The following is a 198847-nucleotide window of genomic DNA, read 5'->3' on the forward strand; positions in this document are numbered from 1 at the left end:
GCACATGAACGTGCTGCTGGCGGAGGCCAATGTGCCCTACGACGAGGTGTTCGAGCTCGAGGAGATCAACCGGGACTTCGCGCAGGCGGATGTGGCGTTCGTGATCGGGGCGAACGACGTGACCAACCCGGCGGCGAAGACGGACCCGGCGAGCCCGATCTACGGCATGCCGATCCTGGATGTGGAGAACGCCAAGACGGTCTTGTTCGTCAAACGCTCGATGGCGTCGGGCTATGCCGGGGTGGAGAACGAGCTGTTCTTCCGCGACAACACCCTGATGCTGTTCGGCGACGCCAAGAAGATGTGCGAGGACATCGCCAAGTCCCTCGCCGCCTGACGCAAGGCCGCCGCCTCATTCCATTCCTGTCATGCCAGGGCTCGACCGTGGCATCCAGGGGCAGCCAGAGCGGTTCTCCGTGGCCCCTGGATTGCCCGGTCAAGCAATGACAGGAAGGGCCGGCCCGCTGGTGGTCCCAAGCCGACCCTCAGATCCAGCTCGCGATCTCTCCCAGCGGCTTCTTGAGGCCGCCGTGCCGCGGCACGGTGCAGCCCTCGACGGGATAGCCGACCACCAGCAGGATGGTCGGCTTCTCCGACTCCGGCCGGCCGCAGATCTCGTTCAGGAAGCCCATCGGGCTCGGCGTGTGGGTCAGGGTCGCCAGCCCGGCATGGTGCAGGGCGGCGATCAGGAAGCCGGTGGCGATGCCGACCGATTCCGGCACGTAGTAGTGCTTGGCGCGGCGGCCGTCCGGCAGGATGCCGAAGCGCTGGGCAAAGATCGCGATCAGCACCGGCGCCGTCTCCAGGAACGGCTTGTGCTCGTCGGTGCCCAAGGGCGCCAGGGCGTCGAGCCATTCCTGCGGCGCCCCGCCGCTGTAGAACTCCCGCTCCTCCACCTCCGCCGCCTCGCGGATCCGCCGCTTCACCGCGGGGTCCTCGATCACGGTGAAGTGCCAGGGCTGCAGGTTGGCGCCGGACGGGGCGGTGCCGGCCGCCAGCAGCGCCTGCTCGATCACCGCCCGCGGCACCGGCGTCGGCGCGAAGTCGCGCACCGTGCGGCGGCGGCGCAGGTCCTCGTGGAAGGCGCGGGCGCGGGCCTCCATCTCGTCGGGCGGATAGGCGCGATAGTCGGGCAGCGGCTCCAAGACGGGCGCGTCCATGGCAGGTCCTCCGAAATCTCTCCGGCGGACCGTGCCCCGCCGGGGCCGGGGCGGCAAGAGGCGCGCTACAGTGTCCGGGCGGAGAAGGTGTCGCAGGCGGTCGGGTCGCCGCGGTCGTAGCCGAGGCGGAACCAGCGGGCGCGCTGCTCGGCGCTGCCATGGGTGAAGCTGTCCGGCACGACATAGCCCTGGGTCTGCTTCTGCAGCGTGTCGTCACCCACCGCCGCCGCCGCCCGCAGCGCCGCCTCGACGTCGCCGGCCTCGATGAAATGGCCCTGCTGGTCGCCGCGCTTGGCCCAGACCCCGGCGAAGCAGTCGGCCTGCAGCTCGACCCGCACCGACAGGGCGTTGGCGTCGCCCCCGCTGCGGCGCTGGGCGTCGACCTTGCCCATGATGCCGAGCAGGTTCTGGACGTGGTGCCCGACCTCATGGGCGATGACATAGGCCGCGGCGAACTCGCCCGGTGCGCCGAAGCGCTGGCTCAGCTCCTGGAAGAAGGCAGTGTCGAGATACACCTTGCGGTCCCCGGGGCAGTAGAACGGCCCCGCCGCGGTGTCGGCCAGGCCGCAGGCGGACTGGGTGCGGCCGGAGAACAGCTCCAGCTTCGGCGCGGTGTAGCGGCTGCCGGCCTGGCTGAAGATGGTGCCCCAGGTGTCCTCGGTGCTGCCCAGCACGGCGGCGACGAACTGCGCTTCCTGGTCCGACCCGGCACCGACCGGGGCCGAGGCGGTCTGCGAGGTCGGGGCCTGCCCGCTGTCGAGGGTCTGCAGCAGCGCCGAGGGGTCGACGCCGAAGAACAGCGCCACCAGCACGACCACGATCGCGCCGACGCCGCCCACGCCGCCGATCGCCGCCGGGCGCATGCCGCGCCGGTCCTCGACATTTCCGCTGCGTCTCAGATCCTGCCACCGCATGGATGCCCTCCCTCGTCGCGCGCCTTGGGGAAACCCGCCGCGATCCGTCCCGGTTCCTATCCTATGCGACAGCGCCCGGTTTCGCGATCCGCCTTCGTTTCGCCCCGCTGTTCCGCTTAGGATGATGGATCGCTCCGTTCGGGATGAATCGTCTTGGCCCAGGCGTCCGTGATCACCGCCGCCCCCGCGCATCCGGTCATCCAGGACAAGAGCCTGAGCGCCCTGGTGTTCTTCGAGGTGCTGGCGATCTTCGTGTTCGGCCCGTTGGCCAGCATCCACGACGCCTCGCGCCACATCTTCGTCTTCAACTCCTGCTTCATCGTGCTGGCCGGGATCTTCGCGATCTCGCGCCACGCCCGGCTGGCGAAGACGCTGATCGGCCTCGGCCTGGTGCTGATCCCGCTGCAGCCGATCAGCCTCTATCTCGGCGAGATGTGGCTGACCTCGGCCTACATCCTGCTGTTCGTCGCCTTCCTCGGGCTGCTCAGCTGGATCATCCTGAACCATGTGTTCCGGCGCAGCCGGATCAACCTGCACTGCATCCTCGGCGCCATCGCCGTCTATCTCCATATCGGCCTGGTCTTCGCCCTGCTCGACACGCTGCTGGTGCTGCATGTCGGCGACACGGCCTATGTCTTCGCCGAGGCGCTGGAGGCCGAGCATGTCCGCCTGCTGTCGCGCATGATCTATTTCAGCTTCACCACCCTGACCTCGGTCGGCTACGGCGACATCACGCCGGTGTTCCCGCTGGCGCGGTCGCTGGCCAATCTCGAGGGGCTGTGCGGCCAGCTGTTCCCGGCGATCCTGCTGGCCCGGCTGGTGTCGATGGAGATCGAGACGAGGCACGCCGATTGAACCTGCGCCTGTTGATCGCCATCGCGCTGCTGGGCCTGGCCGCTGCCGCCCCGGCGGTCGCCGGGCCGAAGGTCGGCGCCAACAGCTGCCGCTGGGCCTTTGACGACCGCTGTGACGAGCCGGGGATCGGCTCGGGCGACTGCGCCGCCGGGACCGACACCGCCGACTGCCGTGCCGTGCGGGCCGGCGGCGACGACAGCTGCCGCTGGGCCAACGACCACAGCTGCGACGAGCCCAACATCGGCTCCGGCCTGTGTGGCGACGGCACCGATGCCAGCGACTGCCGGCCGCTCTACAGCAGGCGCAACCGCGACAACAGCTGCGCCACCGCCTTCGACGACATCTGCGACGAGCCCGGGACCGGCACCGGCCGCTGCAGCCCCCGCAGCGACACCGCCGACTGCCTGGGCCGCGACACGCCGGCCGGGATCCGCGACCACTTCTTCGGCCACGACCACCGCCGCCTGGCCCGGGCCGACCGCATGCCGTGGAGCGCCATCGGCGTGCTCAGCTTCGGCGAAGGCTCCTGTTCCGGCACCATGGTCGGCCGGCGGGTGGTGCTGACCGCCGCCCATTGCTTCATGCGCGACGACGACACGCTGGACCGGCCGCGCAGCTTCCGCGCCGGCCGGGTCGGCACCCGCGAGGTGGCCGAGGCCGGGGTGGCCGGCTTCTACATCCCGCCGGGCTTCCGCGAGGGGCGCAGCGGCGGCGGCGAATCCTGGTACCGGCTCGACTGGGCCTTCGTGCTGCTCGACGCCGACATCGGCGACGTCACCGGCACCATGGCGGTGCACCGGCTGAAGCCGGAGGACCAGGCCGACATCGCGGCCGGGCGCTGGGTCCGGGTGATGCAGGGCGGCTATTCCTGGGATGCGCCGAACCGGATGACCGAGCATGTCGGCTGCCGCATCGTCTCGCTGCGCCCCGACGACACGCTGCTGCACGACTGCGACATGACCAAGGGCGACAGCGGCTCGCCGATCTTCATCAAGCAGGGCGGCGGCTACGCCATCGTCGCGGTGGTCAGCCGCTTCTATGGCGGCGATGACGGGCAGCGCTCGGACTATCTCGCGGTCGACAGCCGGGCCTTTGAGAAGGCGCTGGCCAAATATGTGGGATCCCATGGCGGGTGAGCGGTGAGCCGACGGGCGGCTCTCGGCGCCGCGGCGGCGCTGGCGGTCCTGCTCGGCCTGGCCGGCCCGGCGGCCGCGGATGATTCCTGCCGCTGGGCCCGGGACGGCAGCTGCGACGAGCAGCGCTTCGGCGGCTCGGGCCAATGCGCCGCCGAATCCGACGATGCCGACTGCGCCGGCTACAAGACTGGCGACAACAGCTGCAAATGGGCGTTCGACGGCCAGTGCGACGAGCCCGGGATCGGCACCGGCGACTGCGACGAGGGCTCGGACACCACCGATTGCCGCTCCCTGCGTGCCGGCGGCGACGATGGCTGCCACTGGTCGCGGGACGGCACCTGCGACGAACCCGCCATCGGCACCGGGGTCTGCCCCGACGGCACCGACATCAGCGATTGCCGGCCGCTGTATCCCCGGCGCAACCACATCAACAGCTGCGCCACCGCCTTCGACGGAATCTGCGACGAGCCGGGGATCGGCACCGGGCATTGCGCCGCGCGCAGCGACACCGCGGACTGCCTGGGCCGGGACACCCCGGCCGGGATCCGCGACCATTTCTTCGGCCATGACGACCGCCGCATGGTCCGGCCCGACCGGATGCCGTGGACCGCGATCGGCGAGATCGCCTTCGACAGCGGCGGCACCTGCACCGGCACGCTGGTCGGCCGGCGGGTGGTGCTGACCGCCGCGCATTGCTTCTTCCGCGACAACGGCAAGCGCGACACGCCGGTCAGCTTCCGCGCCGGCCGCGACGGCGACGACAGCAAGGCCGAGGCCGGCATCGCCTCCAGCCTGCTGTCGCCGGACTACCGCAACGACAGCGATGACGAGGAGGAGGATCCGGGCTCCGCCTTCGGCACGGATTGGGCCTTCGTCCGGCTCGATGCCGATATCGGCGATGTCGCCGGCACCATGGCGGTCCATCGCCTGACGGCCAAGGACGAGGCCCTGATCGCGGCCGGCGCCTGGGTGCCGCTGATCCAGGCCGGCTACGCCTGGGACGCACCGGATCGGATGACGGCCCATTCCGGCTGCCGGGCCCTGGCGCTGCGCCGCGACAACACGCTCAAGCATGATTGCGACATGACCAAGGGCGACAGCGGCGGCCCGATCTTCATGAAGGAGGCGGGGGGATACGCCATCGTGGCCGTGGTCACCCGCTTCTTCCGCGACGGCGGCAACGACAACGCCTACCTCGCGGTCGACACCCGGGCCTTCGCCGACGCGCTGGCGAAGTACATCGCCGCGAACGGCGGATAGCGCGCGCCGCCGCCAACGGCGCATGGGGGGTGAGCGCGCGGCGAGGGGGCCGGGCGAGCTTCTTCGTTGCACCGCGGCCGCGAAGGCCCTAGCGTGCCGCACGCCATGACCGACGCGCTCCACGCCGCTCTTCTTCCCGAGGGTTTCTACGACGTCCTCCCGCCCGAAGCGGCTCAGGAGGCGGCGGTGATCGAACGCATGATGGCGGTGCTGGGCGGTCACGGCTACGACCGGGTCAAGCCGCCGCTGGTCGAATTCGAGGACACGCTGCTGTCCGGCGTCGGCGCCAGCATGGCCCGGCACACCTTCCGCCTGATGGACCCGATGGGCAGCCGCATGCTCGGCCTGCGCGCCGACATGACCGTGCAGATCGCGCGCATCGCCCGCTCGCGCCTCGCCGCCGCGGAACGGCCGCTGCGCCTGGCCTATGCCGGGCAGGTGATGCAGGTGCGCGGCACCCAGCTGCGGCCGGAACGGCAATTCGCCCAGGTCGGCGCCGAGCTGATCGGCGGCGCCCAGCCGGCCGCCGATGCCGAGGCGGCGCTGCTGGCGGTCGAGGCGCTGCAGGCGGTCGGCGTCGATCGCCTCGCCCTCGACCTGACCGAACCCACTTTGGTGCCGGCGCTGCTCGGCGCCCATGGCGTGGAAGGCGAGGCCGGCACCGCGCTGCGCCACGCGCTCGATCGCAAGGACGCCGCCGCCATCGCCCAGCATGGCGGTGCCGCCGCCGTGGCGCTCGGGGCGCTGCTCGCCGCCTCTGGCCCGGCCGACGCCGCCCTGGCCGCGCTCGGCGGCATCGACCTGCCGGCGGTGACCCGGCCGCTGCTCGACCGGCTGGCCGAGGTCGTCCGCCGCATCCGCGCCTCGGCACCGGAGCTGATGGTGACGGTCGATTTCGTCGAGCATCGCGGCTTCGAATATCACAGCGGTGTCGCCTTCACCCTGTTCGCCCGCGGCGCCCGGGGCGAGGTCGGCCGCGGCGGCCGCTACCGCGCCAATGGCGCCGAGGGCGAGGAAGCCACCGGCTTCACCCTCTACATGGACACCGTGCTGCGCGCGGCCGCGCCGTCGACGGCGCCGCGCCGCGCCTTCCTGCCCTTCGGCACGGCGCATGGCGCCGGCGCGCCGCTGCGGGCCGAAGGCTATGTCACCATCGCCGGGCTGGAGCCCGGTGCCGATCCTCTCGTCGAGGCGCGCCGCCTCGGCTGCGGCTGGGTTCTGCGGGACGGCCGGCTCGACGAGATTCAAGACTAGTCAGTACGAGGTATTCCGATGGCGAACGTGGCCGTGGTCGGCGCCCAGTGGGGCGACGAGGGCAAGGGCAAGATCGTCGACTGGCTGTCCAGCCGGGCCGATGTCGTGGTGCGGTTCCAGGGCGGGCACAATGCCGGCCATACCCTGGTGATCGGCAACAAGGTGCTCAAGCTGTCGCTGCTGCCGTCGGGAATCGTCCGGCCGGGCAAGCTCGGCATCATCGGCAACGGCGTGGTGGTCGACCCCTGGGCGCTGCTCGCCGAGATCGAGCGGATCCGCGCCCAGGATGTCGAGGTCGGCCCGGAGAACCTGCTGCTGGCGGAGAACGCCGCGCTGATCCTGCCGGTGCATGGCGCGCTGGACCGGGCCCGCGAGGCGGCGCGCGGCGAGGGCAAGATCGGCACCACCGGCCGCGGCATCGGCCCGGCCTATGAGGACAAGACCGGCCGGCGCGCCATCCGGGTCTGCGACCTGGCCGACGAGGCGGCGCTGCCGGAGAAGATCGACAACCTGCTGGCGCACCACAACGCGCTGCTGCGCGCGCTGGGGGCGGATGAGGTGGACCCGGCCGAGCTGCTGGCCCAGCTGCGCGAGGTCGCGCCGAAGATCCTGCCCTATGTCGGCGTGGTGTGGGAGCGGCTGGACGCGCTGAAGCGCGAGGGCAAGCGCATCCTGTTCGAAGGCGCCCAGGGCGCGATGCTCGACATCGACCACGGCACCTATCCCTACGTCACCTCGTCCAACACCGTGGCGGGGCAGGCGGCGGCGGGCTCCGGCATCGGGCCGAAGGGCATCGGCTATGTCCTGGGCATCACCAAGGCCTACACCACCCGCGTCGGCTCCGGCCCGTTCCCGACCGAGCAGGAGAACGAGATCGGCCGCCGTCTGGGCGAGCGCGGCCATGAATTCGGCACGGTCACCGGCCGGCCGCGGCGCTGCGGCTGGTTCGATGCGGTGATGGTGCGCCAGGCGGCGAAGACCGGCGGCATCGACGGCATCGCCCTGACCAAGCTCGACGTGCTCGACGGCTTCAAGACGCTGAAGATCTGCACCGGCTACGAGCTGGACGGGCAGGTGTTGCAGCATTTCCCCGCCGGCCAGACCGCCCAGGCGCAGGCCAAGGCGGTCTATGAGGAATGGGATGGCTGGGAGGAAAGCACCAAGGGCGCGCGCTCCTGGGCCGACCTGCCGGCGACGGCGATCAAGTACATCCGCCGGATCGAAGAGCTGATCGAGGCGCCGGTGGCGCTGCTGTCGACCAGCCCGGAGCGCGACGACACCATCCTGGTCCGCGACCCCTTCGCCGACTGAGGCGGGGCCGCGCGCCGGCGTGGGCACGGATGACGCGATCGGGCGCGAACTGCGGGCGGCGGTGGCCGCCACGCAGGGGCATTTCCGCTACGAATCCGGCCATCACGGCGACCTGTGGCTCGGCCTCGACGCGCTGTTCGTCGATGCCATCAGGATGCGCCGCTGGGCTGCGGCGCTGGCCGCCGAAGCGGCGTGCTGCGGTGCCGAGGTGGTCTGCGGCCCGCTGACCGGCGGCGCCCTGCTGGCCCGGGCGATCGCCGCCGAGCTGCATCTCGACTTCGTCCATGCCGAGCGCCACGTCGAAGGCGGCGCCGTGCGCTACCGCATCCCGGACTCGCTCGGCGCCGTGGTTGCCGGCCGGCGGGTGCTGCTGGTCGACGATGCGATCAATGCCGGCTCGGCGGTCGGCCTGACCCTGGCCGAACTCACGCGCCACGACGCCGTTCTGGCCGGCATCGCCTGCCTCCTCACCCTCGGCGAAGCCGCCGGGCGGATCGCGCGAGAGCACGGGGTGCCGCTGGTTCGTCTGGCGACGCTGGACCGCGGAATGTGGCAGGCTGGGGATTGCCCGCTCTGCGCCGCCGGCATGCCGCTCGAGGAGCAGGGGCTGGGAACAGGAGGGCAGGGATCATCATGACCCGCCAGCACATCGGCGCGATCACCCTGGTGGTCCGCGACTATGACGAGGCCAAGGCCTGGTACACCGGGGTGCTGGGCTTCGAGCCGGTGGCCGACACGCCGCTCGGCGACGGCAAGCGCTGGCTGCTGGTGGCGCCGCCGGGCGGGCAGGGGCCGTCGCTGCTGCTGGCCCAGGCCGCGACCCCGGAGCAGGAGAGCCGGATCGGCGACCAGACCGGCGGCCGTGTGGCTTTGTTCCTGCACACCGACGATTTCTGGCGCGACCACCGGGCGATGACCGCGCGTGGCGTGGTGTTCCGCGAGACCCCGCGCGAGGAAAGCTACGCCACCGTCGCGGTGTTCGAGGACCTCTACGGCAACCTGTGGGACCTGCTGCAGCCCAAGGCCGGATAGGCCTGCCCTGGGGCCATGCCGGCAATATGCTATGCTTGGACGGGTAGATGCAGGAGGTATCCGTGCATACGGTCGGTCCGGGGCTGTGGGGCTGCGCGGCGGCCCTGGCTCTCATTACCGGGGCGATTCTGCTGGGCGTGGTCGACCAGATTCGGTGGTTTCGCCGGCCACCGGGTTGGGCCCGGTCCCTCGCTTGCGTGTGCTTGCTCATCGCGACCGGCTTCGCGGTCTGGGCGGCGACGCGCTATTCGGATGTGCAAGTGGCCGCCGCGGGCTTCGGCCCCGGCTGGAACTGCCCCCACTTCCGGGCGGAGGCGCTGTCGTCTGCTTTCGGGACAGACCGGCTGTGCCGTCGAACAACTAGGGCCGATCGACGCGGCTGCGAATGCCGTGCTGGAGATGAAAGCGGCCGGATAGAGAGGCCTGCCTCCCGGATTCACGAAAACGCCCAGAATCATCGGCAGGATCGTCCCGGGCGAGCTTGGGGGGGGCATCATGCGGGTCTGGAAGCGCGTCACGGTGGTGGCGCTTGCGGTCGCGGCAGTGGTCGGCGGCGTTTACGCCTGGGGAGAGGGGGCGTTCTGGCCCTGCGGGCCGATGGATCGCCTGGTGCAGGCCAGCGCCTGTCGCGTCGTCGCGGTGCTGGACGACCAGGATCTCGGCGTGCTGAGCCCGGCGCCCGATGGCACGCTGCTGGGGGTGGTGCGGCAGCCGGGGCTGGGCCGGGAGGCCACGCGCCCACAGGAGCTGCTGCGGATCGATCCCGCGACCGGGATGGTGCGATCCCGAATTCCGCTGCCGGATGTGCCAAAGGATGCGAGCTGGCTGGGCCTTGCGGTCTCGCCCTCGGGCGGCCTTGTCGCCGGCGGGTTCTTCGAGGGGCCGATCCAGATCATCGACAGCCGGACCGGCGCCACCCTCTCCAGCATCCGGCGCGGCGCGACCGGGCTGGCCTTCGTCGCCGACGACCGGATCATGATCGACATGGGCTGGGGCAGCTTCTGGGAGGGCCCGGGCGAAACGGCGGTGCTGTCGACCGCCGACGGCAGCGAGGTCGCGGGGACCGTGCCCGTCCCGGGATCGCTGCGTGCCACCGGCGTGTCCTCCGCCGTCTCGCCCGACGGCACCCTGGCGGCGGAGCATGTCGAGACCCGCGGCGACAGCGGCGTGGTCACCATACGCCTGGCCGACAATGCCCGCCGCAGCCTGTCGGGCCGGCTTCTGGTCGGCGCGCTGTCGACCTGGCGGGACAATGGCTCGCACCTCATCCCGCTGCTCGCCTTCAGCCCGGACGGACGGTCCCTGGCCGCCAGCTTCGACGACCCCGGTGTCTGGGGGCGGGAGACGGCGGCTCTGTTCATCTGGGATGTGGCGGACGGAAGGCTGCTGCGCCGGATGCCGACCCGGTCGCAGTGGCGGGACCTGGTGTGGAGCGCGGATTCGCGCAGCCTGATGGCCACCCGCTACACGCCGGACACCTACACCGGGCCGGTGAAGACCGGGGTGTCGGAATTGGCGCGGATCGATCTCGACTAAGCCGCGGCCGGCACAAACGAAAACGGCCGGGGCGATGCCCCGGCCGTCTCAGCCTCAATCCGATCCGTCGCTCAGTGGGCCAGCTTGGCCTCGACCGCGGCGTTGCGGATCGCCTTCTGCAGCTTCTCGAAGGCGCGCACCTCGATCTGGCGCACCCGCTCGCGGCTGATGCCGTATTCCTGGCTCAGGTCCTCCAGGGTGGTTGGCTCGTCGCGCAGGCGGCGCTCGCTCAGGATGCGGCGCTCACGGTCGTTCAGGTGACCCATGGCGTCCTTCAGCAGCTGCTGGCGCTTGCCCAGCTCCTGCTTGTCGGCCAGCATCACCTCCTGGCTGTCGCGCTCGTCGACCAGCCAGTCCTGCCACTCGCCCTCGCCATCGACCCGCAGCGGCGCGTTCAGCGAATGATCCGGCGCCGCGAGGCGGCGGTTCATCGAGATCACGTCCTGCTCGGGCACCGACAGCTCGGTGGCGATCTTGGTCACCGTCTCCGGCTTCAGGTCGCCGTCCTCGATCGCCTGCAGCTGGCCCTTGAGCTTGCGCAGGTTGAAGAACAGCTTCTTCTGCGCCGCGGTGGTGCCCATCTTCACCAGCGACCAGCTGTGCAGGATGTATTCCTGGATGGCGGCGCGGATCCACCACATGGCATAGGTCGCCAGGCGGAAGCCACGGTCCGGGTCGAACCGCTTCACCGCCTGCATCATGCCGACATTGCCCTCGGAGATCAGCTCCGAGATCGGCAGGCCGTAGCCGCGATAACCCATCGCGATCTTCGCCACCAGCCGCAGATGGCTGGTCACGAGGCGATGCGCCGATTCCGTGTCGCCATGCTCTCGCCACGCCTTGGCGAGCATGAACTCCTCCTGCGGCTCCAGCATCGGAAACTGACGGATTTCCTGCAGGTAGCGGCTCAGGTTGGATTCAGCGCCCAGCATGGGCAGACGCGATGCTTGTGCCATAAATCTTGCTCCCTCTCCGGCGCCCGGTCCCTGGGAGGGGCGGGCGCCCGCCGGATCAGAGTCCGGACACGCTCATAATACCCGACCTCAGTAGTCGGGTATACGGTCTTCCCCTGCGAGGGAGACGAGCAAATCTCGCATGTCTCCCGGAAGGGGCCTTGTGAATTCGAGTTCATTTTGATCCGCCGGGTGGCGGAAGCGTAACTTTGCCGCATGCAGCGCCTGCCGCGGGAAGCTGCGGGCCACATCGCTGCCGATGGCCGAGCGCGGCCGTCGGCCATAGACCTGGTCGCCGATCAGCGGGTGGCCGATCGAGGTCATGTGGACGCGGATCTGGTGGGTCCGCCCGGTGTCAAGCCTGCAGGCGACCAGGCTGGCCTCCAGCCCCGCCGGGCGCAGCACCTTGTAGTGGGTGCGCGCCGCCTTGCCGCCGGCCTTGACGATCGCCATGCGCTTGCGGTCGCGCGGGTCGCGGCCGATGGCGCCCTCGATCGCGCCGGCCGACGGGTTCGGCCGGCCCCAGACCAAGGCGAGGTAGGTGCGCGACAGCGTCCGGTCGGCGAACTGGGCCGACAGTGCCTTGTGCGCGGCATCGGTCTTGGCCGCGACCATCAGCCCGCTGGTCTCCTTGTCCAGCCGGTGGACGATGCCCGGCCGGGCGACGCCGCCAATGCCGGAGAGCTCCCCGCCGCAATGGGCGAGAAGCGCGTTGACCAGGGTGCCATCGGGATTGCCTGCCGCGGGGTGGACCACCAGTCCGGCCGGCTTGTCGATGACGATGAGATGGGGGTCTTCGTACACGATTTCAAGGTGGATTGCCTGGGCCGCGGGCTCGGCCGCGACCGGCGGCGGCACCCGTATCTCGAAGGCCTGGCCGGGTTTGACCTTGACCGAGGCGTCTTCTACTGTCCGCTCGCCTTCCCAGACGCAGCCTGCGGCGATCAGCGCCTGCAGCCGCGACCGCGACAGGTCCGGCACGGCGACGGCCAGGGCACGGTCCAGCCGCTCGCCGGCGGCGTCCGGGCCGATCGTTACGGGAATGGCTGTGACGGGAATGGGCTCGTCCAAGGAAAGAGGTGTGCGGGTGCGTCTGGAAGCTGGTTCGTTGCGTGCGGTGAAGATAACCGTTTGGGCGATGCTTGTGGTGATCATCCTGCTCGCCGCCGTGGTTGTGGGGAAACTCGGTCTCCAGCTCTTCTCCGCGGGCCCGGCCAAGGCGCCGCCGGCCACACCCGCCGCGGCATCGGCCGCCCCGTCCGCACTGCCCTCCGGCAGCAAGATTACGACTATCATCCCTGTCGGCGATCGCGCAGTGATGCTGATCACACTGCCCGGCGGCGGGCAGGAGCTGCGCAGCCTCGACCCCAGGACCGGCGCCGCCGCCACCCTGCTGACCACCACCCCCTAGATCCGCTCGACCCGTCCCGAGGATTCCGGCATGACCGATGTGATCAACCTCGCCAGCGACAACGTCGCCGGCGCCGCGCCCCAGATCCTGGCGGCGATCGCCCGCGCCGGCGACGGCCGCGCCCGCTCCTATGGCCATGACGACGTCACCCGCCGGATCGAGGCACGGCTGTCCGAGGTGTTCGAGCGCCGCGTCGCCGCCTTCCCGGTGGCCACCGGCACGGCCGCCAACGCACTGGCGCTGGCGACCTTCACCCCACCCTACGGCGCGGTGCTGTGCCATCGCGAGGCGCATATCGCGGTCGACGAATGCGGCGCGCCGGAATTCTACACCCATGGCGCCAAGCTGATCCTGGCCGAAGGCGACCACGGCAAGCTGACGCCGGCGACGCTGGAGGCTGCCTTCCCGGAAGGCTGGCGCGGCGACGTGCACCGCAGCCAGCCGGCGATGCTCAGCCTGTCGCAGGCGACCGAATCCGGCACCGTCTACACCCCGGCCGAGGTCGCTGCGCTGACCGACGCGGCGCGGCACCACGGGCTGGCGGTGCATATGGACGGGTCGCGCTTCGCCAACGCGTTGGCAGGGCAGATGGGGGCAGGGCAGGGGTGTTCTCCGGCCGAGCTGACCTGGAAGGCCGGGATCGACGTGCTGTCCTTCGGCGGCACCAAGAACGGCTGCGTGATGGCCGAGGCGGTGGTGTTCTTCGACCCGGTCAAGGCGGCGGATTTTGCCCTGCGGCGCAAGCGCGCCGGCCACCTGCTGTCGAAGATGCGCTTCGTCTCGGCCCAACTCGAGGCTTACCTCGCCGACGATTTGTGGCTGGGCCTGGCGGCCAACGCCAACGCCCGGGCGCGGCAGCTGGCCGAGGGGCTGCAGGCGCTGCCCGGGGTGGCGCTGGAGCATCCGGTCGAGGCCAATGAGGTGTTCGTGCGCCTGCCCGCCGCGCTGGCCGCCGGACTGCAGCGGGAAGGCGTGATCGCGGCCCATTGGGAGGGCGAGGTCTGGCGCTTCGTCGGGGCCTTCGACACCACGGCCGAGACGATCGAGACCGTGCTGCAGCGGGCGCGAAGCTGTGTCGCACCGGATGCCGTCGCGGCCGCGGGGTAGGGCGTCACGAAAAGTTACGAAAACACCTTGCGTCGGCGCGCAGGCTCCCCTATATCCGGGCCCGCGCCTCAGTCCCCTTCGTCTAGAGGCCCAGGACACCGCCCTCTCACGGCGGTAACACGGGTTCGAATCCCGTAGGGGACGCCAACGCTTTCAACGACTTAGCCCCGCCTTCGTGCGGGGCTAAGTCGTTTTTGCCGCCAAATTGCCGTATGGGTGGTCCCATGCACGCCCGCTTCCGTCCATCGAAGGTCACCGCCTTCGTCGCCATGCTCGGCGACGAGATGAACAGGCGGGAATTCCTGGATTCCTCAATCCCGGTCGCCGCCGCCTGATCGGCATCGGCCGTCAACCGGCGGTCGAGCGGATCAGGGTTTCCTTCGCCGAAGTCAGATGGACGCGGCATGCGACCTCGACCCTGGAGGTGTCGCGGCTGAACAGGGCCTCGATGTAGGCGAGATGCTCGCGGATCGCGACCTCGTTGCGCTGCCGCTCGTCATGCTTTCGCCACTGATAATGGTAATGGAAGATCAGGGTGATGACGTCGTAGAAGCCGTCGATGAAGCGATTGGGTCCGGCCATGTTGATCAGCCGATGAAAGCGACTGTCGAGATCGGAGAAGTCATGGTATCGGCCGTCGATCTCGCGAAGCAGGGAGACATGTTCCTCGCGCAGGGCGCTGATCTTTCGCCACAGCGGTGAGCTTTCCGGCAACGCCGCGAACGTCATCGCCGACCGCAACTCGAACATCTCGCGGATCTCGAACAGGTCGAGCGCGAAACTCGGCGTGAAGCCCTGGAACACCCAGCCTGCATTCGGCCGCTTCTCGATAAGGCCGAAGCGCTGGAAACGGTTGAGAAACTCGCGGATCCCGGTGGTGGCGACGCCGAACTGGCGGGCCAGTTCCAGCTCGTTGATCGCCGTCCCCGCGTGGGCATCGCCCCGCAGCATCCATTCCATGAAGCGCTTCTCGATCTGCTCGGCCATCGGGATGGTTTCCGCTGCCGGAAACGGCTGCATCGCTGCACCACCCGAGCGGATGGTCCGCCGGCGCCCGGTTCCGGCCACGGTTCCTTGCTCGGCCAGCGCCGAGAGCACCTTGCGCACCGTTGTGCGGCTGACTCCGAGCTGCGCGCTGAGCATGGTTTCCGAAGGAAGCGCCTCCTCGTCTTCGAGCGCCGCGAGCAGGTCCAGGGCGTCGTTGAACGCGCGCTTGAATACCGTGTCCGTCTTCATGCCCGATGTTCTCCCGTCCTTGTCGATCTGTCCTTTAATCCATAAAAAACAATTTGACCGCAACTATAATTGGTTTTTCTGTATAAGGAACAAATAGCCATATCCCGGGGAGGAAAAAGATATGGTCGGCGCCAAATTTCGGCTGGTTTCGGTGAGCGCGTGAGCCCAATCCTCGAAGTCGCCGGGTTGCGCAAGAGCTTCGGGCCCGTCGAGGCGCTGCGCGGGGTCGACCTGCATCTCGACGCCGGGGAAGTCCTGGCCGTGGTGGGCGACAATGGCGCCGGCAAGTCGACTCTGATCAAGCATATCTCCGGGGTCTACCGGCCCGATGCCGGCCGGATGCTGTTGGCCGGAACGCCGCTTGACCTGTCCTCGCCACGCGAGGCGCGGCAACGGGGCGTCGAGACCGTCTATCAGGATCTGGCGCTCGCCGACGACCTCTCGATCGGCGCCAACATCTTCCTCGGCCGCGAGCCGATGCGACGTCTGTTCGGCTTTCTGCCAGTCGTGGACGAGCGGACGATCCGGCGCGAGACCGCGGATCTGCTGAAGCGGATCCGCAGCGAGATTCCGCCCGAGGCCCGGACCGTGGCGCGGCTTTCGGGCGGGCAGCGGCAGGCCGTCGCGATCGCGCGGGCGATCTATTGGAAAGCCAAGGTGGTGCTGCTCGACGAACCGACCGCGGCGCTCGCGGTCATGGAGCGCGAGCGCGTGATCCATCATACCCGCGACCTCGCCGCCCATGGCGTCGGGGTCATCTATATCGGCCACAACCTGGTCGAAATCCTGAAGGTTGCGGACCGCATCGCCGTGATGTTCCGCGGCCAGGTCGTCCACGTCACGCCGGCGGCAGAGACGGACCAGGAGACGCTCATCAAATACATGACCGGCTACAGCGAATCGAAGAAGGCAGCCTGAGTGCTGCACAAAACGGGGAGGAACCATGATGCGCAAGATGTTGCTGGCTGCTTCGGCGGCGATCTTTGCACTCGCGGGCGTGACGCCGGCGAGTGCCGAGGAAACGGTCGCGGTGATCGTGAAGGCGACCACCTCGGAATACTGGCAGTGGGTGTTCAAGGGAGCCGAGGAGGCCGGCAGGCAGCTCGGCGTCAAGGTCGACAAGCTGGGCACGCCCAAGGACGACGCCGCCGGCCAGATCGCCGTCCTCGAGAGTGCAGCGGGGACGAAGCCCGCCGCGATCGTGATCTCGCCGACAATCTTCGAGGCCCTCGGCGACCCGATCGCCGCGGTGACCGATGCCGGGATACCCGTCGTCGTCATCGACTCCGGGGCGAAGACGGACAAATTCGCCGCCTTCCTCACGACCAACAACGAGGCCGGCGGCAAGGCTGCGGCTGAGGCCGTGGCGGCGTGCCTCAAGGAGCGGACCGGGAAGGCGGCGGGCAAGGTCGGCTATCTCACCGCCATGGCCGGTCACGAATCGTTGGATTCGCGTGACCGAGGCTTCGTCGAGGGCTTGAAGGCCTATCCCGACATCACCCTGGTCGGCAACCGGGTCGCCAACAACGAGGAAGCGGAAGGCATGACCCTGACCGCCGACATGCTGACGAAGGACCCGGACCTCGTCGGCCTCTTCGCGGACAACGCGCAGATGGGCACCGGTGCCGGCGCCGCGGTCGCCGAGCAGAAGCTCGGTTCGAAGCTCTGCCTGGTCGCCTTCGACTCCGATGCCGGGGAACTGGAGCATCTCAAGGACGGCTCGGTCTACGCCCTGGTCATCCAGGATCCGTACATGATGGGCTTCGCCGGGGTCTGGTACGGCTACGCCGCCGCGCACGGCGTGCGCCTGCCGAAGAACGTCGACACCGGCGTCGGCACGGTGACGAAGGCGACCATGGACGACCCGAAGCTGGCCGGCCTGCTCGACGTCTCGAAGCGCAAGCTCGGCTCGTTCCTGGGCAACTGATCTGCCGCGGGCGGGGATTGCCGCAGCAATCCCCGCCCGCCTTCATCACGGAGGTCCGATGACGGATCAGCCCCTCCCGCAAATCCGCCCCGGGCCGCGCCTTCGCAGCGGCACGCCGGGCAGATCCCTTCAGGCGCTGCTCCGGCGCCTGCCGATCGAGACCTATGTCATCGCCTTCACGGTCGCACTGTGGGTCGCGCTGTCGCTGACCACGCCCAACTTCCTGACCGAAGGCAACATCAACAACCTGATGCGGCAGACGCCGATCGCGGCGATCGTCGCGATCGGCGTCATGTGCACGATCGTCATCGCCGGCATCGACCTGTCGGTGGGGTCGGTGGTCGCGTTCTGCGGCGTGGCTTTCGCCCAGATGTGCGGGCATGGCCTCGGCCTCGTGCCCGCCACGCTGCTGACCCTGGCGGCGGGGGCCGGGGTCGGGGTGGTCAACGCCGCCGCGATCGGCCGCCTGGGCATCCCTCCCTTCATCGTGACGCTGGCCGGTCTGCAGGTCTATCGCGGCCTGGCATTGCTGCTGGCCGGCGGCATGACGATCGGCGGCCTGCCGCCCGAGGTGAAGGAGTTCGCCCGCGGCACCACCGGCCTGCCCAATCTGTTCTGGGCGATGGTGGCGGTCGGGGTCGTGGTCCACTACCTGCTCCGCTTCACCCGGACCGGGCGGTACATGTATGCGATGGGCTCGAATGCCGAGGCTGCGCGCCGGCAAGGCATCGCTGTCTTCCGCATCACGCTGATCGCCTATGTGCTGAGCTCGGGACTCGCGGCCCTCGCCGGCATCCTGCTGGTCTCGCGCCTCAGCATCGCGTCCCCGTCCATGGCCAACGCCTATGAGCTGCAGGCGATCGCCGCGGCGGTGGTCGGCGGCGCCAGCCTGTTCGGGGGCAGGGGCAGCGTGCTCGGCACGGTGGTCGGCGCCATCCTCTTCACCACCATGAGCAATGCGGCGGTCCTGCTCGGCATCGACCCGTTCTGGGAGATGGTGCTGGAAGGCCTCCTGATCGCGCTCGTGGTCTATCTCGACAACCTGCAGAAGCGACGGCAGGCCGGGGCCTGAGTCCCACGCCTCCGGTGCTCTCCCTCAGGAACGGACGAAGCCATGCGGGCAGTGATATGCCGGGCGCCCGGGGAATTGGCGCTCGAAGAGCGGCCGGAGCCCGAGCGGGGCGAGGGCGAGGTGCTGGTCCGGGTGCGCCGCATGGGGATCTGCGGCACGGACTTCCACATCTACGAGGGCAGCCACCCGTACCTCCAGTACCCCCGGATCATGGGACACGAGCTGTCCGGCGAGGTGCTGGAGGCACCCGGGGGCAGCCCGCTGGCGCCTGGCGACACCGTAATCGTCAATCCGTACGTCTCCTGCGGCACCTGCATCGCCTGCCGCGCTGGCAAGCCCAATTGCTGCGTCCGGATCGCGGTGCTCGGCGTGCATCGCGACGGCGGCATGTGCGAGACGATCGCCGTGCCGGAGCGCAACCTGTACCCGGCGGGCAGCCTCACGCTCGATCAGGCGGCGTGCATCGAGTTCCTGGCGATCGGTGCGCACGCGGTCGCCCGTTCCGGTCTTGGGGGTGGCGCCCGCACTCTGGTGATCGGCGCAGGGCCGATCGGGCTCGGCACGGCGCTGTTCGCCGGTCTGGCGGGGGGTGATGTCTCGATCATGGACCGCGAGGCCGACCGGCTCGCCTTCGCGCTGAAGAGCCGGATCGCGGCACGGGGCATCGGCGTCGGCGACGGGTCGGCGGAGCTGCTCCGCCAGGCGACCGAGGGCGACGGCTTCGACGTGGTCTTCGATGCGACCGGAAGCCGGGCCTCGATGGAGAGCGCCTTCGGCCATGTCGCCCATGGCGGCACGCTCGTGCTGGTCAGCGTGGTGGCCGAGACCATCGCCTTCTCGGACCCCGAGTTCCACAAGCGGGAAATGACGGTCCTCGGCAGCCGAAATGCCCTGCGGGCGGATTTCGAGCGAGTCGTCGCCGCGATCGAAACCGGTCGCGTCCCGCTGGACCATCTCCTCACCCACCGGACCAGCCTTGCCGGAGCGCTCGCCGATCTCCCGCGCTGGGCCGGCCAGAAGAGCGGGCTCGTCAAGGCCCTGGTCGAGATCGGGTGATCTGCGCGAGGCGACCACCGTCGAAACGCACCAGCCCAGCATTCTCGCACCGGTCACGACCGAAACGTGCCGTTCAAAGTGTAGACGAAGCAAGGATCGGTGGCGGTGTCGTGCGCCAGCACGCAGAAGGGTGCGTCGCCATACAGCCAGCGCGCCTGCTCGGCGGCGTCGCAGCCGGTGCCCTCCGGCAGCAGCGGTGCACCGATCAGCCGGGCATGGCTGCCGGCCAGGAGGCGGAGGAAGTCGGGATCGAGGGCTAAGCTCACGGGACCTGCTCCGGGACACGGGTCGGGGCGGTGTCGTCACAGGTTGCCGGCACGGGGGTTGATGCCGAGGATGTGCCCGGGATCGACCGGTACCGTGACCAGGGTGGAGCCCACGGCGCCGCGGTGATGGGCATCGAGGATGTCGTCCAGATTGGCGAGGTCGGGACGAAGCGAGGCAGAACGCCAGCCGCAGGCGCCGGCCATGGCGGCAAAATCCATCCGGGCCAGGCGGATGTGGCGGTGCGACGGCGGCGCGTCCGGGATGATCGTGTGCAGGCCCTGCTCGACGATGCCGTAGCTGGCATTGTCGAGCAGGAACAGCAGGATCCCGAGATCGCGGGCTTCCGCCAGATATCCCGCGAACAACCGGAAGCAGCCGTCGCCGGTGAAACCGACGACATGGCTCTCGGGCGCGGCGAGCTTGGCGCCGATGGCCAGGCCGAGCACGTTGCCCATGGCCGAGCCGCGATAGAGGGAAAAGAAGCGCGCATGCGGATGGGGGCGCTGGACGACGTATTGGCGGTCCTTGTAGGCCAGGCACACGTCGTCGAAGCCGATGGTGTTCGGCCGCCAGCGCGCATCCAGTGCCCGGAACAGCGAGGCCATGTCGGCATGGCCGGGTCTCGGGCCCCCGGGCCGGCGCGTGTTGAGGTCATCCGGCGCCGGCCCGGCCCGAAGGGTCTCCGGCGGCTGCCATTCGAGCCGGCCGAGCAGGGACCGGAGCGCCGCGTCCAGGGGGGCGACGAGCTGCCGACAGGCGCCGCCGGCGCGGTGCCCGAACCCGCCCTCGACCTGGCCGTAGCCGTCCGGGAGGCCGGTGAGGACGAAGGTGTCGCCGGCCGCATAGGGGGCCAGGTTGACCGTGTACTCGTCCGGGCAGGCCCCGAGCACCAGCAGGACGTCGTCCGCGCCGATGTCCTGCCAGAGTCGGATGGCCGCGTCGTTCCCGCCGAAGGAGATGTAGCCGTAGCCGCGACGATTGCCGCGCTCGACCCCGTTGGCGCCGTTGATGCTCCAGACGATGGGGGCTCCCAGGGCCTCGCACAGGCGAGAGGTCAGCTGCGGCGCGTCCGGGTAGCGGGCCAGCTCCTCGCCGGCGAGGATGACGACGCGCCGGCCGCGGATGCGCCGGCAGAACGCATCCGCGAACGCATCCGCTTCGGCCGATGCGAGCGCCGGATCCGGCTGCGGGGGCGCGCGATGCGGGGCCGCCGCCATCCTGGTCTTGAGCGCCCCATGGTCCAGGACGAGGACGACCGGCTTGCAGCGCTTCAGCTGGGCATGGGCCTGCTGAAGCTGCCTTTCCATGGTCGCGGCGTCGTCCAGCACGAAGACGCCATCCGGCAGCTCCGCGCGCAGCTGCGCCAGCATGTGGCTGCCGTGGCGGCTGGTGTCCTGCAGCGGGCACTGCCCTTCGGTCGAGTCCGGCGAGACCGGGACGATATAGACCGCCGGGATGTCGTGCAGCTTGGCGTCGCTGAGCCCGCAGCCCAGCAGCTTGGTCGCGGCGCCCGTCGTCGCGATGCAGGCGCCGATGCGGCCGGACGCCAGATAGCTGCCGAGCGGCACGAAGCCGGAGGCATATTCGCCGAGCGACAGGAAGCGCATCCCGGCGGGCTCGTTGTGGTCGGCCGTATCCTCGCCTGCGTGAAGCGGGGGGAGCTTCTCCAGGAAGCGGATCGCGCCGCCGCCGGTGACGCCGGCACAGACCTCGATGCCCCAGGACTCCAGCGTTGCCACCAGGGACTCGTAGCCGGTTACGGTTTCCGTCAGATGAATATCCATGCGAACGCCTCGTATTCACGGAATTGTGATGCGACGAATAAGGGCCTCTGTTCAGGCCGGCAGCGCCGATTCCGTCGTGTTCTGCAAGACCAGGGAGCGCAGCTTGCTGTCGCTGCACACCGGCTCTTCCGACGCCGTCAGCTCCCGATAGATCGATTCGATGAGGCCGGGCGTCGGCGACAGGCCGAACGCCTCGATCTTCGCCTTGAGCGCATGCCGGCCGGAGTGGCGGCTGATCACCATCCGGCGCTCGGCGCCGAACATGTCCGGCTCCAGGAACTCATAGGTCTGGGGGTTCCGGATGATGGCGGCCTGATGAATTCCCGCGGCGGTGGCGAAGGCGTTCTCGCCGATGATGGCTTTGCCGCGCGCCATCGGAAGGTCGAGGCTCTCGATTAGAAGCCGGCAGGCGGCATAGACCCGGCGGGCGTCGATGGTCGTCGATCGGTTGAAATGCGTCGGATGGGCCGTCAGGGCGGCGACGACCTCTTCCAGGGCGCAATTCCCGGCGCGCTCGCCGATGCCGCAGAGGGTCACCTGGATCTCGTCGATCCCCGCTTCGATGGCCGCGAGGGTGTTGGCGACGGCCAGGCCGAGATCGTCATGGGCGTGCATGGCCAGCCTGACCTCCGGCGGCACGTGCGCCCGCACGGTGTCGATCAGGGCCGGCACCCGGCCGGGCAGGAGGCAGCCGACGGTGTCGGGAATCAGGATCATCGTGGCGCCGGCCCGGGTGGCGACCTCGCACATCGAGCCGAGAAACCCCGGATCCGCCCGGGTCGCATCCTCGGGGGCGACGCAGATGTCGTCGAAGCCGATCCGCCGGGCGAACTGTACGGCGCTCGCGATCTCATCGAGCGCCTGCTGGTACGTGATCTGGCGCTTGTGGCGGAGGTGTATCTCGGACGCGACGCCGAGGATTTCGATCTGCGCCGCCTTTGCATTCTCCAGGGCCTTGGCCGCACGCTCGATATCGGAATGGCTGGCGCGGGCGAAGGCGCAAATCTTCGTCTGCTGCACTTCGTCCGCGACGGCGCGCACGGCGGCGAAGTCATGGTCCGAAGCCGCCGGGAAGCCTGCCTCGATCGTGTTCACCCCCAGCGCTTCCAGTTCGTGCGCGATGCGCAGCTTCTGCTGTAGCGACATGGCGTTTCCGGGCGCCTGCTCGCCGTCGCGCAAGCTCGTATCAAAGATCGTCAACGGCCTGTGAATTGAAGCTGTCGCCATGATCGGGTCCCCATTCAGGTCGTGATCTATTTTTCCAGTGGTTTCCGGGTCTGATTCATAGAGCGCATATTCCTTCAATCGATCCGTGTTAGATCTAAAATACAGAGTAGAATTATAGATAAATTCCTGATTGTTAGAAGAAACGTTCTATAGTTATTGAAAATTGATCCGTGTGAGCGGAGTTATCCGTTTTTCTTGTCTGATATTATTTAAGTGATCGAAGTTTTAAGAGTCAAAATAATACTTATCTCAAAAAGTGCATCCAATTTTATTATAATAAGATAAAAGAGGAGGCGGGATTTGGAGTTTTATCGAAATCAATGCGACTATTGTCGCAACTGTTTCCTGCCTATTATTGCGGCAGCTGCGCCAAGGGAATTAAAAGTAAATTTGGGCGAGATTGCCGATGCCTCGTCCAGGTGGCCGTGGCTGTCATCGCCGGGCCGGGAAACCTCATCGTGAATGACCGATGCCGGGCGATCCCGCAGGGGCGGCGTAAACGCCCGGATCTGCGGTGGCGCGATGCCCAAGATTGCGCCTTTCTCCCGCGCGCCATCCACCTTCCTCGGGCAGGCGCCATGGTCTCTGCGCTCCTCCCGAGTGCCAGGCGGGTTGAGCGGGATCTCTTGCCGCGTCCTGACGAATCCGCAGCGACGATGCCGGCAAGCATTCCGATGCACGGAGTATGAGACAATCTGCAGAATTTCGGACGTCGTCCCCTTTGCCCCCGCAGGTTCTGAATGAACAGAATTGTCCTTCAGCCTTTCTGGATCGCGGGAAGATCATGGAAAAAGAATGCGAGAACATTCTGGATCGGCCGAGTGAGGCGATCGCAGGCGACAATGTCGTTCGCTTCCCGCGCTTGAGTGCGATGTCGACTGTGGCGCTTCAGCAGCAGGAAGATTTCAGGCCGCACACCCGATCCGACTTCGGGCTGAGTGGCCAGGCCAGCCTCGCATTCTATCATCCTGACGGCACGATGAAGTCGGAGCTGTGGTTCAACGGAGATAAAGCCCACAGGGTCGATGGTCCCGCATATGTCCGCTATCGCCGGGACGGCAGCCGCCAGGAGCACTGGTATCGGGACCACCAGCGGCACCGTACCAATGGCCCTGCCGTTGTCGAGTGGGCAAGGGACGGCAGCATCCGGCAGGCCAGGTGGTGGATCGGCGGGACGGACATCACCACGGTGGCGGAGTTGTTCCTGGCCGAGACCGATGCCCATTGGCCGCTGGATGCTGCGGACGAGATCGCCCTCATTCGCCGATCGCTCGGCGAGCGGCAGGATGCCGACCAGGATGGCCTCCCGCCTGATCGGGTCATGAGCTGGGGGCCGATTCTGACGGCGTTATGCTTGGCCAGCTTCTTCTGGCTGCCGCTGTTCGTGACGGTTGCCCTGCTCTGGGCTTAGGCGGGACCGAATGCGTCAGGATGAGGCCGAACGGTTTCAATCGAGCCTGCCGCGCCGCCGTCGCGAACAGCGTGATCCCTCGACAGGAGACCATCGTTCCCTATAGCGGCCGTCACCCGTTGGCGGAGACCATCTCGTCGAGCTGATCCGGTGAGCTTGTCGCTCGCGGAGCTGGGCGACGACGCCGGAACACAGCGGATCGAGGCGCCCCGTCGATGCCTAGCGTTCGCTTCCTTTCGCGGCTTTCGCGCGCCCGGACCGCGGCGCCTGGCCGAAGTGTTTCTTGTAGAGCCTGTAGAACGTCGACGGATTGCCGAAGCCATGTTCGAGGAGGATCGTCGCCACCTTCTTCGTGCCGGATTCGAGGTCGCGACGGGCTGCCTCCAGCCGCAGGCCGGTGATGGTTTCGCGCAGGGAGATGCCCATGCGCTCGAAGAGGGCGTACAGCTTGCGGACCGAGATGTCGAAATGCTGCGCGATGAAGTGCGGTGAGAGCTCTCGGCTGCGCAGCTGCTCGTTGATGTACAGCTTGATCTGCTCATAGAACTGGCTGTCGCTGTCGTGCTGCATCGGCAGAGCCGTCCGAAGCAGGTATTCGCGGATGATTTCGATCAGATGATCGAAGGATGGAGGCTGCGAGATGCCGGCGAGATCTGGGCCGTGGCCGTTGATCGTCAGATCGTTGTGAAACCTGATATAGGTCGTGATGGCTTCGCTATTGACCATCGCGCTGGCTTCGATCTGAGGAAAGAGGGTCGAGGTGCCCTGGGCGATATGGAGCCAATCCACCAGGCAGCGCTGCTCGGAATCTCTCTCCAGGATCAGATCGAACTCGCAGCTGCCGTCGATGACGACGGCGGTGCCCGGCTTCAACCGGATGCTCTGTTCTTGGATGAGGAGCGCGCAATTGCTTTCGGCAGTGATGATGAGACAGTGGGGCGGCGCCGGGCGCGATCCGTTGCGGCGTCGGAGAATGCCGGGTGTGCACTGCAGCCGGAGCGAGCGGTAGTCGTCATCGACGATGCCGAGCTTGGCCGTCATCTTGAATGGCGCATCGGTCGTCGGCACGAAATCCGCATGCAGCAGGGGCTTGCAGAACTGCGACCGGAAGTAGTCGACCCCACCTTCGTACAGCATCGAACCGGATGTGGTGACGCGTCCGCCGCCGCGATCAGGCATGAGCATCTTCTTTCGTCACCAGGATGGCGGGAGAGCCGAGGGCGCCCGCATGGCAAGTGTCACCCCGGTGGTCGCGACAGTTCAGGGCGGCGGAAGAGGAGAAGGAAGGGCCGAGACCAGCGCCACCATCCGTATACTGGGGTTGCTTGCGGCCTTCGCGGGCCTCGGGGTCGCGTCTCGCGCAGATATATTGCCATATTATGCAGGGCATTGCCGTCTCGTGCAGAGCAGGGAGGGACCTGCACCGGAGGATCTGCATCCACGCCCTTTGGGCGGCCCATCCAGTGGTCCGTGGCCCGGAGGCACCTCGCTCCGTCCCGCTCCCGCGGCGATGCGAGTCGCTCATCCTTTGGCATGAGATTCGGCATGGCCGGAGCCGCGGGGTCGTGTGTTTTGTGTCGCGAGAGGACGTCTCTTCGGCCCCCTGGGGGTCAGGCACGGTTCCCGCGGTCGTCCGTTCCGCAAAGCCAAGGCAGGCGAACTCATAAAGGCTTAGCGCTCGACGTGATGGAAGCGCTGTAGCGCTCTACGCTATACATTTGTGCTCTTTCATCGCCTAAAATATCGGCATTAATTCTCGCAAATGCCTGTCGAAAAATAGTTTGTGATTTAAATGAACTCCGATTAGTTATTCACCCGGTTGGGGGATAGAGTGGGGTTGTGAGGCAGCTGTTTGGTGGCAGGAAAGTAACTCCGGGGCGACAGCGGCAACTCAGGGGGCAACGGCGTCCTTCTATGGAGTGCGGGCGACGACGAATGCATCGCCGGCCCGAGATCCAGCCACGCAATCCAGCCCATCTCTGGTTCGGGCACGCACTGCCGCCCGGCATGGGGACGGATGCATCTCGATCCTGAGGTCCAATCCCGGCACGGGGGCAGGGCGACCATACCCTCCCGCGAGCAACACCCCGCAATGTGAGAGATGCGAGATAGCTCTGTCCGTGGATCCATCCTCTGTGCCGGCGCGGATGAGCACTATCAGCGTCTGTGTCAGCCGCTCCTCGACTCCCGGCTCGAGTCCCTGTCGGGGGAATTTGCCCCCGCCATCCTTCGCTTCGTCTTTGCCGGCGCCAACCGGGCCATTCACATCCGCTCCGGGCCGAGCGCAATCCGCCGTCCGGCTGGTCTCTGTGCCCGCTATGGAGACCACTATCTCGTGCTCGTGGCTTGGAGCGCGGGACTTCTGGTCGCAGGCGAGCGGCAATGGGCCCTCACCGCCGGCACGGTCGTCGCCATCGACGGCAATCTCGGATTCGAATTGCTGTTGGGCGAGGCGACGGAGGAGAGGCATGTCGTGGACTGGCTGCACATCGCGGCCCCGGGCCCATCACGGCTGCGCGGGGCGGCGGGCTGCGTTGTCCTCGGCAGCAGCATGCTGGCGCAGTACGTGTCCAATCACGCGAGGCTTGCCGTCAAGGGCCTGAGCCCGGATGACCCGCTCGCCGAGAGGATCCCGGTCTTCGACTACATCGGACGAGCGCTCGAGGATTACATTGCCCGGGAGGGTCTCGGCGGAAATGACAGGCTGGAGCTGTTCCGCAGGATACGGCCGTTCATAGCGGACAATGTGAAGCACCCGTCGCTGGGGGCGGATCTGATCGCCCGCCGGTTCGGGATTTCGAAGCGGAAGCTATACAGCGTCATCAGCAGCAACGGTGCCTCGCTGCACGAAATGATCATGACCGAACGGCTGGAGGCCGCACATCGGGCAATCGAGGCCGGAGGGGAGAAGGTCACCAGCGTGATCCTGGATCACGGCTTTTCCAACGCCTCGACCTTCTACCGCAACTACAAGCGGCAATTCGGCCGGACGCCGCGGTCGGGATAGCGGCAACGGGCGCTGTGATCTATCTCTCGCTGCGCCCGCTGGGCGTGGCGGTGCTGGCGCGGAGAAGAAGCCGGCTCGGCACGGTGGTCTTGGGGGCTGGCATGGCGGCGCCGCCGAGAAGATCCAGCATGATCCGCGCGGCCTGGGCGCCGAGGTCTTCCGCCGGCTGCTCCAGCGTGGTCAGGGGCGGAACGCAGAACGCTCCGACCGCGGCTCCGTCGAAGCCGATGATGGATACATCCTCCGGTACGGCCACGCCGTTCGATCGGACCGTCCCGATGAAGGAGATCGCGGCATCGTCCGCGCAGCAGACGGCTGCGGTCGGGCGGCGTGCCAGCGCCAGCGCCAGATAGGCGTGCGCGGCTTCGACGCCGTTCTGAAAGCCTTCGTTGAACCCGAGATGCCCGCCATGGCGAATGACGGCCCGGTCGGACAGTCCGACCACCGCCAGGGCGTCCAGGAGGCCGGAGAAGCGCTCGACCTCGTGGTAATTGCCCGACTCGCCAGCGATGTAGAAGAAGGATCGATGGTCGAGCGCGATCAGGTGGAGAACACCTTCGCGCATGGCTGCCCGATCATTGGTGACCACGCTCGGTATGCCGGCCGCGCTGCGGTCCGTGAGCAGCGAGACCACCGGGATGCCCGCGTCGGCGAGAGACCGGCTCCCATATGCCGGCAGGTCCGCGGCGCCCAGGACGATCACGCCGCGGACCGTCCCGCCGAAGGCCAGGTCGACAACATGCCTCGCGGCGGCCGGGGAGTTGCGATTGGAGAATATGAGGTCGAATCCGCCTTCCGCCACGGTCGAGGCAAGCCCCTGCAGCACCGCAGGGATGATCTGGGACGCGCCGAAGATCATGCTGGGCCCCGGCAGGGCAGCCAGGACAATGGTGGACCTGCCCACCCGCAGGTTTCGGGCGGCGGTGTTGGGGATGTAGCCCAGCTGCTCGGCCGCGGCTGCAATCCGACGGCGCGTTTCCTCGTTGACCCTGCCGGGATTGGCGAGGGCGCGGCTGACCGTCGATGTCGCGACGCCGGCCAGTTTTGCGACATCAGTCATGCGCGGACTGGAATGCCATGCCTTGTCCGCCGCCTGCGCATGCTTATCCATCCATGCTCACCCGGGCCTGATTGTCCTGTCTCTCGCAACAATGCGTCACCGATCCAGAACGACGCAATTCAGCAGAAATCCGCGATCAATATGTCCGAAGATTAAGCTTGCTACCCGATCGACGTCCGCTATTCTCTGGCAATCGATTGCCGCACGTGGGTGGTATCGTTCCCTCTGCCAGCCGCTGCAGGCCAACAGACGTCCGGGTGTGTAGGCGACAGTGCCGGCCTGGGCGCGCCCCTCTTCAACGACCCGGATGGAACAGACCGATGCGCCAGCCCGCATCCCCCATCGTCACCAAGCAAGACAGCTCCATCTCCGGCTCGATCTTCTATGCGGATGCGGGAGCCTTCGCCCAGCAGGTCTGCGAGCCCGTCCTGGGCGCTGGCTTCCAGCCGGACGGCAGGGGGTTCCATGCCGCGGCCCGGTTCAGTCTCATCGACTGCAGCGGCGCCGTGCACCTGCGGATCAGTCCAGGCGTGCTCACGCGCCCCGGCGGCCTGTCCGCGAGCATGGGAGGGCACTTCCTGGTCATCGTCCTCCATGGCCCCGCCATTCTGGCGACAGGAGAGGAGAAGCGGCTGCTGCCGCCGAAATCCGTCGTCGTCATCGACGGCGATCTCGCATTCAGCTTGGCATTGTCGCAGGAAGACGCCGGCGGGTGCGTGGTGGACTGGCTCCAGCTGGGCAAGACCAAGCCGCCAGCCTTGGCAAAGGCGCCGGGCTATGCCGTGATGACGAGCCTCCCGTTGGCGGAGTACATCGTCGGCCAGGCCAGGCTTGTCGAGCCGGCAGGGGGCGACATCGGGCCGTGCCAGCGCGATATCCCGATCTTCGACTACATCGCCGCCGCGATCCGGGACTATATGGCGCAGATCGAAACCGAGGGCCCCGCCGGTGACCGCGGGCTGTATCGGAGTATCAGGGCCTTCATCGTCCAGACCGTGAAGAATCCGTCGCTTGGCGCCGATATGCTCGCGCGCGAGTTCGGCATCTCGAAGCGCAAGCTCTACAGCATCTTCTACGACAATGCCGCCTCGCTGCATGAGACGATCATGACGGCACGGCTGGAGGCGGCGCGGCGGGAACTCGAGACCGGCAGACAGAAGGTGGCGAGCGTGATCGTCGACTACGGCTTCTCGAACTCGTCTACCTTCTATCGCAACTACAAGCGCCGCTTCGGCACCGTCCCCCGCTCGCGGTAGGGAAGGTCTCCAGGATCAACTGTCCGCCGCGGCGATGTGGCGTGGAAAGAGAAGGCCGGCCTCCGGCCGCGGGTGGGCCCCGTCGACTCGGGTGCCGGCCTCCTAGTGCCGCGTGACAGCGAACGCGGCGCTGCCAAGAATTCCAGAAACTTGGGGCCGATAGGAGTGCTGATAGCATTTCGCCTGTTGCCATTTCTGTTTTATCCCCGGCGTCGCCTGCTATTCCATGTCTCAAATCGTGCAGTTATGGCAAAATCTATTCATATAAAATTGTAGTATAATTGCTGATGGCGATGGCTCGGTCGCAGCCCTGCCGGCCGCCTGGTGTCCGCGGTCGAGCCACATGCCGCATCAGCCGCATTCGGCAAGGGCCGGACATCGGCCAAGGGCTTGCAGCCCCAGAAGGCGCGCGGAGTTGCGCTGGTCGCGAGGTGAATTGCTTGAATTGGGAAAAGAGCCGCACAGGGCGGGAGGCGGAATCTTGCCACATGACCCAGTATGTCAGGCATGAAATCCCATTCAGCGTTCCATTGCCAGGCCGTGCGGCGCGGCGTTTGGGAGAGGCGTAGCGCAATGTCGAAAAGCACGGGGCCGCGGGTTCTTCCGCCCTTCCGCCGGGCATTTGAGGAGAGAGGGAGGGCCCGCCGCGGCGAGGGCTTCGATCGACACCATCCGATGGTCGTGCCGGCGTCACCCCGAGGCATCGGCCTGCGTCCGATGTCCTGAAGTCCCGGGCAAAGCCCTGAAGGAGCGCCGTGCTCCCCAGGGCTGACGTCCCGTCCGCCGCACGTCATCCCTTGTCGCCACCCCTTAGGGAATGAGGAAGTCCCGATGCCCGAAATCAGCCCGCCGTTCGGCTACGGCGCCCTGAAGCTCCTGGATCGGTCCGACCATGTCCGCCTGCTCGGGCCGGGGCAATTGCCGCCCTTCGTGAGCCAGTCGCAGATCGTGCCGCTGGCCTATGACGAGATCGTGTCGGCCGCCTGGCACTATCCGATCGTCTTCGTGCACGATCCGGCGGCCGACCAGTACAATGTGGTCGCCGTGATGGGCCTGTCCCGGAACCGCAACAGCTTCGGCGGCGACGGCGGATGGGACCCGGCGGCGTACCCTCCCGCCTATGTCCGGCGCTATCCCTTCTGCATGGCGTCGGTGGTGCGGGACGACAAGCCGGACCCCGACCTGCTGGTCTGCGTTGACGCCGACCACGTCTCGGAAGGGCCGGCGGAGGGCGCGGTTCGGCTGTTCCTCGATGACGGCCAGCCGACGCCGCGCTGGACCGCGATCGAAGGCTTCCTCGCGGCCTATGAGGCGGATCTGGCTGCCGCCCGCGCCTTCACCGCGCGGCTGGTGGAGCTGGACCTGCTCGAGACCTTCACCGCCAATGTGACGCGGGCGGGGGCAGAGCCGTTCTCGCTGACCGGCATGTGGCGGGTGAACGAGACGCGGCTGGCGGAGCTCGACGCCGAGACGGTCCTGGCCCTGCACCGCAGCGGCCATCTCGCCCGTATCACCCTGCAGCTGTTCTCGCTGCAGCGGTTCCACAACCTGCTGCAGCGCGAGGGAGAGCCGGCGGTGTCGCCGCCGGTGCCCGCCGCCGATCTGGCCGAAGCGGTCGCCTGAGCGGCCGTCGAAGTCCACAGCAGGATTCCTGCGTTTCCATGAATTGCTCGGTTCTCGGGGGATCTTCCGTGTCGCAAGAGTGGCAGGAACGAATTCAGCTCCACCCCTATCGCGATCTCATGCCGTGGCAGCCGCTGCCGACGGCGCCGGCGGGCTTCGGCGATCGGAGGCCGGCGGCCCCGCGCGGGATCTCCACGGCGGCCTATGCGCCGGAGGAGCAATTCGAGGCCTGGCGCTCCCATGTCGCCCCGTTCATGGATGTCGGGCTCCCGACCGGGACGACGCCTGCGGACGGCTTCCTCGCCGAATTCATGATCTGCAGCCTGGGCGGCATCGGGGTGGCTTCCGGGCGTGCGGACGCCTTCTCCTTCAGCCATGCCCCGGGTCCTTCGGCGCCTGGGCCGCGCCGGGCGCCGATCGGCTGCTGGCGCCTCATGCTGATGACGGAAGGGGAGATGTGGGTCGACAGCTCCGACCGTCACGCCCATGTCCGGCCCGGCGACCTGTTCCTGCTGTCCCTGGACGCGGCGTTCCGGGGTCGGGCGACCCGTCAGGCCGGGCTGTGCCTCACCCTGCCGCGGGACGCGTTCGTCGCCGCTGCCGCCGGCTTCGACAGGGCCTCTGGGGCCGTCCTGACCGGCCCCCTCGCGGCGCTTCTGGTCGACTACCTGCGCAGCCTCGAGGTGAGGCTGGTCGGCATGACGCCGGACGACCTGATGCAGGCGGGGCGGGCGACGGCCGAGATGCTGGCGGCCTGCATCCGGCCATCCCGCGACCCGTTGGAAGAGGCGCAAAAAGCGGTCGCCTCGGTCCTGTTCGACCGCGCCCGTTCCTACATCCAGGCGCATTTCGGCAACCCCGAGCTGACGCCGGAGCGCGTGGCGCAGGACCTCCGCGTCTCGCGCTCGAACCTCTATCGGGTGTTCGAGCAGGCCGGCGGGGTGTCGCGCTATATCCAGCAGTGCCGCCTGTTCGCCGCCCACGCCGCCTTGAGCAACGAGAGCGGACGGCGGATCCAGGACATCGCCTATGGCTGCGGATTCAAGCTGGCGTCGGATTTCACGCGGGCGTTCAAGCGGGAGTTCGGCTACAGCCCGCGCGGGGCCCGGGATATCAGGCGGACACATGCGGAACCGATGCCGCGGCTTCCCACGGTCACCGCCGATTCGGATCTGGTCCCGGCCGTCGTGCCGGCGGAGTGAGGCGACGCCGCCGCTGCTCTCTCGCTCTTGCGAGAGCATATCGATCTGCAGCAGCGCGAGGCTGCGGCGATAGGCCTGGACGTCGAGATCCGGTCCGGCGGCAGCGTCTATAGAACATATACCGACGAAGCAATCCATGGGACCAGCGTCCTGAGAAGCCCTTGCCCGCGGATGCCGTGCCCGCCCGGCGGATGGGAATTTTCCTCAAATTGCAGTGACTTGTGGCAGCCGCGCCACGGTGCGGCCTTCCCGCACCGAAATGGGACGCCATGCCAATTATTGGGACGCTCAGCGGAGTGACGACAGCAGAGTCCTGATGAATTCTTCAAAAAACCAGATACCGGAAAAGATCGAAGAAACAAGGTCGTCCTGGTGGATGCCGACTGGCGGAAACAGGCGCGTTTCTACTTCGATCCGTTCTGGTGCGGTGGAGGTGAGGGTGGCGGTCCGGGGCCCGTTTGGGACGGGTGGTGTGGACCGCCGTCGCGCTCGGCGGTTGGCGGTTCTTCTTGCGGGGGAGGGAGTGGGATGACGCGATCGAATGATCGGTCCCTGGATGCGGATAAGGCAACACCGGGCCCGGCCAGGCCCGGTGCCGGCGCGTCAGCGGACGGGCCGGAAATCCAACTCTCGATTCCACAGGGCGGCGGGACGGCATCGTCCGGATCCGCCGCGGCGGCGAGCTCTTTTCAGGCAGGCATTTCGGCGGGGGATGACATCATGAACGGCAACGATTTTTCGGCCCGGAAGACCGTCCGGCATCACACCGCCCGATTCGCCAACAATTGGGTCGCGGGTGCCGCCGGGGGCGGCCGCTCGCTCCGCCGCCGGCTGATGGCGGCGCTGCGCCAGGCGCACCGCATGCTGGGCATGAAGCGCGACCGGCTGGGCCTCGGTGCCCTCGGCACCGGCGGCGCCGTCGGCGGCGCCACGCTCGCCGTGGCTGGCACCGCGGCGGCGCCGGCCACCCTGTTCGGGGTGCTGCGCCGGGCCAGGGGACTCTACGCCGCCATTTCGCTGGCGACGCTGGCGGCTCAGCTGCCGACGCAGGCCTTCGCGCAGGCCATCCTCGGCCCCGGCAGCACCGCCCCCGCCGGCTCGACCGCCGTGGGCAACACCGCCACGGCGGTTGGCGGCCACTCCATAGCGTTGGGCACCAGCACCACCGCCACCGGCGATGGTTCGATCTCGATCGGCTATACCAACAGCACCAACGGCCTCAACGCGATCGCCATCGGCGTCTTTTCGAACGCGGTCGGCACCAACGCCCTCGCCCTTGGCGGGGCAGCCCACGCCTTCGCGGACGGGGCAACAGCGCTCGGCGTCAACTCCACGGCCAGCGGCCCCGCCTCCACCGCCGTCGGCAACAATGCTGGCGCCACCGGGGGGAATGCGACGGCGTTGGGCATCAATTCGCGCGCCACCGGTGGCAATTCGATCGCCGCAGGCGCCAGTGCCACGGCGAGTGGCGCGAGCGCGTCGGCCTTCGGTCCGGGCGCGCTGGCCAACGCCATCCAGTCGACGGCGCTGGGATTCGGGTCCCAATCGACCGCCGAGAATTCTGTCGCGGTCGGGTCTAATGCTATAGCCAGTGGCCTTGCTTCGGTGGCCATGGGGCTGGCGGCCAATTCGGGCAGCAACAGCTCGATCGCGATCGGCTGGCAGTCGATCGCCTCCCAGGTGAACTCGGTCTATCTCGGCGCGCGCACCGTCGCGGGGACGGGCGCCACCGCGCAAAGCGCCATCGGCATCGGCACCGATGTGACGGCCTCCGCCCAGGATGCGCTCGCCATGGGCCGCGCCTCGAAGGCGACCGCCGTGGGTGGTACCATCGCCATCGGGGTCAGCGCCAACGCCGCAGGCCAGGGCGCCGTCGCAGTCGGCCCCACCGCCAGCGCGGCCGGCAACTTCTCGGTGGCCACGGGCAACGGCGCCGTGTCGAGCGGAGTCGGCTCGGTCGCGTCGGGGTCGGGGGCTCAGGGCACGGGCGTTTCCTCCACGGCGGTCGGCAACAACGCGGCCGCCATAGGCCCCAGCGCCACGGCGCTGGGCGCCGCCGCGGTCGCGAGCGACGTCAATGCGGTCGCGGTCGGCCGTTCGGCCCAAGCCACCAACGCCGGCGCCATCGGCGTGGGCTCCTTCGCCAATGCCACGGCATTGAATTCCACGGCGATCGGTGCCGGCTCCCGCACGGGGGCGGAAAATGCGTTCGCCGGGGGCCGTTCGGCCAATGCCGCAGCCCTGAATTCCATCGCCATCGGCACGACGGCCAATGCGACGGCCGCGAGCACCACGGCGATCGGCAACGCCTCGCAGGCGCTGGCCGCCTCGAGCGTGGCGCTGGGCGACACCAACACCGTGGCGGCGGCGGCCGGCCCCGGCTCGGTGGCGATCGGCCACAACTCGGCGGTGAACGGCGGCACCGGTGCGGTGGCGATCGGCGGAGGCCAGGTCGTCAACGGCAACGGCGCGGTCGCGATCGGCGACCCGAATTCGGTGACCGGCACCGGTGCCGTGGGCATGGGCGCCAACAACACCGTCAACGGCACCGGCGCGGTCGGAATCGGCAACGGCAACACCGCGACGGGCCAGGGCTCGGTCGCGCTGGGCAACGCCAGCAGCGCGGCGGGCGCCGGCTCGCTCGCCCTCGGCGACGCGGCTTCGGCGGTGAATGCCAAGGACGTGGCGCTGGGCTCGGGCTCGGTGACCGCCGCGGCGGTCGCCACGCCCAGCACGGTGATCGGCGGCACCACCTACAACTTCGCCGGGGCGGCCCCGACCAGCACGATCAGCGTCGGTGCGGCGGGGGCGGAGCGGACCATCACCAATGTCGCGGCGGGGCGGATCGCCATCGACTCGACCGACGCGATCAACGGCAGCCAGCTCTTCGCCACCAACCAGGCGGTCTCGGCCATCGCCGCCAGCACGCCGACTCATTACGTCAGCGTCAACGATGGCGGGTTACAGCAGGGGAACTACACCAACAACGGCGCCACGGGCGCCAATGCCATCGCGATCGGTCCCGCGGCTTCGGCGACGGGGACGAACTCGATGGCCGTAGGCTTCAACACCAAAGCGACAGGCGGCTCCGGCCAAGCCTTCGGCTCCGGCAGCGTCACCAGCGCGGATGTCGCTCTTGCTGTGGGCCTCCAAGCCACGGCAGGGGGGGTGGGGGCCACGGCCGTCGGCCTGCATGCCAACGCCTTGGGCGTGACCTCGATCGCGATGGGCAACGCAGCCAACGCGACGGCCCAGAACGCGATCGCGGTGGGCAGCCTGGCCAACGCGGCGGCCGCGGACAGCATCGCCATCGGGACCAGCGCCGTCGCCACGGGGCCGTCGGGCGGCGCGATCGCGCTCGGCCTGAACGCCAACGCGACCGGCTCCTTCACGACCGCGGTCGGCACGGGCGCGCTGGCCAATGGCGATTGGGCGACGGCCTTCGGCCAGAACGCCAATGCCGGTGCCCAGCAGGCCACGGCCCTCGGCGCCGGCAGCCTCGCCACTGCCAATTTCGCCACCGCGACCGGCTTCCAGGCTATCGCGACAGGGGCGGCGTCCACGGCGGTCGGCCTGCACGCCAACGCCGCGGCGGACAACGCCATCGCGGTCGGCAACGCGGCCACCGCTTCGGTCGCGGACGCGCTGGCCCTGGGCAGCTCGGCCAACGCGACCGGCGGCAGCAGCATCGCGGTCGGCCGGATCAGCCAGGCGAGTGGCCTCAACGCCGTCGCACTGGGTGTCGGCACCAACGCCAGCGCCGACTCCGCCATTGCCCTGGGCAATGCGAGCGCCGGTTCCGGCGCCGGCTCGGTGGCGATCGGCGCGGTGGCCAATGCGTCGGCAGACGGCGCCATCGCCATGGGCTTGCAGGCCAATGCCGCGGCGGCGAACGCTACCGCGGTCGGCAACGCCTCGCAGGCGCTGGCGGCCTCGACGGTGGCGCTGGGCGACACCAACACGGTGGCGGCCGCGGCCGGCCCCGGCTCGGTCGCGATTGGCCACAACTCGACGGTGAATGGTGGCACGGGTGCCGTGGCGATCGGCGAGGGCCAGGTCGTCAACGGCGACGGCGCGGTCGCCATCGGCGACCCGAACTCGGTGACCGGCACCGGCGCCGTCGGCATGGGCGCCAACAACACGGTCAACGGCACGGGCGCGCTGGCGCTGGGCAGCGCCAACACGGCGACGGGCCAGGGCTCGGTCGCGCTCGGCAATGCCAGCAGCGCGGCAGGCGCCGGCTCGCTCGCCTTCGGCGATGCGGCCTCGGCGGTCAATGCCAAGGACGTGGCGCTGGGCTCGGGCTCGGTGACCGCGGCGGCGGTCGGCACCGCCAGCACGGTGATCGGCGGCACGACCTACAACTTTGCCGGCGCCACCCCGACCAGCACCGTCAGCGTCGGCAGCGCCGGCAATGAGCGGACCATCACCAATGTCGCGGCCGGCCGGATCGCGATCGACTCGACCGACGCCATCAACGGCAGCCAGCTCTTCGCCACCAACCAGGCGATCACGGCGATCGCCGCCAGCACGCCGCTGCACTACTACAGCGTCAACGACGGCGGCACGCACGGGGCGAACTACATCAACGACGGCGCCACCGGCGCCAATGCGATGGCCGCCGGCATCGGGGCGACGGCGTCGGGCGCCAACTCGACGGCGGTCGGCTTCAATGCCGCCGCGTCGGGCGGGACCACGGTCGCCCTCGGCAGCGGGGCGACGGCCACCAGCGGCGGCGCCGGCGGCGCCATGGCCCTGGGCACCAACGCCAAGGCCGTGGTGACGGGCGGCGACGGCTCGCCGATCGCCATCGGCATCGCCTCCAATGCCAGCGGAGCCGCCGGCACGGCGCTCCCGGGCGGCTTCACCTCCTTCGAGGCGGTCGCGCTCGGCAACAGCGCGAACGCCACCGGGCAGGGCGGCACGGCCGTCGGCGGCGCGAGCCAGGCGACCGGGACCTGGTCCACCGCTCTCGGCCAGAACGCCAACGCGTCGGCGGATCACGCCACGGCGGTCGGCGTCCTCGCCAACGCGAGCGGCCTCAATGCTGTGGCAATGGGCTACAACACCACCGCAGGCGCCGAGAGCACCATCGCTATGGGCAATGCCGCCAGCGCGACGGCGGGTGCCGCGATCGCTCTGGGCGTTAATGCCAATGCTTCCAGCCAATGGGCGACCGCGATCGGCACCAACACGGTCGCGAGCGACCAGGGCGCTGTCTCGATCGGCACCAACACGGTCGCAAGCGACCAGAGCGCGATCTCGATCGGCACCAACACCCAGGCTCTCGCCCTCACGAGTACGGTCCTGGGCACCAACAGCTCGGTGGCGGCTGCGGCCGGCGAAGGTTCGGTTGCGATCGGCACCAACTCGCAGGTGCTGGGCGGCGCCGGGGCGGTGGCGATCGGCCAGGGCCAGGTGGTGAACGGCGACGGCGCGGTCGCGATCGGCGACCCGAACACCGTCACCGGCACCGGCGCGGTGGGCCTAGGCGCCAACAACACCGCCACCGGCACCGGCGCGCTGGCGCTGGGCAACACCAACACCGCGACCGGCCAGGGCTCGGTTGCGCTCGGCAATGCCAGCACCGCGGCCGGCGCGGGCTCGCTCGCCTTCGGCGACGCGGCCTCGGCCACCAATGCCAAGGACGTGGCGCTGGGCACGGGCTCGGTGACCGCGGCAGCGGTCGGTACCGCCAGCGCGACGATCGCGGGCACGACCTACAACTTCGCCGGGACCACGCCGGCCAGCACGGTCAGCGTCGGTGCGGCAGGAGCCGAGCGGACGATTACCAATGTCGCGGCGGGGCGCCTCTCCGCCACCTCGACCGACGCGGTGAACGGGTCGCAGCTCTTCGCCACCAACACGGCGGTCGACGACGTCGCCAGCCAGATCACCGACGTGACCGGCAAGCTGACGCACTACTACAGCGTCAATGACGGCGGCACGGCGGGCGGCAACTTCAACAACGACGGCGCCACCGGCCTCAATTCGATGGCGGCGGGCATCGGGGCGGCCGCGTCCGGCGCTCAGGCCGTGGCGCTGGGCACCGACACGGTCGCAAGCGACGTCGATGCGGTCGCGGTCGGCACTGTGGCCAAAGCCACCGGAGCCGGCTCCATCGTCTTGGGCTCCTTCGCCAATGCCGTGGGACAGAATTCCACGGCGATCGGTGTCGGCGTCACGGCGGGGGCAGACAATGCCATCGCCATGGGCCTCAATACCAACGCGTCGGCCACGGACGCGCTCGCCCTGGGCCACGGTGCCACCGCCGGCGATGCCGGGGCGGTGGCGCTGGGCTCGGGCTCGGTGACCGCGGCGGCGGTCGGCACGTCCAGCGCGACGATTGCCGGCACGACCTACAACTTCGCCGGCACGGCACCGGCCAGCACGGTCAGCGTCGGCGCGGCGGGGGCGGAGCGTACCATCACCAATGTGGCGGCGGGACGGCTCTCGGCCACCTCGACCGACGCGGTGAACGGCAGCCAGCTCTTCGCCACCAACACGGCGGTGGACGACGTCGCCAGCCAGATCACGAATGTGAACGGCAAGCTGACGCACTACTACAGCGTCAATGACGGCGGCACGGCGGGCGGGAACTTCAACAACGATGGCGCGACCAGTGCGGGTGCCCTGGCGGCCGGCATCGGGGCCGTGGCGTCGGGCGGCCCGTCGACGGCGGTCGGCAACAACGCCGCCGCGACAGGCGGGACCACGGTCGCCCTCGGCAGCGGGGCGACGGCCACCGGCGGCGGCAGCGGCGCGGGCATGGCCCTGGGCACCGGCGCCAAGGCCATCGTGACGGCCGGCGACGGCTCGCCGATCGCCATCGGCCCGGGTGCGAATGCCAGCGGAGCCGCGGGCACGGTGCTTCCGGGCGGCTTCACGTCCTTCGAGGCGACCGCGATCGGCGGTTCCTCGACCGCCACGGGGGCCGGCAGCACTGCGGTCGGCGGCAACACCAACGCAACCGGGACCTGGTCCACGGCCCTCGGCCTGGCCTCCAGCGCCACGGCGGACCACGCCACGGCGGTCGGCGTCCTCGCCAACGCCTCGGCGGCGGATGCGGTCGCCCTGGGCAACGGCGCCACGGCCGGCGATGCCGGCGCGGTGGCGCTGGGCACGGGCTCGGTGACGGCGGCGGCGGTCGGCACGGCCAGCACCACCATCGCCGGCACGACCTACAACTTCGCCGGGACGACGCCGGCCAGCACGGTCAGCGTCGGCGCGGCGGGCGCCGAGCGGACCATCACCAATGTGGCGGCGGGGCGGCTCTCGGCGACCTCGACCGACGCGGTGAACGGCTCGCAGCTGTTCGCCACCAACACGGCGGTCGACGACGTCGCCAGCCAGATCACGAATGTGAACGGCAAGCTGACGCACTACTACAGCGTCAATGACGGCGGCACGGCGGGCGGGAACTTCAACAATGACGGCGCGACCAGTGCGGGTGCCCTGGCGGCCGGCATCGGGGCCGTGGCGTCGGGCGGCCCGTCGACGGCGGTCGGCAACAACGCCGCCGCGACGGGCGGGACCACGGTCGCTCTCGGCAGCGGGGCGACGGCCACCGGCGGCGGCAGCGGCGCGGGCATGGCCCTGGGCACCGGCGCCAAGGCCATCGTGACGGCCGGCGACGGCTCGCCGATCGCCATCGGCCCGGGTGCGAATGCCAGCGGGGCCGCGGGCACGGTGCTTCCGGGCGGCTTCACCTCCTTCGAGGCGACCGCGATCGGCGGTTCCTCGACCGCCACGGGGGCCGGCAGCACTGCGGTCGGCGGCAACACCAACGCGACCGGGACCTGGTCCACGGCCCTCGGCCTGGCCTCCAGCGCCACGGCGGACCACGCCACGGCGGTCGGCGTCCTCGCCAACGCCTCGGCTGCGGACGCGGTCGCCCTGGGCAACGGCGCCACGGCCGGCGATGCCGGCGCGGTGGCGCTGGGCACGGGCTCGGTGACCGCCGCGGCGGTCGGCACCGCCAGCACCACCATCGGCGGTACGACCTACGCCTTCGCGGGCGCCACGCCGACCAGCACGGTCAGCGTCGGCAGCGCCGGCAACGAGCGGACCATCACCAATGTCGCGGCCGGTCGGATCGCGATCGACTCGACCGACGCCATCAATGGCAGCCAGCTCTTCGCCACCAACCAGGCGGTCGAGGCCATCGCCGCCAGCACGCCGACGCACTACTACAGCGTGAACGACGGCGGCACGCACGGGGCGAACTACATCAACGACGGCGCCACCGGCGCTAATGCGATGGCCGCCGGCATCGGGGCTGCGGCGGCGGGGGCGAGCTCGGTTGCGTCCGGCACAGAGGCCAGCGCGGGCGGCAATCAGAGCGTCGCGGTCGGCTACCAGTCCAATGCGAGCGGCCTGGAGAGCACGGCGCTGGGCTATCTGAGCCAGGCGTCGGGCGTCAACGCGACCGCACTCGGCAACCAGGTCACGGCCGCGGCCGACGGCAGCATCGCGATCGGGGCGAACACCGGGCTGGCCGTCGACGCGGCATCGACCAACGGCGTTGCGATCGGCTGGGGGGCGAAGGTCGCCAACGCTCCGTCCGCCATCGCCCTGGGCGACACGGCGAGCGCCGGGACTGCCGATGCGATCGCGTTCGGCCACGGCGCCACCGCGGCCGCGAATGCGGGCGATGTCGCGCTCGGCTCCGGCAGCACCACCGCAACGGCGGTCGGCACGGCCAGCACCACGATTGCCGGCACGACCTACAACTTCGCCGGCACGACCCCGACCAGCACGGTCAGCGTCGGCGCGGTCGGCGCCGAGCGGACCATCACCAATGTGGCGGCAGGGCGGATCTCCGCCACCTCGACCGATGCAGTGAACGGCAGCCAGCTGTTCTCCACCAACACCTCGGTCGACACGGTGAACACCAAGGTCGACAACATCAGCAACGGCGGCGGCATCAAGTACTTCCACGCCACCTCGACCCTGGCGGACAGCCAGGCGACGGGGACCGACAGCACCGCCGCCGGGCCCGAGGCGGTGGTCTCGGTGCAGGACGGCGTCGCGGTCGGCCATGGCGCGACCGCCGGTGTCAATGTCGGCGACGTCGCTCTCGGCTCCGGTAGCACCACCGCGGCGGTGGTGGCCACGCCGAGCACAACGATCGCCGGCACGACCTACGCCTTCGCCGGCACGGCGCCGACCAGCACGGTCAGCGTCGGCGCGGCGGGTGCGGAGCGGACCATCACCAATGTCGCCGCGGGGCGGATTGCGGCGACATCGACTGATGCGGTGAACGGCAGCCAGCTCTTCGCCACCAACACCTCGGTCGACGCGGTGAACACCAAGGTCGACAACATCAGCAACGGCGGCGGTATCAAGTACTTCCACGCCACCTCGACCCTGGCCGATAGCCAGGCGACGGGGACGGACAGCACCGCCGCCGGGCCCGAGGCCGTGGCCTCGGTGACGGACGGGGTGGCGGTCGGCCACGGCGCGACGGCAGGCGCGAATGCCGGCGATGTGGCGCTGGGCTCCGGCTCGACCACGGCTGCGGCGGTCGGCACGGCGAGCACGACGATCGCCGGCGCGAGCTACGCCTTCGCCGGCGCCACGCCGACCAGCACGGTCAGCGTCGGCGCGGTCGGCGCCGAGCGGACCATCACCAATGTGGCGGCCGGGCGGATTGCGGCGACCTCGACCGATGCGGTGAACGGCAGCCAGCTGTTCGCCACCAACACCTCGGTCGACACGGTGAACACCAAGGTCGACAACATCAGCAACGGCGGCGGCATCAAGTACTTCCACGCCACCTCGACCCTGGCCGACAGCCAGGCCTCGGGCACCGACAGCGTGGCTGCCGGACCTGTGGCGGTGGCCTCGGTGCAGGACGGCGTCGCGGTCGGCCATGGCGCGACCGCCGGTGCCAATGTCGGCGACGTCGCTCTCGGCTCCGGCAGCACCACCGCGGCGGTGGTGGCCACGCCGAGCACGTCGATCGCCGGCACGACCTACGCCTTCGCCGGCGCCACGCCGACCAGCACGGTCAGCGTCGGCGCGGTCGGCGCCGAGCGGACCATCACCAATGTCGCGGCGGGGCGGATTGCGGCGACCTCGACCGACGCGGTGAACGGCTCGCAGCTCTTCGCCACCAACACGGCGGTGGGCAGCGTCGCCAGCGAGGTCACGACCATCACCGGCAAGCTGACGCACTACTACAGCGTCAACGACGGCGGCACCCAGGGCGCCAACTACGACAATGACGGCGCCACCGGCACCAATTCGGTGGCGGCCGGTGTCGGCGCCGGCGCCACGGCGGCGAACGCGACCGCGCTCGGTGCCAACGCCTCGGCCAGCAATGCGGGTGATGTCGCGCTGGGGGCCGGCTCGGCCACGGCGGCCGCGGTCGGCACCGCCGGCGCGACGATCGCCGGCACCAGCTACGCCTTCGCCGGAACCACGCCGACCAGCACGGTCAGCGTCGGCAGTGCGGGCAACGAGCGGACCATCACCAACGTCGCGGCGGGCCGGCTCTCGGCCACCTCCACCGACGCGGTGAACGGCAGCCAGCTCTTCGCCTCCAACCAGGCGATCGACAATGTCGCCAGCCGGATCACGAATGTGAACGGCAAGCTGACGCACTACTACAGCGTCAATGACGGCGGCACCCCGGGGGCGAACTACGACAACGCCGGCGCCACCGGCACCAATTCGGTGGCGGCCGGCGTCGGGGCCTCGGCGACGGCGGCGAACGCCACCGCGCTCGGCAACGGTTCGCAGGCGCTCGCCGCCTCCACCGTGGCGCTCGGCGATGCCAACACCGTCGCCGCGGCAGCCGGCACCGGCTCGATCGCCGGCGGCCACAATTCGCAGGTGCTGGGCGGCACCGGCGCGGTGGCGCTGGGCGAAGGCCAGACCGCGAACGGCGACGGCGCCGTGGCGATCGGCGACCCGAACTCGGCCATCGGCACCGGTGCCGTGGCGGTCGGCGCCAACAACACCGCCAGCGGCACCGGCGCGCTCGCCCTCGGCAGCGCCAACACCGCGACGGGCCAGGGCTCGGTGGCTCTCGGCAACGCCAGCAGCGCGGCCGGGGCTGGCTCGCTCGCCTTCGGCGACGCGGCGACGGCCGGCAACGCCGGCGACGTGGCGCTGGGCTCCGGCTCGGTGACCGCGGCGGCAGTCGGCACGGCCGGCGCGACCATCGCCGGCACGAGCTACAGCTTCGCCGGCACCACGCCGACCAGCACGGTCAGCGTCGGCGCGGTCGGCGCCGAGCGGACCATCACCAATGTGGCGGCAGGGCGGCTCGCTGCCACCTCGACCGATGCGGTGAACGGGTCGCAGCTCTTCGCCACCAACCAGGCGGTCGACGGCCTGGCGACGACGGCCAATGCCGGCTGGAACCTGAGCGCGGATGGCGGGGCGACCAGCCAGAACATCGCGCCGGGCGGGACGGCGAGCTTCGCGGCGGGCAGCAACACCACGGTGACCCGTAGCGGATCGACGATCACCTACGGGGTGGTGGACACGCCGTCCTTCACCTCGGTGACGGTGGGCGGCACGACCTCGATCACCGGCGCCGGGCTGACCATCACCGGCGGCCCGAGCGTGACCACGGCGGGGATCGACGCCGGCAGCACCAAGATCATCAACGTGGCGCCGGGAACGGGCGGCACCGACGCGGTGAACGTCAACCAGCTCAATGCGATCGGCGATGTCGCCAATGCCGGCTGGAACCTGCAGGCCAACGGCGACGCGGCGACCAAGGTGGCGCCGGGCGGCACGGTGCAGTTCCTGAACGGCCAGAACATCGCTGTCACCCGGAACGGCACGAACATCACCGTGGCGACCACGCCGGCGCTCACGGCGGACAGCCTGACCCTGACCAGCGGGCAGGTGTTCGATGCCACCGGCCTGAACATGAACGGCACCGGCATCACCGGGCTGGCGCCCGGCGCGGTGAATTCGACCTCGACCGAGGGCATCAACGGCTCGCAGCTTTACGGCGTGTCGCAGAGCATCGCCACCCATCTCGGCGGCACCTCGATCGTCAACCCGGACGGCACCGTCACCGGGCCGACCTACAACATCCAGGGCAACGACTACACCACGGTCACCGACGCCTTCGATGCGGTGGACGGCAACCTGACCACGATCAACAACCAGCTGACCAACATCACCAACGGCGGCGGCATCAAATACTTCCACGCCAACTCGACCCTGGCGGACAGCCAGGCGGTCGGTACGGACAGCGTGGCGGTCGGGCCGACGGCCGTGGCCTCGGTGCAGGACGGCATCGCCATCGGCCACGGCGCGGCGGCCGGGGCGAATGCCGGCGACGTGGCCCTCGGCGCTGGCAGTGCCACTGCGGCGGTGGTGGCCACCGCGGGCACCACGATCGCCGGCAAGGCCTACAGCTTCGCCGGGGCGACCCCGACGAGCACCGTCAGCGTCGGCGTGCCGGGGGCGGAGCGGACCATCACCAATGTCGCCGCTGGCCGCCTCTCGGCCGACTCCACCGACGCGATCAACGGCAGCCAGCTGTTCGCCACCAACTCGGCGGTCAACATCCTGGGCACCCAGATCAACAACGGCGGCATCGGGCCGGTCCAGTACAGCGACGCCGCCACGCCAACGACCCCGAACGGCGGCAAGCCATCCCAGGACCTGACGCTGGTGGGTGCGGGCTTCGGGCCGGTCAAGCTGCACAATGTGGACAAGGGCGTGGTGTCCTCGACCTCGACCGACGCCATCAACGGCTCGCAGCTCCACGGCACGGCGCAGAGCATCACCAACGTGCTCGGCGGCACCTCGACGGTGAAGCCGGACGGCACCATCGTCGGGCCGACCTTCATCGTCCAGGGCAACAACTACAAGACGGTCTATGATGCCTTCGGCGCGGTGGACGGCAACCTGACGACCATCAACAACCAGCTCGACAGCATCAACGGCGGCGGCGGCATCAAGTACTTCCACGCCAACTCGACCCTGGCCGACAGCCAGGCGCTCGGGACCGACAGCGTGGCCGTCGGGCCGGCGGCCGTGGCCTCCACCGCCAACAGCGTGGCGATGGGCAACGGGGCGACGGCGAGCGCGAATGCCGGCGACGTGGCGCTGGGCGCGGGTTCGAAGACCGCCACCGCGGTCGGCACCTCCAGCGCCTCGTTCAACAACTTCAACCTCTCGAACTTCGCCGGGGCCAACCCGACCAGCACAGTGAGCGTGGGCGATGTCGGCGCCGAGCGGACCATCACCAATGTGGCGGCGGGGCGGATCACGGCGACCTCGACCGACGCGGTCAACGGCTCGCAGCTCTATTCGCTGGCGACCGTGGTCGACAACTCGATCAGCGGCGGGGCGGGCATCAAGTACTTCCACGCCAACTCGACCCTGGCGGACTCCTCCGCCACCGGCACCAACAGCACCGCCGTCGGCCCGGCCTCGACCGCCAGCGCCACCAACGCGATCTCGATGGGCAACGGCGCCAGCGCCTCGGCCAACAACGCGATCGCCATCGGCGCCGGGGCGCAGGCGACCAAGGCCAACTCGCTGGCCCTCGGCGCCAACTCGACGACGACGGCCAATCTGAGCGACGCGGCCTACACGCCGGTGGTCGGGACGAAGACCGCCGGTGTGGCCACGGGCGAGGTCTCGGTCGGCTCCTCGGGGTCGGAACGGCGGGTCACCAACGTCGCCGCGGGCTCTGCCGCGACCGATGCGGTGAATGTGAGCCAGCTGCAGGCGCTGTCGACGGCCTCGGTGAGGTACGACACCGACGGCTCCGGCAACCTCACCAACCGGATCACGCTGCAGGGCGGGAACTCGAACGCACCGGTCACGATCGGCAATGTCGCGCCGGGCGTGAACGGCACCGATGCGGTGAACGTCAATCAGCTGAACGGCGCCTTCGACTCGCTCAACGGCAAGATCAAGCAGGCGCGGCGGGAGGCCTGGCAGGGGGCGGCGATCGGTATCGCGGCATCGTCGCTGCAGTTCGACACTCGTCCGGGCAAGCTCAGCGCCGCGATGGGCGGCGGCATGTGGCACGACCAGGGCGCCCTTGCCCTGGGCCTCGGCTACACCGCCGAGACCGGTTGGGTCCGCGTGAACGCCCGGGCCGTCGAGAGCGATGGTGACTGGGGCGCCGGCATCGGCGTCTCCTTCACCCTCAACTGAGGGCGGGTGGCCGATGAGGCTGGCGGGATGCCTGGCGATAGTGCTGATGCTGATGGCGATGTCCGGCTCGGCCTTCGCGGTGGGGTGGATACGGTTCAACACCTATGCCGTGAAGCCGTCCGATGTCGCCATCCCCGACGGGGAGGAGCTTGGCAAGTACCGGCGGGTGGTCCAGCCGTTCAAGAACTGGATCCTGATCTGCGACGAGAGCCTGACGTCGAAGCGCAGGGTCTGCAACCTGACCCAGTCGATCGTCAACCAGGATGGGTCGGCCGTCTTCAACTGGTCCTTCGTGGCCACGGCGGACGGCCAGCCCCTGGTGGTGATGCGGGTGCCCGCCGCGGTCGGGGTGGGGCAGCAGATCGGGCTGGCGCTGGGCGACAAGCCGGACCGGATCGTCGCCCAGACCGACCGGTGCGACGGCGCGTTCTGCACCGCCACGATCGCCATCGGCCGGATGCTGCGGCGGCACATCCAGGCCGGGACCGACTGCACCGTCTCCTACCAACTGCCGGAGGGGGAGGTCTCGTTCGAAGCTCCTCTCGACGGGCTGTTCCTCGCACTTTCGGCCATGAAATGACGCGGACGTGACTGCCTTCCGTTCGGTTTCTTGAAAAGGATGAATACGATGCGACTGACCAAGACGATTCTTCTCGGGGCTGCTTCGGTCGCGATCATTGTCGGCGTGATCGCCGGGGCCGATGTGATCGGCTATGCCCAGCCGCCGGTCCAGGTGGCTGATGCGAGCAAGTCCTCCTCCGCGGCGGCGGCAGCGCCGAAGGCGCAGGAGCAGGCGGCCCAGAACAAGCAGGGATCCGCGGCGCCGGCGGCTGCCCTCACCGTGTTCGAAGACCATGCCAAGCAGGCCAAGATCGGCGCCTGCGGCAACGTATTTGCCGCGCTCGGCCGCGGCGTCGCCGCCGATGCGAGCTACAGCGCGCAGAGCCAATGGAACACCAGCGCCGCCGACGCGCATTCGATCGAGGCGATCGTGGCCCTCAACGGCAGCCCGTCGACCCAGGGCTTGCCCGCGGCCGGCGTGGTCTTCGCGTCGCCGGTCGGTCGTTCCTGCGAAGGCACTCTCGTGCGGGTGACGCCGGTCAAGGCCAGCTGTCAGGCGGTGGGGACCGAACTCGTCAACCAGAAGGGCCAGACCGGTGCCATCGGCGAGCTGCCGCTGGTGACCATGCCCAACGGGGCGCAGGTCATGCTGGTTCCGCTCGACGACAATTGCGTCGCGGTGACGAGCCTGCGGGCGGCGGGCTGATGGATCGCCGCCCGCGGCAGCGGCGGCCGGGATCAGGGAGATGAAGATGCTTCGAACGATCATTCTGGTTCTCACTTCCTGGGCCTGTCTCGCCGTCGTGGCCGCGGCGGCCGATCCGCCTCTGGCGCCGGCGCCGGCCGTGGTTGAGACGATCGATACCAACCGCAGCTACCTGGTGTTCTTCGACTTCGACAGTTCGAGTCTGACCCCGGAAGCCAAACAGGTCGTGGCCTCGGCTGCGGCTAGCGCGCTGCAGGGCGAGACCACTCGCATCGACGTCACTGGGCACACCGACCGTTCGGGCTCGATCCAGTACAATCAGGCCCTCTCGGTTCGTCGTGGCGAGTCGGTCCGTCGCGAACTGGTTGCTGACGGCGTTGCCGACAGCCTGATCGCGGTCAAGGGCGTCGGCGAGTCCGATCCGCTCGTCCCGACCGCCGACGGCGTCCGCGAGCCGCAGAACCGTCGCGTCGAGATCGTCCTGTCACCGACCGGGTCGGCGGCCGGGCAGAACCCCGGGGTGAGGGGGATCTGGGGCGCCATCGCCTATTCGGCGCCAGACCAGAAGCGCGGCTTCTTCTGGGGCGCCGACAAGGCCGATGAGGCGAAGGAGATCGCGCTTCGGCACTGCGTGCACCGGGGCGGCAAGGACTGCCAGGTCGTCTCGCTGTTCCGCAATCACCGTCACTGGACCGACGACGACAAGAGCGGCTTCCCCTACGAGCATTGCGCCGCTCTGTCCGTCGGAAAGCCTCCTGCTGCCGGCCGGCCGGCATTCTGGGGCGCGGCCTCGGCGGAGACCCGACGGGAGGCCGAGGAGAAGGCGACCGCGATCTGCGGCGGCGATGCCCATGAATGCCGGATCCCCGAATGGGTCTGCACCTAGGCGTTCCAAGCGACATTGCTCCTGGAACAAAGAGAGCCGGGGACCGCGGCGATGCCGCCGCGGATTCGCGGTGGTCGGGGCCATGATCCGAACTCCCCAGCGGATCATGGCCCTTTCTGCGTTCGGGCTGGGTGAAGCCTTGGGACGAGCCCGGACGGAGCGCCGGGCTCGTCCGGCGTGACAGCTCAAAGACATGCCCGATCCCTGATCAAGACAGGACAGCCGAGGCTTCCGATGCTCCCAGTTTCCGCCCTGCAGTCGATGAACGTGCTTCTGGCGACGCCCTGCTACATCTCGGCAGTCTCCATGAACTATGTGACGAGCCTGTTCGAGTTCACGCATGAGGCGATCCGGCTCGGGCTGCGCTCCTCCCTGCACATGCGCTCGGAGAGTCTCGTCCCCCGCGGCCGGAACGAGATCGTCAAGTTCTTCCTGATGAACGAGCAGTACACGCATCTGTTCTGGATCGACTCCGACATCGTGTTCCAGCCCGCGGCCGCGATCCGCCTCCTGCTCTCGGACCACGACGTCGCCGCCGGGATCTACCCGATCAAGCGCTTCAACTGGCCGCAGCAGGGCCTGCCCGCCGGCACGACGAAGGACGCCTTCGAGACACTCTACACCGACTACCCGTTCAACCCGGTCGGCCTCGGCTCGGAACCGCTGGCCAAATTCGTCGGCGAGGAGGGCTTCGTCGAGGTGGCCGAGGCGCCGACCGGGTTCATGGTGATCAAGCGGCATGTGTTCAGCCGGCTGATGCAGCACTACCCGCGGCTCAACTACGTCCCCGACGGGCCACCGAACAATCCGGAAGCGCCGTTCTATTGGCTGTTCTTCGACTGCATGGTGGATCCCGACACCAACCGCTACCTCTCCGAGGACTACGCCTTCTGCCGCCGCTGGCGGGACATCGGCGGCAAGGTCCATGCCGATCTCCAATCCGATCTGGGACATCTCGGGCAGCATATGTTCCGCGGCAATTTCGGCGAGAGCGTCAGGCAGCGGGCCCATGATCCGCGGAACAAGCCTCAGATCTGAGGCGTCGGGAGAGACGGTTCCCGAGATCGACGCCGGTCAGCCGGAAGCGCCGGCGGCGGCAGAGCCGATGCGAGATGAAGTTCCTGGATTGTTGGACCTGCTTCGTGGCTATTATCCAGGCGAGGCGTTCCGGTGCTCCACCGATCCATGGCATTGGCCGATGGTCTTTGCCCGCGATGGCGTATCACCCTCCGAAAGCATGCAAGGCGGCGAGAAGAGGACGCATACGCAGGATTATGGGCAGGCGCCCGATAGACCATGAGACCTTCAGTCCCCTCATGCGCGATGTTGCGAAACTGGCCGACGTTGCGACCTCGACGGTCAGCCGCGCTCTCGCCAATCCCGGCCGGGTCAACGAGAAGACGCGCTGCCGGATCATCGCGGCGGTCGAGCAGCTCGGCTACGTCCCCAACGCCGCCGCCCGGAACCTGCGTGTCGGCACATCCGACATCGTCATGGCCGTGCTGTCGCAACCGGCGGTCGCCAACGACGCCTCGCAGATCATTCCCGAAGTGCTGCAGAGCGTTGCCTCGACCCTCGCGGACAGCGGCTTCAATCTCGTCATCGCCAGCCGTGGCCGTTCGGCGGCGACGGAGAAGCACATTCCCGACCTGGCGATCGGCGGCATCGTCCGCGGCGCGATCGTCCTGGGATCCACGGAATTGCCGTCCTATGGGCGGCGGTCGCTCGCCGGTGCGGGCATCCCGATCGTATCGCTGCTGGAGGACCGCAGCGCCGCCGGCATCCCGAGCGTGGTCGCCAACGACCGCGAGGCCATGCGCGAAGCCGTGCTGCACCTGATCGGCCTGGGGCATCGGTCGTTCTTCTACATCGCCGGGCCGGCCGGCAACTATCACGAGATCGAGCGGTTCGCCGGCCTCGCCGAGGCAGTGTCGGCGACCGGCCTTTCCGATCGGGCGATCATCCGTCACGAAGGTGCCCGTTCGTTCCAGAACGGCTTCCAGACCGGCATCGAAGCCGCCCGGGTGTATCTTGCGCTGAAGCGGCGCCCGACGGCGGCCGTCAGCTGCTGGGACGATGCCGCGATCGCCTTCATGGGCACGGTCCGGTCACAGCGCGTGGCGGTGCCCGGCTGCCTGTCGGTGATCGGATTCGACGGCGCCCCGGTCGGCGCGTTCTGCCAGCCGCCTCTGACCACGCTGCAGCAGCCGACGGCGAGCCTCGGCGCGAAGGCCGCGGAGATCCTGCTGGCGCTGCTGGATCGTGATGCCGCCGAGCCGCCGGTCAAGACGGTTCTGCCCTGCCGCCATCTCCTGCGGGCGAGCACGGCCGCTCCGAAGGGCGGCGCTCGCAAGGCTTCGAAACGACCCTGACGATCCCGTCCCGGGCCGAATGAGGCCGGGGCCCGCCGGGCGACCTCGGTCGCAATTCCATCGCCTCGGGCCAATCGATCGCCGTCACGTCGCTGTGAGCGGCGAGGCCAGCGACAGGTCGTCCCGCAGGCAGGCGGCGAAATGGCCGTCGCCGGTCGCGCGCAGCGGCGGGACGATCTCGGCGCAAACCGGCAGGACGTAGCGGCAGCGGGTGCGGAACGGGCAGCCCGACGGCGGCGCCAGCGGGCTCGGCAACTCGCCCTTCAGCAGGATGCGCGGGCGGCGCAGGGTCGGGTCGGGGATCGGGGCGGCCGACAGCAGCGCTTCGGTGTACGGATGGCGCGGCGTCTCGAACAGCGCCCGGGTCGGCGCGATCTCCACGATCCGGCCGAGATACATCACCGCCACGCGGTCGCAGATGTGGCCGACCACGGCGAGGTCGTGGCTGATGAACAGGAGCGTCAGGTCCAGCCGCCGCTTCACCTCCATCAGCAGGTTGACGATCTGGGCCTGGATCGAGACGTCGAGCGCCGAGACCGGCTCGTCGGCGACCAGCAGCCGGGGGGCGGTGACCAGGGCGCGGGCGATGCCGATGCGCTGGCGCTGCCCGCCGGAGAATTCATGCGGGAAGCGGTCGGCGTGATGGGCGGACAGCCCGACCGTCTCCAGCGCCGCCCCGACCTTCGCCGCGCGCTCCGCCCGCGACCCGCCGGTCTTCTGGATCCGCAGTGGCATGGCGACGATGCGCCCGACCGTCATTCGCGGGTTGAGTGAGGCGGCGGGGTCCTGGAACACGAATTGCAGCCGCGGCCGGATCGGCTTGAGCTGCCGCCGGCTCAGGCTGGTGATGTCGGTTCCTTCGAACAGGATGCGGCCGCCAGTCGGGCGCATCAGCCGCAGCAGGGTGCGGCCCAGCGTGCTCTTGCCCGAGCCGGATTCGCCGACCAGCCCCAGCACCTCGCCCTGGGCCATGGCGAAGGACACGCCGTCGACGGCATGGACCGCCAGCAGGCTGCGGCCGAACAGCGTGCCGCCGACCGGGAAGGACTTCCTGAGGTCCTGCACATCAAGGATCGGCGGGGAGGGTTGGTCCGTCATCTCACGCCCCCACCGCTTCGATCTCGCGCCAGAGATGGCAGCGCACCACCCGGCCGGCGCCGGCCTCCTCCAGCGCCGGGACCGTGGCGTCGCAGGCGCCCGGCCGGGCATGGGCGCAGCGCGGATGGAAGGAGCAGCCGGGCGGCAGGCGGCCGGGATCGGGGACGTTGCCGGGAATGGTCGGCAGCGCGCCGCCGCCGAAATCCAGCCGGTCGATCCGCGGCACGGCGCTGAGCAGCCCTTGGGTGTAGGGCATGCGCGGGTGCTGCAGCAGCCCGACGGCGTCGCCGCGTTCGACGATGCGGCCGGCATACATCACCATCACGCTGTCGGCGATCTCCGCCACCACGCCGAGATTGTGGGTGACGAAGATGATGGCCATGCCGGTCTTCGCCTGCAGCGCCTTCAAGAGGTCGATGATCCCGGCCTGCACCGTGACATCCAGCGCCGTGGTCGGCTCGTCGGCGATCAGCAGGCTGGGGTCGCAGGCCAGGGCCATGGCGATCATCACCCGCTGGCGCATGCCGCCTGAGAGGTGGTGGGGATAGGCAGCCAGCCGCCGCCGCGGCTCCGGGATGCCGACCAGCTCCAGCAGCTCCTCCGCCCGGGCCAGCGCCGCCTTGCGGCCGACGCCGCGGTGGAAGGTCACCGCCTCGGCGATCTGGTCGCCGATCCGGTGCACCGGATTCAGCGAGGTCATCGGCTCCTGGAAGATCATCGAAATCTCGTCGCCGCGCACCGCCTGCATCGCCCCGGCATCGAGGTCGAGCAGGCTGCGGGCCCGGCCGTCGCGCCCGATGAAGCGGACCGATCCCGAGACCGTGCAGCGCGGCGCCGGCGGCAGCAGCCGCAGGATGGCGAGGCTGGTGACGCTCTTGCCCGATCCGGATTCGCCGACCAGGGCCAGCGTCTCGCCGCGGCGCACCGTGAAGGAGACGTCGTTGACCACGGTCAGCGCGCCGCCCTCGCCGCGGAAGGTCACGGCCAGGTCGCTGACCTCGAGGATCGGGGCGTCCGTCATCACGAGTCCAGCCGGGCGTCGAGCGCGTCGCGCAGCCCGTCGCCGATGAAGTTGAAGCTGGCCACCGCCAGGGTGATGGCGATGCCCGGGACCAGGGCCAGCCAGGGGGCCGAGGTCAGGTATTGCTGGGCGTTGTTCAGCATGTTGCCCCAGCTCGCCGTGGGCGGCTGGATGCCGTAGCCGAGGAAGCTGATATAGGCCTCCATCAGGATGGCGCGGGCGACGGTCAGGGTGGCGGCGACGACGATCGGGCCGACAGCGTTGCGCAGCAGCTCGTCGACCATGATGCGGGCATCCGAGGCACCCATCATCTCCGCTGCCAGGGTGAAGTCGCGCTCGCGCAGGGTGCGGATCTGGCTTTCGACCACGCGCGCCACCTCCATCCAGCTGGTCGCGGCGATGATCAGGGTGATGGTGATCGGGTCCGGCTTCAGCAGCGCCGCCAGGGTCAGCAGCAGAAACACGGCAGGGAAGCACAGCATGGCGTCGACCAGGCGCATCAGCACGGCGCCGACCGCGCGGCCGTAATAGCCCGCCACCACGCCGATGGCGGAGCCGACCAGGGTGCTGATCACCATCGCGGCGAAGGCGACGGACAGCGAGATCCGCCCGGCCATCAAGAGCCGGGCGCAGAGGTCGCGGCCGAGCGGGTCGGTGCCGAACAGGTGCCATCCCGTCAGCGGTGGCGCAAAACGCGCGCGCATGTCGATGCGCAGATCGTCGAAGGGCAGCAGCCAGGGCCCGGCGACACAGGCCAGCACCAGCAGCAGGATGCAGGCGACGCCTATCATCGCCAGCCGGTGCCGGCGGAAGCGGCGCCAGCCGCGGTTGCCGGTGCGGCGGGCGGTCTCGGCGGCGTTCGGTTCGGCGACGGTCGCGGTCATCGTCCCGTCTCCTCAATCCAGCCGGATGCGCGGGTCGGCGACCGCGCAGAGGATGTCGGCCAGCAGGTTGCCGAGCAGCACCAGCAGGGCCGAGACCATCAGGATCCCCATCACCACCGGATAGTCGCGATAGCCGAGGGAATCGAGGAACAGCCGGCCCATGCCCGGCCAGGTGAACACCGTCTCGGTCACCAGCGCGCCGCCCAGCAGCGTCGGCAGCTCCAGCCCGGCCAAAGTGATCATCGGCAAGAGCGCGTTGCGCAGCGCGTGGCGGATCAGCACCCGCCTCTCCGGCAGTCCCTTGGCCCGGGCGGTGCGGATGTAGTCCTGGCCGATCACGTCGATCATCGAGGCGCGCATGTAGCGGCTCCACACCGCCACCTCGACCAGCGCCAGCACCAGGGCCGGCGCGATCAGGTGGTGCAGGAAGTCGAGCAGGGATTCGTCGCCGACCGTGTACATGCTGCCGGCCGGCAGCCATTGCAGCCGCACCGAGAACACGTAGATCACGACGAGGCCGAACCAGAAGGTCGGGATCGACAGCGCGACCATGGCGCCGACCGTCGCCAGCATGTCGGCGACCGAATAGCGCCGCACCGCCCCCATCACGCCGATCCAGGCGCCGAGCAGCACCGCGATCAGCACCGCCGTCGCCATCAGCTCGACCGTGGCGAAGAGATGCGATCCGATGACCGAGAGCACCGGCGCCTGGTCGCGATAGGACCGGCCCCAGTCGCCGGTCAGCAGCCGGCTGGCCCATTCCCAGTATTGCACCGGCAGGGAGCGGTCGAGGCCCATGTCATGGGCGATCTCGGCCAGCCGCGCCTGGGTCATGCCCGGAACCAGGGCGAATTGCGACAGCGGGCCGCCCGGGGTCAGGTGCAGGATGGCGAAGCCGATCATCGACACGAGCCAGAGCAGCAGCAGGCTCTGAAGCGCGCGGCCGAACAGGAAATGCGCCATGGCGTCCTCCGTCCCCGGGCGGCCGCCGCCTCAACTGGCCCAGTACCAGGTGCGGGCGTTCCAGCAGTTCTCCTGGACGTTGACGTTGGGGGTGAAGCCGGTCAGGCCCTTCTTCACGCCCTGGACCATGGCGTATTGGAAGATCGGCAGGTAGGGCAGGTCCTTGCGCGTGAACTCCTGCATCTTGAAGTAGGCCGCCTTGCGCTTGGCCGGGTCGACCGTCGACGCGCCCTCGGCGAGGAGCCTGTCAACATCGGCGCTCTCATACTGCGTCGTGTTCTGGCCGCCCCCGCCCTTGGCGCCGATCGAGCGGCTGGAGAAATAGTCGGTCGCATCCGGGTCCGGCCCGACCATGAAGTAGATGCCGACCATCGCGGTCTCGAACTTCGACTGCATCCAGTAGTCGCCCCACATCACCGCCGGGGGCAGGTTGTTGATGGTCATCTTGACGCCGATGTCGAGCCAGTTCTGCTGCAGCAGCTGCTGCGCCTGCTCGCGCACATGGTTGCCGGCGGTGGTCGAATTGACGAATTCGAGGCGCACGCCGTTCTTCTCGCGGATGCCGTCGCCGCCCGGCTTCCAGCCGGCGTCGTCCAGGATCTGCTTGGCCTTGTCGGGGTCGTAGGCCTGCTTCGGCAGGTCCGGGTTGAACGCCCAGGACTGCTTCGGCAGGAAGGATTCCGATGGCGTCGGCAGGCCGTAATAGATGCTGTCGATGATGCTCTGCTTGTCCATCGCGGTGTACAGCGCCTCACGCACCGCCGGGTCCTGGAAGATCGGCAATCCCCGGTTGAGGGCGATGTTCTCGATGAAAGCCTGCGGCACCGGCGTGACCTCGCGGTCGGCCAGGCCCTTGGCCTCCTCGTAATGGTCGGCGGTGATGCCCTGCAGGCCGATATAGTCGATGTCGCCGGTGGTGAACTGGGTGAACAGGACGGTCAGGTCGGGGATGTACTTGATCACCAGCCGTTCCAGATACGGCCCGTCCAGGTGGTAGCCCTCATGCGCGGCCAGGGTGATGTGGTCGCCCGGCACCCGCTCGACCCATTTGAACGGCCCGGTGCCGACCGGCTTGGTGGCGAAGACGGACGCGTTGGGGTCGGCCTCGGTCTCCAGCAGATGCTTCGGCACGATGAAGGTCCAGGACAGGATCGACGGATAGGGCGCGTAGGGCTTCTCCAGCTTCCAGGTCAGCTCGGTCGGGCTGACCACCGTCAGGTCGCGCACCAGCTCGTGCCCGGCGCGGCGGGCGGCACGGAACTTCGGGTTGTTGATCAGCTCGATCGAGAACTTGACGTCCTCGGCGGTGAACGGCGTGCCGTCATGCCATTTGACGTTGTCGCGCAGCTTGATCCGCCAGGTCAGGCCGTCGGCCGAGACGCCGCCATTCTCGACCGTCGGGATCTCGGCTGCGAGGTCGGGGATGAAGCTGCCCTTCGGGTCGACCTGCCACAACGGGCTGAACAGGTTGAAATAGACGCCCTCGTCGACTTCGATGTGCAGCATCAGCGGGTTGAACACCGTTGGCTCCTGCGACAGGCCGATCACGGCCTGCCCGGTGGGTTTGGCCGGCGGCCCGGCAGCGCGGGCGGTCTTGATCCAGCCCTGGCCGGGGCCGAGCCAGACCGCCGTCCCGGCGGCGAGGCCCGCGGCCAGCACGCTGCGGCGGGTCGGGTGCGAAAATCGATGGTCCCTGGTCTCTCTGGTCATGGTGAAGCTCTCCCATATTCGTTGTGTCGCCAGGCCGGCGGGGGGCGGGTCTTCGCCCGTCTCCCTGCCGGCCGCCTGTCACACCCCGGCCATCGGCCTGGGCCTTGATCCGTCGGTGAAGCGCGAGAAGCGGAACGCCGTCGGGTCGACGATCGGCCGGGCGCCGGTCGCGAGATCGGCGGCCAGGTGGCCGGCGGCGGGGCCGATGCCGAAGCCGTGGCCGGAGAAGCCCGTCGCCACCACCAGCCCCGGCACCGCGTCGACCGTTGAGATCACCGGCACCGCGTCCGGCGTCACGTCGATCAGCCCGGCCCATTCCTGTACCACCCGGGCCTGGGCGAAGGCCGGGAACTGCCTGGCCAGGTCGGCCATCGCCTGCCGCGTGTAGCGCCGGTCCGGCGCGGGATCGAGCACCCGGACCTGCTCATAGGGCGACGGCTGGTCCAGCGGCACCGGCGCCGCCTCCCGCCACTCCTGCATGAAGCGGCCGTCGACCCGCAGCTTCAGCGCCGACCATTCCATGCGCAGCGCCGGCAGGAAGTCGCCGAAGAAGCGGAAGCTGTCGGGCACGATCGGCGAGACATTGGCGTTGCCGTTGGCAATGGTGTAGCCGCCGTCATGGCGCTTGCGGAAGGCGAACTGCTTCGACCACATCGCCGTCTCAGGCCCACCGGCCAGCGGCGCCGTCCGCATCGCGCTGGACCGCACCTTCAACTGCGGCAGCCGCAGGCCGAGATCGCTGAGGAAGCGGCGCGACCAGGCACCGCCGGCCACGATCACGCTGTCGCAGGCGATGCGGCCGCGCTCCGTCACCACTCCGGTGATGCGCCCGCCGGCGCGGTCGATGCCGCGGACGGCGCAGTCGGTCAGGATCGCGGCGCCGGCCTGGCGCGCCGCGCGGGCGATGGCGGGGGCGGCGCGCTGCGGCTCGGCCCTGCCGTCGGAGGCGGAGTACAGCGCGGCCTTCCAGCGGCCGCCGGCGCCGGGCATCAGCCGGTCGAATTCGGCGCTGGAGATCAGCCGGGCGTCGAGCTGGTAGGGGCGGGCATGCTCCAGCCAGGCCTCATATTCCGCGATCTCCTGGTCGCTCTCGACCGCGAACAGGATGCCGGTCTGGCGGAAGCCGGTCTCGGCCTCCACGCTCCGGTTCATGTCCTCCCACAGCCGCATGCTCTCGATGATCAGCGGGATCTCGCGCGGGTCGCGCCGGGTCTTGCGGCACCAGCCCCAGTTGCGGCTCGACTGCTCGCCGGCGATGTGGCCTTTCTCGCACAGCGCCACCGAGACGCCGCGCCGGGCCAGGGCCAGGGCGGCACTGGTGCCGATGATGCCGCCGCCGACGATCACCACATCGGCCCGCTGCGGCAGCACGGCATCCGGCTCGACGCTGTCGACCTGCAGCCCCATCAGCGGCCTCCCCGCTCATCCGTGGCAGGCATCGAGATCACCAGCTGTCCTCCAGGGTCGAGTTGATCGGGACCTCGGCGATGCTCGCCGTGCCGGGCAGGTCGAGCACGAAGGCGACGATGCGCGCCACGTCCTGCGGCTGGGTCATGCCTTCGGGCGGCCGGCTGGTGGCGGCGGCGGCCATATCGGTGGCGACGAAGCCGGGGCAGATCGCGGTGGCGCGCACGCCCTCGTCCCAGCCGGCATGGCGGATGGCGTGGGTCATGGCCAGGGCGGCGAATTTGCTGACGGCATAGAGGCCCGAGCCCGCCGATTTGACCCGCTTGCCCGACAGCGAGGCGATGGTGACCACCCGGCCATGGCCCGAGGCGACGAGATGCGGCCAGGCGGCCCGCACCAGGCGCAGCGGCGATTTGACGTTGACCTGGATCAGGTCGTCGAGGTCGGCGTCGTCGGCCGCGATCACCGTCTTCGGGATCATGATGCCGGCATTGGCGATGACCGCGTCGATCCGGCCGAAGCGCTCGGCGGTCGCTGCGACCCACAGCTTTTCCGAGGCTGGATCGCGGGCGTCGAAGCAGTGCGCCAGGGCGTCGGCGCCGGGCGGCGGGGTCAGCTGCGCCGGGTTGCGGGCGCCGAGGCTGAGCCGCCAGCCGGCGCGGGCCAGGGCCGCGGCGATCTCGGATCCGATGCCGCGGCTGGCACCGGAGATCATTGCCACGCGGGCGTCAGTCATGGTGGCCTCCGTCAACGCCTGCCGTCAGAGACTCCCATTCCCCAGCCGAAACCCCACGAGTCCCCCCTCCCCTTGCGGGAGGGGGGTAGGGGGAGGGGGTTCTCTCCGAGTGAACCGATCTAGGCCGTATTGGGCCGGACTGAATGGCGGGGCAGGGTCCATACGCATTCACGCGCGGACGCGCGCAGACCCCTCCCCCWAGCCCCCWCCCGCAAGGGGAGGGGGGACTAAAAAGGAATGAAGCCGGAGAGGCTAGTCCACCGTCGGCGCCTGCTCGACGTAGTTCTCGTAGAGCTTGCGCAGGATGCGCAGCAGGTCGCCCTGCTCCCCCTCGGTCAGCACCGAGAAGAAATCGGCGGACTGCCGGCGGGCGACGGCGCGGACATCCGCCGCGACGCGCTGGCCCGCCGCGGTCAAGTACAGCTCCCGGGCCCGACGCTCGGTCGGCGAGACCTTCTGCTCGATCAGCCCGGCCTGCTGCATCTGCTCCAGCAGCCGCGCCATCGCCGAGCGGTCCTTGAGGATGAAATGGGCCAGCACCGACGGGCGGATGCCCGGGTTGCTGCCGACCAGCAGCAGGGTCGAGATCTTGCCGGTGCCGCCGGCCAGCGACAGCGTCTCGGTCTGCTGGTCCAGGTCCCGGCTGACCAGCAGGTTGACCGTGCGGACGTAGAAGCTGAGGAGATCGGTGAAGATGTCGAAGTCGATGTCCGAGAAGTCGATCGTCTTCGGGATCTGCGGGTTGCTGCGCGGGCGGGCGCGTCCATCGTTGCGGCCATTGGTCATGGCGGGCGCCATCGTCCTTGGTTGTGCGGTTCATGGCCAAATGACAGTTCCACATGGATCTGACAACCGGTGAAGCGGGAGGCGGTGAAGCGGGGGCGAAAGCAGGTTCAGAACGGTGGTGGGTCCAGGCCGTCGCGCCGGGCCAGCCGCTGGTCGCGCAGCCGCGACCAGGCCAGCATCACGCGCGGCATGAAGTTCATGTAGATCGGGGCGCGCTGCAGCCTCTCGACCGGCAAGGCGAGGTCGCCGGGCGGCGTCCCCGTGGCCCAATCGGCCAGCACCGCGCCCATCATCGTGCCGGTCGGCACGCCGCGGCCGGAATAGCCGAGCGAGGCGACCATGCCCGGCGCCAGCTCGAACAGCCGCGGGATCGTCCGCGGCTGCATGTCCAGCGCGCCGGACCAGTAGTACTGGAAGTCGACCTCGGTCAGCTGCGGCAGCAGCCATTGCAGCTTCCCGCGCATCAGCGCCTTGGTGTAGGCGGCGTCCCCGCCGCGGCGGCCTTCGACGAAGACCGAGGTCACCAGCCGGCCGTCCTTGTCGTATTTGTAGATCGAGGTGTCGCGGCGGCTGTCGACGACGGTGTTGTTCTCCGGCGCGATGGTCTTGCGCAGGTTGTCGCTCAGCGGCTGGGTCGCCAGCACGGCGACGCCGAGCCGTGTGAAGCTCTGCTCCAGCCCCGGCCAGAAGCCGGTGGTGTAGGCGCCGGTGCCGCAGACCACCTTGTCGGCGACGACGGCGCCGGACGGGGTCTCGACCCGCCAGCGCCCGCCCTGGGCCTTGATGCCGGTGACGCGGGACCGGGTGAAGACCTGCGCGCCCTGGGCCATGGCGGCCCGCGCCAGGCCCCGGGCGTAGCCCAGCGGGTTGAGGTGCCCGCCCTCGGGGTGGAACCAGCCGCCGCAGAAGCGCGGCGACCCGGTGAGGCGCTGGGCCTCGTCGCGGTCGAGCAGCCGCGTCGCCTTGCCGATCTCGGCATATTGGCGGCACCGCCGCTCCAGCTTCGCCATGGCGCCGCTGGCATGCGCCGCCTGGATGTAGCCGGTCTGCACCGCCTCGCAGTCGATGCCGTGGCGGCGGATGATGTCGAAGGCCAGGTTGGCCGCGTTGGTCTGGCGCTCGATCAGGCGCGACGCGAAGGGTTCGCCCAGCATCCGTCGGATCGCCGGAATCTCATGGACATGGAAGGTCGGGGTGCAGTGGCCGGCGTTGCGGCCCGACCCGCCATGGCCGATCTGCTCGGCCTCCAGCACCACCGCCTCGACGCCGCGCTCGCCGAGATGCAGCGCCGTGGACAGGCCGGTGTAGCCGGCCCCGATCACGCAGACCGGCGCATCGATGGTGCCGTCCAGCGGCGCGGTCTCCGGCGCGGCGGCCGCCGTGGCGAACCACAGCGACGGCTCGAGCGGCGTGTGCTGTATCATCTTCTCCCCGTGGCGGAAGAACTGACACAAGTCACCGAAAGAAAAGGCTTCCTGCACAGGACAGGGTATTCATGCCTCGTTTTTCGGCATCGAATGATGAAAGGCCAGACAGTCGCACTCTGCCAATGAAGGCCGGCCGAAGCGTCGTCCGGTTCTTCGAAATGGCGAAAATCATTGTGATCATCCACTGTGGACGGAGTCAAGTGTTGTCTCCGCGGCGCCGCTTCGTGCGGGGGAGGGAGCCGTGAGGCCGACGCCCCGCTGATCGGGCGCTTTCACTCCGGGGCTTGTCCGGGCGGGTCTGCAACCACATCCTTTGCTGACGCGAACCGTCACCGCAGACCGGCGTTCCCGCCCGGCACCCTGGAGGTTTCGTCATGGGCTTGAAGATCGACCCCTGGTCCTTCCCCGATCCCGAGCTGGCCGCCACCGAGCAGGGCCGCCGCTCGATCGTGCTGGGCGGCTGCTTCTGGTGCACCGAGGCGGTCTACTCCCAGCTCGACGGCGTGCTTTCGGTGCGGCCCGGCTATGCCGGCGACGGCAAGGACACGGCGGACTACCACACCGTCAGCACCGGCCGCACCAACCATGCCGAGGTGATCGAGGTCGTCTACGACGCCGGCAAGATCGGGTTGGGGCAGATCCTCAAGCTGTTCTTCTCGATCGCGCATGACCCGACACAGAAGGACCGCCAGGGCGCCGATGTCGGCCGCCAGTACCGCTCGGCGATCTTCACCGCCGATGGCGAGCAGAAGCGGGTGGCCGAGGCCTACATAGCCCAGATCGACAAGGCCGGCCTGTTCGATGACCCGGTGGCGACCGAGGTGGTGCCGCTGGAGGCCTTCTACGAGGCCGAGGAATACCACCACGACTACGCCGCCCGGAACCCGAACCAGCCCTATATCCGCGCGGTGTCCACGCCGAAGGTGGAGAAGCTGAAGAAGGTGCATGGCGACCTGCTGAAGGCCGGGGCGAAGGACGCAGCCCACTGACTGCACGGCGGCGGGATGGGGCATCCCCGTCCTGCCGCCGGGTCAGCATCCGCGGCGGGGGCAGAGATCCTGCAGCGGGCAGCGGTCGCAGGCCGGTGCCCGGACGGTGCAGACCGTCTGGCCCAGCGACTTGATCAGCCGGTGAAGCTCGTATAGCTCGTCGGCGGTCCAGCCTTCCGGGACCAGCCGCATCAGCCCGTCATGCCCGGCCTCATAGTCGGGCTTGGCCGGCAGCAGCCCCAGCCTTTCGCCGACCCGCAGCAGATGGGTGTCGACCACCAGTTCGCGCTTGCGCAGCGTGCTGAAGTTCAGGACCGAAGCGGCGATCTTGGGGCCGACCCCCGGCAGGTCGCCCAGCCATCGCATCGCCACCTCCTCCTCCAGATCCGCCAGGAAGTCGAGGGCGAGGCTGCCGCTGCGGGCCACGATCATGCGCAGCGCCTGGGGCAGCTGCTCGGCCTTGCGCGCGGCGTGGTTCACCATCCAGATGGCGCGTTGGATCCGCTGCGGCGCCGCCTGCCGCAGAGCGTCCCAGGACGGATACCGGCCGCGCAGCTGCTCGAAGGCCCGGATCGACACCTCGTCCCGCGTCTTGGAGCCGAGCATGCTCCTGACGAGCTGGCTGACCGGATCGCGCCTCGGCTCGTCGCGGCGAGGGGCAGCAAAGGCGCGCAGCCGGGCGCGGACCTTCGGCAGAAGCGGATCGTCGTCGAGCGGGAAGGAGAGCTGCATGGCGAAGCTCCAGGCCGACTATCCCTCCATGATAAGAACAAACAAGGAACATATCTAGCGGAATCTCATGCCGGCCGTCGCCAAGGTCGCTAGACCAGCGGCAGCCCGACATAGTTCTCGGCCAGCGTCGTCTGGGCGGCACGGGAGCCCTTGATGTAGGCCAGTTCCGCCTGCTGCAGCCGGCGCTCCAGCGGCCCGGTCCCGGGGAAGCGGTGGGTCAGGCCGGTGAACCACCAGGAGAACCGTTCCGCCTTCCACACCCGGGCAAGGGCGCGGGCGGAATAGCCGTCGATTCCGGCGGCCGACTTGTCCTGGTAGAACTTGGCCAGGGCCTCGGCCAGCATCACCACGTCCGACACCGCCAGGTTCATGCCCTTGGCCCCGGTCGGCGGCACGATGTGGGCGGCATCGCCGGCCAGGAACAGCCTGCCGTGGCGCATCGGCTCGGTGACGAAGCTGCGCAGCGGCGCGATGCTCTTCTCGAAGGACCGGCCGCGGGTCACCCCCGCCGCCGCCTGGGGGCCCAGCCGCAGGCAGAGCTCGTCCCAGAAGCGGTCGTCCGGCCAGTCCTCGATCCGGTCGTCCAGCGGGCATTGCACGTAGTAGCGGCTGCGGCCGGCCGACCGCATGCTGGCCAGGGCGAAGCCGCGCTCGTGGTTGGCGTAGATCAGTTCATGCGCGGCTGGCGGCACCTCGGCCAGGATCCCCAGCCAGCCGAAGGGATAGACCCGTTCGAACTCCTGGCGCACACCGTCGGGGATGCAGCCGCGGCTGACCCCGTGGAAGCCGTCGCAGCCGGCGACGAAGTCGCAGTCCAGCCGGTGCTCGGCGCCGTCCCGGCGCCAGGTGACATGGGGCCGGTCGGTCCCGATGTCGTGCGGCTGCACCTCCTCGGCCTCGAACACGATCGGCAGGCCGCGCTCCTCCGCCGCGTCGAACAGGTCGCGCATCACCTCTTGCTGGCCGTAGACCATGATGCCGGACCCGGTCAGCGCCTGCATGTCGATGCGGAACATCTCGCCGTCCACCGCCAGGTTGGTGCCGGCGTGGGGCAGCCCCTCGCCCCGCATGCGGGCGCCGACGCCCAGCCGGTCCAGCAGTTCGACGGTGCCCTGCTCCAGCACCCCGGCGCGGACCCGGCCCTCGACATAGTCGCGGCTGCGGCGCTCGACCACCACGGCGTCGATGCCGGCGCGGTGCAGCAGATGGGCCAGGACCAGCCCGGCCGGCCCGGCGCCGATGATGGCGATCTGGGTGCGCATTCCAAGGCCCTCCCGGAGTCCGTCCGACGGCGCGGCATCAGGGGCCGCGATCTCGGGGAAAGGCTAAGCGCGGGGGTGGCGAAAGCAATGGACGCGGCGGCAGATAAATTGGACATTTCTTCCCTCACGCCGCGCCCGAAGATCGGCGGTAGAAGGCAGGACCGTCATGCAAGCCCCTGTGATCCCGAACTTCTTCCTCTATGGCGAGGCGCCCAGGACGGTCGATGACCGCTTCCTGCATTTGGAGGCACTGGAGGATCGCAGCCGTCCCAGCGACTGGACCATCCGGGCGCATGCCCATGCCAACCTGAACCACATCTTCCACTTCACCCGCGGCGGCGGCGTGGTGCGGGCCGAGGGGCAGTCGATCCGGCTGCCGGCGCCGTGCCTGCTGCTGATGCCGGCCGGGGTGGTGCACGGCTTCGACTTCGAGCCGGAGACGGTGGGTTCGGTGCTGACGGTGTCGGACACCACGCTGCGCGAGCTGCTGCGGCGCGAGCCGGAGTTCCGGCCGCTCTTCGCCGCCCCGGCCGTGATCCCGGTCGTCGACCAGGGCTTCATCCTGGCCAGCCTGGGCCGGCTGTCGCGCGAGCTGGCGTGGCTGGCGCCCGGCCGCGCCGCGGCGGTGGAGGCGCTGCTGGTCGGCATCCTGGTCGAGGTGCTGCGCCTGGCGCAGGCGGGGGGAGGGGAGACGGCGGCGCCGGGGCCCCAGGCGCTGCTGGTGGCCCGGTTCCGCGAGCGGATCGAGGAGCGCTACCGCAGCCATGACGAGGTCGAGGACTATGCCCGGGCGCTGGCGGTCAGCCCGAAGCGGCTCTGGGCCGCCTGCCGCCGGGTGGCGGGCGCACCCCCGGCCCGGCTGATCCAGGACCGGCTGCTGCTCGAGGCCAAGCGGCTGCTGCTCTACTCCAACATCTCGGTGGCCGATGCCGGCTATGCCCTCGGCTTCACCGACCCGGCCTATTTCTCGCGGCTGTTCGCCAAGGAGACCGGCCTGTCGCCGCGTGCCTTCCGGCGCGGCGGCGACGCCCGGCCTCAGGCGGCCCAGCCTCAGACAATCGTATCGACCACGCCGCCATCGACCCGCAGCGCGGCGCCGTTGGTGGCCGAGGCCAGGGGCGAGGCAACATAGACCACCATGTTCGCGGTCTCCTCCGGCGTCGCGATCCGGGCGATGATCGAGGTGGGCCGGTGCGTCTGCACGAATTCGGCCGCGGCGGCCTCGACGGACTTGCCGGTCTTCTCCGCCACCTCCTTCATGAACCCCTTCACCCCCTCCGACATGGTCGGGCCGGGCAGCACCGAATTGACCGTGACGTTGGTGCCGCGGGTCAGCTTGGCCAGGCCGCGCGACACCGACAGCTGCGCCGTCTTGCTGAAGCCGTAATGCACCATCTCCACCGGGATGTTGACGCCGGATTCCGAGGAGATGAACACCACCCGGCCCCAGTTGCGCGCCAGCATGCCCTTGAGGTAGGCGCGCGACAGGCGCACGCCGGACATGACGTTGACCTCGAAGAACCGGGTCCAGTCCTCGTCCGGAATGTCGAAGAAGTCCTTCAGTTCGAAGATGCCGACATTGTTGACCAGGATGTCGACCTCCGGCACCGCCGCCACCAGCGCGGCGCAGCCCGCCGCCGTCGACACGTCGGCCGCGGCGCCGCGCAGGACGGCGCCCGGCACGGCGCGCTGCAGCTCGGCTACCGCCGCGTCCACGGCGGCGGGCTTGCGGCCGTTGACCACCACCTCGGCCCCGGCCCCGGCCAGGCCCTTGGCGATGGCGAAGCCGATGCCGGTGGTGGAACCGGTGACGAGGGCGGTCTTGCCCGACAAGTCGATCTTCATGTGGACTCTCCGTGGTGTCGGTGTGGCGGCTGCAACCGTCAGACCAGGGCGCTGCCGCCGTGAATATAGACGATGCTGCCGGTGGCGTAGGGGTTGGTAATCAAAGCGAGGATCTGGGCGGCGATGTGCTCCGGCTGGCCGACCAGGCCTGCGGGCAGGGTGGCGGCGGCGCGCTCGTACATCGCCTGCCGCGCCTCCGCGGCCATGCGGTCGTAGAGCGGGGTCTCGACCAGTCCGGGCGACACGGTGTTGACCCGCACCGGCGCGAGCTCGAGGGCCAGGCCCTGGGCCAGCGCCTCCAGCCCGGCATTGATCGCGCCCTGGATCGCGGCCCCCTTCCGCGGCCGGATCGCCAGCACCCCGGTGACGAAGGTCAGCGACCCGCCGTCGCGGATGGGCGCGGCGCGGGCGATGCGGTAGGCGCCCCAGAATTTCGAGTCCATCGAGGCCTGGGCGTCGGCCAGCGGCAGCTCGCGCACCGCCGCGACCTTGGTCTGCGCCGCCGAGATCACGACATGGTCATAGGCCGCGCCGTCGGCGAAGAACGCTTCGACCGCGGCGTCCGAGGTGATGTCGAGCACCCGGCCCTCGCTGCCCCGGCCGATCGCGGCCACCGCGGCGTCGAGCTTGTCCTGAGACCGCGACGCCACCACCACGCCGGCGCCCAGCTTCGCCGCGGCCTGCGCCGTCGCCAGCCCGATCCCCGAGCTGCCGCCGACCACCAGCACCCGCTTGCCCGTCAAATCACTCATTCCGCTCTCCTGCTTCCAGCCGTGCCGGCCGTCCGGCCCGTCGCGGTGAAGATCTGGACCTTCGGCATCTCGGAAATAATACTCTGGATCGCGAAGCCACTCTTTCCGGATCGTTGACAATGCGGCCGATCGAAAACCTGACCGACATCACCGCCTTCGTCCGCATCGCCGCGGCGGGCAGCCTGTCCGCCGCGGCGCGGGACCTCGGCCTGTCGCTGGCGGTGGTGTCGAAGCGACTGGCGCGGCTGGAGGCGGCGCTGGGCGTGCGCCTGGTCCAGCGCACCACCCGCCGCCTGAGCCTGACCGAGGACGGCGCCGCCTTCCACGAGCGAGCGCTGCGCATCCTGGCCGAGCTGGAGGCGGCGCAGGACGCGATCGGCGGCGACGGCCGGCCGCGCGGTCTGCTGCGGGTGACGACGACGGCGGCCTTCGCCCGCCGGCTGATCGGGCCCTGCCTCGGACGCCTCCACGACCGCTATCCCGAAATCCGGGTGCATGTCATCTCCACCGACACGGTGGTCGATTTGGTGCGGGACGGCATCGACGTCGCCATCCGCCAGGCGGCCCTGCCGGACAGCGCACTGATGGCGCGGGAGCTGGCGCGCAACTGGCGGGTGCTCTGCGCCTCGCCCGACTACATCGCCCGGCACGGCCGCCCCATGACGCCGCAGGATCTGGCCGGCCATCCCTGCATCACCTATGGCGACCCGCCGATGACGGTGTGGCAGTTCGCGCGCCGGGGCGAAGCCGCCGTGGGCACCACCGTGTCCGGCGCGATCATGAGCAATGACGGCGAGGTCGCGCATGCCGCGGCGCTGGCCGGCGCCGGCGTGGTGCTGAAGTCGATCTGGCACGTGGCGGAGGATTTGGCCGCCGGGCGGCTGGTCCGGATCCTCGAAGACTACGAGTCGCCGGCGTCGCCGCTGCAGGCGGTCTTCCCCTCCGCCCGTCACCTCGCTCCCAAGACCCGTGCCTTCCTCGACTTCCTCGGCGCGGAGCTGCGCGTCGCGGCGGCGGGGCTGGGCATGCCCTGACCCGGCGCGGGGCGGCGATGTGACGGTTTCGCCCGGCGCCGCCTTGCCAGCCGGGGCGGGGGCTGCTCAACTCCTTTCCCCGCCCGGCCGATCCGCGGCCGGGGCCGACCACGACGGATCCTTGATGACCGAGCCCGCGCCCATCCCCGTCTTCGACGGGCACAACGACGTCCTGCTGCGCCTGCTGAAGGCGCATGCCGGCACGGCCGAAACCGCCTTCATCGAGGGTACGGAGACCGGCCATCTCGATTTGCCGCGGGCGCGCAAGGGCGGCTTCGTCGGCGGGATGTTCGCGATGTTCCCGCCGCCGCTGAAGTCGTCCAGCGGGATGGACCGGATGCAGGGCGGCAGCTACGCCGTGCAGCTGCCGGCGGAGCTGGGGCTGGCCGACGCCCAGGCCTCGACCACCGCGATGGCCTCGATCCTGCTGCGGCTGGAGCGGGCCGGGGGTCTGACCGTCTGCCGCAGCGTGGCCGAGATCCGGGCCGCGGTGGCCAAGCAGTCGCTGGCCGCGGTGTTCCACATCGAGGGCTGCGAGGCGATCGACACCGATTTCCGCATGCTCGACCTGCTCTACGCCGCAGGCCTGCGCTCGCTCGGCATCGTGTGGAGCCGGCCGAACGCCTTCGGCCATGGTGTGCCGTTCGTGTTCCCCAGCACGCCGGACACCGGGCCGGGCCTGACCGATGCCGGCCGCGCTTTGGTCCGCGAATGCAACGAGCGCCGCATCCTGATCGACCTGTCGCATCTCAACGAGAAGGGGTTCTGGGACGTGGCCGAACTGTCCTCGGCGCCGCTGGTCGCGACCCATTCCAACGCGCATTCGGTCTGCCCGCATGCGCGCAACCTGACCGACCGGCAGCTCGACGCGATCCGCGAGAGCCGCGGCATGGTCGGGCTGAACTTCGCCACCGCCTTCCTGCGTCCGGACGGGTCGATGAACGCCGACACCGACCTCGAGGTCATGGTGCGGCACCTCGATGCCCTGATCGAGCGGGTGGGCGAGGACGGGGTCGGCCTCGGCTCCGACTATGACGGCGCGACCATGCCGGCCCGCATCAAGGACGTCGCCGGCCTGCCGCACCTGTTCGAGGCGCTGCGCGCCCATGGCTACGACGACGCGCTGCTGCGCAAGATCGGCACGGAGAACTGGTACGGTGTCCTGGAGCGCACTTGGGGCCGCTGACATCGGCTGCCGCGCGACGTCGGAGGCCGGCGGGAGGAAAGGTGCATCATGACTGTGGACGAGATGATCCGGGATCTCGCCGCCGCGAACGGTGTCCTGCCTGCCGACGCCATGAACTGGGCCCTGGAGCATTGGGATGATGCCGGGCCCCGGTGTGTCGAATTCCTGGAACGCCACGCCGGGGGCGCACAAGGCTCCAAGGGCGTCGAAGACGCTCTCTTCTTCATTATCCATCTGGCGGGCGAGATGCGGGAGACCCGCGCCTTCCCGCATCTCTGCCGCATGATCCGGGGCCCCGAGGCGGAGCACATCCTCGGCGATGCCGACACCGAAACGCTCGGCGGGATCCTGATCAACACCTTCGACGGTGATCCGGCGCCCCTGAAGGCGGTGATCGAGGATGCGGGTGCCGGCGATTACATGCGTGACGCGGCACTGGACGCCCTGGCCTGGCACTGCCGCATGGGCGCCATCTCCGATGAAGAGATGAAGGCCTACCTGCTTCACCTCTACGAGCACATGCAGCCGCGGGATGAAAATGTCGTGTGGCTTGGCTGGGTCACGGCGGTTTTTTGCCTCGGCTACGAGGGCTTGGCGCCACGGGCGGAACGGCTTATCGACGATTTCCTGGTTCCGCCGGGATTCATGGAGGTCGAGGATTTCCATGACGAACTGCGTCGGACGTTGGACGACCCCGAGCGGATGGCCGGCTTCATCGACAACCACATCGGCCCGTTCGTGGATGCGGTCGGCACCTTGTCCACCTGGTCCGATTTTTCGGAGGACGACCAGGCGGAACTGGATAGCGGACTGGCGGAGGACGACGAGGACGGCGATCTGGACGACCTTCTGCTGTCGGACAGACTGCAGGTCCCGCTCCACAGTGAGCCGGTGACCGATCCGCTGCGGCATGTCGGCCGCAACGACCCTTGTCCGTGCGGCAGCGGCAAGAAGTACAAAAAGTGCTGCCTGCAGTAAGAGAGAGGCCCTCATCGGTGTTGGGTTCACCACCGGTGAACCCAACGGGACCCTCGCCTCAGAAGTCGTAGTCGCCGCCGCCCGGGGCGGCGGGGGCTGCCGGCTTCTTCTCGACCTTCTCGACGATCAGCGCCTCGGTGGTGATCAGCAGGCCGGCGACCGAGGCCGCGTCCTGCAGTGCGATGCGCACCACCTTGGCCGGGTCGATGATGCCGGCCTTCAACAGGTCGGCGAACTCGCCCTTCTGGGCGTCGTAGCCGCGGTTGATGTCGTTGCCGTCCAGCAGCTTGCCGACCACGATCGACCCGTCGCCGCCGGCGTTCTCGACGATCTGCCGAACCGGCGCCTGCAGGGCGCGGCGGACGATGTCGATGCCGACCCGCTCCTCGTCATTCGCCGGCTTCAGCTTCTCCAGCGCCTTGCCGGCATAGAGCAGGGTGACGCCGCCGCCCGGCACCACGCCCTCGGCGATCGCGGCGCGGGTCGCGTGCACCGCATCGTCGACGCGGTCCTTGCGCTCCTTGACCTCGACCTCGGTGGCGCCGCCGACCCGGATCACCGCGACGCCGCCGGTCAGCTTGGCCAGCCGCTCCTGCAGCTTCTCGCGGTCGTAATCCGAGGTGGTCTCCTCGATCTGGGCGCGGATCTGGCCGATCCGGCCGTCGATCTCCTTGCGGGCGCCGGCGCCGTCCACGATCGTGGTCTCCTCCTTGGCGATGCGCACGCGCTTGGCGGTGCCGAGGAAGTCGAGGGTCACGTTCTCCAGCTTGATGCCGACATCCTCGGAGATCACCTGGCCCTTGGTCAGCACCGCGATGTCCTCGAGGATCGCCTTGCGCCGGTCGCCGAAGCCGGGCGCCTTGACCGCCGCGATCTTCAGCCCGCCGCGCAGCTTGTTGACCACCAGCGTGGCCAGGGCCTCGCCCTCGACATCCTCGGCGATGATCAAGAGCGGCCGGCCGCTCTGCACCACCGCTTCCAGCAGCGGCAGCAGCGGCTGCAGCGCCGTCAGCTTCTTCTCGTGGATCAGGATGTAGGGGTTGTCGAGCTCGGCGATCAGCTTCTCGGCATTGGTGATGAAGTAGGGCGAGAGGTAGCCGCGGTCGAACTGCAGGCCCTCGACCACATCCAGCTCGGTCTCCAGGCTCTTGGCCTCCTCGACCGTGATCACGCCCTCGTTGCCGACCTTCTTCACCGCCTGGGCGATGATGCGGCCGATCTCGACCTCGCCATTGGCGGAGATGGTGCCGACCTGGGCGATCTCGTCATTGGTCGAGATCTTCTTGGCCCGGCCTTCGACCGCCTTGACCACGGCCTCGACCGCCTTGTCGATGCCGCGCTTGAGGTCGAGCGGGTTGAGGCCGGCGGCCACCGCCTTGGCACCCTCGCGCACGATCGCCTGGGCCAGCACCGTGGCGGTGGTGGTGCCGTCGCCGGCGAGGTCGTTGGTCTTGGACGCGACCTCGCGCACCAGCTGGGCGCCGAGATTCTCGAACTTGTCGGAAAGCTCGATCTCCTTGGCGACGGTCACGCCGTCCTTGGTGATGCGCGGCGCGCCGAACGACTTGTCGATGACCACATTGCGGCCCTTGGGCCCGAGCGTGACCTTGACCGCGTTGGCCAGGATGTCGACGCCGCGCAGGATGCGGTCGCGGGCGTCGGCGCTGAACTTGACGTCTTTGGCTGCCATGATGGTGTCCTTGGTGTCGGGGGCGGGGTCAGGCGGCCTTCTTCGAGGCGCGCTTGGCGGCCTCGAACACGCCGATGATGTCGGTTTCCTTCAGGACCACGAGGTCGCTGCCGTCGAGCTTGATCTCGGTGCCCGACCATTTGCCGAACAGCACGCGGTCGCCGGCCTTGACGTCCAGCGGCTGCAGCTTGCCGGCCTCGTCGCGGAGGCCAGGGCCGACGGCGATCACCTCGCCCTCCTGCGGCTTCTCCTTGGCGGTGTCGGGGATGATGATCCCGCCCTTGGTTTTCTCGTCCTGGTCGATGCGCCGGATCAGGACGCGGTCGTGCAGCGGGCGGAAGGACATGGGGTGCTCCTGGAAGGTGAGGGAAGGCACGGAGCCCCGGCGCTCCGAGGGGAGGCGAAGGGCGCTTCCGGTTCCGATGGGGAAGGGTGGGCGGCGATGCCGCCGGCACGCGGGAGGCGGGTCAGGTCGCCCGGAGACAGGGGCCGCGACACCACCGGGCCGGGCCCGTGGGGGCGGCCAGGGGTACGTCGTGGAGGCTGGCGAGAGCGGTCATCAGGCGAATCCGGCCGACGGCAATGGTGCCGATGCAGATCGGCATGTGGATAGCCTAGAAAATGTCATTTCAGTTAGTCAATATGAATTTTATAACTAAATACATATGTATATTCAGACTGCGGTCGCTTCGAGACCACCCAGGAAACCCAGAAGCGGCGGGATTGCGGCGGCCGCGGCGGTGCTCGAGAGGTTGTGGCCCAGCCCCGCGATCACCTCGATCCGAGCGCCTGGGATCAGCGCCGCCCCGGCCCGCGCGGCCTCGACCGGCACCACCGGATCGGCGGAGCCGTGGATGAACAGCGTCGGCGCGGTGATGCGGCGCAGCAGTTTGCTGCGGTCGCCGGCGGCGCCGATCGCCCGGATCTGGCGGGCGGAGCCGAGCGGGCAATAGCCTCGCGCCACCGCCGCGGCGATGCGGGCGCGCAGCTCCGCCTCCGGCGTCACCCAGGCATCGCCCTCGAACAGCGCCGCCTGGCGGGTGAACAGGTCGATGTCGGGGGCCCGCAGCAGTTCCGGCGGCCGCGCCGCGCCCAGCGCCTCGCGGATATGCGGCGCGGCCAGGACCCCGGCCTGCCCACCGGAGGACATCAGGCAGGTGAGGGACCGCACGCGGTCGGGGTGGCGGGCGGCCACGATCTGGGCGATCCGCCCGCCCATGGAATAGCCCAGCAGGTGGACCCGGCCGAGGCCCAGCGCGTCGATCAGCCCGGCCGTGTCCGCCGCCATGTCGAACAGGGTGTAGGGCGTGTCTGTCCCCTCCTGGTCGGACCGGCAGGGACCGAACTTGGCGGACAGGCCGGTGTCGCGGTTGTCGAAGACGACGACGTGATGGATGGCCGCCAGCGCCTCGATCAGCGCCCAGGGCCAGTCGATCAGCTGCTGCGCCAGGCCCTGCACCAGCAGGATCGGCGGCCGGCCGGGATCGCCGAACCGCTCGACCGCGAATTCCAGATCACCGACCGCAACCCGCGCCATGTCCCGCTCCTCAAACCGGCGGCGGCATGGTCGCGGAGCGCGGCCGGCGTGGCAATGGCCGAGACGGGATGGTGCGAAAGGGGTGTCAGAGCGCCAGGCGGCTCGCGGCCCGGACGCGCTCCTGCCGCACCGGCGCGGCCGCCGGGTCGGTCGACCGGTACTGGACGATCAGCGAAGGATCCATCCCCGGATTCTGCAGGGTTTTAAGGGCCGTCGATATATCTCGACTGGAACACCCCGAGGTCGCGCCGGAAGCTGTCGAGGTTGTAGTCGGAGACCCCCGAGGGCGGGGTGCGGTCATGCAGGATTGCGTGCAGGATGCATTCCTGCATGCGGCCCAGGCTGCCGCCCTCCCGCGCCGCTTCCATCGCCGATCGGATCCAGCGCGTCTCCTGGGGGTTCGGCGGAAAGCCGTCCTCCCAGTTCTGGCGCTGGATGCGGAGCCAGAAGTGCAATGTCTGTGCAAGGCTCCGGCCGTCGCTCATCATTGGGTCCGTCGTCGGCATTATCCTCACACAAGACACGGGCGGCCGATTTGTTCCGGCACCTCGGGTTTTGCGGCGCTGCTATGTTCCCTGGCCTCCGGCAGGAACCGCGCCGTTGCATCGGCGCGGGCGGGCCGTCTTGTCCGTCTGGAGGAGCATCCGGTCCTCCCACTCTCCTTGAGGTCGTTGCGAGAGTCCCACTCTCGCGGGACACTCCTTTCTACCTTCTATCCAACAGACAATTGCGAGGAGGCGAAGCCGACGAAGCAATCCATGGGCCCGCACGAGCGGCCCGATGGATTGCTTCGCTGCGCTCGCAATGACGGGGTGGGTGGCAAGGACGTAGGGTAAGCCCCTACTTCTCGACCGTCCGGTTCCAGCGGTCGTTCCAGTCGGGCCGGTGGGCGTTGATCTGGTCCCAGTCCAGCACGATGGCGTGATTGAGATAGCCGCGGAACTCGGTCAGCATCTTGGCGGCCTCCGGCGTCGCGCCCGCGACCTTGCTGTTGGACGGGATCTGGCCGCCATATTGCAGCGCCGGGTCCTGGGCCTGGACGCTCAGCAGGTAATGCGCCAGCTTCTGCGCCAGCGCCGGCTCAGTGTTCCCGGCGACGACGCACTGCGTCACCATCAGCAGCACGCCGCCCTCCTTGGGCTGGGCGTAGGCCACCGGGATGCCCTTGTTCTGCATGCCGGCGATGGCGGTCGGCGTCAGCGGGAAGATCGCGGCCTCGCCGGTCTGCACCATCTCCGACAGCTTGGCCGAGCTCGGGATGTACTCCAGCACGTTGGGGCCGATGGTGTCGGCCCATTTGCTGAAGCCCGGCTCGACATCCGCCTCGCTGCCGCCCTGGATGCGGTTGACCATCAGGAAGCCGTGCAGCCCGTAGGTGCTGCTCGACAGCGACTGGAACACCACCTTGCCCTCGAATTTCGGGTCGGCCAGGTCCATCCAGGAGGTCGGGGCCGGCCAGCCCTGCTCGGTGAACATCTTGGTGTTGTAGCCCAGGCCGGTCAGCCCCAGGGTCACGCCCGACGCCATGTCGTCCTTGATCCGGGCGGCGGGGTACAGCTGCTCCAGCACCGGGTCGGGCTCGGTCTTCTGGCACAGCCCCATGCCGATCGCCCGCACCATCACCCCGTCGTCGAGGAAGATCAGGTGCATCTGCGGGTTGTCCTTGGCCGCCGTCGCCTTGGCCAGGATCTCGGAGGAGGTGCCGGGCACCACCACGACCTTGACGTCGTTGGCCTTCTCGAAATCGGGGAAGACGTGTTCGGTGAACGCCTTCTCCATGTCGCCGCCATTCATGCCGATGTACAGCGTCTTGGTCTCGGCCGATGCGGCGCCCGAGGCCAGCAGCGCGGCGCTCGCCAGCAGGGCCGTCTTCATTCGTGCATTCATGGTGCTCTCTCCTGCTTGATGTGGTTGATGGTCACGCGGCGGGGGTTGCCGCCGCCGCTGCAAAGCGGCCGATGCCGAAGGCCTCGATCGGGGTGGTGCTGCGCCCGTCCCGCGCCAGCTCGGCCAGCACCTCGCCGACCGCCGGCCCGATCTGGAAGCCGGCGCCGGAAAAGCCGAAGCCGTGGATCAGCCCCGGCGTGGTGCGGCTCAGGCCCAGCACCGGGTTGCGGTCGGGGGTGTCGCCCTCGACCCCGCTCCAGAACCGGATGATCTGGGCGCCGCGCAGGGCCGGAAACAGCTCGGCCGCCTGCTGCAGCAGTGACGCGATGGCGGACCGGCCGGGCCGGGCCCGGTCGGCGTCCAGCGCATGGCCGCGGCCGCCGCCGATGACGCAGTTGCCGCGCTCGACCTGGCGGCCATAGATGCCGCCGCCCTCGACCCCGATGTTGACGTCCATCAGCCGGGGCAGGGGCTCGGTCACCGCCATGTTCGGGTGGCTCGACACCAGCGGCACCGGCTCGCCGAAGGATGCGGCGAAGCTTCCGGCCCAGGCGCCGGCGCAGTTCAGCAGCAGGCGGGACCGCACCTCCAGCCCGTCGCCGGCCAGCAGGCGGAAGCCCTCGCCGTCGCGGGCCGCCTCGCGCACCGGCGTCTGCTCGCGGATGTCGGCACCGGCCTGCCGTGCGGCCCGGGCGAAGCCGGGCGACACCAGCCGTGGATTGGCATGGCCGTCCGCCGGGCACAGCGACCCCGCAATGGCGCGGTCGCCCAGCCAGGGATAGCGGTCGCGGAAGGCGTTGCCGGTGATCAGTTCGAGGTCGAGGCCGGAATCCCGCACCCGGTCGCGATAGGCCTCCAGCGACGCCAGATCGGCCTCGCTGCGCGCCAATTTCAGGTGGCCGGAGCGGATGTATTCGCCGTCGATGCCGATGGTCTGCGGCAGGCGCTGCCAGATGGCGTGGGCGCGCTGGGACAGCGGGATCTGTTCCGGCGGCCGGCCCTGGCGGCGGACGCCGCCATAGTTCACGCCGCTGGCCTGGGCGCCGCAGAAGCCGCGCTCCAGCAGCAGCACCGACATCCCCATCCGCCGCAGCGCCAGCGCCGCCGCCGCCCCGGCAATGCCGCCGCCGATGATGGCGACATCGGTGGTCAGGCGTTCGGTGGCGGTCATGCCGCGCCCTCCGGCTCGTCCTCGATCGTGAGGGGGATCGGCTTGACCGGGGCCTGGCCGCGCAGGCGGCCGACGGCTTCGACCGGCACGCCGCGATGGGCGGCCAGGATCTCGGCGGCTGCTGCTCCGCACATCCGGCCCTGACAGCGGCCCATGCCGACGCGGCACAGCGCCTTCAGCCGGTTCAGCTCGGGCGGCCCCCAGCCGGCGGCGGTGGCGCGCAGGGTGCCGGCCGTCACCTCCTCGCAGCGGCACACCACCAGATCGTCCGGCGCCGATGCGGCCCAGCCGGCCGGCAACGGGAAGGCGCGCTCCAGCCCCTGGCGGAACCGGCCGATCGCGGCCAGCTTCGCCTCGATCCGGGCAGCGCGGGTTAGGTCGACCGGCCGGCCGAGATCCTGTAGCAGGGCCAGGGCGGCGCGCTCGCCCGCCAGCTCGGCGGCATCGGCGCCGGCGATCCCGGCACCATCGCCGGCCAGGTAGACGCCGGCGACGCTGCTGCGCCCGGCGGCGTCGCGCTCCGGCAGCCAGGCGCGGTTCAGGGCGTCGAAGCGGAAGTGGCAGCCGGCCAGGTCGGCCAGCTGGGTCTCCGACCGCAGACCATAGCCGAAGGCGACGGCGTCGCAATCGATGCGATGCTCGCGGGTGCCGTCGTGCCAGACCAGCCCTTCGACCCTGTCGGTGCCGAGGATGCGCAGCGGCCGGGCGCCGTGCCGCGCCGCCACGCCGCCGGCCTTCAGCGCCGCCATCAGCTTCAACCCCTTGGCCAGCACGGCCGGGCCGCGCAGCAGCCCGGGCAGGGCGGCGACCTTGTCGGCAAAGCGGGCAGTGTCCAGCACCGCGGCGACCTCGGCCCCCGCCTTGAGATATTGCGACGCCACCAGCTGCAGCAGCGGGCCGGTGCCGATGAAGGCGACGCGCCGGCCGATGCCGCAGCCCTGATACTTCAGCGCCAACTGGGCCGCACCCAGGCTGTAGGCGCCGGGCAGGGTCCAGCCCGGCATCGGCAGGATGCGGTCGGTGGCGCCGGTGGTCAGGATCAGGTGGCTGTAGGGCAGGCGGCTGCTGCGCCCGTCCCGCAGCAGGTCCAGCGCCCCGGCCTCGATGTTCCAGACCAGCGTCTCAGCCCGGTGGTCGATCGCCGGCGCCAGGCTGTCGATGGTCCGGTGCAGCGCCTCGGCCTTCGCCGCCTCGGTGCCGTACAGCGTCCTGGCGTCACGGGTGAAGCCGTCGGGCTGGCGGCGATAGATCTGGCCGCCGCCCTTCCTGGCCTCGTCCACCAGCACCGGCCGCAGCCCGGCCGCGGCCAGGGCCTCCACGGCGCGGATGCCGGCCGGGCCGGCGCCGACGATCACCGGACGGATCTCGCCGCTCATGCCGGCTCTCCGGTCACCAGCCGCATGCCCTCGGCGATGGCGGTGGAGCAGGCGCGGAAGCGGCGTCCGTCCTCGGTGGCCACCCAGCAATCCTGGCAGGCGCCCATCAGGCAGAAGCCGGCGCGGGGGTGCCCTGAGAATTCTGACCGCCGCAGCCGGTCGGCGCTGGTCAGGATCGCGGTCAGCACGGTGTCGCCGGCCAGCGCCGTGGCCGGGCGGCCGTCCAGGCGGAAGCGGATCTCGGGCCGGCCGGTCTCGGCCAGGCGGGTCAGGATGGGCATCGCGGGGATCCGGTCACTGGCGGCCGACCAGGATGCGGTCGAGGCCGTAGATGCGGTCGAGCACGACCATGGCGACGGCGGTGACGGCGACCATCAGGGCCGAGACCGCGGCCATCATCGGGTCGATCGATTCCGTCGCATACATGTACATCCGCACCGGCAGGGTGACGGTGGCGGGCGAGGTGACGAAGATCGACATCGTCAGCTCGTCGAAGCTGTTGATGAAGGCCAGCAGCCAGCCGCCGGCCACGCCGGGCAGGATGATCGGCAGGGTGATGCGGCGGAACACGGTGAAGGCGCCGGCCCCCAGCGACGCCGCCGCCTGCTCGGTCGACCGGTCGAAGCCGATCAGCGCGGCGATCACCAGCCGCAACGCATAGGGCGTGATCACCACGCTGTGCGCCAGCACCAGCCAGAAGAAGCTGCCGGCGGCGCCGAGCTCGGAGAACAGCTGCAGCAGCGCCACGCCCAGCACCAGGTGCGGGATCAGGAGCGGCGACAGGAACAGGGCGTTCAGCCCGTCGCGGCCGGGGAACTGGTAGCGGGTGGTGGCGATGCCGGCCGGCACCGCGATCGCGGTCGACAGCGTCGCCGCCATGGTCGCCAGCCACAGGCTGTTCCAGAAGGATTGCAGGAAGTCCGAATGGTCGAACACCGCCTGGAACCAGCGCAGCGAGACGCCCGTGGTCGGCAGGCTCAGCGTGTTCTCCGGCGTGAAGGCGACCAGGCAGACGATCACCAGCGGCGCCAGCATGAACGCCGCGACCAGGGCGTGGAAGGTGAGGGCGAAGGGGCCGTTGCGGGTCATCGGCGCCACCTCACCCGAGGCTCTTCCGGTACCGTCCTTCGACGATCCGGTTGTAGCTGAGCATGATCACCAGATTGGCCAGCAGCAGGATCACCGCGATGGCGGCGCCCAGCGGCCAGTTCAGCGAGTTCAGGTATTCGTCATAGACCACGGTCGCGACCATCTTCAGCCGCCGTCCGCCGAGCAGGCTGGGGATGGCGAAGGAGCTGGCGGCGAGGCCGAACACGATCAGGCTGCCGGACAGCAGACCGGGCAGCACCTGCGGCAGCACCACCCGGCGCAGCACCGTGCTGTGCGACGCGCCGAGCGACAGCGCCGCCTGCTCGGTGGCCGGATCCAGCTTCTGCAGCGAGGTCCAGACCGGGATCACCATGAAGGGCAGCATGACGTGGACCAGCGCCACCACCACCGCCGTCTCGGTGTAGAGCAGCCGGACGCGGCCGAGGCCGAGCGCCTGCAGCGCGTCGTTCACCAGGCCGGTGGGGCCTAGCAGCATGCTCCAGCCGAAGGCACGGACCACGACCGAGACCAGCAGCGGCGCCAGCACCACCAGCAGGAAGATCGACCGCCAGGGCTTTCGCATCCGGCTCAGCACATAGGCCTCGGGCGCGCCCAGCACGGCGCAAATCAGCGTGGTCAGCGCCGCCAGCCGGAAGGTGCGCAGGAAGATGCCGTAGTAGTAGGGGTCGGTCAGCACGGTCAGGTACTGGCCGATGGTCCAGGCATCCTGCACGCCGGTGGTGTGGTCGTAGACGTGGAAGGACAGGATCAGGGTCAGGACAAGGGGCGTGATCACCAGCGCCGCGAACAGCAGCGTCGCCGGCGCCGCCATCGCGGTGACCGCCAGGCGCGGGGTGGCGGCTCCCGTCGCGGCGCTCATTGCAGGGCCCCGGCGGCCTCGGCGTCGCGCAGCACCCGGATCATGCCGGGCGCCCAGTCGATGCCGGCCTTGGCGCCCTCGGCCAGCGGCTCTTCGCCCAGGTTCGGGGTCGCGACCAGCAGTTCCCCGACCGAGGTGTCGAGGTGGTACAGCCACTGGCTGCCCAGGAAGTAGCGGCGCGACACCGTGCCGGGCAGGCGGCCGCTGCCGGCGGCGCCCAACGCCAGCTTCTCCGGCCGCAGGCACAGCAGCACGTGGGCGCCGGCCGGCAGCCCGTCGCCGGGAACCTCCAGCGTGACCGCGCCGACCGCCACCCGGGCGGTGGCGCCGGCCTGGGCCACCACGCCGTCCAGCAGGTTGGCCTTGCCGACGAAGTCGGAGATGAAGCGGCTGCGCGGATGCTCGTACATCCGGTAGGGCTGGTCGATCTGGGTGATGCGGCCCTGCTCCATCACCACCACCCGGTCGCTGATCGACAGCGCCTCGGACTGGTCGTGGGTGACCATGATCGTGGTGGTGCCGGTGCGGCGCTGGATCTGGCGCAGCTCGAACTGCATCGCCTCGCGCAGCTTGGCGTCGAGGTTGGACAGCGGCTCGTCCAGCAGCAGCACCGGCGGTTCGATCACCAAGGCGCGGGCCAGGGCCACGCGCTGGCGCTGGCCGCCCGACAGGGCCCGGGGATAGCGGTCGGCGAGGTGGTCGAGATGGACCAGCGCCAGCGCCTCGGCCACCCGCTTCGCCCGTTCGGCCTTGGCGACGCCGCGCATCTCCAGCCCGAAGGCGACGTTGTCGGCCACGGTCATGTGCGGGAACAGGGCGTAGCTCTGGAACACCACGCCCAGGCCGCGGCGGTTGGGCTTCACCGTGGTCAGGTCCTGGCCGTCCAGCAGGATCCGGCCCGTGGTCGCCGGCACGAAGCCCGCGATCATCTGCAGCGTCGTGGTCTTGCCGCAGCCGGAGGGGCCGAGCAGCGACACGAACTCGCCGCGCTCCACCGTCAGGTCGAGATCCGCGACCGCCGCGACGTCGCCATACAGCTTCGAGATCCGTTCGAGACGGAGGAAGGTCATCGCTGTCTCCCTGGCACACCTGCGCGGTCGATCTTGGGTCCGTTGAACGGAAGGCGCCGACACGCCTTTCCAGAAGACTCTTTCGCCCGATCGAGTCAAGGAGACATTCCATTTTATTGGGAGTATTCTGATTCAGATTCCATATATCGGAATCAATGATGGTTGTGGCTATGCAGGAATTCCGGAAATGGTGAAGGCCGATGAACCTCTGTCTCCGGGCAAAAGCCTGCAGCGCGGCTTCGCCATCCTGCGCGCACTGGCCGAGGCGGGCGGCGAGGGGGCGAAGCTGATCCGCATCGCCGAAGCCACCGACCTGACCCAGGCGACGGTGCACCGGCTGCTGAAGGCGCTGGCAGCGGAAGGCATGGTCGAGCAGGACGAGCGCAGCCGGATCTACCGGCTGGGCATCGATTTCTTCGCTCTGGCGGCGCGGGCGGGCAACCCCAGCAGCCTGCGCGACCTGTGCCGGCCGGTGCTGCAGCGCCTGTCCGCCATGCTCGGCGACACCGTGTTCCTGCTGGTGCGCACCGGCTTCGACGCGCTGTGCCTCGACCGCAGCGAAGGCCTGTTCCCGATCCGCTCCCACACCGGCGACATCGGCGGCCGGGTGCCGCTCGGGGTCGGGCAGGGGGCGCTGGTGATCCTGGCCTTCCTGCCGGAGGCGGAGCGCGAGGAGGTGGTGCGCTTCAACGTCCCGCGCCTGGTCGGCCAGGGCGTCATGGACGAGGTCTACCTGCGCAGCGAAATGGCGAAGGTGCGCGCGGCCGGCTACGCCACGCGGCGGGACTTCATCCTGCCCGGCATGGGCGGCGCCGCGGTGCCGATCCTCGATCGCGACGGCCGGGCGGTGGCGGCGCTCAGCATCGGCACCATCTCCGAACGGCTGGGCGAGGACCGGCTGCCGACGGTGATCGAGATCCTGAAGCGCGAGGCCGACGCGATCGGGCCGCGGATCAACCCCTTCGACCCGGCCCTGCGCCGCCCGGCCCAGATGCTGGGCAGCGCCGCCATGGGCGGGTGAGGGACCGTTCTTTTTTTGTCATGCCACGGCTTGACCGTGGCATCCAGGGCGGCCAGAGCGGTTCTTCGTGGCCCCTGGATTGCCCGGTCAAGCCGGGCAATGACAGATAGAGTGTAGTCCCCACGATCCGAGGATCCCTCCGATGTCCCTTCCGCCCTTCGCCCCCGGTCCTGCCCGCCTGGCCTGGAGCCCGTCGCCGGAGCTCGGCGCGCTGGGCAAGGCCCACGGCGCGGTGCTGGTCCCGACCGGCGCGGTCGAGCAGCACGGGCCGCATCTGGCGACCGGCGTCGACATCTGGCTGGCAATGGCGGTGGCGCTGGGCGTCGCCGGGCGGGACCCGTCGATCCGGGTGGCCGAGCCGATCTCCTACGGCTCCTCGGCGCATCACGTGGCCTTCCCCGGCACCATCAGCCTGCGGCCGTCGACCTTTATCGCCATCGTGGTCGATGTCTGCCGTTCGCTGGCGCGCGACGGCTTCTTCCCGATCCTGCTGAACGGCCATGGCGGCAACCGCGGCGCGCTGCAGGTCGCGGTGTCCGAACTCGGCGCCGACGGCATCCGCAGCGCCGCCTTCTCCTATTTCGACCTGATCCGCGAGGATGCGGCGGCGATCCTGCCCGATGCCGACCAGGGCTGCGGCCATGCCTGCGCGCTGGAGACCTCGCTGATGCTGCACCTGTTCCCGGGATCGGCCCGGGCCGAGGCGATCCCGGCCGGCGGTACGCCGTCCTGCTGGCCCGACCCGCATCTCTATGCGTCCAGCCCGATCACGGTCTGGCGCGGCTTCGAGGAGATCAACCCGACCGGGGTGATCGGCCGCCCCGCCGACGCCACCGCGGAGGCCGGGGCCAGGCTCTACGAGGCCGCGGTGGCCTGTTCGCTGGCGGCGACGCAGCGGCTGCGCGAGACCTTCGCCACGGCGTGAGGCTTTCGTTTTCGGCCGCGATGTGCCACGGAGGCCGGCATGACCGATGATCCCGCCCTCGACACCCTGTTCCTGCCCTTCGACACCGAGGCCCTGGCCTGGCCGGCGGATGGCCGCGCCCTGTTCCTCGGCGCCCGCGCCGGCGCGGCGCTGGCCGGATACGCATCCCCTGCCCTGGCCTGCGAGCAGAGCGTCCGGCAGCACGCCACGGCGCTGGAGCAGGCGGGGCTGACCGTCTCGCCCGCGGTCGAAGGCCGCTTCCCGCTGGTGCTGGTGCTGCCGCCGCGGCAGCGCGAGGCGGCGCGCACCCTGCTGGCCCGCGCGCTGGACCAGGCGGTATCAGGCGCCGCCGTGGTGGTCAGCCTGGCCAACACCGACGGTGCCCGCTCGATCGAGGAGGATCTGGTCCGCCTGGCCGGGCCGGTCGAAAGCCTGTCGAAGAACCGCTGCCGCGTGTTCTGGGTCCGCCCGCAGGACGGCGCCGGCGACCTTGCGCTGCGCGCCGAATGGGCGCTGCTGGATGCGCCGCGCCCGGTGGCGGAGGGCCGCTTCCTCAGCCGCCCCGGCCTGTTCGCCTGGGACCGCATCGATCCCGGCTCGGCCCTGCTCGCCGCCCATCTGCCGGCGGACCTCAAGGGCCATGGCGCCGATCTCGGCTCGGGTTTCGGCACGCTCTCGGCCGCGATCCTGGAGCGCTGCCCCGATGTCACGGCGCTGGACCTCTACGACGCCGAGGCGCGGGCGCTGGACCTCGCCCGCCGCAACCTGGCACCCCTGGCCGGGCAGACCGCGCTCGACTTCCTCTGGCATGACGTCGCCGGCGGGCTGGCGCCGGGCCGGCGCTACCATTTCATCGTCACCAACCCGCCCTTCCATGACGGCGGCCGGGCCGACCGGCACGACCTCGGCCGCGCCTTCATCGCCGCCGCGGCGGCGGGGCTGAAGCCGAAGGGGCGGCTGTGGCTGGTGGCGAACCGGCACCTGCCCTATGAGGCGACGCTGGAAAAGGCCTTCACCATGGTCCGCAGCGTGGTCGAGGACGGTCCCTATAAGGTGATCGAGGCCGCAAAGGGCGTGCGATGAAGCTGGTCCGCCGCCTCGCCAATCTCGGTTACGGCAGCCGCAAGCAGGTCGAGGCGATGCTGCGCGACGGCCGCGTCACCAACGCCGCCGACGTGCCGTTCAACCCCGAGGCGCAGCCGGAGCACGAGGCGATCCGGGTCGATGGCGAGCCGCTCGACCCCCCGCCCGGCGCGGTGCTGATGCTGCACAAGCCCACCGGCTACACCTGCGCCACCGCCGACCCCGGCCGGGTGGTCTACGAGCTGCTGCCGCCCCGGTTCCGCCAGCGCAACCCGATCGTCGCGCCGGTCGGGCGGCTCGACCGCGACACCACCGGCCTGCTGCTGCTGACCGATGATGGCGTGCTGCTGCACCGGATCATCTCGCCCAAGGCCCGCATCCCCAAGGTCTATGAGGCGACGCTGGCGCAGGACCTCGCGGGGAACGAGGCGGAGCTGTTCGCCGCCGGCACCCTGATGCTGCGGTCGGAGAAGACGCCGCTGGAGCCGGCGGCGCTGGAGGTGCTGGGGCCGCGGCGGGCCCGGCTGACCCTGACCGAGGGCCGCTACCACCAGGTCCGGCGGATGTTCGCCGCGGCCGGCAACCGGGTCGAGACGCTGCACCGCGCGACCGTCGGCGGCCTGGCGCTGGGGGATCTGGCCGAGGGGAAGTGGCGGCTGCTGGACCCGGCCGAGGTGGCCTCGGTGTTCGGGCCGCCTGCGGCCTGACGACTCACGCCGCGAAGGTCAGCACCACCCGGGTCCCGGCGTGGCTGGGGTCGTGCAGCAGGGTCGCTTCCAGCTTGGTCGCCATCGCCTTGATGATCCGCTGCCCCAGCCCGGTCGATCCCGCCGGCGCCGGGCCGATGCCGACGCCGTCATCCTCGACCGTGATCTCGATCCGGGCATCGGGCAAAGCGCGCTGCACCACCCGGACCGGCCCGCCGCCCGCGGCGGGATAGGCGTATTTCAGCGCGTTCAGCACCAGCTCGGTGACGATGACGCCCAGCGCGATGGCCCGGTCGGGGTGAATCTCGACCGGCTCGGTCCGCAGGTCCAGCACCGACCGGGTGCCCTGGCCTTCGGTCGATCCGCGCAGGCTTTCCGCCAGTTCCTGCAGATAGCGGTCGAGCTCGATGGCGCTGACGGAGTCGGAGGTGTAGAGGCGGCGATGCGCCTGGGCGACCGCCATCACCCGGTTCTCCGCCTCGGCCAGCGCGCCCTTGATGTCGGGCGCACCCGACGCATTGGCCTGCAGCCGCAGCAACGAGGCGATCAGCTGCAGGCTGTTGCTGACGCGGTGGTTGATCTCGCGCATCAGCATGGCGCGCTCCTCGGCCAGCGCCTCGAAACGGTCGCGGGCGGCCCGGATCTCGGCCTGGTGGATTTCGTTCTCGCGCCGCAGCCGGGCGGCCTCCAGCGCGCCGTCGATCGCCGCCTGCAGCAGGGCGAAGAACTCGCCCTCGGCCGATTTGATCACATAGTCGGCGGCGCCGATCTTCAGCGCCGCCACCGCCACCCGGCTGTCCTGGTTGCCGGTGGCGTAGATCACCGGGGGCGGGTCGGGCCGCCGGCGGATCTCCTCCAGCGTCGCCAGCCCGTCCTGGCCGGGCATGGCATGGTCCAGCACCACGGCGTCGATGCCGCCCTGGTCGATGCGGGCCAGCCCCAATCCGCCATCGGTCGCGATCTCGACGACATAGCCGGCGCGGCCCAGCGTCCTTTGCGCCAGCCGGGCCAATCCCGGATCGTCGTCGATGTAGAGGATGCGGATGCCGGCAGCAGCCATCATGGAGTCTCGGGCACCTGGATGACGGAGAAGAACAGGCCCAGCTGCCGGATCGCGTTGGCGAAGTTCTCGTAGTTCACCGGCTTGGTGATGTAGACGTTGCAGCCGAGGTCGTAGCAGCGCTGGATCTCGACCTTGTCGTCGGTGGTGGTCAGGACCACGACCGGCGACAGCTTCAGATGGTCGTTCTCCTTGACCCGCCGCAGGATCTCGGTGCCGGAGATGTCGGGCAAGTTGAGGTCCAGCAGGATCAGCAGCGCCCTGCCTTTGTTCACCTCGCCGGATCCGTCCGGGCCGAACAGATGGGCCAGGCCGCTGGTGCCGTCGCGGAACGACATCAGTTCGTTGTGCACCCCGGCCCGGCGCAGGTTCTTCTCGATCAGGCGGGCATGGCCCTCATCGTCCTCGATCATCACGATGCTGACCGCGCGGCTGTCCTGGCTCATCTCGCTGCCCTCCGGTTGGGTTCGATCCATGTCTTGGGAAGGGTGACCCGGAACACGCTGCCGTGCCCCGGGGTGGAATCCATCGCGATGCTGCCGCCCAGCCGGCGGACCAGCGCGCGGACATGGGCCAGGCCGATGCCCTCGCCCGGCCGGTCCTGCGGGCCGGAGCGGCGGAACAGCTCGAAGATCCGGCCCCTGTCCTGCGGGTCGACGCCGCGGCCGTTGTCGCGGACCTCGTAGACCAGGCCGGCTGCCGTCGCCCGGCCGCTGACCTCGACCTCGCCCGGCACGCCGTCGCGCAGATACTTCAGGGCGTTGTCCAGCAGGTTCGAGAAGATCTGCTCCAGCGCCAGCCGGTCGCTGGCCAGGGCCGGCAGGGCGCCGATCCGGATCTCGGCGTTCCGCTCCTGGGCCTGGTGGGCCAGGCTGCCGGCGATGCCCTGCAGCAGCGCGGTGGCGTCGATCCGCTCGCGCTTGAACTCCCGCCGGCCCTGCCGGGCCAGGGTCAGGATGGCGTTGATCAGCCGGTCCATCTTGGCGATCGAGGTCTTGATGAAGCCCACCGCCTCGCCGAAATCCGCCTTCAGCGCCTCGTCCTCGCTTTCGTCGGCCGGTGCCGGCAGCTGGCCGCGCAGGGCCGCGATCCGGTCGAAGATGCCGTCGCGCACATGCTCCAGCTCGCTGGTGAAGCCCATGATGTTGACCAAAGGCGACCGCAGGTCGTGGCTGACGATGTAGGCGTAGCGCTGGATCTCCTCATTGGCCTCCTGCAGGTCGGCCGTCCGCTCCGCCACCACCGCCTCCAGCCCCTCATTGGCGTGGGCGAGCTCCTGCTGGATGGCCTGCAGCGCCCGGGTCGACCGCCGGAACAGGATGACGGCGACGGCGGCGACCGCGACGATGGTCAGCAGGCCGGCCAGGGTGATCGCCACCAGCCAGAACTGGGTATTGCGCGAGGTGGCGGACCGGTCGGTCAGCAGCCGCGCCTCCTCCGTCTTCATGCCCGTCAGGATGCCGTCGATCTGCGCGATCAGCTCACGTCCGCGCCCGGTCCGCACCAGGGTCAGCGCGCCGATGCGGTCGCCGCCATCGTACTGGCGAACGGCGTTGCGGAAGTTGGGCAGCCGGTCCAGCAGCGGCCGCAGGGTTCCGATCGCCTGCTGCTGCGAGGGATTGTCGCTGGTCCGGCCCTGGATCTCGTCGATCACGGCCGGGATCTGCGCCAGCGCCGTCTCGAAGGAGTCGGCGTATTGCTTGTCCTCGGTCAGGAGGTAGCTGCGCTGGGCGCCCTCCACCGTCTGTACCAGGAACTGCAGCTGGGTGATCCGGCCTTCCAGCTCGAGCGAATGGGCGACCCATTCCTGGTCCTCGCGCGACTGCTGCACCAGCCAGATCGACGCGACGCCGATCACCAGCAGGATGGCGAAGCCGAGGATGCCGAGGGTCAGGAGACTGTGTCTGGTCATGGAATCGGGGGACGTGTTGCCGCTTCGCTCTGGTGTATGGCACGCAACCGTATGAGGGTGCTGGGCCATTTGCCACAGGAAGATAAAACTCTCAACTATTCGCCGAGCTTCAGCCTTTTAGCCCACGCTATGCAATCTTGATCTGCTCAGCATTGCGGCCCGCGGCCGGTCGCGCAGAAATTATCAAATGTTTATTTCGGAATGTTGTGGAAATGCCGGCGGACGGGGTGCCAGGGGCAGGCCGGGATCAAGGCCCGCCCCGTCACTCGACCCTCGCTTCCGCCTCATCCTCGACCGGCAGGTCCGCGCCAGCCGGCGTCGTGTCCTCGATCTCGATCACGGCCACGGCTTCCGGCCCGTTCGGGTCGCCGGGGCCGGTCTCGCAGCCGAGGTCCGGGAAGGCCATGATCCGGTTGCCGCCGCGGCCGGCGGCGCGGCAGACGATGAAGCCGCGCTGCTCCATATAGGTCAGCAGCCGCCGGGTGCGGCCGACCGACTGGGTGCCGTAGGCCCGTCCGATGGTGGCGTCGGACGGGCAGGGCGCCGTCGCCAGCCCCGCCTTGACCAGCAGCAGGAAGATGCCCTGCATGTCCTCCGGCAGGTCCTTCGCCAGACTGGTGGCGCGCTGCCAGGCCGGGCTCTCCGCCGTCTCGGTGTCGACCCCGGCGCGGGCCACCGCCAGCCGGCCGCGGAAGCCGGCGAGGTCGAGCGGCCCGCCGCCGCCCCGGGGGCCGGCGAGCTTGCGGATCCGGCAGCGCACCAGGAAGTCCTGGTACAGCACCGCGACCGGGCGAAATGCCGAATCCTCCTCCGCCACCAGGTCGCGCAGCACCGCGTCGATCGCGGCGTCGCGCTCCGCCTGGGTCATCGGATCCGTCTCCTCCTCGGCCGCGGCGGCCGCTGGGTCGGGGCGGCTGCGGATCAACTGGGCCAGCAGCTCGGCGGTCGGCTGCGGCGCCGGCTGGCGCGGCAGCCGCGGCACCGGCGGCTCGACCTCGGCCGGCTTCAGGATCAGCTCGTGCAGGTCCTCGGCTGGCGCCTCCGGCATCGGCATCAACTTCGGGCTGGTCGACCGCGCGCCGGTCTCGACCGCGCCGATCTTGACCTCCAGCGGCCGCCGCGACAGGGCCGGGCCCAGCGCCACGAACTGGCCGCGCCCGAGGTCGCGGAACATCTCGGCCTGGCGCCGTTCCAGGCCCAGCAGGTCGGCGGCGCGCGCCATGTCGATGTCGAGGAAGGTGCGGCCCATCAGGAAGTTCGAGGCCTCGGCCGCGACGTTCTTGGCCAGCTTGGCCAAGCGCTGGGTGGCGATGACGCCGGCCAGGCCGCGCTTGCGACCGCGGCTCATCAGGTTGGCCATGGCGCCCAGCGTCGCCTTGCGCGCCTCCTCCGACACATCGCCGGCGGCGGCGGGGGCGAACAGCTGGGCCTCGTCCACAACCACCAGCACGGGGTACCACAGGTCGCGCTCGGCATCGAACAGCCCGTTGAGGAAGGCGGCGGCGCCGCGCATCTGGGCGTCGGCGTCGCAGCTTTCGAGGTTGAGCACGGCGGAGGTGCGATGCTGCCGGATGCGGCCGGCGATGCGGTGCAGGTCGGCATCCGACCGGTCGCCATCGACCACGATGTGGCCGAAGCGGTCGGCCAGGCTGATGAAGTCGCCCTCGGGGTCGATCACCACCTGCTGCACCCAGGGGGCGCTCTGCTCCAGCAGCCGGCGCAGCAGATGCGACTTGCCGGAGCCGGAATTGCCCTGCACCAGCAGCCGAGTCGCCAGCAGCTCCTCGAGATCGATCATGGCCGATGTCCCGTTGGACAGCGTTCCGATGTCGATTTGGACCGTCATCACCCCTCCGCAAACTCGGGCCGCGCCATCCTCCGGACGGCAGGACCGGGCATGGTCTATCACGACGGGAGACGGTCGGGGCAACCCGAAGGGACGGGGCAGGGTCCCGGCGCGGTTCAGCTGCCGAGACGGGACTCGACGCGGCGAATCAGGCCCCGGGCGTCCTCCGGCGCGCGCACCTTGGCGTCATTGTCGAAATAGACGAAGACGTCGCGCCGGGCCCGCTTCGGCCCGGGCCGGTCGATCACCCGTTCGGCGTCGTCGGGCTCGCGGCCGGTGGCCCAGGCGGCGACGCGGTCGGCCCAGCGGTCCAGCGACGCGTCGTCATAGCCGCTGACATACAGCTCCTCCGAGCCATGCAGGCGGCAATAGATGAAGTCGGCGGTCAGGTCCATGCGCCGCGGCCAGTCGACCGTGTCGGCGCAGACCAGTGCCACCTTGTGGCGCCGTAGCAGCCGGACGAAGGCGGGGTCGAGGAAGCTGTCATGCCGGATCTCGATGGCGTGGCGCAGCGGCCGGCGCCGGTCGGTCCTGGTCCAGGCCCGGCCGGCAAAGCGGTCATCGTGCCGGCGCGCCATCGCGGCCGCGGCCTCGGTGTCGTGCGGCAGCAGGGCCAGGAAGGCCTCGATCCGCGCCGCGTCGAAGCGGAAGCTGGGCGGCAGCTGCCACAGGATCGGGCCCAGCTTCGGCCCCAGCCGCAGCAGGCCGGAGGCGAGGAAGTTGGCCAGCGGCGTCCCGGCGTCGCGCAGCCGGCGGGTGTGGGTGATGTAGCGCGGGCCCTTGACCGCGAAGACGAAGCCTTCGGGCGTTTCCTCGGCCCAGCGGGCGTAGCTCTCCGGCCGCTGGCTGCCGTAGAAGGTACCGTTGATCTCGATCGACGGAAAGGCTTCGGCGGCGAAGGCCAGCTCCCGCTTCTGCGGCAGGCCCTTGGGGTAGAACACCCCGCGCCAGGGCCGGTAGGTCCAGCCCGAAATCCCGATCCGCACCCGTCCCGGCCTGGTCATCGCGATCCTCCCGAAAGGGAACGCCGCGGCCGCGGGGATGGTGCCGTCGTCTTTGCGACGGCGAACTCTCAAAAGAAAAGAGGGCGGCCCCTGGCGCCGCCCTCGAAGTCTGCTCGGTACAGTCCTGTCGTCGCCTCAGAAGGCGAGGACGACGCCGGTGGTGAGCGAGGTCTGCTCGAAGTCGCGGCCGACGCGGAACTCGTTCCGCTCGTAGGCCAGCTCGGTGAAGCTGTTGAGGCCCGGCGCGACGTTGTAGAGGAACGAGCCGATCACGCTGTGGTTGGTCTGCAGGTCGGTGCCGTTGGTGAAGGACGACGACAGGCCGTTGCCCTTCTCGGCGGTGGTGTAGGCGTAGCCGACCGAGACCACGAACGGGCCGGTGCCGTAGGAGATGTCGCCGGTGATCGAATCGATCGCCTTGTCGGCGCGGAAGGTGCTGGCGAAATGCACCCAGTTCACGCTCGCGGCGATGCCGTTGGCGAAGCCGACCTGGCCGCCCACGGTGTAGGCTTGGTAGTCGTTGTTGCCGCTGACGCCGTTGCCGTTGCCGGCCGAGGCGGCCAGGCGCACCGAGGTGCCGTCGAAGCTGTTGGCATAGTTGATGCCGGCGGTGACGACGTTCTCGTACCGGGTCGTGGCGTCGTTGGTCAGGTCGTTGATGCCACCCGGACCGGCATGGTCGCTGGTGCCGCCGCCCGTGCCATGGCCGGACGCCGCCGCGTTCTTGCCGCCGGCGACCGGGGTGAAGTCGATGGCGAAGGAGAAGCCCGAGAAGCTCGGCGAGGAATACTTGACCTTCGTGTCCTTGCCGTTCAGCCCGCCGATGCCGTAGGTCGGGTCGACGGCGTAGAAGGTGTCGGAGCCGCCGAACAGGTTGAACTTGCCGTCGAGGCCGTCGCCCCAGCTGGCGCCGAGGCCCAGCTTCGAATTCAGCGTGTCATGGGCGTAGACGTAGCCGATGTCCGCGCCGACATACGGCGCGTCGCCGAAGGTCAGGGTGCCGAAGCCGCCCTTGACGTAGACATAGGTGCGGTCGACGGTGACGCCGTTCTTGCGGTCGACATTGTTCATGCGGATGCGGGCGCCGTATTCCAGGCCCGAATCGGTCACGTTCTTGATGTCGAACTGCAACCGCGCGCCGGACACGAAGTCATAGTCGCGGTCGAGATTCTCAGAATCGGTGCGGGAAATCGAGAGGCCGGCCAGGAAGCCGACCCAGCCGTTCACCTTGACGCTGAGTTCGGCCTGGGCAGCACCGATCCCCGCCGTGGTGGCCGCCAGGCACACCCCGAGCAACAAAAACTTCCGCATTTTACTTCCCCTCGCATGTCGGGCTCAGCGCCGCCCGAGACGAAGCGCCGGCCCCCCAATACAGTTTGCGAGGCGGCTTATACGAAGCCGGGAGTTTTAAAATCAACCGCTGGCCGTCCAAAAGGACGCAATGTCTACAAATTTCACAAAATAGTAACGGGTCCGATGCCGCTGCAGTGGCGTCGGGTGATGACCTCTCCCGGGGGTAAGGCCCTGACCTGAGGGTCCCGGGCTATCGGCCGTCCGGAGCGGCGAGATGCGCCGGAGCCGGGCAGGAAGGAGGGCGGCCCCTGGCGCCGCCCTCTAGTCTGTTGGCGATAGGCTCTTGTCGTTGTCTCAGAAGGAGAGCGCCATTCCGGAGGTCAGCGTGCTCGCCTCGTAGTCGCGGCCGGCGCGGAACTCGTTCCGCTCGTAGCTCAGCTCGGTGAAGGTGTTGAGGCCCGGCGCCACGTTGTAGAGGAACGACAGGACGACGCTGTGGTTGGCCTGAAGGTCCGTACCGTCGGTGAAGGACGACTTCAGCCCGTTGCCCTTCTCCGCGGTGGTGTAGGCGTAGCCGATCGAAGCCACGAACGGGCCGGTCGCGTAGGACAGGTCGCCGGTGATCGAGTCGATGGACTTCTTGGCGCGGAAGGTGCTGGAGAAGTGCACCCAGTTCACGCTGGCGGCAAAGCCGCTGGCGAGACCGATCTGGCCGCCGAAGCTGTAGGCCTCGAAGTCGTTATTGCCGCTGACGCCGTTGCCCGTGCTGGCCGAACCGGCGACGCGCACCGAGGTGCCGTCGAAGGTGTTGGCGTAGTTCAGGCCGCCGGTGACGATGTTCTCGTACCGGGTCGTGGCGTCGTTGGTCAGGTCGTTGACGCCGCCCGGCCCGGCATGGCCGTTGCCGCCCGCCACCGGGGTGAAGTCGAAGGCGAAGGAGAAGCCCGAGAAGCTCGGCGAGGTGTACTTGATCTTGGTGTCCTTGCCGTTCAGGCCGCCGATGCCGTAGGTCGGATCGAAGGCGTAGAAGACGTCGGAACCGCCGAACAGGTTGAACTTGCCGTCGAGACCGTCGCCCCAGCCGGCGCCGAGCCCAAGCTTCGAGTTCAGCGTGTCGTGGGCGTAGACATAGCCGATGTCCCCCGACGCGTATGGTGCGTCGCCGAAGGTGATCGTGCCAAAGCCGCCCTTCACATAGATATAGGTGCGGTCGACGGTGACGTTGTTCTTGCGGTCGGCATTGTTGAAACGGATGCGGGCGCCGTATTCCAGGCCCCCGTCGGTCACGTTCTTGATGTCGAACTGCAGCCGCGCCCCGGACACGAAGTCATAGTCGCGATCAAGGGTGCCGGTGTCGGTGCGCGTGACGAATACGCCGCCCAGGAAGCCGACCCAGCCATTGATCTTGACGGCGATCTCGGCCTGGGCCGCGCCAATGCCTGCCGTGGTGGCCGCCAGGCACACCCCGAGCAGTAAAATCCTCCGCATAGCTCGTCCCCCCGTTCTAGCGGATATGATCGTCATGTCTTCACGACGGCATCAACCAACCCCCAGCGGATGCCGGCCGAATTTATGAGGGGTTCCAGGCAAAAGCAATCGAGATGTTATCTCAATTTCTCCGTTTCTTTGAGTTTATGAAATAAAGGCCGAGGTTAGACTCAGAGATATTATCAACATTCGAGAATGTATGTATAATAATACATGAGAGGTTGGATTTTGGCTTCGTGCAGACCGCTATGTCGTGCCGAGATCGGAGCCTGCTCTGTGATCGGGCCGCCGGGGTTCGCCATCGCTCCGGCATGCCGATCGGGCAGTTTCGATCGACTTGCCCAAGGCCGGGTTGCCAAACCCTCCCAGCTGTCGATATCAACCACGGACGCGAAACCGAAAGGGCAGTGGGCATGCAACGGGATTTTGGCCAGCCGGGACGCTCGGCGCTGATCGCGGGCGAAGCGGCGATCGCCACCTCGCATCCGTTGGCCTCCGCCGCCGGGCTCGAGGTGCTGATGGATGGCGGCAACGCGGTCGATGCGGCGCTGGCCGCGGTCGCGGTGCAATGCGTGGTCGAGGCGCATATGACCGGCATCGGCGGCGACTGCTTCGTGCTCTACGCCCCCGCCGGGCGGGATGCGCTGGCGCTGAACGGCAGCGGCCGGGCGCCGCGGGCGGCGTCGGTCGAGGCGCTGCAGGCGGAAGGCCTGTCCGCCATCCCGCAGCGCAGCCCGCATGCGGTGACGGTGCCGGGCGCGATCTCGGCCTGGTGCCGGCTGCACACCGACCATGGGTCGCTGCCGCTCGACCGGCTGTTCGCCCGGGCCATCCTCTACGCCGAACAGGGCTATCCCGTGACCCCGCGCGTCGGTTGGGACTGGGCGCAGGAGGCGGACTTCCTGGCCGGCGACGCCGGCTGCCGCAGCGTCTTCCTGCCCGGCGGCCGGATCCCCAGCGTCGGCGACCGGCACGCCCAGCCGCTGCTCGGCGCCCGGCTGCGCGACATCGCGGCCAAGGGGGCAGGGGCCTTCTACGAGGGGGCGGTGGCGGAGTCGCTGGTCCGCTTCCTCAAGGCCCGGGGCGGGCTGCACACGCTCGACGATTTCGCCGCCGGCCGCGACGGGGCGAACTGGGTCGATCCCATCCGGCTCGACTATCACGGCACCGAGGTGGTGGAGTGCCCGCCGAACGGCCAGGGGCTGGCGGCGCTGATGATCCTCGGCCTGCTCTCCGGCACCGACCTGTCGGCCGAGATGCCGGAGGCCGACCGCATCCACCTGCTGGCCGAGGCGACCAAGATCGCCTACCACCACCGCGACGCGCTGATCGGCGACCCCGACCACCTGCCGCACGACCCGAAGACGCTGCTGTCCCCCGCCGTGCTCGACACGCTGCGCCGGCGGATCGACCCGCGCCGGGCGGGCGCACCGGCGCTGTGGACCGAGCCGGAACATCGCGACACGGTCTATCTCTGCGTCGTCGACCGCGACGGCAACGCGGTCTCCTTCATCAACTCGATCTTCGATGCCTTCGGCAGCGGGCTGCTCGACCCCGAGACCGGCGTGCTGCTGCACAGCCGCGGCGCGTCGTTCCGGGTCGAGGCCGGCCATCCCAACGCGATCGGCCCGGGCAAGCGGCCGATGCACACCATCATCCCCGGCCTGCTGCGCCGCCAGGGCCGCACCGCCGGCGTGTTCGGGGTGATGGGCGGGCACTACCAGGCGGCCGGGCAGGCGCAGTTCGTCTCCGCCGTGTTCGACCGCGGCCTCGACCCGCAGGCGGCCTTGGACCTGCCGCGCAGTTTCGCCTTCGACGGCACGCTGCAGCTCGAGCCCCGGATCGGCGAGGCCGTGGCCGCCGACCTCGCCGGCCGCGGCCATGCCGTCGACCGGCGGGCGGAACCCCTGGGCGGCGGCCAGGCGATCCTGATCGACCATGACCGCGGCGTGCTGATCGCCGGCTCCGACCCGCGCAAGGACGGCTGCGCGCTCGGGATTTAGGACCGGCTTTTCCTGTTGCTGTCATTGCCCGGCTCGACCGGGCAATCCAGGGGCCACCAAGAGCCGTTCTGGCCGCCCCTGGATGCCACGGTCAAGCCGTGGCATGACATCGAGAATTGTGCGCTGCCAAGACGCCAGACCAGTACCGGAAGGAACCCAAACGTGCAGCTACAGCTCAGCACCTGGCCGGAGATCGAGGCCTATCTGAAGGCCTCGCGCGGCGTGATCATGCCGATCGGGTCGACCGAACAGCATGGCCCGAACGGCCTGATCGGCACCGACGCGCTGTGCGCCGAAGGCATCGCCCGCGGCGTCGGCGACAGGACCGGGGCCGTGGTCGGACCGACCATCGGCGTCGGCATGGCGCATCACCACATGACCTTCCCGGGCAGCATGACGCTGAAGCCGTCGACGCTGGTGCTGGTGATCCGCGACTACGTGACGGCCCTGGCCGAGCACGGCTTCGAGCGCTTCCTGTTCGTCAATGGCCATGGCGGCAACATCGCCACCATCCAGGCCGCCTTCTACGAGATCTATTCCGACATGCGGACGCTCGGCCTGCCGCCGATCCGCTGCCGCCTGGTCAACTGGTGGGACAATGCCGGCGTCAACAGCCTGTCGAAGCAGCTGTACGGCGTGGCCGAGGGCAGCCACGCCACGGCCAGCGAGGTGGCGGTGACCCAGCATCTGTTCCCCGACCACATCAAGACGGCGGAGCTGGACCCGCCGATCGCGCCCACCGGCCGCTTCTACGATGCCGCGGATTACCGCCGCCGCTTCCCCGACGGCCGCATCGGCTCCAACCCCGGCCTGGCGACACCGGAGCACGGCAAGCAGTTCTACGACGCCGCGGTGGAGGCGATTTCGGGCACCTATGCGGAGTTCCTCGAGGAGGCCTGAAGCAGCGGCGCCGCGTCGCCCAGCGCCCGGCGCAGCGCCTCGTGCAGCGCCGCGGCGTCGTCCTCCGGCACCAGGGTGACGCCGGGGCCTTCGTCCAGGCCGCAGGCGGCGGTGGCGATCACCGGGATGCCCAGCGCCAGGGCGCGCAGCAGGGCGCGGGGCTGGTGCTCGACCACCGCCGGCAGGACCACGGCCGCGATCCGGCCCGGCCAGCCGCCGGCCGGCATCGGCCGCACCGCGACGCTGCGCCAGAACGGGGCGTTGTTCTCCCGCGCCCGGCCGCTGACCACCAGGTCGACCTCCAGCCCTGCGACCGCGTCGCGCAGGGCATAGGCCCCCTTGCGGCCCAGGGCCGAAGCCGGGAACAGCACCGTGCGGCCGCCGATCGCGGGCCTCGGCACGCGGGAGACGTCGGGCAGCGCCCAGTCGAGATGGACCGCGCGGTCGGCGAAGCGGGCGGCGATGCCGGCATGCGGGGTGTACAGACGGGCCGCCGCCGCCAGCGCCTCGGCCTCCGCCGTGACGATCTCGGCCGGCGCCCGGAAATCGCCCAGGGTCGGGCTCTCGGGATGGCGGGACAGGGCGCGGTCCAGCCGGGCTTGCAGCGACGCCAGCGGCCAGCGCTCCATCAGCACGTCGAAGCTGCGGCCCTGCAGGCAGCCGTCGCGCCACAGATGCGGCAGCAGGCTCTGGTTCACCACCAGATGGGTGTGGCGATAGGACAGGCGCCTGACATAGGCGGCGGCCAGGCGCTGGTCATAAGCCAGCATCGCCCGCGGCAGCGCGCCCCCTGCAGCCGGCAGGCGGCGCAGGGCCCGGGCCCGCGACAGCGCGACCAGGGTGGCGCGGGTCTCTCCTCCCGCGAGCGCCGGCCAGGCGTAGCGGGCGCGGGCCGGCCAGCGCATCGGCAGGAACAGCGCATCCTCCGGCCCCGCCTGCTCGCGCAGCAGTGCGGTGAATTCCGGCCAGCAGGCATCGACCAGCCAGGCGGTCGGGCGTTTGGTCCGGGCCTCTCCTGCCGGCAGGTGGCGGATGCACTCCTCCTGGGCGCAGCCGACGCAGTCATGGGCCTTGTCGCGCGATCCCGGGAAGGCGACCACGACGCCGCGGTCCGCGGTGCCGTCCGCGCCGCGGAACCGGATCTCCAGCGCCTCGGCGGTCAGCCGGGCCTCGACCCGGAAGGCCTGGGGGCTGCGGATGCGCAGGTCGACATAGTTCCAGAACACGGTGGCGTCGCGCCCAGCGGCGGCGCGCGATCCCGGGATCAGCCGGCTGTGGGCGTGGCGCTCGACGATCTCGAAGCCGGCGGCCAGCGCCGCCTCGTACAGCGCGTTGGACAGCTGGCACAGCCCGCCGCCGGTGTTGGCGATCAGGCAGCCCTCGCGCAACTCGCGCCCGGCGACGAAGCCGCGCCGGCGCGACGCCCGGCCGACCTGCCGCCAGAAGCTGAACACCGCGCCCGCCGGCACCTCGACGCCGTCGATGGCGCGGACCGCCAGGCGCAGGTTCTGGATCTTGCCGGCGGTCAGCAGGGTCTCCTGAGCCCCGCCGGGGCCGCCCCACAGCGGCGACCGGATCTCGGCCACGACAGGGGCATCGCGCAGCGCCGCCGCCCGGGAATGGCGCAGCGGCCGGCCGCCCCGCATCTCGCGCAGCGTCCGGCAGGCGCGCAGGATCGAGGCCTTGGCCGTGAAGGCCAGTGCACCCCAGCGCGACGGCACCCCTTGTTCCGCAGGCATCGCCCGATCTCCCGAACCGCCCCGCCGCCTCCGCCCGGGCCGTGGCCGGATTGAAGCGCCGGAAGATGGCCGAACGATGTCTGGCTGAGAGCGGCCCGGTGGCGAGCCTGCAAGGATCTTGACGTCGAGGGCCGATCGCTTGATGAAACACGACACAGTCATCGATCGGGTCCGCCATGACCGACGCCGCCCGCCATATCGGCTTCCTGCTGCTGCCGCAGTTCTCGATGATGGCCTTCGCCTCGGCGCTGGAGCCGCTGCGGGTCGCCAACCGGCTGTCGCGGCGCCAGGTCTATCGCTGGACCATCTTCTCGGCCGATGGCGCGCCGGTGCCGGCCTCGAACGGCCTGCCGCTGCCGGCTGATGCCGTGGCTGGCAGCGCCGACGACCTGCCGATGCTGATCGTCTGCGCGGCGTTCGAGCCGCTGGCCGCCGTCACCCCGGCGCTGACCCGCTGGTTCCGCCGGCTCGACCGCGGCGGCGCCGTGCTCGGCGGCATCGACACCGGCAGCTTCGCGCTCGCCGCGGCCGGGCTGCTGGACGGATATCGCGCCACCGCGCATTGGGAGGCGCTGGACGGCTTCGCCGAGAAGTTTCCGCGGGTCGAAGCCCGCGCCTGCCTGTTCGAGACCGACCGCCGCCGCCTGACCTGCGCCGGCGGCACCGCGGCGCTGGACCTGATGCTGCAGATCATCCGCATGGACCATGGGCCCGGGCTGGCCGCGGCGGTGTCGGAGCAGTTCATCTACAACACCCTGCGCCATGCCGAGGACCGGCAGCGCCTGTCGATCCCGAAGCAGCTCGACATCCGCGATGCCAGGCTGGCGCGGATGGTCGAGATCATGGAGCGCAACGTGGCCAGCCCGGTCGCGGTCACCGCCCTGGCCCGTACCGTCGACATGTCGCCGCGCCAGGTCGAACGGCTGTTCGCCCAGCATCTCGGCAAGGGGCCGCAGGGCTTCTACCAGTCGCTGCGGCTGCAGCGGGCGCGGTCGATGGTGCAGTATTCCGACGACCCGCTGCTGGAGGTGGCGATCGCCTGCGGCTTCGGCAGCTATGAGCATTTCTGCCGGTCCTACCGTCGCGAGTTCTCGGTGCCGCCCAGCCGCGATCGCCGGGCCTCGGCGGCATAGCGGAAAGCATCAAGCCGGTGTCGCTCTCCATCAATGGCGGACGGGTCTTCCGGGCTTAGGCTTGCCTCGGGAGCCGGTCCGCCGGCGATACGGAGGGATGGCCGGCGATGGCCCTGCAGACTGAGATCAACCGGCGCGTCATCATCACCTGCGCCGTCACCGGCGCCGGCGACACGGTGGACAAGCACCCCGCCATTCCGGTGACGCCGCAGCAGATCGCCGATGCCGCGCTGGAAGCGGCCAAGGCCGGGGCCGCCGTGGCCCACATCCATGTCCGCAACCCCGAGACCGGCAAGCCCAGCCGCGACCCGGCGCTGTATCGCGAGGTGGTCGACCGCATCCGCTCCAGCGGCGTCGACATCATCATCAACCTGACCGCCGGCATGGGCGGCGACCTGGTGATCGGGCCGCAGGACAACCCGACGAAGTTCGGCGCCGACACCGACCTGATCGGCGGCATCGACCGGCTGCCGCATGTCGAACAGCTGCTGCCGGAGATCTGCACCCTGGATTGCGGCTCGCTGAATTTCGGCGACGGCTCGCTGGTCTATGTCTCGACCCCCGACATCCTGCGCAAGCAGGCCAAGCGGATCCAGGAGCTGGGGGTGAAGCCCGAGCTCGAGATCTTCGACACCGGCAACCTGTGGTTCGCCCGCCGGATGGTGGAGGAGGGGCTGCTCGACGCGCCGCCGCTGTTCCAGCTCTGCCTCGGCATTCCCTGGGGCGTGCCGCCCGACCCGCGGATGATGCTGGCGATGCGCGACATGCTGCCGGACGGCGCGGTGTGGGCCGGCTTCGCCATCGGCCGGCTGCAGCTGCCCTTCGTCGCCCAGGCGGTGCTGCTGGGCGGCCATGTCCGGGTCGGGCTGGAGGACAACCTCTATCTCGGCAAGGGCGTCTTCGCCTCCAACGGCAGCCTGGTCGAACGGGCGCGGACGATCATCGAGGCGATGGGCTCGGCGGTGATGACGCCGGCCGAAGCCCGCACCCATCTCGGACTGAAGACAAGGGGCCAGGCCCATGCCGCGTGAGATCAGGACCTTCGGCGTCGTCGGCGGCGGCGTCATCGGCAGCGGCTGGGCGGCCCGGGCGCTGGCCCGCGGCCTCGACGTGGTGGCCTGGGACCCGTCGCCGAATGGCGAGAAAGCCCTGCGCGACGCCGTCGCCAATGCCTGGCCGGCCCTGACCCGGATGGGCCTGGCCGAAGGCGCGAACCCGGAGCGGCTGCGCGTGCTCGGCTCGGCCGAGGCGGTGGCCGCCGAATCCGATTTCGTGCAGGAGAGCGCGCCGGAGCGGATCGAGCTGAAGCGCAAGCTGCACCATGCCATGGCGGAGGCCGCGCCGGCCGACGTCATCCTCGGCTCCTCCTCCTCCGGCCTGCTGCCCAGCGAGATCCAGGAGGGCGCGCGGCATCCGGAGCGGATCGTCATCGGCCACCCGTTCAACCCGGTCTACCTGCTGCCGCTGGTCGAGGTGGTGGGCGGCAAGCAGACCGCGCCGGAGACGATCAAGGCGGCCTCGGCCTTCTACGCCTCGCTCGGCATGAAGCCGCTGCATGTCCGCAACGAGATCGACGGCTACATCGCCGATCGCCTGCTGGAGGCGCTGTGGCGCGAGGCGCTGCACCTGGTGGCCGACGGCATCGCCACGACGAAGGAGATAGACGAGGCGGTGTGCTTCGGCGCCGGCATCCGCTGGGCCTTCATGGGCACCAACCTGACCTATCACCTGGCCGGCGGCGAAGGTGGCATGCGGCATATGCTGGAGCAGTTCGGCCCGGCGCTGGAGCTGCCCTGGACCAAGCTGGTGGCGCCGAAGCTGACCGACACGCTGATCGACCGCATGGTCGAAGGCACCCAGGAACAGGCCGGCGGCTGGCCGATCAAGAAGATCGAGCGCTGGCGCGACGAACGCATCATCCGGATCCTGAAGACGCTGGAGGCGGCCGACCAGGACACCGGCCACCCGACCTACGATCCGCGGCCGGATACCGCCTGAGCCTGACGATGACGGAGGCCGCCTGCGCGGCCTCCCCACGGGATCCCCGCGCGAACGGGGATCTCCGCACGGGGATCCCCGTCCCTCGCGGGGATTGAGGGTCGGGACGGCTGCGCCGCCCCGATCCGTGTTCGCCTGACTGCGCCCGGCCGGCCCCGATCCGGCCGGGCGCCTTTTCGTCAGGGGTCAGGCGGCGGTGGCCCGGCGCAGCTTCGCCGCCGCCGCGCCCAGCCTTGCGTCGTAGCGCGGGTCGCTCGCCACCGTGCGGTTGACCCGCGGCCGGCGGCCCAGCGTGGCCTGCGGCAGCTGTTCGGCCACGACCGCGGTGACCGAGGTGCCGCCGAGCAGGGCCATGTAGGTCTGGGTGTGGTGCTGCTGCATCGCCTCGTCGGCCCAGGGACCGAGCCAGTCGTTGCCGTCGGGCGCCAGCCAGGTGCCGGGCAGCTGGATGCTGTCGGGGATGTCGGCATAGGAGACGCCGCAGTCGATCAGCCACCAGGCGTAGCCGAAGATGGCGGCGGCGAAGCTGACCGGCGCCAGCAGGCCGGGCCCGACATCCTCGTAGATCCCCGGGATCTCGGCCAGCCGGGCCATCGCCATCGGCACCACGTCGAGCGTGTTCTGGTAGCAGCGCGCGGTGGGATAGGCGCTGTGGAACGCGTCGGCGAAGGCCTGGTTGCCGGCGGTCGGCCCGGCATAGGTGTAGGGCACGATGGCGGGCGACAGCCCCTGCTGCCCCAGCATCGCCTGCAGCCAGGGCGCCACCACGGTGGTGACGCAGCCGCCCAGGCTGTGGCCGGTCACCTGCATCGGCACCTGCTTGTTGGCCGCCGTGTCGTAGAAGCCGGCGAGGAAATCGACCAGCGACTGCCCGCCCGAGCTCATGCCGCCGATCCGGGTCAGCGCCGCGGCGGTGCCGGACGAGATCAGGACGTCGCTCGGGGCGGTCCAAGGCGGCGCCTGCTGGCTGTCGGCGCCGAGATCCTCGACGATCTGGTCCCACAGACCCTGCAGCGACACGTTCACATCGGTGCCGCGGACGACGACCGCCAGTGACAGGCAGGTCAGGCCGTTCGGCCCGGGCGCGTTGCGTGTGGCGACATAGACCAGATTGGCTTCGGCCGGATCCTGGGCCGGGCCCCAGGCCAGCGACCAGTCGCCGCCGCCCAGCAGGGGCCAGGCCAGCGGGAAGGCGCCCGGGATCGACGAAGGGGCGAGATAGGAGATCTGGCACAGCTGCAGCAGGCTGATGCTGGCGGCATCGGCGGTGGCGGAGGTCGTGGCCTTCGGGGTCAGGAGGTCGGTCATGGCGTTACCCCCGGGATCGAGGGGTGCACGCAGCCGCTCGCGTGCCGAAGATCGGCAGCTCGGAATACTATCATAATCAAATCCTCGATAAATAATAAAATTGAATATAAACAACGGGTTGAATATATCACGAACGCAATTCCGGGGAAACTACTTCACATGGGCGCGCAGCGTCCGGCCGCGGCGGCGCTCGCGGTGCATGATGTAGAGGCTGGAGGAGATCACGATCCCGGCGCCGACCACCACGAAGGGGTCGATGGCGTTGCCGAAGAACAGGCTGCCATAGGCCAGCGCCCAGATGATCATGGTGTACTGCATCGGCGCGATGGTGCTGGCCGGCGCCAGCGACAGGGCCCGCACCACCAGGAACTGGGCCGACCCCATGAACAGGCCGGCGGCGCCGACGCGCAGCACGTCGAACCAGGCCGGCAGCTTGAACACGAACAGGGCGATCGGCAGGCTGGTGGCCAGCAGCCCCAGCATCACCGCCGTCACCAGCACGGCGCGCTGCTCGTCGCGGCTGATCTTGCGCATGATCAGCACCACCCCGGCGCCGGTGAAGACCGAGCCGAGGGCCGAGAGATGGCCCAGCGTCAGCGCCTCGAAGCCCGGCCGGACCATCACCAGGATGCCGAGGAAGCCGACCACCACCGCGGCCCAGCGGTGGATGCGCACCTGCTCGCCCAGGATCGGGATCGACAGGATGGTCACCACCATCGGGGTGCAGAAGGCGATGGCGTAGACATCGGCCAGCGGCAGGGCGGAGAAGGCGTAGAAGCCGAAGATGGTGCCGATGCCGGCCAGGAAGCCGCGCAGCACGATCAGCCGGGGATGGGCGGCGCGCATCCGCCGGAAGCCGCCGTCGCGCCGCAGCATGATCAGGATCGGGATGCAGGCGAAGGCGACCTGCATCGGGATGATCTGGAAGATCGAATAGCTCGCGGTCAGGCCCTTCACCAGCGCGTCGCTGGAGGCGAACATGACGTTGGCGACCAGCGAGCACAGGATGCCGAGCAACGGCGTTTCGATGCCCGGCGCGGCGGCAGCGACCGGCTCGGGTGCAGGGGCCATCGGCTCATCGTCGCCGCGCCGCTGGAGTCGCATGGTGGTTTCGATCCCCCGAAGCGGGGAATCATTCGACCCTCCGCCCGTATGTCAGACATACGCCTCCCGGCCGGAAACGGGTGGTGAAAGCCGGAAGGTCTGGCATGCGCCGCCGCGGCCCCTGGCTCTGAAAACGTTTTAACAGTTGCGCAGGGAAGCCGGTGGGCGCCGTGCCATTCCACAATGCTAGGCCAAGCGCCACGCCAGATGTTGACGTTTACATGGATTCATCCAAGGATGCGGCAACAGTCTGATGAATAGGCGCCGCTGCCCATGGGGCGATCCCATGGTGAAGAGCGCCGAGGGGAGGGATGTGAGCACGCTGCCGCAGGCTTCGTCGGATCGGTTCGCAGCAGTGCCGAGCGCCGCCATGCCGGTGATCGCCGCCGAAGGCATCGGCAAGTCCTTTGCCGGGGTCGAGGTGCTGCGCAGCATCGACCTGGCCTTGGCCGGCGGCGAGATCCACGCTCTGCTGGGCGAGAACGGCGCCGGCAAATCCACCTTCGCCCGCATCCTGGCCGGGGTGCACCGGCCCAGCGCCGGCCGCCTGCTGCTGCGGGGCAAGCCGGTCGAGATCGGCTCGCCGCTCGAGGCGCAGCGGCTGGGCATCACCCTGATCCACCAGGAGCCGATCTCCTTCCCGCATCTGTCCGTGGCGGAGAACCTGTTCATCGGCGGCGGCTCGGGTGGGCCGTTCGGCCGGGTGCGCTGGCGCGACATGGCGGCCGAGGCACGCCGGCTGATGGACGGGCTGGGTGTCGCCATCGACGTGACGCGGCCGACCGGCGGCCTGTCGATCGCCGACCAGCAGATGGTCGAGATCGCCCGGGCGCTGGCCGCCGACAGCCGGCTGATCCTGATGGACGAGCCGACCGCGCCCTTGACCCCGCGCGAGGTCGAGACCCTGTTCGCCATCGTCCGCCGGCTGCGCAGCGAGGGCCGGGCCGTGGTCTTCATCAGCCACCGGCTGGAGGAGGTTCGGGCGCTGTGCGACCGGGTCACCATCTTCCGCGACGGCGAGCATGTCGCGACCGCCGCCGCCGCCGACCTGCCGGATGCCGAGATCATCCGGCTGATGATCGGCCGGCCGCTGAAGGCCTTTCTGCACAAGGAGAAGGCGACGATCGGCGCGGTTGCGCTGGAGGTCGAGCGGCTGGGCCGCGCCGGCCGCTTCTCCGACATCGGCTTCACCCTGCGCCGCGGCGAGGTGCTGGGCATGGCCGGGCTGGTCGGCGCCGGCCGCACCGATGTCGCGCGGGCGCTGTTCGGCATCGCCCCGGCCGATCGCGGCCGCATCCGGGTTAAGGGGCGCGAGGTGGCGATCGCCGATCCCGCCCAGGCGATCGGCCTCGGCCTCGCCTATGTGCCGGAGGACCGGGCGGCCGCGGGCATCTTCCGGGCGCTGCCGGTCGACCAGAACATCACCGCCGCGGCGCCGGGCAAGATCGCGCGGTACGGCGTGATCCACCCGGCGATGGAACGCACCGCGGCACGGCGGGCGATCGAGAAGCTCAGCATCCGGCTGGCCTCGCCGCGCCAGCCGATCGGCGAGCTCTCCGGCGGCAACCAGCAGAAGGCGATCCTGGCGCGCTGGCTGATGACCGACCCGGAGATCCTGATCCTGGACGAGCCGACGCGAGGCATCGACATCGGCGTGAAGGCGGAGTTCTACGACATGATCAACGCCCTGGCGGCGGACGGGCGGGCGATCCTGCTGATCTCGTCCGAGCTGCCGGAGCTGCTGACCCTGAGCGACCGCATCCTGGTGATGTCCGAGGGCCGGCTGACCGCGGAATTCGACCGGGCCGAGGCGACCCAGGAGGCGATCATGGAAGCCGCCGTGCCCCGCCGGCGGGTGGGGGCGGGGGCATGACGACTCTCACCCGCCTGCTCCTGGCGCGGGAGGCCGGCATCGTGGTGATGCTGGTGCTGTTCTACGCCGTGGTCGGAACCGTCGAGCCGCGCTTCCTGACCTGGGAGACCTTCCGCATCGTCCTGCTGGCCATCCCGCTGATCCTGGTGGCGGCGATGGGCCAGATGATGGTGATCGTCGCCCGCCATGTCGACCTGTCGATCGGCTCGATCCTGGGTTTCGCCGCCATCGCCGTCGGCATGGTGTTCCGCGACCATCCTGATGTGCCGATCTGGATCGGCTTCCTGCTGGCGATGGCGATCGGCGCCGGGCTCGGCCTGGTCAATGGCGCCATCGTCACCGGCTTCGGCCTGCCGTCGATCATCGTCACCCTCGGCACCATGAGCCTGTTCCGCGGGCTGGTGTTCATCCTGTCCGGCGGCCGCCAGGTCGACCCCAACCACATCCCGCCGGCCCTGATCCGCATGGCCCAGACCTCGCCGATCGAGATCCCCTGGATCGTGCTGATCGCCCTGGCCGTCGCCGTCGCCACCCATCTGGCGCTGCGCCACCTGCGCTTCGGGCGCGAGATCTACGCCATCGGCTCGAACCCGCCGGCGGCGCGGCTGCGCGGCATCCGGGTGATGCCGGTGACGCTCGCGGTGTTCGCCCTGTCCGGCGCCTGCGCCGGGCTGGCCGGGCTGCTCTACGCCGCCCGCTTCGGCTATGTGAATCCCGGCATCACCGGCGTCGGCTTCGAGCTGACGGTGATCGCCGCCGTGGTGATCGGTGGGGTCAGCATCAATGGCGGCGCCGGCAGCGTGCTGGGCACCGCGCTCGGGGTGCTGCTGCTCGGCTCGGTCACCGTGGCCCTGCCGATCCTCGGCGTCTCCGGCTTCTGGCAGAACGCGATCTATGGCGCCATCATCCTGCTGGCGCTGGTGATCGACCGGTCGGTGCGCGAAGGCGGGATCGGCCATCTCCGCCGCCGGGGGCGGGCATGACGGTGCTGCCGATGGACCAACGACCCGCCTTCTCCTGGCGCCGCGCGCTGCTGCGGCCGGAGGTGATGACCTTCCTGCTGCTGGTGATCGCCGCCATCGTGGGCACCCAGCTGTCGCCCTTTTTCGCCGATCTCGGCTTCGTGCTGGAGAGTTCGACCTACACCATCGAATTCGGCATCGTCGCCCTGGTCCTGACCATGATCGTGATCTCGGGCGAGATCGACCTGTCGGTCGGGGCGATGATGGCGCTGTCCACCTGCCTGTTCGCGCTCACCGTCAAGGCCGGGCTGCCGCTGCCGGCGGCGATGGTGGTCGGGGCCGTGGCCGGCGCCGCCATGGGCGGGTTCAACGCGCTCCTGGTCACCTGGCTGCGGCTGCCGTCGATCATCGTCACCATCGGCACCATGACGCTGTACCGCGGCATCGCCCAGATCTTCGCCGGCGACCGCTCGATCGGCGGCTTCCCCGACTGGTTCGTCGGCATCGACTTCGCCGCGGTCGGCATCGTGCCGGTGCCGGTGATCATCTTCGTGGTGCTGGCGCTACTGCTCGGCCTGCTGCTCGGCCGCACCGTGTTCGGCCGCCAGATCTACCAGACCGGCACCAGCGAGACGGCGGCGCGCCATGCCGGCATCCGGGTCGACCGGCTGAAGACCATCCTGTTCGTCGCCTCCGGCGTCGTCTCCGCCCTGGCCGGGCAGATGATGGCCTCGCGCCTCGGCTCGGTGCGCTACGACCTGGCCTCGGGCGGCGAACTGCAGATGGTGCTGATCGTGATGCTCGGCGGCACCTCGATCTTCGGCGGCCGCGGCACCATCGCCGGCACCTTCCTGGCGCTGTGGCTGCTGGTGATCATCCAGACCGGCATGACCGTGGCCAACATCGCGATCGAGGCGCAGCTGACCGTGCTCGGCCTGCTCCTGATCCTGTCGATCATCGCCTCCAACGCCATCACCGCGGTGCGGCGGCGCTGACCCTCAATGAAACGTCAAACCCAAATCATCAAACGAGGAGGAACACCATGCCCCGGAAGACATTGCTCACCGCCCTGGCCGTCGCCGCCGGCCTGTTCGCCGGCACCGCCCTGGCCGCCGACCCGGTGAAGATCGTCTACATCCCCAAGAACACCGGGAACCCCTATTTCGACAGCATCATCAAGGGCTTCGAGGACGGCTGCAAAGAGCTTGGCTGCGAGTTCACCACGGTGGCGCCGGCCACGCCGGAAGCCACCTCGCAGATCCCCTTCGTCACCGCCCAGATCCAGCGCGGCGTCAACGTCATCGCGATCTCGCCGAACAGCCCGGACGCGCTGAACCAGATCTTCGACCGGGCGCGGTCGCGCGGGGTCAAGATCATCGTCGTCAACTCCGACGTGCCGGGCAACGAGGCGCATCGCGACGCCGCCATCCTGCCGGTCGACTTCAGCCAGACCGGGTCGGCCCAGGTCGAGCTGATGGGGTCGATGATCGGCTACAAGGGCGAGGTCGCGATCCTGTCGGCCACCACCGACGCGCCGGACCAGAATGTCTGGATCGCCGACATGAAGAAGACGCTGGAGACCAACGCCAAGTACAAGGACATGAAGCTGGTCACCACCGCCTATGGCGATGACGACCCGCAGAAGAGCACCACCGAGACCGAGGCGCTGCTGGCCAACTACCCGAACCTCGCCGGCATCATCTCCCCGACCACGGTCGGCGTCGCCGCCGCGGCCCAGGTGGTGGAGACGGCGGGCAAGGCCGCCAAGGTCCATGTCACCGGCCTGGGCACCCCGAACCAGATGCGCCGCTTCATTGAGAACGGCACGGTCACGGCGTTCCAGCTGTGGAGCCCTTACAATGAAGGCTGGCTGGCCTCGCATCTCGCGGTCGGCGTGATGGGCGGCAAGATCGAGCTGAAGTCCGGCGGCAGCTTCGACGTGCCGAAGCTCGGCACCATCAAGATCGGCGAGAACAACCAGATCCTGACCCAGTCGCAGCCGACCACCTTCGACAAGAGCAACATCGGCCAGTTCAACTTCTGAGGCGAGAGGGATCCCCGTTGTTTTGGATTGCCATTCCCGGGCTTGATCGATGGGTGCCTGGGGATGGCATGCATTTCGAATGCACCCCTTTCTTGTTATGCCACGGCTTGACCGTGGCATCCAGGGGCGGCCAGAGCGGCTCTTGGTGGCCCCTGGATTGCCCGGTCAAGCCGGGCAATGACAGTAAAAGTTGAGGCCTGCGCCTCAGGGGGTTCGGCAGGCTACCGCTTCCCCCTCGGTCGGCCGATCGACCCGTGCAGCACCACGCTGCTGCCCAGCAGCACCCGGCGCGGCGGGACGTCGAGGCCGTCGAGGCGCTCCAGCAGCAGCCGGGCCGCGGTGGCGCCGACCTCCGCCATGTCGCGGTCGATCACCGTGATCGGCGGGTCGACCAGCTCGGCCAGCATGCGGTCGTCGGCGCCGGCCAGCGACAGGTCGCCCGGGATGGCCAGGCCGAGCAGCCGGATGGCGCGCAGCACGCCCTGGAAGATCTCGTTGCCGCCGGCGATCAGCGCGGTCGGCGGCTTCGGGCCGGTCAGCAGGTCGTGGGCTTCGGCCGCGCCGTACTCCGCGGTCTGGGCGCGGGACCGGATCAGGCCCTCGTCGACGGTCAGCCCGGCCTCGGCCGCCGCCTTGCGGAAGGCGTCGGCCCGGGCCCGGCCCGGCCGGATCTTCTCCGACGCGGTGATCAGCGCGATCCGCCTGTGGCCCTGCGCCGCCATCTGCCGCACCAGGGTCTCGATCGGCCGGGCATGGTCGCTGTAGACCACGTCCGCCGCCACCGGCACGTCGCGGTCCAGGATCACCAGCGGCACGCCGATCCGGTTCAGCCGGTCGATCACCGGCCCGTGGGTCTCGTCCGCCAGGGTGATGATCAGCCCGTCCATCTGGCGCTGCTGCGCCGCTTCGAGGAAGGCGAGCTCGCGGACCGGCGACCGGTTGGAGGAGAAGGCGAACAGCATGTAGCCGCCGGCGGACAGCACCGCCTCGGCCCCGATGGCGACGCGGGAGAACACCTGGTTGGCCATGTCGGGAATCAGGAAGCCGATGGTCCGGGTGCGGCTGGTGCGCATGGTGCGGGCGGCGGCGTTGGGCTGGTAGCCGGTCTCCGCCATCGCCGCCAGCACCCGGGCCCGCGTCGCCTCCGCCACCTGGGCGCTGCCGCCGGCGACGCGCGACACGGTGCCGATCGACACCCCCGCCCGCGCCGCCACGTCGCGGATGGTCGATCGGCGGGCTGAGAAAACGTTCACAGAAGATGTCCTCGGGCGGTCGGCCATGGATTCTTCAATGCAGCGGCTGTGAATCATGAAACGCGCATCCGGCGGCCAGGGCAAGGACCGGCTGCGCAGGGGCGCTTGATGGTGACGTTTACACAGGCTCGCCCGACCCGCTGGATTGATGCTACGAAACCGTCCTGGCCGGCGAGGCGCTGCAGGAAGGCGACGGGACGATGATCGAGTTCGCGGTGGATACGGTCCGGGTGGTGTTCAATCCTGAGGGCGGGCATCTGCACGACGTCGTGATCCGCTGGAACGGGCGGGAGATCCGGCCGCTGCACCGCGCCCCCTGGGTCGACAGCGGCGAGGCGCTGCCGGACGACGTGCCGCTGGGCCTGCGCAACCTCGCCGGCGACTTCTTCTGCGCGCCCTTCGCCAACAGCGACATCGACGGCGCGCCCGGCCATGGCTGGACCGCCAACGGGCATTGGAACCTCGACGGCATCGACGAGGACGCGGCCGGCGTCACCGCCCGCTTCACCCTGCAGGAGACCGTGTTCGGCGCCACCGTGCGCAAGGCGGTGACGCTGCGCCGTGGCCAGCCGATCGTCTATCAGCGCCATGTCTTCGAGGGCGGCAGCGGCGCGCTGCCGATGGCGCATCACGCCATGGTCCGGGTGCCCGGCGGGGCGGCGCTCAGCTTCTCCGACAAAGCCTTCGGCATCGCGCCGCCCGGCCCGGTCGAACCCGACCCGGCGCGCGGCCGCTCGGTCCTGGCCTATCCCCAGCGCTTCGCCGGGCTGGACCAGGTGCGGCTCGCGGATGGCGGCACGGCCGACGCCGCGCGCTATCCCTTCGCCGAGAACCATGAGGACATCGTGCTGCTGGCCGAGGCGCCGGGCACGGCGCTGGGCTGGTCGGCGGCGCTGGCCGCCACGGACGGGTTCCTGTTCTTCGGGCTGAAGGATCCGCGGCAGTTGCCCTTCACCATGCTGTGGATGAGCAATGGCGGCCGCGACTACCCGCCCTTCTCCAGCCGGCACCGCCACGTGCTGGGGATCGAGGAGGGCTGCATGTACCTGCATCTCGGCCACCGCGCCTCGATGGAGCCGAACCTGCTGAATGCAGAGGGCTACCCGACCGTGATCGCGCTCGCGTCCGAAGGCCGGGTCGAGATCGCCTACGCCTTCGGCGCGATCCCGGCCGAGCCGGGCTGGGACCGGGTCGAGGCCATCACCCGCAGCGCCGCCGGGCTGGACCTCCGCATCGCCGGCGGCCCGACCCTGGCCGTGCCGTTCGAGGCGGACCGCATCGGGCTTGAATTGTAGGTTGGGTTCGCGCTGGCGAACCCAACGCTGGCTCGATCTGTCCGATGTTGGGCTCGCGATTGCGAACCCAACCTACGCCTTCCTCTTTCTCGCWGGGTGGAAAGGCTTTCGGCCCTTGCCTGCGATTCAGGCTTGAACGGCGCCGTGTCCTCGCCTTCGATGGCCGGGCCCGGCCACCGGCCGATGTCGTAGGGAAGTGTGTCCATGCCCGCGGATCTGTCCGATCGCGTCCTCCTCGAGGGTCTGTTCCAGGCCGCGCTCAGCGCCGCCTATCCCGAGACGCGGATGGCGCATCTGCTGCCCCGGCCGCCGAAGGGCCGCACCATCGTGCTCGGCGCCGGCAAGGGCGCGGCGCGGATGGCCCATGCCTTCGAGACGCTGTGGCCGCATGCCTGCGAAGGCCTGGTCGTCACCCGCTACGGCCACGGCATGCCGACGCAGCGGATCGAGGTGGTCGAGGCCGCGCATCCGGTGCCCGACGCCGCCGGCCTCGCCGCGGCGCAGCGCATCCTCGACCTCGCGGGAACAGCGGGGCCCGATGACCTGGTGGTGTGCCTGATCTCGGGCGGCGCCTCGGCGCTGCTGTCGCTGCCGGCGGCGGGGTTGACCCTGGCGGACAAGCAGGCGGTCAACAAGGCGCTGCTGCGCTCCGGCGCGCCGATCCAGGAGATGAACGCGGTGCGCAAGGCGCTGTCCGCGATCAAGGGCGGGCGCCTGGCCGCCGCGGCCGCGCCGGCGCGGCTGGTCACCTATCTGATCTCCGACGTGCCGGGCGACGATCCCGGCGTGATCGGCTCCGGCCCCACCGTGGCCGGCGGCGCCGACCCCGCCACCGCGCTGGCCATCCTGCGGCGCTACGACATCCCGGTGTCCGAGGCAGTCGAGCGGGCGATCCGCGCCAATGCCGCCCCGGCGACGCTGCCGCCCGCGGAGCTGCACATGCTGGCGACGCCGCAGATGGCGCTGGAGGCCGCGGCGGCCAAGGCGCGGGCGTTCGGCCTGACCCCGCTGATCCTGGGCGACGCGCTGGAGGGCGAGGCGCGCGAGGTCGGCCGGGTCCTGGCCGGCATCGCCGAGCAGGCGGCGCGGCACGACCAGCCGGCGGCGCGGCCCTGCGTGCTGCTGTCGGGCGGCGAGACCACGGTAACGGTGCGGGGCCAGGGCCGCGGCGGCCGCAACGCCGAGTTCCTGCTGGCCCTGGCGGTGCAACTGCAGGGCCACCCCGGCATCGCCGCCATCGCCTGCGACACCGACGGCATCGACGGGTCGGAGGACAATGCCGGGGCCTGGATCGATGCGGCGACGCTGGGCCAGGGGCGGGAGAAGGGGCTGGCGGCGGCCGACTACCTCGCCGGCAACGACGCCTACAGCTACTTCGCGGCGCTCGACCGGCTGGTGGTGACCGGCCCGACCTTGACCAACGTCAACGACTTCCGCGCCATCCTGGTGCGGTAGCGCCTGGGCGCATACACCGCGGCCATAAGGTCGACACGAAAGTGCAATGGATTGCTGCGTTTCGCGGGCCCGTGTACAAAGCACGAGGGCTTGGGGAACAGTATTTCTTTGTTCTTTTATTTCCGAATCTGGAGAAGATTCGGAAAGCCGGGCCATGTTCGCCATTGATTTCATCGGGGGGGCAGTCATGACGCGAATTTCGGTCGGCACCGGCAATATCGAGGGCAACCAGAGGGCCCAGGGCGCGTCGGTCTCGGGGGACGGCCGCTATGTGACCTTCGACAGCTATGCGAGCAACATGGTCGCCGGCGACGGCAACGGCTTGCAGGATGTCTTCCTGCGCGACACGCTGACCGGCACGACGACGCGGATCTCGGTGGACGCCGGCGGCGGCGACGCCAACAGCCAGGCGCTGTTTTCGAGGATCTCGGACGACGGGCGCTACATCATCTTCCACAGCACGGCGAGCGACATCGTCGCCGGCGACACCAACAGTGCCTCGGACGTCTTCCTGCGGGATGTCCAGACCGGCACCACACTCCTCGTCTCGGTCCCCGCCGGGGGCGGGTTGGGCGATTCGCATTCCGGCAATGCCGATCTCTCGGCCGACGCGCGCTATGTCGTGTTCAACAGCAGCGCGACCAACATGGTCGCCGACGACACCAACGCCGTGAACGACATCTTCATCCGCGACCTGCAGACGGGGACCACGACCCGTGTCTCGGTCGGCGACGATGAGGCGCAAGGCAACAACCAGTCGCTGAACGGCCGGGTCTCCGATGACGGCCAGCGCGTCGCCTTCGTCAGCAGCGCCAACAATCTCGTCGCGGGCGACACCAACTCGAAAGACGACATCTTCGTCCGCGATCTCGCGGCCGGGACCACCGAGCGTGTCTCGGTCGCCACCGACGGGACCCAGGCGAACGACTATTCGGACAATGCCGCGATCTCCGGCAACGGGCGCTATGTCGTGTTCGAGAGCGCCGCCACCAACCTGGTGACGGGCGACACCAACGCGGTCCGCGACATCTTCCTGCGCGACCTGCAGGCCGACACCACGGTCCGCGTCTCCGTCTCCGGCACCGGGGCCGAGGCCGATGCGGCGTCGAACGGCGCCGAGATCTCGAGCGACGGCCGCTACGTCGTGTTCTCGAGCCAGGCGTCCAACCTGGTGGCGGGCGACATCGCGGGAAAATACGACGTCTTCGTCAAGGACATGGTGACCGGCACGGTGACGCGTCTCTCCGTGGCGCCCGACGGCACAGAGTCCAATGGCGACTCCTTCGAAGCGAGGATCTCGTCCGACGGCAGCACCGTCGTGTTCCGTTCGAGCGCGACCAATCTCGACGTCGGCCCCGACACGAATAATGCCAATGACGAGTTCCGGGTCTCGCTCTTCGCCACGCCCAGGGCCGATCAGCTGATCGGCTCCGACGGCAACGACACGATCGACGGGCTGGCGGGCGACGACATCATCGCCGGAGGGCTGGGCAATGATACGCTGATCGGAGGGGACGGGGCGGACCGGCTGTTCGGCGGCGACGGCAATGACACGCTCAACGGGATGGCGGGCGACGACACGCTGCGCGGCGGGGCCGGGGGCGACACCCTCGACGGCGGCGACGGCTCGGACATCGCCAACTACCAGGGCTCGGCTGCGGCGGTCCAGGTCAGCCTGCTGGCCGGCGAGACCTCGGGCGGCGACGCCGCGGGCGACACGCTCATCAACATCGAGAACCTGTACGGATCGAGCTTCGACGACAGGCTGGGCGGCGACAACGGCCGCAACATCATCGGCGGTGGGGCCGGCAACGACACGCTTATCGGCTTTGACGGCGATGATGTCATGGCCGGGGAAGACGGCAACGACAATATCAACGGCGGCGATGGCAACAACCGTCTCACCGGCGGCGCCGGCGCCGACACGATCAACGGCGGCAAGGACATCGATTCAATCGATGCCGGCAGCGACAACGACATCGTCTTCGGCAACAACGGGAATGATGTGCTCTACGGCGGCGCCGGCGACGATCAGCTCGACGGCGGCGGCGAGAACGACGTGCTGGAAGGGGCGGCCGGGGCCGACGCGCTGAACGGCGATGACGGCATCGACATAGCCAGCTATGCCAGCTCCGCCGCCGGGGTGACCGTCAACCTGGCGACCGGCGTGGCCTCGGGCGGCGACGCCCAGGGCGACACCCTGCATCTCATCGAGAATCTGGTCGGATCGGCCGTGGCCGACACTCTGACCGGCGACGCCAACGCCAACGCGCTGGTCGGCGGGGCCGGGGACGACGTGCTCGCCGGCGGCGGCGGGGCCGACGCGCTCAAGGGCGGCGCCGGCATCGACACGGCGAATTACGCCGGCTCGGCCGCCGGGGTGACGGTGAACCTGGCCACCGGTGCGACCTCGGGTGGCGACGCCCAGGGCGACACCTTCAGCAGCATCGAGCAGGTGCTTGGTTCGGCGCTCGGCGACGCGCTGACCGGCGACGCCAACGCCAACACCCTGTGGGGCGGCGCCGGGGACGATGTGCTCACCGGCGGGGGCGCGGCCGATCTGCTGAAGGGCGGTGGCGGCAACGACACCTTCGCCTATGTCAGCGTGACCGACAGCACCGTGGCGGGCGCGGGGCGGGACACGATCACCGACTTCAGCACCGGCGACAGGATCGACCTGTCGGCGATCGACGCGGACGGCAAGCCGGCCAACGGCAACAGCAGCTTCACCTTCGCCGCCGGCGGCCTCACCGGCCAGGCGGGCGAGGTGGCGGTGGTGGCCCTCGCCAACGGCTACCAGGGCGTCTATCTCGACATCAACGGCGACAAGAGCCCCGACTCCATCATCGTCGTCCTGTCCGACCACGCCCTGGCCGCGGCTGATTTCGTGCTCTGATCCCGCCGCCCGCGGATCCGCCGGGGCTCCGGCCGGCCGCCGGTGCGGCGCGTTTGAGACAAACGCCGGGCGATTGCCGGGACCGGTCGGGGCGTGTAGAACGCTGTGGGTCCGGCGTGTGAACCCACGTCCATTTTTCATATAATTCTTGTTCGCATCATTTTGTTTTAATTTTGATTTTCCGGTGGCGCTTCCCCGTTGGGGCCCGTCATCGGCAACAGATTCGATGGGGAGGTCTTCCGTCATGACCGTCAATGCCAGCTCGCTCACCCGGATTTCGGTCGACAGCGGCGGTACCAGCGCCAACAACATCGCCACCGGCGGCGTCATGTCGGCCGATGGCCGCTATGTCGTGTTCCAGAGCACCGCGACCAACCTGGTCGGCGGCGACGTCAACGGCTTCTTCGACGTGTTCCTGCGCGACACGCTGACCGGCACCACCACGCTGGTCTCGACCGCGACCGGCGGGACGCAGGGCAACAACGTCTCCAGCGTGGCTGCGGTCACCGATGACGGCCGCTTCGTGTTCTTCAACAGCACCGCGACCAATCTGGTCGGCGGCGACAGCAACGCTGCCCTGGATGTCTTCATGCGGGACACCCTGACCGGCGTCACCACCCGGGTCTCGACCCTGTCCGACGGCAGCCAGGCCAACGGCGCGTCGCAGAATGTTGACGTCACCGGCGACGGCGCCTTCATCGGCTTCCAGAGCACCGCGACCAACCTGGTCGGCGGCGACAGCAACGGCTTCAGCGACGTCTTCGTCAAGAACCTGTCGTCCGGCGCCGTCACCCGCATCTCGGTGGCGGATGACGAGTCGCAGGCCAACGGCAACTCCCTGGTCGCCCGCCTGTCCGACGACGGCAACCGCGTCTCCTTCGTCAGCACCGCCAGCAACCTGGTGGCGACCGACAGCAACGGCGCCGTCACCGACGTCTTCGTCCGCGACATCGCCGCCGGCACCACCACCCTGGTCTCGGCCTCCACCGGCGGCGGGTCGGGCGATGCCGGGTCCTCCGGCGCCTCGATCTCCGGCAACGGCCGCTACGTCGTGTTCCAGAGCGACGCGACCAACCTGGTCGCCGGCGACACCAACGGCGCCACCGACATCTTCGTTCGCGACCTGCAGACCAACACCACCATCCGCGCCTCCGCCGCCGGCGACGGCGGCCAGAGCAACGACCTCTCGGGCCAGGCGGTGATCTCCGCCGACGGGCACTACGTCGTGTTCTTCAGCCTCGCCAGCAACCTGGTGCAGGACGACACCAACGGGCTCCGCGACATCTTCCTGAAGGACATGGTGACTGGGAATGTGACGCGCCTGTCCGTCGCCGCCGACGGGTCGCAGCTGAACGACCTCTCGAACACGCCCCAGATCTCGGCCGACGGGCACTACGTCACCTTCCAGACCCAGGCGACCAACACCGGAGTCGGCGCCGAGGGCAACGGCACCGGTTTCGACGTGTTCCGGGTCTCGCTGTGGGCCGATGCGGGCAACGACCGGATGCTCGGGTCGGACGGCAACGACACCATCGACGGCCTGGCCGGCAACGACATCCTCCTGGGCGGGTTCGGCGACGACTCCCTGCATGGGGGCCTGGGCGCCGACCAGCTCAGTGGCGGGGCCGGCATCGACACGGTGGACTATGTCGGGTCGTCGGCCGGGGTGACGGTCGACCTGATCCTGGGCACCGGCCTCGGCGGCGACGCCCAGGGCGACACGCTGACCGGCATCGAGAACGTCACCGGCTCCGCCCTGGCCGACAAGCTGTTCGGCGACGGCAATGCCAATGTCCTGCTCGGCGGCGAAGGGGACGACACCCTTCGCGGCGGCGCCGGGGGCGACACGCTGGACGGCGGCAGCGGCTCGGACTTCGCCAACTACCAGGGCTCGGCCTCGGCGGTGACGGTCGACCTGCTCGCCCACACCAACTCGGGCGGCGACGCCCAGGGCGATGTGCTGACCAACATCGAGAACCTCTACGGCTCCAGCTTCGACGACCATCTCAGCGGCGACAACAACCGCAACCTCATCGGCGGCGAGAACGGCGCCGACACTCTGGCCGGAAATGGCGGCGACGACGCCCTGAACGGCGAGAACGGCAACGACATCCTCGATGGCGGCGACGGCAACGACCGGCTCGTCGGCGGCGTCGGCGCCGACACCATCCATGGCGGCACCGGCAACGACTCGATCGATGCCGGCGCCGACAACGACACGGTTTTCGGCGACGACGGCAACGACGACATCTTTGGCGGCGCCGGCGACGACCAGCTGGATGGCGGCGCCGGCAACGACATCCTCGAGGGAGGGGCCGGCGCCGATGCGCTGACCGGCGGCGCCGGGATCGACACCGCCAGCTACGCCACCTCGGTCGCCGGGGTGACGGTCAGCCTGGCCAGCGGCACCGGGCTGGGCGGCGACGCCCAGGGTGACACCCTGACCGGGATCGAGAACCTGAGCGGGTCGGCCCAGAACGATGTCCTGACCGGCAACGAGAATGACAACTCGCTGTCGGGCGGCGCCGGTGACGACGTGCTGACGGGGGGTGGCGGCCGCGATCTGCTGAAGGGCGGCGCCGGCAACGACAGCTTCGCCTACACCAGCATCGGCGACAGCACGGTGGCGGCGGCGGGCAAGGATGTGATCCTCGACTTCTCGACCGGCGACCATATCGACCTGTCGGCGATCGACGCGGACGGCAACAGCGGCAACGGCGACACCGCCTTCAGCTTCATCACCACCAATTTCACCGGCCATGCGGGGGAGCTGCTGGTGGTGACGGCGGGGGCGGTCCAGGTGGTCTATGTCGACACCAATGGCGACCGCATCGCCGATCTTGGCATCAACGTCTACGCCGATCACCCGCTGACGGCGGCCGACTTCGTGCTCTGACCGGGGGGCCGGGCCTGCCTGCCGCCCCGGGCGGCCGGCGGGCCCGGTCAGCCGACGCCGGCGTGGCGGCGCGGGCTGTGCTGCTCCTCGCGGATCAGCCGCGCCAGCAGCTTGACGCCGGGATCGATGCGGTCGAGCGGGATCGCGGAATAGCCCAGGCGCAGGAAGTTCTCCGGCGGTACCGGATGGTCGAAGAAGACGCTCCCGGGATCGAACAGCAGGCCTTGCGGCGCCGCCGCGGCGGCCACCGCATCCATCGACACGCCCGCGGGCCCTTCGACCCACAGGGCGGACCCGCCGGTCGGCACCCGGAAGTCGACCTCGGGCAGATAGGTCCGCAGGCCCTCGGCGATGGCGGCGGCTCGATCGCGATAGGCCGCGATCAGTCGCTTGATCGACGCGTCGTGGTGGCCGAGCTGCAGGAACAGGGCGACGGCGCGCTGGTTGTTGGCCGGCGGGTGGCGCACCGTCAGCCGCCGCATCGCCCGCGCCTCGGCGATGAATTCCGGCGCCGCGACGATGTAGCCGAGCCGCAGCCCTGGGGCGAGGGTCTTCGACACGCTGCCGACATAGATCACCCGGTCGTCGCGGTCGAGCGCCCGCAGCGCCGGTGTCGCCTCGCCGACATAGGTCAGCTCGCTGTCGTAGTCGTCCTCGACGATCAGCAGGTCGTGCACCGCCGCCGCCTGCAGCAGCTCGTGCCGGCGCTCCAGCGGCATGGTCGCGTCGGTCGGGTTCTGGTTGCTGGGCTGGACGAAGATGACGTCGCAATCGGCGAAGATGCCGGAGGGCCGCAGCCCCTGCCGGTCCATCGGCAGGTTGGCGATGCGCGCGCCGTGCTGGCGGCAAAGGTTGCGCAGGTCGGGATAGCAGGGCTGTTCCAGCCCGGCGGTCCTGTCGCGGTTCAGCAGCAGGGCGGCGGCCAGATACATGGCGTTCTGCGCCCCGACCGTGACCAGGATCTGGTCGGGCGACACCCAGATGCCGCGGCGCGGCAGCACCCGTTTCTGCAGCTGCTCGATCAGCAGCGGGTCGTCGCTGTCGACATGGTCGCCGGCCCAGTCGCGGATGGCGACCGAGCGCAGCGCCATCTGCGCCACCTCGCGCCATTCCGCGGTCGGGAACAGGGTCGCATCGGGCTGGCCGAAGACGAAGGGATAGCGGTAGCTGTGCCAGTCGGCCGGCTTGGTGGTGACGTAGCGGTGGCGCGACGGCCGGCTCGCCAGCCGCCCGGCCCAGTCCGGCCGCCGCACCGGCGGGTCGGCCCGCACCCCGGTCGCCCGGGCGTTCTCCAGCGCGGCGGGGTCGACCATGTGCCGCGACCGGCTGCGCGCCGAGATGAAGCCTTCCTCGGTCAGCAGGTTGTAGGCCATGGTCACGGTGTTGCGGCTGATGCCCAGGATCTCGGCCAGCCGGCGCGACGACGGCAGCGGGGTCTCCGGCGGCAGTCGCCGGTCCAGCACCGCCTGGGCGATGGCGCCGCGCAGCTGAACCTGCAGCGTCAGGTCCGGCCGCTGCGTCAGCTTGACCAGCTGCCGCCACAGAATGTCGTCGGCAGCCAAGCATTTCTCCCGCGTCCGCGACCCCCGGTTGCATATGATCTTATTTCGACGCGCGACGCAATCTGGACCCATCCGTGGCGAGCATCCGGCTCCATCTGGCACCATCGATCGATTACATGCCGATCCGACCAGGATGGCGAACCTTCTCGGGTCAACCCAGAACGACGTGCTGAGGGGAGGGCTCGGCGACAGCACGGTGGCGTCGGCCGGCAAGGGTTCCCGCTGCCCCGGTCCCGGCGCCCATGGCGGGGTCCGGCCGGAGCGGGCCGAGCAGCGGCAGGTCCAGTTGCCGGATGCGGTGCGGCGGCGACGGGCGGATGCGGCCCCGGCTGGGGCACAGGTCGCGCACCGGGCAGCGCCAGCAGCGCGGCTGGCGGTCGGTGCAGCAATCCTTGCCCAGCCGCTTGACCAGCCAGTGGTGCCGCTCGATCCGGGCGGCGTCCCACGCCTCCGGCAGGATCGCCAGCAGCGGGTCGTGGGCGGCCTCGGCGGTCGCCCGGCGTGAGATCAGCCGCAGCCGCTTCACCACCCGGTGGTGGCCGGTGCTGACCGGCAGGGCGCGCATGTGCAGCCGGCTGAACAGCAGCACCGAGGCCGCGGTCTTCGGTCCGACCCCCGGCAGCCGTTGCAGCCAGGCGGAGGCGGCGGGGACCGGCAGCCCGGCCAGGAAGTCGAGCTCCAGCCGGCCGCGCTCCGCCCTCAGGGCGCGCAGCGATTCCTGCAGATGCAGCGTCTTCCGGTCCGGCCAGGTGGTGCGGCCGACCAGGCGTTCGATGACGGCGGGGTCGGCGTCGGCCAGCGCGTCCCAATGCGGGAAGCGCACGCGCAGCACGCGGATGGCGGCCAGCGCCGCCTCGTCCTCGGTCCGCGCCGACAGCAGCGCCAGCACCAGGATGTCGACCGGGTCCGGATACAGCCAGCGCGGCGGCGGCCCCAGGGCGGCGGCCAGCCGGGCGTCGAGCAGGGTCAGGAAGGCGGTGGCGGGCAGGGTGTCGGCCATGCCGGCAGATTAGAACATATCAGGAACAAACGCGACTCGAATCGGAAGCGGCACATCGGCTCACGCGCCCCTCTTCGTCATTGCGAGGAGGCGCAGCCGACGAAGCAATCCATGGCACCGTACGGGCTGCCCGATGGATTGCTTCGCTGCGCTCGCAATGACGGTAGAGGGAGAGGCTGATGCTCCGCGCTGGAGGTTCCGCTTCTCCGCGGGCCCCAGCCTCGCATCATCCCTGCGCCGCAACCGTCACCAGGCGGTGTAGCCGCCGTCAGGGCCCAGGATCGCGCCGGTGAAGAAGCCGGAGGCGTCGGCCGCCAGGAACAGGGCGGTGGCCGCGATCTCCCACGGCTCGCCGCAGCGCGCCATCGGCGTCATCTCGATCCACTGGTTGTACCACTCCGTCTTGGTGCGGCCGGCCAGGGTCATGTCGGTGGCGATGTAGCCGGGGGCGATGGCGTTCACCCGCACGCCGTGCGGTGCCCATTCGCAGGCCAGCGACTTGGTCAGCAGGTGCACCGCCGCCTTGCTGGCGTTGTAATGCGCCTGGCCCTGCGGCTTGTTGACGATGATGCCGGACATCGATCCGATGTTGATCACGCTGCCGCTCTTGGCCGCGACCATGTGCTTGCCGAAGGCGCGGGCGCACCAGAACACCGCGTTGACGTTCAGGTCCATGACCTTGCGCCATTCATCGTCGCTGGTCTCCAGCGCGTCGCTGTTGCGGGCCATGCCGGCGTTGTTGACCAGGATGTCGACCCGGCCCAGCCGGGCCCGGATGTCGTCGGCCGCCTTGGTCACCGCGTCGGGGTCGGTGACGTCGAGCCTGACGAATTCGCCGCCCACCGCCTTGGCGGTGTCGGTGCCGTTGTCGGCCAGGATCTCGGCCACCACCACCTTGGCCCCGGCCTCGGCCAGGGCCTCGCAGGTCGCCCGGCCGATGCCGCGCCCGCCGCCGGTCACCACCGCCACGCGGCCGGAAAGGTCGAATTTCTCGCGATACATGGTCGTCTCCTTGGGTCGAGGCAGGTCAGTTGGGGATCAGGTCTACCGCCCGGTCGGCGATCGCCAGCACCGGGGCGTTGGTGTTGCCGCTGGTCACCCGCGGCATGATCGAGGCGTCGATGACGCGTAAGGCGCCGATGCCGCGCACCCGCAGCATCGGGTCCAGCACCGCCATCGGGTCGCCGTCCGGCCCCATGCGGCAGGTGCCGACGGGGTGGTAGTTGGTCTTGACCGTCCGCCGGCAATGCGCCGCCAGCTCGTCGTCGCCGGTGGTGGCGTCGCCGGGGAAGATCTCGGATGTCACCATCCGCCGCACCGGGTCGGTGGCCAGCACCCGGCGGGCGTAACGCAGCCCGGCGACCGACAGGCGCAGATCCTCGTCGTCGCCGAAGAAGTTGCAGTCGATCAGCGGCGCATCGGCCGGGTCGGCGGAGCGCAGCGTCACCGACCCGCGCGCCTTCGGCCGCATCAGGCAGGCGTTCAGCGTCACCCCGTCGGTCGGCGCCACCCCGGTGACGTCGCGGTCGAGATAGACCGTCGGCACGCAGTACAGCTGCAGCTTGGGGTCGCTCTGGTCGTCGCCATCCGGATCGATGAAGGCGCAGGCTTCGACCCCGGTCGTGGTCACCGGCCCGGTCTTGAACATCAGGTACTGCAGCCCGGCCTTGAGCATCGGCAGGCCGCGGTCCTGGCCGAAATAGCCATAGGCGCCGTTGGTGGCGGCGACCACCGGCACCTCGTGATGGTCCTGCAGGTTGGCGCCGACGCCGGGCAGGTCGGCCTTGACCGCGATGCCGTGGCGTCCCAGCGAAGCGGCCGGGCCGATGCCGCTGAGCATCAAGAGCTTGGGCGAGGCGTAGGCGCCGGCGGCCAGGATGACCTCGACCCCGGCGAAGGCGCGGCGGCTCTGCCCGTCCTTGACGTAGTCGACGCCGGTGGCGCGGCCGTTCTCGACCAGGATGCGGGTGACCACCGCCTCGGTCTCGACCGTCAGCTTGGGGTCGCGCAGCACCGGGCCGAGGAAGGCGGCGACGGCGCTGCAGCGGCTGCGGGTGGCGGCGTCGATGGTGTGCTGCATGAAGCCGACGCCGGCCTGTTCGCCGCCGTTGAAGTCGGGGCGGTAGGGCACGCCCATCGCCTGCAGCGCCTGGACGAAGGCGCGGCTCATCTCGCAATGCTGGCCGAGATGCGAGACCTTCAGCGGCCCGTCCGTGCCATGCGCCGGGGCGCCGAGATGGTCGTTGCCCTCCTGCTTGACGAAGGACGGCAGCAGGTCGTCCCAGCCCCAGCCGGAATTGCCGCCGAGCTCGGCGTCCCAGCTGTCGTAGTCCGCGGGACGGCCGCGCATGTAGACCATGGCGTTGACCGCGCTGCCGCCGCCCAGCAGCTTGCCGGTCGGGATGATCGGCGCGCGGCCGCCCAGCTGCGGCTGGGGCACCGTCTCATTCAGGGTCAGGTAGGTGTCCTGGCCCAGGAACTTCATGTAGCCGGCCGGCATGTCCAAGAGGCGGCTGCCGCGCCGCCGGCCGGCCTCGAGCACCAGCACCCGGGCCCGCCGCTCGGTCACCAGCCGGCTGGCGACGACGCAGCCGGCGCTGCCGCCGCCGATGACGATGAAGTCGTAGCCTGGCTTCACTTCACCGCCCCGAAGGTCAGGCCGCGCACCAGCTGCCGCTGCGAGATCCAGCCCAGCACCAGGATCGGCGCGATGGCGAGGGTCGAGGCGGCGGAGAGCTTGGCCCAGAACAGCCCTTCCGGGCTGGAGAAGGAGGCGATGAAGGCGGTCAACGGCCCGGCATTCGCCGTGGTCAGGTTGATGCTCCAGAACGCCTCGTTCCAGGCCAGGATGATGGTCAGCAGCGAGGTCGAGACGATGCCGGGCAGGGTGGTGGGCAGGAGGATGTACAGCATCTCCTGCCACGACCCGGCGCCGTCGACCCGCGCCGCCTCCAGGATCTCGCGGGGATAGTCGCGGAAGTAGGTGTACAGCATCCACACCACGATCGGCAGGTTGACCAGGGTCATCAGCAGGACCATGCCGGTGACGGTGTCGAGCAGGCCGAGGTCGCGGAAGCCGAGATACATCGGCACCAGCACGCCGACCGCGGGCATCATCTTGGTCGACAGCATCCACAACAGGGTGCCTTCGGTCCGCTTGGTCGGGAAGAAGGCCATGGAATAGGCCGCCATGCCGCCGATGATCAGGCACAGGAAGGTCGACCCGAAGGAGATGTAGACCGAGTTCAGCGCGAACTTGAAGTAGTCGATCCGGGACTCGACGGCGGCGTAGTTCTCCAGCGTCGGGGTGAAGAAGATCGACGGCGGGGTGGCGAAGGCCTCGACCTCGGTCTTGAAGCTGGTCAGCACCATCCAGGCGATCGGGAAGAACAGGACCAGGCCGACGGTCCAGCCCAGGATGGTGACGCCGACCGCCTGGCTTCGACTTCTCTGCATGGCCATGGCTCAGGCCCCCTTGCGCAGGGTGCGGGCCAAAGCGCGCACCAGGAAGAAGGCGACGATGTTGGCCAGGATCACGGCGACCACGCCGCCGGCGGAGGCGTTGCCGACGTTGAACTGCTGCAGGCCGTTCCGGTAGACGAGGTAGGTCAGGTTGGTGCTGGCGTCGCCCGGCCCGCCATTGGTGGTGACCAGGATCTCGGCGAAGATCGACAGCAGGAAGATGGTCTGCACCATGATCACCACACCGATGGCATGCAGCATGTGCGGCAGCACGATGTAGAAGAACATCGCGATCGGCCCGGCGCCGTCGATCCGCGCCGCCTCGCGCTGCTCATGGTCCAGCGACTGCAGCGCGGTCAGCAGGATCAAGACGGCGAAGGGCAGCCACTGCCAGGCGACGATGATGATGATGGCGGCCAGCGGCGCCTGGCTCAGCCAGTCGATCGGCTCCAGCCCGACCGAACGCGCGACCCAGGTCAGCACGCCGGAGACCGGGTGCAGCATCATGTTCTTCCAGACCAGGGCGCTGACCGTGGGCATCACGAAGAACGGCGCGATGATCAGGACGCGGACGATGCCGCGGCCGGGGAAGGGCTGGTCCAGCAGGATCGCGATCAGCGTGCCGAACACCACGGTGATGGCCAGCACGGCGGCGACCAGGACCAGCGTGTTCTGGATCGCGCTCCAGAACGAGGGGTCGGTCAGCAGGTAGGTGTAGTTGTTCAGCCCTGCGAAGCCGCGCCGCGCCGGATTCATCAGGTTCCAGCGCAGGGTCGAGAAGTAGATCGTCGCGGCCAGCGGCACGAAGGTCCACAGCATCAGGATCGTGACCGAAGGGGCGAGGAGCAGCGTCGCCTTGCGCCGGCTCGAGGCGATGGCGGCCATGGCGTGCATCCTTTCCGGGCTGTGCGCGACAGGCGCGGGGGCGGAACTCTCGGCCCAATCCTCTCCCGTCATCCCCGCGAAAGCGGGGATCTCGTTGTGGCTTTACCGGAGAGATTCCCGCTTTCGCGGGAATGACGGTGGGAGGACGGGTCACGAAGCCCGGAGACCCCGAGGGGTCTCCGGGTGGAGGGAGAACCTACTTGTATCCGCCCTGGGTGATGGCGCGGTCGGCGGCGTCTTGCGCCGTCTTCAGCGCCTGGTCGACGGTGACCGAGCCGGCGAGGGCGGCGGCGATCTGCTGCCCGACCTCGGTGCCGATGGCCTGGAACTCGGGGATGCCGACGAACTGCACCCCGGTGTAGGGCACCTTCTCGACGGTCGAGTCGTTGGGGTCGGCGGTCTGGATCGCCTTCAGCACGAAGGCTGCGAAGGGGGCTGCCTTCTGGTACTCCGGGTTGGCGTAGGTCGAGCTGCGGGTGCCGGGCGGGACCACGGTCCAGCCGTCGCTCTTGGCCACCGCCTCGATGTAGGGCTTGGACGTGGCCCAGGCGATGAACTTCTTGGCGGCGTCCGGCGACTTGGTCGACTTCGGCACGGCCAGGGCCCAGGACCACAGCCAGTGGTTGCCCTTCGGCGACTTGGCGATCGGCGCCTGGGCAAAGGCGACCTTGTCGGCGACGGTCGAATCCTTCGGGTTGTAGAGATAGCCGGCGGCCGAGGTGGCATCGATCCACATCGCGCATTTGCCACTGGCGAACAAGGCGCGGTTCTCGTTGTGCCCGTTCGACGGCGCGCCCGGGGGGCCGTAGTTCTTCAGCAGGTCGACATAGAAGGTGATGGCCTCGTGCCAGGCCGGGGTGTCGATGGTCGGGTTCCACTTCTCGTCGAACCAGCGGCCGCCATAGGTGTTCACCAGCGGGCCGACGAAGGCCATGTTCTCGCCCCAGCCCGGCTTGCCGCGCAGGCACATGCCGTAGATCTCGTGCGAGGGATCGTGCAGCTTGGCCGCGAACTCCTTGATCTGGTCGTAGGTCGGCTGCTCCGGCATCTTCAGCCCGGCCTTGTCGAACAGGTCCTTCCGATAGAAGGTCATCGAGCTTTCGGCATAGAAGGGCAGGGCGTACAGCTTGCCGTCATGCGACAGCCCGTCGCGCACCGGCTTCAGCACATCGTCGAGGGCGTAGTCGGCCGGCAGATTGTCCATCGGCAGCAGCCAGTCCTGGCCGGCCCAGATCGGGACCTCGTAGGTGCCGATGGTCAGCACGTCGAACTGGCCGCCATTGGTGGCGATGTCGGTGGTGACGCGCTGGCGCAGCACGTTCTCTTCCAGCACCACCCAGTCGAGGGTGATGCCGCTCTCCTTCTCGAAGTCCTTCGAGAGGCGCTGCATGATGATCATGTCGGCGTTGTTGACCGTGGCGATGGTCAGCTTTTCCGCCGCGATCGACGCGGCCGACGACAGCAGCATCGCCAGCATTCCGGCGCCGGCCAGAATTTTGGACGTCTTCTTCCAGGGCATGAGGAGCCTCCTCGGGTTGTTTCCTCGGGCACGCCGCATCTTCGCGGTCTCGCTGTCTTCCGACGGGAAGCCACCACCGATGAGGGCGGCGGCGCCAGACGGTCGATCGGCTGAGATTTGTGATTCTGCTCAACCAATGAACATATGTTCAATCAGCGGCCAGCCGGAGTCAAGCGGAGAGGTGAGGGCGGGGCCGCCCGTGATTGCAGCGGTAACCACAAAATCCGGACGGCCCCCGGCGCCGGCCGTGCCCTCTACGGCGACACCAGCCCGGCCGACTTCGCCGGGATCCTGGCGGGCCCGGTACATTGCGACGAGCCGACCGAGGCGGCCCTCACCCCCTCGGCGATAACCAAGGAGCGTTTCGGCCGGGTGCCCAGGCACTATTTCCGCTGCCTGGAGGATCGGGCGATCTCGATCGCCGGGCAGGATTTCATGATCGCGGCGGTCGCCGCCGCGATGGGGAGCGGACCGCGACCCGCACCTTCGCCGCCAGCCACGGGCCCTATGTCTCGCAGCCGGACGGCCTCGCCGGGGCGCTGGTCGCCGCCGCCGGCTGAGCCGGCCGCGCGGGCCAGCGCCTCGGCATCGGTTCCGAGGAGCCCGCCTCAGCGGCTGGCGGTGACGCTCTGGGCCAGCAGCTGATTCCGGATCTCGACATGGGGATAGCCGACCACGGTGACCCGGCGGCCGCTGGCGAACTTGCCGGCCTGGCCGGGCGGCACCACCACGGTCCAAGCCTCGGTCGGGGTCTGCAGCCGGAACGAGGTCACGTCGTTGCGGTGGGTGACACCGCTGATCCCGCCGGTCACGGTGATCGGCGTGTTCGTCGCATATTCGCGCGGGTCGGCCGGCGCCGGCCCGCCGGCCACCGCCGAGACCGGTGGGTGGCGCGGGTCGGCTGCGACCGGCGACCGGCGCGGCTCCACCACCGCGGTGCCGGGCGGCACCGGATAGGGCATCGTCTTCTCCGGGACCGTCGTGGCCGGCATCGTCGTCGCCGATGGCCCGGGCACGACCACCTGCGGGGCGGGGGCCGGGGCGGTGACGGCGTTGGTCGTGGGGGCGGGGATGACGACCGTCTGGGCTCCGGCCGGCACTGCGGCCAGCACGACGGCCAGGACGGCGGCGGACGTCGTAAGGATGGCTTTGACCATGGCATCATCTCCATCTTCGGCGCCGGGGCCCAGCGCGGCGGTAAGACCGGCCTGCCTCGGCGGCTTGGGGCGTGCGCACGACTATCCGACAGGCGCGCCCGGCCCGCACCTTAACAACACGCCATCTTCCCGGTTGGTTTCGTGGCCCCGCGACGGCGATCAGCGCGCCGGCCGGGCCGCCCGCCCGACCCATCGGCCCAGCAGTCCGCCGATCCCGCGCGCGACGCCGGCGGCGACCAGCCCGGTCACCGCCAGCATCGCCGCGGTGTGCAGGGCGATGGCGGCCAGGGCCAGGCCGAGGGAGGCGGTCAGCGAACCCATAGCGCTGCCCGACAGGCAGATCGGCACCAGCGCCGGCACCAGCATCAGCCCGGCGCCATGCGCCGTCGCCATCAGGAACGACCACAGGGTCAGCCCGGCGAGGCCGGCCTCCAGGCCGGGTGGAGGCTGTTGCCGGACGCCGCGGATCCGATGGAGCGCGGCCCAGCCCAGCAGGGCGACAGCGGCGAGGCCGAGCGGCCAGGCCGGGTCGACCACCAGCCCGGCCGCCGCCACCGCGCCGGCCACGACCGCGATCGACAGGACATGACCGATCGCGATCGGGACCAGCGCGCGCGGCACCGCGCCGCGGTGGCGCAGGCCGAGCGCCGCGGCGAGGGCCCAGCCGGTCGCCGGGTTGAGGCCGTGCCAGGCCCCCATCCCGGCCACCGCCAGCCAGGGCCACAGCGCCTGCATCGCCGTCGCCGTCAGGCCCAGGCGACGCTGACAGCCGGCGCCGTGGCCTCGGCCGAACCGCAGCAGGAGTCCAGCCGCTGCGGCGGCTGGTAGGTCGCACTGCGGTCGAGCGCCGGGCCGGTCTCGTAGCGGTCGTGGTGGCGCACCCAGGCCATGGTGAAGGCCAGGCCGTCCTCGTCGCGGCCCTTCGGCACCAGGTCGAGATAATTGTAGGCGGTCAGCTGCAGGTCGCCGCCGCGGCCGTAAGACGAGTAGGTGTGGAACACCGTCCCGGCCTCGTCCCGGGCGAAGACGCTGGTGCCGGGCATCTCCTCGGCGGCGAAGGGCAGCTCGGCGTAGTTGTAGGGGATGGTGCCGCGGGCGGTCTGCTCCGGCGTGAAGGAGACGCCGAAGTCGTAGTTGAAGTCGCTGCCATGCGACGAGACCCATTTGAAGCGCCAGCCCATGCGGGCCTGGAACGCCCGGATCTCCGCCAGCGGCGCGCGCGACACCACCACCAGGGTCACGTCGCGCGCCGCCAGATGCGGCAGCACGCCGTCGAGGGTGTCGGCGAGGAAGGAGCAACTGGGGCAGCCATGCTCCCAGCCCGGCGCCAGCATGAAGTGGTAGACGATCAGCTGGCTGCGGCCGGCGAACAGGTCGGCCAGGGTCTCGCGGCCCTGCGGCCCGTCGAAGACATAGGGCTTGTCGATCTCGACCCAGGGCAGGGCGCGGCGACGGCGGCTGATGTCGTCCCGGGCGCGGGTCAGGGCCTTCTCCTCGGCCAGCAGCGCCTTGCGCGCGGCCAGCCATGCGTCGCGGGAGACGGTTGCGTGCGGTTGCATCCTCGGATCCTCCGGTTGTCGGGTGAAGAGATGTCGAGATGGTCGAACGCGCCGGCCCATTTTCGACAATGGGGGTTGCCGCCGGTGCGGTGCCGTCATCGAGTCCGGGCGCAGGCCCGCTGCGGCATCGGCCGCCTTGGCGCGATGCCCGGATCGTTAACCGGAAATTTGAGCGTCAGGCCGGTCGCGGCTCAGCTGCGGCCGGCCTGGAACTGAGCGCGCTCCGCCGCGTCAGGCGGCGCGCGCCTCGGCGAGGGACTGTTCGAGCCGGTCGAGCGCGCCGCTCCAGCCGGTGCGGTGGTTGTCGCGGGCGGGCTCGTCGAAGAACTGCTCATGGGTCAGGATCAGCACGGTGCCGTCGCCGTCGGGGCGCAGCGTCAGGGTCACCTGCGACTCCCGCTCCGGCATGGTGCGCCAGGCCCAGCTGAACACCAGCCGCTCGTCGGGCACCACCTCCTTGTAGATGCCGCTGACATCGTGCCGTTCGCCGTCGGGGGTGCGGAAGGCGACGTGGAAGCGGCCGCCGGTGCGGGGGTCGGCCTCGGCGCTGATGGTCTCGGCACCCGCCGGCCCCCACCAGCGCATCATTTTTTCCGGTTCGGTCCAGGCGCCGTAGACCCGGGCGGGGGCGGCGGCGATGCGGCGCCGGATGCTGAGGCTGGGCTTGGTGAGCATGACTCCTCCTCGACAAAGGCGGCCAGTCGGTCGAGCTGTTCGGACCAGAAGCGCTGGTAGCGGCCCAGCCAGTCCATCGCCTGCTCCATCGGTGCGGCGGTCAGCGCACAGGCCACGGTGCGGCCGGTCTTGGTCCGCGTGATCAGCCCGGCATCCGACAGCACGTCGAGATGCTTCATCACCGCCGGCAGCGACATGGCGAAGGGCCGGGCCAGCTCGCTGACCGACAGGCTCTCCTGCTCACCGAGCCGCATGATCAGCGCCCGCCGGGTGGGATCGGAGAGCGCCGCGAAGGTGCGGTCCAGGCCGGGATCTTGATTGTTAACCATAAAGTTAAGTTATGAGTGTTTTGTGTCCGCTGTCAAGCGATATGAGGGGGCTTGTGGCACTTGATTCTTCTCGTGCGAGCGATGGGCCTTGCAGGAGCGCGATGCCGCCCCCCTTCCTTGTCATGCCACGGCTTGACCGTGGCATCCAGGGGCGGCCAGAGCGGCTCTTGGTGGCCCCTGGATTGCCCGGTCAAGCTGGGCAATGACAGAGGGGAAGAAGCCTCGGCCGTGACAAAAGCGAGGCCCGCCCATCGGCCGCCCTACCGCACCCAGCGGCGGAAGCCGGTGCGCTCCACCAGCACCACCAGGCCGAACATCAGCAGCCCCATGGCGGCGGCGATGAAGACGGCAGCGAACAGGCGGTCGGCCTGGTAGTTGAAGGTGGCCTGGATGATCAGCGCGCCCAGCCCGGCATTCGACCCGATCCATTCCCCGACGATGGCGCCGATCACGCTGCCGGTGGCGGCGATGCGCAGCGCGGTGAACAGCATCGGCAGCGACCGCGGCGCCCGCAGCCGCCAGAACTGCTCCCAGCCGCTGGCCGACAGCACCCGCATCAGCTCGCGCTCATTGGCCGAGGCCAGGGTCAGGCCGCGCACCATGGCGATCAGGGTGGGGAAGAAGCAGATCACCGCCGCGATCACGATCTTGGGCAGCAGGCCCAGCCCGAACACCAGGATGAAGATCGGCGCCAGGGCCAGCACCGGGATGGTGTTGAGGAACAGCACGATCGGGAAATAGGCGGCGCGGACCGGCCGGGAATAGGTGAACAGGATCGCCAGCAGCACCGCCGCCACATTGCCCAGCAGGAACCCCAGCACGGCCTCCAGCGCGGTCGGCCCGGCATTGGCCAGCAGCAGCTGGCGGTCGGTCCACAGCTTGCCGAACACTGCGGCCGGCGTCGGCAGGATGTAGGCGGGCACGCCCAGCGCCGGCAGGCCGAACTGCCACAGCACCAGGATCGACAGCACGCCCAGCGCCGGCCACAGTGCCGTGAGGAGGCGGTCGATCATGGTTCGGGCCTGCGTGTCGGCCCGAACCCCCTCCCCCTGGCCCCCTCCCGCGAGGGGAGGGGGGACAAGAAGGGGGCGGGGAAGAAGGACAGGGTGGGGGCGCCGTTGAGATCGCTCCTCGACGACAGGAAAAACCGAGTCCCCCCTCCCCCTGCGGGAGGGGGGTAGGGGGAGGGGGTTCGTGCAGCCAGGACCGGCCAGGTCGTCATCTCGCACTCCCCGCCGCCAGCAGCCGGCGCAGATGGGCGGCGACGGCCACGATCTCCGGCGCGTCGCGGTCGCAGCGGCCGTCCGAATCCTTCAGGGGCCTGAGGTCGACGATCTCCTGCACCCGGCCGGGATGGGCCGCCAGCACCAGCACCTGCTGGCCGAGATAGGCGGCCTCGGCGATGCTGTGGGTGACGAACAGGATGGTGGTGCCGGTGCGCCGCCACAGCGCCAGCATTTCGTCGTTCAGTCGGTCGCGGGTGATCTCGTCCAGCGCGCCGAAGGGTTCGTCCATCAAGAGGATGCGCGGCCGGGACAGCAGGGCGCGGGCGATCGCCACCCGCTGGCGCTGGCCGCCCGACAGCTGGTCCGGCATCCGCTCCGCCAGCCCGCCGAGGCCGAGCAGGGCCAGCAGCTCGTCGGTCGCCATCGGCTCGGGCCGGTTGCGCCGGCCGCCGCCGACCAGCAGCGGCAGCTCGATGTTGCCGCGCACGTCGCGCCAGGGCAGCAGGGTCGAATCCTGGAACACGAAGCCGATGTCGCGCCGCGCCCGGGCCTGCGCCGGCGGGCCGCCCAGCACGGTGATGGCCCCGGCCAGCGGCGCCAGCAGGTCGGCCACCACCCGCAGCAGGGTCGACTTGCCGCATCCGGACGGGCCGAGGATGGTCAGGAAGCCGCCGGCCGGCACGTCGAGGTCGACGCCGTCCAGCACCGGCAGCGCGCCGGCGCCGTGCGAATAGCCGATGGCCAGGCCCCTGGCGCTGATCGCGCTGCCGCTCTCCGCTGCCACCGTCACCCCAGCTTCGGCCGGTCGGCTTCGGTCATCTCCAGGATCGCGGTCGAATAGCAATCCTCGGCCTTCGGCGTGCTGCCCTGGAACTGGCCGATGGCATCGTAGATCCGCACCTGCTCGGCGATGGCGTCGGGGTCGAAGCTGCCCCAGCCCTTGGACTTGCTCCCGGCGTCGAAGCTGAGCGACAGCACCAGCCCGATGGTCGCCTGCTCGGTCGCCCGGTCCAGCTGGGGATAGGCGTCGACCGTCAGGTCCACCGCCTCCTTGGGGTGCTCATGGGTCCAGGCCCAGCCCTTGGCCACGGCGCGCAGGAACTTCGCCAGCACCTCGGCATTCTGGGCCAGCGCCGTGTCGGTGGCGAAATAGACGTTGGAGTAGGAGGGCAGGCCGGTGTCCTTCATCATCAGGTCGATGCGGTCGGGCCCGATCACCGCCAGCGCCTGGGTGTTGGTGATCCAGCCGGTGACGGCGTCGACCTGACCGGTCATCAGCGGCGTCATGTCGAAGCCGATATTGGTGATGTCCAGCTGCGACGGGTCGATCTTGTTCTGCGCCAGGATGGCGTCCAGCACGAAGCGGGCGGTGGGCTGGATGCCGATGCGCTTGCCGATCATGTCCTTGACCGTGCGGATCGGCGCCTTGGGCAGGGAATAGAAGGCGAAGGGGCCGGAGCGGTAGCCGCAGGCGATGATCTTGACCGGCACGCCGGAGGCACGGGCCAGCAGCAGCTGGGCGGAATCGGAGAATTGGCCCAGCGCCGCCTGGCCGGTGACCACCGGCGGCACGGTGGCGGAGTTGGGGCCGCCCGGCGAGAACTCGACCGCCAGCCCCTCGGCCTCGAACAGGCCGCGCTTCAGCGCCACCACGTCGCCGATCTGGCCGTTGCTGATCAGCCAGTCGTACTTGACCACCACGGTGGCGGCCTCGGCCCGGCCCTCCGGGATCTTCAGGGCGATGCCGGCGCCGAAGGCGGCGATGCCGGCCAGGACGGCGCGGCGGTCGAAGGCGGTCCTCATCATGCGATCCTCCGTCACGCGGCCGGGGTGTCGACGTCGCCCACCGGGCCGCCGTCGAGCCAAGCATAGATCTCCCACAGATTGTCGTCCGGGTCGGTGAAATAGGCGCAGCGCGCGTTCCAGGCGTAGTCCTCGGGCGGGCGCTGGAACGGCACGCCCAGCGTGCTCAGCTCGACATAGACGGCATCGACCGCCTCAGGCGAGGGCAGCTCGGCCGCGGCGCAGGCCTTGTGCACCTGCGGCGGAGCACGGCGGCCCGACACGCCGGTGTGCTCGGCGATGTGGCCGATCTCCCACAGCGCCAGGGTCAGCCCGGCGCCCTTGAAGTCGGCGAAGCCCGGGGCCCGGCGGCGCAGCCGGAAGCCCAGCTTGTCGACATAGAAGGCGATGGCGCGCTCCACATCCTCGACCAGGAAGCAGATGTCGGTGATCGGATGGGCCTGGGCGAAGGGCATCGGCGCGGTCTCCGGGTGGTGCTGTCCCGGATCATGGCGCGGCCCGCCGCCGGCGCTCTTTCGAAATCCTGCGCTTCCGTTGTCCGATCTTGCTCAGGCCCCGACCGTCCCCCTCCTTTGTCATGCCACGGCTTGACCGTGGCATCCAGGGGTGGCCAGAGCGGCTCTCGGTGGCCCCTGGATTGCCCGGTCAAGCCGGGCAATGACAGCTGGAGAGTTGCCGAGGGAAGAGCGGGCCAGCCTCGACCGGCCTCAGCCCTCAGCCCTCCGCCCGGTACCGCGCCGGGGTGGTGCCGGTGGCGCGGCGGAAGGCGGTGGAGAAATGGGCCTGGCTGGCGAAGCCGGCGCGGTAGGCGATCTCGGCCAGCGCCAGCTCGCGCCGCTCCAGCATCGCCTTGGCGCGCTCGACCCGCCGCGCCAGCACGAACTGGTGCGGCGCGCAGCCGGTCGCGGCCTTGAAGGCGCGGCTGAAGTGGAACGGGCTGAGATGGGCGATCGCGGCCAGGTCGGCCAGGCTCAGATCGCCATCCTCCAGCGCCGCCTCGATATGGTCCAGCACCCGGCGCAGCCGCTCCGGCGACAGGGCGTCGGGCCGCTCGGGCCGCGGCGCCGGCCGGTGCGACAGCAGGCGCAGGGTGCAGGCGGCGAAGGCGATGCCCAGCTGTTCCGCCAGCAGCGGGTCGGTGGCGTCGGGGTGGCGGGCCAGCTCGGCCAGCGCCAGGGCGACATGGATGGTCACCGGGTCGGCCGCGACCAGCATCTCGGCATCCTCGAAATCCGCCGGCCCGACATCCTGGCCGATCCGGCGCCAGGTGTCGGGGTGCTGGAAGATCGAGATGTAGTCGGCGCCGTCGCCATCGACGAACAGCGCCAGCCCGGCCGGCTGGACGCCCAGGGTGTAGCGCGGCCGGTCCGCCCGCAGCGTCGGCCCGTCGCCGATGCGGAAGGCGTAGCGGCCGTGGCGGCTGCGGTTCAGCGACAGCCGGTGCAGCGTGCCGCGCGATTCCATCTGCCCTGCGTCGCTGCGATAGCACTCGACCATGACATCCGGCCGCGCCACCGCCGCATAATCGTGCAGCGCCGGGCGGCTGATGGCGAAGACCGTGGGATCCAGACCGTCCATCTCTTCCTGCTCTCCCTGGCCGTCCCCGCGGGACGCCGCGGCTGCGGCGGCCCGAGGGGCCGGTCCGCGGCTCGTTCGGCCACGGTTCCGGTTGCCGTTCCTGTCCCGGAACGATGCAAGCAGCATGCCAGAAGGCGGACGGCGGGGGTATTGCCGGCGTGGTCCCGGCCCCCGTCAGCTCACCCGTGCGACGGCGGGTCGATATAGGCGGGGGTGGCGGTGGACAGCGACCGCTTCAGCGCCCGGGTGCTTTCGTCGGCCATGATCTCGCTCTCCCCGGCCTCCAGCGCCTCGTAGGTGTGGCGCGCGACATCCCTGGGATCGTTCTTCGGGATGTCCAGGCCCTTGGTCAGGTCGGTGTCGATGAAGCCGACATGCAGGGAGAGGACCTGGGTGCCCTGGGGCTTCAGCTGGACACGCAGGTGGTTGGTGTAGCTCCAGGCCGCCGCCTTCGACAGCGCGTAGGCCGTCAGGACCGGGTTCACCAGCCATGTCAGGTCGGACAGCACGTCGATGATGGCGCCGGGGCGGTTGCGCTCGAGGATCGGGGCGAAGGCCTGCGAAATGCGGACGATGCCGTAGAGGTTGGTCTCGAACAGGCGGCGCGACTGGGCCTCCAGCTCCGGGTCGAGCGCGCCGTTGGTGAGCGCACCGATGCCGGCGTTGTTGACGACCACCGTGACGTCCCCGCAGGATTCCGCGGCGGCGGCGATCGTCTGCGGGTCGGTGACATCAAGCCGCACCGGGATCAGCCCGGGCTCGGCGAAGCCGGTGGTGTCGCGCATGCCGGCATAGACCTTGGCGGCGCCACGGGCCAGTGCTTCACGGGCAAAGGCAAGGCCCAGGCCGCGATTGGCGCCGGTGACGAGAACGACCGATCCCCGAATGTTCATGACAAGGTTCCTTCTGGCCGGCACCGGCTGCGATCTCAGGAGGGATCGGCCTCGTGCGGAGGCAATGATGACATATATGAAGCATGATGAACATCATGCTTGACGCCAAACATGATGATCATCATGTTTGGCGTCAAGCGAATTTGTGGTGAGATCATGAGATACCCGGCCGCGGAAACCGCCGCCCGCCATGAGCGGATCCTGCAGGAGGCCTCGAAGCTGTTCCGGGAGCGTGGCCTCAACGGGGTCAGCGTTCCCGAGATCATGAAGGCGGCGCAGCTGACGCACGGGCCCTTCTACAACCACTTCGCGTCCAAGGACGCGCTGGTCGCGGAGAGCATCGACCACGCGATGGGGGCGATGCTGCGCGACATCGTGGCGATCGGCGAGTCAGCGTCGGCCCGGCAGCAGCTCCTGGACGACTATCTGTCCCGGGAGCACCGGGACAACCGTGACGTGGGCTGCGTCATGGCCGCCCTGGCCAGCGAGGTGGTCCGCACCCCGCCGGCCAAGGGGGCGTTCACCCGGCACCTCAAGGGCATCCTGGGCGCCCTGTCGTCCAAATTCCTGTCGACCGGCAAGGGCGACACCCGGGCGGAGGCGGTCCGGACGGTGTCGATGATGGTCGGCGCCATGATCCTGGCCCGCGCCGTCGACGATCCCGCGCTGTCGGACGAGATCCTGGATCAGGCCCGGGCGGGTCTTCTGTAGCGTCGACCCGCCCGGCCTGCCGCCGGAAGCGTTACGCCAGCGCCTCGTCGAACAGGGTCAGCAGGCGCGTCCAGTGCCGTTCGGCGCCGGTCTCATTGTAGACGCTGTGGTCGGGAACCGCCCAGCCATGGGCCATGCCGACATAGTTCTCGATGATGTGGTCGACGCCCCCGGTCCGCAGGGCCTCCGCCAGCCGGGCCGACTGCTCCGGCGGGAAGCTGTTGTCGACCCCGGCGACGCCGACATAGATTCGCGCCTTGATCCGGTCCGCCAGGCGGTGCGGGCTGTCCTCGGCCTCGCTGGCGAGATTGCCGCCATGGAAGCTGGCCGCCGCCGCGATGCGGTCGGGATAGGCCGCCGCCGCCGTCAGCGCGCGGGCGCCGCCCATGCAGTAGCCGACCGTGCCGATGGGGCCCGCGACCTTCTCCTTGTCGAACACGGCGAGGAAGGCGGCCGTGTCGCGCTTCGTCATCTCCTGGCTGGTGCCCTGAAGCATCTTCATGATCTGGGCGCGGGCGGTGTCGTCGCCGAACGATGCCCCGGTGAACGGGCCATACGCCCCGAAGCGGTAGAACAGGTCCGGCACCAGCACGACATGCCCGGCATCGGCCAGCCGCTGCGCCATGCCGTAGAGCGACTCCCGCGGCCCCATGGCGTCCATGTAGAGGATGACCCCGCGAAGCTCCCCGTCAGGGACGGCGGTGTCGGGGCGGACCAGCATCGCCTTGGCGACTCCGTCCGCGGCATCGATCAGGATCTCTCGTCTCATCTGCCAATCCCCAAGGCCCGCCCCGGCCGTCGGAGGGCGCCGGCGTCGATGCGCCTGGCGACCCTGTGCGGGCTGGTGTCGCGATCATAGATGCGGCCGGTCCGGCGACCATAGAGGGCCGCGGCGACGCCGCCGATCCCTTTTCATGGTCGCGCGGGCCGGGCGCGGGCAAAGGTCGCATCCCAGGCGCCGGTCGGTCGCGCCGCAGATCAGCGGGTGGCGGGGACGCCGTCCTGGCTCGGCAGCGGGGTCGGGCGCAGGGCGTAGGCGCCGTCGCCGGTCAGGGACAGGGTCACCAGCGCCAGGATCCAGAACGCCGGGAATTCCCAGCCGCCATGCGGATTGTCGAAGAAGAAGCCGTTGGCGCCGTGCACGGTGGCGATGGCGCCGAGCAGGACCGGGATGCCGATCAGGGCGGCCAGCCGGGTCCACAGGCCGAGGATCAGGCTGATGCCGGCGACGACCTCGACCAGGATGGTCAGGTAGGCCAGGCCGGGCGGCAGGCCGAGGCTGCCGAAGAACTGGGCGGTGCCGGCCGGGGTGAACACGAAGACCTTCAGCCCGGCATGGGCGAGGAACCAGACGCCCAGCGCCACGCGCAGGAGCAGGGCGGCGAACGGGGCGGTGCGCGTGTCGATCATGGAGACCTCCAATGGTGGAGGCGCAAGATGATCTTCATTTGATCCGATGATAATCTGGTCATCTGGAAAGACACTTCGCTCTGAGAGGGTGAGATCACATGCTGGACCGGGTCACGGGGATGCAGGTCTTCGTCCGGGTGGCCGGGCTGGGCGGCCTGTCCGCCGCGGCGCGGTCGCTGGCGATGTCGCCGACCCTGGTGACCAAGCATGTCGCGGCGCTGGAGGAGCGGCTGGGCGTCAAGCTGCTGTACCGCACCACGCGCAAGGTCACCCTGACCGAGGCGGGCAAGCGCTACCTCGAGGGCGCCGAGCGCATCCTCGCCGATGTCGAGGAGGTCGAGGCCGCGACCGGCGCCGACCATGCCGATGTCCGCGGCATCCTGCGCGCCAATGTGCCGGTCTCGCTCGGCATGCGCGAGATCGCGTCGCTGATGCCGGAATTCGCGCGGCTGCACCCGTCGCTGACGGTCGAGCTCGGCCTCAACGACCGCGTGGTCGACCTGGTGGAGGAGGGGTGGGACGTCGCCATCCGCATCGGCATGCTGCAGAGCTCGACCCTGGTGGCGCGCAAGCTCGGGCCCTGCCGCATGATCGTGTGCGCCTCCCCCGGCTATCTCCGCCAGCACGGCGCGCCGGCCACGGTGGCCGAGCTGTCGCGCCATCCCTGCCTGGGCTACACCCTGTCGCGGACCATGGGGATCGACGCCTGGGCCTTCGGCCGGGCCGGCGACGTCGTGGTGCCGGTCACCTGCGCCCTGCGCGCCAACAACGGCGACGCGCTGGTGGCCGCCGCGGTCGCGGGATACGGCATCACCTACCAGCCGACCTTCCTGGTCGCCGAGGCCCTGCGCTCCGGCGGGCTGGTGCCGCTGGCGCTGGACCATCCGGGGATCGCCACCCACGACATCTTCGCGGTGCATCCGGCGACCCGGCGGCCGCCGGCCAAGGTCCGCGCCTTCATCGACTTCCTGGCGAAGAGCTTCGGCCCGGTGCCGCCCTGGGACCGGGACCTCAACCCGGCGGGGTGATCTTCACCTCGCGGCTGGCGGCGGATTCGGCGGCGAACTCCAGCAGCCGGGCGCCCTCCCGCGCCACGGCGGCGGCGGTCGTCTTCGACAGCGGTGCGAAGGGCGCGACCAGCAGCTCGGCGTGGCCGCGCTGCTGCACGATCCGCCAGGTGCCGTGGATGAAGCCGTTGACCAGCAGGGTCGGCAGCACGGTGTTGCTGATGATGCGCGGCCGGTCCGCCGCGGCGATGACATGGTCGCGGTCGGCATGGGACAGGATCAGGTTGTCGAACTCGGGCAGGAAGCGCGGCGGCGCCGGCGTGTCGGCGGGCGGCCGCGGTGCCTCGGGCAGGTCGAACAGCTCGCGGCCCTGCTCGTCGCGGAAGCTCAGCAGCCGCGGCCGCAGCCGCTCGGCCACCTCCTGCAGCCGCGGCATCCCCGACCACACCTGCATGTCCTGGACGCTGGCCGGGCCGAAGCCGGCGAGGTAACGCAGGACCATCGCATCCGGCGCCGTGTCGGTCTTGAACGACCGGCGCAGCCAGCTCTCGGCCATGGCGCAGACCGGCAATCCGCCGAGGCCCCACAGGCCGCGCGGCGGCAGCTGTACCAGCGGCGCCAGGTTGCGCATGGCATAGCCCAGGGACTTGGCGTCGCGGTCGGGCCAGCGCTCCTGCAGCAGCCGGCCCAGCTCCTCCACCGTGCGTGGCTTGCTGGCCAGCATCCGGCGGCCGGCCGCCACCACCTCGTCCAGGTCCATCCCGGCCAGGCGCTTGCCATAGGGCGAGCCGGTGCGGAACGCCTGCTCCTGCACCGCCTGCAGCACCGGTCGCAGCGCCAGGCAGTCATCGGCGGTGACCAGGTGGATGGTCGAGCGCATCAGCGCGATGCGCACCGCGTTGCCGTCGCGGATCAGCGTGGCCAAATCCTCGGTGTCGAACCGCTCCAGCCGCGTCCACAGCCCGACATAGGGCGCAGTGGGCGACTGCGACTGCAGCCCGACCAGCCGCTCGATCGCCTCGGCGGCGGGTATGGCCCAGCGCTGCAGCAGCCCTTGCCGGGCCAGCAGGGCCCGGTTGCGGCTGCGCCGGTCGAGCACACCGCTTTCGCCGACCGCCCCTTTGGCGGCCGCCGTCGTGCCTTTCGCCATGCATCCCCTCGATCGTCCGGACCGGGCGCGACCGCCCTTCCGAGGGCACAGCCTGTCCTCGATCGCGGGCGCGAAACAAGCCCCTCCGCGCCGGCATGCCGCACCCGATTCCGTCGCGGGGCTTGCATCCGGCCCCGCATGGCGTCGACAATTGTCCATAGAGACACCCGCCCGATACCATGGAGGCCTGGATGGCCGACGGACCGGACGACTGGGAGGTGCCCGTCCGGGCACAGCCCCAACCCGACGACTACGTCTTCGATCTCGACCAGGCGCTCGACGCCGTGGTCGGCCTGACCGCACGCGTCCCTCCCGACGCCTTCACCGCCGGCACGCTGGGCACCGAGCGGTCCGGCAACGGCGTGGTGATCCGCGACGACGGCATCGTGCTGACCATCGGCTACCTCGTTACCGAGGCCGAGGAGGTCTGGCTCACCACCAATCGCGGCCGGGCGGTGCCCGGCCATGTGCTGGGCTACGACCAGACCACCGGCTTCGGCCTGGTCCAGGCGTTGGGGCCGCTCGGCGTGCCAGCGCTGCGGCCGGGCTATGGCCGTGCCGCGCCGCCCGGCACCGAGATCGTGGTCGCCGGCGCCGGCGGCCGTGGCCGTTCGCTGGCCGGGCAGATCGTCGCCCGCCAGGAATTCGCCGGCTATTGGGAATACCTGCTGGACGAGGCGATCTTCACCGCCCCGGCCCATCCCCATTGGGGCGGCACCGCGGTGATCGGCCCGGCCGGCGACCTGCTCGGCATCGGCTCGCTGCAGATCCAGCACCAGGCCGAGGGCGGCCGGGTGCTGCCGTTGAACATGGTGGTGCCGATCGACCTGCTGGAACCGATCTTCGACGACCTGATGACGCTGGGCCGCGCCGACCAGCCGCCGCGCCCCTGGCTCGGCCTGTTCGCGACCGATGCCGAGGGGCGGGTGGTGGTGGTCGGCTTCGCCGGCAACGGCCCGGCCCGGCGGGCGGAGCTGCGCGAGGGCGACGCGGTGCTGGCCGTCGACGGCGTCGAGATCGCCGACCTCGCCGGCTTCTTCCGCGCCGTCTGGGCGCTGGGCGAGGCCGGGGTCGAGGTGCCGCTGACGCTGGACCGCGAAGGCGACGTGTTCGACGTCCGCATCCGCTCCGCCGACCGCGCCCGCGCGCTGAAGGCGGCGAAGCTGCACTAGCACAGGCGCATCCGGTGCCGCAGGACGATGGCATCCTGGCCCTCGCCAAACATGCCGGGACCTATCGCGAGGCCCGGCCCGCACCGACGCTCGCCGACCATGTGCTGTGCCGCTGGACCCATGCCGCGCCGGACCGGGCCGGTCCGGTGGTGGTGGTTCCCGACGGCTGCGTCGACCTGATCTGGGCCGATGGCCAGTTGATCGTGGCGGGGCCGGACGTCACCGCGGCGATGCCGATGCTGCCCCCCGGCGAAACCCTGGTCGGCCTCCGCTTCCGGCCCGGCGCGGCCTGCCGCTGGCTCGGCCTGCCGATGTCCGAGATCGTTGGGCAGCAGGTCGATCTCCAGGCCCTTCGCCGGCCCTGGGCGGCCGATCTCGTCGCCCGGATCGGCGATGCCGCAACGGTGACGGAGCGGGCGGCGCGGCTGGAGGACGGGCTGGCCCGTTTGGCTCCGGCGGTCGGTCCGCCGGCGCCAGAGATGGCGCTGGCCTTCCGCCTGCTCGGGCAGGGCGACGAAGCGGCGGGCCGCGGCGTCGGCGCGCTGCTCGACCGGCTCGAGATCAGCGAGCGTGCCCTGCGGCGGCGCTGCCACGAGGCCTTCGGCTACGGCCCCAAAACGCTCGACCGCATCCTGCGCTTCCAGCGATTCCTGGCGCTGGCCAGGGGCGGGGAGGGGCTGTCCGCCCTGGCCGCGGCGGCGGGCTACGCCGACCAGGCCCACCTGACGCGCGAGGCGCGGCGCCTGTCCGGCCTGACCCCGGCCATGATCCTGGCCCACGTCTCGGCCGGCCCGACCGCCGCCCGCCGGGCCGCCTGAACCGTCTCCGCCCGCCTGGCCGTTCCGTTCAAGACGCCCCGCCACGGCCATGGCAGTGTCACCGCAGCCAGCACGCAGGAGGACAGCATGGCCGACCCGGGCAACGACCGCCGCATCGACTACATCGAGTTCACCGTCGCCGAGATCCCGCGCTCGCGCGACTTCTACGGCCGCGTCTTCGGCTGGCGCTTCACCGATTACGGCCCCGACTACTGCGAGTTCAACGACGGCCGGCTGACCGGCGGCTTCGCCCATGGCGGCACCATCAAGCCCGGCGGCCCGCTGGTGATCCTCTACGCCAGCGACCTCGCCGACACCCAGCGTCGGCTCGAAGAGGCCGGGGCCCGGATCGTCAAGCCGATCTTCGCCTTCCCCGGCGGCCGACGCCTGCATTTCCAGGACCCCGACGGCTACGAGCTGGCGGTGTGGTCGGACAGGTAGGGAGTGAACAGCGCTTCCAGATGCTCAGGCGTTGCGGGTCACCGCGCCCGCCCCTCATCGTCATTGCGAGCGCAGCGAAGCAATCCATCGGGCCGCTCGTGCGGGACCATGGATTGCTTCGTCGGCTTCGCCTCCTCGCAATGACGAGGGAAGGCGTTAGGGGCCTGGACTACCCCTTCGGCGCGGCGGTGCTGCCGCGGATGATCAGGCTGTAGGGCACGGTGACGCCGCGCTTCGGCCCGTCCAGGCCGGCCAGGCGGTCGGCCAGCAGGCGCATCGCGGCGTGGCCCAACTGCCGGGCCGGCTGGTCGATCGTGGTCAGGGGCGGGTCGTAGGCGGCGGCGAAGTAGATGTTGTCGAAGCCGACGATCGAGATGTCGTCCGGTACCTGCAAGCCCGCCTGCTTGATCGCGCGGATGGCGCCGATGGCGATCTCGTCGCTGCCGCAGAACACCGCGGTCGGCGGCTGCGGCAGGGCCAGCAGCGCCGCCATCTGCTCCGTCCCGGTCGGGATCGAGAAGGTGCCGTAGCGCACCAGTTCGGGCTCCAGCGCCAGCCCGGCCTCGGCCAGCGCGTCGGCATAGCCCTGGAACCGCTTCGGCGTCGCCGTGGTCGGCAGGCTGCCGCCTATATGGCCGATGCGGCGGTGCCCCAGCCCGATCAGGTGGCGCGTCGCCTCGCGCCCGCCGGCCTGGTTGTCGATCTCCACCACCGGCACGCCGCTGGTGACGATGCGCTCGATCACCGCCACCAGGCGCCGGCGCAGGGCCGGGGCCTTCAGCGTCTCCGGCAGCGCCCCGCCCAGGATCAGCATGCCGTCGACCGCGCCGGTCAGCAGCTGGCGCGCATGGTCCTCCGCCCGCGCCGGGTCGCCGGCGGTGTTGCCGATCAGCACATGGAAGCCGGCGGCCACTGCCGCCTCCTCGGCGCCCAGCAGCACCGCGGCGTGGAACGGGTTGGCGATGTTGGGCACCAGCACCAGGATCTGCCGCGCCTCCTGCAGGCGCAGGCTGCGGGCCATGCGGTTGACGACATAGCCGGTGTCGCGCACCGCCGCCGCCACCCGCTCGCGCGTCTCCTCGGTCACCCGGGGCGATCCGGCCAAGGCCCGGCTGACCGTCGCCACCGATACGCCGGCGATGCGGGCGATGTCGGTCATGCGCGGGCGGCCGGCCTCCGGCGCCAGGCTGCGGGCCCGGCTCACCGCCGGCTCTTTGAGGTCTGGATCATGTTTCCGACCATGCCTCGGAACGGCGATGCGGCCAAGGGGGGCGGGCTGGGGTCTGCCGCGCGCCGCGGACACCTTTCCGCCATCCTGATCTGCAGCATGGGTGCGGGGGATTCGTCCGGAGCGGGAGGGGACATGCGCGACGGCGGCCGGAACGACGCCATCGACGGGCTGCGCGGGATGTCGATCATCCTCGTGGTGCTGTTCCACATCCAGCTGCGCATCCCGTTCGAGCAGGCCGCGATCGGCGCCGCGCTGCCGCGCGAGCTGTTCAATGTGCTGTTCCGCAGCGGCTACTACGGCGTGGTCGTCTTCTTCACCATCTCCGGCTTCCTGATCACCTCCTCTTCGATCCGGCGCTGGGGCGCGCTGGAGCGGGTGCCGGCCGGCGCCTTCTACGGGCTGCGGTTCGCCCGCATCGTGCCCTGCCTGGCGCTGCTGCTGCCGGTGCTGGCGGCGCTGCACCTGGCCGGGGCCGACGGCTTCGTGATCGAGACCGTGTCGCTGGGCCGGGCCGTCTTCGCCGCGGCGACCTTCCACCTCAACTGGCTGGAGGCCGCGACCGGCTACCTGCCCGGCGCCTGGGACGTGCTGTGGTCGCTGTCGGTCGAGGAGGCGTTCTACCTGTTCTTTCCGCTGATCTGCCTCGCCGCCCGCCGCGGCTGGGCGGTCGCCGCCGTCCTGCTGGCCTTCGTCATCCTCGGCCCCTTCGCCCGCACCGCCTTCACCGCCAACGAGATCTGGGCCGACAAATCCTACCTCTCGGGGGCGGACGGCATCGCGCTGGGCTGCCTCGCCGCCTATGCCGCGCACCGGCTTCCCATCGGCAGGGCGGCGTCCCGCGCCTGCCTGGCCGGCGGGCTCGTGCTGGTGCTGCTGGTCTTCGTGTTCCGGCGCCAGACCTTCCAGCTCGGCCTGACCGAACTGGGGCTGAACGTGACCCTTCTGGGGATCGGCGTGGCGCTGCTGCTGGTGGCGCTGCGCGGCCGGTCCTTCGCCGGCGGCTCGGAGTTGTGGCTCCTGACCGCGCCGGTCCGCTGGTTCGGCCGCAACAGCTACGAGGTCTATCTGACCCATATGCTGGTGCTGACCCCGCTGGCGCCCCTGTTCGCCGCGACCGGCCAGGCAGCTGACCTGGCGCCGCTGTGGTTCCTCGGCCTGCTGCTGCTGTCGGGGCTGCTGGGGGACGTCGTCGCCCGATTCTATTCCGAGCCGCTGAACCGGACGATCCGGGCACGCCTGGCCGGCGCGACGCCGCCGTTCGACGCCCCGCGACGGAGGCCGGACGCCGCGGCCCGATGACCATTCCGAAAGAGACCGACACAGCCTTGACAGCCGATCCTCCCCACGGCATCGTCCGGTAACCAACTGGTTACTTGCCGATGACGGCACGCCGTCCTCGACGATGATTTCCGTTCAAGAAAAGATGACAGGGAGGCGCCGATGCATCGCCGATCCGTGCTGAAAACTGTCCTGGGGCTGGCCGGGGCGCTGCCCTTTGCCGGCATGGCGCGCGCCGAGGCGGCGCGGCTCCGCGTCACCTGGTGGGGCGGCGACGACCGGGCCCGCCGCACCCAGGAGCTGATGAAGCTGTACCAGCAGCGCAACGCCGAGGTCGAACTCCTGGGCGAGGTCAGCAATGCGGAATACTTCACCAAGCTCGCGACGCAGATCGTCGGCGGCAACGCCCCCGACATTTTCCAGCTCGAGCCCAACAGCTTCGCCGATTTCGTCCGGCGCGGCAGCGCGCTCGACCTCGGCGGCCTGATGCCCAGCCCGATCGACGCCAGCGGCTTCGGCAGCGGCATGCTCGATCTCTGCTCGGTCGACGGCAAGGTCTGGGGCATTCCCCATGCCCTCAACTCCTTCGGCCTGATGTACGACAAGGACGCGTTCGCCAAGGCGAACGTGCCTCCGCCCGACGACAAGACCAGCTGGGACGAGTATGCCGACCGCATGGTCGCGCTGACCAAGGCGGCGGGCCGGGACCAGTACTGGGGGTCCTGCGATGCCAGCGGTTACAGCTACGCCTTCCAGGTCTGGCTGCGCCAGCGCGGCCGCGACCTGTTCACCGCCGACCAGAAGCTGGACTTCGGCCAGGACGATGCGGCCGAATGGTTCGCCTATTGGGACCGGCTGCGGCAGCGCGGGGGCTGCGTGCCCGCCGACATCGCCGCCACCAGCCCGGATTCGACGATCAACCTGATGCCCCTGATCCAAGGCAAGGCGGCGACCAGCCTGGCCTTCTCCAACCAGATCGTCGGCATGCAGGCCACCACGCAGGTGCCGCTGGCCGTGACCATGTTCCCGAATGGCGGCCCCGGCGCGAAGCCCGGGCAGTTCTACCGGCCTGCGACCAGCTGGTCGATCTTCACCCGGTCGAAGAACCCCGAGGCGGCGGCACGCTTCATCAACTTCTTCGTCAACGATCCCGAGGCTGGCAAGATCCTCGGGGTCGAGCGCGGCGTGCCGATGAGCGCGGCGATGCGCGCCGCGATCCTGCCCACGCTGAAGCCGGTCGAGCGGGCCCAGGTGGACTACATCGATGCCATCGCGGACAAGGTCGGCCCCTATCCGCCGCCCCCGCCCAAGGGGTCGCAGCAGTTCGGCCGGCTGATGAAGCGCGCGGCCGATGCGGTGGCCTTCGGCAGCGTCTCGATCGCCGACGGCGCCGCCAGCCTGGTCGAGGATGCGCGCGGCATCCTCTGACCGCCTCGCAGCCCGAAGAAGGACACGAGCCTTGGCCGCTTCAGACCCGCCGGACACGATGCGCCACACCACGGCGGAGTTCGACGCGCATCCCTGGCTGTTCGAGCGTCACGCGACGGCCGGGCAGCGCCGTGAGCAGGGGGCCTTCCTCGCCGAGCTGGCGCAGCGCCTGGCGCTGCGGGTCGGCGAGGCCTGCTTCCTGTCGCCCAAGGCGCATATCTACCCGGACAGGCTGACGCTGGGGGACCGCTGCATCATCGCCGCCGGGGTGCGGGTGCATGGCGAGCTGACGGCTGGCGATCATTGCTCGCTGAACCTCAACGCGTCGGCGATCGGCACGGTGCGGATGGGATCCTGGGTGCGGGTCGCGGCCGGGGCGGTGCTCGCGGGCTTCGACCATGTCTCCGAAGATCCCGAGACGCCGATCGGCCTCCAGGGCGTGTCGTCCAAGGGCATCGAGATCGGGGACGACGTCTGGGTCGGCGCCAATGCGGTGGTCACCGACGGGGTCCGGATCGGCAGCCATTGCATCATCGCCGCCGGCGCGGTGGTCACCCGGGACGTGCCCGACTACGCCCTGGTCGGTGGCAATCCCGCCCGGCTGATCCGCGACCGCCGCAGCCCGCGCAAATCCGCCGGCAAGGACCCGGCCGCGACGTCCCTCCAGGCCTTCGATGCGCAGATCCTCGAGGATTGGCCCGGGATCCTGGCCGCCCATGTCGCGACGGCGCCCGGACCGGCGTCGCACTATCATGATCCGCGCAACCTGGGGAATGCGCCGTTCCGGGCCGATTGCGACGCCATCCAGATCGCGGCGATGTTCGGCGCGGTGCCGGCGCCCTATTCGGGTCCCGAATGGATCGCCCGCCTCGCGGCGCTGCAGGATCCGGAGTCGGGGCTGTGCTTCAACCCTGACACGCCCGATTCCGTCCGCCGCCAGCCGCCCCCCGAGCCCGGCGGCGACAACCTCTACAACATCCTGTGCGTCGGCTACGCCCTGGAATGCCTCGGCGCCGCATTCCCGCACCCGATCGCCTGGGCGTCGCGTCTCGATCCCGCGACGCTGCAGCGGGCGCTGGACGGCCTTCCCTGGGCGGAGCGCGGCTGGTCCTCGGGCGCCTGGGTCGACGCGCTGGGCACCGCCTATTGTTTCAACGCCCGGTCCTTCGACGATCCGGGCGAGCTCGCGACCCTGATCGGCTGGCTGACCACCCGGGCCGACCCGGTGACGGGCCTGTGGAGCGGGCCGACCGGCGACGACTGGCTGCAGCCGGTGAACGGCTTCTACCGCCTGACGCGGGGGACCTACGCCCAGTTCGGCATCCCGCTGCCCTATCCCGAGCGGACGATCGACGCGGTGCTGGCCCATCTCCGCCGCAACGGGCGGTTCGAGCGTGCGGGCTTCAACGCCTGCAACGTCCTCGACGTCGTCCACCCCCTGATGCTCTGCGCCCGGCAGACGGCGTATCGCGAGGCGGAGATCGCGGATGCCATGCGTCACTTCCTGGGCGCCGCGATCCGGCACTACACGCCGCGGCAGGGCTTCGCCTTCTCCCGCGACGAGGCGCCCGGCCTGCAGGGGACCGAGATGTGGCTGTCGATCATCGGCCTCGTCCTGGTGCATCTCGGCCTGGCCGGGACGGTCGGCTTCCGGCTGGCCGGCGTCCATCGCTGGGAACCGGCGCTGCCGATCGGCCAGATCCGCTGGCCGGTCCGTAGCTAACTCCAGACGCCGGAGACCGGGCGTGCCCGCTTGACCGTCAGTTCCGCCTCCAGCCAAGCACGGAACAGCTGCACCTTGCGCTGCCGCGCCTTGGCCTCGGTGGTCACGAACCAGTAGGCGATCTCGGTCGGCGCTGCGGTGGGGAAGGGGCGGACCAGCCGGCCGTCGGCCAGGGCGTCGGCGGCGATCAGCTGCCAGGCCATGAACACGCCCTGTCCGGCCAGCGCCGCCTCGATCGCCGGGATCGGGTCGGTGTAGGACGGGCCCGACAGGCGCGGCGGCGACGTCACCCCGGCCGCCGCGAACCATTCGGCCCAGGAGATCAGCGATCCCTCGTCGCGGATCACCGGCACGTCGCCCAGATCGGCCGGGCTGCGCAGCCGCGCCGCCAGCGACGGGGCGCAGACCGGGAACACGGTCTGGGGGATCAGCCGCTCGGCCATCACCCCCGGCCAGCCGCCACGGCCCATGCGGATGGCGCAGTCGACATCGCTCGAGGCCAGGTCGATCGACGCCGCGGTGGCGATGAAGCGCAGCTCGATCTGCGGGTTGGGGCCGGTGAAGCGCGACAGCCGCGGCACCAGCCAGCGCGCGGCGAAGGCCGACCCCGCGGTGACGGTCAGGATGCCGGCGCGTTCGGCCGCCAGGGCGCCGATGGCGTCGGCCAGCATGCGGAAGCCGGCATCCAGCATCGGCCGGATGCGCAGCAGGTCGGGGGTCGGCACCAGCCCGGCGGGGGTGCGCTCGAACAGCAGCAGGCCCAGCCGCGCCTCGGCCCGCCGGATGTGCTGGCTGACCGCGCCGGGGGTCACCCCGAGTTCGGCCGCGGCGACCGACAGCGATCCGCCGCGCGCCACCACGGCGATGGCGCGCAGCGCGTTCAGCGGGATCGGGAAGGGCGAGGCCATCCCGCCTGTTTATCGGAGGGTGGGGCGATTCACCACTCCCCGCCGGTCCGCTCCGCTACTTCGGATGCAGCGGCACCTGCTCATACTGCTCCAGGTCGAGCAGCTGTTGCCGGGGGATGTCCTGCACCGGCGCGTTGATCGAGGTCTGGTCCAGCAGGGTGGCGACGGTGTTGGCCTGCCGTGGCGTCCAGGCGTTCATCACCGTGATCGCCTGCTCCCGGGTGTTGCCGAGGGCCTCGAGCGCCTTGAGGATCGCCGGAGGGGAGCCTGGTGCCCGCTTCGGCGTGTTGGCCGGGTCGCGGGCCACCAGCAGGGCGGTCTCGCGCTTCACCCCGGCCGCGGTCAGGGCGCGGATGTTGGTGTCGTCATAGGCCGGCACCGTGACCATGCGCGACTGCAGCGACCGCACCAGCTCGCCCGGGATATCCTTCGGCGGGGTGCCGGCCTTGGCCTGCACCGCGAGCTGGTTGAGGCTGTCGGCGACGCCGCCGGCCTGCTCCGGCGTCCAGGAATTGACCACCGTGGCCATGTCCGCCTGGGAATAGCCGAGCTTTGTGAAGGTCGCGGTCAGCGCCGTGACCGGGTTGGTGTCGCCCTCGGATTCGCCCTGGGTCACGCTGGCGGTCACCAGGCCGGCGATGTCGCGGCGGACGCCCATGGCGGTCAGCCGCCGGGCGTCGGCACCGTCGTATTGCGGCAGCGGCAGGCCGTTCTGCCTGGCGAAGTCGACGAAGCCTTCGGCCAGCTTGCCCCCGGAATCGGTGCGGTAGGATTTGGCGAAATCGGCGACCCGCCCGGCCTGCTCCGGCGACCAGGAGTTCATCACCTGGGCCATCTCCGCCTGGGAATAGCCGAGATAGGAGAAGCCCTGCTGCAGCACCTGGCCGGCGGTGACGCGCTTGGGGTCGGGGGTCGGCCAGGCCGTGGTGCCGAGCTGGTCCGCGATCTCGTCGCGCACCCCCATGGCCTTGAACCGGCCGGCATCCGCATTGCCGTAGCGGGGCATCGGGATGCCGTTCTTCGGCGCCCAGTCCAGCACCGCCTGGGTCACGTTCTCCGCCGGGTGGCGCTTGTAGTACTTGATGTAGGTGGCGATCTTGTCCGCTTGGTCCGGCGTCCAGCTGTTCATCACCTCGGCCATGTCCTTGCTGGTGTAGCCGAGGTTCCAGAATGCCGCCATCAGGGTCGGGCCGGCGCTGCCCTGGTCCGAGCTCTGCGCCAGGGTGTGCAGGCCCAGCTTGTCGGCGACGTCGCCATGGACCCCCAGCGCCTTCAGGAAGTCGGCATCGGCGCCGTCGAACTCATGCGCCTTGTCCGCCAGGCTGGCGAAGTAGTTGATGCCGGAGGCGATCACCATCAGCGCCGCGCCGACACCGGTCCAGAAGGCGACGCCCCGGGTCGCCAGGAAGCCGAGCAGGCCTTCGGCCCCGGCGCCGCCGGCGGCCGCGGCCGCCGTCGATTCCGCGCCGACGATCTGGAAGCCGGGCGCCGAAAGGAAGGCGAGGTCGCCGGCGACGCTGAAGGCATAGCCGACGCTGTGCACCCAGCCGGTGTTGGGCTTGCCCATGTAGCCGAAGACGTTGACGGTGTCGGCGAAGACATAATAGGCGTCGCCGGTGTCCCGCAGGATGGCGCCGGCGATGCCCTTCAGCAGGCTCTTGGTGGTGACGCTGGCGGCCATGTGGTCGATGCGCCCGGCGGCCGCGTTGTAGGCCTTGTTGAACGGGGTGTTCGGGCGCCCGGTCGCATCCGTCCCGAAGATCCGCTTCCGCAGCTCCGGCGATATGCCGGCATTGGCCGCGGCCGACAGCGACATGGATGCGTGCACCGGGACGTAGACGGCGTCGACCAGCTTGTCGACGAAGGCGGTGCTGTTGAGTGCGCCGGACAGGCATTCCGCCGCGTTCCGGGCGAACAGGTACGAGCTGGTCGCCGCCGAGAACCGGCCGAGGGCATTCGAGCCCTTCAGCAGCTGCTGCGCCCGGGGCGAAAGCTGGTCGGTCTTGCCGGCGAGCAGGTTCCTGTAGTCGCCGGGGGGCATCGACCGCTTGAGCTGCTCCTGCAGCCCGAAGGTCAGCAGCAGCCGGTTCGACCGCAGGAACCAGGTCGGGTTGGTGTGCTTGGGTTCGCGCGGGGCTGCCGCCAGCAGGGTCTGGGCGTCGGTCGGCGGCAGCATCGGCCCGGGCACGGTGTAGTTCTTGATCTTGCCGGTCTCGAAGCCGTCGACGTTCTTGAGCGCCCCGCCATAGAGGGCGAGCGCCCGGGTGATGCTGTCGGAGCGTTCGTTCAGCCAGGTGGTGCGCTGGCCGTCCTGCTCCAGCGTGTTCGCCTTGTCCGGGTGGTCGGCCAGCAGCTTCTGGATCGCTGCCGCCTGGTCCTCGGGCGACAGGGTGCTGCCCCAGGTCTGCAGCGGCACGCCGATGAAGTCGCCGTCCTTCAGCGTCTTCTCCTCATGCGCCTTGACCGTGCCGCTGAAATTCTCGAGGCCCTTGGTCGCGGCCCACAGAATGGCGTCGCGCATCGGCGCCGGGTTGTTGTCGCTGATCTTGGGGCTCTTCTCCTGGCCGGCCAGCTGGTCCAGCCGGACGGTCATGGCCAGCGACAGGGTGACGTTCCCCTCCTCTCCGGCATGGGCCAGCAGCTCGGGAAGGTTCATCATGTTGAGCGGGTTGAGATGGTCGCCCGTGACCTCCTCGCTGCGCAGCTTGTCGACCATGTACCCCGCCAGGGCGTCGACCGCGGCCTTGCCCTGGCCCGGCGTGTCGCCATCGCCACAGACCACGTTCTGGCTGGCCTGGGCCAGGTCGCTGATCACCTTCTTCGCGTCCTTGAGGTCGGGCCCCGGGCGCCATTTGGCGACCTCGTCGACGCAGCCGCGCGCGATGGCGCTGACCCGCGGGTCGCTCATCACCTGGCCGCCGAGGATCGGGATCGTCCGGTTCGTGTCGGTCAGCTCGGCCAGCTTCGCCGCGGCGGCCTTGGCCCCGTCCTTGCCGCCCTTGCCCCAGGCCGCCTCGATCTCGCGGATCGGCCGTTCCAGGAACACCTCCTGGTGGGCCTCGCTGAAGCCCTTCTGCACCGCCGCCAGATACTGCGCGGTGTCGCCGCCGGCATAGGTCTTGTAGACGCCGGTGAGATGGGTCATCGCCGCCACCAGGGCCTGCGGCTCCGGAGTGTCCTTGGCGGTGCTGTCGGCCGCGGCGATCACCCGCTGTCTGACCAGGGCGGTGACGTCGTCGTACTTGCCGTCGGCGCCGAGCTTCTGCACCGCGGCGGCGCCGTCCGCCGTCCGGTCGTCGACCTTCCACTCGTTCAGCTTCTGCGCCTTGGCGGTGCGGATCGCTTCCTGGAACACCGGGTCGTCCGGCGCGCGGGCCGCGATCGGCTGGATCAGCGCGTCGAAGTCCGGCGCGCTCTGCTCGGTCGCGGCGTAGTCGATCTCCTGGGCCACGACGGCGGCCAGGTCGTCCTTGGTCTGCTGGCGCTCGTAATCCGAGATTTTCGGGTCCGACGCCTCGGCCAGCAGCTGCCGCTGCTGGCCGAGATAGCCGAGCCGGGTCTCGTCCAGCACGATGATGGTGTCGTCCGCCTGCAGCCTGCGGTCGGTGCCGGGCGCCGCGGCGGGGCGGTTGCCGAAGGGCAGGGGGTCGAGCTTGGGCGTGGCCGGCAGCTGCGCGTGCAGCGCGTCGTTGTCGGTGAAGTCGAAGCCCTCGTCGCGGATGAAGATGCGGAACGGCCAGGCCTCTCCGACCTTGTGCTCGTTGATCCCCAGCGGCTTGGCGCCGGGCGGGAACGGGCCGAGCGCGGGCGGTGCGTCGGTCGGGGCGGCGGGAGCCTGGGCGGGCTGGGCCGGGGCCTGCTGCCGGGCCAAAGCGAGCGACTGCTCGAAAGAGGGGGCATCGCGCCTGAGGGTGCGCCAGGGAGGGGGCGGCTGACGCGTGACCGGACCGACCATGGGGCATCTCCTTTGCAGGGGATTTATGGTGTTTCGTTTTGCTCTTGGCGGCTGATTGATTGTTTCGCGTGATGCGCGAGAGGCCGCGACCCGAAAGCGGCAGTTGTGTGAAAACACATTCGATCGGTGAAGGTTTCAGGACAGCGGTCATATTTCGGACCGGATGCCGCCGGCGGCCGCGCACACCGGGAGCGTCAGACATCGCACTATAGAGATTTTCTATAGTCGTGGAGAGACACTGTCCATCCCAGGCGGGCGCGCGCCGCCCTATCTATGGAGAATGTCTGGTCCAGGAGGCCATCATGACACTCTTCTCGTGGCGCCGCTCCCAGCGGCGCGATCCCGACGGCGCCGAGGCGCTGCTGGCGATGACCCCGCGCCAGCTGGCGGATCTGCCCTTCTGGGTCGAGCCGCCGCAGCCCGACTGCGCCGAGGACGAGCTGGCGCGCCGGCCGGTCACACCCCGAACCGCGCCGCGGCGTCTGCCAGCCTGACCGTCAGCAGCGGCCGCAACCCGGCCAGGATTGCCAGCGGCCCGGTGGGCGGCAGGTCCCAGATGGCGCCGCCGAGGCCCAGGCGGCCGGTGGCGCGGGACCGTGTCGCCACCACCCGGCCGCCCTCCGGCTGCAGCGTCAGCAGCCGGACCGGCAGGCGGAAGGGCAGGGTGCGTCCCGGCCGCTCGCTGGTGGCCGCGACCAGGCCGTCGGCATCGGCCAGGGCGGTGCGGCCGGCGATGGTCTCGAACCGGCCCAGCCGCTTCGGGATCGCCCACAGCGCCCGGCCGCCGGCCAGCGAGGCCGGGCTGTCGACCCAGGCGGCGGTGACGGCGGCGCCGAACTGCCGGCCCAGCCGCACCGGCACCGCGACCACCAACTCGCGATAGGCCAGGTCGCCGCGGTCTTCCCAATCCGCCCGCACCGTCAGCAGCAGCGCCGTGCCGCCCCAGCCCAGCGACCGGGCGCCGGACGGTAGCGGCCCCGGCAGGGCGTCGCGCGGGATCCGCCACAGCGCCGCATCGAGGGTGCCGCGCAGGCGCCAGGGCGGCGCTGGATAGGGGGGCTGGATCATGCCGTTTCGGTGTACAGCAGGCAGCCCGGGGGCTCCATGCCGAAGCGCCGATGGGGCCGGATCGGACCGTTGAATCCGGGATTGCATCCGGGCCGTCAAAAACGAACTTGGATTGCGAGTTTTGCGACCTCACCAACTAGGTATTGACGTAGACCGCCATAAAGACGTCAATATCTAGACATCACGGGCGCTACAGGGAATCCGGTGCGCTATTCGTCGGCAAGGCCGGAGCTGCCCCCGCAACTGTAAGCGGCAAGGCTCTTTCGTCGTCTTGAGTCACTGGTGGGGCAACCTGCCGGGAAGGCGAGACGGAAGGGTCGATACCGCGAGCCAGGAGACCGGCCCGTGATCGTGAAGAACGTCCTCGGGCGGGGTGCCTCGATGGTGCGTCAGTCGGATTGCGTCGGCTTGCCGACGCTATTGTCGACTCCGCGTCATCGGCCCAAGCCCCTCTACATCTATGGGGTTAGCCGATGTCCGCCATCCAGGAAACCGACCGCGCGCTCGCTGGCGCACCTGCCGCCCCCGCCGCGCCACGCGCCCCCTCGAATCAGAAGGCCGCCGAACCGGCCTACCAGGTGATCCGCCGCAACGGCGCGGTCACCGCCTTCGACGCCGCCAAGATCTCGGCGGCGCTGACCAAGGCGTTCCTGGCGGTCGAAGGGTCGGGCGCCTCGGCCTCGCGCCGGGTGCATGACATCGTCGAGGAGCTGACCGGCCAGATCGCCGCGGCGCTGACCCGCCGGGCCGACCACGGCCGCACCTTCCACATCGAGGAGGTCCAGGACCAGGTCGAGCTGGCGCTGATGCGCGGCGAGCACCACAAGGTCGCCCGGGCCTATGTCCTGTACCGGGCCGAGCGGGCGCGCGAGCGGGCGGCGGCCGCGGCGCGGATCGAGGCCTCGCCGGTGGCGGCGGTGCTCAACGTCACCGCGGCCGACGGCAGCCGCGCGCCCCTGGACCAGGCCCGCCTGGTGCGGCTGGTCGAGGAGGCCTGCGCCGGCCTCGCCGACGTCGCGGCCGAGCCGGTGCTGACCGAGACCCGCCGCAACCTCTATGACGGCATCAGCGAGGCCGAGCTGGCCCTGGCGCCGATCATGGCGGCGCGCACCCTGATCGAGACCGAGCCGAACTACAGCCAGGTCAGCGCCCGGCTGCTGCTCGACCTGCTGCGGCACGAGGCGCTGTCCTTCGTGTATGGCCGGCCGACCCGCGCCACCCATGCCGAGATGGTCGAAGGCTATGCCGAATACTTCCCGGCCTATGTGAAGAAGGGCATCGCGGTCGACCTGCTGGACCCGGAGCTGGCGCGCTACGACCTGAAGAAGCTCGCCGCGGCGCTGAAACCGGAGCGCGACCTGCAGTTCCAGTTCCTCGGACTGCAGACGCTGTATGACCGCTATTTCCTGCAGACCGAAGGCATCCGCTTCGAGCTGCCGCAGGTGTTCTTCATGCGCGTCGCCATGGGGCTGGCCGCGCGGGAGATCGACCGCGAGGCCCGGGCGATCGAGTTCTACGACCTGATCTCCTCCTTCGACTTCATGTGCTCGACGCCGACGCTGTTCAACGCCGGCACGCCGCGGCCGCAGCTGTCCTCCTGCTTCCTGACCTCGATCGCCGACGACCTCGACGGCATCTTCAAGGCGGTGAAGGACAACGCCCTCTTGTCGAAATACGCCGGCGGCCTGGGCAATTCCTGGACCCGGGTGCGCGGCCTGGGCGCCCATATCCGCGGCACCAACGGCCAGTCGCAGGGCGTCGTGCCGTTCCTCAAGGTCGCCAACGACACCGCCATCGCGGTCAACCAGGGCGGCAAGCGCAAGGGCGCGGTCTGCGCCTATCTCGAGACCTGGCACGTCGACATCGAGGAATTCCTCGACCTGCGCAAGAACACCGGCGACGACCGGCGCCGCACCCATGACATGAACACCGCCAACTGGGTGCCGGACCTGTTCCTGCAGCGGGTCGAGGCCGACGGCGCCTGGACCCTGTTCTCGCCGGACGAGGTGCCCGACCTGCACGACCTCTATGGCCCGGCGTTCAAGACCGCCTATGAGGCCTATGAAGCCAAGGCTGCGCGCGGCGAGATCCGCGTCCACAAGCAGGTCCGCGCGCTCGACCTGTGGCGCCGCATGCTGACCATGCTGTTCGAAACCGGGCATCCCTGGGTCACGTTCAAGGACCCCTGCAACATCCGCTCGCCGCAGGGTCATGTCGGCGTCGTGCACTCCTCGAACCTGTGCACCGAGATCACGCTGAACACCTCGGATGACGAGGTCGCGGTCTGCAATCTCGGCTCGATCAACCTGGCCAACCACGTCACCGAGCGCGGCCTCGACCGGGCGCGGCTGGAGCGCACCATCCGCACCGCGATGCGGATGCTCGACAACGTCATCGACATCAACTTCTACACCATCCCGGAAGCCCGCCGTTCCAACCTGCGGCACCGCCCGGTCGGGCTCGGCATCATGGGCTTCCAGGATGCGCTGCAGGCGCTGCGTCTGCCGATCGCGTCGGACGAGGCGGTGCGCTTCGCCGATGAGAGCATGGAGGTGATCAGCTATCACACCATCGCCGCATCGGTGGATCTGGCGGCCGAGCGCGGGCGCTACCCGTCCTTCGAGGGCTCGCTGTGGAGCCGCGGCATCCTGCCGATCGACTCGATCGAGTTGCTGGCCGAAGCCCGCGGCGGCGTGCTGGAGATGGACCGCTCCAAGACGTTGGACTGGGACGGGCTGCGCGATCGGGTGCGCAGCACCGGGATGCGCAACTCCAACACCATGGCGATCGCGCCGACCGCGACCATCTCCAACATCTGCGGCGTCGCCCAGTCGATCGAGCCGGCGTTCCGCAACCTCTACGTCAAGGCCAACATGTCGGGCGACTTCACGGTGGTGAATCCCGGCCTGGTGCGCGACCTCAAGGCGCTCGGCCTGTGGGACGAGGTGATGATCTCGGACCTGAAGTATTTCGACGGCAGCCTCGGCGCCATCGACCGGGTGCCGGACGACCTCAAGGCGCTGTACGCCACCGCCTTCGAGATCGATGCCAGCTGGCTGGTCGAGGCGGCGTCGCGCCGGCAGAAGTGGATCGACCAGGCCCAGTCGCTGAACCTGTACATCGCCAACCCCAACGGCAAGAAGCTGGACGCGCTGTACCGGCTGGCGTGGAAGCGCGGCCTGAAGACCACCTACTATCTCCGGGCGATGAGCGCGACCCATGTCGAGAAGTCGACGCTGAAGGGCACCGACGGCAAGCTGAACGCCGTCGCCAGCGCGCCGGTCGCCGCGGCGCCGGCTGCGGTCGCCGCGGCGCCGATCGTGGTGGTGCCTGCTCCGGTGGTGGCCACCTCCGCCTTCGGCACCGACGACCTGACGATGGCCGACGGCGCGCCGATGGTCTGCCCGATCGACGACCCGACCTGCGAAGCCTGCCAGTAACCGCTGGACTCACCACCATGGCGGCCGGTCCTCACCAGGGCCGGCCGCCATTTTTTATGTCCGTCGCGCCTCCGCGTCCGAAAACCGCTTCGTCTTCCCCGCCCGTGTCGCCGGCCGGAAAGGGAATGTCGCTTTCACGAGCCTCGATCGGCCGGGGGCATGCTTCAATCTGGGTGTTCAAGGTGCCGCCGGCCCGGGAGGTCCGGCGGAGAATTGGGAAGCCGGTTCAACGCCGGCGCTGCCCCCGCAACGGTGGCGGAGCACATCGCCTCGACCGAGACCACTGGGCGACGCAAGCCCGGGAAGGTGTCGAGACGGTCCGGAAGGACGGCTCCGAAGCCCGGAAACCAGCCTTGAGCATGGTGAACTCGACTGATCGCGGTGGGCGATCAAGGGGCAGTGTGCAGCGGGCCGGTCCCAAGACCTGACGGGCGCGCACCATTCCCTCCTCTCGCCCATCCGACCAGTCCTTGGAGGCCCGGGGACGGACGATGGACGCGCGCGACACGATGCTGAGGCTGCTCCGCAGCCACCGGGATGGCTTCAGCCTTGAACAGCCCTTCTATACCGACCCGGATTTCTTCCGGCTCGATATGGAGATGATCTGGTACCGCGACTGGCTGTTCGTCGGCCATGATTGCGAGCTGGCGAAGCCGGGCCAGTACTTCACGGTGCAGGTCGGCGCCTATCCGGTGGTGCTGGTGCGCGACCAGGGCGGACGGATCCGCGCCTTCCACAACGCCTGCCGGCATCGCGGCAGCCGCGTCTGCTCCGCGCAGAAGGGCACGTCGGCCCGGCTGGTCTGCCCCTATCACCAGTGGACCTACGACCTCGACGGCAGCCTGCTGTTCGCCCGCCAGATGGCCGATGGCTTCGACAAGACCCAGTACGGGCTGAAGCCGGTCGCCTGCGAAAGCGTCGGCGGCTACATCTTCATCTGCCTGGCCGACCAGCCGGCGGATTTCGCGCCGTTCCGCGCGCTGATGGAGCCGTATTTCGCGCCGCACCGGCTGACCGAGGCCAAGATCGCCTTCGAGAGCACCATCATCGAGAAGGGCAACTGGAAGCTGGTCTGGGAGAACAACCGCGAGTGCTATCACTGCGTGGCCAACCATCCCGAGCTGTGCAAGACCTTCCCCGAGGCGCCGAACGTCACCGGCGTCGCCGGCGCCGACAGCGACCCCGAGATGGTGGCGCATTGGGCCAAGTGCGAGGCGGCCGGCCTGGAGGCGAAGTTCCGCATCGACCCCGCCGGCCAGTTCCGTGCCACCCGGGCGCCGCTGCTGCGCGACGCGGTCAGCTACACCATGACCGGCAGGCGGGCGGTGAAGCGCGGCCTGTCCGACCAGGTCACCGCCGACCGCATCGGCGCGCTGATGCTGTACCACTACCCCACCACCTGGAACCACGTGCTGATCGACCACGCCGTGACCTTCCGGGTGCTGCCGATCAGCGCCACCGAGACGGCGGTGACCACCAAATGGCTGGTCCACAAGGACGCGGTCGAGGGCGTCGACTACGATTTGGCCGAGCTGACCCATGTCTGGACCGAGACCAACGACCAGGACCGCCGGATCGTCGAGGAGAACGCCTTCGGCATCCAGTCGCCGTCCTACGAGCCCGGCCCCTATTCCGAGATGCATGAGGGCGGGGTGATCCAGTTCGTCGACTGGTACACCCGCTTCATGGAGCCGCGCCTGGCCGAAGGCAGCAAACCGCGCCTCAGGGTCGCGTGAAGGGGAGGCGGTCGTGAACGCAGTGACGTCGGATCTCCCGCTCTACCGCCATCTCGACCAGATGGTGCCGTGGAACGACCGGCTCCAGGTGCTGGAATGCGTCGGCGTGTTCGACGAGGCGCCGGAGGTGAAGACCTTCACCTTCCGCTCCGACAACCAGACCTGGTTCCGCTACCAGCCGGGCCAGTTCGTGACGCTGGAGCTGCCGGTCGGCGACGAGCTGGTGATGCGGACCTACACGCTGTCGTCCAGCCCGTCGCGCCCGTTCTCGATTTCCGTCACGGTCAAGGCGCAGCCGGGCAGCATCGGCACGCGCTGGATGTTCGACCATCTGACGCCGGGCACCCGCATCAAGGCCTATGGGCCGGCCGGCGACTTCACCCATCACAACCACCCCTCCGGCAAGTACCTGTTCATCTCGGCCGGGTCCGGCATCACCCCGATGATGTCGATGCTGCGCTGGCTGAACGATTGCGCGCCGTGGACGGATGTCGCCTTCGTCAACTGCGCGCGTCGGCCCGAGGACATCATCTTCCGCAAGGAGCTGGAGCTGCTGGGCAGCCGCATGCCCGGCCTGTCGCTCGGCTTCCTGATCGAGGAGCGGTCGTCGCGCGAAAGCTGGTTCGGCCATATGGGCCGGATCGACGCGGTGCGGATGCCGCTGCTGGTCCAGGATTTCCGCGACCGCGAGGTGTTCTGCTGCGGGCCGGACCCGTTCATGCGCGCGGTGCGCGAGATGCTGGGCGCCGCCGGCTTCGACATGGCGCATTACCACCAGGAGAGCTTCGGCGCGCCGCCGCCCGAGGCCCCGGCCGCGCCCGTCACCGAGCCCCTGGAGGGCGTGCCGGGTGAGCCGATCGTGGCGCCGATGCCGGTCCGCTTCGCCCTGTCCGATGTGACCGGCGACTGCCTGCCGGGCCAGACCGTGCTGCAGACCGCCCGGGCGTCGGGCGTGCGCATCCCGGCGGCCTGCGAGCTCGGCCTGTGCGGCACCTGCAGGGTGAAGAAGCTCTCCGGCACCGTCGAGATGAACCACAATGGCGGCATCCTCGACCATGAGATCGAGGACGGCTTCATCCTCGCCTGCTGCTCCAAGCCGCTCTCGGCCATCGAGATCGAGGCCTGACCATGAGCGGCAGAAGCATCGCGCCCGTCAGCCGGCCCGGCCCGCGGATGGCGGAGGCGGTCTCGGCCCTGCCGCCGCCGGAGCAGGTGTTCCTCGACTGGCTGATGTGGTTGCCGGCCGATGCGGATGTCGAGGCGGCGGCGCGGCGCGAGATCGCCCGGCTGGACCGGCGGATGCCACTGGCCGCGGAGGCGGAGCACCTTCGCCTGCTGTTCCAGGCCGTCCTCGGCGACGGCCCGCGAGCGAGTTCGACCCTCTAGCCGGACCCAGGGGGACGCGTCTCCCCGGGCCCGGTTCAAATCACGACAGAGTCCTTGGGAGGAGACGAAGATGAGCAAGAACAGAGGCGTGGTATATCTCGGGCCCGGCAAGGTCGAGGTCCAGGACATCGACGACGCCAAGCTGGCGGCGCCCAGCGGCCGCAAGATCGGCCACGCGGTCATCCTGAAGGTGCTGTCGACCAACATCTGCGGGTCGGACCAGCACATGGTCCGCGGCCGCACCACGGCCCCGGCCGGCCTCGTGCTCGGCCATGAGATCACCGGCGAGGTGATCGAGACCGGCGCCGATGTCGAGATGCTGCAGGTCGGCGATGTCGTCTCGGTGCCGTTCAACGTCGCCTGCGGCCGCTGCCGCACCTGCCGCTCGCAGGACACCGGCGTCTGCCTCACGGTCAACCCGGCCCGCGCCGGCGGCGCCTATGGCTATGTCGACATGGGCGGCTGGATCGGCGGGCAGGCGCGCTACGTCACCGTGCCCTATGCCGATTTCAACCTGCTGAAGTTCCCGGACCGCGACCGGGCCATGAGCAAGATCCGCGACCTGACCATGCTGTCCGACATCCTGCCGACCGGCTTCCACGGCGCGGTCAAGGCGGGCGTCGGCGTCGGGTCGATCGTCTATGTCGCCGGCGCCGGCCCGGTCGGGCTGGCGGCCGCCGCCTCGGCCCGCATCCTCGGCGCCGCCGTGGTCATGGTCGGCGACTTCAATAAGGAACGGCTGGCCCATGCCAGGAAGGTCGGGTTCGAGCCGATCGACCTGTCGGCCAGCGACCGCCTCGGCGACATGATCGCCCAGGTGACCGGCAGCAACGAGGTCGACAGCGCGATCGACGCGGTCGGCTTCGAGGCGCGCGGCCACAGCGGCGGCGAACAGCCGGCCATCGTCCTGAACCAGATGATGGAGATCACCCGCGCCGCCGGGTCGATCGGCATCCCCGGGCTGTACGTCACCGAGGATCCGGGCGCGGTCGATGATGCCGCGAAGGTCGGCAGCCTGTCGCTGCGCCTCGGCCTCGGCTGGGCCAAGGCGCAGTCCTTCCACACCGGCCAGACCCCGGTGCTGAAGTACAACCGCCAGCTGATGCAGGCGATCCTGCACGACCGGCTGCCGATCGCGGATATCGTCAACGCCCAGGTGATCTCGCTGGAGGACGCTGCCCGGGGCTACGAGAGCTTCGACCAGGGTGCCGCCAAGAAGTTCGTGCTCGACCCGCACGGGGTGCTGCCCAAGGCGGCGTAAGCCGAAGCGGGCGGGGAGGGCGCGCCTTCCCCGCCCGCGCTCAGCTCTCGGTGCGCGCCGCGGCCGTCGTCACGATCTCTGCCTAGACGAGGTTGACCTCGACGCCGATGTTGCCACGGGTGGCCTTGGAGTAGGGGCAGGTCTGGTGCGCGGCATCCACCAGCGCCCGGGCGACGTCGGGCTCCAGCCCCGGCAGGCTGACGTTGAGCCGGGCCTGGAGGAGGTAGCCGCCATCCGCGGTGCCCAGGTCGACTTCGGCGTCGACGGCCAGGTCGGCCGGAAGGGCGATCTTCAGCTTGCGCGCGGCCAGCCCCATCGCGCCGATGAAGCATGCGGACCAGCCGGCGGCGAACAACTGCTCCGGATTGGTGCCGCTGCCCGGGGTGCCGGGCGACGACAGCATGATGTCCAGCCGGCCGTCGGAGCTGCGGGACGCGCCGTCGCGGCCGCCGGTGGTGTGGGTCTTGCCGGTGTACAGCACGGTTTCGATCGGGGTCATGGCGAGATCCTTAGAAGCGATTGACGGAAACGAGGGGGTCGGTCGCCGGGGCGGGGCCGGCGAAGGGCGGCCCGGCCGGGCGGCGGCGCCTGGCCTTGGCGTGGGCATCGGTGAGGTTGCGCCGGCGCCAGGCGCTCGGGGGTTCTCCCACCCAGCGCCGGAACAGCCTCGACAGATGCGCCTGGTTGGCCAGGCCGCAGGCCAGTGCGATGTGACTCAGCGGATCCTCCGTGGTCAGCATCAGATGCCGGGCCAGGTCCAGCCTCAGCCGGATGATGTGCATGTGCGGGGTGGTCCCGAAGCTGGCCTTGAAGGCCCGGCAGAAATGGCTGACGCTGAGCGCGACCTGGCCGGCCAGCGTCTCGACGGACAGCGGGTGCTCCAGGTGCCTTCTCAGATAGCGGTCGATCTTGTGCTGCTGCCACGGGGCAAGGCCGCCGCGAACGCCGGCCCGTTCGGCCGCCGGCACTGTGAGGTGCGTGACCAGCCGCAGGGCCGCGGCATGCGCGGCTTCCGGGTTCAGGTCCATCGCGCGGCGGACGTCCTCGAGGAGATCCTCGGCTGGCGATATGCGGTCCATGATCGATGCTCCCGTCGGCAGGTTGCGGGCGCATCCAAGCAGAGGTCGTGGCGAAACTCCTGTTATGGCTTGCGAAGGGTTGTGAGCGGCCGCCTACGGGCGGCCGCCGCAAGGTGACGCAGGACGTAGGGGGCGTGGGAAATACGGGCTAGGATACGGCCGGGTTGGGGCGGGCACGGAAGCGGACGAATGACGACAGGGCCGTCGAGGCAGGCCAGAGATGCGATCTCCTTCGGTCCTTTCAGCCTGGTCGTCAGTGAACGGCTGCTGACGAAGGACGGCGTCCCGGTCGAACTGGGCGCACGGACCCTCGACACCTTGATCGCCCTGGTGTCCCGGCCCAACGAGGTCATCGGCAAGCGGGAGCTGATGGCCCAGGTGTGGCCCGACGTCATCGTGGAGGAGGGCAGCCTGCGGTTTCACATCGCCGGCCTGCGCAAGGCCATGGGCGACGGCCGGGACGGGGCGCGATACATCACCACCCTGGCCGGCCGGGGCTATTGCTTCGTCGCGCCGGTCTCGCGGTCGGCCGGCAAGGTCGAAGGGCCGCCGACGCCCGCCGCGGCTCCGGTTCCCGGCGCCACCTTCCTCCCGACCCGCCTGGCGCGGATGGTCGGGCGGGAAGAGGGCGTCCAGACGTTGTCGGCCCAGCTCGCCGCGTCGCGCTTCGTCACCATCGTGGGGCCCGGCGGGGTCGGCAAGACCACGGTCGCTGTGGCGGTCGCGCATGATGTGCTGGACTCCTTCGCCGGGGCCGCGCTGTTCGTCGATTTCGGGATGCTGAGCGATCCGGGGATGGTGGCCGCATCCGTGGCCTCGATGCTGGGCATGCCGATCCGGTCCGACGATCCGGCCCCCAGCTTGATCGCCTTTCTGCGCGACCGGCATTTCCTCCTGATCCTCGACAATTGCGAGCATGTCATCGAGGCCGCCGCGACGCTGGCGGAGCGCATCTTCGCGGCCGCGCCGCAGGTCCATATCCTGGCGACCAGCCGCGAAGCCCTCCGGGTCGAGGGCGAGCAGGTCCACCATTTGGCGCCGCTGGCCTGCCCGCCGGACGATCCGGGGCTGACCGCGGCGGCGGCCCTGGCATTCCCCGCCACCCAGCTGTTCGTGGAGCGCGCGACGGCCAGCGGCGCCCGCCTGGACCTCGGCGATGCCGACGTCGCGATCGTGTCGGGCCTCTGCCGCCGCCTCGACGGCATGGCGCTGGCGATCGAGCTGGCCGCCGGGCGGGTCGGGGCCTATGGCCTGCAGCAGACCGTGACCCTGCTCGACCAGCGCCTGAGCCTGCTGTGGCCGGGGCAGCGCACCGCGCCGGCGCGCCAGAAGACGCTGCAGGCCACGCTGGACTGGAGCTACGGGCTGTTGTCCGAGCTGGAACGCGTCGTGCTGCGCCGGCTGGCCGTGTTCGTCGGGCACTTCACGATGGAGGCGGCGCTGGCGATCGTGACCAGCCCGACCGTCGACCAGGCCCTCGTCTTCGGCGCCATCGACAGCCTCGTCGCCAAATCGATGGTCGCGACCCGCCCGGTCGGCGCCATGATGCGCTACCGGCTGCTGGAGACGACGCGCGCCTACGCCCTCGACATCCGGGTCGACGACGCCGAGCTCGCCGATCTGGCCCTGCGCCACGCCACCTACTACCGGCGATGGCTCGATCGGGCCGAGGCGGAATGGCCGACCCTGCCGAACGCGGCGGAGCGGGTGTACCGCCTCAGCGGCCTCGGCAATGTGCGCGCGGCCCTGGAATGGTGCTTCGGCGCCAATGGCGATGTCCGGGCCGGAATCGGGCTTGCCGCCGCCGCCGCGCCGATCTTCCTGGCGATGTCCCTGCTGACCGAATGCCTTCGCTGGTCGCAGCGCGCGATCCTGGCGCTCGACGACGCCACCTGCGCGGGGACGGAGGAGATGCATCTCCAGGCGGCGCTGGGCATGTCGCTGATGTTCACCCGCGGCAGCGCCGAAGAGGCGCGGACGGCCCTGAACCGTGGCCTCGCCATCGCCGAAGACCGCGGCGACGCCTTCGACCGGCTGCAGCTGCTGGGCCCGCTGCACATGTTCCATGTGCGCATCGGGGATTTCCGGTCCGCGGTGCGCTACGCCCAGCGCAGCGCCGCTGTCGCCGCCACCACCCAGGATCCCGCCGCCGTGGCGCTGGCCCATTCCCTGCTGGGCATCGCGCTCCACCTGACCGGCGACCTCGATGATGCCCGCCGGGAGCTCGAGGCCGCGGTGCAGCACGGGCCACGCTCGCACCGCACCAGCCAGATCTATCTCGGCTTCGACCACCACAGCTGGGCCGGCATCGCCCTGGCCCGGACCCTGTGGCTGCAGGGCCATCCGGACCAGGCCGTGGACCGGCTGCGCCGGACCGCCGGCGACGCCCAGCGCATGGTCCATCCGGTCACCCTGTCCGTCGTGCTGAATTGGGCGATCTCCATCTTCTTCTGGACCGGCGATCTCCGCAGCGCTGAGGAGTATATGGGCCGGTTCATCGCCCATGCCGAATCCCAGTCCATGGGACCCTATCTCGCGGTCGGGCGCGGCTACGGGGGCGAGATGGCGATCCGCCGCGGCGACGCGGAAGCCGGGATCGCGCATGTGCGGGGCTGCCTGGAGGAGCTCCACGCCGCGCGCTACGAGCTGCTGACCACCGCCTTCAACCTTTCGCTCGCCCAGGGGCTGGCGGCGACCGGCCGGGTCGCCGAGGGCATCGCGCTGCTTGACGAGGTGGCGCGGCTGGTCGAGGCCAATGGCGACCACTCCTACAGGCCGGAGCTGCTGCGAGTGAAGGGCGTCCTGCTGCTGGCGATGCCGCAGCCGATGCCCGACGCGGCGGAGGCGTGCTTCCGGCAGTCGCTCGAATTGAGCCGCCGCCAGGCCGCTTTGGCGTGGGAGCTGCGCACCGCGATCGACCTGGCGGCGCTGGTGGCCGCGCAGGGACGGCCCGCGGACGCCCGGGCGCTGCTGCAGCCGGTGTTCGATCGCTTCGGCGAGGGCTGGGACACCGCGGATCTGCAGGCAGCCGCGCGCCTGCTGGCGACCCTGGGCTAGCCCGATCCACGCGTGATCCTGGGGCCGAGACCGCAACCCCATATCCAGCGCGGTACGAGCCGGGGCACACCACCTATAGTCATTTTTGCCTTTGTCGGCGCCGCCGATTTCCCCTAGTGTCCGGGGTTCAGATTCGAGGGGTGTGGGCGTCGAACATCCACGGCTCCGAGCGAACCGACTCCATCAAGTTTCGAAGGCTGCGTTGATGCTCACGTCCAGGCCCAGGCCCGCGTCGCCGAGCGTTCTGCACTGCAGCTGAGCACGGGAAGACAGCGGATATGACGATGCTCGACTGGTCCGATTCCACCACCGCGGCGCCGGCACGGACCGCGCCGGTCGCCGATGAGCCCACGGGCCTCGCCACCGGCCTCGGCTCGATCGACCGCAGCGGCGGCCGCGTCAGCATCGACGACAAGGCGATGATCAACTGCCGCGCCGATGTGAACCAGCTGCTGCCGATGAAGTACCGCTGGGCGTGGGAGAAGTACCTGTCCGGCTGCAACAACCACTGGATGCCGACCGAAGTCTCGATGCAGGCCGACATCGCGCTGTGGAAGTCGCGCGACGGGCTGACCGAGGATGAGCGCCGGTCGGTGAAGCGCAATTTGGGCTTCTTCGCCGCCTCGGAATCGCTGGTCGCCAACAACATCGTGCTGGCGATCTACCGCCATCTGACCAACCCGGAATGCCGCCAGTACCTGCTGCGCCAGGCCTTCGAGGAGGCGGTGCACACCCACACCTTCCAGTACATCGTCGAAAGCCTCGGCCTGGACGAGGGCGAGCTGTTCAACATGTACCGCGAGGTGCCGTCGATCACCGACAAGGCCGCCTGGGCGCTGCAATACACCCAGAACCTGGCGGACCCGGACTTCCACACCGGCACGCCGGCCTCGGACCAAGCGTTCCTGCGCGACCTCGTGGCCTTCTACGTCGTGTTCGAGGGCATGTGGTTCTACACCGGCTTCGCCCAGATCCTGTCGCTCGGCCGGCGCAACAAGATGGTCGGCATCGCCGAGCAGTACCAGTACATCCTGCGCGACGAGTCGATTCACCTGAACTTCGGCATCGACGTCATCAACCAGATCAAGATCGAGAACCCGCACCTCTGGACGCCGGCGTTCCAGGAGGAACTGCGGCGGATGCTGGCCGAGGCCTGCGCGCTCGAGGTCGCCTACGGTCGGGACACCATGCCGCGCGGCTTCCTCGGCCTCAACGCCGGGCTGTGCGAGCAGTACATGCACGTCATCACCAACCGCCGCTGCGCCCAGATCGGCCTGGCCCCGGTGTTCCCGGAGACCGAGAACCCGTTCCCCTGGATGTCCGAGGCGATGGACCTGAAGAAGGAGAAGAACTTCTTCGAGACCCGGGTGATCGAGTACCAGAACGGCGGCGCCCTGACCTGGGAGTAGGAGGCCGTCTGGAAACGGTCTCCAAGGCCGGTTCGGCCGAAGGACGGCGTTGCCTCCGACCCAGGCCGGGCCTAGCGTTCAGGCCGGACCAGCGGGAGCGGGGGCATGCAGCGCATCTTGATCCTGGGCGCGGGGTTCGCCGGGCTGTGGGCCGCGGCCGGCGCGGCGCGGGCGCTCGACGCCCTGGGCGTCGGGCCCGACCGGGTCGAGGTGACGCTGGTCAATCGCGACGCCTGGCACGGCATCCGCGTGCGCAACTACGAGGCCGACCTCGACGCGATCCGCGTACCCCTGGCCTCGGTGCTCGACCCGATCGGCGTGCGCCTGGTCGAGGGCGAGGTGACGGGCATCGATCTCGCGCGGCGCAGCGTCCGGTGCACGGTCGCGGGGGCGGAGATGGCGCTGCCCTATGACCGCCTGGTCTTCGCGCTCGGCAGCGGCCTCGCCCGGCCGGCGATCCCGGGGCTCGCGGAGCACGGCTTCGACATCGACACCTTCGCCGGTGCCCGCCGCCTGGCCGACCATCTGGCCGGGCTGGGCGGCCAGCCGGCATCGCCGGGGCGCGACACCGTCCTGGTCGTCGGCGCCGGCCTGACCGGGATCGAGGCCGCGACCGAGATGGTGGACCGGATCGGACCATCGGGCCGGGTGATCCTGGCCGACCATGCGCCGCAGGTCGGCTCCGACATGGGCGACAGCGCCCGGCCGGTGATCGAGACCGCCCTGGCCGCGCTGGGTGTCGAGACCCGGATGGGCGTGTCGGTCGCGGCGCTGGATGCCGGCGGGGCGACGCTGTCGACCGGCGAGGTGATCCCGGCCGCGACCGTGATCTGGTGCGCCGGCATGCGGGCCAGCCCGCTGACCGCCCAGTTCCCGGTGGAGCGCGACCGGCTGGGCCGGCTGCCGGTCGACCCGACCCTGAAGATCACCGGCCTCGGGGCCGAGTTCGCCGTCGGCGATTCGGCGCGGGCGATGGTCGACGACAGCCGCGCCTCGGTGATGTCCTGCCAGCACAGCCGGCCGATGGGCCGCTTCGGCGGCCACAACGTGGTCGCCGACCTGCTCGGCCAGCCGCTGCTGCCGATGCGGATCGAGTGGTACACCACCATCCTCGACCTCGGCGCCTGGGGCGCTGTCTACACCGAGGGCTGGGACCGGCAGGTGGCGGCGCAGGGGGCGGCGGCGAAGCAGACCAAGCAGATCATCAACCGCCAGCGCATCTATCCGCCGCTGACCGGCGACCGCCGTGCCATCCTCGATGCCGCCGCCCCGGTGATCCAGGCGCCGCCGCAGCGGTTCCGCTGACGCCCACGCCCCTACCGCGCCAGGTCGAGATAGGCCGTCGCCACCGCGGCATCGATGTCGGCCGGCACCGGCACCACGCAGGCTTCGGCGCCGACCCCGCCGCGGGCCACCCGTTCCAGGCAGCGGGCCTGCAGCGCGAAGCCGAGATCCATCGATTCCACCGTGTTGCCCAGCGGCCGCGGCCCGGCCAGGTTGGCCATGTGGCCGCCGCCGAGCAGGTGGATGCGGCGCCCGTCGGCCAGGCGGAACGTCTCGATCCCCTCGGCCTCGTAGCGCTCGATCTCGACGGCACTGGCCCGCAAGCCGGCGGCATCGATCTCGTCGGGGAAATGGCCGCCATTCATCAGGATCGCGCCGTCCTTGAGCAGCGCGAGGTCGGCGGCGGTGACGATGCCGGGATGGCCGGTGACCGTCACCAGGATGTCGGCCGACCGGATGGCCTGGTCGCGCAGCGGGGTGGCGAAGCCGTCGAGATGCGCCTCCAGCGTCGTCACCGGGTCGATGTCGACCACGCTGACGCCGGCGAAGGCGTTGCGGAAGCAGGCGGCGGTGCCCTTGCCGCAGGCGCCGTAGCCGAAGACGGTGACGCGTTTGCCCTGGGTCGAGCGGTTGGTGAAGCGCAGATAGCTCTCGAACAGGCTCTGGCCCACCGCGTGGCGGTTCTCGGCGAACTGCTTGATCGGGCTGTCGTTGATCACCAGGACTGGCATCGCCAGCGCGGCGCGCATCGGCACCAGCCGGGTGCGGCCCGAGGTGGTCTCCTCCGTCCCGCCGCGCAGGCCGGGATAGCGGCGGCCGGCGACGCGGGCGAACAGGTCGCCGCCATTGTCCAGCAGCAGGTCGGGCTGTTCGGCGATGATGGCGTCCAGGCTGGCCGCATGCTCCGCCGGATCCGTCGTCTGCGTCGCGAAGACGGTGACGGCCTGGGCGCGCAGATGCTCGACCGTTTCGGGCTGGGTGCTGTTCAGGTTGCCGGTGCAGACCAGGCGGGCGCCGCCGAGGCCCAGCGTGGTCAGCAGCGCCACGGTCTTGGGCTCCAGATGGATGCCGGCGCCGATGGTCAGCCCCTCGAAGGGCCGGGTGGTCAGGAATTCGGCGGCGGTGGCGCGCAGCAGCCGGCAGCTTCGCCCCACCCAGTCGATGCGGGTCGATGGTGTGGCGGGCGTGGTCTCGGCCATGGCGGTCTCTCCTCGCGGTCGGTCGTCGCGGCTGTGTAGCCCGCGCCCGGTGTGCCGCCCATGGACATAAGCCTGCCCGGAAGGGCAGGAAATCTGCCGTGTCAGCCCTGAGCGCCGGCCGCCAGCAACCAGCCGGCCAGCGCCGCCAGCGGCGGGGACGCCGCATCGGCCGCGCGGCGGCACAGGCTGTAGCCGGCGGGGCGGCGGGTGAAGCCCCAAGGCGCCGCCAGCCCGCCCCGGGCGATGTCGTCCTCCACCGCGGTGCGCGGCGCCACGGCGACGCCGAGGCCGGACCGCGCGGCGCCGATCGCCAGCAGCAGATCCTCGAAGGCCTGCATCCGGGCAAAGCGCACCGGCGGCGTGCCGCTTTCGGTGAACCAGTCGTCCCACAGCGTCGGCGCCGAACGGCTGGTCAGCCCGGTCGCCGCCGCCAGTCCGGCCGGCCCCGCGGCCAGCCCCAGCCGGGACGCCAGCTCCGGCGCCGCCACCGGGCCGAACTCGTCCTCCATGAAGCGCGTCGCCGTGATGTCGGGGGAAGGGCGGTACTCCCCGCCCATGATCACGGCGTCCAGCTCCGGGTGCCGCGACAGCGCCTCGACCACGGTCATCGGCATGATGTCGATCTCGACCTGGGGCAGCGCCGCCTGCAGCGCGGCCAGCCGCGGCATCAGCCACCACACTGCGAAGGCGGAGGGCACGCCGAGCTTCAGCCGGCCGCGGTGCCCGGCGTCGAGCTCGGCCGAGGCCCGGGCCAGGATGGCGAAGGCCTCCGCCACCGCTTCGGCATAGGCGCGGCCCGGCTCGGTCAGCACCAGGCTCCGGCCGTCGCGGCGGAACAGGGCGGTGCCGAAATGCGCCTCCAGCGCCGCGATCTGCTGGCGCACGGCGCCGCGCACCACGCCGAGATCCTCGGCCGCCTTCAGGATGCTGCCGCAGCGGGCGACGGCCTCGAAGGCCCGCAACGCGTTCATCGGGGGCAGCAGGTGCGGCATGGGCGCGTCCCGGGCGGTCAGCCCAGCTTCACCAGGGCCGAGGCCGCGGTCTCGTCGGTGATCAGCCCCTGCAGCATGCCGCGCCGCAGCACGGCATGGATGGTCGGCACCTTGACCGTGCCGCCGGCGATCGCGACGGCCGGGCGCCTGGCCACCGCGTCCAGCGACAGGCCGATCACCCGGTCGCGCAGTGGCGAATCCAGGATCCGGCCCTCGGCGTCGAGGAAGTTGCCCAGCACCTCGCCGATCGCCCCGGCCCGGCGCAGCACCTCGTACTCGTCGCGCGAGATCACCTTGTCCTGCAGCACCGGCGCGGTGCCGTCGAGCTGGCCGATGCCGATCAGGATGGCATCCGCCCGCGCCGCCAGCGCCATGATCTCGCGGAACGGCTTCTGCCCCTCCAGCACCCGGCGGTCTTCGGCGGTCTCGGCGATCAGCGGCGCCGGCATCAGGAAGCGCTGGGCGCTCAGCCGGTCGCCCAGCCGCATCACCACGTCGAACGGGTTGTAGGAGGAATCGCGGGCGATGTTGCCGGTGACCGAGACCACCTGGTGCTGCGGCCGGGGCGACGACGCCATCTCCTCCACCGCGGCGCGCACGCTGCGGCCGTTGCCGACGCCGATCACCAGCGCCGCCTCGGTGTCGACCAGCCGCTCGATCCAGGTCGCGCCGGCGATCGCCAGCGCCGGCAGGTTGGCCTGGCCCGGCGCCATCGGGTCGGCCGGCACCACCTCGCAGAAGCGCAGGCCGTGGCGGCGGGCGATGCGCTCGCCCAACTCCATGCAGGCCGCGATCGGATGGTCGATGCGGACCTTGACCATGCCCTCCTGTACCGCGAAGGCCAGCAGCCGCTGCGCCGCCATGCGCGAGACGTTGAGGCGCCGGGCGATCTCGTCCTGGGTCAGGCCCGAGACATAGGACAGCCATGCCGCCCGTGCCGCCTGATCGCGCTTCCTGTCGGCCTGGTCCATCCCCGGCATCCGCCATGGTCCCACGCCGCTCGAACCGGCGCTTCCCCACAGATGTCCATCAATCCGGTGGTCGAGCGCAACGGTGGCGTGCAGGGATCGCGGATCATGGCCCTCGGACCTGCGGCGATGATGCACAGCCCGGCAGGCGTCCCGGCGGTTGACGTTCCCGTGACGGGAGGGTCGAATCCATGGCAAAGATCGGGAGTCCGCCCTCCTTGAGTCGCGGGCGGAGACGGAAGGGGAAGACCATGATTCGTTGGGCGCTGGTTCTGGCGGTGGCGCTGGCGCCGCATCTGGCTGTGGCCGGCACGCGGCCGACACCGGTTCCGGCCGAGGACCATGTCCATGCGGTGCTGCGCGCCGCGCTGGAACGGGCCGAGGCGGCGGACCGGGCACCGCTGTCGATCCCGCTCGGCGCCACGCTGAAGCCCGCCGCGGTCGACCCCCGGGTGCCGATGCTGCGCGAACGCCTGGACGCCGTCGGCATCACGCTGCCGGCGCCGGCCATGTCCATGCCGGCCGTGCCGGCGACCCCAGCCGCGAGCGTCGTCCAGATCAGCACGTCTCCGGCCGCCATTCCCGCGGCCGAGAGCGCCCAGGCCGGCGAGGCCCAGCCCGGCGCGACCGAGGCGGTGGCGACGTCGGAGGACCTGATCGGCCCGGTGGCACCGGCCACCCTGGTCTATGACGAGGAGCTGACCCAGCGGGTGAAGCTGTTCCAGTCGCGCTGGGGCTTGCGCGACGACGGCGTGGTCGGCCGCCGCACCTTCCGGGCGCTGAACTTCACCCCGGCGGACGAGGCCCAGGCGCTGCGCCAGACCCTGGCCCGCTACGCGCCGCCGCCGGCGCGCGGCAAGTCGATCACGGTGAACGTGCCGACCGCCGAGATCATCGCCTTCGAGAACGGGGTCGAGGTGATGCGCACCCGCGCCGTGGTCGGGTCGCCGCTGACCCAGACGCCGATGATCCAGACCAACATGATCGCGGTGAAGTACAACCCGGACTGGACGGTGCCGCCCGGCCTGACCAAGAAGTACAAGGCCCTGATGGCCGCCGGCAAATATGACGAGATGCGCAAGCACGGCGTGGTGGTGAAGACGCCGGAGGGCCAGACCTTCGACCCGGCGCAGGTGCCGCCGGATGCGGTCGGCACCATGGGCTGGAAGTTCTGGCAGCCGCCGGGCGACGCCAACGCGCTGGGCCTCTTGAAGTTCGAGCTCGACAACGACCAGGCGATCTATCTGCACGACACCAACAACCGCACGCTGTTCGCCACCGACAACCGGGCGGTGTCGAATGGCTGCATCCGGGTCGAGGACTATCTCGGCCTGGCCGCCTGGGTGCTGGGCATCGACACCATCGCGGTCGAGCGCGAGATTGCCCTGGGCACCACCCATTACGCCCGGGTGAACCGCATCCCGGTGCGGATGACCTACTACATGGCCTATCCCGACAAGACCGGCGGCATCCGCTACGGCGAGGACGTCTACAGCATGGCCGAGGGCAGCTAGGCGGGGGCTATCGCCGTCCGGTCTCCTCCGGAACGGACATTTCCGGCAGTCCGATCGGCCCGAACCGACGGAGATGAGTCCGGCCGTCGATCTACCGATCCTCGAGGGTCAGGCGCCCGGCCGGGATCATTCTTCTGCCCCACAGCCGATCCAGGGACCATGCGCCCGCTCCCCTGACCACGATCACCAGCATCCCGCCTGCAATCGCGAGATCCTTCTCGAAGTGCAGAAGCTCGTTCCGTGTCGTGAAATCGGAATGGAACCCGAAAGCGGTGGCGAGGCAGAACAGGCCGAGGGCCAACGCGCCCAGCCGCGCGTGCCATCCCAGGGCCAGCAGCAACCCGGCCCCCAGCTGCAGCACAATGGTCAGCGCCATCGCATAGGCCGGCACCCCGACCTTGCTCATCGCCGCGGCCGCTGCGGCGAACCCGGTCGAAAGCGTGATTGCCTCATGGATGAAGATCAGCGACAGCAATAGCCGGGCGAGCAGCAGCAGGCCGTCCTCGCACCGGGTGCGGATCATCTCGATAGACCGGACCATCGGTTCCTCGCAGCAAATCGTGGGAAGGCGGGGTGGGCAGACAGCCCACCCCGGGGTGGGCGGCGGCGCCGCCCACCCAAGCGGCAGTCAGTCCACTGCCTTGCCGCCGGCGATCGCCTTCTCCAGATCCTCGCGTTCCTCGCAGCCGCTCGGGCACAGCTTCTCGAGGGCGGCGAGCTGTTCGTGTGCCTTGTCCATATGGCCGGTCTCGACATAGAGCTCGCCCAGATATTCGCGGGCGGGCTTGTAGTCGGGCTGAAGGGACAGGGCCTTGTTGTAGTAGGTCAGGGAGGTGTCGAAGTCGCCGGTCTTGCGCAGCGTGTATCCCATCAGATTGTAGATATCCGCTTCCTGCGTATCCTCGGCGAGACCCCGCAGTTCCTCCAGGGCGGCCTTGTAGTTCTTGGCCTCGATCTTGGCGCGGACGGAGGTGAGATCGACGCTGCCGGTCGAGGTGTCGTCGTCGACGGCATAGGCCGCGTTGGAGTAGAGGGCGGGAGCCAGCGACAGGCTGCTGAGCACCGCCAGGGTGATCAGATAAGTCTGCTTGCGCACGGTGGTGTTCCTTGAAAGGTCGAGGATTGGGAAAGGGTCAGGCCCGGAAACGGGTCAGGACTGGATGACGGGCGAGAAGGTGTAGGCGTTGCCGTCCTTGGCGAAGGCGCCGGCCCCGGGGAAGGGGAAGTGCGCCCCGCAGATCGCCATCTTGTCGGAGATGGCGCGGTCGATGATCCGCCGCCGGGTGGTGATCGCCAAGGGGCCGTCCTGGTCGTAGGCGCCCTGCCAGTCCGGGTGCGGGGCGAGCAGCGCCGGCACATACATCGTGTCATTCGAGACCATCAGCTGGTCCTTGCCCGAGGTCACCAGGAAGACCGAATGGCCGGGCGTGTGGCCGTAGGCGTCGAGGATCTGGACCCCGGGCGCGACCTCGGCGCCGGTTTCGACCAGTTTCCAGTTCTTCCAGGTCGGGAACACATCCGCGATGCGCTTGCCGGCCTGGCGCCGGCCCTCCGGCAGCTTCTCGACCCGGCCGGGCTCGGTCCAGAACTTGTACTCGACGCTGTTGGTCACCAGCTCGGCGTCGGGGAACACGGCGTTGTTGGTGCCCTTTTCCATCAGGCCCCAGACATGGTCCGGATGGAAATGCGAGATCAGGATGGTCTTGATCTGGCTGCGGTCGATGCCGGCGGCCTTCATGTTGGCGGGCAGGTGGGTGGCGTTGGCCTGCCACTGCCCGACGCCGGATCCAGCATCGATCATGATGTGGTTGTCGCCGATCTTCAGCACGATCACGGTGAGCGGGATCGGCATGAACTCGGTCGTCAGCCCCGCCTTGGCGAGCGCGGCCTTGGTCTCGTCGACGGAGACGTCCTTGATGAAGCTCGGGTCGTGCGGCTTGCGCCAGATCCCGTCATAGACCGCCGTCACCTCGATCGAGCCGACCTTGTATTTGTAGAAGCCCACGGTCGGCTCCAGCGGGGTCTCCGCGCGGGCTTCGCCCACGAATGCCAGCGGCTTCGTCAATCCCCAGGCGGCCGCAAGGCCTGCGCTTGCCAGGACACCCCGGCGAGTCATGTTGAACATCTGTCTTCTCCGGTGAGCGGGTGGCGCTCAGTGATCCGTGTCGCCGCGCTCAAGCGATGGCGTGGCTGTCAACGAGATCAGTGGCCATGCCGCTTTATTCCCGCGTCCGGGAAAAAGACGATCGGCACCGGCCGGGCCAGGCTGCTTCAGGGTCGCGCTGTTCGGTCGTGGCACCGCATTCGCCCTTGCGTTCAACGATCCGGTGTCCCGTCCGGTTCATTGCGACGCGGTCCGGTCTCCGAGGAGAATTCTGCGACGCGGAACCGCAGAACCTCTGGATCTGGGGAAGACGCGCCGCCCAGGCGGTCCAAATGGGTCAGAATGCAAACCGTACCTAGCAATGCGGGTGCGACACGTGCAAATTCTTGGTACTGATCAGTCATTATTTCGCCTTGGATCCCACCAGGGTCTCGTTAGACCAGCCGAACGCTTTGCCGGATATCCTCCGGGTATTTCATACGATATTATTCAGGGGGCATTCCGTGTCCGTTGCCAAGATTACGTGTCGCTGCGCCGGCGTGATCGTCGCCCTCCTCTGGGCATCGGCACCCATCCATGGGCGCGCCGACGAATTGCCGTCCTTCATGGGGCCGATCGCAGGCGTCCAGGCGACCACTCCGGCGGAGACCGCCGAACGGAACGTGCTGGCGCTGAACACCGCCATGTTCGAGCTGTACGGCGATGCCGCCCGCGTCTTCCAGGCCAACATCCTGGCCAAGCACCCGGTCATCCTGGCGATGTTCTCGGGCGGGGGCGGCCGGCTGATCCTCTACCGGCCGGGCATGGCTCCGTTGAACGCGCCCCCGGTGCCGCTGGTATACCAGTTGATGAAGTCCACCGGGCACAGCACGATGGCGCTGACGCAGATCGTCGCGCCCTATGTCGACAATCCCGGCAACACCTCCTGGCTCGGGCCGATGCGCGCCTTCCGCAGCCGCATGCAGTCCGCGCTCGACACGCTGGACGCCACGGACATGCCGCAGGCCTGGCGCGAGACGGTGCGGACGATCCTGGCCAACAATATCGGCTTCATGGATGACTGCATCGCGAAGGGGACCGTGACGATGGCCGCGCTCCAGGCCTTCGCCCACACCCAGGCGCCGGAGTTGAAGAAGGTCGTCGCCTGGGCAGCCCAGACCCAGGTGGCGCATTGGATGGATGTGCTCGCCGACTGGAAGGCGACACTGGGCGCCGACTGGGACAAGACCTACGCCGCCAGCAACACGATCTACGTGGCCCGGCAGAACAACGTCCTGTTCAGCGTGCTGGCGCAGTTCTTCGGGGCGCAGGCGATCAACGACCGGCTGCTGCTGATCGAGACCGTCTCCTTCACCTCGACGCCGGAGGACATGCTGGAATCGGTGACGCGCATCATCGCCGACCGTTCGGTGGGCAGCCTGTTCTTCGGCAACTACCACCTGATGGACTACGAGCTGATGGGCGGCGACGCGCGTCAGGCGATCATCGCCGAGACCGGCCGGCGCGGCATGCAGGCCGTGCTGCCCCCCGTCGTGCCCTTCGGGTCGAACCAATGGCCCATGCTGGTCACCGCCGGCCCGGGCGCCGCCTCCCTCGCCGACCTGCCCTGAGGCGCGCCATGGACATCGGGACCATCACCACCGTGCGCCGCCCGCATTCCGCCGAGGACATCGCGAATTGGCGGCCTTCCTACGCCTGGCTCGCCGGCGGCACCTGGCTGTTCTCCGAGCCCCAGCCGGACACCGACACGCTGATCGACCTGCATGGGCTCGGCTGGCCGGAGCTGGAGGCCGGGCCGGACGGGCTGACGATCGGCGCCACCTGCCGCATCGCCACGCTCTACCGCTTCGCGGCGCCGGAGGCCTGGGCCGCGGCGCCCTTGTTCCGGGCCTGCTGCGAAGCGTTCCTGGCCGGGTTCAAGATCTGGAACGTCTCGACCGTCGGCGGCAATCTCTGCATGTCGCTTCCGGCCGGGCCGATGATCTCCCTGACCGCGGCGCTGGACGGCATCTGCACGCTGTGGCCGCGCGGCGGCGCCCCGCGACAGGTGGCGGTCACCGACTTCGTCACCGGCAACCACGCCAATATCCTGGGGCCCGGCGAGCTCCTGCGGAGCATCCACCTGTCGGCGGCGGCGCTGTCGCGGCGGGCGGCGATGCGCGCCGTGTCGCTCACCAAGCTGGGCCGTTCCGCGGCGCTGGTCATCGGCACCAGCGGCGACGGCGGCGACCTGCATCTCTGCATCACCGCCGCGACCGACCGCCCGGTCCATCTGCGCTTCGCCGCAATGCCCGACGCCGTAGCCCTGCAGGCGGCCCTGGACGCACAGGTTCCCGAGGCGCGCTGGTTCGCGGACGTGCACGGCTCGGCGCCCTACAAGCGGCATGTCGTGCGGCACCTCGCCGAGGAGGTTCGGCGCGAACTCGTCGACGGGGGCCGGCCATGAGCTGCATCGTCGACGGCCGGCCGATCGATGCCACGCCGCTGCCGGGCCAGTGCCTGCGCACCTTCCTGCGGGACCAGGGCTCCTTCGGCGTCAAGAAGGGGTGCGACGCCGGGGATTGCGGCGCCTGCACGGTGTGGCTGGACGGCGAGCCGGTGCATTCCTGCCTGATGCCCGCCTTCCGCGCCGACGGCCGGCAGGTCACCACCATCCAGGGCCTCGGCGACGGGGATGCCCTGCACCCGATGCAGCAGGCCTTCATCCAGTCCGCCGGATTCCAGTGCGGCTTCTGCACGGCGGGGATGATCATGACCGCCGCCGCGCTGGACGAGACGCAGCGCGGCGACCTGCCCCGCGCCCTGAAGAACAACCTGTGCCGCTGCACCGGCTACCGGGCCATCGCCGATGCGATCCACGGCATCGGCGCGGCGCAGGAGGACGTCGCCGGCGAGGCCTGCGGCGCCAGCCTGCGCAACCCGTTCGGCCGGGACATCGTGACCGGCCGCGCCGCCTACACCATGGACGTGGCGATGGCCGGCCTGCTGCACATCAAGGTGCTGCGCTCGCCCCATGCCCACGCGCGCATCCGCGGCATCGACCGCAGCGCCGCGGCGGCGATGCCGGGGGTGGTCGCGATCTTCACCTGGGAGGACGTGCCGCGCCGGCTCTACAGCACGGCGACGCATGAGGACCACCTGGTCGACCCCGACGACACCTATATGCTGGACGACGTCGTGCGCTTCGTCGGGCAGCGCGTGGCGGCGGTGGTGGCAGAGACCGAGGCGGCAGCGGCCGCGGCCTGCCGCGCGCTGGTGGTGCAGTACGAACCATTGACCGCCGTGTTCGACCCGGAAGTCGCGATGCAACCCGGCGCACCGGTGCTGCACGACCGGGGCGTGACCGGCGGCAGCAACGTCTACGCGCGGATCCGGGGCGAGGTGGGCAGCGTCGCCGCCGGCTTCGCGGAGGCCGAGGTGGTGCACGAGGCGACCTATTCCACCTCACGCGTGCAGCACGCGCATCTCGAGACCCACGGCTCGATCGCCTGGCGGGACGCCGAAGGGCGGATCCATGTGCGCACCAGCTCGCAGGCGCCGTTCATCGTGCGGCAGAAGCTGAGCCACGTCTTCGCGCTGCCGGTCCAGGACCTGCACGTGTTCACCGGACGGGTGGGCGGCGGCTTCGGCGGCAAGCAGGAGATGATCACCGAGGATCTCTGCGTGCTCGCCGCGCTGAGGACCGGGCGGCCGGTGAAATGGGAATACACGCGTGAGGAGCAGTTCACGGCGGCGACCACGCGGCACCAGATGACCACGCGGGTGAAGCTGGGCGCACGACGCGACGGCACGCTGACGGCGATCGACCTGCGGGTCGTCTCCAACACCGGCGCCTATGGCGGCCATGCCAGCGAGACGCTGGCGGCGTCCCTCGGCACGCCGATCTCGGCCTATCGCAGCCCCAACAAGAAGGCGGACGGCGCCGCGGTCTACACCAACATCGTGCCGGGCGGCGGGTTCCGCGGCTACGGCGCCTCGCAGACCACCTTCGCCGTCGAGGCCGCGATCGACGACCTGGCGCGCGCCCTCGGCGTCGATCCGTTCGCGATCCGCCGCCGCAACATGATCCGCCCCACCGACTGGATCGAATCCATCTGGTCGGAAGCCTCCGACGTGGCGTTCGGCAGCTATGGCCTCGACCAGTGCCTGGACCTGGTGGAGCACGCGCTGGCCAGCGGGCGCGGGGCGCCGAGGCCGGAAGGCCCCTTCTGGGCCGAGGGCACGGGCATCGCGATGGCGATGCTGGAATGCGGGCCGCCGACGGAGCACCGGTCGGGGGCGGAAATGCGGCTGGCGGCGGATGGCGGCTACCACCTCGCCGTCGGCTCCACCGAGATGGGCAACGGCTCGGTCACCGCCCACCGGCAGATCGCAGCCGAGCTGCTGCAATGCCGGGCCGGGCAGATCGGCATCGACATCGCCGACACCGACCGCACGCCGTACGACACCGGCACCTTCGCCAGCACCGGCACGGTGGTCGCCGGCCAAGCCGTGGCCCTCGCTGCGGCGGCGCTGCGCGATTCGATCCTCGACTACGCCAGCCGGCACGCCGGGGCGGACCGCGCCGCCTGCCGGCTGGAGGCGGAGGCCGTGGTGTGCGGCAACCACCGCATTCCGCTCGCCGCGCTGCACGCAGCGGGCACCGCCGGCGGCCACCGCTTCGTCGCCCGGCGCAAGGCGTACCTCACGCCGCGCAGCGTCGCCTTCAACGTCCACGGCATCCGATTGGCGGTCCACCGCGCGACCGGCGAGGTGCGCATCCTGCACAGCGTGCACGCGGCCGACATCGGGCGGCTGATCAACCCCATGCAGTGCCGCGGCCAGATCGACGGCGCCATCGGCATGGCGATCGGCTGGGCGCTGTGCGAGCACATGGTGCATGACGACGCGGGGCGGGTGGTCAACCCCAGCCTGCGCAACTACCGCATCCCATCCTTCGCCGACATTCCGGCGAGCGAGGTGATGTTCGCCGACACCTATGACCGGATCGGCCCGCTCGGCGCGAAGTCCCAGGGCGAATGCGCGATCAACCCGGTGGCGCCGGCCATCGCCAACGCGCTCGCCGATGCCACCGGCGTGCGCTTCGCACACCTGCCGCTGACGCCCGACCGGATCTACCACCAGCTCGGCGGCGCAGAATGACGGCCATGATCGAGGACCCGGTCACCGTCATCGTCCAGACCCGCACCCGGCCGGGGCAGGAGGACGCCTTCGGGCGATGGCAGGCCCGCATCAGCGCCGCGGTCGCCGAGCAGCCGGGCTTCCTTGAGCAGTCGGTGATGCCGCCCAACCCGCCGGCCCAGCCGGACTGGGTGATCCTGCAGCGCTTCGGCACGCAGTCGGGCGCAGTGGCCTGGCTGCGTTCGGAGCGCCGCCAGGCCCTGGTGGCCGAGGCCCAGGGCCTGCTGGCCGGGCTGGACGACGTGCACCTGGTGCGCGACGGCGTCCGCGGGGCGCTGCCCGCCCCGGCCTCCGCCGTGATCGCCACCCGGGTGAGGCCGGGGCAGGAGGCGGCCTTCCGGCGCTGGGAGCAGCGCATCGCCGCCGCACAGGCCCGCGCGCCCGGCTTCCAGGGCTATCGGTTCGAGCCGCCGGTGCCAGGCGTGCAGGACGACTGGCTGGCCGTCCTGCGCTTCGACAGCGAGGGCTCGCTGCAGGCCTGGCTGGAGTCGCCGGAACGGCATGCGCTGCTCAACCAGTCCACGGCCTTCACCGAAACGTTCCACACCCGCATCGTGCGGACCGGCTTCGACTCCTGGTTCGCGGGAAACGGCACCCGTCAGGCGCCGTCGGCGTGGAAGCAGAACATGGTGGTGATCGCGCTGCTCTACCCGGTCGTCTTCCTGTTCGGCGCCATGGTGCAGACACCGATCCTGATGCAGTACGAAGGGCTGCCCTTCTGGTTCGCGCTGTTCATCGGCAACGTCGTCAGCGTCCTGCTGCTGGCACGGCTGGTGCCTTGGATCGGCCGGCTGCTCGCCTGGTGGCTGACCCCCGGCGAGCGGAGGGGCTGGCGCCGCGACGCGGTGGGTGCGGGCCTCATGGTCGGGATCTATGCCATCTGCCTGCTGGCATTTTCGCAGTTCTAGAATCCCCGACATGGTGCATGCGCCGTCTGATGTGGTGAGTATGGTCCCTGCGTCGGCCCCGTTGGCTGCGAGCTCGTCGATGGCGCGGCCGAAGCGGCCTGGAGAGGATTGAGACGCTGACCGGGCAAACCGGCAGTCAAAGAATGCCTGCACGACTTCAGATCTGGGAGGATCCGATGGCCAACAATTTTCCGAAACTGCACAATGCCGCCTGGCCGGGAATCGTCGGCAAGGGCGGCGCTTCCGAGCCCATCATTCCGCTCGACACGCTGCTGCGCCTGACCGCCGACGCCGAGGTCGACGGCGTCAGGTTCGACGGAATCGACCTCTTCATCACCGACCCGCATGTGTCGATCGACAGCGATCAGGATGCGGTCAAGCGGATGGCCGACCATATCGCCGGCTACGGGCTGAAGGTGGGCTCCTTCGTCGCGCCGATCTGGGGTGGTGCCGGCGGCGGATCGGCCATGGGCTCGGCCGACGACCGCAAGCGCTTCGTCGAGCAGGTCCGGAAAGCCTGCGCCATCGGTCGGCAGATGCGCGAGCTCGGCATCCGCCCCACCGGCGGAATCCGGATCGACTCCTCCGTGGGCGTCGAGGCCTGGGACCGGGATCCGGAAGGCAATACCCGGTTGATCGCCCGGACCTTCTCGGAAGCGGCCGACATCGCCGAAGCTCATGGCGAATTCCTCGTCGCCGAGGGCGAGATCTGCTGGGGCGGCATGCATTCCTGGCGGGAAATGGTGAAGCTGCTCGAGCTCGTCGATCGCCCGGGCGTGGTCGGCTTCCAGGCCGACATGGCGCATTCGATGCTCTACACCCTGGGCTATAACGCCGAGCAGGACCGCATCCTGCCCAAGGATTTCGACTGGTCCGATCAGGCGACGCTCGACGCCGCCTACCGGACGGTCGCCGATGCGCTCCGGCCCTGGACGATGGATTTCCACGTCGCGCAGAATGACGGCACCGTGTTCGGCTCGGGCGACCATGAGAAGACCGGCCGCCACTGCCAGGTCACGGACCCGAACGGCAAGCTCGATATCACCAGGCATGCCGGCTATTGGCTGCGCGACGGCGACGGGACCCTAACCAGGCGCATGCGCCATATCTGCTGGGACGGCTGCATGTTCCCGAACGCGGTGATGGAGGATCAGAAGACCTGGAATGCCGTGCTCGGCGCCATGATCAAGGTGCGCGAAGCCCATGGTTGGCGCGAAGACTGAAAAAGGGGGGACAATGATGGCCAAGACACTCAATGTCGGCATGGTCGGCTACGGCTTCATGGCGCGGGCCCATTCCAATGCCTGGGGCAACGTCTCGCATTTCTTCGACACCGGCTATCGGCCGGTCCTGAAGGCCGTCGCGGCCCGCAATGGCGAGAAGGCCAGGGCCTTCGCGCAGATGTGGGGCTATGAGGGGGTCGAGAGCGACTGGCGCAAGCTGATCGAGCGTAGGGATATCGATGTGATCGATATCTGCACGCCGAACGACAGCCATGCCGAGATCGCGATCGCGGCGGCCAAGGCCGGCAAGATGGTGACCTGCGAGAAGCCGCTGGCCCGCAGCGCCGCCGAAGGCCTGCCGATGGTGCAGGCGGTCGAGAAGGCCGGCGTGCCGAACATGGTCTGGTACAATTATCGCCGCGTGCCGGCGGTGAGCCTGATCAAGCAGATGGTCGACCAGGGCCTGCTCGGCAAGATCTATCACTACCGCGCGAAATTCCTGCAGGACTGGACCATCTCACCCGACGTGCCGCAGGGCGGCGCCGGGACATGGCGGCTCGATGTCGACGCGGCCGGTTCGGGCGTGACCGGCGACCTGCTCGCGCACTGCATCGATACGGCGATCTGGATCAACGGTTCGATCAGGAACCTGACCGCCATGACCGAAACCTTCGTCAAGCAGCGCAAGCATGCGCTGACCGGCAAGGTGCGGCAGGTCGGCATCGACGATGCCGCGGCGGTGCTGAGCCATTTTTCGAACGGCTCGCTCGGCACCTTCGAATCCACCCGCTACGCGCGCGGGCACAAGGCGGCCTATACGCTGGAAATCAACGGCGAGAAGGGCTCCTTCGCCTGGGATCTGCACGATCTCAACCGTCTCGCCTGGTTCGATCATCGCACACCCGGCGCCCTCCGCGGCTGGACCTCCATCCTGGTCACGGACGGCGAGCACCCCTATCTCGGCAAATGGTGGGTGCCGGGGCTCATCATCGGCTACGAGCATTCCTTCGTGCACCAGGTCGCCGATTTCCTGCAGGGCCTTGCCGATGGCAAGCCGGCCGCGCCGACCTTCCGCGACGCGCTGGAGACGACGGTCGTTTGCGACGCGATCATTGCTTCGGGCAGAACCGGCAAATGGGTCGATGTCGAGGCGCCCCGGCCAGCCAAGGCGCAGAAGGCCAAGGGGTCAAAGCCCGCCGCTGCCCCTAAGGCGGGATCCTCCAAGGCGCTGGGCAACAAGGCCAAGGCGGCGCCCGCGAATGCTGCCAAGCCTGCGGCAAAGGTGGAGAGCGCTGTGTCAGCCAAGTCGAGTGCGAAGGGAAAGAAAGCCCGGCGGGCGCCGTCTTAGGGCACCGCTTCGTCACGGAGTGGCGGCGCCGCCGGCAGCCCCGGCGGGGATCGTCCCGGTCGCCTCCGCCGTCGGGTCCGGCTTGCTGCCGCGGCAGAAGGCGCAATAGATGTCCGTGTACCGGTGGTTCGCCGTCTCCAGCTCATCCAGGATCTCGGACAGCGGGACGCCGACCTGGCCCTTGAAGTCGAACCGGGACCGGATGGTGATGATGTCGTAATCGACCAGGCCGCGGGAATAGCTGACCGTGTGATAGTTCTCGTTCTTGCCGTTGTGCTTGCGCCAGAAGGACAGTTTGCTCTCGTAATCCGTGTTCGTGTATTTGGTGAGCAGATATTCCGGGCAGTTTTCCGGCGTCAGGGTCTGGTTCACGGTCCGGTCGATGAAGCTGCTCAGGCCCAGGTCGTTCACGACATGGCCATGGGGCACGAAGAAGTGGAGGTTGGGCACTGTCGCGGCGCCCTTGCGCTTCATCGGCTTCTTCGGGTTGATCAGGGTGCCCATGCCATGCGCGGTGATCAGGGCCGTCGGGGCCGCCGGCGAATTCGCTCCCTTTTTCCAGACATAGAGATACTTCCCGATCTCGACCTTCGCCACCGCGTCATCGGTCATCGCGTCGCCTTCCAGCAAGAGGGAGACCCATCTATGGCGGCGCCGATGACCGGATGATTGCGATCGATGTCTTTCCGATTACGGTCGTAATTCACGCCGGCCCGGCGGCCGTCGGCGCCAGCACCCGGGTGACCAGCCAGCGATCCTTGCCCAGGCGGCGCACCCGCTCGAAGCCCTGGCGTTCGAACAGCGACAGCGTCGCATTGTGCAGGAAGGACGACGAGACCGACCGGCCCGCCGCATCCTCCGGATAGCTTTCGACCGTGCCGCCGCCGAGGTGGGCGATCTCCCGCAGCGCGCCCTCCAGCGCCGCAGCCGCGACCCCCCGGCCGCGATGGGTTTTGGCGACGAAGAAGCAGGTGATCCGCCAGTCCGGCAGGGCGGTGAAGCCTTCGCGATAGGCCTTCTTGTGCTTGATGTTGGTCAGCTCCTCGGGCGACCCGAACTGGCACCAGCCGACGCAGGCCGGGCCGTCGAACACCAGGGCGGCGTGGGCCTGGCCGTCCCGCACCCGGCGCTGCTTCATCTCCCGCCGCTCCGCGACGCTCTCCGCCCGCCTGGCGCCCTCCGGGTGGAAGTTCAGGCACCAGCAGCCGCCCCACACGCCGTTGTGCCGTTCGACCAGGTCGGCGAAGGCCGGCCAGGTGCTCTCGTCCAGAGGTTTCACGCAAAAGCCTGCCAAGACCGCCCCCTCGGTTGCCATTCGGTGAACACGCCGGGTCACACAATGTGCACTATCTTTAATTCGCGATCCTAGTTCATGATATGTTCCATGGACAAGCCGCAGACCGCCCGGACGCAGGAGGCCGCTCCCCAGGAGGATCGGGCGGCGCGGCATCTGCGGCTGCTGGCCCGTGCGGCCGAGATCCAGATGGAGGTGATGGAGGCGACCCGCGACGAGGCGGTGCAAAAGCCTCAGTCCGGCATCGACTATTGCCAGCGCATCGCCGTCGCCACCCGCTCGCTGCGGCTGACCCTGCTGCTGGAGGAGGAGATGGCCCGGCCGCCGGAGGAGCGTGCGGCGGCACTGGCGAAGGCCAGGCCTGCGGCATCGCCAATGGCCAACTGGCACGAGAAGAACGCGACGTTGGGTGTCGCCTCAGTGGCTGTCGAGGCGGCTGTCGAAAGGACCGAGAGCGAGGCGGCCAGCTGCCTCCGCGCCGAGACCGTCGAGCGGCCGGAACGGCACGAGCGGCTGGAGCGTCCGGAGGTGGTGGAGCGGGTCGAGCGCTGCCCGATGCCGAAAGCCCGGCCGACCGTGGTGCCGCGGTGGGCGTGGCACCACGAGCGGGTGAAGCTGGCCGTCGTCTCGGCGGCCGATGACGGCAGCGGGAGCGAGGAGAGCGACCGCCTCCATGCCAGGGCCTGCCAGCGGCTGGAGCAGCCGGAGGTGGCGGAGATGATCGAGCGCAGCCCGGCGCCGGAGGCGGTGGCCCGGCTGTGCCGGGAGCTTGGCCTGCCGCCGGAAGCCGATCGCTGGCTCGAGCTGGCGGATGAGATGTTGGAGGAGGAAGGCTTCATCCCCGAACCGGAGGCGCCCCCCGCCACCCCCGCCCGCCAGGCCGAGGCGCCGGATACGGGGTAGGGGCGTCGCCTCTCCCGCCCCCTCCCTCGTCATTGCGAGGAGGCGAAGCCGACGAAGCAATCCATGGTCCCGCATGAACGGCCCGATGGATTGCTTCGCTGCGCTCGCAATGACGGGAAGGGGGACGGCGGGAGACGCAACGCGAAGGCTGGCGCCGAGAAGCTGCCCAGCTTCCTGTCTCAACCCCCCATCACCGGCGCGCCGATCAGCCGATAGAATTCATCCGCCCGCGGTGGACCCTCCGGCCAGGCGGGGACCGCCGGCTCGAGCTTCAGCCACGGCTGCTTGCGGCTCGTCCACATATGGGCGGCCAGGGTCAGGCGATGGCTGTTGTCGAAGCTGCCGGCGCGGATCACAACCCGGCCGGGGCGCGAACTGTTGGTGTTCCAGACCCGGGTGAAGCAGATGGGGCAGGCCATCTGGTGCGAGATCCGCAGGCCGTCGGCGCTGGGCAGGTCGAACTGGCCGACCGGGCCGGTGCCTTCAAACCGATCCTGCGCCACGATGGCCTGCTGGCTGAAGGCGCTGCCGCTCCAGGTCTGGCAGTCCAGGCAGTGGCAGGCATAGGTCAGGGGCAGGCGGTCGGCGTCGAGCCGCCACCGCACGGCGCCGCAGCGGCACCCTCCTTCGATCACATCTTCCTCCCCGAGCGTCATCCGCGCGGCGGCGAGAATGCGGGATCGGGACGGGGATGGGAATGCGTCCCGGCGGCAAGGCCTGTCTCGCCGCTATGCCGACCGCGAAGCGAAGCGGCGTTTCGCAGCCTCGGATGTCGGCATGTAGAGAGAGACGGCGTTGCCCTCCGGGTCTCGGAACTGAAACGTCGTATTGCCCCACGGCATGGTCTTCAGGTCATGCACAAGGGTGACATTGTCCTTCAGGCGAGAATATTCGGACTGGATGTCCTCGACCTGCAATTCGATGAAAAGGCTGCGATTGGCTGCCGGTGCGGCGCTGCCTTCCTTCCACAGCGCGACGGTCTCGACGGCCCCGATGGCCAAGGTGGCGCCGGGCATCACGATCTCGGCAAAAACCGGCGCAAGCCATTGCGCTTTGAGCCCCGTGACCATCTCGTAGAAGGCAACCATCGAGCCGATGTCGGCGGCAATGATCCTGACCGATGCGAATTTCATGGGAGACCCTTGTTTCAGCGACCTCGCCGGCCGCCGGGATCTTGTCGCACAGCCCTGTTGCCACCATCATGGCAGCAGGAGTCAGCATGGTGCGTCGAGCCGATCGCCTCTTTCAGATTGTCCAGATCCTGCGTCGGACGAGGTCGCCGATCACCGCGGCGGCGATTGCGGAAGAGCTCGAGGTTTCGAAGCGTACCGTCTACCGCGATATCGGCGACCTGATCGGCCAGAGGGTTCCGATTTCCGGTGAGGCCGGGTTCGGCTACCGGTTGGATCCGGATTTCGACATGCCGCCGCTCATGCTGACGCCCGACGAGATCGAGGCCGTCATGTTGGGCGCGCAATGGGTTGCCGGACATTCCGATGCTCTCATCGCAAATGCGGCGCGGGATGTCGTCGCGAAGATCGCCTCCGTCATTCCAGAGACTTTGCGGCCCTTCATCGTCGAGCCGAGCATGGGCGTCAGGCCGGTGTTGCCCCCGCCGGCCGAAACCATCGACATCGCCGATCTCCGACGGGCGATCCGTGCAGGCCGCAAGCTCGAGCTGCAATACCGGACCGAGGCCGGGGAGATCACCGACCGGACGGTATGGCCGGTGATCCTCGGCTATGCCGAGACCAACCGCCTGCTCGTGGCCTGGTGCGAGCTCAGGCAGGATTTCCGGCATTTCCGCACCGACCGCATGCTCGCGGCCAGCGTATCCGATATCCCCATTGGCCTGCGCGCCGGTGAACTGCGCCGCCGGTGGCAGACATGGCGGGAGGAGCAACTGCCGAACAGGCATGGGCGGTGACGAAGGGTCGTCAACCCGCCGCCCCGCCCTCACGCCGCCGCGATGCGCCGGCCCTTCAGCTCGAAGCCGCCGCCGTCCAGGCGGTGCAGCGACGGGGCCGCGGCCAGCAGCTCGCGGGTGTAGTCGTGCTGCGGGTGGTCGAACACCGTGTCGCGCGGCCCGGTCTCGACGATCTTGCCCGACTGCATCACCGCCACCCGGTCGGCCACCTGCTCGACCGCGCCGAGGTCGTGCGACACGAACAGGCAGGCGAAGCCGTAGCGCTCCTGCAGCGACCGGAACAGCTCCAGGATCTGCTTCTGCACCGTCATGTCCAGCGCCGAGACCGGCTCGTCGGCGATCACCAGCGCCGGGCGGCGGATGATCGCCCGGGCGATCGCCACGCGCTGGCGCTGGCCGCCCGACAGCTGGTGCGCGTAGCGGCCGGCATGCTCCGGCGACAGCCCGCAATCGGCCAGGGTCTCGGCCAGCCGGTCGGCCTTCTGCCTCGCGCTCATCTCCGGCGCCAGCCGCAGCGGCTCGGCCACGATGGCGCCGATCTTCATCCGCGGGTCGAGCGAGGAGTAGGGGTCCTGGAAGATCATCTGGCAGTTCAGCCGGTGGTCCCGCGCCCCGGGGCCGCGCCCGCCATGCACCTCCTGGCCGCGGAACAGGATGCGGCCGCCGGAGGGCTGCTTCAGCCCGATGATGGCGCGGCCCAGCGTGGTCTTGCCGCTGCCGCTGCCGCCGACCAGCGCCAGGGTCTCGCCGGGATGGATCGCCAGGCTGACCCCGTCCACCGCCCGCTTCGCCGCGCTGCGCGAGAACAGGCGCTGTCGCCCGGCATGGTCGATGGTGACGTTCTCCACCGCCAGCAGCGGCACCGTCCGGTCCACCGGCGGGCGGGCCGCGCCGCGCTTGGGCAGGGCGTCGAGCAGCCGGCGGGTGTAGTCGTCGCGCGGGTGCAGCAGCACCTGCTCGGTCGGGCCGCCATCGACCGCGCGGCCGCGCTGCAGCACCACGACATGGCGGGCGTAGCGGGCGACCATCGCCAGGTCGTGGCTGATCATCAGCACCGCGGTGCCGTTCTCGCGCGTCAGCTCGACCATCAGGTCCAGCACCTCGCGCTGCACCAGCGTGTCCAGCGCGGTGGTCGGCTCGTCGGCGATCAAGAGCGCCGGCTTGGTCAGCATCACCGAGGCCAGCATGATGCGCTGGCGCATGCCGCCGGAGAACTCATGGGGATAGGCGGCCAGGCAGCGTTCGGGGTCGGCGATCTGGATCCGCTCCAGCATCGCCAGGCTGCGGCGGCGGATCTCGGCATCGTCCAGGCGCAGATGCAGCTTCAGCGCCTCGGCCATCTGCCGGCCGATCGGCATCGCCGGGTTCAGCGACACCATCGGCTCCTGGAACACCATGCCGATGCGGGCGCCGCGGATGCGGCGCAGGCCCTTGGGCGGCAGCGCCGCCAGGTCCTGGCCGTCGAAGCGGATGTGGCCTCCGACCCGCCGCATCGGCGGCGGCAGCAGGTCCAGCACGGCACGGGCCGCCATGGTCTTGCCGCTGCCGGATTCGCCGACCAGCGCCAGCATCTCGCCGGCCGGCAGGGCGAAGCTGAGGTCGTCGACCACCAGCGGGCCGCCGTCGCCGGCCTGGATGGTCAGGTGCTCTACCGAGAGCAGGGGGCTCATCGCAGCATCCTCGGGTCGAGACGGTCGCGGATGGCGTCGCCGAACAGGTTGATGCCCAGCAGCGTCACCGAGATGCACAGGCCGGGGAAGATGCCCAGCCACGGCGCGGTGGCGATGTACGGCCGGGCGGCGGCCAGCATGTTGCCCCAGGTGGCGGCCGGCGGCGGCACGCCGAGGCCCAGGAAGCTCAGCGCGCTCTCCGACAGCAGCACCCAGCCGAACATGCTGGTGGCCAGCACGGTCAGCGGCGCGATGCAGTTGGGCAGCACGTGCCGGGCCATGGTGAACAGCTCGGAATTGCCCATCACCTGCGACGCCTCGACGTACTCTCTGCCGCGGATCGACAGCACCGTGCCGCGCACCACCCGCACCACCGAGGGCATGTACGCAAGCCCCAGGGCCAGGATGATGCCGTACTTGTTCGCGCCCAGGATGGTCATGATGCCCAGCGCCAGCAGGATGCCGGGGAAGGCCAGCAGCGCGTCGTTGAACATCATGATGACCCGGTCGGCCCAGCCGCGGAGATACCCGGTCAGCACCCCGACCAGGGTGCCGCCGGTGACCGCGGTGGTGACGGTCAGGAGGCTGATCCAGCTGCTGGTGGCGGCGCCGCTCATCGCCCGGCTCAGCACGTCGCGGCCGAACTCGTCGGTGCCCAGCCAATGCGCCGCCGTGGGCGGCTTGAAGCGCTGCAGGATGTCGATCTTCAGCGGGTCGTACGGCGTCCACACCGCGCCGAGCAGGGCGACGGTGATCAGGGTGCCGATGATCAGCCCGCCGATCGTCGCATTGGCGCGCAGCCGGCGCCGCCGGGCGATGGCGGCCGGGGCGGGGGTCTCAGCCTGTGCCGTCATGCCGTCACCCGCGGGTCGAACAGGGGGTAGAGGAGGTCGACGAACAGGTTCACCAGGACATAGATGCCGGCCACGAACAGCAGGCAGCCCTGCACCACCGGATAGTCGCGGGCGTAGATCGAATCGACCAGCAGCCGCCCGAGGCCGGGGATGGTGAACACGGTCTCGACCACGGCGATGCCGCCCAGGAGGTTGCCCAGGATCAGGCCGATCAGGGTCCAGGTCGGGGCGAAGGCGTTGCGGAAGGCGTGGCGCCACAGCACAGCACTTTCCGACAGGCCCTTGGCCCGGGCGTGGGTGATGTATTCCAGCCGCATCACCTCGATGGTGCTGGCCCGGGCCATGCGGACAACGACGCCGGTCTCGATCAGCACCAGCGTCGCCACCGGCATGATCATGTACAGGAGCGCCGCGCCGGCATCCTCGCCGAACGGGGTGTACCCGATCACCGGCAGCCACTGCAGCTTCAGCCCGAACAGCAGCAGCATCAGCAGGCCCAGCCAGAAGCTGGGGATCGACAGCAGGAAGGTGGCGCTGGCGACGACCGCGAGGTCGAGCGCGCTGTCCTGCCGCCAGGCCGCGATCATGCCGGCCGGCACCGCCACCAGGCTGGCCAGCCCGACCGCCACCAGCACGATGGTGGCGCTGACCGCGAAGCGGTCCAGAATCAGCGGCAGCACGGCCTGGCCGGTGCTGATGGAGTGGCCGAAATCGCCCGACAGCGCCTGGCCCAGCCAGTACACGAACTGCAGCGGGATCGGCTGGTCGAGCCCCAGCGAGCGCCGGAGGTCGGCGACGCTGGAGGGGTCGGCCATGTCGCCCAGCATCAGCGTCACCGGGTCGCCCGGGATCAGGCGGATCATCCCGAACACGATGACGGCCACGATCAGCAGGGTGGGCACCGCCATGCCCAGGCGTTGGAGCAGGAAGCGAACCATCGGCGAGCCTTTCCCGACCGCAGGATCAGTTCTTGATCGTCACGTTCCACAGCCGCGGCTTCGACGCGGTCCAGGGCGAATAGCCCTCGATCCGGTCGGAGATCGCGGCGATCTCCGCGCCATTGTAGGTCACGATCAGCGGCACGTCCGCGATCTGCATCGCGTGCAGCTTGTCGAAGATGTCCTGGCGCTGCTTCGGGTCGCCGGTCACCATCGCCTCCTGGATCAGCTTCAGCGCCTCCGGGTTCTCCCACACCTTGCGCGGCTGGGTGTCCTTCGGGCCCGACACCATCTCGTAGCTCAGCGCCGGGTCCATCCGGGCGGAATAGCTGAACGACATGGTCTGGTATTGGCCGCTGGTGTAGCGGTCCAGCTGCGCGCCCCAGTCCAGCACCTCCAGCTCGATGTTGATGCCGGCCTGCTGCGCCAGCGCCTGGGCCAGGATGGCGGTGTCGTAGACGCTCTTGTACTTGCGGTTGACCAGCATCTTGATCGGCTGGCCGGTGTAGCCGGCCTGGGCCAGCAGCGCCTTCGCCTCGTCGACATTGGCGGTGTAGCCCTGGCGCTCGGCGTCGGTGTAGTAGGGGCTGGCCGACGGCACCACCGAGGCGTTGGGCGGCGAGGTGCCCTGGGTCACCGCCTCGGTGATCTGCTTGGTGTCGATCGCCAGCGCCAGCGCCTTGCGGATGCGGACATCCTTCAGCAGCGGGTCGCGCGTCTGCAGCAGGATCGCGCTCATCGACAGGGTCTGCGCCAGCTGGGTGCGCACGCCCTTCTGGCCGTCGAGCTCCAGCTTGTCGGCGATGTCGACATCCGGCACCAGGTCGATGTCGCCGGACAGGAGGGCGGTCTTGGCCGCCGCGGGGTCGCCGATGATGTTGAAGCGCACGGTCTCAGCCACCGCCTGCTTGCCGCCGGTGTAGCCGTCGCGGTCGCCGCCGCGCGAGGCGTAGTCGGCGAAGCGCTTGAGCTGGACGTACTGTCCCGGCTCCCACTTCTCCAAGAGGTACGGGCCGGTGCCGATCGGCGCCTTCCAGCTGCCGTCGGCCGCCAGCGAATCCGGATGGATGATCGCGCCCTCGGCGCAGTCGGTCCGGGCCATGGTGGTCAGGAACAGCGCGCTGGGGGCGTTGAGGTGAAACACCACGGTCTTCGGGTCGGGCGCGTCGATCGCCTCGATCTTGATCCGGCCGCGGCCGTCGAATTCCGGCAGGCAGCGCCATTCGGTCTTGGGGTCGAGCCAGCGCTTCCAGCTCCACACCACCTCGGCCGAGGTCATCGGCGCGCCGTTGTGGAACTTGACGCCGTCGCGCAGCGTGAAGGTGTAGGTCTTGCCGTCATCGGAGACGGCGATCTTGTCGGCCAGCATCGGCCCGACCGAGGCGTCCTCGCGATAGGCCACCAGGCCTTCCACCACATGCAGGATCACCGCATCGGTGTTGTCGTCGCGCTTGGTGCCGGGGTCGGTGCTGCGCAGGTCGCCGTTCAGCGCCACGCGGATGGTGTCGGACGGCGCCGCCGCCAGGGCTGGAACGGCCAGCCCAAGCGCCGCCGCGAACGCAAGAACGGAAAGTCTGGTCATGGAAGCCCCCTGTGTGAGGCGATGCAGGAAGCCGGACCGCGTTCAGGCCGCGTTTTTGGTCCGGCTGGAGAGGTCGAGCGAATAGGTGGTGAAGGTGCGGTTCAGCGCTGGCAGCGGCGCCACCTCCATGATGCCCTCGGCCGGCCGCATGATCACCATGGCGACGGTGGCCGACAGGTTGCCGTGCTGCGACGGGCGCGGCGGCCGGCACACGGCATAGGGGGTGCCGAAATCGTCGAAGAAGGCGGCCTTCATGTCCTCGGCGGTCAGCTTGCCGTGCCTGGCTTTCAGGATCTGCTTGACCCGCCAGTCGCGGTAGAAGCTCTCGGGCGTGCTCGGGGTGCCGGCCTCGCGCAGCTTGCCCAGCGCCACCGGGCTCATCCAGTGGTTGGCGTGGACCAGCAGGCCGTCCTCGGGATACAGCGGGAAGGTCTCGTCCGGCGCGCATTCGAAGTTGATGGCGAAGCCGCCGGCGTTGCTCAGGATCATGTTGTTCGACGCCGATTTCGGCGTAATCGCGATGGTTCGCAGCGACAGCGCGAAATGCTCCAGCTCCAGCGCCTTGCGCCGGATCAGCGGCAGCGGGATGCCGACCCCCAGCTTGTAGTCGCGGTCGGATTCCAGGTAGTTGGCGGTGATCGCGGTGCCGACCGAGTTCATGCCGTTGCGGGCCAGGCCGCCGGCCTCGGTGAAGGTCAGCACGTCGGGGCCGTCCTCGCGCCGCACCCGCAGCACGATCGCGGTGTCCGCGCATTCCGCCCGCCAGTCCCAGTTCTGGCCGTGGATGACGCTGCCGTCGGCGCTGGCCGGGCCCATGATCACGGCCCCGGTGCAGCCGTCCGGGTCGTCCTCGACCACGCCCTTGCGGCGATGGGCCAGCTGCATCACCTCGGTGCGGCAGTTGATCAGGGCCACCGCCTCGAAATCGACAGTGGCGCCCTCGGCGATGCCGCGCATCTCCTCGACCAGCTCGGGCGCGAATTCCTCCATCTTGGGCAGGAAATCGGTGACGAAGCCGCGGATCTCCGGCCAGTCATAGCCCAGGTCGCGCAGCTGCCGGGCATAGACCTCGACGCTCTTGCGGGTGCGGTCGGCGGCCGCCGCGCCATACTGCCGGCCGCGTTCGCGCGGCGTGCCGTGGACGTCGACGAAGGGAAAGGGCGTCGTCATGATCAGGGATCCGTTGTCTCCGGAGCTTCACACGCTATTGCATTTCAGTTTCATGAAGAACAGATTTTTTGCAGGCGATGCAAAGTTGAAAGATTTTTGCGTGCTCGGCGCACGCCCTTTCCCCGCGCTGCGCGATCGCTATCATGAAGAGGGACGTCAGGGTGGAGCACAGCGTGGCAGCAGCGGCAGAAGCGGCGGAGCGGGCGAGCCCGCTGCAATTGGAACTGGCGCGGCAGATCGTTGAGCGCATGCGCGACGAGGCCTGGGTGCCGGGCATGCGGATTTCGGAGCAGGCGCTGGCCCGGACGCTGGGCGTGTCGCGCTCGCCGATCCGCGGCGCGCTCGACCTGCTGGTGGCCCAGGCGGTGCTGGAGGCCGGGGCCGGCCGGGGCTTCGTGGTGCTGCGGCTGCCCGGCGACGCCGAGATGTCGCGGCTGATCCCACGGTCGGAGGGCGAGGCGGTCTACACCGCGATCATGACCGACCGGGCCAATGGCCGCCTGCCGCAGGAGGTTTCGGAGGCCGAGCTGATCCCGCGCTACGGCGTCTCGCGCGGCGTGGTGCGCAAGGTGCTGATGCGCTTCGCCGCCGAAGGGCTGGTGCAGCGCCAGCGCGGCCATGGCTGGCGCTTCGTCGATTCGCTGGAGACCGACGAGGCGGTGGCCGAGAGCTACCAGTTCCGCATGGTGGTGGAATGCGCAGCCCTGCGGCAGCCGGGCTTCCGGCTCGACCGCGACCGGCTTCAGCAGCTGCGCCGGGCGCATGAGGACATCCTGGCGCGGGCGGCCGGCGGGGTCGGCACCGAGGAGTGGTTCCGGGTCAACACCGCCTTCCACGAGATGCTGGCCGCCTGCTCCGGCAACCGCTTCTTCCTGCAGGCGGTGCGGCAGCAGAACAGCCTGCGCCGGATGCAGGAATACGCCGATTTCGTGCAGCTGCCGCAGGGCCGGGTCGAGCAGTCCTGCCGCGAGCACCTGGCGATCCTGGCCGCGCTCGACGCCGGCGACACCGAATGGGCGGCGGCGCTGCTGCACCGCCACCTGGCGCTGGCGGCGGGCACCTATGCCGGCGATGCGATGGACGGCAAGACCAGGCCGGAGCTGAGCGCATGACGGAGGAGGGGGCCTACCGCATCCGCGCCGGGCGGCCGGACGAGGTCGAGGCCGTGCGTGCCATCGAGATGGCGGCAGGAATGCTGTTCCGCAGCGTCGGCCTGCCCGAGATCGCGGCCTCCGCCCCGTCGGAGGTGGGGGAGGTGCTGCTGCGGGCGCGCGCCGGCCGGTTGCTGGTCACCGTCGATGCGGCGGACCGGCCGGTGGCCTTCGCCATGTTCGGGGAGGTCGACGGCACCCTGCACATCGAGGAGCTGGACGTCGATCCCGACCATGGCCGCCGCGGCCTGGGCGCGGCGCTGATCGCGCGGATCGACGCCATTGCCCGCGACCGTGGCCTGCCAGCGCTGACGCTGTCGACCTTCCGCGACGTGCCGTGGAACGCGCCCTACTACGCCAGGCTCGGCTTCGTCCCGATCCCGGACGGGGATCTCGGCCCCGGCCTGGCTGCGATCCGCCACATGATCGCCACCAAGGGCGTCGACGTTGCGCCGCGCCTGTTCATGCGGCGGCCGGTGGCGGATGGGATCGAGGCAAAATGACTGCTGCTCCCGACCACGCCATCCGCAAGCGCCGCGACGCCTTCAATCGCGCCCTGGCCAAGGCGGACCTCGACGCCATCGGCCCTTTCCTTGCTCAGAACGCCATCCTCATCACCGGCACGGACAGCGCAGTCATCTCCGGCCGCAAGGCCCAACTCGTGGCATGGGAGCGCGAATTCACCGCGCCCTTGCGCACGATCTACACCCGTACCCCTGAGACCATTCTCGTCTCGCCCATCGAACCCATCGCCCTGGAGCACGGTCGCTGGCAAGGCGTCACCGCCACCGGCCTGCCTCTCGCATCCGGCAGCTACACCGCCAAATGGCGCAAGTCCGGCGCGGATTGGGTGATCGAGGCCGAAATCTATCTCACACTCGCCTGACGGCCTGCGCACGAACCAGAGGCAGCGCGCTATCGTCTCGGCAGTCTCGCAAGGAAATCCGGCCATGGCGCCGGCGTTCCGACGGCGGACGTCGCTGCAGACATCCCGATTGCAGTGGAACACAATCTGCGTGCGGCCTTGGTCCGAATATAGCGTTCGAGCGCGCCCCACCTATTCCTAGGTATCGCCCGTACTACTCGCGCGTCCGATTAGCAGGGCGGGCTCGTTCCGCTATGGTTTCACGGCACAGCGGTTCTTCCCCCCAGACCCCGCTGATGTTCGCAGCCCGCCACTGTTCCAGCCCCCGCGGACAGTGGCGGGTCCTTCCTTCCCCGGCAACGACGTCGCAATTCACGGTTGCGGCGATCCGATTGCCGTTCTCGCCGAGTAGACGCCGATGGATCGTGAGACCGTGCGGAAGACCGCCTTCGCCATGCCGCTGACCAGCCCGGCCTTCCCGCCCGGGCCGTACCGCTTCGTCGACCGCCAGTACTTCATCATCCGCTACCGCACCGACCCCGAGGCGCTGCGCCGGGTGGTGCCGGAGCCGCTGGAGATCGTCGAGCCGGTGGTGAACTACGAGTTCATCCGCATGCCGGATTCGACCGGCTTCGGCGACTACACCGAAAGCGGCCAGGTCATCCCGGTGCGCTACCAGGGCCAGCTCGGCGGCTACACCCACCAGATGTTCCTGAACGACCACCCCCCGATCGCCGGCGGCCGCGAGCTGTGGGGCTTCCCCAAGAAGCTGGCGCAGCCGACCCTGGCGGTGGAGACCGACACGCTGGTCGGCACCCTGAACTACGGGTCGATCCGCATCGCCACCGGCACCATGGGCTACAAGCACCGCACCCTGGACCTCGCGGCGGAGACCAAGGGCCTGGGCGCGCCCAACTTCCTGCTCAAGATCATCCCGCATGTCGACGGCACCGCGCGGGTCTGCGAGCTGGTGAAATACTATCTCGAGGACATCACCGTGAAGGGCGCCTGGACCGGCCCCGGCGCCCTCGATCTGTACCCGCACGCGCTGGCGCCGATCGCCGAGCTGCCGGTGCTGGAGGTACTGTCGGCCAAGCACCTGGTCGCCGATTTGACCCTCGGCCTCGGCACCGTGGTGCACGACTACCTGGCCTGAGCCGCGACGGAATTCCTCTGCAACCACCGGGCATGAAGCCGATCGACCTGGGTCGAGCGGCCTTCGGGAGAGCATTGAATGCGAGGCGTCAACCGCAAGTTGGTCCACAGGGCGCCCGGGCGGGTCGAACCACCGGCATATGACGTGGTGGCGCTGGTGCTGCAGGGCGGCGGGGCGCTGGGCGCCTACCAGGCCGGGGTCTATGAGGGGCTGCACGAGGCCGGCATCCGCCCGACCTGGCTGGCCGGCATCTCGATCGGCGCACTGAACACCGCCGTCATCGCCGGGTCGCCCGAATCCCAGCGTGTCGACCGGCTGCGTGAGCTGTGGGAAACCATCTGCGCCACCCCGGTGAAATGGCCCGAGACCAGTGGGTTGGCCGAGGCGGCGCTGCCCTTCACCATGGATCTCCGCCCGGCGCACAACGCCGCCGCGGCGATGCGGGCGCTGTTCCAGGGCCAGCCCGGCTTCTTCAAACCGCGCTTCCCGCCGCCCTACCTCTCGCCCTTCGCCGGCGACGCCGCCACCAGCTTCTATGACACCGCGCCGCTGCGCGACACGCTGGAGCGGCTGATCGATTTCGACCGGCTGAACTCCGGCGAGATGCGGGTCAGCGTCGGCGCGGTCAATGTCCGCAGCGGCAACTTCACCTATTTCGACACGACTGAGCGGCGGCTGGGGCCGGAGCATTTCATGGCGTCGGGCGCCCTGCCGCCCGGCTTCCCCGCTATCGAGATCGACGGCGAGCACTATTGGGACGGCGGCGTGGTCTCCAACACCCCCCTGTCCTATGTGCTGTCGACCGAGCCGCGGCGCGACACCCTGACCTTCCAGGTCGACCTGTGGTCGGCCAAGGGCCGGCTGCCCGACGACCTGATGGAGGTGTCGAGCCGGCAGAAGGACATCCAGTATTCCAGCCGCACCCGCGCCATCACCACCTACATGATGCAGATGCAGAAGATGCGCCAGGCGCTGCAGCGGGTGATGGAGAAGCTGCCGGAGGAGGCGAAGCAGGACCCGGAGATCAAGGCCATCGCCGACCTTGCCTGCCATCGCGCCTACAACATCGTCCACCTGATCTACCAGTCGAAGATGTACGAAGGCCATTCCAAGGACTACGAGTTCGGGCTGGACGCGATGCGCGAGCATTGGCAGAGCGGCCTGGACGACATCCGCCGCACCCTGGCCGACCCGCGCCGCCTGGACCGCCCGGCACCCGAGGTCGGCGTCGTCACCCACGACGTCCATCGTGGCGCGTAGGCCCGCTCGGTCTTCATTCGTCCCCCTCTAGATAAGGAAATCACCCATGTTGAAGGGCAAGGTTGCGATCGTCACCGGATCGACCAGCGGCATCGGCCTGGGCATCGCCAAGGTGCTGTCGGGCCAGGGCGCCGACATCGTGCTGAACGGCTTCGGCGACGCCGGCGAGATCGAGGCGATCCGCGCCGGGATCGAGCGCGAGCATGGCGTGCGCGCAGTCTATGACGGCGCCGACATGTCGAAGGGCGACGCGGTGCGCGGCCTGGTCGCCGCGACGGTCAAGAAGCTCGGCCGGGTCGACATCCTGGTGAACAATGCCGGCATCCAGTTCACCGCCCCGGTCGAGGAGTTCCCGGCCGAGAAGTGGGATGCGATCATCGCCATCAACCTGTCGGCGGCGTTCCACGGCATCGCCGCGGCGATCCCTGAGATGAAGCGGCAGGGCTGGGGCCGGATCATCAACATCGCCTCGGCGCATGGCCTGGTGGCCTCGACCCACAAGGCGGCCTATGTCGCGGCCAAGCACGGGCTGGTCGGGCTGACCAAGGTGGTGGGGCTGGAGAATGCCGGCAACGGCATCACCTGCAACGCGGTCTGCCCCGGCT

Annotated in this window: 166 protein-coding genes, 1 tRNA gene and 2 riboswitches; of the genes, 80 read left to right on the forward strand and 87 right to left on the reverse strand. The window is 69.7% G+C overall.

Annotated elements, in window-relative coordinates; translation table 11 throughout:
- On the forward strand, window positions 1-337 hold a 337-nt coding region (locus AB4112_RS17635; RefSeq protein WP_441721502.1), incomplete at its 5' end, for an NAD(P)(+) transhydrogenase (Re/Si-specific) subunit beta.
- A 148-nt stretch (window positions 338-485) separates the two neighbouring features.
- Here AB4112_RS17635 and AB4112_RS17640 read toward each other — a convergent pair.
- Window positions 486-1160, reverse strand: coding sequence for a nitroreductase family protein (locus tag AB4112_RS17640; protein ID WP_309794854.1), 675 nt, complete (start codon window positions 1158-1160; stop codon window positions 486-488).
- A 65-nt stretch (window positions 1161-1225) separates the two neighbouring features.
- Window positions 1226-2074: a KPN_02809 family neutral zinc metallopeptidase gene (gene ypfJ / locus AB4112_RS17645; protein ID WP_309794853.1), complete on the reverse strand. Its 849-nt coding sequence runs from the start codon at window positions 2072-2074 to the stop codon at window positions 1226-1228.
- 153 nt (window positions 2075-2227) lie between these two features.
- On the opposite strand from ypfJ, the gene AB4112_RS17650 reads away from it, so the two are divergent.
- The 8 genes from AB4112_RS17650 (at window position 2228) to AB4112_RS17685 (ending at window position 10458) form a co-directional block, all read left to right on the forward strand.
- Window positions 2228-2929, forward strand: a complete 702-nt coding sequence (locus tag AB4112_RS17650) for a potassium channel family protein (protein ID WP_309794852.1) — start codon at window positions 2228-2230, stop codon at window positions 2927-2929.
- Entirely contained in the window at window positions 2926-4065 is a 1140-nt protein-coding gene (locus AB4112_RS17655; RefSeq protein ID WP_309794851.1) for a trypsin-like serine peptidase, read from the forward strand. The genes AB4112_RS17650 and AB4112_RS17655 overlap by 4 nt, the downstream gene beginning before the upstream one ends.
- Before the next feature lie 3 nt (window positions 4066-4068).
- Entirely contained in the window at window positions 4069-5325 is a 1257-nt protein-coding gene (locus AB4112_RS17660) for a trypsin-like serine peptidase (protein ID WP_309794850.1), read from the forward strand.
- A 105-nt stretch (window positions 5326-5430) separates the two neighbouring features.
- On the forward strand, window positions 5431-6579 hold the full coding sequence (locus AB4112_RS17665) for an ATP phosphoribosyltransferase regulatory subunit (RefSeq protein WP_441721508.1): 1149 nt from the start codon (window positions 5431-5433) through the stop codon (window positions 6577-6579).
- 18 nt (window positions 6580-6597) lie between these two features.
- Window positions 6598-7890 (forward strand): adenylosuccinate synthase, encoded by a 1293-nt coding sequence (locus tag AB4112_RS17670; RefSeq protein WP_309794848.1) that lies wholly within the window; start codon window positions 6598-6600, stop codon window positions 7888-7890.
- Window positions 7891-7909: 19 nt separating this feature from the next.
- On the forward strand, window positions 7910-8527 hold the full coding sequence (locus tag AB4112_RS17675) for a phosphoribosyltransferase family protein (RefSeq protein ID WP_441721512.1): 618 nt from the start codon (window positions 7910-7912) through the stop codon (window positions 8525-8527).
- The gene (locus tag AB4112_RS17680) at window positions 8524-8922 is read left to right on the forward strand and encodes a VOC family protein (protein ID WP_309794846.1); all 399 of its coding nucleotides are present in this window, start codon (window positions 8524-8526) and stop codon (window positions 8920-8922) included. Before AB4112_RS17675 ends, AB4112_RS17680 begins: the two co-directional genes overlap by 4 nt.
- 495 nt (window positions 8923-9417) lie before the next feature.
- Entirely contained in the window at window positions 9418-10458 is a 1041-nt protein-coding gene (locus AB4112_RS17685; protein ID WP_309794845.1) for a WD40 repeat domain-containing protein, read from the forward strand.
- A 71-nt stretch (window positions 10459-10529) separates the two neighbouring features.
- Here AB4112_RS17685 and rpoH read toward each other — a convergent pair whose 3' ends face one another.
- Complete coding sequence (gene rpoH / locus AB4112_RS17690) at window positions 10530-11414, reverse strand: RNA polymerase sigma factor RpoH (protein ID WP_309794844.1); 885 nt, start codon at window positions 11412-11414, stop codon at window positions 10530-10532.
- Between the two features lie 87 nt (window positions 11415-11501).
- A complete protein-coding gene (locus tag AB4112_RS17695; protein WP_309794843.1) occupies window positions 11502-12566 on the reverse strand; it encodes an RluA family pseudouridine synthase in 1065 nt (354 codons plus the stop codon).
- Window positions 12567-12852: 286 nt separating this feature from the next.
- Between AB4112_RS17695 and AB4112_RS17700 the strand changes: the two genes are divergently transcribed.
- On the forward strand, window positions 12853-13929 hold the full coding sequence (locus AB4112_RS17700; protein WP_309794841.1) for a threonine aldolase family protein: 1077 nt from the start codon (window positions 12853-12855) through the stop codon (window positions 13927-13929).
- A 71-nt stretch (window positions 13930-14000) separates the two neighbouring features.
- A tRNA-Glu gene (locus AB4112_RS17705) sits at window positions 14001-14076 on the forward strand.
- 201 nt (window positions 14077-14277) lie between these two features.
- Here the strand turns inward: AB4112_RS17705 and AB4112_RS17710 are convergent.
- Window positions 14278-15165: a GntR family transcriptional regulator gene (locus tag AB4112_RS17710; RefSeq protein ID WP_309794840.1), complete on the reverse strand. Its 888-nt coding sequence runs from the start codon at window positions 15163-15165 to the stop codon at window positions 14278-14280.
- Between the two features lie 186 nt (window positions 15166-15351).
- On the opposite strand from AB4112_RS17710, the gene AB4112_RS17715 reads away from it, so the two are divergent.
- Genes AB4112_RS17715 through AB4112_RS17730 form a run of 4 tightly spaced genes read left to right on the forward strand, consistent with a single transcriptional unit; the run spans window position 15352 to window position 19220 of the window.
- Window positions 15352-16083 carry an ATP-binding cassette domain-containing protein gene (locus tag AB4112_RS17715; protein WP_309794839.1) on the forward strand — a complete coding sequence of 244 codons (732 nt, stop codon included), beginning with the start codon at window positions 15352-15354 and terminating at the stop codon, window positions 16081-16083.
- Between the two features lie 25 nt (window positions 16084-16108).
- A complete protein-coding gene (locus tag AB4112_RS17720) occupies window positions 16109-17092 on the forward strand; it encodes a substrate-binding domain-containing protein (RefSeq protein WP_441721519.1) in 984 nt (327 codons plus the stop codon).
- 58 nt (window positions 17093-17150) lie between these two features.
- Entirely contained in the window at window positions 17151-18164 is a 1014-nt protein-coding gene (locus tag AB4112_RS17725) for an ABC transporter permease (RefSeq protein WP_309794837.1), read from the forward strand.
- A 42-nt stretch (window positions 18165-18206) separates the two neighbouring features.
- Entirely contained in the window at window positions 18207-19220 is a 1014-nt protein-coding gene (locus AB4112_RS17730) for a zinc-binding alcohol dehydrogenase family protein (RefSeq protein WP_441721522.1), read from the forward strand.
- A 53-nt stretch (window positions 19221-19273) separates the two neighbouring features.
- Here the strand turns inward: AB4112_RS17730 and AB4112_RS17735 are convergent, their stop codons facing one another.
- Genes AB4112_RS17735 through AB4112_RS17745 form a run of 3 tightly spaced genes read right to left on the reverse strand, consistent with a single transcriptional unit; the run spans window position 19274 to window position 22576 of the window.
- Window positions 19274-19486 carry an MEKHLA domain-containing protein gene (locus tag AB4112_RS17735; protein WP_441721525.1) on the reverse strand — a complete coding sequence of 71 codons (213 nt, stop codon included), beginning with the start codon at window positions 19484-19486 and terminating at the stop codon, window positions 19274-19276.
- A 36-nt stretch (window positions 19487-19522) separates the two neighbouring features.
- Complete coding sequence (locus AB4112_RS17740; RefSeq protein WP_441721528.1) at window positions 19523-21271, reverse strand: thiamine pyrophosphate-dependent enzyme; 1749 nt, start codon at window positions 21269-21271, stop codon at window positions 19523-19525.
- A 51-nt stretch (window positions 21272-21322) separates the two neighbouring features.
- Entirely contained in the window at window positions 21323-22576 is a 1254-nt protein-coding gene (locus AB4112_RS17745) for a LeuA family protein (protein WP_441721531.1), read from the reverse strand.
- A gap of 706 nt (window positions 22577-23282) precedes the next feature.
- Between AB4112_RS17745 and AB4112_RS17750 the strand changes: the two genes are divergently transcribed.
- Entirely contained in the window at window positions 23283-23909 is a 627-nt protein-coding gene (locus AB4112_RS17750) for a hypothetical protein (protein WP_309794832.1), read from the forward strand.
- A 219-nt stretch (window positions 23910-24128) separates the two neighbouring features.
- Here AB4112_RS17750 and AB4112_RS17755 read toward each other — a convergent pair whose 3' ends face one another.
- Window positions 24129-25088: a helix-turn-helix transcriptional regulator gene (locus AB4112_RS17755; protein ID WP_309794831.1), complete on the reverse strand. Its 960-nt coding sequence runs from the start codon at window positions 25086-25088 to the stop codon at window positions 24129-24131.
- A 922-nt stretch (window positions 25089-26010) separates the two neighbouring features.
- Here AB4112_RS17755 and AB4112_RS17760 point away from each other — a divergent pair.
- Entirely contained in the window at window positions 26011-26916 is a 906-nt protein-coding gene (locus AB4112_RS17760; protein WP_309794830.1) for a helix-turn-helix transcriptional regulator, read from the forward strand.
- Window positions 26917-26935: 19 nt separating this feature from the next.
- Here the strand turns inward: AB4112_RS17760 and AB4112_RS17765 are convergent, their stop codons facing one another.
- Window positions 26936-28027, reverse strand: a complete 1092-nt coding sequence (locus AB4112_RS17765) for a LacI family DNA-binding transcriptional regulator (protein ID WP_441721536.1) — start codon at window positions 28025-28027, stop codon at window positions 26936-26938.
- Between the two features lie 269 nt (window positions 28028-28296).
- Between AB4112_RS17765 and AB4112_RS17770 the strand changes: the two genes are divergently transcribed.
- From AB4112_RS17770 to AB4112_RS17810, 9 genes are all read left to right on the forward strand, one after another.
- On the forward strand, window positions 28297-29232 hold the full coding sequence (locus AB4112_RS17770; protein ID WP_309794828.1) for a helix-turn-helix domain-containing protein: 936 nt from the start codon (window positions 28297-28299) through the stop codon (window positions 29230-29232).
- An 831-nt stretch (window positions 29233-30063) separates the two neighbouring features.
- On the forward strand, window positions 30064-30855 hold the full coding sequence (locus AB4112_RS17775) for a SapC family protein (RefSeq protein ID WP_309794827.1): 792 nt from the start codon (window positions 30064-30066) through the stop codon (window positions 30853-30855).
- 68 nt (window positions 30856-30923) lie between these two features.
- A complete protein-coding gene (locus AB4112_RS17780) occupies window positions 30924-32057 on the forward strand; it encodes a helix-turn-helix domain-containing protein (RefSeq protein ID WP_441721540.1) in 1134 nt (377 codons plus the stop codon).
- 720 nt (window positions 32058-32777) lie between these two features.
- Window positions 32778-46202 carry a hypothetical protein gene (locus AB4112_RS17785; RefSeq protein ID WP_441721543.1) on the forward strand — a complete coding sequence of 4475 codons (13425 nt, stop codon included), beginning with the start codon at window positions 32778-32780 and terminating at the stop codon, window positions 46200-46202.
- 13 nt (window positions 46203-46215) lie between these two features.
- Complete coding sequence (locus AB4112_RS17790) at window positions 46216-46782, forward strand: invasion associated locus B family protein (protein WP_441721546.1); 567 nt, start codon at window positions 46216-46218, stop codon at window positions 46780-46782.
- A 48-nt stretch (window positions 46783-46830) separates the two neighbouring features.
- On the forward strand, window positions 46831-47469 hold the full coding sequence (locus AB4112_RS17795; RefSeq protein ID WP_309794823.1) for a hypothetical protein: 639 nt from the start codon (window positions 46831-46833) through the stop codon (window positions 47467-47469).
- 40 nt (window positions 47470-47509) lie between these two features.
- Window positions 47510-48355 (forward strand): OmpA family protein, encoded by an 846-nt coding sequence (locus tag AB4112_RS17800; RefSeq protein ID WP_441721549.1) that lies wholly within the window; start codon window positions 47510-47512, stop codon window positions 48353-48355.
- A 234-nt stretch (window positions 48356-48589) separates the two neighbouring features.
- Entirely contained in the window at window positions 48590-49393 is an 804-nt protein-coding gene (locus AB4112_RS17805; protein ID WP_441721551.1) for a hypothetical protein, read from the forward strand.
- Window positions 49394-49467: 74 nt separating this feature from the next.
- Window positions 49468-50727, forward strand: coding sequence for a LacI family DNA-binding transcriptional regulator (locus tag AB4112_RS17810; protein WP_441721554.1), 1260 nt, complete (start codon window positions 49468-49470; stop codon window positions 50725-50727).
- Window positions 50728-50811: 84 nt separating this feature from the next.
- Here AB4112_RS17810 and AB4112_RS17815 read toward each other — a convergent pair whose 3' ends face one another.
- The 9 genes from AB4112_RS17815 to AB4112_RS17855 all read right to left on the reverse strand — a co-directional run bounded on the left by AB4112_RS17815 (window position 50812) and on the right by AB4112_RS17855 (window position 60756).
- The gene (locus AB4112_RS17815; RefSeq protein WP_441721557.1) at window positions 50812-51825 is read right to left on the reverse strand and encodes an ABC transporter ATP-binding protein; all 1014 of its coding nucleotides are present in this window, start codon (window positions 51823-51825) and stop codon (window positions 50812-50814) included.
- 1 nt (window position 51826) lies between these two features.
- Window positions 51827-52846: an ABC transporter ATP-binding protein gene (locus AB4112_RS17820; protein ID WP_441721560.1), complete on the reverse strand. Its 1020-nt coding sequence runs from the start codon at window positions 52844-52846 to the stop codon at window positions 51827-51829.
- Complete coding sequence (locus tag AB4112_RS17825; RefSeq protein ID WP_309794817.1) at window positions 52846-53730, reverse strand: ABC transporter permease; 885 nt, start codon at window positions 53728-53730, stop codon at window positions 52846-52848. Before AB4112_RS17825 ends, AB4112_RS17820 begins: the two co-directional genes overlap by 1 nt.
- 12 nt (window positions 53731-53742) lie before the next feature.
- Window positions 53743-54693: an ABC transporter permease gene (locus AB4112_RS17830; protein WP_309794816.1), complete on the reverse strand. Its 951-nt coding sequence runs from the start codon at window positions 54691-54693 to the stop codon at window positions 53743-53745.
- Window positions 54694-54723: 30 nt separating this feature from the next.
- Window positions 54724-56403, reverse strand: coding sequence for a peptide ABC transporter substrate-binding protein (locus AB4112_RS17835; RefSeq protein ID WP_441721564.1), 1680 nt, complete (start codon window positions 56401-56403; stop codon window positions 54724-54726).
- Between the two features lie 78 nt (window positions 56404-56481).
- Window positions 56482-57810, reverse strand: a complete 1329-nt coding sequence (locus AB4112_RS17840) for an NAD(P)/FAD-dependent oxidoreductase (protein WP_441721567.1) — start codon at window positions 57808-57810, stop codon at window positions 56482-56484.
- 37 nt (window positions 57811-57847) lie between these two features.
- Entirely contained in the window at window positions 57848-58546 is a 699-nt protein-coding gene (locus AB4112_RS17845; protein ID WP_309794813.1) for an SDR family NAD(P)-dependent oxidoreductase, read from the reverse strand.
- Between the two features lie 252 nt (window positions 58547-58798).
- Entirely contained in the window at window positions 58799-59332 is a 534-nt protein-coding gene (locus AB4112_RS17850) for a MarR family winged helix-turn-helix transcriptional regulator (protein ID WP_441721570.1), read from the reverse strand.
- 107 nt (window positions 59333-59439) lie between these two features.
- The gene (locus AB4112_RS17855; protein WP_309794811.1) at window positions 59440-60756 is read right to left on the reverse strand and encodes an NAD(P)/FAD-dependent oxidoreductase; all 1317 of its coding nucleotides are present in this window, start codon (window positions 60754-60756) and stop codon (window positions 59440-59442) included.
- A 377-nt stretch (window positions 60757-61133) separates the two neighbouring features.
- Between AB4112_RS17855 and msrA the strand changes: the two genes are divergently transcribed.
- Window positions 61134-61748, forward strand: a complete 615-nt coding sequence (gene msrA, locus AB4112_RS17860; protein ID WP_441721573.1) for a peptide-methionine (S)-S-oxide reductase MsrA — start codon at window positions 61134-61136, stop codon at window positions 61746-61748.
- A 42-nt stretch (window positions 61749-61790) separates the two neighbouring features.
- On the opposite strand, the gene AB4112_RS17865 is transcribed toward msrA, so the two are convergent.
- Complete coding sequence (locus AB4112_RS17865; RefSeq protein WP_441721576.1) at window positions 61791-62480, reverse strand: endonuclease III domain-containing protein; 690 nt, start codon at window positions 62478-62480, stop codon at window positions 61791-61793.
- 89 nt (window positions 62481-62569) lie between these two features.
- Entirely contained in the window at window positions 62570-63742 is a 1173-nt protein-coding gene (gene pobA, locus AB4112_RS17870; protein ID WP_441721579.1) for a 4-hydroxybenzoate 3-monooxygenase, read from the reverse strand.
- Between the two features lie 166 nt (window positions 63743-63908).
- On the opposite strand from pobA, the gene AB4112_RS17875 reads away from it, so the two are divergent.
- Complete coding sequence (locus AB4112_RS17875) at window positions 63909-64874, forward strand: helix-turn-helix domain-containing protein (RefSeq protein ID WP_441721582.1); 966 nt, start codon at window positions 63909-63911, stop codon at window positions 64872-64874.
- On the opposite strand, the gene AB4112_RS17880 is transcribed toward AB4112_RS17875, so the two are convergent.
- Window positions 64793-65587: an SDR family NAD(P)-dependent oxidoreductase gene (locus tag AB4112_RS17880; RefSeq protein WP_309794806.1), complete on the reverse strand. Its 795-nt coding sequence runs from the start codon at window positions 65585-65587 to the stop codon at window positions 64793-64795. The genes AB4112_RS17875 and AB4112_RS17880 overlap by 82 nt on opposite strands.
- A 38-nt stretch (window positions 65588-65625) precedes the next feature.
- Window positions 65626-66339, reverse strand: a complete 714-nt coding sequence (locus AB4112_RS17885; protein ID WP_441721585.1) for an SDR family oxidoreductase — start codon at window positions 66337-66339, stop codon at window positions 65626-65628.
- 119 nt (window positions 66340-66458) lie between these two features.
- On the opposite strand from AB4112_RS17885, the gene AB4112_RS17890 reads away from it, so the two are divergent.
- The 3 genes from AB4112_RS17890 to AB4112_RS17900 all read left to right on the forward strand — a co-directional run bounded on the left by AB4112_RS17890 (window position 66459) and on the right by AB4112_RS17900 (window position 69537).
- Complete coding sequence (locus AB4112_RS17890) at window positions 66459-67373, forward strand: LysR substrate-binding domain-containing protein (protein ID WP_441721587.1); 915 nt, start codon at window positions 66459-66461, stop codon at window positions 67371-67373.
- Between the two features lie 124 nt (window positions 67374-67497).
- Window positions 67498-68559, forward strand: a complete 1062-nt coding sequence (locus tag AB4112_RS17895) for a dipeptidase (RefSeq protein WP_441721590.1) — start codon at window positions 67498-67500, stop codon at window positions 68557-68559.
- A gap of 48 nt (window positions 68560-68607) precedes the next feature.
- Window positions 68608-69537, forward strand: a complete 930-nt coding sequence (locus AB4112_RS17900; protein ID WP_441721593.1) for a DUF1186 domain-containing protein — start codon at window positions 68608-68610, stop codon at window positions 69535-69537.
- A gap of 58 nt (window positions 69538-69595) precedes the next feature.
- Here AB4112_RS17900 and groL read toward each other — a convergent pair whose 3' ends face one another.
- The 11 genes from groL to AB4112_RS17955 all read right to left on the reverse strand — a co-directional run bounded on the left by groL (window position 69596) and on the right by AB4112_RS17955 (window position 80237).
- On the reverse strand, window positions 69596-71227 hold the full coding sequence (gene groL / locus AB4112_RS17905; protein ID WP_441721596.1) for a chaperonin GroEL: 1632 nt from the start codon (window positions 71225-71227) through the stop codon (window positions 69596-69598).
- A 28-nt stretch (window positions 71228-71255) separates the two neighbouring features.
- A complete protein-coding gene (locus AB4112_RS17910) occupies window positions 71256-71573 on the reverse strand; it encodes a co-chaperone GroES (protein ID WP_309794800.1) in 318 nt (105 codons plus the stop codon).
- Between the two features lie 327 nt (window positions 71574-71900).
- Window positions 71901-72764, reverse strand: a complete 864-nt coding sequence (locus AB4112_RS17915) for an alpha/beta fold hydrolase (protein ID WP_441721600.1) — start codon at window positions 72762-72764, stop codon at window positions 71901-71903.
- Between the two features lie 203 nt (window positions 72765-72967).
- Window positions 72968-73249, reverse strand: coding sequence for a hypothetical protein (locus AB4112_RS17920; protein WP_309794798.1), 282 nt, complete (start codon window positions 73247-73249; stop codon window positions 72968-72970).
- A 355-nt stretch (window positions 73250-73604) separates the two neighbouring features.
- Window positions 73605-74651 (reverse strand): ABC transporter substrate-binding protein, encoded by a 1047-nt coding sequence (locus tag AB4112_RS17925; RefSeq protein ID WP_441721603.1) that lies wholly within the window; start codon window positions 74649-74651, stop codon window positions 73605-73607.
- A 31-nt stretch (window positions 74652-74682) separates the two neighbouring features.
- Window positions 74683-75822, reverse strand: a complete 1140-nt coding sequence (locus AB4112_RS17930; RefSeq protein ID WP_441721606.1) for an NAD(P)/FAD-dependent oxidoreductase — start codon at window positions 75820-75822, stop codon at window positions 74683-74685.
- On the reverse strand, window positions 75819-77198 hold the full coding sequence (locus tag AB4112_RS17935) for an FAD-dependent oxidoreductase (protein ID WP_441721609.1): 1380 nt from the start codon (window positions 77196-77198) through the stop codon (window positions 75819-75821). The genes AB4112_RS17930 and AB4112_RS17935 overlap by 4 nt, the downstream gene beginning before the upstream one ends.
- Window positions 77195-77479, reverse strand: a complete 285-nt coding sequence (locus tag AB4112_RS17940) for a (2Fe-2S)-binding protein (RefSeq protein WP_309794794.1) — start codon at window positions 77477-77479, stop codon at window positions 77195-77197. Before AB4112_RS17940 ends, AB4112_RS17935 begins: the two co-directional genes overlap by 4 nt.
- Before the next feature lie 13 nt (window positions 77480-77492).
- On the reverse strand, window positions 77493-78287 hold the full coding sequence (locus tag AB4112_RS17945) for an ABC transporter permease (protein ID WP_309794793.1): 795 nt from the start codon (window positions 78285-78287) through the stop codon (window positions 77493-77495).
- A gap of 10 nt (window positions 78288-78297) precedes the next feature.
- Window positions 78298-79167, reverse strand: coding sequence for an ABC transporter permease (locus AB4112_RS17950; RefSeq protein WP_309794792.1), 870 nt, complete (start codon window positions 79165-79167; stop codon window positions 78298-78300).
- Window positions 79164-80237 (reverse strand): ABC transporter ATP-binding protein, encoded by a 1074-nt coding sequence (locus AB4112_RS17955; protein ID WP_309794791.1) that lies wholly within the window; start codon window positions 80235-80237, stop codon window positions 79164-79166. The genes AB4112_RS17950 and AB4112_RS17955 overlap by 4 nt, the downstream gene beginning before the upstream one ends.
- 187 nt (window positions 80238-80424) lie before the next feature.
- Here AB4112_RS17955 and AB4112_RS17960 point away from each other — a divergent pair, with 187 nt between their 5' ends.
- The 4 genes from AB4112_RS17960 to AB4112_RS17975 all read left to right on the forward strand — a co-directional run bounded on the left by AB4112_RS17960 (window position 80425) and on the right by AB4112_RS17975 (window position 83973).
- Window positions 80425-81258: an IclR family transcriptional regulator gene (locus AB4112_RS17960; protein ID WP_309794790.1), complete on the forward strand. Its 834-nt coding sequence runs from the start codon at window positions 80425-80427 to the stop codon at window positions 81256-81258.
- Between the two features lie 142 nt (window positions 81259-81400).
- Window positions 81401-82183, forward strand: coding sequence for a creatininase family protein (locus AB4112_RS17965; RefSeq protein WP_309794789.1), 783 nt, complete (start codon window positions 81401-81403; stop codon window positions 82181-82183).
- Between the two features lie 39 nt (window positions 82184-82222).
- The gene (locus AB4112_RS17970) at window positions 82223-83266 is read left to right on the forward strand and encodes a class I SAM-dependent methyltransferase (RefSeq protein WP_309794788.1); all 1044 of its coding nucleotides are present in this window, start codon (window positions 82223-82225) and stop codon (window positions 83264-83266) included.
- Window positions 83263-83973 carry a pseudouridine synthase gene (locus AB4112_RS17975; RefSeq protein WP_309794787.1) on the forward strand — a complete coding sequence of 237 codons (711 nt, stop codon included), beginning with the start codon at window positions 83263-83265 and terminating at the stop codon, window positions 83971-83973. The genes AB4112_RS17970 and AB4112_RS17975 overlap by 4 nt, the downstream gene beginning before the upstream one ends.
- 4 nt (window positions 83974-83977) lie before the next feature.
- On the opposite strand, the gene AB4112_RS17980 is transcribed toward AB4112_RS17975, so the two are convergent.
- The 7 genes from AB4112_RS17980 to AB4112_RS18010 form a co-directional block, all read right to left on the reverse strand.
- Window positions 83978-85036, reverse strand: a complete 1059-nt coding sequence (locus AB4112_RS17980; protein ID WP_309794786.1) for a sensor histidine kinase — start codon at window positions 85034-85036, stop codon at window positions 83978-83980.
- The gene (locus tag AB4112_RS17985) at window positions 85033-85479 is read right to left on the reverse strand and encodes a response regulator (RefSeq protein ID WP_309794785.1); all 447 of its coding nucleotides are present in this window, start codon (window positions 85477-85479) and stop codon (window positions 85033-85035) included. The genes AB4112_RS17980 and AB4112_RS17985 overlap by 4 nt, the downstream gene beginning before the upstream one ends.
- On the reverse strand, window positions 85476-86945 hold the full coding sequence (locus AB4112_RS17990; RefSeq protein WP_309794784.1) for a sensor histidine kinase: 1470 nt from the start codon (window positions 86943-86945) through the stop codon (window positions 85476-85478). Before AB4112_RS17990 ends, AB4112_RS17985 begins: the two co-directional genes overlap by 4 nt.
- Before the next feature lie 262 nt (window positions 86946-87207).
- A complete protein-coding gene (locus tag AB4112_RS17995) occupies window positions 87208-88791 on the reverse strand; it encodes an ATP-binding protein (protein WP_309794783.1) in 1584 nt (527 codons plus the stop codon).
- 116 nt (window positions 88792-88907) lie between these two features.
- Window positions 88908-89795: a DUF72 domain-containing protein gene (locus AB4112_RS18000; RefSeq protein ID WP_309794782.1), complete on the reverse strand. Its 888-nt coding sequence runs from the start codon at window positions 89793-89795 to the stop codon at window positions 88908-88910.
- A 135-nt stretch (window positions 89796-89930) separates the two neighbouring features.
- The gene (locus AB4112_RS18005) at window positions 89931-91106 is read right to left on the reverse strand and encodes a porin (protein ID WP_441721619.1); all 1176 of its coding nucleotides are present in this window, start codon (window positions 91104-91106) and stop codon (window positions 89931-89933) included.
- Window positions 91107-91442: 336 nt separating this feature from the next.
- Window positions 91443-92576 carry a porin gene (locus AB4112_RS18010; protein WP_441721622.1) on the reverse strand — a complete coding sequence of 378 codons (1134 nt, stop codon included), beginning with the start codon at window positions 92574-92576 and terminating at the stop codon, window positions 91443-91445.
- Between the two features lie 413 nt (window positions 92577-92989).
- Here AB4112_RS18010 and AB4112_RS18015 point away from each other — a divergent pair, with 413 nt between their 5' ends.
- Together AB4112_RS18015 and AB4112_RS18020 are read left to right on the forward strand one after the other, a co-directional pair.
- Window positions 92990-94579: a gamma-glutamyltransferase family protein gene (locus AB4112_RS18015; RefSeq protein ID WP_441721625.1), complete on the forward strand. Its 1590-nt coding sequence runs from the start codon at window positions 92990-92992 to the stop codon at window positions 94577-94579.
- 162 nt (window positions 94580-94741) lie between these two features.
- Window positions 94742-95479, forward strand: a complete 738-nt coding sequence (locus tag AB4112_RS18020) for a creatininase family protein (protein WP_309794778.1) — start codon at window positions 94742-94744, stop codon at window positions 95477-95479.
- On the opposite strand, the gene AB4112_RS18025 is transcribed toward AB4112_RS18020, so the two are convergent.
- Entirely contained in the window at window positions 95452-97218 is a 1767-nt protein-coding gene (locus AB4112_RS18025; protein ID WP_441721628.1) for a VanW family protein, read from the reverse strand. The two genes, AB4112_RS18020 and AB4112_RS18025, sit on opposite strands and share 28 nt — an antisense overlap.
- A 176-nt stretch (window positions 97219-97394) precedes the next feature.
- Here AB4112_RS18025 and AB4112_RS18030 point away from each other — a divergent pair, with 176 nt between their 5' ends.
- From AB4112_RS18030 to AB4112_RS18040, 3 genes are all read left to right on the forward strand, one after another.
- A complete protein-coding gene (locus AB4112_RS18030) occupies window positions 97395-98351 on the forward strand; it encodes a GlxA family transcriptional regulator (RefSeq protein WP_441721631.1) in 957 nt (318 codons plus the stop codon).
- 107 nt (window positions 98352-98458) lie between these two features.
- On the forward strand, window positions 98459-99382 hold the full coding sequence (locus tag AB4112_RS18035) for a 3-keto-5-aminohexanoate cleavage protein (protein ID WP_441721634.1): 924 nt from the start codon (window positions 98459-98461) through the stop codon (window positions 99380-99382).
- On the forward strand, window positions 99372-100349 hold the full coding sequence (locus AB4112_RS18040) for an L-carnitine dehydrogenase (protein ID WP_441721636.1): 978 nt from the start codon (window positions 99372-99374) through the stop codon (window positions 100347-100349). The genes AB4112_RS18035 and AB4112_RS18040 overlap by 11 nt, the downstream gene beginning before the upstream one ends.
- A gap of 186 nt (window positions 100350-100535) precedes the next feature.
- On the opposite strand, the gene AB4112_RS18045 is transcribed toward AB4112_RS18040, so the two are convergent.
- Together AB4112_RS18045 and AB4112_RS18050 are read right to left on the reverse strand one after the other, a co-directional pair.
- Window positions 100536-101657 carry a lipase family protein gene (locus tag AB4112_RS18045; RefSeq protein ID WP_441721639.1) on the reverse strand — a complete coding sequence of 374 codons (1122 nt, stop codon included), beginning with the start codon at window positions 101655-101657 and terminating at the stop codon, window positions 100536-100538.
- Window positions 101658-101807: 150 nt separating this feature from the next.
- Window positions 101808-102728: a DMT family transporter gene (locus tag AB4112_RS18050; protein ID WP_309794772.1), complete on the reverse strand. Its 921-nt coding sequence runs from the start codon at window positions 102726-102728 to the stop codon at window positions 101808-101810.
- Window positions 102729-103074: 346 nt separating this feature from the next.
- On the opposite strand from AB4112_RS18050, the gene AB4112_RS18055 reads away from it, so the two are divergent.
- The 4 genes from AB4112_RS18055 to AB4112_RS18070 are packed head-to-tail and all read left to right on the forward strand — an operon-like array spanning window position 103075 to window position 107640.
- Window positions 103075-104634 (forward strand): sugar ABC transporter ATP-binding protein, encoded by a 1560-nt coding sequence (locus AB4112_RS18055; RefSeq protein ID WP_309794771.1) that lies wholly within the window; start codon window positions 103075-103077, stop codon window positions 104632-104634.
- Entirely contained in the window at window positions 104631-105617 is a 987-nt protein-coding gene (locus AB4112_RS18060) for an ABC transporter permease (protein WP_441721643.1), read from the forward strand. Before AB4112_RS18055 ends, AB4112_RS18060 begins: the two co-directional genes overlap by 4 nt.
- On the forward strand, window positions 105614-106591 hold the full coding sequence (locus tag AB4112_RS18065) for an ABC transporter permease (protein WP_441721646.1): 978 nt from the start codon (window positions 105614-105616) through the stop codon (window positions 106589-106591). The genes AB4112_RS18060 and AB4112_RS18065 overlap by 4 nt, the downstream gene beginning before the upstream one ends.
- Window positions 106592-106638: 47 nt before the next feature.
- The gene (locus AB4112_RS18070) at window positions 106639-107640 is read left to right on the forward strand and encodes a substrate-binding domain-containing protein (protein WP_309794768.1); all 1002 of its coding nucleotides are present in this window, start codon (window positions 106639-106641) and stop codon (window positions 107638-107640) included.
- Window positions 107641-107861: 221 nt separating this feature from the next.
- Here AB4112_RS18070 and AB4112_RS18075 read toward each other — a convergent pair whose 3' ends face one another.
- On the reverse strand, window positions 107862-108893 hold the full coding sequence (locus tag AB4112_RS18075) for a LacI family DNA-binding transcriptional regulator (protein ID WP_441721649.1): 1032 nt from the start codon (window positions 108891-108893) through the stop codon (window positions 107862-107864).
- A gap of 200 nt (window positions 108894-109093) precedes the next feature.
- Here AB4112_RS18075 and AB4112_RS18080 point away from each other — a divergent pair, with 200 nt between their 5' ends.
- The 4 genes from AB4112_RS18080 (at window position 109094) to AB4112_RS18095 (ending at window position 117435) form a co-directional block, all read left to right on the forward strand.
- Window positions 109094-110188, forward strand: coding sequence for a hypothetical protein (locus AB4112_RS18080; protein ID WP_441721652.1), 1095 nt, complete (start codon window positions 109094-109096; stop codon window positions 110186-110188).
- A gap of 204 nt (window positions 110189-110392) precedes the next feature.
- Complete coding sequence (locus AB4112_RS18085) at window positions 110393-111643, forward strand: glycerate kinase type-2 family protein (protein ID WP_441721654.1); 1251 nt, start codon at window positions 110393-110395, stop codon at window positions 111641-111643.
- A gap of 187 nt (window positions 111644-111830) precedes the next feature.
- Entirely contained in the window at window positions 111831-114539 is a 2709-nt protein-coding gene (locus AB4112_RS18090; protein ID WP_309794764.1) for a hypothetical protein, read from the forward strand.
- A 244-nt stretch (window positions 114540-114783) separates the two neighbouring features.
- On the forward strand, window positions 114784-117435 hold the full coding sequence (locus AB4112_RS18095) for a hypothetical protein (protein ID WP_441721657.1): 2652 nt from the start codon (window positions 114784-114786) through the stop codon (window positions 117433-117435).
- A 47-nt stretch (window positions 117436-117482) separates the two neighbouring features.
- Here AB4112_RS18095 and pdxR read toward each other — a convergent pair whose 3' ends face one another.
- The 18 genes from pdxR to AB4112_RS18185 all read right to left on the reverse strand — a co-directional run bounded on the left by pdxR (window position 117483) and on the right by AB4112_RS18185 (window position 135083).
- A complete protein-coding gene (gene pdxR / locus AB4112_RS18100; RefSeq protein ID WP_309794762.1) occupies window positions 117483-118997 on the reverse strand; it encodes a MocR-like pyridoxine biosynthesis transcription factor PdxR in 1515 nt (504 codons plus the stop codon).
- Between the two features lie 151 nt (window positions 118998-119148).
- Window positions 119149-119997, reverse strand: coding sequence for an endonuclease III domain-containing protein (locus AB4112_RS18105; protein WP_309794761.1), 849 nt, complete (start codon window positions 119995-119997; stop codon window positions 119149-119151).
- A gap of 246 nt (window positions 119998-120243) precedes the next feature.
- The gene (locus AB4112_RS18110; protein ID WP_309794760.1) at window positions 120244-120999 is read right to left on the reverse strand and encodes an SDR family NAD(P)-dependent oxidoreductase; all 756 of its coding nucleotides are present in this window, start codon (window positions 120997-120999) and stop codon (window positions 120244-120246) included.
- Window positions 121000-121024: 25 nt separating this feature from the next.
- Window positions 121025-122635 (reverse strand): GMC family oxidoreductase, encoded by a 1611-nt coding sequence (locus tag AB4112_RS18115; protein ID WP_309794759.1) that lies wholly within the window; start codon window positions 122633-122635, stop codon window positions 121025-121027.
- Entirely contained in the window at window positions 122632-123453 is an 822-nt protein-coding gene (locus AB4112_RS18120) for a carbohydrate ABC transporter permease (RefSeq protein ID WP_441721663.1), read from the reverse strand. The genes AB4112_RS18115 and AB4112_RS18120 overlap by 4 nt, the downstream gene beginning before the upstream one ends.
- A 9-nt stretch (window positions 123454-123462) precedes the next feature.
- Window positions 123463-124344, reverse strand: coding sequence for a carbohydrate ABC transporter permease (locus AB4112_RS18125; protein ID WP_309794757.1), 882 nt, complete (start codon window positions 124342-124344; stop codon window positions 123463-123465).
- 196 nt (window positions 124345-124540) lie between these two features.
- Complete coding sequence (locus AB4112_RS18130; protein ID WP_374710616.1) at window positions 124541-125863, reverse strand: ABC transporter substrate-binding protein; 1323 nt, start codon at window positions 125861-125863, stop codon at window positions 124541-124543.
- 608 nt (window positions 125864-126471) lie between these two features.
- The gene (locus AB4112_RS18135; protein WP_441721667.1) at window positions 126472-127020 is read right to left on the reverse strand and encodes a hypothetical protein; all 549 of its coding nucleotides are present in this window, start codon (window positions 127018-127020) and stop codon (window positions 126472-126474) included.
- A 159-nt stretch (window positions 127021-127179) separates the two neighbouring features.
- Entirely contained in the window at window positions 127180-127755 is a 576-nt protein-coding gene (locus AB4112_RS18140; protein ID WP_441721670.1) for a hypothetical protein, read from the reverse strand.
- A gap of 11 nt (window positions 127756-127766) precedes the next feature.
- Window positions 127767-128579 carry a DUF899 domain-containing protein gene (locus AB4112_RS18145; protein WP_441721673.1) on the reverse strand — a complete coding sequence of 271 codons (813 nt, stop codon included), beginning with the start codon at window positions 128577-128579 and terminating at the stop codon, window positions 127767-127769.
- A gap of 231 nt (window positions 128580-128810) precedes the next feature.
- Window positions 128811-129254, reverse strand: a complete 444-nt coding sequence (locus tag AB4112_RS18150) for an SRPBCC family protein (protein ID WP_309794753.1) — start codon at window positions 129252-129254, stop codon at window positions 128811-128813.
- Complete coding sequence (locus tag AB4112_RS18155) at window positions 129164-129583, reverse strand: ArsR/SmtB family transcription factor (protein WP_309794752.1); 420 nt, start codon at window positions 129581-129583, stop codon at window positions 129164-129166. The genes AB4112_RS18150 and AB4112_RS18155 overlap by 91 nt, the downstream gene beginning before the upstream one ends.
- Before the next feature lie 260 nt (window positions 129584-129843).
- Entirely contained in the window at window positions 129844-130596 is a 753-nt protein-coding gene (locus tag AB4112_RS18160) for an ABC transporter permease (RefSeq protein WP_441721677.1), read from the reverse strand.
- 205 nt (window positions 130597-130801) lie between these two features.
- The gene (locus AB4112_RS18165; protein ID WP_441721679.1) at window positions 130802-131599 is read right to left on the reverse strand and encodes an ABC transporter ATP-binding protein; all 798 of its coding nucleotides are present in this window, start codon (window positions 131597-131599) and stop codon (window positions 130802-130804) included.
- Entirely contained in the window at window positions 131596-132615 is a 1020-nt protein-coding gene (locus AB4112_RS18170; RefSeq protein WP_441721682.1) for an ABC transporter substrate-binding protein, read from the reverse strand. The genes AB4112_RS18165 and AB4112_RS18170 overlap by 4 nt, the downstream gene beginning before the upstream one ends.
- Before the next feature lie 11 nt (window positions 132616-132626).
- Window positions 132627-133067, reverse strand: a complete 441-nt coding sequence (locus AB4112_RS18175) for a VOC family protein (protein WP_441721685.1) — start codon at window positions 133065-133067, stop codon at window positions 132627-132629.
- Window positions 133068-133326: 259 nt separating this feature from the next.
- A complete protein-coding gene (locus AB4112_RS18180; RefSeq protein ID WP_441721688.1) occupies window positions 133327-134190 on the reverse strand; it encodes a helix-turn-helix domain-containing protein in 864 nt (287 codons plus the stop codon).
- A 179-nt stretch (window positions 134191-134369) separates the two neighbouring features.
- Entirely contained in the window at window positions 134370-135083 is a 714-nt protein-coding gene (locus AB4112_RS18185; protein WP_309794746.1) for an SDR family oxidoreductase, read from the reverse strand.
- A gap of 156 nt (window positions 135084-135239) precedes the next feature.
- On the opposite strand from AB4112_RS18185, the gene AB4112_RS18190 reads away from it, so the two are divergent.
- Complete coding sequence (locus AB4112_RS18190; protein ID WP_441721690.1) at window positions 135240-135794, forward strand: TetR/AcrR family transcriptional regulator; 555 nt, start codon at window positions 135240-135242, stop codon at window positions 135792-135794.
- Window positions 135795-135825: 31 nt separating this feature from the next.
- Here the strand turns inward: AB4112_RS18190 and AB4112_RS18195 are convergent, their stop codons facing one another.
- Together AB4112_RS18195 and AB4112_RS18200 are read right to left on the reverse strand one after the other, a co-directional pair.
- Window positions 135826-136563, reverse strand: a complete 738-nt coding sequence (locus AB4112_RS18195) for a dienelactone hydrolase family protein (protein ID WP_441721692.1) — start codon at window positions 136561-136563, stop codon at window positions 135826-135828.
- A 209-nt stretch (window positions 136564-136772) separates the two neighbouring features.
- A complete protein-coding gene (locus tag AB4112_RS18200) occupies window positions 136773-137204 on the reverse strand; it encodes a DoxX family protein (RefSeq protein WP_309794743.1) in 432 nt (143 codons plus the stop codon).
- Window positions 137205-137302: 98 nt separating this feature from the next.
- Between AB4112_RS18200 and AB4112_RS18205 the strand changes: the two genes are divergently transcribed.
- Complete coding sequence (locus AB4112_RS18205; RefSeq protein ID WP_309794742.1) at window positions 137303-138232, forward strand: LysR family transcriptional regulator; 930 nt, start codon at window positions 137303-137305, stop codon at window positions 138230-138232.
- Here the strand turns inward: AB4112_RS18205 and AB4112_RS18210 are convergent.
- Complete coding sequence (locus AB4112_RS18210; protein ID WP_441721696.1) at window positions 138216-139361, reverse strand: winged helix DNA-binding domain-containing protein; 1146 nt, start codon at window positions 139359-139361, stop codon at window positions 138216-138218. The two genes, AB4112_RS18205 and AB4112_RS18210, sit on opposite strands and share 17 nt — an antisense overlap.
- Before the next feature lie 191 nt (window positions 139362-139552).
- On the opposite strand from AB4112_RS18210, the gene AB4112_RS18215 reads away from it, so the two are divergent.
- The 3 genes from AB4112_RS18215 (at window position 139553) to AB4112_RS18225 (ending at window position 141792) form a co-directional block, all read left to right on the forward strand.
- Window positions 139553-140533, forward strand: coding sequence for a S1C family serine protease (locus tag AB4112_RS18215; protein ID WP_309794740.1), 981 nt, complete (start codon window positions 139553-139555; stop codon window positions 140531-140533).
- 14 nt (window positions 140534-140547) lie between these two features.
- Complete coding sequence (locus AB4112_RS18220; protein WP_441721700.1) at window positions 140548-141351, forward strand: DUF6597 domain-containing transcriptional factor; 804 nt, start codon at window positions 140548-140550, stop codon at window positions 141349-141351.
- Window positions 141352-141438: 87 nt separating this feature from the next.
- Window positions 141439-141792 (forward strand): VOC family protein, encoded by a 354-nt coding sequence (locus tag AB4112_RS18225; RefSeq protein ID WP_441721703.1) that lies wholly within the window; start codon window positions 141439-141441, stop codon window positions 141790-141792.
- 169 nt (window positions 141793-141961) lie between these two features.
- On the opposite strand, the gene AB4112_RS18230 is transcribed toward AB4112_RS18225, so the two are convergent.
- Window positions 141962-142996 (reverse strand): LacI family DNA-binding transcriptional regulator, encoded by a 1035-nt coding sequence (locus tag AB4112_RS18230; RefSeq protein ID WP_309794737.1) that lies wholly within the window; start codon window positions 142994-142996, stop codon window positions 141962-141964.
- A gap of 159 nt (window positions 142997-143155) precedes the next feature.
- Between AB4112_RS18230 and AB4112_RS18235 the strand changes: the two genes are divergently transcribed.
- From AB4112_RS18235 to AB4112_RS18245, 3 genes are all read left to right on the forward strand, one after another.
- Window positions 143156-144322: an acyltransferase family protein gene (locus AB4112_RS18235; RefSeq protein ID WP_441721706.1), complete on the forward strand. Its 1167-nt coding sequence runs from the start codon at window positions 143156-143158 to the stop codon at window positions 144320-144322.
- A gap of 141 nt (window positions 144323-144463) precedes the next feature.
- Window positions 144464-145729, forward strand: coding sequence for an ABC transporter substrate-binding protein (locus AB4112_RS18240; protein WP_441721709.1), 1266 nt, complete (start codon window positions 144464-144466; stop codon window positions 145727-145729).
- 31 nt (window positions 145730-145760) lie between these two features.
- Window positions 145761-147452 (forward strand): acyltransferase, encoded by a 1692-nt coding sequence (locus AB4112_RS18245; RefSeq protein WP_441721712.1) that lies wholly within the window; start codon window positions 145761-145763, stop codon window positions 147450-147452.
- Here AB4112_RS18245 and AB4112_RS18250 read toward each other — a convergent pair.
- Window positions 147449-148360 carry a LysR substrate-binding domain-containing protein gene (locus AB4112_RS18250; RefSeq protein WP_441721715.1) on the reverse strand — a complete coding sequence of 304 codons (912 nt, stop codon included), beginning with the start codon at window positions 148358-148360 and terminating at the stop codon, window positions 147449-147451. The two genes, AB4112_RS18245 and AB4112_RS18250, sit on opposite strands and share 4 nt — an antisense overlap.
- Window positions 148361-148415: 55 nt before the next feature.
- Window positions 148416-152315: a hypothetical protein gene (locus AB4112_RS18255; protein ID WP_441721718.1), complete on the reverse strand. Its 3900-nt coding sequence runs from the start codon at window positions 152313-152315 to the stop codon at window positions 148416-148418.
- A gap of 302 nt (window positions 152316-152617) precedes the next feature.
- Here AB4112_RS18255 and AB4112_RS18260 point away from each other — a divergent pair, with 302 nt between their 5' ends.
- On the forward strand, window positions 152618-152809 hold the full coding sequence (locus AB4112_RS18260) for a hypothetical protein (RefSeq protein ID WP_441721720.1): 192 nt from the start codon (window positions 152618-152620) through the stop codon (window positions 152807-152809).
- Here the strand turns inward: AB4112_RS18260 and AB4112_RS18265 are convergent.
- Window positions 152772-153383 (reverse strand): acetoacetate decarboxylase family protein, encoded by a 612-nt coding sequence (locus AB4112_RS18265; protein WP_441721723.1) that lies wholly within the window; start codon window positions 153381-153383, stop codon window positions 152772-152774. The two genes, AB4112_RS18260 and AB4112_RS18265, sit on opposite strands and share 38 nt — an antisense overlap.
- A gap of 168 nt (window positions 153384-153551) precedes the next feature.
- A riboswitch (cobalamin riboswitch) is annotated at window positions 153552-153744 on the forward strand.
- A 112-nt stretch (window positions 153745-153856) separates the two neighbouring features.
- Here AB4112_RS18265 and AB4112_RS18270 point away from each other — a divergent pair.
- From AB4112_RS18270 to fdhA, 5 genes are all read left to right on the forward strand, one after another.
- Complete coding sequence (locus AB4112_RS18270; RefSeq protein WP_441721726.1) at window positions 153857-156823, forward strand: ribonucleoside-diphosphate reductase subunit alpha; 2967 nt, start codon at window positions 153857-153859, stop codon at window positions 156821-156823.
- Window positions 156824-156986: 163 nt separating this feature from the next.
- Window positions 156987-157193: riboswitch (cobalamin riboswitch) on the forward strand.
- Between the two features lie 121 nt (window positions 157194-157314).
- Window positions 157315-158559 (forward strand): aromatic ring-hydroxylating oxygenase subunit alpha, encoded by a 1245-nt coding sequence (locus tag AB4112_RS18275; protein ID WP_441721729.1) that lies wholly within the window; start codon window positions 157315-157317, stop codon window positions 158557-158559.
- A gap of 13 nt (window positions 158560-158572) precedes the next feature.
- On the forward strand, window positions 158573-159685 hold the full coding sequence (locus tag AB4112_RS18280; RefSeq protein ID WP_441721731.1) for a 2Fe-2S iron-sulfur cluster-binding protein: 1113 nt from the start codon (window positions 158573-158575) through the stop codon (window positions 159683-159685).
- A gap of 2 nt (window positions 159686-159687) precedes the next feature.
- Window positions 159688-159945, forward strand: coding sequence for a hypothetical protein (locus tag AB4112_RS18285; protein WP_441721734.1), 258 nt, complete (start codon window positions 159688-159690; stop codon window positions 159943-159945).
- Window positions 159946-160015: 70 nt separating this feature from the next.
- Complete coding sequence (gene fdhA / locus AB4112_RS18290) at window positions 160016-161206, forward strand: formaldehyde dehydrogenase, glutathione-independent (protein ID WP_441721737.1); 1191 nt, start codon at window positions 160016-160018, stop codon at window positions 161204-161206.
- 82 nt (window positions 161207-161288) lie between these two features.
- Here the strand turns inward: fdhA and AB4112_RS18295 are convergent, their stop codons facing one another.
- On the reverse strand, window positions 161289-161705 hold the full coding sequence (locus AB4112_RS18295) for an organic hydroperoxide resistance protein (protein ID WP_441721739.1): 417 nt from the start codon (window positions 161703-161705) through the stop codon (window positions 161289-161291).
- A 10-nt stretch (window positions 161706-161715) separates the two neighbouring features.
- Entirely contained in the window at window positions 161716-162285 is a 570-nt protein-coding gene (locus tag AB4112_RS18300; protein ID WP_441721742.1) for a helix-turn-helix domain-containing protein, read from the reverse strand.
- A 189-nt stretch (window positions 162286-162474) separates the two neighbouring features.
- On the opposite strand from AB4112_RS18300, the gene AB4112_RS18305 reads away from it, so the two are divergent.
- From AB4112_RS18305 to AB4112_RS18315, 3 genes are all read left to right on the forward strand, one after another.
- Complete coding sequence (locus AB4112_RS18305) at window positions 162475-165342, forward strand: ATP-binding protein (RefSeq protein ID WP_441721745.1); 2868 nt, start codon at window positions 162475-162477, stop codon at window positions 165340-165342.
- Between the two features lie 284 nt (window positions 165343-165626).
- A complete protein-coding gene (locus AB4112_RS18310; protein ID WP_441721748.1) occupies window positions 165627-166751 on the forward strand; it encodes a ribonucleotide-diphosphate reductase subunit beta in 1125 nt (374 codons plus the stop codon).
- 105 nt (window positions 166752-166856) lie between these two features.
- Window positions 166857-168056: an NAD(P)/FAD-dependent oxidoreductase gene (locus tag AB4112_RS18315; protein WP_441721751.1), complete on the forward strand. Its 1200-nt coding sequence runs from the start codon at window positions 166857-166859 to the stop codon at window positions 168054-168056.
- 11 nt (window positions 168057-168067) lie between these two features.
- Here the strand turns inward: AB4112_RS18315 and AB4112_RS18320 are convergent, their stop codons facing one another.
- The 3 genes from AB4112_RS18320 to AB4112_RS18330 all read right to left on the reverse strand — a co-directional run bounded on the left by AB4112_RS18320 (window position 168068) and on the right by AB4112_RS18330 (window position 171197).
- The gene (locus AB4112_RS18320; protein WP_441721754.1) at window positions 168068-169234 is read right to left on the reverse strand and encodes an adenosylhomocysteinase; all 1167 of its coding nucleotides are present in this window, start codon (window positions 169232-169234) and stop codon (window positions 168068-168070) included.
- Window positions 169235-169335: 101 nt separating this feature from the next.
- Complete coding sequence (locus tag AB4112_RS18325; RefSeq protein WP_309794718.1) at window positions 169336-170226, reverse strand: LysR substrate-binding domain-containing protein; 891 nt, start codon at window positions 170224-170226, stop codon at window positions 169336-169338.
- Between the two features lie 17 nt (window positions 170227-170243).
- On the reverse strand, window positions 170244-171197 hold the full coding sequence (locus tag AB4112_RS18330) for a sugar-binding transcriptional regulator (RefSeq protein ID WP_309794717.1): 954 nt from the start codon (window positions 171195-171197) through the stop codon (window positions 170244-170246).
- A 248-nt stretch (window positions 171198-171445) separates the two neighbouring features.
- Between AB4112_RS18330 and AB4112_RS18335 the strand changes: the two genes are divergently transcribed.
- Window positions 171446-172708, forward strand: coding sequence for a L,D-transpeptidase family protein (locus AB4112_RS18335; protein WP_309794716.1), 1263 nt, complete (start codon window positions 171446-171448; stop codon window positions 172706-172708).
- Window positions 172709-172799: 91 nt separating this feature from the next.
- On the opposite strand, the gene AB4112_RS18340 is transcribed toward AB4112_RS18335, so the two are convergent.
- From AB4112_RS18340 to AB4112_RS18350, 3 genes are all read right to left on the reverse strand, one after another.
- Window positions 172800-173249: a DoxX family protein gene (locus AB4112_RS18340; RefSeq protein ID WP_309794715.1), complete on the reverse strand. Its 450-nt coding sequence runs from the start codon at window positions 173247-173249 to the stop codon at window positions 172800-172802.
- Between the two features lie 87 nt (window positions 173250-173336).
- Complete coding sequence (locus AB4112_RS18345) at window positions 173337-173804, reverse strand: tetratricopeptide repeat protein (protein ID WP_309794714.1); 468 nt, start codon at window positions 173802-173804, stop codon at window positions 173337-173339.
- A 54-nt stretch (window positions 173805-173858) separates the two neighbouring features.
- On the reverse strand, window positions 173859-174752 hold the full coding sequence (locus tag AB4112_RS18350) for an MBL fold metallo-hydrolase (protein WP_309794713.1): 894 nt from the start codon (window positions 174750-174752) through the stop codon (window positions 173859-173861).
- Window positions 174753-175315: 563 nt separating this feature from the next.
- Between AB4112_RS18350 and AB4112_RS18355 the strand changes: the two genes are divergently transcribed.
- The 6 genes from AB4112_RS18355 to AB4112_RS18380 all read left to right on the forward strand — a co-directional run bounded on the left by AB4112_RS18355 (window position 175316) and on the right by AB4112_RS18380 (window position 183472).
- Window positions 175316-176422 (forward strand): hypothetical protein, encoded by a 1107-nt coding sequence (locus AB4112_RS18355; RefSeq protein ID WP_309794712.1) that lies wholly within the window; start codon window positions 175316-175318, stop codon window positions 176420-176422.
- 8 nt (window positions 176423-176430) lie between these two features.
- Window positions 176431-177258, forward strand: coding sequence for an FAD binding domain-containing protein (locus AB4112_RS18360; protein ID WP_309794711.1), 828 nt, complete (start codon window positions 176431-176433; stop codon window positions 177256-177258).
- On the forward strand, window positions 177255-179954 hold the full coding sequence (locus tag AB4112_RS18365) for a molybdopterin-dependent oxidoreductase (RefSeq protein WP_441721761.1): 2700 nt from the start codon (window positions 177255-177257) through the stop codon (window positions 179952-179954). The genes AB4112_RS18360 and AB4112_RS18365 overlap by 4 nt, the downstream gene beginning before the upstream one ends.
- A gap of 5 nt (window positions 179955-179959) precedes the next feature.
- Window positions 179960-180901: an antibiotic biosynthesis monooxygenase gene (locus AB4112_RS18370; protein ID WP_441721764.1), complete on the forward strand. Its 942-nt coding sequence runs from the start codon at window positions 179960-179962 to the stop codon at window positions 180899-180901.
- 176 nt (window positions 180902-181077) lie between these two features.
- The gene (locus AB4112_RS18375) at window positions 181078-182124 is read left to right on the forward strand and encodes a sugar phosphate isomerase/epimerase family protein (RefSeq protein WP_441721767.1); all 1047 of its coding nucleotides are present in this window, start codon (window positions 181078-181080) and stop codon (window positions 182122-182124) included.
- Window positions 182105-183472, forward strand: a complete 1368-nt coding sequence (locus AB4112_RS18380; RefSeq protein ID WP_441721770.1) for a Gfo/Idh/MocA family protein — start codon at window positions 182105-182107, stop codon at window positions 183470-183472. The genes AB4112_RS18375 and AB4112_RS18380 overlap by 20 nt, the downstream gene beginning before the upstream one ends.
- 12 nt (window positions 183473-183484) lie before the next feature.
- On the opposite strand, the gene AB4112_RS18385 is transcribed toward AB4112_RS18380, so the two are convergent.
- Together AB4112_RS18385 and AB4112_RS18390 are read right to left on the reverse strand one after the other, a co-directional pair.
- Window positions 183485-184084: a putative adhesin gene (locus AB4112_RS18385; RefSeq protein WP_441721773.1), complete on the reverse strand. Its 600-nt coding sequence runs from the start codon at window positions 184082-184084 to the stop codon at window positions 183485-183487.
- A 91-nt stretch (window positions 184085-184175) separates the two neighbouring features.
- Window positions 184176-184751, reverse strand: coding sequence for a GNAT family N-acetyltransferase (locus AB4112_RS18390; RefSeq protein ID WP_441721776.1), 576 nt, complete (start codon window positions 184749-184751; stop codon window positions 184176-184178).
- A gap of 105 nt (window positions 184752-184856) precedes the next feature.
- On the opposite strand from AB4112_RS18390, the gene AB4112_RS18395 reads away from it, so the two are divergent.
- The gene (locus tag AB4112_RS18395; RefSeq protein WP_441721779.1) at window positions 184857-185669 is read left to right on the forward strand and encodes a hypothetical protein; all 813 of its coding nucleotides are present in this window, start codon (window positions 184857-184859) and stop codon (window positions 185667-185669) included.
- Between the two features lie 179 nt (window positions 185670-185848).
- Here the strand turns inward: AB4112_RS18395 and AB4112_RS18400 are convergent, their stop codons facing one another.
- Both AB4112_RS18400 and AB4112_RS18405 read right to left on the reverse strand, forming a co-directional pair.
- On the reverse strand, window positions 185849-186304 hold the full coding sequence (locus AB4112_RS18400; protein WP_441721782.1) for a GFA family protein: 456 nt from the start codon (window positions 186302-186304) through the stop codon (window positions 185849-185851).
- A gap of 93 nt (window positions 186305-186397) precedes the next feature.
- A complete protein-coding gene (locus AB4112_RS18405) occupies window positions 186398-186802 on the reverse strand; it encodes a VOC family protein (RefSeq protein WP_441721784.1) in 405 nt (134 codons plus the stop codon).
- Window positions 186803-186888: 86 nt separating this feature from the next.
- On the opposite strand from AB4112_RS18405, the gene AB4112_RS18410 reads away from it, so the two are divergent.
- Window positions 186889-187596: a helix-turn-helix transcriptional regulator gene (locus tag AB4112_RS18410; RefSeq protein ID WP_441721787.1), complete on the forward strand. Its 708-nt coding sequence runs from the start codon at window positions 186889-186891 to the stop codon at window positions 187594-187596.
- Window positions 187597-187625: 29 nt separating this feature from the next.
- Here AB4112_RS18410 and AB4112_RS18415 read toward each other — a convergent pair whose 3' ends face one another.
- The 5 genes from AB4112_RS18415 to AB4112_RS18435 are packed head-to-tail and all read right to left on the reverse strand — an operon-like array spanning window position 187626 to window position 193810.
- Entirely contained in the window at window positions 187626-189266 is a 1641-nt protein-coding gene (locus AB4112_RS18415) for an ABC transporter ATP-binding protein (protein ID WP_441721790.1), read from the reverse strand.
- Window positions 189263-190120, reverse strand: coding sequence for an ABC transporter permease (locus AB4112_RS18420; protein WP_309794699.1), 858 nt, complete (start codon window positions 190118-190120; stop codon window positions 189263-189265). The genes AB4112_RS18415 and AB4112_RS18420 overlap by 4 nt, the downstream gene beginning before the upstream one ends.
- Window positions 190117-191058 (reverse strand): ABC transporter permease, encoded by a 942-nt coding sequence (locus AB4112_RS18425; protein ID WP_309794698.1) that lies wholly within the window; start codon window positions 191056-191058, stop codon window positions 190117-190119. Before AB4112_RS18425 ends, AB4112_RS18420 begins: the two co-directional genes overlap by 4 nt.
- A gap of 25 nt (window positions 191059-191083) precedes the next feature.
- Window positions 191084-192640: an ABC transporter substrate-binding protein gene (locus AB4112_RS18430; RefSeq protein ID WP_441721795.1), complete on the reverse strand. Its 1557-nt coding sequence runs from the start codon at window positions 192638-192640 to the stop codon at window positions 191084-191086.
- 42 nt (window positions 192641-192682) lie between these two features.
- Window positions 192683-193810, reverse strand: a complete 1128-nt coding sequence (locus tag AB4112_RS18435) for a C45 family autoproteolytic acyltransferase/hydolase (RefSeq protein ID WP_441721798.1) — start codon at window positions 193808-193810, stop codon at window positions 192683-192685.
- Between the two features lie 143 nt (window positions 193811-193953).
- Here AB4112_RS18435 and AB4112_RS18440 point away from each other — a divergent pair, with 143 nt between their 5' ends.
- From AB4112_RS18440 to AB4112_RS18465, 6 genes are all read left to right on the forward strand, one after another.
- Window positions 193954-194922, forward strand: coding sequence for a GntR family transcriptional regulator (locus AB4112_RS18440; RefSeq protein ID WP_309794695.1), 969 nt, complete (start codon window positions 193954-193956; stop codon window positions 194920-194922).
- Window positions 194919-195464, forward strand: coding sequence for a GNAT family N-acetyltransferase (locus AB4112_RS18445; protein WP_309794694.1), 546 nt, complete (start codon window positions 194919-194921; stop codon window positions 195462-195464). Before AB4112_RS18440 ends, AB4112_RS18445 begins: the two co-directional genes overlap by 4 nt.
- Window positions 195461-195847, forward strand: a complete 387-nt coding sequence (locus AB4112_RS18450) for a nuclear transport factor 2 family protein (protein ID WP_441721802.1) — start codon at window positions 195461-195463, stop codon at window positions 195845-195847. The genes AB4112_RS18445 and AB4112_RS18450 overlap by 4 nt, the downstream gene beginning before the upstream one ends.
- Before the next feature lie 397 nt (window positions 195848-196244).
- Complete coding sequence (locus tag AB4112_RS18455; RefSeq protein WP_441721805.1) at window positions 196245-196982, forward strand: acetoacetate decarboxylase; 738 nt, start codon at window positions 196245-196247, stop codon at window positions 196980-196982.
- 78 nt (window positions 196983-197060) lie between these two features.
- Window positions 197061-198242, forward strand: coding sequence for a DUF3734 domain-containing protein (locus tag AB4112_RS18460; RefSeq protein ID WP_441721808.1), 1182 nt, complete (start codon window positions 197061-197063; stop codon window positions 198240-198242).
- A gap of 46 nt (window positions 198243-198288) precedes the next feature.
- Window positions 198289-198847: SDR family NAD(P)-dependent oxidoreductase (locus tag AB4112_RS18465; RefSeq protein ID WP_441721811.1), on the forward strand; the 559-nt coding region annotated here is incomplete at its 3' end.

Source organism: Inquilinus sp. 2KB_23, from assembly GCF_052115705.1.
Classification (GTDB): Bacteria; Pseudomonadota; Alphaproteobacteria; order DSM-16000; family Inquilinaceae; genus Inquilinus; species Inquilinus ginsengisoli_A.

Excerpts from the sequence above, each read along its gene's own strand:
- AB4112_RS17950 (WP_309794792.1), bottom strand. The coding sequence starts at position 79,167 with ATGAGCGCCGCGACGGGAGCCGCCACCCCGCGCCTGGCGGTCACCGCG.
- AB4112_RS18235 (WP_441721706.1), top strand. The coding sequence starts at position 143,156 with ATGCGCGACGGCGGCCGGAACGACGCCATCGACGGGCTGCGCGGGATG.
- AB4112_RS18380 (WP_441721770.1), top strand. The coding sequence starts at position 182,105 with ATGGTTGGCGCGAAGACTGAAAAAGGGGGGACAATGATGGCCAAGACA.
- AB4112_RS18385 (WP_441721773.1), bottom strand. The coding sequence starts at position 184,084 with ATGACCGATGACGCGGTGGCGAAGGTCGAGATCGGGAAGTATCTCTAT.
- AB4112_RS17775 (WP_309794827.1), top strand. The coding sequence starts at position 30,064 with ATGCCCGAAATCAGCCCGCCGTTCGGCTACGGCGCCCTGAAGCTCCTG.
- AB4112_RS18045 (WP_441721639.1), bottom strand. The coding sequence starts at position 101,657 with ATGACCGACCTCCTGACCCCGAAGGCCACGACCTCCGCCACCGCCGAT.
- AB4112_RS17875 (WP_441721582.1), top strand. The coding sequence starts at position 63,909 with ATGCAAGCCCCTGTGATCCCGAACTTCTTCCTCTATGGCGAGGCGCCC.
- AB4112_RS17890 (WP_441721587.1), top strand. The coding sequence starts at position 66,459 with ATGCGGCCGATCGAAAACCTGACCGACATCACCGCCTTCGTCCGCATC.
- AB4112_RS18120 (WP_441721663.1), bottom strand. The coding sequence starts at position 123,453 with ATGCAGAGAAGTCGAAGCCAGGCGGTCGGCGTCACCATCCTGGGCTGG.
- AB4112_RS18025 (WP_441721628.1), bottom strand. The coding sequence starts at position 97,218 with ATGCCTGCGGAACAAGGGGTGCCGTCGCGCTGGGGTGCACTGGCCTTC.
- AB4112_RS17880 (WP_309794806.1), bottom strand. The coding sequence starts at position 65,587 with ATGAAGATCGACTTGTCGGGCAAGACCGCCCTCGTCACCGGTTCCACC.
- AB4112_RS18370 (WP_441721764.1), top strand. The coding sequence starts at position 179,960 with ATGATCGAGGACCCGGTCACCGTCATCGTCCAGACCCGCACCCGGCCG.
- AB4112_RS18285 (WP_441721734.1), top strand. The coding sequence starts at position 159,688 with ATGAGCGGCAGAAGCATCGCGCCCGTCAGCCGGCCCGGCCCGCGGATG.
- AB4112_RS18130 (WP_374710616.1), bottom strand. The coding sequence starts at position 125,863 with ATGCCCTGGAAGAAGACGTCCAAAATTCTGGCCGGCGCCGGAATGCTG.
- AB4112_RS17925 (WP_441721603.1), bottom strand. The coding sequence starts at position 74,651 with ATGAATGCACGAATGAAGACGGCCCTGCTGGCGAGCGCCGCGCTGCTG.
- AB4112_RS17910 (WP_309794800.1), bottom strand. The coding sequence starts at position 71,573 with ATGTCCTTCCGCCCGCTGCACGACCGCGTCCTGATCCGGCGCATCGAC.
- AB4112_RS18365 (WP_441721761.1), top strand. The coding sequence starts at position 177,255 with ATGAGCTGCATCGTCGACGGCCGGCCGATCGATGCCACGCCGCTGCCG.
- AB4112_RS17985 (WP_309794785.1), bottom strand. The coding sequence starts at position 85,479 with ATGAGCCAGGACAGCCGCGCGGTCAGCATCGTGATGATCGAGGACGAT.
- AB4112_RS18275 (WP_441721729.1), top strand. The coding sequence starts at position 157,315 with ATGGACGCGCGCGACACGATGCTGAGGCTGCTCCGCAGCCACCGGGAT.
- AB4112_RS18360 (WP_309794711.1), top strand. The coding sequence starts at position 176,431 with ATGGACATCGGGACCATCACCACCGTGCGCCGCCCGCATTCCGCCGAG.
- AB4112_RS18140 (WP_441721670.1), bottom strand. The coding sequence starts at position 127,755 with ATGCAGGCGCTGTGGCCCTGGCTGGCGGTGGCCGGGATGGGGGCCTGG.
- AB4112_RS18180 (WP_441721688.1), bottom strand. The coding sequence starts at position 134,190 with ATGGACGGTCTGGATCCCACGGTCTTCGCCATCAGCCGCCCGGCGCTG.
- rpoH (WP_309794844.1), bottom strand. The coding sequence starts at position 11,414 with ATGGCACAAGCATCGCGTCTGCCCATGCTGGGCGCTGAATCCAACCTG.
- AB4112_RS18125 (WP_309794757.1), bottom strand. The coding sequence starts at position 124,344 with ATGGCCGCCATCGCCTCGAGCCGGCGCAAGGCGACGCTGCTCCTCGCC.
- AB4112_RS18195 (WP_441721692.1), bottom strand. The coding sequence starts at position 136,563 with ATGAGACGAGAGATCCTGATCGATGCCGCGGACGGAGTCGCCAAGGCG.
- AB4112_RS17945 (WP_309794793.1), bottom strand. The coding sequence starts at position 78,287 with ATGACCCGCAACGGCCCCTTCGCCCTCACCTTCCACGCCCTGGTCGCG.
- AB4112_RS18225 (WP_441721703.1), top strand. The coding sequence starts at position 141,439 with ATGGCCGACCCGGGCAACGACCGCCGCATCGACTACATCGAGTTCACC.
- AB4112_RS17955 (WP_309794791.1), bottom strand. The coding sequence starts at position 80,237 with ATGACCTTCCTCCGTCTCGAACGGATCTCGAAGCTGTATGGCGACGTC.
- AB4112_RS17670 (WP_309794848.1), top strand. The coding sequence starts at position 6,598 with ATGGCGAACGTGGCCGTGGTCGGCGCCCAGTGGGGCGACGAGGGCAAG.
- AB4112_RS18010 (WP_441721622.1), bottom strand. The coding sequence starts at position 92,576 with ATGCGGAGGATTTTACTGCTCGGGGTGTGCCTGGCGGCCACCACGGCA.
- AB4112_RS17940 (WP_309794794.1), bottom strand. The coding sequence starts at position 77,479 with ATGCCCATCCTGACCCGCCTGGCCGAGACCGGCCGGCCCGAGATCCGC.
- AB4112_RS18190 (WP_441721690.1), top strand. The coding sequence starts at position 135,240 with ATGAGATACCCGGCCGCGGAAACCGCCGCCCGCCATGAGCGGATCCTG.
- AB4112_RS17700 (WP_309794841.1), top strand. The coding sequence starts at position 12,853 with ATGACCGATGTGATCAACCTCGCCAGCGACAACGTCGCCGGCGCCGCG.
- AB4112_RS17760 (WP_309794830.1), top strand. The coding sequence starts at position 26,011 with ATGCGAGATAGCTCTGTCCGTGGATCCATCCTCTGTGCCGGCGCGGAT.
- AB4112_RS17855 (WP_309794811.1), bottom strand. The coding sequence starts at position 60,756 with ATGATACAGCACACGCCGCTCGAGCCGTCGCTGTGGTTCGCCACGGCG.
- AB4112_RS18185 (WP_309794746.1), bottom strand. The coding sequence starts at position 135,083 with ATGAACATTCGGGGATCGGTCGTTCTCGTCACCGGCGCCAATCGCGGC.
- AB4112_RS17730 (WP_441721522.1), top strand. The coding sequence starts at position 18,207 with ATGCGGGCAGTGATATGCCGGGCGCCCGGGGAATTGGCGCTCGAAGAG.
- AB4112_RS18315 (WP_441721751.1), top strand. The coding sequence starts at position 166,857 with ATGCAGCGCATCTTGATCCTGGGCGCGGGGTTCGCCGGGCTGTGGGCC.
- AB4112_RS17725 (WP_309794837.1), top strand. The coding sequence starts at position 17,151 with ATGACGGATCAGCCCCTCCCGCAAATCCGCCCCGGGCCGCGCCTTCGC.
- AB4112_RS17820 (WP_441721560.1), bottom strand. The coding sequence starts at position 52,846 with ATGACGGACGCCCCGATCCTCGAGGTCAGCGACCTGGCCGTGACCTTC.
- AB4112_RS17785 (WP_441721543.1), top strand. The coding sequence starts at position 32,778 with ATGAACGGCAACGATTTTTCGGCCCGGAAGACCGTCCGGCATCACACC.
- AB4112_RS18405 (WP_441721784.1), bottom strand. The coding sequence starts at position 186,802 with ATGAAATTCGCATCGGTCAGGATCATTGCCGCCGACATCGGCTCGATG.
- AB4112_RS17935 (WP_441721609.1), bottom strand. The coding sequence starts at position 77,198 with ATGAGCGGCGAGATCCGTCCGGTGATCGTCGGCGCCGGCCCGGCCGGC.
- AB4112_RS18435 (WP_441721798.1), bottom strand. The coding sequence starts at position 193,810 with ATGACGACGCCCTTTCCCTTCGTCGACGTCCACGGCACGCCGCGCGAA.
- AB4112_RS18425 (WP_309794698.1), bottom strand. The coding sequence starts at position 191,058 with ATGGTTCGCTTCCTGCTCCAACGCCTGGGCATGGCGGTGCCCACCCTG.
- AB4112_RS17980 (WP_309794786.1), bottom strand. The coding sequence starts at position 85,036 with ATGATGGCTGCTGCCGGCATCCGCATCCTCTACATCGACGACGATCCG.
- pobA (WP_441721579.1), bottom strand. The coding sequence starts at position 63,742 with ATGCGCACCCAGATCGCCATCATCGGCGCCGGGCCGGCCGGGCTGGTC.
- AB4112_RS18065 (WP_441721646.1), top strand. The coding sequence starts at position 105,614 with ATGACGGTGCTGCCGATGGACCAACGACCCGCCTTCTCCTGGCGCCGC.
- AB4112_RS17710 (WP_309794840.1), bottom strand. The coding sequence starts at position 15,165 with ATGAAGACGGACACGGTATTCAAGCGCGCGTTCAACGACGCCCTGGAC.
- AB4112_RS18310 (WP_441721748.1), top strand. The coding sequence starts at position 165,627 with ATGCTCGACTGGTCCGATTCCACCACCGCGGCGCCGGCACGGACCGCG.
- AB4112_RS17685 (WP_309794845.1), top strand. The coding sequence starts at position 9,418 with ATGCGGGTCTGGAAGCGCGTCACGGTGGTGGCGCTTGCGGTCGCGGCA.
- AB4112_RS18240 (WP_441721709.1), top strand. The coding sequence starts at position 144,464 with ATGCATCGCCGATCCGTGCTGAAAACTGTCCTGGGGCTGGCCGGGGCG.
- AB4112_RS17850 (WP_441721570.1), bottom strand. The coding sequence starts at position 59,332 with ATGACCAATGGCCGCAACGATGGACGCGCCCGCCCGCGCAGCAACCCG.
- AB4112_RS17810 (WP_441721554.1), top strand. The coding sequence starts at position 49,468 with ATGAAGTTCCTGGATTGTTGGACCTGCTTCGTGGCTATTATCCAGGCG.
- AB4112_RS17765 (WP_441721536.1), bottom strand. The coding sequence starts at position 28,027 with ATGGATAAGCATGCGCAGGCGGCGGACAAGGCATGGCATTCCAGTCCG.
- AB4112_RS18200 (WP_309794743.1), bottom strand. The coding sequence starts at position 137,204 with ATGATCGACACGCGCACCGCCCCGTTCGCCGCCCTGCTCCTGCGCGTG.
- AB4112_RS18255 (WP_441721718.1), bottom strand. The coding sequence starts at position 152,315 with ATGGTCGGTCCGGTCACGCGTCAGCCGCCCCCTCCCTGGCGCACCCTC.
- AB4112_RS17755 (WP_309794831.1), bottom strand. The coding sequence starts at position 25,088 with ATGCCTGATCGCGGCGGCGGACGCGTCACCACATCCGGTTCGATGCTG.
- AB4112_RS17895 (WP_441721590.1), top strand. The coding sequence starts at position 67,498 with ATGACCGAGCCCGCGCCCATCCCCGTCTTCGACGGGCACAACGACGTC.
- AB4112_RS18395 (WP_441721779.1), top strand. The coding sequence starts at position 184,857 with ATGGACAAGCCGCAGACCGCCCGGACGCAGGAGGCCGCTCCCCAGGAG.
- AB4112_RS18035 (WP_441721634.1), top strand. The coding sequence starts at position 98,459 with ATGGCCCTGCAGACTGAGATCAACCGGCGCGTCATCATCACCTGCGCC.
- AB4112_RS18330 (WP_309794717.1), bottom strand. The coding sequence starts at position 171,197 with ATGGACCAGGCCGACAGGAAGCGCGATCAGGCGGCACGGGCGGCATGG.
- AB4112_RS17840 (WP_441721567.1), bottom strand. The coding sequence starts at position 57,810 with ATGGGGCTGCAGGTCGACAGCGTCGAGCCGGATGCCGTGCTGCCGCAG.
- AB4112_RS18070 (WP_309794768.1), top strand. The coding sequence starts at position 106,639 with ATGCCCCGGAAGACATTGCTCACCGCCCTGGCCGTCGCCGCCGGCCTG.
- AB4112_RS18305 (WP_441721745.1), top strand. The coding sequence starts at position 162,475 with ATGACGACAGGGCCGTCGAGGCAGGCCAGAGATGCGATCTCCTTCGGT.
- AB4112_RS17770 (WP_309794828.1), top strand. The coding sequence starts at position 28,297 with ATGCGCCAGCCCGCATCCCCCATCGTCACCAAGCAAGACAGCTCCATC.
- AB4112_RS18050 (WP_309794772.1), bottom strand. The coding sequence starts at position 102,728 with ATGGCCCCTGCACCCGAGCCGGTCGCTGCCGCCGCGCCGGGCATCGAA.
- fdhA (WP_441721737.1), top strand. The coding sequence starts at position 160,016 with ATGAGCAAGAACAGAGGCGTGGTATATCTCGGGCCCGGCAAGGTCGAG.
- AB4112_RS17790 (WP_441721546.1), top strand. The coding sequence starts at position 46,216 with ATGAGGCTGGCGGGATGCCTGGCGATAGTGCTGATGCTGATGGCGATG.
- AB4112_RS17930 (WP_441721606.1), bottom strand. The coding sequence starts at position 75,822 with ATGACCGCCACCGAACGCCTGACCACCGATGTCGCCATCATCGGCGGC.
- AB4112_RS17800 (WP_441721549.1), top strand. The coding sequence starts at position 47,510 with ATGAAGATGCTTCGAACGATCATTCTGGTTCTCACTTCCTGGGCCTGT.
- msrA (WP_441721573.1), top strand. The coding sequence starts at position 61,134 with ATGGGCTTGAAGATCGACCCCTGGTCCTTCCCCGATCCCGAGCTGGCC.
- AB4112_RS17640 (WP_309794854.1), bottom strand. The coding sequence starts at position 1,160 with ATGGACGCGCCCGTCTTGGAGCCGCTGCCCGACTATCGCGCCTATCCG.
- AB4112_RS18440 (WP_309794695.1), top strand. The coding sequence starts at position 193,954 with ATGAAGAGGGACGTCAGGGTGGAGCACAGCGTGGCAGCAGCGGCAGAA.
- AB4112_RS17995 (WP_309794783.1), bottom strand. The coding sequence starts at position 88,791 with ATGACGGTCCAAATCGACATCGGAACGCTGTCCAACGGGACATCGGCC.
- AB4112_RS18450 (WP_441721802.1), top strand. The coding sequence starts at position 195,461 with ATGACTGCTGCTCCCGACCACGCCATCCGCAAGCGCCGCGACGCCTTC.
- AB4112_RS17805 (WP_441721551.1), top strand. The coding sequence starts at position 48,590 with ATGCTCCCAGTTTCCGCCCTGCAGTCGATGAACGTGCTTCTGGCGACG.
- AB4112_RS17960 (WP_309794790.1), top strand. The coding sequence starts at position 80,425 with ATGGTGAAGGCCGATGAACCTCTGTCTCCGGGCAAAAGCCTGCAGCGC.
- AB4112_RS18030 (WP_441721631.1), top strand. The coding sequence starts at position 97,395 with ATGACCGACGCCGCCCGCCATATCGGCTTCCTGCTGCTGCCGCAGTTC.
- AB4112_RS17885 (WP_441721585.1), bottom strand. The coding sequence starts at position 66,339 with ATGAGTGATTTGACGGGCAAGCGGGTGCTGGTGGTCGGCGGCAGCTCG.
- AB4112_RS18410 (WP_441721787.1), top strand. The coding sequence starts at position 186,889 with ATGGTGCGTCGAGCCGATCGCCTCTTTCAGATTGTCCAGATCCTGCGT.
- AB4112_RS18085 (WP_441721654.1), top strand. The coding sequence starts at position 110,393 with ATGCCCGCGGATCTGTCCGATCGCGTCCTCCTCGAGGGTCTGTTCCAG.
- AB4112_RS18040 (WP_441721636.1), top strand. The coding sequence starts at position 99,372 with ATGCCGCGTGAGATCAGGACCTTCGGCGTCGTCGGCGGCGGCGTCATC.
- AB4112_RS18175 (WP_441721685.1), bottom strand. The coding sequence starts at position 133,067 with ATGCCCTTCGCCCAGGCCCATCCGATCACCGACATCTGCTTCCTGGTC.
- AB4112_RS18060 (WP_441721643.1), top strand. The coding sequence starts at position 104,631 with ATGACGACTCTCACCCGCCTGCTCCTGGCGCGGGAGGCCGGCATCGTG.
- AB4112_RS18460 (WP_441721808.1), top strand. The coding sequence starts at position 197,061 with ATGCGAGGCGTCAACCGCAAGTTGGTCCACAGGGCGCCCGGGCGGGTC.
- AB4112_RS17665 (WP_441721508.1), top strand. The coding sequence starts at position 5,431 with ATGACCGACGCGCTCCACGCCGCTCTTCTTCCCGAGGGTTTCTACGAC.
- AB4112_RS18300 (WP_441721742.1), bottom strand. The coding sequence starts at position 162,285 with ATGGACCGCATATCGCCAGCCGAGGATCTCCTCGAGGACGTCCGCCGC.
- AB4112_RS17835 (WP_441721564.1), bottom strand. The coding sequence starts at position 56,403 with ATGACCAGAGAGACCAGGGACCATCGATTTTCGCACCCGACCCGCCGC.
- AB4112_RS18430 (WP_441721795.1), bottom strand. The coding sequence starts at position 192,640 with ATGACCAGACTTTCCGTTCTTGCGTTCGCGGCGGCGCTTGGGCTGGCC.
- AB4112_RS18090 (WP_309794764.1), top strand. The coding sequence starts at position 111,831 with ATGACGCGAATTTCGGTCGGCACCGGCAATATCGAGGGCAACCAGAGG.
- AB4112_RS18135 (WP_441721667.1), bottom strand. The coding sequence starts at position 127,020 with ATGGTCAAAGCCATCCTTACGACGTCCGCCGCCGTCCTGGCCGTCGTG.
- AB4112_RS18005 (WP_441721619.1), bottom strand. The coding sequence starts at position 91,106 with ATGCGGAAGTTTTTGTTGCTCGGGGTGTGCCTGGCGGCCACCACGGCG.
- AB4112_RS18095 (WP_441721657.1), top strand. The coding sequence starts at position 114,784 with ATGACCGTCAATGCCAGCTCGCTCACCCGGATTTCGGTCGACAGCGGC.
- ypfJ (WP_309794853.1), bottom strand. The coding sequence starts at position 2,074 with ATGCGGTGGCAGGATCTGAGACGCAGCGGAAATGTCGAGGACCGGCGC.
- AB4112_RS17720 (WP_441721519.1), top strand. The coding sequence starts at position 16,109 with ATGATGCGCAAGATGTTGCTGGCTGCTTCGGCGGCGATCTTTGCACTC.
- AB4112_RS17845 (WP_309794813.1), bottom strand. The coding sequence starts at position 58,546 with ATGACTGACGCCCGCGTGGCAATGATCTCCGGTGCCAGCCGCGGCATC.
- AB4112_RS18145 (WP_441721673.1), bottom strand. The coding sequence starts at position 128,579 with ATGCAACCGCACGCAACCGTCTCCCGCGACGCATGGCTGGCCGCGCGC.
- AB4112_RS18335 (WP_309794716.1), top strand. The coding sequence starts at position 171,446 with ATGATTCGTTGGGCGCTGGTTCTGGCGGTGGCGCTGGCGCCGCATCTG.
- AB4112_RS18215 (WP_309794740.1), top strand. The coding sequence starts at position 139,553 with ATGGCCGACGGACCGGACGACTGGGAGGTGCCCGTCCGGGCACAGCCC.
- AB4112_RS18325 (WP_309794718.1), bottom strand. The coding sequence starts at position 170,226 with ATGCCGCACCTGCTGCCCCCGATGAACGCGTTGCGGGCCTTCGAGGCC.
- AB4112_RS17920 (WP_309794798.1), bottom strand. The coding sequence starts at position 73,249 with ATGAGCGACGGCCGGAGCCTTGCACAGACATTGCACTTCTGGCTCCGC.
- AB4112_RS18150 (WP_309794753.1), bottom strand. The coding sequence starts at position 129,254 with ATGCTCACCAAGCCCAGCCTCAGCATCCGGCGCCGCATCGCCGCCGCC.
- AB4112_RS17990 (WP_309794784.1), bottom strand. The coding sequence starts at position 86,945 with ATGACCAGACACAGTCTCCTGACCCTCGGCATCCTCGGCTTCGCCATC.
- AB4112_RS18415 (WP_441721790.1), bottom strand. The coding sequence starts at position 189,266 with ATGAGCCCCCTGCTCTCGGTAGAGCACCTGACCATCCAGGCCGGCGAC.
- AB4112_RS17680 (WP_309794846.1), top strand. The coding sequence starts at position 8,524 with ATGACCCGCCAGCACATCGGCGCGATCACCCTGGTGGTCCGCGACTAT.
- AB4112_RS18265 (WP_441721723.1), bottom strand. The coding sequence starts at position 153,383 with ATGATCCAGCCCCCCTATCCAGCGCCGCCCTGGCGCCTGCGCGGCACC.
- AB4112_RS17795 (WP_309794823.1), top strand. The coding sequence starts at position 46,831 with ATGCGACTGACCAAGACGATTCTTCTCGGGGCTGCTTCGGTCGCGATC.
- AB4112_RS18205 (WP_309794742.1), top strand. The coding sequence starts at position 137,303 with ATGCTGGACCGGGTCACGGGGATGCAGGTCTTCGTCCGGGTGGCCGGG.
- AB4112_RS17740 (WP_441721528.1), bottom strand. The coding sequence starts at position 21,271 with ATGGATATTCATCTGACGGAAACCGTAACCGGCTACGAGTCCCTGGTG.
- AB4112_RS17970 (WP_309794788.1), top strand. The coding sequence starts at position 82,223 with ATGACCGATGATCCCGCCCTCGACACCCTGTTCCTGCCCTTCGACACC.
- AB4112_RS18105 (WP_309794761.1), bottom strand. The coding sequence starts at position 119,997 with ATGGCCGACACCCTGCCCGCCACCGCCTTCCTGACCCTGCTCGACGCC.
- AB4112_RS18445 (WP_309794694.1), top strand. The coding sequence starts at position 194,919 with ATGACGGAGGAGGGGGCCTACCGCATCCGCGCCGGGCGGCCGGACGAG.
- AB4112_RS17695 (WP_309794843.1), bottom strand. The coding sequence starts at position 12,566 with ATGATCACCACAAGCATCGCCCAAACGGTTATCTTCACCGCACGCAAC.
- AB4112_RS18160 (WP_441721677.1), bottom strand. The coding sequence starts at position 130,596 with ATGATCGACCGCCTCCTCACGGCACTGTGGCCGGCGCTGGGCGTGCTG.
- AB4112_RS18080 (WP_441721652.1), top strand. The coding sequence starts at position 109,094 with ATGATCGAGTTCGCGGTGGATACGGTCCGGGTGGTGTTCAATCCTGAG.
- AB4112_RS18320 (WP_441721754.1), bottom strand. The coding sequence starts at position 169,234 with ATGGCCGAGACCACGCCCGCCACACCATCGACCCGCATCGACTGGGTG.
- AB4112_RS18170 (WP_441721682.1), bottom strand. The coding sequence starts at position 132,615 with ATGATGAGGACCGCCTTCGACCGCCGCGCCGTCCTGGCCGGCATCGCC.
- AB4112_RS17975 (WP_309794787.1), top strand. The coding sequence starts at position 83,263 with ATGAAGCTGGTCCGCCGCCTCGCCAATCTCGGTTACGGCAGCCGCAAG.
- AB4112_RS18340 (WP_309794715.1), bottom strand. The coding sequence starts at position 173,249 with ATGGTCCGGTCTATCGAGATGATCCGCACCCGGTGCGAGGACGGCCTG.
- AB4112_RS17865 (WP_441721576.1), bottom strand. The coding sequence starts at position 62,480 with ATGCAGCTCTCCTTCCCGCTCGACGACGATCCGCTTCTGCCGAAGGTC.
- AB4112_RS17900 (WP_441721593.1), top strand. The coding sequence starts at position 68,608 with ATGACTGTGGACGAGATGATCCGGGATCTCGCCGCCGCGAACGGTGTC.
- AB4112_RS17750 (WP_309794832.1), top strand. The coding sequence starts at position 23,283 with ATGGAAAAAGAATGCGAGAACATTCTGGATCGGCCGAGTGAGGCGATC.
- AB4112_RS18295 (WP_441721739.1), bottom strand. The coding sequence starts at position 161,705 with ATGACCCCGATCGAAACCGTGCTGTACACCGGCAAGACCCACACCACC.
- AB4112_RS18420 (WP_309794699.1), bottom strand. The coding sequence starts at position 190,120 with ATGACGGCACAGGCTGAGACCCCCGCCCCGGCCGCCATCGCCCGGCGG.
- AB4112_RS18270 (WP_441721726.1), top strand. The coding sequence starts at position 153,857 with ATGTCCGCCATCCAGGAAACCGACCGCGCGCTCGCTGGCGCACCTGCC.
- AB4112_RS17825 (WP_309794817.1), bottom strand. The coding sequence starts at position 53,730 with ATGACCGCGACCGTCGCCGAACCGAACGCCGCCGAGACCGCCCGCCGC.
- AB4112_RS18155 (WP_309794752.1), bottom strand. The coding sequence starts at position 129,583 with ATGGTTAACAATCAAGATCCCGGCCTGGACCGCACCTTCGCGGCGCTC.
- AB4112_RS17830 (WP_309794816.1), bottom strand. The coding sequence starts at position 54,693 with ATGGCGCATTTCCTGTTCGGCCGCGCGCTTCAGAGCCTGCTGCTGCTC.
- AB4112_RS18000 (WP_309794782.1), bottom strand. The coding sequence starts at position 89,795 with ATGACCAGGCCGGGACGGGTGCGGATCGGGATTTCGGGCTGGACCTAC.
- AB4112_RS18210 (WP_441721696.1), bottom strand. The coding sequence starts at position 139,361 with ATGGCGAAAGGCACGACGGCGGCCGCCAAAGGGGCGGTCGGCGAAAGC.
- AB4112_RS17815 (WP_441721557.1), bottom strand. The coding sequence starts at position 51,825 with ATGACGGACCAACCCTCCCCGCCGATCCTTGATGTGCAGGACCTCAGG.
- AB4112_RS18250 (WP_441721715.1), bottom strand. The coding sequence starts at position 148,360 with ATGGCCTCGCCCTTCCCGATCCCGCTGAACGCGCTGCGCGCCATCGCC.
- groL (WP_441721596.1), bottom strand. The coding sequence starts at position 71,227 with ATGGCAGCCAAAGACGTCAAGTTCAGCGCCGACGCCCGCGACCGCATC.
- AB4112_RS18455 (WP_441721805.1), top strand. The coding sequence starts at position 196,245 with ATGGATCGTGAGACCGTGCGGAAGACCGCCTTCGCCATGCCGCTGACC.
- AB4112_RS18375 (WP_441721767.1), top strand. The coding sequence starts at position 181,078 with ATGGCCAACAATTTTCCGAAACTGCACAATGCCGCCTGGCCGGGAATC.
- AB4112_RS18015 (WP_441721625.1), top strand. The coding sequence starts at position 92,990 with ATGCAACGGGATTTTGGCCAGCCGGGACGCTCGGCGCTGATCGCGGGC.
- AB4112_RS17915 (WP_441721600.1), bottom strand. The coding sequence starts at position 72,764 with ATGGCGCGGGTTGCGGTCGGTGATCTGGAATTCGCGGTCGAGCGGTTC.
- AB4112_RS17965 (WP_309794789.1), top strand. The coding sequence starts at position 81,401 with ATGTCCCTTCCGCCCTTCGCCCCCGGTCCTGCCCGCCTGGCCTGGAGC.
- AB4112_RS18110 (WP_309794760.1), bottom strand. The coding sequence starts at position 120,999 with ATGTATCGCGAGAAATTCGACCTTTCCGGCCGCGTGGCGGTGGTGACC.
- AB4112_RS18260 (WP_441721720.1), top strand. The coding sequence starts at position 152,618 with ATGACACTCTTCTCGTGGCGCCGCTCCCAGCGGCGCGATCCCGACGGC.